Origin of the sequence: Amycolatopsis sp. NPDC051102, assembly GCF_040682815.1 — a bacterium.
GTDB lineage: Bacteria > Actinomycetota > Actinomycetes > Mycobacteriales > Pseudonocardiaceae > Amycolatopsis.
Genome location: NZ_JBFBBT010000001.1, coordinates 1095370 through 1258059 on the forward strand (window position 1 = coordinate 1095370; position 162690 = coordinate 1258059).

Below are 162690 nucleotides of genomic sequence, written 5' to 3' on the forward strand. Positions count from 1 at the left end.
CCGCTGACCGGGCTGCCCCGGACATGCCGATGCCGCACCCCGGGGTCCGGGGCGCGGCATCGGGAGCCGGAGGTCAGTCCTTGTTCGTGACGCCCTTGACGGCGTCCTTGACCTTCTCCCCGGCCTGCTTCAGCGAGCCCTTGGCCTGGTCGGTCTTGCCCTCGGCCTGCCACTGCTCGTTGCCCGTGGCGTCGCCGACGGCCTCCTTGGCCCGGCCCTTGAGCTCTTCGCCCTTGTTTTCCAGCTTGTCGTTCATCGAGTGCACCTTCCGTCGCGGCGACATTTCCGGATCGGCCAGTCGCCAAAAGGGCCTTGACTCCGGGTTACCCACTGGTTCCGGCGCTACACATCGGCCGGCAGATGACCGCCCATCCGTTCGATCCGCTGGATCGCCGGCTCCGCGAGGACGCCGTGCACGATCACCGAAACGGCGATGGCGAGTGCCCCGACGCGCCACAGGACGTCCTGCTGCGGGACGGGCTGCCGGTCGAGGGCGTAGGCCAGGTAGAAGAGCGTGCCGATGCCGCGGACGCCGAAGAACGCGATCGCCGCCGTCGCCGGCCGTCCGGGCGACGGCGCGCCGAGCAGCGACAGCCAGCCGATCAGCGGGCGGACCACCAGCACCGCGATGACCGCGATCAGCACCTCCAGGGGACGCAGGCCGCGCAGCAGGCCGTCGCCGATCGCCAGGCCCAGCCCGAGCAGGGCGATCGGGACGAACAGCCGTTCCAGCTGGTGGCCGAACGCGTGCAGGACGCCGTGGTAGTCGTGTTCGCGCTCCTGCGTGCGCACCGAGACGGCCGCGACGAAGACGGCGACGAACCCGTTGCCGTGGCCCGCTTCCGCGAGCGCGTAGGGCACGAAGGCGAGGGCGAGCAGGACCAGCCCGTCGGCGTACTCGGCCAGCCGCAGCCGGTCCGACGGCGTCCGGAAGATCGCCCAGCCCAGCACCCGCCCGGTGACCAGGCCGGCCACGACGCCGACGACCAGCGGCAGCAGCAGCTCCACCAGCACCCAGGACAGGTCCAGGCTCGGCTCGTGGCCCACCAGCGCCAGGCCGAGCAGGACGAACGGCATGGTCAGGCCGTCGTTGAGCCCCGCTTCGGTGGTCAGGGTGAACCGGATCTCGTTGTCCCTGGCCAGTTCCGGCTCGACGTCGGGGTGCGGGACGCCGATGTCGCCCGCCAGCACCGGGTCCGTCGGCGCCAACGCCGCGGCCAGCAGCAGCGCCACCCCGGGCGCGAGCGCGAGCCACCAGTAGCCGAGCACGGCGATCGCCAGGATCGACAGCGGCATGGTCACGCCCAGCAACCGCCACGTCGAGCCCCACCGGCGCAGGCCGAACGGGCGGTCCACCGACAGGCCCGCCCCGGCGAGCGCGACCAGGATGCCCAGCTGCGTGAAGGACTCCACGCCGTGCAGGTGGGCGGCGGGGTCGCTCCAGCCGTCGCCGTAGGGCGCGGGCAGCGGCAGCAGGCCGAGCACGATCCCGGCCAGCAGCATCACCAGCGGCACCGAGAACGGCCGGTCGGCGACCAGCTTCGGGACGATCGCCGCGGCGAGCGCCAGCAGGCCCGCCACCCCGAACAACACCGTCAACGACGACAATGAAACTCCTCCTGCCCGCTCGTCCCCGCCGCACCGCGATCGGCCGGGCACCCGGGAGCCGGGTAGCGTGGCCGGGGAGAGGCGCGCCCGGCCCGGATTCCCGGCGCGCGAGCGGCGAAACCGACGAGGAGGCCGCGGTGACGGCGACGAACGGGGCGGGGGCGCCGTGCCGGTTCTGCGGCAGGCGGCGCGACCCCCGGGTGCCCGGCCGGAACGGGCCGATCTGCGTGGACTGCGTCCGCGCCGGCCTGCGGATCGCCCGTGACGGCGCGGACCGGGAAACCCCGGCGGGTGACGTGCTGGCGGCGGTGACGTCGCCGCTGGCCGCGGTCTGCGACTTCTGCGGCCGCCGCGAGCGCCGGACGTTCCTCGGCCTCCGGCGTCCGCTGCTGCGCGTCGACTGCGCCGCGCGGGACGCGGTGATCTGCGTGGACTGCCTCGACCACGCCGGCGACGTGCTGAACGTCGCCCTGCGCGGCTGACGTTCCCCCGCCCAGCCGACCCTCCAGGTACGCGAGCCGACCGTTCCGGTACACGGAAGTCGCGTGATCGCGCCCGGAACTCGCGTGATCCAAGGGGCATCTCGCGTGATTGGAGGGTCATCTCGCGTGTCTGGAGGGTCATCTCGCGTGTCTGGGGGGTCGGGTCGCCCGGTGGGGTTACGGCGTTTCCGGGCGGGCTTGCCCGGGTAGCCGGGCGCCATGACGTCCACTCAGGAGCACCGCACGCGTCCGGAGACCGCTTCGGTGGCCGAGACTCTGCGTGTCGCGGTCGAAGTGGCGCTGCCGACGCTGGCCGGCGGGGTGATCAAACGCCGTCCGGCGGCGATGGCGGTGGCCGGGAAACTGCAGTTCGACCGCCCCGCCGTGCGCCTGCTGCGCCGGTTGCGCGACCGTCACTACGGGCGCCCGCTCCGGCTGCGCGTGCCCGGGCGGTCGGTGGAGCTGGTGCTGTCCGGTGCGGACGTCAAGCGCGTGCTGGCCGGCGCGCCGACGCCGTTCAGTCCGTCCACAGTGGAGAAACGCGCCGCGCTGAGCCACTTCCAGCCGCACGGCGTCCTGATTTCCGGCGCGGCCGACCGCCCGGCCCGCCGCCGGTTCACCGAGGCTGTGCTGCAGCCCGGCCGTCCGCTGCACGAGCTGGCGGAACCGTTCGCCGACGCCGTCGCCCAGGAGGCGGCCGTCCTGCGGAGCTCGGCCATGCTCGACTGGGACACGTTCAACGTCGCCTGGTGGCGGGTCGTCCGCCGGGTCGTGCTCGGCTCGGCCGCCCGCGACGACACCACCCTGACCGACCAGCTCGAACGCCTGCGGCTCGACGCGAACTGGGCGTACCTGCACCCGAAGCGCACGCAGCTGCGCGAGGAGTTCCGGCGGCGGCTGACCGGGCACCTGGACCGCGCCGAGCCCGGCAGCCTGGCCGCCGTGATCGCCGCCACCGAGGACAACGCCACCGCTGCCGACCAGGTGGCGCACTGGCTGTTCGCGTTCGACGCGGCGGGGATGGCGACGTTCCGGACGCTGGCCCTGCTGGCGAGCCACCCGGCGGAGCAGGAGCGTGCCCGCACCGAGCCGGACGGGCAGCTGAGCTTCCTGCGCGCGTGCGTGCTGGAGTCGGTCCGGCTCTGGCCGACGACGCCGATGATCCTGCGGGAGACGACGGAGGAGACGTCGTGGGGCCCGGCGGGCACGACCGTGCTGATCTTCACGCCGTTCTTCCACCGCGACCCGGCCCTGCCGTACGCCGACCGGTTCGAGCCGGACCTGTGGCTCGACGGCCGGGCGGCGGAGAACCCGGCGCTGGTCCCGTTCAGCGCGGGCCCGGCGATCTGCCCGGGCCGCGACCTGGTGCAGTTCTGCGCCGGCACGATGCTGGCGAACCTGCTGCGCGACCACCGGTTCGAGCAGGCGTCGGGCCCGGTCCTGTCCCCGGACCGCCCGTTGCCGGCGACCCTGGACAACTTCCACTTGAAGCTCGCGCTCGCCGGCTGAGCCGGTGCCGCCGCCGGATCAGCGGCGGCACCGGCTCGCCGGTCACGCCGGAGCCGTGAACACGTACGAACCCGCAGGCACGAAGTACGTCCCCGGCGCCGATGGCACCGCCTCCGCGGGTGTGGTCACCCCCGCGGGCCGGGACGTCGGCACCACGACCGTCGCCGACGCACCGGCCGGGACCGTCACCCGCAGCGTCACCACCCCGTTCGCCACCGACCAGTCGCTGACGGCGCCGCCGTACGGCGTCTCGTACGCCGACTTCGCCGACGTCAGACCTCCGCCCGGCACCGGCGCGATCCGCAGCGACGCGTAGCCGGGGGCGGCCGGGGCGAGCCCGCCCACCGAGCGGTACAGGAAGTCGCCCACCGAACCGAGGCCGTAGTGGTTGAACGAGTTCATCCCCGGGTCGTTGAACGAGCCGTCCGGCTTGATGCCGTCCCAGCGCTCCCAGATCGTCGTCGCGCCGTGGCCGATCATGTAGCCCCAGCCCGGGAAATCGGGCTGCAGCAGCACGCGGTAAGCGACGTCGGCGTGGCCGTGCGCTGCCAGCACCGGCAGCAGGTTCTCGACCCCGAGGAACCCGACGCTCAGGTGCCCGCCCGCCGCCGCGACGCGGGCCGCGAGCTTGTCCGCCGCCGGCTGGACCTGGGTCGCCGGGAGCAGGCCGAACGCCAGGGCCAGGACGTATCCGGCCTGGGAGTCCGATCCGATCGTGCCGTCGGCCGCCACGAACCGCCGGGTGAACGCGGCCGCGACCTGGTCGGCGAGCGTCCCGTACGTCGCTGCTTCCGCACCGTGCCCGGTGGCCGCCGCCATCCGGGACACCAGCCGCGACGACCAGGCGAAGAACGCCGTCGAGATCAGGTCCTGCGCCGTGTTGTCGTTGACGTTGAGCCAGTCCCCGTAGGTCTGGTGGTCGCGGATCAGGTCGGCGCCAGAGGTCGAGCGCAGGTACTCGACCCACCGGACCATCGCGGCGAAGTGCTCCTGGATGACGCCGGTGTCGCCGTAGCGCTGCCACAGCGTGTACGGCACGATGACGCCCGCGTCGCCCCAGCCCGCCGTGCCCGAACCGCCCAGCACGCCCGGGGCGACGTCGGTGAACGACCCGTCGTCGTGCTGGGCGTCGGTCAGGTCGTCGCTGAACTTGCCGAGGAAGTTCGCGACGTCGAGGTTGAACGTCGACGTCCCGGCGAAGATCCCGATGTCACCGGTCCAGCCGAGCCGCTCGTCGCGCTGCGGGCAGTCGCTCGGCACCGACAGCATGTTGGCGCGCTCGCCCCACAGGATGTTGTGCTGCAGCTGGTTCACCAGCGCGTTCGACGTCGTGAAGGTGCCGGTCTGCGCGCCGGAGGTCCACATCGCACGCCCGGTGAGGGTCGCGGCCGTCGGGGCGGACGGCAGCCCGGTCAGCTCGACGTACCGGTAGCCGTGCACGGTGAACCGCGGTTCGTACGTTTCCGGGCCGCCGGTGCCCGCGAGGGTGAACCGGTCGGTGGCCTGGGCCGCGCGGAGGTTGGCGGTGTAGATCGTGCCGTCGGGGTTGAGCACCTCGGCGTGCCGCATGGTCACCGTCGTCCCGGCGGGCCCGGTCACCGACAACCGGTTCCAGCCGCTGAAGTTCTGGCCCAGGTCGGCCACCCACACCCCGGGCTTCGGCTGGGTCCAGGCGACCGGCTTGAACTCCTGCTGCACCGTGACGCCGTTGTCCACTTGGGACACCAGGTTCGGCCGGTCGCCGGTGCGCACGCGCGCGGCCGGCCAGCCGCGGTCGTCGAAGCCGGGCCGGTCCCAGCCGGTGGCGAGCCGGGCGTCGTAGGTTTCGCCCTGGTAGAGGTCGTCGGCGCGGATCGGGCCGTCGCCGGCCTTCCAGGTGCCGTCGGTCGCGACGGTGGTGCTCGTGCCGTCGGTGAACGTCAGCCGCAGCTGGGCGGAGTACCACGGTTCGGTGCCGTACTTCTGGCTCCCGGCGATGCCGATGCTGCCGGCGTACCAGCCGTTGCCGACCACCGCGCCGAGGACGTTCTCGCCGGCGCGGATCTGCCCGGTGACGTCGGAAACCCGGTACTGCAGGCGTTTCGTGTAGTCGGTCCAGCCGGGGGCGAGCACTTCGGAGCCGACCTTGACGCCGTTGAGGTGGGTTTCCTGCAGCCCCAGCGCGGTCGTCAGCAGCCGCGCGCTCGCGACCGGTTTCGTGACGGTGAAGCTCTTGCGCAGCTGGGGAGCGGGGGCGCTCACCGAGACGTTCGCGCCCCAGGGCCCGGTGCCGTAGGTGGCCGTCGCCCGCGCGGCGGGCCAGGAACTGTCGTCGAAGGCGCGCTGCTGCCAGCCGTCCGGGCCGCTCTGGCTCGCCTTCCACGTCCCGTCGGTGACCAGCGACGGTCCACCTTGGACGGTCAGCTTCGCGATCGTCCCGGCCGGGCTCTGGGTGGTGTTCTCCGTGCTGATCGCGACGGTGTTCGCCCCGGCCGTCAGCAGGTTGCCGACCTCGACGACCGCGGCCGTCTTCCAGGAGTCGGCGACCCGCGGCGAGTCGCTGACGCGGGTGCCGTTCACCCACACAGTCGCGGTGTCGTCCCCGGTCACCACCAGCGTGGCCTTCGCGGGCGCCGTGGCGAGGTCCAGGGCCCGGCGGAAGAACCGGGTCGACGGCGGCACGCCCCCGGCGGGATCGCCTTCGGGGAACCAGATCCAGCTCGCCCCGGCGAGGTCCGGCCCGGCCGTGGCGCGGCCGAGGAACGCGCCGGTCCACTCGGCCGCCCGGATGGCGGTTTCGAAGCGCTGCACCGGGCTCCAGCCGGACATCCGGCCCTGGCTGTCCCAGACGCGGACGCGCCAGGTGTAGGCGGTGAGGGAGGCGAGCGCCGGGCCGCCGTAGGCGACGTCGGCCTGCTGCGCCGAGGCGACGCGGCCGCTGTCCCAGACGTCCGTGCCGCCGGCGGACACCACGAGCTGGTACGCCGACTGCCGTTGCCCGGTCGCCGGCGACGTCAGTTTCCAGCCGAACCGCGGCTGCGCCGGGTCGACGCCGAGCGGGTTCACCCGGTTCGCGACGGTGGCGCTCGCGACCGACAGCGGTGACGCCGGCGCGGGGTCCGGGGTGGCGACGCCGGTGCCCCACGGCGCGGTCCCGTAGGCACCGAGGTCCGCGGCGGCGGCCCAGCCGCCGTCGGAGAACCCGGGCTGTTCCCAGCCTTCCGGCGCGGTCGTCGCGCTCTTCCAGGCGGTGCCGGTGGTGAGGTCGGTGGTGCCCGCCGCGGTCTTGACCTGCAGCCGTCCGATCAGGCCGGCCGGGCCGCCGGCGTTGCGGACGGCGACGGCGAGGGTGTTGACGCCGGGGACCAGCGCGGGCCGCAGCTCCACCGGCAGCGCCGTCCGCCACGAGTCCGTGGTCCGGGCCGAGGAGGCCAGCGGGGTGCCGTTGAGCCAGACGTCGGCGGTGTCGTCGCCGGTGAGGACGAGCCGGGCGTCGCTGACCGCGCCGGCGGGGACGGTGAACGTCGTGCGGAAGTACCGGGTCCCGGCCGGCGCGGCGACCCGGGCGTCGCCTTCCGGGTACCAGATCCAGTGCGCTCCGGCAAGGCCGGGTGGCGGCGCGGCGCCGGCCGGGGGAGCCGCGGCGGCCGAGAGGGCCAGGATCGCGGCGAGGGTCGTGGTCGTGGCGCGCCAAAGCTTCGAGGGCAGCATGCAGGCTCCCTTGCGGCGGGGACGTGCGCCGGGGCTTAGAACGTTTCAACCCCGGCGTGCCTGGTGACTGTAATGAGAAGCTCACGCAGGGGCAATACTCCACTGGTACTCATGACCACCCGCCGCAGTGGTCCTAAATCGTTTCAGGTCGTCGCAGCCGGACGACGACGGTGACGGCCGCCGCGCCCAGCAGAACCAGCGCGATCGGCAGCGCCGTCGGCAGCCAAGGCCAGGCGCGGCCTTCGAAGACGACGTCGTCGGTGGGCAGCTCCAGCACCTTCGCCGTCCAGCGGGCGGTCGCCACGTCGGTGCGGCGGGACAGCGCGCTCACCGCGGTGTCGTAGGCGAAGCCGGGCCGGTCGTGGACGTACTCGGGGGCCGGGCCGCCGGGTGGCGGCGTGACCCCGCGCGTCGCGCCGGGCACGAGCAGCCGGTCGAGCTCCGGTGCGGCGGCGAGGGCGGCCCGGGGCAGGAACGTCAGCCCGTGCCGCGACCGGATCGGGCCGCCGTCGGTGCTCACGGAAAGCGTGCGCGAGGACAGCGACTGGCCCTCGGTGTCGAACACCGACGCGAGCTCGAGCTCGCCGACGCCGTCGGTGAGCAGCACGCCGGTTTCGTCGGGGTTCCAGCGGAACCCGGCGTTGACGATCGCGGCCGCGTCCGGCATCCCGGACGGCGGTGTCACCGGTACCGCGGTGCCGTACCGGCGCCAGCCGATCGCCGCCGCGGCCTCGGCCGCCACCGGGCGCCCGGCCAGCCGTTCGACCCAGTGCAGCGTGCCGTCGATGCCGGAGAGGATCCCGGCGGTGGTGACGACGGCGCCGTCGTCGACGAACCGCTGCCCGCGGACCCAGTGCACGGCGGGGTAGTCGGCGGCGAACGCTTCGAGCTTCAGCCAGTGCGCGGTGGCCGGCCGCCCGTCCAGCAGCCCGGCGGAGGCGAGCACGCCGCCGCCGTTGCAGACGCTCAGCAGCTTCGAGCCGCGGGCGGCCTGCGCCCGCAGCCACGTCTTGACCGGCTCGGTGGACGCCTCGCCGAGGTCCGGGAGCGCGGGCACGACGACGAGGTCCGGCGCCCGCGCGCCGAGCCGGGCGGCGAGGCCGTCGAAATCGAAGTCCGGCACCAGGTCCAGCCCGCCGGTCAGCGGCTTCGGCTCGCGGTGCGGCGCGACCGTGTAGACGTTGAACCGCCCGGTCGTGGCCAGGATTTCGTAGGGAGCGAGTGCGTCGGAGACGACGGCACCGCGGTCGCCGATGACGACCACCGCGGTCGGCTTGCCCGGGTCGTAGGGGACCGGAGCGGCGGCGGGGACCGGCCGCGGCGGGCCGGCGGCGTAGAGGGCGTCGAACGCCGCGAGCGCGGAGACGGTCGCGCCGGCGGCGGGAACCAGTAGCACGGCGATCACCGCGGCGAGGGCGAAAGCGAGGCGCTTCAGCATGATCAGTGCCAGTACTCGGCGCGGCGCCACACCATGGCGGCGAGCATCAGCGGGAACATGAGCACGTGCCCGGCCACCATCAGCGTGGTCCCCGAGATCGCGCCGAGCCAGTACGGCACGAGCAGCGCCGCGAACGGCAGGGACATCGCCGCGGCCATCTCGGCGATCCGCGGCCAGGAGTGACGGCGCAGGAGCATCGCGAGCACCATCGCCACGGTCATGTCGGTGGCCATCACGAGCGCGCCGACGTCGGGGCGCTCGATGGACGGCCACAGCGGGCCGAGCGCCACCATGCCGATGATCATCGCGGCGACCATCTCGGCGTAGTGGCCGGTGAACCGGGCGAGCTTGCGGGTGGTGGTCCGGGTGGTCGGTCCGGTGGTGGTCATGGTTCCCTCCAGGTGTTCCTGGACGAGAATCCCGCCCGGCGCCCGTGCTGCCAGGTGCCGGAAGTCATGACCGGGGTCATGGTCTAAAGCAGGCCGAGGTCCCTCGCCCGCAGCGCGGCCTGGGTGCGGTCGCGGGCCCCGAGCTTGCCCAGCACGTTCGTCACGTGGTTCTTGACCGTGCCTTCGGCGAGGAACAGCGCCCCGGCGATCTCGCGGTTGCTGCGGCCGCCGGCGAGCAGCCGCAGGACATCGAGTTCGCGCTCCGACAACGGCACGACCAGCGGCTGAGGCCGCGGCGACGGGGTGTCCGGCAGCTGGGCGAACCGCGCGAGGACTTTGGCCGCCACCGACGGCTGCAGCACCGACTCCCCGCGGGCGGCGGCCAGCACCGCCTCCACCAGACGCGCCGACGAGACGTCCTTCAGCAGGTAGCCGACTGCGCCGGCGCGAAGGGCGGCGAAGACGTCTTCGTCGTCGTCGAAGGTGGTCAGCGCGATGACCCGGACGCCCGCGTGCTCCGCGCGCAGCCGCCGGGTCGCGGCGACGCCGTCGAGGACCGGCATGCGCAGGTCCATCAGGACGACGTCCGGTGCCAGCGAAGCGGCTTCGCGCAGGGCCTCGTCGCCGTTCCCGGCCTCGCCGACGACGTCGATGCCGTCGTGGGTGGCCAGCAGGGTGGCGAGGGCTTCGCGGAAGAGGGCCTGGTCGTCGACCAGCAGCACGCGGACCGGCGTCATCCGGGGATCTCCATGCTCAGGGCGCTGCCCCGGCCGGATGCCGAGGTGAAGGTGAGAGTGCCGCCGAGGTGCCCGGCGCGTTCCCGGAGCCCGATCAGGCCGAAGCCGGTCGACGCGGTGCCGTCGCTGCCCGCGCCGTCGTCGCGGACCGCCACCCGGACGGCCGACGCGGTGTAGGCGAGGTCGACGTCCGCCTGATCGGCGCCGGCGTGCTTGCGGACGTTCGTCAGGCCCTCTTGCGCGGCCCGGAAGAGCGCTTCCCGCTGCTCGTCCGGCAGGGGACGTTCGGTGCCGGACACGGTGAGCCGCACCGCGATCCCGGCCGTTTCCGCGAGGGCTTTCAGGGCCTCCGGCAGGGGCGGCACCGGACGCGGTTCGCGCAACGCCTTCACCGAGCGGCGCACTTCGGAGAGCGCGGTTTCGGCCTGGTCCTGGGCTTTCGCCAGCACTTCGTCGGCCTTGCGCGGATCCGTCGGCAGGACCGCCCGCGCGGCCTTCACCTGCATCTGGACGACGGTGAGCGAATGCCCGAGGCCATCGTGGATGTCGCGCGCGACCCGGTTGCGCTCCTGCGCCGTCGCGAGCCGCTCCGCCTGGGCGGTGTAGTCGCGCAGCTTCGCGTGCGCGTCGGCGAGTTCGGCGCGCGATCGCTGTTCCCGCAGCAGTAGTTCGGTGATGATCGCCGCGAACAGCACCGACATCAGCGTCCCGATGCCTTCGCGCAGCCCGTCGCCCAGCGACATCCCGAGGTGCACCAGCGGGATCACGGCGATGACGAGCGCGATCGCGGGCCGTGGCAGGCGCAGCAGCACGCACTGGCTGACCAGCACGACGAGGAACAGCGTCGCCCCGACCCCGGCGTCCATCGTGAAGAGCACGAAGGCGAGCGGAAGCTGGACGACGACGTAGACCACGCCCCAGCGGAGCCGGCCGCCCACCCAGGCGAAGCCGGCCGTGGCGAGCAACGCGAACACCGCGGCGAGCACCAGGGCGAGCACGGGTTCCCCGGCACCGAGGACCCCGAGCCCGAACGAGAGGAAGGCGCCGCAGGTCAGCGCCCCGAGGGCCCGGTTCATGCGGTCACTGTGGGGGCTGCGGCGCCGGCGGTCAACCACGAAAGCGTTCACACGGCCGTTCGACACCCCGGCGCTTACGCTGGGAGCGACGGCCAAGCCGATTCGGGGGTTTGACATCGATGTCAGTGCTTTGGGGCGTGTCCTTCGACGCCACTCCGCTGTCCGGGGTCGTGGTGGAGTTCCTCAAGACCGCACGTCGCTTCGCCACTCGCGGGCACCGCGTCCACCTGGACCTCGGCTACGACATCAAGGCCGACAAGGACGCGTTCTTCCGGCCCTACCGCGACGAAGCGCAGCTGCTGCCGGACTGGGTCACGCTCGACCGCGTCGAACGCGTCGAACAGATCCGCGGCTACGACCGGGGTTTCGTCGAGCACGTCCTGCGCGAAGTCATCCAGGGCGGGGACGGGACCCTGCGTCCGGAGATCGACCGGATCGCCGGCGAGCTGGCGGACCGGATCGTCGCCACCTGGGAACGCCTCGGCGTCACGATGGTGATGGTGGAGAACGGCACCCTGCCCGAGAACATCGCCTACACCGAGGCGCTGTACGCCGCGATCGACCGCTACGGCGCGCGCCACCGGCTCGGCCGGTTCGTGTTCTGGCGCGACCACGACCTGATGTGGCAGAGCGAACCGGGCATCGCCAAGTACGGCCGGTTCCCGTACCCCGGCGTCCCCGCGCCGCGGAACTCCCCGCACATCCACTACTTCGCCCTGCACGAGCAGGCGCTGGCGCGGACGCTGGAGTGGGTGCCGGGCCTGGCGAACATCGACGTCCTGCCCAACAGTTTCGCCATCGCCCCGGCGCGGATCGACGAACGCAACGCGGCTTTCCGGCGTGACCACGGCATTCCCGAGGACGTCCCGCTGCTGGCGCGGATCACCCGGATCATCCCGCAGAAGCGCATCGACCGGGACCTCCACCTGCTCGCGCTGCTGCCGGACGCGTGGCTGTTCGTCGCCGGCGACACCGGCGAGACGCCGGCCGAGCACGCCCGGCTCGTCGAGCTCGCGACGCGGCTCGGCGTGCGGGAGCGCGTGGTGTTCGGTGGCTGGCTGACCCCGTACGACACCGCCGTTCCCGGCCGGTACTCCGTGCGCGACCTGCTCGCGCACGCGACCGTCGTGTCGTTCCTGACCTCCTACGACTACGAGAGCTACGGCAACCCGGTCAGCGAGGCCATCGCGTCCGGGACGCCGTACGTGACCAGCGGGTACGAGCTGTACGACGTCGTCTACGGCAGCTTCCGGGCCCCGGTGCTCGACATCCGGGCCCGCGACCTGCCGGACGCGGCGTTCGCCCGCGAAGTCGCCGAGCTGATCACCGACGAAGGGAAACGGGCCGAAGTGGTGCGGGCGAATTCGGAACTCGGGCAGGCGCGGTTCGGTGCGCGGGTCGTCGACGACCTGGTCGACCGGCTGTACCCGCCGCCGATGGGGGCGGCGACGCGGCTGAGCGTCGTCCTGCCGGTGTACAACGAAGCCGCGAACCTGCCGGAGGTGCTGCGGACGCTGCACGACCAGCGCGACGGCGACGCGCCGCTGGACAAGGGCCGGTACGAGGTCGTGCTCGTCGACAACAACTCCACCGACGACACCGTGGCCGTCGCCCGCGCGTTCGCGGCCGCCCACCCGGACCTGGCCCTGCACGTCATCCACGAGCCGGAGCAGGGCGTTTCGTGCGCGCGGCGGGCGGGGATGGACTTCGCCGCGGCGCGCAGCCGGAACCGGCCCGACAGCGACCCGGGGGAGCGGTTCTACCTCGTGTCCGCCGACGCGGACTGCCGCGTCGACCCGCACTGGCTGAGCGAGCTGTTCGCCGCGATGGAGTCGAGCAAGGCCGCCATCGGCGTCTGCGACTACTACTACAACGCCGATCACTTCACCGGGCGGCCGCGGTTGTGGGACGCGATCCAGCGGACGCTGCGGTGCCGTGCCGTCACCTTCGCGCTCTTCGGCGGCTTCCCCGACGGCAAGGGCTTCGCCGTCGAACGCGACGCCTACGAGCGCGCCGGTGGCATCGAGATCTTCTACCAGCTGCAGGACGGGAAGTTCGTCAACCACCTCTCCGACGACTGGGACTTCGGGATCAAAGTCGCCAGCGGCGGCGACGCGATCACCTACGCCCCGCGCTCGCGCGTCGAGATCAACCCGCGGCGCGTCGACCACGCCATCGACGAGGTCATCGCCGGCCGGGCCTACGGTTCGGACGGCATCATCGTCATGCGCGACATCCGGCCGTCGGCGCCGCCCGTCCCGGTGGACCTCACCGAAGCCAAGGCGAAGCAGGCGTGGGAGTTCTCCATCAAGGACTTCACGCCGAAGAACACCATCCTGCCGGTGCTGCTGACCCCCGCGCTGCTGGAGGACGACGCCGTCATCGCGTTCTTCGGCGCCGGCCTGGCCGAGCGGCTGGCGCGGCGGATCGCCGAGATCCGGCACGAGATGCGCGTCGTCGACTTCACCCCGATCCACGCCTACAAGACGCCGTCCTACCGGCTGTACTTCGAGTTCGCCGGCGAGCTGTTCGCGTGCCTCCGGCGGCACGTCGGCGCAGACATCGGGGAGCCGCCGCCGCTGCCGCCGTGCCTGGCGGAGGTGCCGGCGGCGCGGTTCGCGGAGTTCGTCCGCTACTACTGCGAGGACCGCGAGTCGGGCGAGGCCCACAACTACTTCGGCAACGGAGGGGTGTTCTGATGACCCTGGGCTACGAAGCGGCGATCGGTTCGCTGCACACGATCGACCCCGCGTGGCCGCGACCCGCGGTGCTCGACGTCCTCGAAGCGCCCGAGAACCGGCACCTCCTGGACTTCGTGCAGGAGGACCCGTTCGGGGCGCACGTGTTCCCCGGCAACACCCCCGGCACGCCGTCGGGCTTCCTGGCCGACCTGGACGCGCAGCTGGCTTCCTCGGGGCCGATCCACCTGTGGTCCTACATCCCGACGTGCGCCTACCGCTGCCGCTTCTGCCAGTACCCGGTGGTGCTGGTGAAGGGGAAGATGGAGAAGGCGGCGGACTGGGTCGACCTCAACATCGCCGAAGCGCAGCTGTGGCTGGACGCCGTGCCCCACCTGCGTGGCGCCGAAGTCGGCGAGTTCAACGTCTTCGGCGGCACGCCCTCGCTGCTGCCGGAGCCGGAGATCCGGCGGCTGCTGGACTTCTACCGCGCCAACTTCGGGTTCACCGCCGGAACGACGATCCGGTTCGAGGGCGACCCCAGCACGTTCACCCCGGCCAAGCTGGAGCTGCTGCGGGAACTGGGCTGCACCAAGCTGTCCAGCGGGGTCCAGTCGTTCGACGACCACGTGCTGAAGCTGTGCGGCCGCGAGCACACGGCGTCGATGTGCGTCGACTTCGTCCGCAACGCCACCGCGGCGGGCTTCGAGTGGGTGAGCATCGACCTGATGTACGGCCTGCTCGACCAGAGCCTCGACAGCGTCCGCCGCGACCTCGACATCGTGCTGGAGAACGAGGTCACGGCGGTGGTGTGCACGAAGCTGCACCTGGCGTCCTACAGCGACACCCGCACCGGCGTCACCGGCGAGAAGCCCGCGGCGTGGCAGCTGCCGTCCTACCGCGACAAGCTGGTGCGCGACGGCCACCGCTGGCCCACGCTCGGCGAGCAGTACCAGATGCGCGAGCTGCTGACCGAAGGGCTGCGCGCAGCGGGCTACACCGAGCACCCGACGATGTACTTCGCGCGCGACGGCCTCGGGCCCGAGAAGTGGAAGTCCATCATGGTCGACCAGGACAAGCAGGAAGCCGAGGTGGCGATCGGGCTCGGCGGCAGTTCGAGCTGCCGCGCGTCCGAGGCGATCACCGACGTCAACTCCCGCCGCTACACCGAAACCGTGCTCTCCGGCCGGATCCCGCTGGGATCGGCGACGCGGTTCACGCCCGAGGCGCAGGAAGCCCGCGCGGTCAAGATGGCGCTGACGACGTTGCAGCCGCTGCGGGACTCCCTGCACCGCGCCCGGTTCCCGGGCCGCTCGCTGTTCGCGGAGCCGTGGCTGGGCAAGTTCCGTTCGCTGGCTGAGCGTGGCCTCGTCCGGCTGGGGCCGGACGTCGTCGAGCTGACCCCGGCGGGGGAGGTGCTCGTCGAGGCGATCATCACCACCGAAATCTGAAGATCACTGCATCGGGTGACACAAGCCTCGCGGGGACCGGGCACGGCGGGCAGCATGGATCACGGACCTGTTCCTACCGTGATCGGAGCCCGGATGAACCGAACCGTGGCGGGACAGCGGCTGTCGGGCGCGCTCGCGCTCGTGGTGCTCGCGGCGGTGGTGACCGCGCCGGCGGCCCGAGCCGACTACTCCCTGGCGGACGCGAACTACGCGGGCACGCAGATCGTCCGCCACGAAGGCGTCCAGGGGAGTCCGCGCGCCGACGTCGTGCCCGAGCAGACACTCGGGCACGACGTCAGCGGGCACCAGGGGCCGATCGACTGGCCGGCCACGGCCGCGGCGGGGGCGAAGTTCAGCTACGTCAAGGCGACCGAGGGCACCGGGTTCGTCAACCCGCAGTTCGGCCAGCAGTACGACGGCGCGCACGCGGCCGGCATCATCCGCGGCGCGTACCACTTCGCCCGCCCGGACGTCTCGGGCGGCGCCGAGCAGGCGGAGTACTTCATCGCCAACGGCGGCGGCTGGCAGGGCGACGGCACCACCCTGCCCGGCGCCCTGGACATCGAGTACAACCCCTACGGCGACGTCTGCTACGGCAAGAACGCGGCCGACATGACGACGTGGATCGCGGACTTCACGCGCACGTACCTGGCGAAAGTCAAGCGCAGCGCGCTGATCTACACGAGCACGGCGTGGTGGAAGCAGTGCACCGGCAATACCGGCCGGTTCGGCGACACGAATCCGCTGTGGCTGGCGCGGTACGCCCCGGCGATCGGCGAGCTGCCCGCGGGCTGGGACAAGCAGAGCATCTGGCAGTTCGCCCGGACCGGCGGGCTGCCGGGCGACCAGAACTACTACAACGGCCCGCTCGGCCGGGTCCAGGCATTGGCCAAGGGCTAGCAACTCCCGCGCAGGTCGGGCCACGGCGGCCGGCGCACCATGGCGATCCCGGCGAGGGTGGCGGCGGCCAGCCCGATGCCGACCCCCAGCAGCGCGACGCGCGTGGCGTCGACCGCCGGTGACCACTGGGCGTGGCCGTCACGGACCGCGAACACCCCGACCGGCCGGTGGACCGGGATCACCGTGGTGCCGTCCGGGGCGTCGTACGGATCGCCGAAGAGGCGTGGTTCGGTCATGTCCGCCATCGAACTGGAATCCGCCGCCGCTGACAAGATCGGACAAACCCCTGTCGCTTCCGTGACCGGCTGCTTACGATCGGCTGCGAGATCTTCGTCGTTCGTCCTTTGTGGACCCGGGAGGCGCCGTGCGCAGGATCGCCCTTCTCACCGCCGTGGCCGCGGCCGTCTTCGCCTTCGCGCCGGGGGCCGCCGGGGCGGGGCACGCCTGGTTCACGTCGTGGGCGCAGTCGCAGGACGGCCGGGCCGACGCGGCCGTCAGCGGCCAGTCGTTGCGCATGATCACCCACCTCAGCCAGGGCGGCGACGCGGTCCGCGTCCGGTTCCAGAACACCTTCGGCACCGGGCCGCTGACCATCGGCCACGCCACGGCCGGGCCGAGCGCGGGCGGCGCCGCCGTGACGTTCTCGCGTGACCTGACCTTCGCGGGCCGTCCCGCGGTCACGATCCCGGCGGGCGGCGAGGTCTGGAGCGACGAGACCAGGCTCGCGACGCGGCCGGACTCCGACCTCGCGGTGAGCATGTCGGTGGAGGGCACCGCGGTGCCCGGCCGCCATGGCGCGGCGCTGCGGGACAACTACCTCACGCCGCCGGGCTCGGGCGACCACACCGGCGATGCCCGAGGTGACGCGTTCACGGCCACGGTGGACTCGACGTACGTCGTCAGCGCCGTGGACGTGCACAACGCGGCCTTGCGGGGCGTCGTCGTCCCGTTCGGCAGCTCGGTCGTCGACGGCATCGGCAGCACCAACTGCGGTCCGGGCTGCACCGAGCCGGGCACGAACCGGCGCTGGACCGACGACCTGGCGCGGCGGCTGGTCGCGTCGTCGGTCCCGCTCGCGGTGGCCAACGCCGGCGTCTCGGGCACGACGAGCGCCCCGTCGTGCCCGGGGATGCCGCCGTCGGTCGCCGGCCTGGACGCGTCGAGCCGGCTGGACCGCGACGTCCTGGCGCTGCACGGCGTCACCGCGGTCATCTACTACTACGGCACCAACGACCTGGCGTACGGCTGCGACGCGGCGACGATCCTGGACAGCTACCGCGCGGTGTTCGCGCGCCTGCAGGCGGCGGGGATCTCGGTGTACGTCACGCCGAGCACGCCCCGCCCGGGGTACGGCGACGAGGCGAACCTGGCCCGGCACGAGATCGCGCTGTTCGTCAAGCGCTGGAACACCTGCGGCGGCACGTGTTCGGGTGTGGTGGACTTCGACACGGTGCTGGCGGACCCGCTGAAGCCGAACAGCATCCTCCCGGCGTACGACAACGGCGACGGCATCCACGCGAACGCCGCCGGCCAGCAGGCCCTCGCGGACTTCGTCTCGCTCCCGATGCTCGCCCGATCCGGGCCGGTTCTCCACACGATGGGGTGACCGGGCGAGTCGGAACGGCGGGACTGTGCCCGCGGGTCCGCAGAGTACGTCGCGTGATGAACGAGTCGATGGACGACGCCGGGTGCTGCCTGCTGTCGGTGGCCTGGAACGTCGCCCCGCTGGCCGAAGGAGCGCCCGGCTCCCGGCGAGCCGACCTCCGGCGGACGGTGGCGTCGGTGTGCCGCAAGGCCGGCCACGGCGCACGCGACTGGGCCGCGCGCCACGGGACGGGCACCGAGATCGAGTACCGGCCGTTCCTGCAGCTGGCCGACGTCGCTTACGAGATCGCGACGCTGTTGTTGCTGGTGGAGGACTTCCTGGTGCCGGACCTGGAGCGCGAGCACCGCCGCTGGGCGGAGATCGAGGAGCTGACGACCCGCCTGACCGAGCTGGCCGAGTGGACGTCGGCGTTTCTCTCCTCGGACGCGCACCTACGTCTGTGATCCGGGCGTCCTTGCCCGGGCGGGCGGGATCGCCCCGCTGGCCACCCCCGCCGTGGGTTGGGGCCCGTCCGCGGCCGGCTGGTGCTGGCGAGGTGGTCAGGGTGGGGCAGACGGCCGGCCCGTCCAGCGTCGCACCGCGCTGGAGATCTACGACTCGCACAAGAACTGGGGCGGGCTGAACCTCGCGGAGGAGGAGGCGGCCTACCGAACCGCCACGCGGCGGCCGGGTGGCTGCGTGACCGCTACGGGCGTGTTTTGACGCCCACCCCGGCGTAGAGGCCGTCTTCCTCGGGATCGACAACGGCGGCCAGCCGGTCCGGCCGCCAGTTCGCGGAGGTGGTGAGCCCGGGTTCGACGAGCTCGAAGCCGCCGAAGAGGGCGAGCACTTCGTCTTTCGTCCGCGGGTAGATGTGATCCTGGGTCGAGCGCATGGTCTCGGCCACCCGCGGGTCGCGCAGGACGGCGAAGTCGTTGGTGAGGTGGGTGAGCGCGAGGTAGCTGCCCGGCGCGAGGGCGTCCCGGTAGGCGGCGAAGACACCGCGCACTTCGGGGAGGTAGTGCCCGAGGGTGATGGCGAGCAGCCCGACGGGCCGGCCGAGATCGAGCAGCTTCCTGACCGGTTCGGACTTCAGAACGGCTTCGACGTTCGTGGCATCGGCTTCGAGGGCCTCGGCATACGGGTTGTCCTTGAGCAGCATGACGCTGTGCGCGACGGCAACGGGTTCGTAGTCGACGTAGACGACTTTGGCTTCCGGATCGACCTCTTGCGCGACTTCGTGGACGTTGCCGACGGTCGGGATACCGGAGCCGAGATCGAGGAACTGCCGTACACCCTGCTCGAGCATGAACCGCACGACGCGCCGGAGGAAGGCCCGGTTCCGCCGGGCAACACCGGCCACGTGAGGCTGGATGGCCTCGAGTTTCCGGGCGACGTCCCGATCGGGAGCGAGGTTGTGGGCCCCGCCGAGCAGGTAGTCGTAGATCCGGGCGGCACTGGGCCGCGAGAGATCGGCGCCGGGCGGAATCCAGTCGGCATCGTCTTGATCGGTCACGGGCGTCCCCTCCCTCTCACCGGCTGAAGACTTTACCGGTTCCTGGCTCTTACCTTCGAGGCCATGGGGTAGGGCTGGGTCGTCGTGTACGCCGCTTTCGTGTTCCAGGCCGCGGTCCTGAGCGTCGCGAGGGACGGGGCTCGGACGAAGCCGCCGACGGGGTGGATGTTGGTCAGGACTTGGCTTGTGCTGTTGGCGGTGCCGAAGCGTCCCCGGAAACGACGAAAGCCACGCTCACCTGCGTGAACGTGGCTTGTCCGTCGGGCTGACAGGATTTGAACCTGCGACCCCTTGACCCCCAGTCAAGTGCGCTACCAAACTGCGCCACAGCCCGGACCCGCACTGCCTGAGTGCGTGAAAGTACTTTAGCGTGCCCGCCGAACCCCTCTGCAACCAGGGTCCCCAGTCTCCCTGACCTGCGGAAACGCGCCAGGGAGACTCAGGCCCAAGATCACGCCGGGTTCGCTGCGTGCGTCAGGGTCTGCCATGCCACGAACAGGTTGTTCGAGCCCGCCGGGCGCTGGCGCTCTGTCAACGTCTGCGTGTTGGCCATCGCGGTGCCCATGCGCGTGTTCAGGGCGTTGAAGCCCACCTCCGTCACCGGACCGAGGCCCAGGTTCAGGTGCCCTCCGCACAGCCATGACGGCGCCGGCGTGCCCAGCTGGTACTTCGACTGGAAGCCCAGCGCCTGCCGCAGCCGCGTCCCGACGTCCGTCGAGTACACGTCCTCGTCCTGGATGTGGAGCGTCTCCGCCACGTCCGCTATTGCGGCTATGCCGTAGCCCGTGTGGGTGAAGTCGCGGCAGGTTTCCTGGGTCAGGCCGTCCACGAATGTCGATTGGCCCTGCCAGTAGTTCACGATCTGCGTGCGGGAGGAGAGGCCGCTGCCGGGGACCGTCTTCGGCAATGCTCCGTCGGAAGTCAGGTAGACGTAGGCCGCGACGCGGTTGCGGTATCTGGTCACCGCCTTGTCGTAGCTTGCCTTGTCCTCCAGGAACACCGAGGTTCCCACCGCGGCCTCCATCATGGACAGTTCCCAGTTTCCGTTGCTGTTGCTGCCGTTGATCACTTCGGTCAAATAGACATTGCGCAGCATCGTCGCGAAACGGCCGGAGTTCGGCCAGCTCGAGTACGTGTACTTGATGAGCTCCGCCGCGCGGGGCCACGACGAGCCCGCCCAGCCCGTTTGCAGTGGTGCGTTGCTGTTCGTGTGGCTCGTGATCACCGCCGACCACGCGTCCATCAGCGCGATCGCCTTCTGCGCGTAACGGGCGTCGCCCGAGATGTACCAGATCAGTGCGTCCGTGTACGCCGCGATTGCGTCTTCGCGCTCGTCCGTGCAGCCGTTGTTCGGGTTCGAATACGGACCGCACTCCACCACCGCGCGCGGTTTCGGTGTGCGGGAAAGGGATGCGTACGAGCTCGACCGGGCCTGGTCGTACGCCGCCTTCCAGGGCTGGGCTCCCGCGTTCACCTTGGCCTTGACGAAGTCCAGCTGCGGGCGGCTCACCAGCACCCCCGGGTGGGTGAACGCTGCCGGGGCCGGGGTGGCGGTCAAACCCAGGAGCAGGGGAACCAACGCGAAGACCGTGCGGATACGGGACATGGCTCTCCTCGAGACGACGGTGCGCGCGGGCTCAGTGTCTTGGTCCAGACCATCGCGGGTCAAGTGGCAGAAACGCGCTCAGCCCGCTGAACGAGAACCTGTTCAGCGGGCTGAACGCGCTCTCTCAGCCGAGCCCGGCGCTCACCGCGTTCATCAACGCGCCGGTGTCGCCCGACATCTCCCAGGCCATCACGCCGAGCAGCCCGCGCGACTTCAGCCACGTCGTCTTCAGCCCGATCGACCACGCGTCGTCGAACGTCCACCACTGGCCGCCGTTGCCCGTGTAGCACGACGTCGCCACCGCGGCCGTGTCGTGGTGGACCGTGCAGCCCGGCACGCTCGCCACCAGGTTCGCGTACCCGCGGGTGCCCGCTTCCTCGGCGAACTGGCCCGGCGCCGCGCCGGTGGCGGACTGCCACTCGCCGCTCTTGCCGCCGTCGGCCACGCCCTGCCAGCCGCGGCCGTAAAACGCCAGGCCGAGCGTCAGCCGCCGCGGGTCGACGCCCGCGTTCGTGTACGCGTTGATCGCCGCTTCGGCGCTGAAGCGGAACGGGTACGGGTCGTCCGCGTCGGCGTACAGGTTGCCCTGGTGGCCGGTGCGGTTCGGCTCCCACGAGTTGTCGCTGCCCGAACCGTGGAAGTCGTACCCCTGCACGTTCGCCACGTCCAGGGAGCTGAAGACGCGAGACAAGTCCCAGCCTGCCGCGACCTTGGCCGGGTCGGCCGGGGTGAACGCGTGCAGCTGGTACCGCTTGCCGGTCGTCGCGCCGTACGCGTCGAGCTGCGTGCGGAACTCGGCCAGCAGCGCGGTCAGGTTCGCCTTGTCGTTCGGGCTCCAGTGGTTGCCCGGGTGCCCGTCGCCGCTGGCCGGCCACTCCCAGTCGAGGTCGATGCCGTCGAAGATGCCGGCCGCCGTGCCCGGGCCGCCCGCGCCGCCGTAGGCCGCGATGTTGCCCTTCAGCCAGGTGTCCACACAGGACGAGACGAACTTCTTGCGCGACGCGTCCGTGGCGGCGACGTCGGAGAAGTACTTCGAGTACGTCCAGCCGCCCAGCGACACCAGCACCTTCAGGTTCGGGTGCTTCGCCTTGAGCTTCTTGAGCTGGTTGAAGTTGCCGCGCAACGCTTCCCAGCCCGTGTCGGCCACGCCGTCGACCGACTGCGCCGCCGAGAACGGCCGCGAGTAGTCCGCCTCGGCGTCGCCGGCGCCGTCACCCTGGTTCGGGTCCTCGGGGTTCGCCGTGGTGCCCTTCGTGACGCCGGAAAGGCAGGTCAGGTTCACCGGGTCGATGTTCTCGAACGCGTACAGCAGGTGCGTCAGCTTCGACGCCGCACCCGAAGTCTCCAGGTTCTTCACGAAGTACTGGCGCCCGTAAATGCCCCACTGCACGAAGTAGCCGACTTTCGCGTAGCCCGACACGATGTCGCCGGTCTTCGCGGTGACGGCCGTGCTGGGCGCCGACACGTTGTCGTAGCCATCGCGCGCCCGGACCGTGAACGTGTAGGAAGTGGATGGTGCCAGCCCGGTCACCACGGCGGAGGTCGTCGTCACCGTCGTGGCCAAAGTGGACCCGCGGTAGACGTCGTAGCTCACGACGCCGGTGTTGTCGGTCGACGCGGTCCACGCCAGGGACACGCTGCCCGAGTCGGCGGCGGTCGAGCGCAGCCCGGCCGGCGCCGACGGCGCTTGGGTGTCGTCGGCCGGGTTGTTGGTCGTGACGGCCAGCGCGGCGCTCGCCGGGGACGTGGTGCCCTTGGCGTCCTTCGCCTTCACCGTGAACGAGTACGCCGTGCCCGGCGTGAGCCCGGAAATCGTCGCGCTCGTACCGGTCACCGACGTGGCCAGGGACGTGCCCTGGTAGACGTCGTACCCGGTCACCGGGAGCGAGCCGGCCGCCGACGCGTCCCAGGCCAGCGCGGCCGTCTTGGTCGTCTTCGCGACCAGGCGCAGGTTCGGCGGCGCGCCCGGTGGCGTGTCCGGTGAACCGTCGCAGTTGGCGTTGTCGACGCGGCACTGCGCCGGGGTCGCGGCCGCGCTGAGCCGGAACGTCGGGCTGTAGGGGTAGGTCGTGCGGCCCGGCGCCAGCGTCGCGATGTAGTAGGCGGGCGTCAGCGTGACCTGGGTGCCGTTCTGGGTCACGGTGCCGTTTTCGCCGGTCGAAGCGGTGACGCCGGCGGGCAGCGTGAAGGTGATGGCCCAGTTGCTCACCGACGCCGTGCTGGTGTTGGCGACGGTGTACGTGCCGGTGGTGCCGCTCATCGCCAGGGTGGCGGTCAGCGAACCGGCTGCGGCAGCGGGTGGCGCGAGCGCCGCGGTGCCACCGGCTGCGATCAGCAAGGCGGCGAGCGCGGAGCGTAGTCGTGCGGGAGTGCGTCTCATGGCGGTTCTCCAAGCGGCACGAGGCGGGGACGAGGTGGTCTAGACCACATCGAATGTAACCCGGCCCGGCGAGAACCGCGCACGCCCGAACGGCGGAAACCGCTGTCCGAACGGACTGTTAACGTCCTGAGAACGTCGCTTTCCCCGGCCCGTCGGCCAAGAACGACTTCACGGCGTTGCGGAGATCTTCGGTTTCGAAGAGCTCCGCGGCGATCGTCGTGATGTGCGCGTTCGCCTCCGGTACGCCGCCGGCGGAGAAGTGGTCGAGGACGCGCTTGGTCGCCGCGTGGGCGCGGGTCGGGCCCTCGGCCAGCCGCCGGGCGAAAGCGCGGGCGGCGTCGTCGAAGCCCTCGTCCGGCAGTACGCGGTTGACGACGTTCCAGCGCTCCAGCGTCGCGGCGTCGTAGGTGTCGCCGGTCATGACGAACTCCTTCGCGCGCCCGACGCCGGCCCGGGCCGCGAGCCGCTGGGTGCCGCCCATGGTCGGCGTCAGCCCGACGACCTTCTCGACCAGCCCGAACTTCGCGCGCGTGGCGGCGAGGATGACGTCGCAGGCCACCGCGACCTCGAACGCCCAGGTCAGGCACAGGCCGTGCGCGGCGAAGACGGTCGGGAACGGCAGCGCCGCGATCCGGTCCGGCACCGCCAGCATCTCGTCGAACAGCACCTTCGCCTCGGCGGGCGAGCCCTGGGCGTCGAACAGCGAGACGTCGACGCCGCCGCTGACGATCTTGCCCTCCGCGCGGATCAGCAGCGCCCGCGCGGGTTGGGCCTCCAGCTCGCCGATCGCCGAGGCGAGCGCGGACTGCAGCGAAGCCGTGTAGAGGTTCAACGGCGGAGCGTCGACGGTCAGGACGGCGAGCCCGCCGTCACGATCGAGGCGGACCTGCTCAGTCATGCTCACCCTGCTTCTTCGGCTTCGACGATCTCGTCCCAATACTGCTGGGCCTCCGGGCGCCAGTCGAGGTGTTTGTGATGGAACAGTTCGGCGGCTTTCGTCCCGCTCCACTTCGCCGGCAGGAGCTCGGCGGGCAGCTGCGGGTCGAGGAACGGGAACCGCCGCCACTCGTGGACGAGCTCGGTCTGCGCCCGCAGCACCGCGCGGCCGCCGGTCGGGTGCAGGCCGGTGAACCGGTCGATGAAGTCCTCGTAGCGGTCCTTCAGCTCGGTCAGGTCCCAGGACCGGGCGACCATGGACTCCTGCTCGCCGACCTCGCCGTACGCGGCGGTGAACGACATCGCCTGCGCGTCGAGCCCCAGTTCGCTGACGATCTGCTGGGCCTCGCGCTGGCGGGACAGGTCCGGGCTCACCCACACGCCGGCCACCGGCGAGCCGAAGCCCGCCCAGGTCAGCCGCGTGCGCAGCCGGTGCCGCAGGTCGCGCTTGGCCTCCGGGACGGACACGATGAGCATCAGCCACTGCCCGTTCCAGCGGCGTTCCTCGCGGCCGAAGGCGTAGATCCGGTCGGCGCCCTCGGTCAGCAGACGGCGTCCGGGCGGCGTCAGCGACCAGCGCACGCGGCGCCCGACGCGTTCGGAGACCACCCAGCCCTCGGCGGCGGAGCGGGCCAGCGCCTGCCGCGCCGACTTCTCCTCGATGTCGAGCATGCCCAGCACCTCGACGAGCATCGACGTCCAGACCGGCTTGTCCCGCGGCAGCGCGTACTCGCCGAGCACGGTCATCAGCAGCGACCGCGCGCTGGCGTGACTGACCTCCCGGCGCCGGCTCACCGTGGGCCGGGGCGCGGACGACCGGCCTTCCCTCGGCTTCGGCCTGCGGCCGAGGGTGACCGGGGGAGCGGGCTCGCCCATGCTGTTCACCGACCTCACTGCGCTGCGGGACTGACAACCGAACAGGGTACCCACAGGGAGTGATCAAAGCGCCACGGGACACACACAGCCGGTGGTTTTGACCTTGATCTGACAGTTCACCACGGGGCCGTAGACTCGGCTACCTCATGAGCGCAACACTCGTCGCGAAGGACCTGGCCGCGGGCCACGGTGACCGCATCCTCTTCTCCGGCCTGGATCTCGTCGTCGCCCCGGGGGACGTCGTCGGCCTGGTCGGCGTCAACGGCGCCGGCAAGTCGACCCTCCTGCGGACGCTGGCCGGCCTCGCGAAACCGGACAGCGGCGAGATCCGGCTGAACCCGCCGTCCGCGACGGTCGGGCACCTGCCGCAGGAGCCGGACCGCCGGGAAGGCGAGTCGGTCCGGGCCTTTCTGGCGCGCCGCACCGGCGTCTCGGCCTCGCAGGCCGAGCTCGACGCGGCGACCGAAGCGCTCACCGCGGGCACGGCGGGAGCGGACGACCAGTACGCGGCGGCGCTCGACCGCTGGCTCGCCCTCGGCGGCGCCGACCTCGACGACCGGGCCGCCGAAGTGGCCGCTGACCTGGGCTTGGCGGTGGATCTGGAGCAGCCGATGACGTCGCTGTCGGGCGGCCAGGCGGCGCGGGCGGGGCTCGCCTCGCTGCTGCTGAGCCGCTACGACGTCTTCCTGCTCGACGAGCCGACCAACGACCTGGACCTGGACGGGCTGGCCCGGCTGGAGCGGTTCGTCTCCGGCCTGCGGGCGGCGACGGTACTGGTCAGCCACGACCGCGAGTTCCTCGCCCGGACGGTGGACCGCGTCGTCGAACTGGACCTGGCGCAGCAGCAGGTGAACGTCTACGGCGGCGGGTACGAGGCGTACCTCGAGGAGCGCGAAGTCGCCCGGCGGCACGCGCGCGAGGACTACGAGGAGTTCGCCGACACGAAGGCTTCGCTGGAGGCACGCGGGCGCATGCAGCGGGCGTGGATGGAGAAGGGCGTCAAGAACGCCCGCCGGAAGCAGCCCGACAACGACAAGTCGGCGCGTAAGTTTCGCAGCGAGGCCACCGAGAAGCAGGCGTCGAAGGCGCGGCAGACCGACCGGATGATCGAACGGCTGGAGGTCGTCGAGGAGCCGCGCAAGGAGTGGGAGCTGCGGATGGAGATCGCCGCGGCGCCGCGGGCGGGCGCGGTGGTCGCGACGCTGCGGGGTGCGGTGGTCCGCCGGGGCGGGTTCACGCTGGGACCGGTGGACCTGCAGATCGACTGGGCGGACAAGGTCGCCATCACGGGGGCGAACGGATCGGGCAAGTCCACCCTGCTGGCGGCCCTGCTCGGGCGGGTCGAGCTTTCCGAAGGGGCTTCGGCGCTGGGGCCGGGGGTGGTGGTCGGCGAGGTCGACCAGGCTCGGCGGCTGTTCCTCGGTGACGTCCCGCTGGCTTCGGCGTTCGCGCGGGAGGTGCCGGAGCTGGCGGACGCCGACGTCCGGACGCTGCTGGCGAAGTTCGGCCTGAAGGCGGCGCACGTGCTGCGGTCGGCGGCGACGCTTTCGCCGGGGGAGCGGACGCGGGCGGCGTTGGCGTTGCTGCAGGCCCGGGGCGTGAACCTGCTGGTGCTGGACGAGCCGACGAACCACCTGGACCTGCCGGCGATCGAGCAGCTCGAGGCGGCGCTGGACCGGTATCCGGGGACTTTGCTGCTGGTGACGCACGACCGTCGGATGCTCGACGCCGTCCAGGTGACCCGGCGGTTCGAGGTGGACGGGGGCAAGGTCCGCGAGGTGTGACGGCTGCGTCGGTGAGCGGTGCTCTCGGTTGAGATCGGCGCTCGCTGTCGCGGGAGAGCGGCGCTCTCCGACGCGAGCACCGCCCACACGGTGCGAGTGATCACTGCTCTCCCGCGAGAGCGCTGCTCACCCCTTCGTCGCCCCTCCCGTCAGACCCTTGACGAACTGCTTCTGCAGCGCCAGGTAGAAGATCAACACCGGCAGCGTCGCCAAGAACATCAGCGCGAACACGCTGCCGAGGTCCGCCTGGTACTGGCCGATGGACCGGTAGATGCCCGTCGTGATCGTCGTGCCCTGGCTGGGGCCGAGGATGATCAGCGGGTCGATGAAGTCGTTCCAGATCCACACGCCCAAGAAGATGAGCACCGAGGCCGTGGCCGGGCGCAGCAGCGGGAACACCACGCGCCAGAACACCTGCATGCGGCTTGCGCCGTCGAGGAGGGCCGCTTCCTCCAGCTCCACCGGTACTCCCCGGATGAAGCCCGAGAACACGAACACGCCGAACGGCACGTAGTACCCGACGTTGAACAGGATCAGCCCCTGAAGCGTCGCCATCAGGTGGGTGACACGAAGGACGTCGGTGATCGGGATGAGGATCACCTGCGGCGGGATCATCAGGCCGGCCAGCAAGACCAGCGTCAGGACCTTCGTCCACCGCTTGCCCGAGCGCGCCAGGTAGTGGCCCAGCATCGCCGACAACACGGTGAGCACGAGGATCGACAGCACCGTCACCACGATGCTGTTGGTCAGGCTCACCCAGAACAGGCCGTCCGGGCGGGTCAGCACCGCGTGGATGTTCGCCAGCGTCGGCGGCAGCGGCAGGGACGCCGGCTCCTTCGCGATCAGCTCGCCCTGCTTGAAGACGTTCGCCAGCACCAGGTACAACGGCACGAAGAACACCGCGCTGACCAACACGGCCACCGCGGGCCGGGCCCAGGAGCGGGTCACAGATCCACCTCCCGGCGCCGGAGGAAGTTGAGCACCACCGTCGTCACGACCGCGACGATCACCAGCATCAGCACCGCCATCGCCGACGCGTAGCCGACGTGGTTCGAGTCGAAGCCCGTCTGGAGGACGTCGAACGCGATCGTCGCGGTGGCGCCGGAACCCGGGCCGCCGTTGGTGATCACCTTGACGTAGTCGTAGGTCTTGAACGCCGAAATGAGCAGCACGACCGTGTTGATCGTCAACGCCGGCGCCAGCAGCGGCCAGGTGACCGCGCGGAACCGGCGCAGCGGACCCGCGCCGTCGATCTCCGCGGCTTCCAGCAGCTCGGCCGGCACGCCCTGAAGGCCGGCCAGGTAGACCACGACGCAGAACCCGAGCATCTGCCAGCACACGATCGACGCGACCGAGTACAGCGCGATGTCCGGATCGGACAGCCAGCCCGGCGGGTGTGCCACACCGAGCGCACGCAGCAGGTCGTTCAGCGGCCCCCGGTCGTCCAGCAGGCGCGACCAGACGATCGAGACCACGACCGAACTGAGGATCACCGGCGTGAAGAACACGCTCCGCAACGCGTTGTACAGCCAGCCTTTCCGGTCCAGCAGCAGCGCCACGCCCAAGCCGAGCACGTTGGGGACGATCACCACGATCAGCGTCAGGATCGTCGTGACCGCCAGCGCGGTGAGAAACTGCTCGTCGGTGAACAGCAGCCGGTAGTTGTCGAACCCGACGAACTTCACCGGCGGGTTGAACGGGTTGTAGTTCGTCAGGCTGTAGCCGAAGCTGATCAGGATCGGCGCCATCACGAAGCACAGGTACACCAGCACGCCCGGCGCGCCGAATGACGCGAAGTGCGCCACCCGCGGCAGGATCGGCCGGCGCCTGCGACCACGGGGAACGCGGGTGCGGGGCGGGGCGGGGCGGGAAACGACGGCGGTCAAGGACGTCAGCCCGCTTTCGCCCACTCGGTGTCCAGGAACGCGCACGCGTCGGCCACGGATTTGCGGCCCGTGATCACGTCCTGGGCGGCCTGGTCGACCTTGTCCTTCATCCCGGGCAGCAGCCCGTCGTCCGCGGTCTCCCAGCGGAACGCGTGCACCACGGCGTTTTGCTGCACCGCCTGCGTGTACAGGTCGTAGCCGGCCTTGAAGGTGGCGCCGACGCCGGACGGCGGGGTGTAGTCCTTGATCGCCGGGAACAGGCCGTCGGCCTTCACCGAGGCGTCCAGCTGGTCCTTGTCGAGCTGGAAGCCGAGCGCGAACTTCCGTGCCGCGTCGAGGTTCTTGGCCTTGGCGTTCACGATCATGCCGCCGCCGGTGTAGGCCGGGACGACGAGCTTGCCGTCCTCGGTGGGGAAGTTGAACACGCCCACCTCGAAGTCGTGCTTCTTCGAGTCGGCGTTGGCGGAGAACCAGTTGCCCATCGGGTACATCGCGCTCTGGCCGTCGAGGAACGCCTGCTCGGTCGCCGCGTAGTCGCGGGACACGCTGGTCTTGTCCACGTACCCCTTCGCCGCGAGGTTGGCGAGCTTCGCGAACGCGTGCTGGAAGGCGGGGTCGGCGAACTTCACCTTGCCCTGACGCCGTTGCGTCAGCCAGTCCGGCATCGTGTTGTAGACCTCGGTGCTGACCAGTCCGGAAAGGATCATCGACGACGGGAAGCCGTCCTTGCCGCCGCCGATCGTGAACGGCGCGTAGCCCTTGTCCTTCAGCTTGCCGGCGTCGGCGACCAGTTCGTCCCAGGTCTTCGGGGTCGCCGCGATGCCCGCGTCGGCGAACATCTTCTTGTTGTAGTAGATCGGCGGGATGGTCTGGGTGTTGGCCGGCAGCTGGTAGTACTTGCCGTTGACCGGGTTGGCCTGCGGGAACTGGAAGTCCTTCAGCTCGTCCGGGGTCCACGCGTAGAGGTTGCCGGCCTCCGCGAAGCCGGCCGAGTCGACGGCGATCATCACGTCGGGGAACTGGCCGGACTGCAGGAGCTGCTTCGCGTACGACGTCCGCCCGTCGGCGGTCGGCGCGACGAGCTTCTTGACCTTGATCCCCGGGTTCTTGTCCGTGACACGCTTGATCGCGGCGTCCCAGTAGGCCGGGGTGAGGTTCGGGGTTTCGAACGTCAGGAAGGTGATCTCCGCGTCGCCGCCGCTGCCGCCGGTGTTCGACCCGACCGAGCACGCGCTCACCGCCAGGAGCGCCGCTGCTCCCAGCGCCAGGGACCTTCTCATGTCCAGCCACCTTCCTCGACCCACCATATGTGATGTATGACGCATTTGATCGGACGTATTCGACGATGTCAAGCGCCAGGCGGCCGCGAAGGCGGGTAAAAACCGAGATAGATCAGATCTTTATTCGATCGAGTCGGATGACGGCGCTGGCGAAGTCTCCGGCCGGCAGGTCGACGGCGAACCCGTGGGCGAGCAGCACCGCCCCGCTGTGCGTACGGCCGGAGGCCGGGTCGAGGTAGCGCGCGGCCGGGTCGAGCCCGTCGAGCCGCAGCGGCCGCGCCGGCGCGTTGAAGTGCGCGGCCTGCCGGTAGGCGAAGACGACCGTCCGGTGGGCCAGGACGTACTGCACCGCGGTGACGCCGTCGTCGACGGGCGGCCGCAGCCGGTACAGCGCGCCGTGCTGCACCACGGGCCGGATGTCCTTGTACAGGGCCACGAGCTCCCGGGCGAGCTCAAGGTCGTCCTCGGGCCAGCTCACGATGTCGCCGCCGAGGCCGAGCACGCCGGCCATGGCGACGTGGAACCGGAACCGCAGCGGGACCGACCGCGCGGTCACGAAGTTCGGGTTGTCGGTGACCCACGCCGACATCGCGCGGGCCGGGTAGAGCTGGCCGTAGCCGTGCTGGATCCGCAGCCGGTCGAGGGCGTCGGTGTTGTCGGAGGTCCAGACCTGGTCGGTGCGGGCGAGCACGCCGAGGTCGATCCGCCCGCCGCCGCCGGCGCACGACTCGATCCGCAGGCCGGGGTGATCCGCGCGCAGCCGGTCGAGCAGCGCGTACACCGCGCGGGTGTGCTCGACCCACAGCCGGTCCGGGTCGGCTTCGCCCGGCCAGCCCGCTTCACTGAACGGCCGGTTCATGTCCCACTTGAGGAAGTCGACGCCGTGCTCGCCGACGAGCCGGTCGAGCCAGTCGTGCGCCCACGCGGCGACGTCCGGGCGGGCGAAGTTGAGCACCAGCTGCCGCCGCAGCTCCGACCGGCGCCGGTGCGGGTGGTGCAGCACCCAGTCCGGGTGCGCGCGGTAGAGGTCGCTGTCGGGGTTGACCATCTCCGGCTCGACCCAGATGCCGAACTGCATGCCGAGCCCGTGCACCGCTTCGACCAGCGGTTTCAGCCCGTCGGGGAAACGCGTGCGGTTGACGTGCCAGTCGCCGAGACCGGCGTGGTCGCCGGTGCGGGCACCGAACCAGCCGTCGTCCATGACGAACAGTTCGACGCCGAGCGCGGCGGCCCGCTCGGCGAGGGCGTGCTGCCCGGCCTCGGTGACGTCGAACCCCGTGGCCTCCCACGAGTTGTAGAGCACCGGACGCAGCTCGCCCGGGTGCGGCAGGACGTGCGCCCGCACGTAGGCGTGCCACGCGCGGCTCGCGGCGCCGAACCCGCCGCCGGTGTACAGCCCGGCGGAAACCGGGGTGATCAGCGGACGTCCGGGCCCGACGCGGTGGACGACGCCGTTCTGACCGAAGCCGCTGCTCACCGTCAGACGGCCGGTCGAAGCGCGGGTGGTGGTCAGCCGCCACGACCCGCTCCAGGCCAGCGCGACGCCGTAGACCTCGCCGTGGCGCTCGGTCGCCGTGCCGTCGTCCACCATCACCCACGGGTTGGCGTGGTGGCTGGTGATCCCGCGACGGCTGCCGAAGACGGTCTCGCCGTGAGGCGCAACCTCGCGCCGCAGCAGCGTTTCCGCTGCCCAGCGGCCGGTGACGTGGCTGAGCCGGTAGTCCTCGAACACCGGCAGCGCCCAGGTGGCGGAGTCGGCGCGGATGACTTCGACGTCGGTGTCCGCGGTCAGCTCGGTCCAGCGTTCGAGGACGTCGCCGCGCAGCCGGTAGTGCAGGGCGATCCGCAGCGGGTAGTGCCGGTCGGTGAAGCGCAGGATCAGGTGCCCGGCGGTGATTGCGTCGTCCTCGTACCGCCATTCGAGCGCCCGCGTCCCGTCGGCGAACCGCACCTGCAGCGCGGGGGTCCAGTACGAAGTGCCGCCGTCGGCGGCGAGCTCGGCGAGGCCCTCGTTCGGGTCGTTGAAGCCGTCCCACCAGGGAAGCGATTTCCCGATCAGCTCGACGACGGAGGTCGCGGGCAGTGCCGGCCCCCAATAGAGGTGGACCGGGCAATCCTCCTCGTCGAGCCGCAGCGCGTAGGTGCTCGTTTCCCCGGTGAGGACCCAGGTGCGGTGGTCGTCGAGGAAGCTGATCCCGGCCATGCGGGACATCCTGCTCACCGGCGCGGCCGGAGCCAAGGGATGTCCCGGTCATCGGTCACTGCCCGAACGTGATGCTCGCGGGGCCGTTCGAGTGGTTCTCAATAATCGATATTGGTGCAATCAGGTGGTCGGCGTAACAATAAGTGAGATCGGAAAGATTCGAGGGGTGGCGACGTGGCGGTGACGCCGTCGTCAACGAGGGGAGATCGCCGTGTCGGTGGACAGCAGTTTGCGGAATGGACAAGCGGAACCGGTGGCGGTCGACGTCGACTGCCCGTGCCTGCCCGATCTCATCAAGGCCAAGCAGGCCGGGCAGCCGAAGTTCGCGGCGATGCGAGCGGCCTACGAAAGCCCGGGAAAGATCCTGGAGGAGTATTACGCGCTCAATTTCCGGGCGGCGATCCTGCTCGTCGCCGTCAAGGAGCAGACCGGGGCGGACGGCGACGCGGAGCGGAACGTCCTCAGGATGAGGCTGTATTACGACGCGCGCGAGAGCACGCCGGAGGTCGACGACGTCTTCCGGGCGGCTCGCCGGGTCGAGCGGAAGTACTCGGTCCTGCTGGAGGGGAAGCCGCAGGAAATCCTGGTACGCGGCATCCACGCCACGGCCGCCGTCCTCCTGGGCGTGCTCGACGCGATGGTGGATTCGCCGGACCGGACCGAGCGGGTGCAGGCCGCGGCCGCGTCGGCCCAGAAGGAGCTCCGCCAGATCGAGCAGAACGCGCGTGACGTCGCTTTGGACCGCGCGCTCGCCCGCTATCTCGGTGGTCTCGCCGCGGGTTTCGTCCTGGCTGTCGCCGCGGTGATCGCCCTGACGTTCGTGCCCATGAAGGCGGAAATCGGCCCCACGCTGATCACCTGCCTGGCTTCCGGTGCCATCGGCGCGATCCTGAGCGTCATGATCCGCACAGCGGACCGGCAGAAATTGAGTATGGGCCTCGCCCAGGGCGGCCGCGTGGCTTTTCTGTCCGGGTTCTTCCGGCTGATCATCGGCGCCGTGTTCGGCGCGGCGATGTTCGTTCTGGTCAGTGCCGGATTCCTGCCGATCGCGGTTCCCGGTTCGGCGGACAAGGTCACGTTCTTCTTCGCCGGGCTCGCGTTCCTCGCCGGGTTCAGCGAACGCTGGGCGCAGGACACGATCGTCCGCACCCTGCCCGGCGCCGCCGACCAGCACGCGGTCGTGCCGGCGCCGGGCAAGGACGGCTGAGGCGTCACGGGCGGTCGGTCAGGTACCCGCCCATCGTCTTGAAGTACTCGGCCGCGGGCAGGTCGGTCCCGTCGGCGGTCCGGACGCGCTCGACGAGCAGCCCGGGGGATTGCCCGCGGCGCGCGTCCGGACCGGCGACGATCACCACGCCCTCGCCTTCGCGGATGAAGATCCGGCCCGGCGTGCCGCCGTAGTTGCCCTGGGACACCGACGCCTTCGTGATCCGCAGCTCCTGGCCGCGGTGGTAGGCGAACGCGTTCGGGTACGGGTCGGACAGCGCGCGCACGAACCGTTCGAGGTCCGCGGGCGGCAGCGTCCAGTCGATCAGGCTGTCCCGCTTGGCGCGCTTGTGGAAGAAGCTGGCCTTCGCCCGGTCCTGCGGCACGGGCGTGTAGCCGGTCTCGATCAGTGAGATGGCTTCGGCGGTGATCGGCGCGATCAGGTCGACCGTGCGGTGGAAGAGGTCGGTCGTGGTGTCGGCCGGCCCGACCGGGATCGTGCGCTGCAGCACGATGTCGCCCGCGTCGAGCTCGCCGTCCATCATGTGGGCGGTGACGCCGACTTCCGGCTCGCCGTTGATCATCGCCCAGATGAGCGGCGAGAAGCCCGCGTACGCCGGCAGCAGCGAGTCGTGGATGTTGAGGGTGCCGTGCCGCGGCAGCTCGAAGATCTCCGGTGGCAGCCAGGTGCGCCAGTTGTTCGCCACGATCAGGTCCAGGTCGGCCGCCTTGAGCTCGGCCAGCAGCTCGGCGTCGTCGGGCCGGTTGCGCAGGAGCACCGGGATCCCGTGCGCGGAAGCGAGGTCGGCGACCGAGTCGGCCCAGATCCGCTCGTAGGCGTGGTCGCTCTTCGGGTGCGTGATCACGAGGGCGACCTCGTGGCCGGCGTCGATGAGCGCCTGGAGGGTCCGGTGCCCCCAGGTCTGGTAGCCGAACATCGCCACGCGCATTTCGAGAGTGCCTTTCGTGATCGGGGGACGAACATCACCACGAACGTACTAGGCGAGGCTCGCCTAAGTTAGGTTAGGGTTCCCTGAACCGTACCGGAGCGCGCGAGGGAGCAACATGACTGCAGAGGTCCCGATCTACGACATCGTCGGCGTGGGCTTCGGGCCGTCGAACCTCGCGCTGGCGATCGCCCTCGCCGAGCACAACGCCGGCGCGGGGGAGCCGGTGACCGCGCACTTCCTCGAGCGCCAGCCCCGGTTCGGCTGGCACCGCGGGATGCTGATCGACACCGCCACGATGCAGGTGTCGTTCCTGAAGGACCTGGTCACCATGCGGAACCCGACCAGCGAGTTCAGCTTCCTCAACTACCTGCACGCGGCCGGCCGGCTGGTCGACTTCATCAACCACAAGAACCTCTTCCCGCTGCGGGTCGAGTTCCACGACTACTTCGAGTGGGCGGCCGCGAAGGTCGACGACGTCGTCTCCTACGGCACCGAGGTGGTCGCCGTGAAGCCGGTGTACGACGGTGCCGAGGTGGCCTACTTCGACGTCGAGGCATCGGACGGTTCGGTCCTGCGGGCCCGCAACCTCGTCGTGGGCACCGGGTTGCGGCCGCAGCTGCCCGAGGGCGTCACCGCCGGGCCGCGGATCTGGCACAACAGCGAGCTGTTGTTCCGCGTGGACGCCCTGCGCGACGCCGACCCGAAGCGGTTCGTGGTGGTCGGCGCCGGGCAGAGCGCGGCCGAGGTCGCCGCGTTGCTGCACGACGAGTTCCCGCGCGCCGAAGTGTGCGCGGTGTTCGCGCGCTACGGCTACAGCCCGGCCGACGACAGCTCGTTCGCGAACCGGATCTTCGACCCCGACGCGGTCGACCAGTTCTACCGCGCGGGCGAGCCGGTGAAGGACCGCCTGATGCGCTACCACGGCGCGACGAACTACTCGGCCGTCGACATCGACCTGATCGACGAGCTGTACCGGCGGGTCTACCGCGAGAAGGTCCTGGGCGTGGAACGGTTGCGGCTGTTCAACGTCTCGCGTCCGGCCGAGGTGACGGACGCGGGCGCGGTGACGGTCGAGTCCCTGACGACGGGGGAACGCACGGTCCTGGCCGCCGACGCGGTCGTCTACGCGACGGGCTACCGGCCGGCGGACCCGACGCCGCTGCTCGGCGAGCTGGCCCCGGGCTGCCTGCGCGACGAGGCCGGGCGCCTGCGCATCGAGCGCGACTACCGGATCACGACGGACTTCCCGCTGCGCGGCGGGATCTACCTGCAGGGCGGCACCGAGCACACGCACGGCATCACGTCGTCGCTGCTGTCGAACACCGCGGTGCGGGTGGGGGAGATCCTGCAGTCCGTTGTGGACCGCCGCGTGGTCGCGGAGCCCGTGGGGGAGTACGCGGTCAGCGGTCGTTGACCTGCCACACCGCGGTGACGTCGGCGAGATGCGTCGAGCGCACGATCAGAGCCGGACCGGGGAGAGTTCGCTCGAGCCGGTCCAGCTCTCCGTCATCAGGCTCCGGATCCTCGCCGAGCCGATCGAAGGTGTCATCGGGTGCCGCCGACAGCGCGTACAGCCTGTCGTCCACGTCGTCTTCGGGCCGCCGCACCGCGATGACCTTGTACTTCCAGCACGACACGGGGTCGGCCAGCCGCAGGTAACCCTCGATCGGCCCGTCGTACCAGTCGAGTACGAGGACACGGTCGATGCGGAGGTCCGCCGGCGGAGTCCGCAGCACGCGCTCGACGACGTCGTCCATGCCGGTCAGCCCGCCGTGATCTGCTCGCGGAGGATGTCGCTGTGGCCGGTGTGGCGGGCGAACTCCTCGATCAGGAACAAGTAGATGAACCGCAGGCTGACCTCGCCGACGACCGGGTGGGTCCACTGGTCGTCGAGCGAGTGACCCGCCGCGATCTCGCGGGAGCGCGCACTCGTGCGTTCGTATTCGGCGATCACGTCGGCCACCGTTTCGTCGTCGGCCACCGCGAAACTCGCGTCCCCGGGGGTCGACGGGCCGTCGATCTCCGCCTCGTCGAGGCCGGCCACCAGCCACTGGAACCAGCGGCGCTCGGCGACGGCCGCGTGCTTGACCAGGGCGATCGGCGTGGTCAGGGACGAGACCAGCCGCCGCCGGGCGTCGGCTTCCGACAGGCCGCGCGCGTTCTCGACGAGGGCGAGCCGGTTGCGGTCGAGCATGGCTTCGAGCAGCTCACGCTCGGCGCCGACGGTCTTTTCGGGCAGCGCATACATGGGTCCAGCTTGCCGGAAACTCAGCCCTGGTGCACCGGTGCCGGGTGGTGGCGGCTGATCGGGATCACCATCGGCGTCCCGCTCACCGGGTCCGGGGTCACCTGGCAGCGGACGTCGAAGACCTCGTCGACCAGCTCCTCGGTGATCACCGACGCCGGCTCGCCGGAAGCCACCACGCGGCCCGCCTTCATCGCGATCACGTGGTCGGCGTAGCGGCACGCCTGCGGGAGGTCGTGCAGCACCATCACCACCGTCCGGCCTTCGCCGCGGTTGAGGTCGACGACCAGGTCCAGCACGTCGATCTGGTGCGCCAGGTCCAGGTACGTCGTCGGCTCGTCGAGCAGCAGCACCGGCGTGCCCTGGGCGACGGCCATCGCGATCCACGCGCGCTGCCGCTGGCCGCCGGAGAGCTCGTCCACCGGGCGGTCGGCCAGGTCGGCCAGCGACGTCGCCTCCAGGGCCGCGCGGACCGCGTCTTCGTCCGATGTGGACCACTGCCGCCACCAGCTCTGGTGCGGGGCGCGGCCGCGGCCGACGAGGTCGGCCACCGTCATGCCCTCCGGCGCCACCGGCGACTGCGGGAGGATGCCGAGCTGCCGGGCGACCTGGCGGGTGGGCAGGTCGTGGATCGAACGGCCGTCGAGGTACACCCCGCCCGCCTTCGGCGTGAGCAGCCGGGCCAGCGTGCGCAGCAGCGTCGACTTCCCGCACGCGTTCGCCCCGACGATCGCGGTGATCTTGCCGGCCGGGATGTCGAGGTCGAGGCCGTCGATGACGACCCGGTCGTCGTAGGCGACGCGCAGGTCCTGCACGCGCAGGGACGGTGTCATCTTCTTCAGCCTCCGGAGCCGGATCGGTTGGCCCTGGCCAGCAGCCAGAGCAGCAGCGGGGCGCCGAGCGCGCCGGTCACGATGCCGACCGGCAACGGCGACGCCGTGAGGGAACGGGCCAGGATGTCGCTGCCCAGCACGACGACCGCGCCGGTGAGCGCGGACGCCGTCAGCGGCGGGGACGCCTGGCGCGCCAGGCGTTGCGCGATCTGCGGCGCGGTCAGCGCGACGAACGAGACCGGGCCCGCGGACGCCGTCGCGAAGGCGACCAGCCCGGCGCCGGACAGCAGCAGCCCCAGCCGCACCGGTTGCACCGGCGTGCCGAGCCCGGCCGCCACGTCGTCGCCGAGCAGCAGCGTGCGCATCCACCGGGACAGGGCCAGCACGAGCGGCAGCAGCACCGCCAGCGCGCACGCCAGCGGGACGACGTGCTCCCAGCCGCGGTTGGCGAGGTTGCCCACCAGCCAGCCGATCGACGCCTGGGCCTCGGTGATCTGCGCGCGGCTGAGCAGGTAGTCGGTCAGGCTGGTGCACATCGCGAAGATCCCGATGCCCACCAGGATGATCCGGTAGCCGGTGGTGCCGCGCCGCCACGCGAGGACGTACACGAGCAGGCCGGTCAGCAGCCCGCCCAGCAGGCCCAGCGTGGTGGTGCCGAGGCCGCCGCCGAAGCCGAACGAGATCCCGGCGACGACGGCGGTGGCCGCGCCCGCGTTGATGCCGATCATGTCCGGGCTGGCCAGCGGGTTGCGCGTGATGGTCTGGAACACCGCGCCGGACGCGCCGAACGCGAGCCCGGCGAGCAACCCGGTCAGCGCCCGCGGCAGCCGCAGCTCCTGCACGATGTAGCCGGTGCCGCTGTCGCCGCCGCCGAACACCGCGGACAGGACGTCGGACACGCTCAGCGGGACGTCCCCGATCGTCATGCCCCAGCAGAACAACGCGAACGCCAGCGCGGCGAGGACGACCGAGACGGCCAGCAGGCGGAGCCGGATCCGGCCGGACACCGCGGGTTTCGCGAGGCGGAAGGTGACGCGGTCGCGCCGCACCTGCAGCAGGCTCATCAGGACTCCACCAGCTTGCGGCGGCGGACCAGGTAGATGAAGAAGGGGGCGCCGAGGAAGGCGACGATCACCCCGGCGCGGACCTCGCCGGGCCGGGCCATGACACGGCCGAGGATGTCGGCGGCGAGCAGCAGGCACGGCGCCAGGACGGCGGTGTAGGGCAGCAGCCAGCGGTGGTCGGGCCCGATGACGAACCGCACGGCGTGCGGGACGATCAGGCCGAGGAACACGATCGGCCCGGCCACCGCGACGGAAGCGCCGGTCAGCAGCGTGACGGCCAGCGCGCCGCGCAGCCGCAGCGGGCCGAGGCGCCGTCCGAGCGCGACCGCGACGTCGTCGCCGAGCGCGAGGCTGTTCAGCGCGGGCCCGCTCGCGATCGCCAGCACCACGCCGGCGAGCAGGAACGGCAGGACCCGCAGCAGCGAGCCGCTGTCGACGCCGGCGAGCGAACCGGCCGACCAGAACCGGAACCGGTTGAGCGCCACCGGGTCCGAGAGCACCATCGCGCTGGTGAACGAGCCGAGCAGTGCCGTGACCGCCGCACCCGCGAGGGCGAGCTTGACCGGGCTCGAACCGTTGCGGCCGCGGGTGCCGAGGAAGTAGACGACCGCGGTCGCGGCGAGCGCACCGGCGAAGGCGAACCAGACGTAGCCGTAGAGGGAGCCGACGCCGAGCACGGTGATCGAGAAGACGATGGCGAACGCGGCTCCGGCGCTGATCCCGAGCAGGCCCGGGTCGGCCAGGGGATTGCGGGTCAGCGCCTGCATGACGGTGCCGGCCAGGCCGAGCGCGGCGCCGACCAGCACGGCCAGCAGGGTCCGCGGGATCCGGACACTGTGGATGATCACCGCGTCGGCCGAGCCGTCGTCGTGCCAGAGCACCTGCCAGACGGCGCCGAACGAAATCTCCTTGGACCCCAGCCAGATGCTCAGCAGGCACAGGAAAACGAGGACAGCGAGGGCGGCCAGCAGCCCCAGTGCCCGGCCCGTGTGTGGCGGGCGTCGCTTGAGAGCGATCCCTCCGGGGTCTGTTCGCACCGCACCTCCGACTGGTACTGATTTAGGTAAGGCTAACCGATGGTACAGGAGTGCGTTCCTCACCATCCGTTTGTTAGGGTCGCCTAAGTTTGCACCTCGGTTCGGGGTGCTGTGAGCAGCGGGAGGCTGGTCTACCGGTGAGTAACGGTGACGCTGTGCAGCAGGTGTCGGCGCTCGGGTTCTGGCGTGACCGCCTCGCCTCGGCGCCGAAGGAGCTGCCGCTGCCGATCGACCGGCCGTACCCGGCCGAGCCCGTCGCCCCGGAGGTGCTCGCCCGGCCGTGGCCCGAGGCCGACGAGCTGACCCTGCTGGCGGCGTTCACGGTGCTGCTGTCCCGGTATGCGGGAACTTCTGATGTGGTGCTCGGGATCGGCGCGCTGGTGCCGCTCCGGGTGGATCTGGGTGGCTCGCCGGGGTTCGGCGAAGTGGTCGCACGCGTCCGCGAGGCCCGGGAAGAAGCGCTGGCCCACCAGGTTCCGCTCGGCGACCTGGTCGCCGAGCTGCAGCCCGAACCGGCTCGCGGGGGATCGGTCCTGGTCAACGTGGGGTTCGGCGCCGAGACCGATTTGCCGCTCGACCTGAACCTGACGCTCGGCGGTGACACTCTCGTGGTGCGGTACCGCGCGGACGTCCTCGACGAATCCACTGTGGACCGGATGCTGGACCACCTGGAATGTCTCCTGGCCGATGCGCTGGACCGTCCACAGTGGCCGGTGTCCCGGCTCGACGTCGTGCCTGCGGGAGAACTGCACCGGATTCTCGAGGAGTGGAACGACACCGACCTCGCGACGCCGCTGTCGACGCTGCCGGAACTGTTCGCCGCCCGCGTCCGCGAACACCCGGACGCCGTGGCGCTCGTCTTCGAGGACACCGAACTCACCTACGCCGAACTCGACGCCCGCGCGAACCGGCTCGCCCACCTCCTCATCGGGCGTGGCGCCGGGCCGGAACAGGTCGTCGCGCTCGCCGTGCCGCGCTCGATCGAGATGATCGTCGCCGAGCTGGCCGTCCTCAAGGCCGGCGCCGCCTACCTGCCGCTGGACCAGGACTACCCGGCCGAGCGGATCGCGTTCATGGTGGCCGACGCCCGCCCGGTCTGCGTCGTCACCACGGGTGACCTCGCCGACCGCTTCGACGGCGAGGTTCTGCGGCTCGACGAAATCTCGTGGGACCCGGCGCCGGACCCGGCCGCGGCGATCGTCCCGGCCAACGCCGCCTACGTCATCTACACGTCCGGATCCACGGGACGGCCCAAGGGCGTCGTGGTCTCGCACGCGGGCGTGGCGAAGCTGGTCGCGACGCAGTCCGAACGGTTCGGGGTGGGTCCGCACAGCCGGGTGCTGCAGTTCGCGTCGCCGAGTTTCGACGTCGCGTTCTGGGACCTGTGCCTCGGCCTGCTTTCGGGCGGCCGCCTGGTGATCGTCCCGGCCGAGCGGCGGGTGCCCGGCCCCGAACTGGCCGGCTACGCGCACGCCCACGGCGTCGACTTCATGATCCTGCCGCCCGCCCTGCTCGCCGAGTTCCCGGACGACTGCGATCTGCCTCGCAACAGCGTGCTGCTGGCCGGGACCGAGCGGGTGTCGCCGGAACTGGTGCGCCGGTGGGCGCCGGGGCGGCGGATGTTCAACGCCTACGGCCCGACCGAGGCCACGACCAACTCCACGCTCGGCCTGTGCGACCCGGAGATCGCGCCCGGCTCGGCCGTGCCGATCGGCGTCCCGGACCCCGGCACCCGCGCGTACGTCCTCGACGCGCACCTGGCGCCGGTCCCGATCGGCGTCGTCGGCGAGCTGTACCTCGCCGGATCCGGGCTCGCGCGCGGCTATCTCGGACGGCCCGGGTTGACGGCCGAGCGGTTCGTGGCGGACCCGTTCGGCTCCGGTGGGCGGTTGTATCGGACCGGTGACCTGGTCAAATGGCTGCCGGACGGCCGGCTGGTGTTCCTGGGCCGGGCCGACGACCAGGTCAAGATCCGTGGCTACCGGATCGAGCTGGGCGAGATCGAATCCGTCCTCGCCGAACACCCTCGTGTCGGACAGTCGGTCGTCGTCGCGCAGGACGGGCAGCTGATCGCCTACGCCGTGCCGGTGCCCGACCGCGACCCGGTGGCCGAGCGGGGCCACGTCGACGAATGGCACGACGTCCACGAGGAGATGCTCGCCGGCTCCCACGGCATCGAGGAGAACTTCGCGGGCTGGAACTCCAGCTACGACGGCTCGGAAATCCCCCTCGGCGAGATGCGCGAGTGGCACGCGGCGACGATCGAGCGGATCCGGGCACTCCGGCCGAGGCGCGTCCTGGAGATCGGCGTCGGCAGCGGGCTGATCCTCTCGCGGATCGCCCCGGACGCCGAAACGTACTGGGGCGTCGACCTTTCCGAGAGCGCCATCGAGAACGTCCGGCGCGAAGTCGCCGCCGTGCCCGAACTGGCGGGCAAGGTGCACCTGGCCGCGCGGCCCGCCCACGACCTGGGCGCACTGCCGGACTTCGACACGGTGATCATCAACTCCGTCGCGCAGTACTTCCCGAGCGCCGGCTACCTCGCCGAAGTCGTGAAGACCGCCGCGGACGTCCTCGCTCCGGGCGGGACGATCTTCCTCGGCGACATCCGCAACCTGCGTTCCCTGCGCGCGTTCCGGACCGCCGTCGAGCTGCACCGCGGCCGCACCGACGTTGCCGCGGTCGACCAGGCGATCGCCCGCGAAGGCGAACTCGTGCTCGACCCGGACTTCTTCCCGGCGCTGGCCCGCGGCCTGGCCGGCTTCGACGACGTCGACCTGTGGGTGAAACGCGGCACCGCGCACAACGAGCTGACCCGGCACCGCTACGACGTCGTGCTGCGGAAGGCGCCCCGGCCCGAGCCGGGCGAGGAGCAGGTCGTCGCGTTCGGCGACCTCGGGGCGGTGGAACGGTTCCTGGCCGCCGAGACGCCGGCGCGGCTGCGCGTCACCGGGATCCCGGACGCGCGGCTGGCCGGGGAGCTGGCCGCGGTCCGCGCCTTGGACAGCGGCGACGCCGAGGCGGCGCTGACGGCCCTCGACCGCCGCGACGGCGTCGACCCGGAAGCCCTGCAGCGGCTCGGCGAGCGCGCCGGCTACCGCGTGGCGGTCACCCTGGCGCCCGACGGCGGTGAGCTGGAAGCCGTCTTCTCGAGGGGGGAAGACGGCCCGGCCTACCGTCCGGTCCGGCCGGCGGGCACACCGGGGTCGTACGCCAACAGCCCCGCGGCCCGGCGCGAAACCGGTGCGCTGGTGGCGTCGCTGCGCGCGCACGTCCGCGACCGGCTGCCGCAGTACATGGTGCCCTCGGCGTTCGTCGTCCTGGACAAGTTGCCGGTGCTGGCCTCGGGCAAGCTCGACCGCAAGGCCCTGCCGAGCCCGGAGCGGTTCGCCGCCGGTCCCGGCCGTGCGCCGCGCAACCCCGTCGAGCAGCTGCTGTGCGAGATGTTCGCCGACGTCCTCGACCTCCCGCAGGCCGGCCCGGACGACGACTTCTTCGCCCTGGGCGGGCACTCGCTGCTGGCCACCCGGCTGATCCAGCGGATCCGGGCGGCCGTCGGCGCCGAGGTGCCGGTGCGCGCGGTGTTCGACGCGCCGACGCCGGCCGCGCTCGCCGACGTCCTGGCCGGCGCGGTCACCGGCACCGAGCGGCGGCCGCTCGTACGCGTCACCGAACGGCCCGAGCGGCTGCCGCTGTCGTTCGCGCAGCAGCGGCTGTGGTTCCTGCACGGCCTCGAAGGCGGCTCGGCGACCTACAACGTCCCGCTCGTCATGCGGCTTTCGGGCGAGCTGGACGTCGCCGCCCTGCGGTCGGCGCTCAACGACGTCCTGGACCGGCACGAAGCTCTGCGGACGGTCTTCCCGGTCGTCGACGGCGTCCCGTACCAGCAGGTCCTGCCCGAAGGGACCGTCGAGCTCACCGTCCGCACAGTGTCCGATGTGGACACCGAAGTGGACACTCTCGTGCGCGGCGTGTTCGACCTGGGCGCCGGGGTGCCGGTGCGCGCGGAACTGCTCACCGACGGCCCGCGGCGGCACGTGCTGGTCCTGGTCGTGCACCACATCGCCGCCGACGGCTGGTCGCTGTCCCCGCTGTGGCGAGACATCGCGACGGCCTACCGCGCCCGCCTGCGGGGCGAAACTCCACAGTGGACGCCGCTGCCGGTGCAGTACGCGGACTACACGCTCTGGCAACGCGACCTCCTGGCCACCGAAGAGGCGGCCCAGCTCGGCTATTGGCGCGAGACACTCGACGGCCTGCCCGACCGGATCCCGCTGCCGCTCGACCGGCCGCACCCGCCGGTGTCGGCCTACCGCGGCGGCTTCTTCACCTTCGCCTGGGACGCGGGGCTCCAGGCCGGGCTCACCGACCTCGCGCGCGCCTGCGGGGCCAGCCCGTTCATGGTCGTGCACGCCGGCCTGACGGCCCTGCTGTCCCGCCTCGGCGCGGGCACCGACATCCCGATCGGCACCCCGATCGCCGGCCGCACCGACCCGGCCCTGGACGACCTCGTCGGCTTCTTCGTGAACACGCTGGTCCTGCGCGTCGACACCGGCGGCGACCCGTCGTTCCGCGAGCTCGTGGCCCGGGTGCGCGAGCGCAGCCTCGACGCGTACGCCCACCAGGACGTCCCGTTCGAGCGGCTCGTGGAAGCGCTCAACCCGGCTCGGTCGTTGGCGCACCACCCGCTGTTCCAGACCATGCTCGCCTGGCAGAACACCCCCGGCGCCGGCGTCGAGCTGCCCGGCTTGACCGTGACCGGACAGCCGGTCGGCACCGGCACGGCCAAGTTCGACCTCTGGTTCTCCTTCACCGAGCGGGCCGACGGTCTGCACGGCCAGGCCGAGTTCAACGCCGAGGTGTTCGACCGGGCCACCGTGACCGGCCTCCTCGACCGCCTGGAAGCCCTGCTCCGCCAGGTCGTCCAGGCCCCGGACCGCCGCCTCGGCTCCCTCGACGTGCTCACCCCGGCCGAGCGTGACGGGCTCGAAAAGACCTGGTCAGGTGCCATCCGGGAGGTCCCCGCGGTCACCGTGCCGGGGCTGTTCGCCGCCCAGGTCGCCCGGACGCCGGACCACCCGGCCCTGGTCTTCGAGGACGAGGAACTCACCTACGCCGAGCTGGACGCCGTCTCCAACCGCCTCGCCCGGGTGCTGGCGGAGCGCGGTGCCGGGCCCGAGCGCGTGGTCGCGCTGGCGTTGCCGCGGTCGACGCATCTGGTCACCGCCATCGTCGCGGTCCTCAAGACGGGGGCGGCCTACCTGCCGCTCGACCCGGGCTACCCGGCCGAGCGCATCGCTTTCATGCTCGAAGACGCGGCCCCGGCGCTGGTGCTGGCGACCGCGGAGACCGCCGTCCCGGGCGCGCTGCTGCTGGACGACCCGGCCACCCTCGCCGGCGTCTCGGACGCGCCCCTGGAGGTCGCGCTCCGGCCGGAAAACCCGGCGTACGTCATCTACACGTCCGGTTCGACGGGCCGGCCGAAGGGCGTCGTCGTCCCGCACGCCGGGATCGTCAACCGGCTGCTCTGGATGCAGGCCGAGTACGGCCTCACCGGCGACGACCGCGTGCTGCAGAAGACGCCGTCCAGCTTCGACGTGTCGGTGTGGGAGTTCCTCTGGCCGCTGCTCACCGGCGCGACCGAGGTCCTGGCCCGGCCCGACGGCCACAAGGATCCCGCCTACCTCGCCCGGCTGATCCGCGACCGCGGCATCACGACCGTCCACTTCGTCCCGTCGATGCTCCAGGTGTTCCTGCAGGAACCGGCCGCGGGGGAGTGCACCGGCCTGCGCCGGGTGCTGTGCAGCGGCGAAGCCCTGCCCCTCGACGCCGTCGCCCGGTTCGGCCAGGTCCTGGGCGCCGAGCTGCACAACCTCTACGGCCCGACCGAAGCCTCGGTGGACGTCACCTCGTGGCGGACGTCCATGGAGGACAGTTCCGTCCCGATCGGACTTCCGGTGTGGAACACCCGGACCTACGTGCTCGACGCCGCCCTGCGTCCGGTGCCGCCCGGCACCCCCGGCGAGCTGTACCTCGCCGGGGTCCAGTTGGCGCGCGGCTACCTCGGCCGGCCCGGGTTGACCGCGGAGCGGTTCGTCGCCGACCCGTTCGGCGCGCCCGGCTCCCGGATGTACCGCACCGGCGACCTGGCCCGCTGCCGGCCCGACGGCGTCCTCGAGTTCCTCGGCCGCGGCGACGAGCAGATCAAGATCCGCGGCTTCCGCGTCGAGCCCGGCGAGATCGCCGCGACGCTGTCCGCGCACGACGACGTCGCCCACGCCGTGGTCGTCGCCCGCGAAGACCGCCCCGGCGACGTCCGCCTGGTCGGGTACGTCGTGCCCGCCGACACCGCCGGTTCGGCCGAAGAAGAGACCGCGCAGGTCGGCGAATGGCGCGAACTGTACGACTCGATGTACTCGGGCGACGACGACGAATTCGCCGGCTGGAACTCCAGCTACACCGGCGAACCGATCCCGCGCGACGAGATGCGCGAGTGGCGCGACGCCATCGTCACGCGCATCCGTGAGCTGCGGCCGCGGCGGGTGCTCGAAATCGGCGTCGGCAGCGGTCTGCTGCTGACCGAGCTGGCCCCGCACTGCGAGGCGTACTGGGGCACGGACTTCTCCGCCGAGGTCATCACTTCCCTGGGCGAGCGTGTCACGGCCGACCCCGTGCTCGCCGGACGCGTCGAGCTGCGCACCGGCGACGCTGCCGACGTCACCGGTCTGCCGCCGGGGTTCTTCGACACCATCGTGCTCAACTCCGTCGTCCAGTACTTCCCGAGCGGGACGTACCTCCTGGACGTCGTGCGCAAGGCCCTGGACCTGCTGGCGCCGGGCGGGTCGCTGTTCGTCGGCGACGTCCGGGACCTGCGGCAGGTCCGGGCGTTCCACACGGCTGTGGCGCAGGCGCGCGGCGGCGACGTCGAACAGCGGCTGCTGCGGGAGAAGGAACTGCTCGTCGCGCCGGAGTTCTTCGCCGGTCTCGACGGCGTGGCGGCGGACATCCGGGTCAAGCGCGGCCGGGCGGTCAACGAGCTCACCCGGTTCCGCTACGACGTCGTCCTGCGCCGGGGGAACGCCGAGCCGCTCCCGGTCGAGACGCTGACGTGGGGCACCGATGTGTCCACTGTGGACGACGTGGCCGCTCGGCGCCGCGACAACCTGCGCGTCGAGGGCGTCCCGAACGGACGGCTCACCGAAGGCGTGGACCCCGAAGACTGGTACGAACTGGGTGCGGTCGTCACCTGGTCGGCCACCGGCGACGGCTCGGTCGACGTCCTGTTCACCAGCGGTGACCCGGCCGGCGCGTTCCGGCCCGGCACCGGGCCACTGCTGTCCTACACCGGCAACCCGCGGCGCTCGCGCCGGAGCACCGCCCTGCCCGCGGACCTGCGCGCCCTGGCCGCCGAACGGCTGCCGGAGCACATGGTGCCCTCGGCGATCGTCGTGCTCGACGCGCTTCCCGTGACGGCCAACGGCAAGCTGGACCACCGTGCCCTGCCCGCCCCCGACCCGGTGGCACCCGTTTCCGATCGCGAGCCGCGCACCCCGGTCGAACGGCAGCTGTGCGAGCTGTTCGCCGACGTCCTCGGCCTGCCGCGGGTCGGCCCGGACGACAGCTTCTTCGCCCTCGGCGGCCATTCGCTGCTGGCCACCCGGCTGATCGCCCGCGTCCGCGCCGCCCTGCACGCCGAGCTCGAGGTGCGGTCGGTCTTCGAGACGCCGACCCCGGCCGGCCTGGCCGCGGTGCTCGCCACCGCCCGCGGGACCGCGCGGCCGCCGCTGGTCGCCACCCGCCGTCCGGACTTCCTGCCGCTGTCCGGCGCGCAGCAGCGGCTGTGGTTCCTGCACCACCTCGAAGGACCGTCGGCCACCTACAACGTCCCGCTCGTCATGCGGCTGGAGGGTGATCTCGACGTCGACGCGCTGCGGCTGGCGCTGTCCGATGTGGTCGCCCGGCACGAGGCCCTGCGCACCCGGTTCCCGCAGCGGGACGGCGTGCCCTACCAGGACATCCTCCCGGCCGGAGAAGCCCAGCTTCCGGTGCGCGAGGTCGACGAGCTCGGCGCGGCCCTGACCGGGCTCGTCCGCGGCTCGTTCGACCTGGAACGGCACGCGCCGATGCGCGCCGAACTGCTGCGGCTGGGCGCGCGGGAGCACGTCTTCGCGCTGGTGTTCCACCACATCGCCTCCGACGGGTGGTCGATGGCTCCGCTGTGGCGGGACATCGCCACGGCCTACGCCGCCCGGCGTGCCGGTGAAGCTCCACAGTGGACGAAACTGCCGGTGCAGTACGCGGATTACACGCTGTGGCAGCAGGAACTGCTCGGCCACGAGGACGACCCCGACAGCGTGCTGAGCACGCAGCTGGACTACTGGCGGGACACCCTGGACGGCCTGCCGGACCGGATCGAGCTGCCGCTGGACCGGCCGCACCCGTCAGCCGCGACCTTCCGCGGTGAGCTGCACACCTTCACCTGGGACGCCGGGCTGCACGCCCGGCTGGCCGAACTGGCCCGCGAGAGCGGCGCCAGCGTGTTCATGGTCGTGCACGCGGCGCTGGCGGCACTGCTCACCCGGCTGGGCGCGGGCACCGACGTCCCGATCGGCTCGCCGATCGCCGGCCGCACCGACCCGGCGCTCGACGACCTCGTCGGCTTCTTCGTCAACACCCTGGTCCTGCGCGTGGACACCGGCGGCGAGCCGACGTTCCGCGAACTGCTCGCCCGGGTCCGCGAGCGCAACCTCGACGCGTACGCCCACCAGGACGTCCCGTTCGAGCGCCTGGTCGAGGTGCTCAACCCGGCGCGGTCGCTGTCGTACCACCCGCTGTTCCAGGTCATGCTCGCCGGCCAGAACAACGCCCGCGCCGAGGTGACCCTGCCCGGCCTGGCCGTCACCGAGGTCCCGGTGACCACCGGGACGTCGAAGTTCGACCTCTCGATCTCGCTGACCGAACGCGACGCCGGGATCGACGGCGTGCTGGAGTTCAACGCCGACGTCTTCGACCACCCGGGCGCGCACGCGATCCTCCGCCGGCTCGAAGTGCTGCTGCGCGCCGCGGTGGCCGAGCCCGACCGTCCGGTTGGCGCCCTGGACCTCCTGGCCGGGGACGAGCGCGCCCGCGTGCTCACCGAGTGGGCGGGTTCCCCGGATCCGGCGGGCACCGAAACGTTCCCCGGGATGTTCGCCCGGCGCGTCGCCGAAGCGCCCGGCGCGGTGGCGCTCGTGTTCGAGGACGTCGAGCTCACCTACGCCGAGGTGGACGCCCGCGCCAACCGGCTCGCGCACCTGCTGCTCGAGCGCGGCGCCGGGCCGGAACGGGTGGTCGCGCTGGCCGTGCCGCGCTCGGTGGAGATGATCGTCGCCGAGCTGGCGGTGCTCAAGGCCGGTGCCGCGTACCTGCCGATCGACGTCGACTACCCGGGCGACCGGATCGCCTACATGGTCGACGACGCGGCACCGGTGTGCGTGGTGACGACCGCGGACATCGAGGCGAAGCTGCCCGCGTCCCTGCCGCGGGTGCTCTTGGAAGACCCGGCTCTGGCGCGGATGTCCACTGAGGACCCGTCGGTGGTGGTCCGGCCGGAGAACGCGGCTTACGTGATCTACACGTCCGGCTCGTCCGGACGGCCGAAGGGCGTCGTCCTCCAGCACTCGGGCGTTGCGAAGCTGGTTGCCACCCAGGTCGAACGGTTCGGGGTGGGTCCGCACAGCCGGGTGCTGCAGTTCGCGTCGCCGAGTTTCGACGTCGCGTTCTGGGACCTGTGCCTCGGCCTGCTTTCGGGCGGCTGCCTGGTCGTCGTCCCGGCCGAGCGGCGGGTCGCGGGCCCGGCGTTGACCGAGTACGCGCACGCGCACGGCGTCGACTTCATGATCCTGCCGCCGGCGCTGCTCGACGCCCTGCCGGAGGACTGCGATCTGCCACGGGACAGCGTGCTGCTGGCGGGGACGGAACGGGTGTCGCCGGAGCTGGTGCGGCGGTGGGCGCCGGGGCGGCGGATGTTCAACGCTTACGGCCCGACCGAAGCGACCACCAACTCGACCCTCGGCGAGAGCGACCCGGCCGAGCTGGCGGACGCGACGGTCGTCCCGATCGGCATTCCCGACCCCGGTACCCGGGCCTACGTGCTCGACGCCGGGCTGCGGCCGGTGCCGCCCGGCGTGGTGGGGGAGCTGTACCTCGCCGGATCCGGGCTGGCCCGCGGCTATCTCGGACGGCCGGGGTTGACGGCCGAGCGGTTCGTGGCGGACCCGTTCGGCTCCGGTGGGCGGTTGTATCGGACCGGTGACCTGGTCAAGTGGCTGCCGGACGGCCGGCTGGTGTTCCTGGGCCGGGCCGACGACCAGGTCAAGATCCGGGGCTACCGGATCGAGCTGGGCGAGATCGAGTCCGTCCTCGCCGAACACCCGGCCGTCGGCCAGTCCGTGGTCGTCGCCCAGGACGGGCGGCTCATCGCCTACGCCGTGCCGTCGGCCGGTCGGGACGAGGAAGCGGAACTGGAGCACGTCGGCGAGTGGCGTGAGCTGCACGAGAACGTCTTCACCGAAGCCGCGTCCGGCGGGCTGGAAGAGAACTTCACCGGCTGGAACTCCAGCTACGACGGCTCCGAAATCCCCCGCGACGAGATGCGCGAGTGGCACGCGGCGACGATCGACCGGATCCGCTCGCTGCGGCCCAAGCGCGTGCTGGAGATCGGTGTCGGCAGCGGCCTGATCCTCTCGCGCATCGCCCCCGACGCCGAGGAGTACTGGGGCGTCGACCTGTCGGAGAAGGCCATCGCCAACCTGCGGCGCGAACTCGCGGCGACGCCGTTCGCGAGCAAGGTCCACCTGGCCGCGCGGCCCGCCCACGACCTGGGCGAGCTGCCGGGCTTCGACACGGTGATCATCAATTCGGTCGCCCAGTACTTCCCGAGCGTCGGCTACCTCGCCGAAGTCGTGAAGACGGCCGCGGCGCACGTCCGGCCGGGCGGTGCCGTCTTCCTCGGCGACATCCGCAACCTCCGTTCGCTGCGGGCGTTTCGGACGGCGACGGAGCTGCGCCACGGCCGCCGCACGGTTGCCGCGGTGGACCAGGCGATCGCCCGTGAAGGCGAGCTGATCCTGGACCCCGGCTTCTTCCCCGCACTGGCCCGTGAACTCGACGGCTTCGGCGACGTAGACCTGTGGGTCAAGCGGGGCCACGCGCACAACGAGCTGACCCGGCACCGCTACGACGTCGTGCTGCGGAAGGCCCCGAAGCCCGCCGAGGTCACCGAGCAGGTCGTGCCCTTCCGATCCGTCGGCGAACTGGACCGGCTCCTGACCGCGCGCCCGGCCCGGCTGCGCGTGACCGGCGTGCCCGACGCCAGGCTGTCCGGGGAACTCGCCGCCGTCGCCGCGCTGGCGGTGGGCGACGCCGAGACGGCACTGTCGGCGTTGGACGAGCGGTCCGGAGTGGACCCCGAGGCCCTGCACGAACTCGGCGAGCGCCACGGTTATCGCGTGTACGCGACCCTCGCCGCGGACGAGGGCGCGCTGGAAGCGGTGTTCACCACGGGTGAGCCCGTCCGGATCCACCGCGGCCGCCCGGCGCGGGTCGCGCCGGCAGCGCTGGGCAACCACCCGGCCGGGCAGCGGGACACGAACGCGCTGGTGACGGCGCTGCGGGCGCACGTGCGCGACCGGCTGCCGCAGTACATGGTGCCGTCGGCGTTCGTGCTCCTGGACCGGTTGCCGCTGCTGGCTTCCGGCAAGCTGGACCGCCGGGCGCTGCCGAGCCCGGACCGGCAGGCGGCGTCCGCCGGCCGGGCCCCGCGGACGCCGGTCGAAGAAGTCCTGTGCGGACTCTTCGCCGAGGTCCTCGACACGGCGTCGGCCGGCGTCGACGACGACTTCTTCGCCCTCGGCGGGCACTCCCTGCTGGCGACCCGGCTGGTCGCGCGGCTGCGCGCGGTGTTCGGCGTCGAGCTGCAGGTGCGGTCGGTGTTCGAGACGCCGACGGTGGCGGGGCTGGCCGCGCTGTTGTCCACATCGGACTCGTCCGCCGCGCGGCCGGCGCTGGTGCGCGCCGAGCCGCGGCCGGCGGTGCTGCCGTTGTCGTTCGCCCAGCAGCGCCTGTGGTTCCTGTACCGCCTCGAAGGGCCGTCGGCGACCTACAACATGCCGACGGCGGTCCGGCTGACCGGCGACCTCGACGTCGACGCGCTGCGCACGGCACTGTCCGATGTGGTCGAGCGGCACGAAGCCCTGCGCACGGTGTTCCCCGAGACCGACGGGGAAGCCCGGCAGCTCGTGCTCGACGACGTCACGATCCCGCTGCCGGTCGGCACGGTCACCGAAACGACCCTCGCCGACGCGGTGTCCGAGGCCGCCGGCACTGTGTTCGAGCTGGCGTCGGAGATCCCGCTGCGGGCCACGCTGCTCCGCCTGGGAGCCCACGAGCACGTCCTCGTGCTCGTGTTCCACCACATCGCGTCCGACGGCTGGTCGACCGCCCCGCTGTGGCGGGACCTGGCGACCGCCTACACCGCCCGCCGGGCCGGCGAGAATCCCCAGTGGACTCCGCTGCCGGTGCAGTACGCCGACTACACGCTGTGGCAGCGGGACGTCCTCGGCGAGCCGGTCATCGAGCCGCAGCTGGCCTACTGGCGTGAGGCGCTGGCGGGCCTGCCCGAGCGCATCGAGCTGCCCACCGACCGGCCGCACCCGGCGGAGGCGTCCTACCGCGGCGAGCAGTTCGCCTTCGGCTGGGACGCGCAGCTCCACAGTGGACTCGTCGAGCTGGCCCGCGCGTGCGGAGCCAGCGTGTTCATGGTCGTGCACGCCGGGCTCACCGCGGTGCTCACCCGGCTCGGCGTGGGCACCGACATCCCGCTCGGCACGTCCATCGCCGGCCGCACCGACGCCGCGCTCGACGACCTCGTCGGCTTCTTCGTCAACACCCTCGTGCTGCGCGTGGACACCGGCGGCGACCCGTCGTTCCGCGACCTGGTGGCCCGGGTGCGGGACCGCAGCCTCGACGCCTACGCCCACCAGGACGTGCCGTTCGAGCGCCTGGTCGAAGCGCTGAACCCGGTCCGGTCGCCGGCGTACCACCCGCTGTTCCAGACGATGCTCGCGTGGCAGAACAACGCCGTCGCCGACATCACCCTGCCGGGCCTGACCGTCGCGGAGGAACCGGTCCGCACCGGCACCGCGCGGGCCGACCTGACGTTCTTCGTCGGCGAGCGGCCTGGGCACCAGGCCGGGATCCACGGCACCGCGGAGTACAACAGCGACGTCTTCGACCGCGGGAGCGTCGAGACGATCCTGGAACGGCTCCGGACGCTCCTGGCCGCCGTCGTCGCCGACCCGGACACCCGGATCGGCGCCGTCGACCTGCTCACCGGCGCCGAACACGAGCAGCTCGCCGCGGCCCCCGCGACACCGCTGCCCGCGGAGACGGCCGCCGGACTCTTCTCGGCGCAGGTCGCGCGGACGCCGGACGCGCTCGCCTTGGTGTTCGGCTCGGAGCGGCTCACCTACGCCGAGCTGGACGCGCGAGCGACGGCGCTGGCCCGGGCGTTGCTCGCGCGGGGCGCGGGGCCGGAACGGGTGGTCGCGGTCGCGCTGCCGCGGTCGGCCGACCTGGTCGTCGCGCTCCTGGCGGTGCTCAAGACCGGCGCCGCCTACCTGCCCCTGGACCTGAACCACCCGGCCGGCCGCATCGAGCTGATGCTCACCGACGCGGCGCCGCACCTCGTCGTCGCCGAGGACGGCTTCGGGGACCGGCTGGTCCGGCCCGGCGACACCGGGCCGGCACCGGCCTGGCCGTCGATCCGCCCGGACCACCCGGCGTACGTCATCTTCACGTCGGGCTCGACCGGCCGCCCGAAGGCGGTCGCCGGCACCCAGCGCGCCCTGGCCAACCGGCTGCACTGGGGTCAGGACGTCGCTCGGGGCGTGCGCCTCGCCAAGAGCGCGCTGACGTTCATCGACGGCTCGACCGAACTGCTCGGCGGCCTCGTCGCGGGCGACCCGGTGGTCCTCGCCGATGACGCGACGGCCGCCGACCCGGGCGCGCTGGCCGAGCTCGTGCGGACGTCGGGCGCGCAAGTGCTGACCGTGGTGCCGAGCCTGCTGGACACCTTCGCCGAAGACGCCCCGGCCGGCGCGTTCGGCTCGGTGAGCACGTGGATCACCAGCGGTGAACCGCTTTCCGCCGCCCTCGCCGAGAAGGTCGCCGCCCGCTGGCCGTCGGCGAAGCTGGTCAACCTCTACGGCTGTTCGGAAGTCGCCGGCGACAGCCTGGCGCAGGTCTGCGGCCCGGTGGCCATCGGGCGGCCGATCGCGAACACCCGTGCGTACGTCCTCGATGCGGCGCTGCGGCCGGTGCCGCCCGGCGTCCGCGGCGAGCTATACCTCGCCGGCGCGGGAGTCGCCCGGGGTTACCTCGGCCGGCCGGCGCTCACCGCCGAACGGTTCGTCGCCTCGCCGTTCGAGCCGGGGGAGCGGATGTACCGGACCGGCGACCTCGTCCGCCGCCGCGCCGACGGGGCCCTGGACTTCCTCGGCCGCGCCGACCAGCAGCTCAAGATCCGCGGGTTCCGCGTCGAGCCGGGCGAGGTGGAAGCCGCGCTGACGGCCGGCGCTTCGGTGGCGCGCGCCGCCGTGATCGCCCGGGAGAACCGGCTGATCGCCTACGTGGCGCCGTCGGGTGACCCGGTCGCGCTGCGGGCGTCGCTCGCCGCGCGGCTGCCGGAGTACCTGGTGCCGTCGGCGATCGTCGTGCTGCCCGAGCTGCCGGTGAACGCCAACGGCAAGCTCGACCGCGCCGCCCTGCCGGACCCGCAGGTGCGCGCATCCGGCCGCGGCCCGCGGACCCCGGCCCAACAGGCGTTGTGCGAACTGTTCGCCGACGTCCTCGGCGTGCCGGCGGTCGGCCCGGACGACGGGTTCTTCGCGCTCGGCGGGCACTCGCTCCTGGCGACGCGGCTGGTCAGCCGGATCCGCGCGCTGCTCGGCGTGGAGGTGCCGATCCGGGCGGTGTTCGACGCGCCGACCCCGGCCCGCCTCGCCGAGCTCCTGGACCCGGGCCGGCGCAGCCGTCCGGCGCTGGTCCCGGCCGCGCGGCCGGCCGTCCTGCCGCTGTCGTTCGCGCAGCAGCGGCTGTGGTTCCTCGACCGCCTGGACGGGCCCGCCGCGACCTACAACATCCCGTGGGCGTGGGAACTCACCGGCCCGGTCGACGTCGTCGCGCTGCGGGCCGCGCTCGGCGACGTCGTGGCGCGGCACGAGATCCTCCGGACGCTGCTGGTCGAGGAGCAGGGCACGCCGCGGCAGGTCGTGCTCGACCACGCGCGCCCGGTGCTGGTCACCGAGACCGTCGCCGAGGCGGACCTCGGCGAGCGCGTCACCGCCGCCGCGTCGTACTGCTTCGCCCTCGACGCCGAGATCCCGATCCGGGCGACGCTGCTCTCGGCCGGCCCCGACCGGCACGTGTTCGTGCTGCTGGTGCACCACGTCGCCGGAGACGGCTGGTCGCTGCCGCCGCTCAAGCGGGACCTGGACACCGCGTACGCGGCCCGGCTCCGCGGCGAAAGTCCACGGTGGACGCCGTTGCCGGTGCAGTACGCGGACTACACGCTGTGGCAGCGGGAGCTGTTCGGCCGGGCCGACGACCCCGGGAGCCTGCTCGGCCGGCAGGCGGCGTTCTGGCGGGACACCCTCGCCGGCCTGCCCGACGAGCTGGCCCTCCCGGCGGACCGGCCACGCCCGGCGCGGTCGACCAACCGGGGCGGCGCCGTGCCGTTCACCGTGCCCGCTTCCGTCCACCGAGGACTGCGGGAGCTGGCCCACCGGAGCAGCACCAGCACGTTCATGGTCCTGCAGGCGACGCTCGCGGCGCTGCTGACCCGGCTCGGCGCGGGCACCGACATCCCGCTGGGCACGCCGGTGGCCGGCCGCACCGACCACGCACTGGAGGACCTCGCCGGGTTCTTCGTCAACACCCTCGTCCTGCGCACCGACACCGGCGGCGACCCGACGTTCCGCGAGCTCCTGGCCCGCGTCCGGGAAGCCGACCTGGCCGCGTACGCCCACCAGGACCTGCCGTTCGAGCACCTCGTCGAACTGCTCAACCCACCCCGGTCGCTGGCCCGGCACCCGCTGTTCCAGGTGATGCTCGCGGTCTACCACTCGGGTTCGGAGCCGGAACGGCTGCTCGGCCTGGACGCGGCCTACCGGGACACCGGGCTGCGGCAGGCGAAGTTCGACCTGTCGTTCGACCTGGTCGAGACGGCCGAAGGCATCGAGGGCGACCTCGAGTTCAGCCTCGACCTCTTCGACGAGCCCACGGCGCGGACGCTCACCGAACGCCTGGTTCGGCTCATGACGGCCGTCGTCGCGGACCCGGACCGGCCGCTGAGCCGGCTCGACGTCCTCGATCCGCGCGAGCGTGACCGGATCCTGCACGACTGGGGCACCGGAGCACCGCTGACGCTGGCGGCGCCGACGGTCGTGGACCGGCTGGCCGCCCAGGTGGCGGCGACACCGGACGCGATCGCGCTGAGCGACGCGGACTCGAGCGTCACGTTCGCGGAGTTCGCCGCGCGCACCGACCGCCTCGCCCGCTGGCTGGCTTCCCGGGGTGCCGGTCCGGAGAAGGTCGTGGCGCTGGTGCTGCCCCGATCGGCAGCCGTCGTCGAGGCGATCTTCGGCGTGTTCAAGACGGGCGCGGCCTACCTGCCGGTGGACCCGGACCAGCCGGCGGACCGGATCGCGGCGATCCTCGCCGACGCCGGGGCCGCACTGGTGCTCACCAGCCGTTCGCTGCCCTTCGTCGTCCCCGGCGCGCTGTTCGTCGAAGACGTCGTGGACAGCTCCGCGGTGCTCACCCCGCCGTCGCCCGCGAACCCGGCGTACGTGCTCTACACGTCGGGGTCCACGGGCAAGCCGAAGGGCGTGGTCGTCCCGCACTCCGGGCTGGTGAACCTGTTCCACAGCCACCGCGAGACGCTCTACCGGCCGGCGGTCGCCGCGGCGGGCGGGCGGCGGCTGCGCGTCGGGCACGCGTGGGCGTTCTTCTTCGACGCCTCCTGGCAGCCGCAGCTGTGGCTGCTCGACGGGCACGAGGTGCACGTCGTCGACGACGACACCCGCCGTGATCCGGACCGGCTGGCGGCGGTGGTGCGCGACCGCGGGCTCGACTTCCTCGAGCTCACGCCGTCGCACTTCGCCCAGCTGGCCGCGGCCGGCGTGGTCGCGGACGGCCGGTGCGCCCTCGGCGTGGTCGGCGTCGGCGGTGAAGCCGTGTCGCAGACGCTGTGGGAGACGTTGTCGTCGATGCCGGGCACGGAGGCGTACAACCTCTACGGCCCGACCGAGGCCACTGTGGACGCTCTGGTCGGCCGCTTCGGCGACGCCGACCGGCCGGTGATCGGGCGTCCGGTGCACAACACGCGGGCCTACGTCCTCGACGGCGGCCTCTCGCCGGTCCCGGCCGGCGTGCCGGGCGAGCTGTACCTGGCCGGCGCCGGGCTGGCCCGCGGCTACCACGGGCGGCCGGCGCTCACCGCGGAGCGGTTCGTCGCCTCGCCGTTCGAACCGGGGGAGCGGATGTACCGCACCGGCGACCTCGTGCGGTGGCGGCCCGGCGGGCAGCTCGAATACCTCGGGCGCACCGACGACCAGGTCAAGATCCGCGGATTCCGGATCGAACCGGGCGAGATCGAGACGGCCCTGACCCGGCACGACGACGTCTCGCAGGCGCTGGTCGTGGTCCGCGAAGACCGCGGCAAGCGGCTCGTCGCCTACACGACCCCGGCGACCGCGGATCCCGTGCGGCTGCGGGAGTTCCTCGCCCGGTCGCTGCCGGAGTACATGGTGCCGGCCGCGATCGTCCCGCTGGCGGCGTTCCCCGTGACGGCCAACGGGAAGCTGGACAAGGCGGCGCTGCCGGCGCCCGAGTTCGAAACCCGGGGCCGGGCGCCGGAGACGCCGCTCGAGAAGGCCCTCTGCGAGATCTTCGCGGAGGTGCTGGACGTCGCCGTCGTCGGCGCCGACGACGACCTGTTCACCCTCGGCGGCCACTCGATGCTGCTCGTGGTCCTGCGCAACCGGATCACCGAACGGCTCGGGACCGAGCTGCCCATCGCCGAGTTCTTCCGCACCCCCACCGCGGCGGGCCTCGCCGCGCTGTTGACCCGAGACACGGAGTAGACGTGCACCGCACCCTGATGAACGCCAAGATCCACCGCGCCACCGTCACCCAGGCCGACCTGCACTACGTCGGCTCGCTGACCATCGACGCCGACCTGATGGCCGCCGCGGACATCGTCGAGGGCGAACGGGTCCAGGTCGTCGACATCACCAACGGCGCCCGGCTGGAGACCTACGCCATCACCGGCGAGCCGGGCTCCGGCGTCATCGGCGTCAACGGCGCGGCCGCGCACCTGGTGCATCCCGGCGACCTCGTCATCATCATCACCTACGCGCAGGTCCACGAATCCGAGCGGGCCGGCCACCGGCCGCGGGTGGTGCACGTCGACGGCGACAACCGGCAGGTCCACTTGGGACACGACCCGGCCGAGCCGGTGCCGGGCGCGGAAGCGCAGCTGTCGGGCCGTGGGCGTTGACACAGTTGCTTTTGGGAGGCTGCCCTAAATAAGGTCTGCCTATCCTAAAGTCCTGCGAGAGGTGCTCATGTCCGTGTTCCAAGGCGCTGCCGGGCTCAGCCGGCGTGGATTCCTGATCGGGGCGGGTGGCGTCGCCGCCGCCGCGGCCCTCACCGCGTGCGGCAGCGGCGGCGACAAGCCGGCCGCCGGCGCGTCCGGCCCGTGGGAGTTCACCGACGACCGCGGCCAGAAGGCGGCGCGCGACCAGCGTCCGGCACGGGTGGTGGCCTACGCCAGCTCGGCCGCGGCGCTGTGGGACTACGGCGTCCGCCCGGCCGGCGTGTTCGGCCCGCAGAAGACGGCCGACGGCGGCAAGGAGATCCAGGCCGGCAACATCGACCTGAACGCCGTCACCTCGATCGGCAACGCCTGGGACGACTTCAGCATGGAGAAGTTCGCCGCGCTCAAGCCGGACCTGGTCGTCACCGGCCTGACCGGCACCAAGCCCACGGACATGTGGGTGCTCACCGGCGACCTCGGGCCGAAGGTGCAGCAGGTCGCGCCGGTCGTCGCGCTCTCGGAGTACAAGGTCACGCTGCCCAAGGTGATCGAGCGTTACGCGCAGCTGGCCGTCGCCCTGGGCGGCGACGCGAATTCGGCGACGATGAAGCAGGCCAAGGACGACTTCGACAAGGCGTCCGAGGACCTGCGCGCGGCGGCGAAGGAGAAGGCCGGCCTGAAGGTCCTGGTGCTCTACGGCGACAAGGACGGCCTGTACATCGCGAAGCCGGAGTTCTTCGCCGACCTCGCCTACTACCGCGAGCTGGGCCTGGACATCGTCTCCGGCGGCGGCAGCGAGGACTACTGGGAGCAGCTGTCCTGGGAGCAGGCGGGCAAGTACCCGGCGGACCTGATCCTGACCGACTCGCGCTCGTACGCGCTGCCGCGCGCCCAGATGACGCAGTTCCCGACGTGGAACCAGCTGCCCGCGGTCAAGGCGAACCAGCTCGGCGACTGGTCGGCCGAGCCGCGCTTCAACCACCTGCTCGCCACGCCGGTCATCCGGAAGCTGACCGCGCTGGTCAAGGGTGCCCGCACGGACATCACCGCCTGAGGAGGCCCGCGATGACCAACCCGTTCGAAGACCCCGCCGGGACGTACCTGGTCCTGGTGAACGCCGAGAACCAGCACAGCCTGTGGCCGGAGGCCACGGACGTCCCGGCCGGCTGGACGGTCACCTTCGGCCCCGCCCCCCGCCAGGCCTGCCTGGACCACGTGGAAGCGAACTGGACGGACATGCGCCCCAAGTCCCTGGCCGACGCCATGGACACCTGACCCACCTCCAGCACGACACGCCGGGAGCCCATGGCTCCCGGCGTGTCGTCTTTCCAGTCACGCGAGCCGACCCTCCGATCACGCGAACTGACCGCCTGGGTACGCGAGATGCCCCTCCAGACACGCGAGATGCCCCTCCAGACACGCGAGATGCCCCTCCAATCACACGACTTTCGTGTACCGGAACGGACGACTCGCGTGTCTGGAGGGTCGACTCGCGTGATTGACGGGACGACACGGTCAGGCGCGCTGGCCGGACCAGGCCGCCCACAGCTTGGCGTACTGGCCGCCCGCGGCGACGAGGTCGTCGTGGGTTCCGGACTCGACCACCGCGCCCGCGTCCAGGACCACGATGCGGTCCGACGCCGCCGCCTGGGTCAGGCGGTGGGCGACCACCAGGGCCGTGCGTCCTTCGAGGGCCGCCGCGGCCGCCGACTCCAGGACGCGTGATCCCGCGCTGCCCGCCTCGGCCGTGGCCTCGTCGAGGATCGCGATCGGCGGGTCGGCCAGCACCAGCCGGGCGAGCGCCAGCTGCTGCGCCTGCGTCACCGTCAGCTGGTGACCGCCTTCGCCGACGACCGTCGCGAGCCCGTCCGGCAGGGACGAAACCCACGGCAGCGCACCCACCTTGGCCAGCGCGGCCCGCAGTTCGGCGTCGGTCGCCGACGGGCGGGCCAGCCGCAGGTCGTCGGCCAGCGGGCCGGCGAAGACGTGGACCTCCTGGCTGATCAGCCCGACCGTCCGGCGCGTCGCGGCCGGCCCCAGTTCGTCCAGTGACACGCCGCCGAGGACGACCGAACCCGTTGCGGGACGGTGGATCCCGGCGATCAGCTTGGCCAGCGTCGTCTTCCCGGCGCCGCTCGCGCCGACCAGCGCCACCCGCTCACCCGGCGCGACACCGAGGTCGACGTCCCGCAGCACCGGGTGACCGTCCACATAGGAGTAACCGAGCTCCGCCGTCTTCACCGACGCGTCGACCGGCCGCGCCGGCCGTGCGGGCGACGCCTCGGCGGGCAGGTCGGCGACGCCGATCAGCCGCGCCAGGCTGGCCGTGGCCGCCTGGGCGTCGTCGACCAGCGCCAGCGCGGTCGTGATCGGCCCGAACAGGCTGTGGAAGTACAGCGCCGCCGCCGTCGCGACGCCGACCGTCACCGCGTCCGTCCCGACCAGCAGGAACCCCGTCGCCAGCACGGCCGACAGCCCGACGAACTCCGCGAGGTTCAGCCGCGCGTAGAACCGCGTCACCAGCCGGATGCCGCGCAGCGCCAGGGAAACGGCGGCGTCGGACCGCTCGCGCACCCGCGCAAGGTGGGTGTCCGCCAGCCGGAACGCTCGAACCGTCTTCGCGCCGCCGACGGTGTCCAGCAACTGCTGCTGTTGCGCCCCGACGGCTTCGCGCTGCGCGGCGTACAACGGCTTCGCGCGCGGCACGTACCAGCGCACAGTCCACAGCTGGATCGGCACGGCCAGCAACGCGGCCGGCAGGAACCGCCAGTCCAGCACGGCCAAGGCACCGAACGTCAGCACGACCGTCAGCACCGACCGGCCCAGCTCGGGCAGCGCCTGCCGGACACCTTCGGCGACGACCGAGACGTCGTTCGTCACGCGGGCGGTGAGGTCGCCGGACCCGGCGCGTTCGAGCTGCTCCAGCGGCAGGCCGAGGGCGCGCTCGACGAAGCGTTCGCGCAGCTCGGCCAGGATCGTCTCACCCAGCCGCGCCACCAGCGACACCCCGATCGCGGTGGCCACCGCCTGCGCCACCGCGACGAGCACCAGCCCCGCCACCGGCGTCACCAGCTCGCCCGCCGGCCGGCGCGTGGCGACCAGGTCGACGACCCGGCCGAGCAGCGGCGCGGTGAGCAGGCCGATCGCGGTGGCCGCGACGAGCGTCGTGAACGCGGCGGCCGCGCGGCCCTTCTGCCGGCCGGCCAGTTCACCGACGACGGCGCGGATCCGGCGGCCGTCGGCCACGGGGAGGAGTTCGCGGGTCATGACAGCACCGCCGCTCGGTAGTCGGGACGGCCGGCCAGCTCGGCGTGACTGCCTTCGCCCGTCACGCGCCCGTCGTCGAGCAGGACGACGCGGTCGGCCGCGGCCAGCAGCGCCGGGCTGGTGGTGACGAGGATCGTGGTGCGGCCCCGCCGCAGTTCGGCCAGGCCCGCGGCGATCCGGGCCTCGGTGACCGTGTCGACGGCGGTCGTCGGGTCGTGCAGCACGAGCACCGGCGCGTCGGCGGCGAGCGCCCGCGCGAGGGCCACCCGCTGACGCTGCCCGCCCGACAGCGACCGCCCGCGTTCGGTGACGGCGGTCGCGGTGCCGTCGGGCAGCGCGCTCGCCACCTCGTCGACGGCGGCCGCGGCCATCGCCTCGGCGGCCAGGGGACCGGATGTCACGTTTTCCGCGACCGTTCCGGCGAAGAGGTCCGCGTCGTGCGCGGCGACCAGCACCACCTCGCGGACCCGTCCGGGGTCCACAGTGGATAGATCCACCGAGTCGACCGACACCGAGCCGCCCGCGGGATCGGCGGCCCGGCCGAGGCAGTCCAGCAGGTCCGTCGCGGCGGCCGGATCAGTCGCGACGACACCCAGCAGCTCGCCCGGCTGGGCCTCGAAAGCGACGTCACGCAGGGCGCCGCGGCTCAGCGCGGACAGCTTGACGTGTCCGGCCGCCGGGGCCGGCAGCGTGGCGTCCCCGGCGCCGACGGCGGGAGGCGCGTCGAGGACTTCGGCGATGCGCGCGGCCGAGGCCCGGCCCTGCGCGAGTTCGCCGTTGACCCACGAGAAGATCGAGAACGGCGTGATCAGGTACTGCGCGAGCCCGACCGCGGCCACCAGGTCGCCGACGCTGATCTCGCCCGCCGCGGCGAGGTTGCCGCCGACCAGCGCGACCACGGCGATGAAGATCCCGGTGAGCGCGAGCAGCGCGCCGTTGTGCCAGGCCTGGGCGCGGGCCGCGCGCAGCGTCGCCCGCAGCGAGTCCTGGCTGGTCCGGCGGTAGCGGTCGACGGCGGCGCGTTCGGCGCCGACGCCCTTGAGCACCCGCAGCCCGGCGACGAGGTCGGTGGCGATGCCGGAGGCGAACGCCGAGCGCTCCTGCTCGGCCTCGCTGCGGCGCTCCAGTGGCTTGCCGATCAAGTGCGCCAGGTACAGCATCGGCGGCGTGCCGAGCAGCACGAGCAGGCCGAGCGGCAGCGACATGGTGAGCAGCGCGACCGCGCTGACCAGGAGCCCGGCCAGGCCGGCGACGCCGAACGGCAGCACGCCGTTGACCGTGCCGACCCGCTTCGCGTCCGACGTCGCGATGCTCACCAGCTCGCCCGCGAGGGTGCCGGACTCCGCGACGCCGCCTGGGTGCAGGACCCGGCGGCCGAGGTCGAGGCGCAGGTCGTGGGCCGCGCGTTCGGCGGCGCGCTCGCCGAAGCGGGCACCGAGGCGGTAGCTGGTCGACAGCGCGGCGAAGAGCACGCCCAGCACCGCCAGCCAGAGGAGCAGCGTGCTGACCGAGCCGTTCGCGACGGCCTGGTCGATGACCACGCCGATCACCACCGGCACCAGTGCCTCGCCGCCTTGGTGGCCCGCGGTCAGCAGCGCCGCCGACGCCACCGATCGTCGTTGCCCGGCGATCGACCGGCGGAGGACCTGCCGTCCCGTCGTGCTCACCCGCGCCTCCCTGTCCAGAGCTGGGATAGGTAAGGCTAGTCTAAGTAAAGAAGTTACGGGATTGCGGTCGGCTTCGTCTCAGTCCGCGGTTCGGTCGCCGGTTCGCCGAACCGGGCCAGCGCGAGCGCGGCCAGCACGGCGAGCGCGAACCCGGCGACGGCGACGACCGCGAAGCCCGGCCGGGTGCGGTCGCCGAGGACCAGCACGCCCACCAGCGACGGGAACACTGTCTCGCCGAGCACCATCATCGCGGTCGAGGTGGTGACGCTCCCGCGCTGCAGCGCCGTCGCGTAGAACAGCATGGCCAGCCCGCCGGCGACCGCCACGGTGTAGGTCGCGGGATCGGTGAGCAGGTCCAGCGGCGCGAGACTGGGGATGATCCGGCCGGCGATCGCGACGACGCCGAAGCACAGCCCGGCGACGAGCCCGAGCGCCGGCGTCCGGATCCGGCGGCTCGCCTTGCCCGCGACGATCCCGGCCACGCCCAGCACGGCCACCGCGCCGATCAGGGTGAACCGGAACCCGAGCCCGACCGGGTCGGACCCTTCGCTCTCGGCGGCGGCGCCCAGCAGCGCGAGCCCGGCGCACACGACGGCGACGGCGCCCCATTCCCGCCGGCCGAGCCGCACGCCGAGGAACCGCGCGGCCACGGCCGTGACGGCGAGGCTCGCGGCCAGCGCGGCCTGGACGACGAACAGCGGCAGGACGTGCAGGGCGGCGATCTGCGCGACGAACCCGAGGACGTCGAGGGAGAGCCCGAGCACGAACTTCCACTGGCCGAGCACGCGGACCAGCAGTTTCGGGTCGACGCCGTCAGCCCCGGTGTCCGTGGCCTTCGCGGCGACGGACTGCATCACCGAAGCCACGCCGTACGCGCATGCCGCGCCCAAAGCGCAGAGCAGTCCCCACCACATGCGGGTCACTCTATTTCGCCGCCGTTTTCGTCGGACCGGTGCGGTAGGTTGCGGCCATGTCGAACACGAGTTCGAAGACGTACCGTCGCTGGCCGGCGCCCCTGGCCGGCGACGAGCTGCGCCTGCAGCTGGAGTTCCTCCAGTTCCTCCGCGCGACGGCGGTGAACAAGCTGGCCGGGCTGCCGCGCGAGCAGGCGGTGGCGACGCTGCTGCCGACGTCGCCGCGGATGAGCGCGCTGGGCGTGGTGAAGCACCTGACGGCGGTCGAGCGCTGGTGGCTGTGCATCGAGGCGGGCGGGGCGGACCTGCCGTCGCTGTGGGCGGGCAGCCCCGACCCGAGCTGGGACGTGACGGCGGAGGACACCCCGGCTTCGGTGGTGGCGGCGTACAAGGCGGAGTGGGCGCGGGTGGAGAAGGCCCTGCGCGGATTGACCCCGGACGACCGCACGCGGCGGCGGTCGGAGTTCACCGTGCGGTGGGTGGTGGCGCACGTCGTGCAGGAGACCGCGCGGCACGTCGGGCACCTGGACGTGCTGCGGGAGCTGGCGGACGGGGAGGTGGGTGAGTGACGGAGGAGTGAGGGGCTTCAGCCTGGAAAACCGGATGACACGGGCCGTTACCCTGGATTCGTGGCCGTCGTTGCGGGGTACCGCCGATTTACCGGCCCCCTGGCCCCTCGTGGGTGCCAGCGGGGTTCCGGTGCCATGTCCGCGGCCGGCGCTGCCTGAACCAGCGCCGCCGAGCGTCCGCCTTCGCCGGCGGACGCCGAGCCGATGCCGCGCGGGCCGAGACCGTGCCGGGCGTCCGGGCCAGGGGGAGAGCCGTCCCCACACCCGCCCGCTCAGCTCCGGAGGTCTCGTCATGCCCGAACCGCTCACCCCCGCCCAGCTCGCCCACGCCCTCGCCGTCCGGGATCTCACCGATCGCGCGGCCGGGCCGCATGCCATCCAGCTCGTCGTCGAACGGGCCGTCGAAGCACTCGCCGACCGGTGGTCCTGCGCCGTCCGGTGGTGGCCCGGCGAGCGGATCGTCACCGTCGCCGACAACTACGACCACCTCGGCTACGACCCCGCCGACGTCACGCGCGACGCCCGCTACACCCGGTACGTCGACCAGGACCACGTCCTGCGCAGCCACTCCACCGCCATGGTCCCCGCGGCCCTGCGCAGCCTCGCCGAAAGCCCGGTCGACGACGTCCTGCTCGTCTGTCCCGGTGTCGTCTACCGCCGCGACAGCATCGACCGGCTGCACAGCGGCACTCCGCACCAGCTCGACCTCTGGCGCCTCACCCGCGGCCGGACCACCACCCGGGCCGACCTCGAAGACATGGTCGCCGCGCTCGTCCCCGGGCGGAACCGGCGGCTCGAAACCCGGCGGCATCCGTACACCGTGGACGGTGCGCAGCTCGACGTCGAGCACGACGGCCGCTGGGTCGAAGTCGCCGAGTGCGGGCTGGCCCATCCCGCCGTGCTCGAGTGCGCCGGGCTCGACGGGACGTGGTCCGGGCTCGCGCTCGGGATGGGGCTCGACCGGATGCTCATGCTGCTCAAGGGCATCCCGGACATCCGCCTGCTGCGCTCGGCCGAGCCGGCCGTCGCCGCGCAGATGACGGACCTCGCGCCCTACCGGCCCGTGTCCGCCCTGCCGCCCGTGCGCCGCGACCTCTCGATCGCCGTCGCCGCCGACGACCGGGCCGAAGACCTCGGCGACCGCGTCCGGGACGCCCTCGGCGACGACGCCGACGTCGTCGAGTCGGTCGAGATCCGGCAGGAGACGCCGGGCGCGGAGCTGCCGCCGCCGGCACTGGCCCGGCTCGGTGCCCGCCGGGACCAGAAGAACCTCCTCGTCCGGCTCGTGCTCCGCCCGCTCGACCGGACGCTGTCCGACCACGAGGCGAACGTCCTGAGAGACCGCGTGTACGCCGCGTTGCACCAGGGAGACGTCCACCAGTGGGCCGGCTCAGGCTTGCAGGCCCCGGATCGCGAGCGCGGCGAAGCGCCGGGAAGCCGCGACGCGCGCCGCCGGTGAGGTGCCCTGGAGGCCGCTGTTTGCCATGAGGACCAGGATCACGTCGTCCAGTTCGACGTCGGGGCGCAGGTGGCCGGCTTCGCGGGCGCGGCGCGTCAGCTTCGCGATCGACTGCACCGCCCGCTCACGGTCCGCCGCGAAGTCCAGTGCGTGCGGGAACTCCGCCGTGAACGCGGCGGTGAAGCCCCGGTCACGGGCGTGCAGCTCGCACAGCTGCTCGATCGTCGAGGTGAAGCCGCGCCACGGATCGGGGTCGGCGAGTCCTTCGTCGACGATCGCGTAGCACGCGCGCATCTGGCCGGCGAACGCCTCGGTGGCCAGCGTCTCCTTGGTCGGGAAATGGCGATACAGGGTCGCCGGGCCGACACCGGCGTGCCGGGCGATCCGCCGCATCGGCACCGCCAGGCCGTCGGCGGCGAACACCGCGCGCGCCGCCTCGAGGATGCGGTCGCGGTTGTCGCGGGCGTCGGACCGCCGGAGGTGAGGCAAAACCTCGGTCACTCCCTCACTTTAGCCAACCGGACGGGGGCGTCCGTTAGCGTCCGCTGCCGACGATCGGAGGAACGGTGAAAGCAGTGGCAGTGCAGGAGTTCGGCGGCCCCGGCGGCCTGGCGGTGGTCGACCGGCCGGTCCCGGAGCCGGCCGCCGGGCAGCTGCTGATCAGGACCGAGGCCATCGGCGTCGGCGGGGTCGACGTCCTGATCCGCAGCGGCGCGCTCGCGGCGTACGGCTTCGAGACCGGTCACGTCCTGGGCGGCGAGATCGCCGGGACGGTGGCCGGAACCGGCGACGGCGTCGACGCCTCCTGGCTCGGGAAGCGCGTCTGGGCTTTCGCGGACGTCGGCGGGGGTTACGCCGAGCAGGCGGTCGTCCCGGCGGCGACGCTCGTCCCGCTGCCGGAGGCCCTGTCGCCCGTCGACGCCGTGACGCTCGGCAGCTCCGGCATGGTCGCCCGCTTCGGCCTGCGCCACGCTCAGTTCGCGCCCGGCGAGTCGCTGCTGATCCGCGGCGCGGCCGGCGGCATCGGCATCATGGCCGTCCAGCTGGCGGCCCGCGGCGGCGCCGAAAGGATTGCGGTGACGACGTCCTCGGCCGAGCGCGGCGAGCGGCTGCGCGAGCTGGGCGCGACCCATGTCCTGGGACGCGAAGGCGACGGCGCCGGGGACTTCGACGTGATCCTCGACGTCGTGGCGGGCCCGGGCCTCCCGGCGTTCTTCGGCAAGCTCGAACCGAACGGGCGCCTGGTGGCGGTCGGCGCGGTGGCCGGCGACCCGCCCGCCACGTTCGGCCAGGCGCTGTTCTCGGCGTTCCGCAAGTCGATGTCGTTCGCGACCTTCAGCGCGAGCACGGTGCCCATGGCCGAGCGCACCGCCGCGACGGCCGAGCTCTTCACCGGCGACCTGCGGGCGGTCGTGCACGAGGTCCTCCCGCTGGAGCAGGCCGAACTGGCGCACCGGAAGCTCGACGCGGGCGAGGTGTTCGGCCGGATCGTGCTCACCACCCCGGCGTACCGCCCGTAGGGTGTCCGGCATGACTGATCGGCTCTACTTCCGGCAGCTGCTCGCCGGGCGTGACTTCGCCGTCGGGGATCCCGTCGCGACGCAGATGGTGAACTTCGCCTACCTCATCGGCGACCGCGAGACCGGGGACGCCGTCATCGTCGATCCCGCCTACGCCGTGCGGGACCTGCTGGACGTCCTCGCGCAGGACGGCATGCGGCTCACCGGGGTGCTCGCGACCCACCACCACCCCGACCACGTCGGCGGTGAGATGCTCGGCTTCTCGCTGCCCGGGATCGCCGAGCTGCTCGCCGTCGAACAGGTGCCGATCCACGTCAACGGGGCCGAGACCGAGTGGGTCCGGCGGGTCACCGGCGTGTCCGGGACCGACCTGCGCGCCCACGACCACGACGACGTCCTCGAGGTCGGGGCCATTCCGATCCGGCTGCTGCACACGCCCGGGCACACGCCGGGCAGCCAGTGCTTCCTCGTCGAGGACAAGCTCGTCTCGGGCGACACGCTGTTCCTCGAAGGCTGTGGCCGCACCGATTTCCCGGGCGGGGACGCCGAGGAGATCTACCGCAGCCTGCAGGCCCTCGCCGGGCTGCCCGGTGACCCGGTCGTCTACCCCGGGCACCAGTACTCGGCCGAGCCGTCGGCCGCGCTGTCCGACGTCAAGCGCACCAACTTCGTCTACCGGCCGCGCTCGCTCGACGAGTGGAAGGTCATGTTCGGCGGCTGAGCCAAGCCGAGCCAAGTGCGTTCCACGGGGTGAAACGCGGGATGTTCACGGAGTGGGCGCGGATTGACTTCGGTTCCCACGCACCGGAAAGTCGGCCACGCAATCGGAAGAACATCCCCGTCCCCGGGAGAAATCCGTGTCGATTTCCACCACGGGCGTGCTGGCGCACGTCCGGAAACGCGCCGCCGAGCCGCCGCGCAAAGCCGTGCGGCGGCTCGATCTCCGGCGCTGGATCAGCCCGGTGGTGCTGCTCGCCGCCTGGCAGCTCGCCAGCGCCACCGGCGTCCTGCCGCCCGACAAGCTCAGTGCCCCGTGGACGGTCGTGCAGGCGGGCCTCGAATCCGCGCGCAGCGGCGAGCTCGGGTCCGCGTTCGCGGTCTCGCTCGGCCGCGTCGGCGCCGGGTTCGCGCTCGGCGTGGTGGCCGGCATCCTGCTCGGCATCGTCTCCGGGCTGTCCCGCTGGGGCGAGGCGCTGGTCGACCCGCCGGTGCAGATGCTGCGCACCCTGCCGTTCCTCGGCCTGATCCCGCTGTTCATCCTGTGGTTCGGGATCGGCGAGGAGACGAAGATCGTGCTGGTCGCCCTCGGCGTGGCCTTCCCGCTCTACCTCAACGTCCACTCGGGAATCCGCGGCGCCGACCCCGCCCTCGTCGAAGCCTCGCGGGCGCTGGGGTTCAGCCGCGCGGAACGGCTCTGGCACGTCGTCCTGCCCGGCGCGCTGCCGCAGGCGCTCGTCGGGCTGCGGCAGTCCCTGGGCCTGGCCTGGCTCGCGCTGATCGTCGGTGAGACGGTCAACGCCGACGCCGGCGTCGGCTACCTCATCAACAACGCGCGGGAGTTCCTGCGCACCGACGTCGTGGTCGTCGGCCTCGTCCTGTACGCCCTGCTCGGCCTGGTCACCGACGCGCTGGTCCGGCTGCTCGAACGGAAGGTGCTGCGGTGGCGAACCCGGTAGCCGAGGTCCGCGGCCTGACCCGGCGGTTCGGTGACCGGACCGTGCTCAGTGGACTCGACCTGACCGTCGAACGCGGCGAGTTCGTCGCGCTGCTGGGCCGCAGCGGCTCCGGCAAGTCGACGCTCCTGCGCATCCTGGCCGGCCTCGACGGCGACGTCGAAGGCACCGCCGAAGTCACCGGCACCGTCTCGGTGGCGTTCCAGCAGCCCCGGCTGCTGCCGTGGCGGAAGGTCTGGCGCAACGTCGTCCTCGGCCTGCACCAGGACGGCGTCACGAAGTCCCGCAACCGCGCGCTGGCCGAGAAGGCGCTCGCCGAGGTCCACCTGGCCGGGCACGCCGACGACTGGCCGCTCACGCTGTCCGGTGGCGAGGCCCAGCGCGTGTCGCTGGCCCGCGCGCTGGTCCGCGAACCCGGCCTGCTGCTGCTCGACGAGCCGTTCGGCGCCCTCGACGCGCTCACCCGGATCGCGATGCACGGCCTGGTGCTCGACCTCTGGCGGCGGCACCGGCCGGGCGTGCTGCTGGTGACCCACGATGTCGACGAGGCTCTGCGCCTGGCCGACCGGGTCCTGGTGCTCGACGGCGGCCGGATCGTGGCCGCCCACCGGCCGCGCGAAACCGAGGACCACGACGACCTCCGCCGCCGCGTGCTGGCCGACCTGGGAGTGACCGAAGATGCAGTGGCGTAGGGGAGTACTGGCCGTCACGGCGGCCCTCGTGGTGTCGGCCTGCGGCACCGCAACCGGGGAAGCTCCGGTACCGGCCGCGGTGAGCGGGGCCGACCTGGCGAAGGTGACGCTCAAGGTCGGCGACCAGAAGGGCGGGGTGAAGTCCCTGCTCACCGCGGCGAACCTGCTGCAGGGCACGCCGTACAAGATCGAATGGGCGACGTTCACCTCGGGCCCGCCGCTGCTGGAAGCCGCCTCGGCCGGCGCGATCGACACCGGGCGTGTCGGCAACACGCCGCCGATCTTCGCGGCCGCGGCGAAGGCGAAGATCAAGGTGATCAGCGTTTCGCGCAGCAACGTCGAGCGCGAAGCCGTCCTCGTCCCGCCGGATTCGCCGCTGCAGAACGCCGCGGCCCTGAAGGGCAAGACGATCGGCGTCGCGAAAGGCACCTCGGCGCACGGGCAGCTGCTGAACACGCTGCACAACAACGGACTGTCCACCAAGGACGTCAAGCTGAGCTTCCTGCAGCCGTCCGAGGCGTACGCCGCGTTCACCCAGCACACCATCGACGCCTGGGCGATCTGGGACCCCTACACCGCGCAGGCGCAGCTCGAAGCGCACGCGCGCGTGCTGGCCGACGGCCGGGGCGCGTCGAACGGCCTGGCCTTCCTGACCGCGAGCACGGCCGCGCTCGCCGATCCGGGCCGGAACTCCGCCCTGCGGGACTTCGCAGTCCGCGTGGTCAAGGCACAGAAGTGGGCCGACACGCACCGCGAAGCGTGGGCGCAGGCGTGGGCCAAGGAGACCGGGCTCAAGATCGAGGTCGCGCGCAAGGCCGTCGAGGCGGGCCGTGACCTGCCGATCGTGCTCGACGACGGCGCGGTGGCGTCCGAGCAGCAGCTCGCGGACGCTTTCACCGACGAGAAGACGCTGCCGGGGAAGGTGGACTTCGCCGCCTTCGTCGACCGGCGGTTCGGTCCCGACCTGGACCAGGCGAGGAGCAACGGATGAGCATCGAGCTGCACTGGTTCCTGCCCACCAGCGGGGACGGCCGCACGATCGTGGAACGCTTCCACGCGAACAAGTCCGCGGGGCCGTCGGCCCAGCGGCAGCCCGACCTGGACTACCTGACCCAGGTGGCCCGCGCGGCCGAGCGGCAGGGCTTCGAAGGCGTCCTGACCCCGACCGGCACGTGGTGCGAGGACGCGTGGCTCACCACGGCCGCGCTGATCAGCCGGACGAACCGGCTGAAGTTCCTGGTCGCGTTCCGCCCCGGCGTCATCTCGCCGACCCTGGCGGCCCAGATGGCGGGGACGTTCCAGCGCCTGTCAGGCGGCCGGGTGCTGCTCAACATCGTCACCGGCGGCGACGCGGTCGAGCAGCGCCGCTTCGGCGACTGGCACGACCACGACGCCCGCTACGCCCGCACCGACGAGTTCCTGACCATCGTGCGCGGGGTCTGGTCCGGCGAGCCGTTCACCTTCGAAGGCGAGCACCTGCGGGTCGAAGGCGCGACGACCCTCTCCGCGCCGGACCCGGTCCCGCCGATCTACTTCGGCGGCTCGTCACCGGCCGCGCTGCCGGTCGCGGCGCGGCACGCCGACGTCTACCTGACCTGGGGCGAACCGCCCGCGCAGGTCGCGGAGAAGATCGGCAGGGTCCGTGAGCTGGCCGGTGACCGGCCGATCCGGTTCGGCGTCCGGCTGCACACCATCTCCCGCGACACCTCGGCCGAAGCCTGGGCCGAGGCGCAGAAGCTCCTGGACGCGCTGAGCCCGGACCAGGTCGCCAAGGCCCAGGCGCAGCTGGCCGCGAGCGAGTCGGTGGGGCAGCAGCGGATGGTCGCCCTGCACGGCGGCCGCACCGACGGCGGTGTCCGCGGCCTGGAGATCCACCCGCACCTCTGGGCCGGAGTGGGCCTGGTCCGCGGCGGCGCCGGCACGGCCCTGGTCGGCAGCCACGAGGAGGTCGCGGACCTGATCGAGGAGTACCACAGCGTCGGCGTGAGCGAGTTCGTGCTGTCGGGCTACCCGCACCTCGAGGAGGCGTACTGGTTCGGCGACGGCGTCCGGCCCGAGCTGGCGCGCCGCGGGCTGCTCAAGGAGTACTAGCCCCAGCGCGTCGAGGCGTAGACGACGATGTTGTCGCGGTAGGAGCGTTTCGCCGCGTCGAAGCTGCCGCCGCAGGTGATCAGCCGCAGCGCGCTGCCCGGCGCGGGCCCGTAGACGGCGTCGGTCGGGAACGCGTCCTTCGGGTAGCGCTGGACGGCGTCCACCACGAACCGGGTCTCCTGGCCGTCGGAACGCGCGACGAACACCGGGTCGCCGTCGCGCAGGTCGCGCAGCCGGAAGAACGGTGCCGGCCCCGACCGGGAGTCGACGTGCGCGGCGATCACCGCCGGGCCCGGGTCGCCCGGCACCGGGCCGGCGGCGTACCAGCCGACGTCCTCGAACCGCGCGGGCGCTTCCAGCTGGTGCCCGGCGCCCAGCCCGAGCGGGACGAGCGTCGCCGCGTCGACGCCGATGGCGGGGATCCGCAGCCGCACCGGGCGCACGCCGGCCGAGGCGGGCAGCGGCTGCGGCCCGCTCGCCACCGGAGACCCGGGAGACACCGGAGACACCGACGGCGACGGCGGGACGACCGGCGGCGCGGCCGCCGAGCAGCCCGCGGCCAGCACCGCCACGACGAGCAGCGCGCCGAGGTCAGCGCGCACGAGCCGCCCGGCACCCCACCAGCAGCGCGGCCAGCAGCCCGGCCGCCGCCGCGAACGCCGGCCAAAGGGGCGCGGGTGCGGTGCCGCCGCCCCCGGTCTCGACGCCGAGCTTCGGCGGCTCGGGCAGGGACGCGCCGTCGGGGATCGGGTTCGCCTTCAGCGTCCCGGCGTTCTCGGTGATAAGCAGCGTCGTGGACGACCCGGCCTTGACGTCGACGTCGGCGGCCGACTTGACCGAGCCACCGCTCAGCTGCAGCGGCCACCGTCCTTCCGGGACGTCCACATAGGACGACGTCTGGCCGTAGGCCGCGTCCTTGGCGAGCGTGACGCCCTGCGGGCCCGCCACGGTGACCGGCGCGATCGCCGCCGATCCCTGGACGACCCGGACGCGGCCCTTGCCGGCGGCGGGCGGGGTGAGGTCGTCGGTGACCAGGTCGCCCTTGAGCGTGCCGCCCGGGCCGTTGGTGAAGACCAGCAGCGAGTAGGCGGTGCGCTCGGCGACGTCGATCGTCGCCGACAACGCCGGCGGGGTGACCGGCGCGGCGTCGGCGGGCCGCATCGACAGCGTGTACTTGCCCGGGTCGAGCGACGAGTAGGGCGTGACAGCGCCGTAGCCCGCCTTACGGATCACGACCTTCTCGGCTTGGCCGAAGGGCGCGAAGTAGATGTCCACCGGCGGCACCTTGGGCGACAGGTGGCCGACCCGGATCCAGCCGACGCCCGGGCCGGGGGCGGTCGCCGCCTCGGCCGTCACCGGCGTCAGCGCGACGGACAGGAGGGCTGCGGCGGCCAGCCCGCCGGGTCTGCGGAGGAAAGTGCGCATGGGAGGGCCTTTCACCGTCAGGGGGAGGAGAACGGGACCAGCAGTCCCGGGGGTGCGAACAGCGGGTAGGTGACGAGCACGCCGTCCGCGGTCCGGGTGACCGAGGACGGCCGGAACAGATCGCGCTGGCCGGCGTAGAACGCGGCCGCGCCTTCCTCGTCGCCGGCCAGCAGCACCCGTCGGCGCGGCTGCCCGGCGGGGTCTTCGCCGGGGACGGCGGGGAACGCCGCGACGCCGACCGGCTGCAGCGCCGCGAGCGCGGCGATCGTCGCGATCAGCCGCGGGTCGACGCGGCCCGCGCGCAGCACGGCGACGGCGTCCGGGGCGCAGGTGATCCGGGCCGACGCCGCCAGCGCCTCACCCGCGTGGGTGCGGGCCGACTCCTCCGACGACGCGGCCGGGTCGGCGGCCGGCAGGCCGAGCCTGGACACGGTGACCTGCCGGTCGCCGGTGCCGAACACCGCGGTCGTCCCGGCGCCGGCGAGCGCGGCACCGAGGGCCGGATAACGGCTCGGGAGGTCCGTGGTGCCGGCGGTGAACACGGCCCAGCCGGCGGCCGGGCAGCCGGACGCGCACGCGGCGGGCGGGACGAGCATCCCGGTCGGCCAGCCGGCCTTGGCGAACTCGGCCCAGGCGCCGTCGTCGACGAGCACGCGCGCGCCGGAAGCGTTGGCGCGCAACCAGTCCTGGGCTTCAACGAGTGGGCCGCCGCGGTTCGTGGCCGGTCGCAGGGCGGGGTAGCCGTAGATCCAGCCGGCGGCGACCACGGCGACGAGGACGCCCGTGGCCAGTACCGTCCCGGGCCCGCGGCCGGCGTTGCCCCGATGCGCCGGGACATGTTGCCGCGCCACGGCTTGGACGACCGCGGCGAACAGCAGCGGCGTGAGGGGCACCAGCAGCGCGAGCACGGCCGTGTCCGGCACTCCGGGCACGAGCAGGGCCGCGACGAGCAGCAGGCCGGACACCGCGAACGGCCGCAGGGCGGCGACGGCGAGCGCGGCCACCAGCGCGACGGTCGAGAGCACCGCCCACGCCGGATCGAGGGCGACCCAGGTGGCGACCGACGGCGGGCTCGAGGCCGCCAGGTGCGGCCGCAGCGCCGCGGCCGCCGGACCGAACGCGAGGCCCAGCCCGAGGTTGAGCAGCACCGCCACCAGCGCCGCGCGGGCGGGCGCGCGCCGCACCAGCAGCCAGCCCGCCGCGGGCAGGAACAGCAGCGCCAGCGGGGAGGTGAGCACCGCCGCGAGCAGGCAGACCGCGGCCAGGGCGTCGTGCCGGATCCGGGCGCCGGGCCGGGTGATGAGCACCAGTGCGCCGAGGACCCACACGACCGCCAGGTGCTCGACGACGACCAGCCGCTGCAGGCCCAGCGCCAGCGGTGACGCCGCGAGCAGCAGCACCGCGGCCGCCGACGCCCACCGCGTCAGGCCGAGCCGGCGCGCCAGCAGCCACAGCAGCACGACGCCGAGCACCGCGGCCACGAGCATGGTTTCGCGGACCGCCACGAGCGCCGTCGCGGACCGGCCGAAGGCGTCGGACAGCATCGTGTACGCCGAAAGCTGCCACCAGCCGAACGGGCTGACCCCGGCGCCGCCGGCATCGGTGAACGACGTGAGGTGCCCGAGCGCGTAGGCGTGGGCGACGTTCGCGGCCTCGGCGGGCAGGGCCGGCGCCGGCGCGGCGAGGTACAGCACGCGCAGACCGCCGGCCAGCGCCAGCAGCGCCAGCACGATGTCGAGCGACAGCAACCGGTGCGCGGCCGGGACGGCGGTGCCCGCCGGTTCGGGAAGCGTCGCGGGGGAGCCGCCCGGGTCGGTCGTCTCCCGGCTGTGCTGGGCCATTGGACGGATCGTAGCCCCTCCCGATCAGCGGTCCAGCCCGGGAGGAGCACGTCAGCCGGACGGCCCAGTCGCCGGAAAAGCGTTGCCCGGCAAGATTATTTCCCACCGCGCGGGGCGGTTCCGGAGAGTGTCCGGGTCAGCGCGAGCGCTACCGTCCGGACGGCCGGGGCGACCCGCTCGGTCCGCATCCGGTTGGCCCAGCCGGAAATCGACACCGCCGCCACCGCGACCCCGCCGGCGTCGAGCAGCGGGCTGGCCGCGCACACCACGCCGACACCGGATTCCTCGCGCTCCAAGGCGATGCCCTCCTCCCGCACCCGGGTGAGCTGGCGGCGCAGCAGGCCCGGCGCGGTGATCGTGCGCGCGCTCATCCGCGGCAGGCCGGCGTCGATCACCTGGTCCACCACCGATTCCGGGGAGAACGCGAGGATCGCCTTGCCGACGCCGGTGGCGTGCGCGGGGAACCGGCCGCCGATGCGCGACGGCAGCGTCGGCGCGTCCGGGCCGCGCAGCACGTCCAGGTACACGACTTCGGTGCCTTCGAGGATCGCGAGGTGGACGGTGTTGCGGGTGGCCTCGCGCAGGTCGGCCAGGTACGGCCGGGCGGCTTCGACCAGCCCACGGCGCGGCGAGGCCAGTTGGCCGATTTCGAACAACCGCAGCCCGAGCCGCACCGCGCCGGCTTCGCGTTCGAGCAGCCCGGTGCCGGCCAGGTGGCCGACGAGCCGGTGCACGGTCGTCTTCGCCAGACCGGTCCGGCGGGCCAGTTCGGAGACGCCGAGGGTCTCGTCACCCGGCCGGAAGGCTTCGAGGAGCGCGGCGACCCGGGCCGCGACGAGGCCGTCGCCGCTCGCGCCGTCGTTCCGCCCAGCGGTACGCATGGGTTGAGTGTGCCCGATCCGCCGCGGGACTGTCACGAGGTCGGCAGAGAGGTGAAGCTAGTGGCCGTCGGCGCCCAGGACGAGTTTCACGCAGTGCGCGACGAGCCGCTCGCGCGAAACCTTCAGCGACCCGTCGAGGTAGGCGATGAAGACGTTGCTCAGCGCGCCGACCAGCCCGACGGCGACCATCCGGCGCTCGGTCTCGTCGCCGCGGGACAGCTGTTCGCCGACGAGCGCGGCGAACACCGGCAGCAGGTGCAGGCCCCGGCGGGTCAGCGCGGGGTCGGTCAGCGGCGCGAGCAGCAGGATCCGGCCCTTGCGGGGGTCGTCGACGATCAGCTCGACGAACGCGCGCACGGCGTTCTCCGCCCGCGACACGGGGGTGGGGGCGTCCCGCACGGCGTCCACGAGCGCCTGCCGCGCCTCTTCGCCGACGTGCTCGTAGACCGCCGCGACCAGCTCCTCGCGGTCGGCGAAGCTCTCGTAGAAGTAGCGCTCGGTCAGCTTCGCGTGCCGGCACACCGCGCGGACGCTCGTCCCGGCCGACCCTTCGGTGCCCAGCAGGTCCAGGCCGGCGGCCACGAGCTGCCCGCGCCGGAGCGCCTTCCGGTCGTCCAGCGTCGTGCCCGCCCACGTGCGGCCCGGCATGGCGGCTCCTCGGTTGACTACAACTGTTGTCAGATCCTAGCCTGACAACAGCCGTAGTCAGTTCCGGACTCGACGAGGAGCCGCCGATGAACCCCGAGCCGCTGGGTCCCGACTCGCTGACGTGGAAGTACTTCGGCGACTGGCGCGGCCTGCTGATCGGCCTGTGGGCCGGGTCGATGCAGAACATGCACCCCGGCCTCGGCGCCGGCGTCGAGCAGCACTCGCGGTTCTTCGAAGAACGCTGGCAGCGGCTGTTCCGCTCGCTCTACCCGATCGGCGGGGTGGTCTACGACGGCCCCCGCGCCCACCGGACCGCCCTCGAAGTCCGCGGCTACCACGACCGCATCAAGGGCGTCGACGCGCGAGGCCGCCGCTACCACGCGCTCGACCCGGACACCTACTACTGGGCGCACGCGACCTTCTTCGTCAGCACGATCCTCATCGCCGACCACTTCATGGGCGGGATCGGCGAGGCCGAGAAGCGGCAGCTGTTCGACGAGCACGTGCAGTGGTGGCGGATGTACGACATGAGCATGCGGCCGGTGCCGGAGAGCTGGGAGGACTTCCAGCGTTACTGGAAGCACATGTGCACCGAGGTCCTCGAAGACAACAAGGCCACCAGGGACGTCCTCGACATCCGCGGGCTCGGCAAGCCGCCGTTCCTGCCCTGGCTGCCGGACGCGCTGTGGCGGCCGGTCCAGCGGGTGATCGCCCGCAACTTCGTCTGGCTGACGATCGGCCTCTACGACCGCGAGATCCGCGACCTGCTCGGCTTCCGCTGGACCGAGCGCGACGCGCGGCGGCACCGGCGGTTCGGCAAGCTGGTCAACGCGGTCTTCGAGCTCGTCCCGCACGACCGCCGCTACCACCCGCGTGCGCGCGCCGGCTGGCGCCGCGAGCGTGGCGAGGTGGCTGCGGACGCGCCGTTGGTCGAGACTCCACCCAGGAACCTGCCGCCGCTGTCCGAGCGGGGCAAACCCGAGCACTACGCGCCGAACGTCTAGGAGGCTTTCGTGAAGCTGGGATTCCACATCGGGTACTGGCAGAGCGGCCCGACCCCGGGTGCGCTGGAAGCCGTCCTCAAGGCCGAGGAGCTCGGCTTCGACTCGGTGTGGACGGCGGAGGCGTACGGCTCGGACGCGTTCACGCCGCTGGCCTGGTACGGCGCTTCCACCAGCCGGATCCGGCTCGGCACCAACATCGTCCAGATGGCCGCGCGCACCCCGACGGCGACGGCGATGAGCGCGCTGACCATGGACCACCTCTCCGGCGGCCGGATGGTGCTCGGGCTCGGCGCGTCCGGCCCGCAGGTCGTCGAGGGCTGGTACGGCCAGCCGTACCCGAAGCCGCTGGCCCGCACGCGCGAGTACGTCGACATCGTCCGGCAGGTGATCGCCCGCGAGGCACCGGTGACCCTGGACGGCGACCACTTCCAGCTGCCGCTCAAGGGCGGCACCGGGCTCGGCAAGCCACTGAAGCCGACGGTGCACCCGCTGCGCAAGGAGATCCCGATCCACCTGGCCGCGGAGGGCCCGAAGAACGTCGCACTGGCCGCCGAGATCGCCGACGGCTGGCTGCCGCTGTTCTTCTCCCCGAAGAGCAACGGCTTCTACAAGGCCGCGCTCGAAGAAGGCTTCGCGCGGCCGGGCGCGCGGCACACCCTGGACACCTTCGAGGTGCCGTGCTCGCTGCCGGTGATCGTGCACGACGACGTCGAGGAGGCCGCGAGCTGGATCAAGCCGTCGCTGGCGTTGTACATCGGCGGGATGGGCGCGAAGAGCGTGAACTTCCACCACGACGTCTTCGCGCGGCTCGGCTACGAGGACGTCGCCGACAAGGTGCAGGAGCTGTACCTGGCCGGCCGCAAGGAGGAGGCCACGGCGGCGATCCCGACGTCGCTGGTGGAGGACACCTCGCTGATCGGGCCGCCGGCGAAGATCCGCGACGAGCTGCAGGCGTGGGAGGAGACGGTGGTGACGCAGCTGCTGCTGCGGGGCGACGCCGCGACGCTGGAGAAGATCGCCCGCGCGCTCGGCTAGGGCGGGCCCCGTCGTGGCCTTGGTCACGGCGATGGCACGATTCCCCTCGACCACTACCGGGTGCCCGCCGAGATCGAATACTCATGGCGTGCACCCGGTACGCCTTCGAGGAGGACCATGGCGACGCTGTCCGGCCGGACGAGGTTCCGCTATTCGCTCGGCTCGTTCGTCACCGGGTCCTTCGGCACGGTCCCCGGCCTGGTCCTGGTCAAGTACCTGACCGACACGATGGCCGTGCCCGCGGGCTGGGCCGCCGCGATCGTGTTCGTGCCGAAGGCCTGGGACGTGCTGTTCAACCCGGTCGCCGGCCGGCTGTCCGACGCCGACCTGCTCAAGACCGGCAGCCGGCGGCGGTTCCTGCTGATCGGCGGCATCGGCGTGGCGATCCTCTTCGCGGCGATGTTCGCCCACCCCGGGTTCGGGAACCCGCTGCCGGACGCGCTGTACGTGGCGCTCATGTTCGCCGCCTGCGCCACGGCGTACGCGCTGTTCCAGGTGCCGTTCAACGCGCTGCCCGCCGAACTGACCGAGTCGGCGACCGAGCGCACGAAACTCACCAGCGTCCGCATCGGCGTGCTGGCCGTGACGATCCTGATCTGCGGCGGCGGCGCGCCCGCCATCAGCACCGGCATCGGCGGGGTCGCCGGCTACCGGGTCATGGCCGTCGTCATCGGGCTGATCGTGCTGGCCGCGACGCTGCTGGTGTACTTCGGGCTCAAGGACGCGCCGGTCGGCTCGCTGCGGCCGAACACGGTGAACCTCAAGGAGCTGGTGCGTACGCTGGCCGGCTGGCGGCCGTTCCGCTGGCTGCTCGGCACCTACTTCATCCAGGCACTCGGCATCGGCACGGTGCTCGCGGCGATCCCGTTCTTCGCCCAGCGCATCCTCGGCAGCGAGGGCTACGGCACGATCCTGTTCGTCATCTTCGTCGGCCCCGCGCTGATCACCATGCCGCTGTGGCCGCGGCTGGGCGACCGCGTCGGCAAGCTCAACGGCTTCCGCCTGGCCACCGCGGCCTTCGCGGTCGGGCTGCTCGGGCTGGTCTTCGCCCAGTCGATCCCGCTGTTCGTGTCGTTCGTCTTCGTGGCGCTGTGCGGGGTCGGGTACGCGGGGATTTCGGTGTTCCCGCTGGCCATCCTGCCGGACCTGATCACGGCGGAGGAGGAGCGCACCGGCGAGACCCGCGCCGGGATCGCGGCGGGCGTGTGGACCGCGGGGGAGACCCTCGGGCTCGCCTTCGGCGGCGGCCTGTGGGCGCTGATCCTGGCGTTCGGCGGGTACGTGTCCAGCACGGACGCCACCGCGTTCCAGCCGCACAGCGCGATCGTGGCGATCCTCGTCGGGGCGTCGATCATCCCCGGCGTGCTGATCGCACTGGCCCTGCCGTTGCTGCGGCGCTCGGTCCTGGAGCCGCGGCGTGAACTCGCCTGAGGACGTCCTCGCGCGGCTGCGGGAGCTGCGCGCGGGCGACCTGCCGACGCACGGCGGCCGCACGCTGGCCTACGTCTACGACAGCGGGCTGTCCGAAGTGGACGCACTGGGCGCGGCCGCGCACGCGCTGGCGTCGTCGGCCAACGGCCTGGACCCGACGGCGTTCCCGAGCCTGCTGCGGATGGAGAACGACCTCGTCGCCGCGGCGGCTTCGTTGCTCGGCGACGTCCCGGGCGTGGTCGGTTCGGTGACGTCGGGTGGCACGGAGTCGTGCCTGCTGGCGGTGCTCGCGGCCCGGGACGCCCACCCGGAGATCGCCTTGCCTTCGATGGTCCTCCCGACGACCGCGCACGCGGCGTTCCACAAGGCGGCGCACCTGTTCGGGCTGCGGCGCATCGACGTCCCGGTCGATCCGGTGACCTTCCGCGCCGACCCGGCGGCGATGGCCGCGGCGATCGACGACTCGACGGTCCTGGTCGTGGCGAGCGCGCCCTCGTACGCCCACGGCGTGCTCGACCCGATCCCGGAAATCGCGGCGGCCGCCGCGGCGCGGGGCGTCCGGATGCACGTCGACGCCTGCATCGGCGGCTGGGTGCTGCCGTACTTCGCCCGCCTCGGCGCGGACGTCCCCCCGTTCGGCTTCTGCGTGCCCGGCGTCACGAGCATTTCGGTGGACCTGCACAAGTACGCCTACTGTCCCAAGGGGACATCGGTGCTGCTGCACGCCTCGCCGGAGTTGCGGCGCACGCACTACTTCGCGAGCGCCGGCTGGCCGGGCTACACGATGCTGAACACGACGATCCAGAGCACCCGCTCCGGCGGACCACTGGCGGCGGCGTGGGCGGTGGTCAACCACCTCGGTCCCGACGGCTACCTCAAGCTGGCGTCCGCCGCGCGGGAGGCGGTGTCCCGGATCCGTTCGGGCGTCGAGGAAATCCCCGGCCTGCGAGTGTTGGGCGACCCGGTTTCGACGCTGATCGCGTTCACCGGCGACGACGGCTTCGACCTGTTCACGGTGGCCGACGAGATGAAGACCCGCGGCTGGTACGTCCAGCCGCAGTTCGCTCACCTGTCGTCCCCGGCGAACCTCCACCTGACTGTGACCGCGGCCAACCACGGCAGCGAGAAGGAGTTCCTGACCGACCTCGCGGCGTCGGTGGACGCGGCTCGCGAGGCGGGTCCGGTGGTCGTCGACCCGGCCTTGGCCGAGTTCGTCGCCGCGTTGGATCCGGAAACGCTGACGTCGGAGCAGTTCGCGGGCCTCCTCGCGGCGGCCGGCCTCGGCGGCGCGGCCGGCCTCCCGGACCGGATGGCCCCGATCAACGCGCTCCTCGCCACGGCACCGGCGCCGTTGCGGGAGCGGCTGCTGCTGGAGTTCCTGGGCGCCCTCTACACACCCTCGTGAGTGGTAAGGCGCGTTCTAACCCGCCTTACCACTCACGACCGCTTACTGGTTCCGCGAAGCGAGACCGGCGGGGGCGGACTTGACGGCCGCGTGGATCGCGTCCGCCAGGGCCAGTGCGTCCTCTTCCGTGAGTTCGAGAGCCACCCGCGCCGAGGCGCCCAGGCCGGGGTTGCGGAAGTCGATGTTCACCGTGTGCGCGTACGGCGCGTGGACCGGGTGGTCGACGTACACGGTGCCCTCGTTCAGCCGGAACCAGCCGCGGGCGCCCTTGCCGCTGCCCTCGAGCGCGAACTTCTCCGTCAGGTAAGTGCACATGAGCGGGTCCTCTCAGGCGGTGAGCGTGCGGGCGTAGAAGTCGAAGATGCGTTCCCAGCCGTCCTTGGCGGCTTCCGGGCGGTAGCTCGGGCGGTCGACGGCGAAGAACGCGTGGCCGGCGCCCGCGTACGTGTGGAACTCGTGCTCCTTGCCGTGTTTCTCCAGCTCGGCCGCCAGCACGGCCACCTCGTCCGGTCCCGGGTACTGGTCGTCGGCGCCGAAGATGCCCAGCAGCGGGCAGGACAGCTGCGGGGTCAGGCCGAGCAGCGGCTTCATCGTCATCCCCATGCCCGCCGGCGGGTCGTTGACGACGAACGCGCCGTAGCAGTCGACCGCCGCGTCGAGGTCCAGGGAACAGCCCGCGAGGAACGCCTGGCGGCCGCCCGAGCAGTAGCCGATGACCCCGACGCGGCCGTTGGCGTTTTCCAGCGCGCGGAGGTAGTCCGCCGCGCCCGAGACGTCGCCGACCAGGCGGTCGTCGGGGACGCCACCGGCCGCGCGGACCGTCGCGGCCGCGTCGTCCGGGTCCGCGCCCGGCGCTTCGCGGGTGTACAGGTTCGGGCAGAGCGCGTTGTAGCCCCCGACGGCGAAGCGGCGCACGATCTCCTTCGTCGCCGCGTCGTAGCCGGGCATGTGGTGGATCACCACGACGCCGCCGCGCGGGGTCTCGTCGGTCGGCTTGGCCAGGTAGGCCTCGAGCTCGTCCCCGCCGTGGCCGGTGATGGTGACGGTCCCGGCGACGATCTCGTCGGTCATCGGTTCTCCTTCGCTGGTTCGGGCGGGTGGACGTACCGCTTGCCGCGGGACGCGGACGCGACCGCGGCCACCACCGCCATCACGGCGGCCGCGGTCAACACGACCGCCAGGCCGTGGTGGAACGGGCCGGAGACGAGCCGGGGGAAGAACTCGCCGCCGGTGAGGGCCGTCCGGTCGGCCGGGGAGAGGCCGGCCAGGACGTCCGGGCCGAGCAGGTGCCCGACCGGGTTGCTGCCGAGGAACGCGGCGAACAGCGTGCTGACCGGCGGCAGCTGCGCGACGCCGTCGGCGACCGGCGCCGGGACGCCGTGGGCCTGCAGCCCGCCGGTGAGCGTCTGCGGCAGCGACGAGGCCAGCCCGGCGATCATCAGCGAGAAGAACACGCCGATGGACAACGACGTGCCGGAGTTCTGGAACGTCGCCCGCATGCCGGAGGCGACCCCGCGCTGCTCGGTGGGGACGCTGCTCATGATCGCCGAGGTGTTCGGCGCGGCGAACATGCCCTGGCCGATCCCGCTCAGGACGAGCAGGGCCGCGAATGCCGGGTACGAGAAGTCGACCGGCAGCGCCAGCAGGCCGAAGAACGCCACCGCGACCAGGAGCAGGCCGCCGGTGGCCAGCGGCCGGGCCCCGAACCGGTCGGAGAGGTACCCCGACACCGGCCCGGCGACCAGGAACCCGACGGTCAGCGGCAGCATGTGGATACCCGCCCACAGCGGCGTCTGCTCGTAGTCGTAGCCGTGCAGGGGCAGCCAGATCCCCTGCAGCCAGATGATGAGCATGAACTGCATGCCACCACGGGCGACCGAAGTCAGCAACGCGGCGATGTTGCCGGCGGCGAAGGCCCGGATCTTGAACAGGCTCAGCTGGAACATCGGCGCGGCGACGCGCGTCTCGATGACACCGAACAGGACGAGCAGCAGCACGCCGGCGCCGATCCCGCCGAGCACCCAGGGGTTGCCCCAGCCGGTGGCGGCGCCGCCGTAGGGCTGGATGCCGTAGGTGATCGCCGCCAGGACCAGCGCGGTCCCGGCCGCGAAGGTGACGTTGCCGCCCCAGTCGACCTTCGCGCGCTGCGGTGTCCCGACTTCGCGGAGGCTGCGGATCGACCAGATGGTGCCCAGCAGGCCGAACGGCACGCTCACCCAGAACACCGCGCGCCAGTCGATCTCGGCCAGCAGCCCGCCGACGACCAGGCCGAGGAACTGCCCGGCCAGCGCGGTGATCTGGTTGACGCCCAGCGCCATCCCGCGCTGGTGCGCCGGGAAGGCGTCGGTGAGGATGGCCGCGGAGTTCGCCGTCAGCATCGACCCGCCGACGGCCTGCACGATCCGCCAGCCGATGAGCCACAGCGCCCCGCTGCCGCCGTGGAACGGGTCGAACGACAGCGCCACCGACGCGGCGCTGAACACGACGAACCCGACGTTGTACATCTTGACCCGGCCGAACATGTCGCCGAGCCGCCCGAGCGTCACCACCAGCACGGCCTGCACCAGCAGGTAGCCGAGGATCATCCAGAGCAGGTAGCCGATGTTGCCGGGCGCGAGGGGATCGAGGCCGATGCCGCGGAAGATCGCCGGCAGCGAGATGATCACGATCGAGCCGTCGAGCGCGGACATCAGCACGCCGAGCGTGGTGTTGGACAGCGCGACCCACTTGTAGCTCACAGGCGGTCCGCCAGCCGCTCGATGAGCGGGATGGCCGCGACCAGCTCGCGCTGCTCGGCCTCGCTGAACTGCTCGGCGAGCGCGGCCGCCATCTGCCGGGTGGTCGCCGAACGGCGGTCGGTGAGCAGCTTGACGCCGGTCTCGGTGACCGACATGAGCACCTTCCGGCCGTCGGAGTCGTCCTTGCGCCGTTCGACGAGCCCGCGCTCGACCAGCCCGGCGAGCGTGACGCCCATGGCCTGCGGCTTCACCCGTTCGAGGTCGGCGAGGCAACCGGGGGTGGCCGGGCCCTCGCGGTCGAGCCGGGACAGGACCGAGCGCTCGGGCAACGTCAGTTCGCCGACGACGTAGCCCTGTCGCAGCCGCCGGATCAGCCGGCCGAGCGCGACGCGCAGGTCGGTGCTCGCCTGGAGGAGTTCCTCGTCCGTCACGATAGTCAACCTAGACTGATAAACCTGGGTTGATCAACCCGGACGGAACGGCCGCTATCGGGTGAGCCGGGACCTTTCGCCCGCGGCAGGCCGCCTACGCGGAATGGACGTGGACCGGCTCCCACGCCGGGAACGGGTCCGGTCCGCTCGCCTCGCCGAGGCAGTCCCGCAGCGCGGCGAGCAGGGCGTCCCCGGCGAGGTCGACGCCGATGAACACCAGCTCCTGCCGCGGTGCCGCCGCGACGCCCTGGGGCTCGAACCGCGCCACCGTGCCCGCCTGCGACCACAGCCCGCTCACGCCGGGCCGGGACGCCAGCGCGAAGAACCCCTTGGACCGCAGCACCGTCCCGAACTCGCCGGAGTCCAGCCGCCGGGTCACGAAGTCCCACAGCGCCGCCGGGTCGAACGCCCGGGAAGCCCGGAACACCACGCTGGAGATGCCGTACTCCTCGGTCTCCGGCACGTGGTCGCCGTTCAGCTCGGCCACCCAGCCCGGCGCCTCCCGCGCCCGGACCGGGTCGTAGCGGCCGGTCCCGAACACCCGCTCCGGCGGCACCTTCCCGAAGCGGCCCGTGACGACGTCGGCGGCCGGGTTGAGCCGCCGCAGCGTCGCCACGAGCCGGTCGGCCTCGGCCGAAGGGACCAGGTCCGTCTTATTCAGCAGCAGCACGTCGGCGAACTCGATCTGGTCCACCAGCAGATCGCTGACCGTCCGCTCGTCGCCTTCGTACTGGTCCAGCCGCCGCTCGGCCAGCGAGTCACCCGCGGCCAGTTCCCGGGCGAAGTTCGCCGCGTCCACCACGGTCACCATCGTGTCGAGGTGGGCCACCGGCTCCAGGAACGTGAAGGTGGCGGCGACCGGCATCGGCTCGGAGATCCCGCTCGACTCGATGAGCACGTGGTCGAACCGGCCGTCCGCGCACAGCGCCGCCACCTCTTCGAGCAGATCCTCCCGCAGGGTGCAGCAGATGCACCCGTTGGTCAGCTCGACCAGCCGCTCCTGTGAGCGGACCAGCGCGGCGTCGATGTTGACCTCGCTCATGTCGTTGACGATCACCGCCACCCGCCGGCCGGACCGGCCGGCGAGGATGTGGTTGAGCAGGGTCGTCTTGCCCGCGCCGAGGAAGCCGGACAGCACGGTGACCGGGACCGTCACGAGTGGAAGTGCCGCATCAGCCGGCGGGGGACCAGCCGGACCTGCCCGTCGACCTTGATCGGCACCAGGTCCACCGCGGCGGCCTTCCACTGCGCCCGCCGGGACCGCGTGGTGCTGCGGGACTTCTTGCGCTTCGGGACGGCCATCAGCGGGTGCCCCGCTTCCCGTAGCGGCGGTGGAACTTCTCGACCTGGCCGGCGCTGTCCATGATCCGCTGCGTGCCCGTCCAGAACGGGTGCGACCACGAGCTGATGTCGACCACCACGAGCGGGTAGCGGTGGCCGTCGGACCACTCGATCGTCCGGTCGGAGGTGATCGTCGAGCGGGTCAGGAAGGCGTCGCCGGTGGACGAGTCCTGGAACACCACGGGGTGGTAGGCGGGGTGGATGCCGTTCTTCATCGGTCTTCCTTTCGGTTCGCCGCGGTCGCGTCGTGCCGCGCCGGGTCGGGTTCGGTGTCTTCGCACGGCTCTTCGTGCCAGTCGCCGAACGGATCGGGGTAGCGCGCCCACGCCTCGGGTCCTGCCGCGAGTTCGTCGTCGGTGAGTAAAGCGCCGCGCAGGGCCGCGTCGATCTCCTCGGGCGTTGTCTGGTCCGTCACCACGACCAGTTCCTGCGCGCGGTCGCCGTACACCGGGTCCCAGCGCAGGGACGCCAGCGTCCGGCGTTCGGGGGAGACGTCCGTCCACTCAGGACCGTCGGGGGACGCCAGCCACGGCCCGGCGTGGCCGAGGCCCAGCCCGCCGCCCGCCGACTCGATCCAGAACGCGACGTCGGGCTGGCTGGCCACCCAGGCGCGCCCGCGGGTGCGGACGACGCCGTCGAGGAGGACGTCGAGCGCGTCGTGCAGCCGCCCGGGGTGGAACGGCCGCCGCGCGGTGAAGGTCAGCAGCCCGATGCCGCAGTCGGTGTGCAGCGGCGGCTCGCCGCGCAGCAGGGCGCCGTGCAGGTCGGTGACCTCGCCGCGGCGGGCGTCCGCCGGGACCGCGTCGAGGACGCGGTGGCCGTCGATTCGTGCCAGCTCGACCCGCGGGATCGATGGCGCCACCCGGTCGAGCACCGCGGACGCCTTCGCGGCGCTCCACGCATCGGTGGCCGCGCCGGCCAGCACGAGGACGTCGGCGGACTCGACCTGCGCCAGCGCGACCTGGGCGACGGTCCGCTCGTCCTCGGGGCTGCCCTGCAGGTTCCGGTCGGCCAGCTCGTCGTCGCCGGTCGCGTCGGCGAGGAAGCTCGCGCAGTCGACGACGGTGAGGACGGCCCGCAGGTCGACGTCCTCGCGCACCGGGTGGTCGCCGACCAGGACGTTGGCGATCGCCCAGCTGACCGGCTCGGGCTCCATGGCCTCGTCGAGCCGGACGACGATCCGGGTCACCTCCGGGCGCCGGGCCAGCCGCCGCAGCAGCGGGAGCAGGTCCTCCCGCAGGGTGCAGGACACGCAGCCGTGCGCCAGTTCCAGCACGGTCTCCTCGTCGCGCTCGCCGAGCTGGAGCCGGCGCCGGACGACACCCGAGTGGATCTCGCGCAGGTCGTGGTGGACGACGGCGGTGCCCGGCTCGGCGGCTCGCAGCAGTTCGGCGAGCGTGGCGTTCGGTCCGGGCGCGAGACCGCTGACGAGGACGAGCGGGACGCGGGGGTGAGGGGTCACTGCGGCTCCAGGAATACGGGCGGGGTACGGTGCGTAGAGTAGATGAAAACGAAAACCACTATCAACTCGGGAGGGTCCTTGTCCGCCGTGTGCCAGGTCACCGGCCGCAAGCCGGGCTACGGCAAGCAGGTTTCGCATTCCCACCGCCGCACGTCCCGGCGGTGGGAGCCGAACCTGCAGAACCGCCGGTACTTCGTGCCCGGTGAAGGCCGCTGGGTGCGGCTGCGCGTCTCCGCGAAGGGCATGAAGACGATCGACAAACGCGGCATCGACGCCGTCGTCGCCGAGCTGAAGGCGAAGGGGGTGAAGCTGTAATGGCGAAGAGCACCGACGTCCGGCCGATCATCAAGCTGCGGTCCACCGCGGGCACCGGCTACACGTACGTGACCAAGAAGAACCGCCGGAACGACCCGGACCGGATGGTCCTGCGCAAGTACGACCCCGTGGCGCGCAAGCACGTCGAGTTCAAGGAAGAGCGCTGATGGCCAAGAAGTCGAAGATCGCGAAGAACGAGCAGCGGAAGGTCGTCGCCGCGCGGTACGTCGAACGCCGTCGCGCGCTCAAGGCCGTGATCGCCGCGCCCGGGTCGTCGCCGCAGGAGAAGGCCGAGGCCGTCGTCGCGCTGCAGAAGCTGCCGCGGGACGCGAGCCGGACCCGGATCCGCAACCGGGACGTCTCGGACGGGCGGCCACGCGGCTACCTGCGGAAGTTCGGCCTGTCGCGGGTGAAGATGCGGCAGGCCGCGCATCGCGGCGAGCTGCCCGGCGTCGCGAAGTCGAGCTGGTGAGCCGGATGCCGAAGCCGCACCGCGACCGCCCCGCCAAGCGCAAGGTGAACCCGCTGCACGCCGGCAAGATCACCCACGTCGACTGGAAGGACACCGAACTGCTGCGGAAGTTCATCTCCGACCGCGGCAAGATCCGGGCCCGCCGCGTGACTGGATTGACGCCGCAGCAACAGAAACAGGTCGCCACGGCGATCAAGAACGCGCGCGAGATGGCCCTGCTGCCGTACCCGTCGGCGGGGCGCGCGAGCTGAAAATTCGGATGCGCCGGGGCCGGGCGGCGCGCGATCATGGGCGCACGAAAGGGGGCGTCGCAGGAGGATGTCCTGACACACCAGGAGGTCCACGCTGCACGCCCAGCTCACGGTCACGCCCGCCCGGCTGCCCGAAGTCCTGCTCACCACCGCCGTCGTCCGGCCGGTGTTCCTCTGGGGCGCGCCCGGCATCGGGAAGTCCTCGCTGGTGCGGGACTTCGCGGCGGCGCTCGGGCTCGACTGCGTGTCGCTGCTCGGCACCCAGCTCGCGCCCGAGGACCTGATCGGCGTCCCGCAGATCGTGGACGGCCGCAGCCGGTTCTGCCCGCCGGAGCAGATCGCGCGCGACGAGCCGTACTGCCTGTTCCTCGACGAGCTGAACGCGGCCGCGCCCGACGTCCAGAAGGCGTTCTACTCGCTGATCCTCGACCGCCGCATCGGCTCCTACGAGCTGCCGGCGGGCTCGGTCGTGATCGGCGCCGGCAACCGCGCCACCGACCAGGCCCTCGCCCGGCCGATGGCCTCGGCCCTGGTCAACCGCCTGGTGCACGTCCACCTGCGCGCGGCGCCGGGCGACTGGCTGGTGTGGGCGGCCGGGAACGGCATCCACCCGTGGGTGATCGAGTACCTCACCCAGCGCCCGGACCACCTCTGGAGCCCACCGCCGAAGACCGAAGAGCCGTTCTCGACGCCGCGGTCCTGGCACATGCTGTCGGACCTGCTCCACTCCGCCGGCGACCCGGCCGACGACGAGACGGTCGCCCTGCTGGCGTACGCGACGCTCACGCCGGCCCACGCGGGCGCGTTCCGCGCGTACCTCAAGGTGGCCCGGCACGCCTTCGACCTGGAGGCGATCCTCAAGGGCGACGCGCGCTGGCCCGCCGAGCCGGCCGACCGGGATCTGCTCTACTTCCTCGCCGAGACGTTCCGTGCCCGGCTGGTCAAGGACCTGCCCGCGGACAAGCGGCACGCGTCGCCGGCCGTGCGCCAGTTCGCCTTCCGGGCGAAGAGCCTGCTCGTCGAGCTGGCCGAAGTCTCCCTCGAGATGGCGCAGCTGGTCATCGCCGACGACGAGGCGGGCAACCCGCGGCTCCCGTCGTGGTTCCTGGTCGAAGCGGCCCGCGACCTGCCGCGGCTGGTGGCGGCGCGCACGTGAGCAACGCCCGCGTCGAAGCCAAGCGCCGGGAGGGGCGCGCGAAGGCGATCCTCGGCGGCTGGGAGCTGAGCCGCTCGCACACCGTCCTCGCCCACCTCGCCCGCGGCGCCAGCCTGAGCCCGGAGAGCCTGACCGGCGTGGACAGCTGGGCCGTCGTCAACGGCCGCGGGCTGATCATCCCGAACCGCGCCCGCGATGCCGAGCCCGCCGAATGGGCCTGGGTTTTCGCGCACCTGCTGCTGCACTTGGGCCTCGGCCACCTCGACGACGACCAGCTCGACGACGTGGAGTTCGACGATGTCTACGGCGCCGCGTGCTGCGTGGCCGTCCACCGGTTCGCCGAGGCGGTCCACGTCGGGACGCCCGTCGTCGAGGTGCCGGAGCTGCCGGGCACCGACGAGCGCGCGCTGACCCACAGGTGGCAGGAGACCGGCGTCCCGGCGCCGTTCGCGCGGCTGGGCGTCGGCGGCCCCGGGTCGTGCCTGCGGCTCCCGCCGCCGATGTCCCGCTGGCAGGTGCACTACCACGGGAAGCCGGAGCCGTGGACCGAGCGGTTCGCCCGCGGCCTGATCGCCTCGGCCACCGAGGCCATGGAACGCGCCGCCGACGCGCGCGGCCAGACCCGCCACCGCCGGGCGATGGGGGAGTGGGACCGGGCCGTGTCCTGGTTCGTTTCGTCGTTCCCGCTGCTCGGCGCGGTCGCGGCCGGGTTCACCCTGGTCGTCGACGCCGACGTGGCCCGGGCGTGGGACATCTCCCTCGCGGCCGTCGACGCCGAGCACGGCGAGATCTACGTCAACCCGGCCGCCGCGCTGAGTGCCGAGGAATGGCGGTTCGTGCTGGCCCACGAGATGCTGCACGCGGCGCTGCGGCACGACCGCCGCGCGCTGGGCCGCGACCCGTACCTGTGGAACGTCGCCTGCGACTACGTGATCAACGGCTGGCTGGTCGCCATGGGCGTCGGCGAGCTGCCCCACGGCGTCCTGCACGACCAGCAGCTGACCGGGATGTCCGCGGAGTCGGTGTACGACACGCTGACGACCGACATCCGCCGCGGCCGCAAGCTGCTGACCCTGGGCTCGCGCGAGACCGGCGACGTCCTGGGCGACTGGCTGTCCGAACCGGACGCGGCGCAGCGCCGGTCGTCGAAGCGGGCCGAGGCGAAGCCGCTGCCGTGGCGCGAGGGCGACCGGGCCGGCGGAGTCGACCTCGACGAGTTCTACCGCCGGGCGCTGACCCAGGGGCTCGAGTACCACCACGCCCAGGGCCGCGGGCTGCTGCCGGCCGGGCTGGAGCAGGAAATCCGGGCCCTGGACCACCCGCCGCTGCCGTGGGACGCGCAGCTGGCCCGCTGGTTCGACGAGCACGTCCGGGTGGAGCTGCCGGTGCGCAGCTACGCGCGGGCCTCGCGGCGCCAGTCGGCGACGCCGGACATCCCGCGGCCGGGCCGCGTCCGCCCGGAGCGGCTCGAACGGCGCGTCACGTTCGGCGTCGTGCTGGACACGTCGGGGTCGATGAACGCCGAGCTGCTGGGCAAGGCCCTGGGCGCGATCGCGTCGTACGCGCTGGCCCGGGACGTCCCGGCGGCTCGGGTGGTGTTCTGCGACGCCGTCGCCTACGACGCCGGCTACCTCGCGGTGGAGGACATCGCGGGCCGCGTCAAGGTGCGCGGGCGTGGCGGGACGATCCTGCAGCCCGGCGTCGACCTGCTGCAGCGCGCGGCCGACTTCCCGCCCGACGGGCCGATCCTGATCATCACCGACGCCGCGTGCGACCACGTCCGGCCCCGTCGCGAGCACGCGTACCTCGTGCCGCGGGGCGCGCGGCTGCCGTTCGTGGCCCGCGGGCCGGTGTTCCGCGTGGCATGACCCACGCTGGGCTGGCGCACGGGTGAACCCCCAATAAACTCCCGCCCATGGACGACCCGCACTACCTCTCCGGCCTCCAGCTCACCGGCCGCCGCGTCGTGATGTTCGGCGGCGGTTCCGTGGCCCAACGCCGGCTGCCCCGCCTCATCGGCGCGGGGGCCCGCGTCGAACTGGTGTCGCCGCACACGACGCCGTCGGTGCAGGGGATGGTGGACGCGGGCGAGCTCGTCTGGCACGAACGCCGTTACGAGCCCGGTGACCTCCGCGCGGCCTGGTACGCGCTGGCCTGCACGAACGACCCCGAGGTCAACGCGGCGATCTGCGCCGAAGCCGAGCGGGAGCGGGTGTTCTGCGTCCGCGCCGACGAGGGCGAGTCGGGCTCGGCCGTCACCCCGGCGTCGGGGCGGCACGGCGGCCTGCTGTTCGGCGTCCTCTCCGGCGGCGAGCCGCTGCGCTCGGCCGCGGTCCGCGACTCGATGCTCGACGGCCTGCACAACGGCACGATCGAGGACGGCCGTCAGCCGCACCCCGAGGGCACGCTGCCCGGGGTGGCGCTGGTCGGCGGCGGTCCGGGCGACCCGGAGCTGATCACGGTCCGCGGCCGGCGCCTGCTGTCGCGCGCGGACGTCGTCGTCGTGGACCGGCTGGCTCCCCGCGAGCTGCTCGACGAGCTCGCGCCCGAGGTCGAGATCGTCGACGCGGCGAAGATCCCGTACGGCCGCGCGGCCAGCCAGGACGTGATCAACAGCACCCTGATCGAGCGCGCCAAGGAGGGCAAGTTCGTCGTCCGCCTCAAGGGCGGCGACCCGTACCTGTTCGGCCGCGGCTTCGAGGAGGTGCTGGCCTGCGCGGAGGCGGGCGTCCCCGTGACGATGGTCCCGGGCATCACGAGCGCCTTCGCGGTCCCGGCGGCCGCCGACGTCCCGGTGACCCACCGCGGCGTGGCCCACGAGGTCGTCGTGGTCTCCGGCCACGTCGCCCCCGGCGACGACCGGTCCCTGGTGGACTGGGAGCTGCTGGCTCGGATGCGCGGCACGATCGTGCTGATGATGGGCGTGGAGCGGCTCCCGCAGTTCGCGAAGGCCCTCCTGGACGGCGGCCGCCCGGCGGACACCCCGGTGGCGATCGTCGAGGACGGCACGATGCGCACCCAGCGCGCCCTCCGGTCCACATTGGACACAGTGGTCACGGACGCGGCGGCCGCGGGCGTCCGCCCGCCCGCGGTGATCGTGATCGGCCCGGTGGCCGGCCTCGCCCCGGTGTCCTGAGTCAACACACGTGATTGAGGAGCCAACACACGTGATTGAGGAGTCGACACGCGTGATCAGAGGGTCGACACGACCAGACTTCGGGCGGACGTCGTGTCGACCCTTCAATCACGCGAGTTGGCGTTCCAATCACGCGAGTTGGCGTCCCGATCACGGGGGCGCGAGACGGTGGGCGGTGGTGAGGATGGCGTCGGCGACTTCGGGCAACGGGCGGGTGCCGTCGATGATCGTCCCGCCGGGGTGCCGGTAGGCGTTGACGTCGAGCGCCGCGGCCAGCTCCTCCGGGTGCTTGCCGAAGGAGTTCGTGGTGCGGGTCAGGAGCCGGTGGCGGAGCGTGTCGTCGTCGATGACCAGGCAGACCACGAGGTCGAAGAGGTCGGCCACGTCGCCGGCGTTTTCCGGGCAGCCGCAGAAGAACGCGATCTCGTCGCGCGCGCCGGCCGCCAGGGCTTCGACCTTCGTCCGGTCGATCCGCCACCCGAAGCGGTCGAGCCAGCCCGCCGGCACCGGGTCGGGCGGATCGGTGACGACCTGCCCGCTCGTCCGGTCCGCCCACTGGTGGTAGCCCTCTTTGTCCGCGTCGACCGCGTGCTCGCCCCGGTCCTTCAGGAGTGCGCAGACCGCCGACTTGCCGGCTCCGGAGTTGCCGGTCACCCACACCAAAGGCATGGGCGAAGCATCTCAGTCCTCGTAGCAGCTCGCGGCGAAATCCCGGATCGCGTCCGACAGCCGGGTCGGGTCGAGCCGGAGCTCGACCGGGCTGCGGGCCTGGACGAACTCCGCGTCCGGCATGTCGACCGCCAGGGTGTCCGCGTCGCCGAACGGGTGGATCGGGTCGCCCTGGTGGCCGATCACCAGCGCGCGCGTCGAGATCTTGCGGCGCACCGACTTCGGCGGGGCGATCCGGCCGAACAGGACCCCGTGCAGCAGCGCCGCCATCGGGCCGGGCGCTGGGACAGCGTGTCCGTGACGACGTCGACCCACTGGTTGCCGTGCGGGACCATCGATGCCGCCAGCGCCACCGCCTGCACCGTGAACGGCAGGAACCGGGCCGCCATCAGCAGCGGGGCGAAGGTGACCAGCCCGGCGACGATCGCGTTGTCCAGCACCGGCATCTCGACGATCAGCCCCCGGGCCCGGGATGGCGCCGAGACCGCGACTTCCAGCGAGACGTTCGCGCCGAGTGACGTCCCGCCGATCACGGCGGACGAAACCTCGAGGTGGTCCAGCAGGGCCAGGGTCTGCTCGGCGAACGACGGCATCGAGTACAGCCACGACTCGGTCGGCCGGTCGGAGTCGCCGTGGCCGAGCAGGTCGAGGGTGATCACCCGGAAGCCCGCGCGGGCCAGCCGGCGCGCCAGCGGCGCGTGCATCCGGCGGGTCAGCATGATGCCGTGGGTGAGGACGACGACCTTGTCGCCGCTGCCGAACTCGGTGTACCAGAGGCGGTGGCCTTCGTGGTCGAACGAGCCGGTCAGCTCGATCGGGCGGGACGCCCGCCGGATGGGGGCGGGCGGCGGTTCGGGCTGGATCGCGGTCGCGCTGGCCGGGCTCATGTCCCACCGTCCTCCCCGGTTCGTGGTGTGAGTCCCTTTCAGGAAAGCATCCCCCGACCCCGTTGGCACAGTGACGCGCGGGTCAATTGACAAGGTGCCAATGGCGGGTCGCCGCGGGCATGGGTCAAGATGACCCCATGACCGCTACTGCTGACAGTCTGCCCGACCTCGTCTCCCTGAAGGTCGACGTCGACGGCCCTGTGGCCGAAGTGACGCTTCTCGGCCCGTCGAAGGGCAACGCGATGGGCCCGGACTTCTGGCGCGAGCTGCCGCTGGTGTTCCGCACGCTGGACGCCGACCCGCAGGTCAGGGCCGTGGTACTGACCGGCAGTGGCGCGCACTTCTCCTACGGTCTCGACCTGCCCGCGATGATGGGCGACTGGGCGCCGATGCTGGGCGGGGACAACCTGGCCGGTCCGCGGACGGCGTTCCTCGACCAGGTCCGGTCGCTGCAGGCGGCGGTCAGCTCGATCGCGGAATGCCGCAAACCGGTCGTCGCGGCCGTGTCCGGCTGGTGCATCGGCGGCGGGGTCGACGTCGTCGCGGCCGCCGACGTCCGCCTGGCCAGCGCCGACGCCAAGTTCAGCGTCCGCGAGGTGCGCGTCGCCATCGTCGCCGACCTCGGCAGCCTGCAGCGGCTCGCCTCGATCATCGGCGAGGGGCATCTGCGCGAGCTCGCCCTCACCGGCAAGGACGTCGACGCCGCCCGCGCCGAGAAGATCGGCCTGGTCAACGACGTCTACGAAGACCAGGAAGCCCTGCTGAAGGCCGCGCGGGAACTCGCCGGCGAGATCGCTGCGAATCCGCCGCTGGTGGTGCAGGGTACGAAGCAGGTACTGGCGGCGAACACCGAGCGCCAGGTCGCCGACGGCCTCCGGTACGTCGCCGCCTGGAACTCGGCGTTCCTGCCCAGCAAGGACCTCGGCGAGGCGGTCCAAGCGTTCATGGAGCGCCGCAAGCCGGAGTTCAAGGGCGAATAGACCCCGTCGGCCTGTGAAGAATGGAGAGGCTTTCGTGACCGCTTCGGAGGTTCACCACGCGTTCCGGGTGGCGCGGGACTACCTGCAGACCCACCGCGAGGACTACGACACCGCGTACCGCGACTTCGCCTGGCCGGAGTTCGACGAGTTCAACTGGGCGATCGACTGGTTCGACGTCGTCGCGCACGACCCCGACAACGCCGAGCGGTACGCGCTGTGGATCGTCGAGGAGGACGGCCGCGAGAACCGCTGGACCTACCCGGAGATGTCCGGCCGGTCCAACCAGGTCGCCAACTGGCTGCGCGGCCTCGGCGTCCGCCGCGGCGACCGGCTGATCCTCATGCTGGGCAACCAGGGCGAGCTGTGGGAGACCATCCTCGCGGCGATCAAGCTCGGCGCGGTGATCATCCCGGCGTCGACGCTGCTGGGCCCGGCCGACCTGACCGACCGCGTCGAGCGCGGCGCGGCCAAGCACGTCGTGGTCCGCTCGGTGGACGCGCCGAAGTTCGACGGCGTCGAGGGTGCCTACACGCGGATCGCGGTGGGAGAGCCGGTCGAGGGCTGGCACGCCTACTCGGCGGCGTTCGCCGAGTCGCCGGAGTTCACCCCGGACGGCCCGACGAAGGCCACCGACCCGCTGCTGCTCTACTTCACCTCCGGCACGACGGCGAAGCCGAAGCTGGTGCAGCACACGCACGTCTCCTACCCCGTGGGGCACCTGTCCACGATGTACTGGATCGGGCTGGAGCCCGGCGACGTCCACCTGAACATCTCCTCGCCCGGCTGGGCGAAGCACGCGTGGAGCAACTTCTTCGCGCCGTGGAACGCCGAAGCGACGGTGTTCCTCTACAACTACAGCCGGTTCGACGCGAGCGCGCTGATGGCCCAGATGGACCGGTGCGGCGTCACCAGCTTCTGCGCCCCGCCGACGGTCTGGCGGATGCTCATCCAGGCCGACCTGACGGCCCTGAAGACGCCGCCGCGCAAGGTCGTCGGCGCGGGGGAGCCGCTCAACCCCGAGGTGATCGACCAGGTCGAGAAGGCGTGGGGCGTCACCATCCGCGACGGCTTCGGCCAGACCGAAAGCAGCGTCCAGATCGCGAACACGCCGGGCCAGGACGTCGTGCCGGGGTCGATGGGCCGCCCGCTGCCCGGCTTCGTGGTGGCGCTGGTCGACCCGGTCAGCGGCGAGCGCGCGACGGAAGGCGAGATCTGCCTGGACCTCGCGCACCGCCCGGTGGGCCTGATGACCGGCTACGCGGACGACGACGAGCGGACGTCGGCGGCGTTCGCCGGCGGCTTCTACCACACGGGTGACGTCGGATCGATCGACGAACGCGGCTACATCACCTACGTCGGGCGCACGGACGACGTGTTCAAGGCGTCGGACTACCGGATCTCGCCGTTCGAGCTGGAGAGCGTCCTGATCGAGCACGAGGCGGTGGCGGAGGCGGCGGTGGTGCCGGCCCCCGACCCGATCCGGCTCGCGGTGCCCAAGGCGTACGTCGTGCTGGCGGCCGGCTTCGAACCGGACGCCGCGACCGCGCGGTCGATCCTGGCCCACTGCCGCGAGCACCTGGCGCCGTACAAGCGGATCCGGCGCCTGGAGTTCGCGGAGCTGCCGAAGACGATCTCGGGCAAGATCCGGCGCGTCGAGCTGCGCGGCCGCGAGAACGACCCGAAGCGCGGCGAAGGGACCGAGTACCGCGAAGAGGACTTCCCGGACCTCAAGTCCTGACGGACGTCAGCCGCGGATGCCTTCGACCTGCCGCCCGTCCTCCGTCGAGCACGCGGTCACCGGGTCGTTCGCGCCGCTGCCGCACGTCCACTCGTCGAGCACGATCGGGCCCGGGCCGTCGGCGTCGTTCGCCTCGGCCGGGGTCAGCTTCGCGAAATAGTCCTTCAGCAGCTTGCTCGCCGCGGCGCAGTCGACCTTCCCGTGCGCGACGACCGCCGTCTTCGCGCCGCCCGCGCCGGCGACGTCGCCGCACGGGACGCCGGGCGCCGTCGAGGCGGCCGCCGCGGCCGCGGCGGGCACGGGCGCGCCGGAGGAGGAGGGCGTGGCGGGCGCCGGGGCGCCGCCGCAGCCGGCGAGGGCGGCGGTCGCGGCGACGAGCAGCAGGGGGTACGCGAGAGTCTTCATGGGCCCTTCAGGAGCGGACGGGACGGGATCTCACTCGGACGGCACGACGGCGGCGAACACCGTCTGCTCACCCTTGGTGCAGGTGGTGCCGCCCTGCGCGGCCGGCGGCCCGGAGGCGCACAGCCAGCCGTCGACGGTCTCGTTCACCGCGTCGTTCGAGCCGGCGCCCTGGCGCCCGGCGATCTTGCGGTGGAAGTCGCCGACGAGCTTCGTCGCGGCGGCGCAGGTGACCCCGGCGGAGCCGCTGTCGAACACGTAGAGTGTCAGCCCGCTGGCGGCGGTCACCGTCCCGCAGGACCCCGGCACCGACGGCGGCGGCCCGGACGGCTTGGAGGCCGGAGCGGGCGTGGCCGAGCCGTCCGTGGCGGCGGGCGCGGGCGGCGGGGTGCCGGCCGGCGTCGTCGCGGCGGCGGGGGAGGTCGAGGCGGGCGCGGCCGGGGGCGCCTGCGCGGCCGGGGCGCCGGAGCAGGCCGCGAGCACGGGCAGGGCGAGGCAGGCCACGAGCCACGTCTTCGTGGTGGTCGGGTGGGGCACCGCGATCCTCCTCCCCGGCTGGCTGGCCCGGTCATTCTGGCCCATCCGGGCCGGGGCCCCGCGGATCGACGCGCCCACGGGTGTGCCGGAGATTACTCCAGCGGGGTGGCGCCCCGGTCCGGTGGCCACCGAATTGGTGTCCACAATGGACAATTAACATTCCGTTCACGCTCCGAAACCTCCCGCTGCGATCAAGAATCGATCGGTCTAATTCCGGCCGTGACCGTTAACAACCCGGCTCCGGTCGCCGAAGATCTTGGTGGAGGCCAGCGAGCTTCCCGTCCCCGAAACCCGTCCCGGAAACCGTGAGAGCGATGAACGCCGACGCTGTGACCAGCACCGAAGACCCGTCCAGTCCGCCGACCGTCCCGAGCACCGTGGTCTGGTGCTGCGGCCGCCCGTACGTCCTCGAGGGCCGCGCCGGCCGAGCCCGCTGGATGGGCACCGACTTCCGCGGCCGCCCCGAGTCGCTGACCAGCGCGGAGCTGCAGCGCCGCGGCTGGAGCCACCGCCGGGCGAGCTGAGACCGGCCGGGGCGTGTGGGGTGAGGCCGGGCCGGGGGGTTGGTGGGCGGATGCCGCCGCCAGGCCCGGCCACCCGCCCCGGCTGCGGCAGGCGCAAGCGGGGCGGACGTCCGGCCCTCTGCACGAGTGCACGGCCGCTCCGGCGGCGCGGCCGCAGAGCGGGCCGCGCCGACCCCGGCCCACCCCACCCGGCCCCGGCTGCGGCAGGCGCCGGCGGCCCGGCCCCGCAGCAGAAGTGCATGACCGCTCCGGCGGCGCGGTCGCAGAGCCGGCCCCACCTGGCTGCGGCAGGCGCCGACGGCCTGGCCCCGCAGCAGAAGCGCATGGCCGCTCCGGCGGCGCGGTCGCAAAGGCGGCCGCGCCGGTCCGGCCCGGCAGGCGGGATGCCCGTCACCCTCCGCCACCGAGCCCGGCCACCCGCACCGCCCCGCGACCGGCCCCGTCCCCGGCACCGCACCACCGGGCGCCCCGGCGCCTCTCCGCTGTTTAATGGCCCGGTGAGCACAGCCGCCCCCGAACCCGCCGCTCCGGCGGACGCCGCCGAGCCTTCCCTGCTGCGGCAGGCGCTCAACGTCCCCAACATGCTGTCCCTGCTGCGGCTGGCCGGTGTGCCGGTGTTCCTCTGGCTGCTGCTCGGCCCGGAGGAAGACGGCTGGGCGCTCGCGCTGCTCGTGTTCAGCGCCCTGACCGACTGGCTCGACGGCAAGCTCGCCCGCTGGCTCAACCAGATGTCACGGCTCGGGCAGCTGCTCGACCCCGCCGCCGACCGGCTCTACATCCTCGCCACCCTGATCGCCTTCCTCGTGCGCGGCATCATCCCGTGGTGGGTCGTGGTCCCGCTCGTGCTGCGGGAGGCCGTGCTCGGCGTCTGCGTCTTGACGCTGCGCCGCCGCGGGTTCGCGCCGCCCGAAGTCACCTACATCGGCAAGGGCGCCACCTTCGTCCTGATGTACGCCTTCCCGTTCCTGCTGCTCGCGCAGGGTGGCTCGGACGTCGCCGCGGTCGCTCGGCCGATCGGGTACGCCTTCACGATCTGGGGTGCCGTCCTCTACGTCTGGTCCGGTGTGCTGTACGTCGTGCAGGCGCGCAACGCCCTGCGGGGTGTGAAGCACGACTGAGCGCGACGCTTCCGCCGGGGCGTGGCGGGCGGCTGGGCCGTGTGGGTGTAAGACTTCGCGCAGCATGTTTCGCCAGTGAGGGCATGAAAGGGGACCGGCGGTGTCCGCTCCTGAAGAGCTTCGCTACACCGAGGACCACGAGTGGGTCGCCACCCGCGAGGAGACGCTCGTCCGCGTCGGCATCACCGAGTACGCGCAGGACCAGCTCGGCGACGTCGTGTTCGTCGACCTGCCCGAGGTCGGCAGGCAGGTGAGCGCGGGCGACGTCTTCGGCGAGGTCGAGTCGACCAAGAGCGTCTCCGAGCTGTTCGCGCCGGTCGACGGGGAGGTCGTCGCGGTCAACGACGCCGTCGCCGACTCGCCCGAGCTGATCAACAGCGACCCCTACGGCGAGGGTTGGCTGATCGAGATCCGGCTCGACGACCCGGCCGGCCTCGAAGCCCTGCTCGAAGCCGAGGCGTACGACGCGCTGACCAAGGGCTGACGCCCGCTCCGCCGGTTCGGGGAGCCGGGGCTCGGAGAATCGATCAGGCACGGTACGTTGGCAGCTACACGTTCTTGAGTACTAGGCATCACAGCATGTGTGGAGGAGAGCTCAGGTGAGCACGAACGACGGGCCCGGCGGCGTTCCCCCGGAGCAGTCTCCGGAGCGGACCTCTGTCTTCCGGGCCGACTTCCTGGCCGAAGCCGAAGGCCACGAGTCCGCCCCGGCCCCGGAGGCCCCGGTCCAGGGTGTCGACGCCCTGCCCCCGGGTTCGGCCCTGCTGGTCGTGAAGCGCGGGCCGAACGCGGGGTCGCGGTTCCTGCTCGACCGCGACACCACCAGCGCCGGGCGGCACCCGGACAGCGACATCTTCCTCGACGACGTCACGGTCTCCCGCCGGCACGCCGAATTCCGGCGTGAGGGCGGCGAGTTCGTCGTCATCGACGTCGGCAGCCTCAACGGCACCTACGTCAACCGCGAGCCGGTCGACCAGGCCGTGCTCGCCGGCGGCGACGAGGTGCAGATCGGGAAGTTCCGCCTGGTCTTCCTGACCGGCCCGGGGCACGGGGGCCAGGGGGCGCAGTGACGGCGGCCGGACGGCCACAACGTGACGGGTTGAGCATCGGGGCCGTTCTCGCGCAGCTGCGCGGCGACTTCCCCGATGTCACCATCTCCAAGATCCGGTTCCTCGAAGCCGAAGGCCTGGTCACCCCGGGCCGGACGGCTTCGGGATACCGGCAGTTCGCCGCGGCGGACGTGGAGCGTCTCAGGTTCGTCCTGGCCGCCCAGCGGGACCACTACCTCCCGTTGAAGGTCATCAAGGAACAGCTGGACGCGGCGGACTCCGGCAACGGGCCCGCCGCGGCCCTGCCCCGCCCGCCGCGCCGGCTGGTGCCCATCGACGCACCGGCGGAGAACGTCGGCCTGCCCGTGGCGGAGGACTTCGCCACCGGCAAGGAGCTGCGCCTGACCCAGGAGGAACTCCTGGAGCAGGCGGGCATCGACGCGGGCGCGCTGGCCGAGCTGCAGCAGTACGGCCTGGTCCGGCCCGGCCCCGCCGGGTTCTTCGACCCGGACGCGGTGCTGGTCGCGCGGACGGTGAAGGCGATGACCGAATTCGGGATCGAACCGAGACACCTGCGCGCCTTCCGCGCCGCGGCCGACCGCGAGGTCGGGCTGCTGGAGCAGATCGTGACGCCGGTGTACCGGCATCGTGACCCGGAGGCCAAGTCCCGGGCCGACGAGGTGGTGCGGGAGCTCGCGGCGCTGTCCGTGACCCTGCACACGCTGCTCGTCAAGGCCGGAATCCGTGGCGTCTCCGGGTGTTGATCGATAACGGGGCAGTGAGATCCTCTTTGCGGTCCCATGTCAATGACTGAATGTTCGGCACCGCATGCCGTACCGTGAAGGCACGGGTTTGCGGCAGGCGAACCGAGAGAGTCCGGACAGCGAGCACAGCGCACGGATGACGGGTAGCGTCGACAGTGGCGGCGCGGAACCGTTTCGGCGCTGCAGCCCGTGTGCACGAGAGGGAGGCGAAGCCCGATGAGCGAAATGCGCGTCGTCGGTGTGCGGGTCGAGCTGCCCGCGAATCAGCCGATCTTGTTGCTGCGGGAGACCGAGGGTGAACGGTACCTGCCGATCTGGATCGGCTCGGTCGAAGCCACCGCCATCGCCTTGGAGCAGCAGGGGGTCCGGCCGGCCCGCCCGCTCACGCATGACCTGCTGAAAGAGGTCATCGGAGCACTCGGCCGGGAACTCGAGCAGGTCGTCATCACCGACCTCAAGGAAGGCACGTTCTTCGCGGAACTCGTCTTCGACGGCGACATCCGGGTGTCCGCCCGGCCGAGCGACTCGGTCGCGCTGGCCCTGCGGATCGGGGTCCCCATCCACGCCGTGGACTCGGTGCTGGAGGAAGCGGGCCTGATCATCCCGGACGAGCAGGAAGACGAAGTCGAGAAGTTCCGCGAGTTCCTCGACTCGGTTTCCCCGGAAGACTTCCGCGGAGCGGATACCTGAGAACTTGCCTTGACGTGGACGTCAACGTCTAGCGTCGGGGGCATGCGGATCGGAGAACTTGCGCAGCGCACGGGTACCACCACCCGTGCGCTGCGGTTTTACGAGGACCAAGGCCTCCTCGCGGCCCGGCGCTCGGCGAACGGCTACCGCGAGTACGACGAGGACGACCTCCAGCTCGTCAAGGAGATCCAGACCCTCCAGACGGTCGGCCTGACCCTGGAGGAGACACGCCCGTTCGTCGAGTGCCTGCGCAGCGGCCACGAGACCGGCGACTCCTGCGCGAGCTCCATCGAGGTCTACCGGCGCAAGCTCGAAGAAGCCGATGCGCTCCTCGCCCGCCTGGGCGGCATCCGCGGCGAGCTGGCCGCGAAACTCGCCGGCGCGCTGGCCCGGCAGGCGCCCGATCCGTGTGTCGTGCCCGATTCCCCGCGCCCCTGAAGGAGCCCTGCCGTGTCCGAAGTCCTCGAAGTCACCGACAGCACGTTCGCCGAGGTCCTCGGCAGTGACGTCCCCGTGCTGGTCGAGTTCTGGGCCACCTGGTGCGGCCCCTGCCGGATGGTCGGCCCGGTGCTGGCGCAGCTGGCCGCCGAGCGGGACGGCGAGCTCGCCGTCCGCAAGATCAACGCCGACGAGAACCCGGAGACCACCCGCTCCTACCAGGTCATGTCCCTGCCGACGATGATCCTCTTCCGCGGCGGCGAGCCGGTCGAGACGATCGTCGGCGCGTTCCCGAAGGCCCGCATCGAAGAGCGGCTCGACCGGGCCCTCACGGCGCCGTCGCTTTGACGAACGTGTCCGCCACCTCGCGCCCGTACGTTTCGAGATCCAGCGAAGGGTCGGCCGCGTAGGCTGCGGCGACGCCGTCGATGGCCTGCGCGATCGACATCGCCATCACCTCGGGCGTGAAGGTGCCGAACACGCCCTCGGCCTGGCCCTGCTTGAGCTGGCGGGCCAGTCCGTGCACGCGCAGGTCGTCGACCAGCACCTTCGTCATCACCCAGCCGTCGGCGTCGTCGGCGTTCGCGGCCAGCTCCGTCAGCGCCCGGACGCACTCCGGGTACGCCCGCAGGAACGCGATCGACGTCTCGATGTGCGCCCGCAGGTAGCCGGGCCGGTCGGCCGGGTCGAGGCCGCCGCCGGTGCGTTCGGTGAGGAACTGGTGCTTGGTCTCGACGACCGTGCTGAGCACGGCCTGCATCAGGCCGGCCTTGTTCGTGAAGTGGTACGAGATGAGCCGGGTGCTGCTGAGCCCGGCCCGCTCCTTGATCTTGGCGAACGTCGTCCGGCGGTAGCCGAGATCGGTGAGGACGCCGATGGTCGCGCCGATGATCTGCGCCCGGCGCGCGGCTTCGGTGACGGTGAGCCCCAGATCCGCCATCAGGGCGGTGTTTACCTGCATGAGTAAAAAGTTACTCAGCTGAGTAAATTCCGTCAAGGAGTTTGAACCACGCCGTAGGGGGTACGGCGAACGGCTCAAACGCTCATCCGACCGTTGAGCGTTGCCGCGCGTCGCGTTGACCGGTGTTCTCCTGGCGCTTACCTTCGAAGAAGAGAAATCGCCACGGTGTGATTCACGGTCTGGGGCCGGACCGTGGCGGTTGATCTCCGGCGGGTCCCGCTCCTGGGACTCCTCCGGCTGTCATTCGCCGGCCGCCAGGTCGGGCGAGGGGAGGCTTGCGTGGTCGAGGCTGGTTCCGAGAAGCAGCCTGTCGAGGTCGCGACTGGTGAGCAGGGGGAACTGTTCCCCGACAACTCGCTGCCCGACGAGCTGGTGGGCTACCGGGGTCCGGCGGCGTGCCAGATCGCCGGCATCACCTACCGGCAGCTCGACTACTGGGCCCGGACCAAACTGGTCGCGCCCAGCATCCGCACCGCGCACGGCTCCGGCTCGCAGCGGCTGTACTCGTTCAAGGACATCCTGGTCCTCAAGGTCGTCAAGCGGCTGCTGGACACCGGCGTCTCCCTCCAGAACATCCGGGTGGCGGTCGACCACCTGCGCGTCCGCGGCGTCCGCGACCTGGCCCGGGTGACGCTGTTCTCCGACGGCACGACGGTGTACGAGTGCACCTCGCCGGAAGAGATCGTCGACCTCCTCCAGGGCGGCCAGGGCGTCTTCGGCATCGCGGTCAGCGGCGCGATGCAGGAGATCAGCGGCACCATCCACGAGTTCCCGGCCGAACGCGCCGACGGCGGCATCGTCGAGACCCACGAACCCGACGAACTCACCCAGCGCCGCAACGCCCGCAAGACCGGTTGATCACCACCGCAGCGGGCAGAGTAAGGTTCACCGTGCGGTCGACGAATCCGCGCGGGAGAGTCCGAGCCACACCTTGAGCTCGGCGCCGAAGGAGCAATTCCTCCCCGGGAACCTCTCAGGCACCCTGGACCGCGCGGACGAGACGCCTCTGGAAAGCGGGTCGTCAGGACACACCCTGATGGCCCCGCCGACGGTGCAAGCCCGGCTCAACCTGCGGGCGAAACTCTCAGGCGCCCCTCGGGGTCAGACAGAGCGGGGAGGGTTCCTCCGGGTTCGCGCGAGCCTGCTCCGGGCTTGGAGCCCGTCTGCTCGCGGAAAGCGCTCGCTTGAGCCCTTCGCCGTGTCCTCTGGGGGTGCAACCCCCAGACCCCGCCCGGGGGCTCCGCCCCCGGACCCCCGGCGTGGTCGCCTCCCGCTCGTCCGTCCGTTCTAGAGTCGGTTGAGTAAAGCTCGCTGTCCCCAGGAGGCCATCGTGGATCCGTCACTCGCCTCCCTGGAACAGGGCATTCCCTTCGCCGACCGGCACATCGGGCCCGGTCCCGAAGACCTTCGGCACATCCTCGACGTCATCGGCGTCGCCTCCCTCGACGAACTCGCCGAACGGGCCGTCCCGGAGTCGCTTCGCCGCTCCGCGCAGCCGCTCGAGCTGCCGGCCGCCGCCTCCGAAGCGCAGGCCCTCGCCGAACTGCGGGCGCTTGCCGCGCGGAACCGGCCCATGGCGCAGATGATCGGGCTCGGTTACCACGACACCGTCACCCCGCCCGTCATCCGGCGCAACGTGCTCGAGAACCCGGCCTGGTACACCGCCTACACGCCGTACCAGCCCGAAATCTCCCAAGGACGCCTGGAAGCGCTGCTCAACTTCCAGACCATGATCGCCGACCTGACCGCGCTGCCCGTCGCCAACGCCTCCCTGCTCGACGAGGCCACCGCGGCCGCCGAGGCGATGACCCTCGTGCGCCGGGCCGGGAAGACCACGTCCACCCGGTTCGTCGTCGATGCCGACACCCTGCCGCAGACCCTCGCCGTGCTGCGCACCCGGGCCGAACCGCTGGGGATCGAGCTCGTCGTCGAGGACCTTTCCCAAGGGCTGACCGGGCTCGGGCTCGGCGGGGACTTCTTCGGCATCCTGCTGTCCTACCCGGGCGCGTCCGGTGCCGTCCGCGAGCTCGACCTCACCATCGGCGAGGCGAAGAAGCACGGGGCCGCCGTGATCGTCGCCGCCGACCCGCTCGCCCTCACCCTGCTGCGGCCGCCGGGGGAGCTCGGGGCCGACGTCGCCGTCGGGTCGACGCAGCGGTTCGGCGTCCCGCTCGGCTTCGGCGGCCCGCACGCCGCCTACCTCGCCGTCCGGCGCGGCCTGGAACGGCAGCTGCCCGGGCGGCTGGTCGGCGTCTCCCGGGACGCCGACGGCAACCCGGCCCTCCGCCTCGCCCTGCAGACGCGCGAGCAGCACATCCGCCGCGAGAAGGCGACGTCGAACATCTGCACCGCCCAGGTCCTGCTCGCGGTGATGGCGTCGATGTACGCGGTGTACCACGGGCCCGACGGGCTGCGCCGGATCGCGCTGCGGACCCACCGGATGGCCACCGTGCTCGCCGCCGGCCTCGCCGAAGGCGGCATCGACGTCGGGCACGGCGAGTTCTTCGACACCGTCACCGCGGCCGTGCCCGGCCGGGCCGCCGCGGTCGTCGCGGCGGCACGCGACCTCGGCGTGAATCTCCGGCACGTCGACGACGACCACGTCGGCGCCGCCTGCGACGAGACCACGACCCGCGAACGGCTTTCGCTGGTGTGGAAGGCGTTCGGCGTCTCGGTATCCGATGTGGACGGACTCGACGCGGACACCGCGGACGCGCTCCCGGCCCCGCTGCGGCGCACCAGCGAGTTCCTGACGCACCCGGTGTTCCACGCGCACCGGTCGGAAACCGCGATGCTGCGGTACCTGCGGGCGCTGGCCGACAAGGACGTCGCCCTCGACCGCAGCATGATCCCGCTCGGCTCCTGCACGATGAAACTGAACGCCACCGCCGAGATGGAACCGGTGACCTGGCCCGAATTCGCCGGGCTGCACCCCTTCGCGCCCGCCGGGGACGCCGCCGGCCTGCTGGACGTCGTGGCCGATCTCGGCACCTGGCTCGCGCGGATCACCGGCTACGACGCGGTTTCCCTGCAGCCCAACGCCGGCAGCCAGGGCGAGTTCGCGGGCCTGCTCGCCATCCGCGCCTACCACCGCGCCCGCGGCGAGCACGCCCGGGACGTCTGCCTCATCCCGGCCAGCGCCCACGGCACCAACGCGGCCAGCGCCGTGATGGCGGGCATGCGGGTGGTCGTCGTCCGGTGCGACGACGACGGCAACATCGACCTCGCGCACCTGAAGTCCACTGTGGACGAGCACCGGGCGGACCTCGCGGCCGTCATGCTGACCTACCCGTCGACGCACGGCGTCTACGAGGACACCGTCGGCGAGGTGTGCGCGGCGGTGCACGACGCGGGCGGCCAGGTCTACGTCGACGGCGCCAACCTCAACGCGCTGATCGGCGTCGCCCAGTACGGCCGGTTCGGCGCCGACGTCTCGCACCTCAACCTGCACAAGACGTTCTGCATCCCGCACGGGGGCGGCGGGCCCGGCGTCGGCCCCATCGGCGTCCGCGCGCACCTCGCGCCGTTCCTGCCGAACCACCCGCTGCAGCCGGCGGCCGGCCCCGCCACCGGCGTCGGCCCGGTCAGCGCGGCGCCGTGGGGCAGCGCGTCGATCCTGCCGATCTCGTGGGCCTACGTCCGGATGATGGGCGCCGAGGGCCTCCGCCGGGCGACGCTCGTCGCGGTGGCCAACGCCAACTACGTCGCCCGCCGCCTGGCCGGCCACTACCCGGTGCTGTACGCCGGCCGGGAAGGCCTGGTGGCGCACGAATGCATCCTCGACCTCCGGCCGCTGACGAAGGCCACCGGCGTCACCGTGGACGACGTCGCGAAGCGGCTGGCGGACTACGGGCTGCACGCGCCGACGATGTCCTTCCCCGTCGCCGGGACGCTGATGGTGGAGCCGACGGAGAGCGAGGACCTCGCCGAGCTCGACCGCTTCTGCGCCGCGATGATCGCGATCCGCGGCGAGATCGGCAAGGTCGCGACGGGGGAGTGGCCCCTCGAGGAGTCGCCGCTGCGGCAGGCACCGCACACCGCGCGGTGCGTCACCGGCGAATGGCGCCGGCCGTACAGCCGCGAGACGGCGGTGTTCCCCGCGGGACCGGGCGCGCCGAAGATCTGGCCGCCGGTCCGGCGCATCGACGGCGCGGCCGGCGACCGGAACCTCGTCTGCTCCTGCCCGCCCCCGGAGGCCTTCGCGACCGGTCACAGGAACGGCGGGTAGGTTGACGCCCATGGTGAGTGGGCACGCTCCTGATCGGACGTCCGTGGTCGTGACCGGCGGCAGCGGCTTCATCGGCCGGGCCGTCGTCCGCGCCCTCCGGGACCGGGGCGTGCCGGTCACCGTCGTCGACCGGGTCCCGTTCCCCGAAGACCTCGACGGCGTGCGCGTCGTCGGCGGGGACCTGCGCGAGGCGGCCGTCCGCGAGGAAGCCGTGACACGCGAGACGGCCGGAATCGTGCACCTGGCCGCGCTGACGTCGGTGCTGAAGTCGGTCGAGCTGCCCGAGGACACCTTCGCCGACAACGTCCTCGTCACCCAGGAACTCCTGGAACTGGCGCGCCGGCGGGAGGTGCCGAAGTTCCTGCTCGCTTCGACCAACGCCGTGATCGGCAACGTCGGCTCCGCGACCATCACCCCGGACCTGCCGCTGCGCCCGCTGACGCCCTACGGCGCGACGAAGGCGGCGTGCGAGATGCTGCTGTCGGGGTACGCCGGGGCGTACGGCCTGACGACGTGTGCGTTGCGGTTCACCAACGTCTACGGCCCGGGAATGTCCCACAAGGACAGTTTCGTGCCGCGGATGATGCGGGCCGCGCTGACCGGCAGCGGGGTCAAGGTCTACGGCGACGGCCGCCAGCGCCGCGACCTCGTGCACGTCGACGACGTCGTCCGCGCGGTCCTGCTGGCCCTCGACAGCGGCTACACCGGCCGGGCGATCGTCGGCGCCGGGCGCTCGGTGTCCGTGCTGGAGATGGTCGAAGCCGTGCGCGAAGTGACCGGCGCCGAGCTGCCGGTCGAGCACGTCGAAGCCCCGGCCGGGGAGATGCCCGCGGTGGTCGTCGACGTTTCGGCCAGCGCGGAGACCATCGGCTACCGGCCGGAGGTGTCGCTGACCGACGGCCTGGCGACGGCGTGGAAGTACTTCTCCGGCCTCGCCACGCCGTGACACCGTTTTTCCGGCGCCACTGGCCGCTCCTCCTGCTCCTCGTCCCGGCGATCACGCTCCGGGTATTGACCTGGCTGGCCTACCGGCCCGCGCTGCTGTTCATCGATTCCTTCCGCTACATCGACAACCTGCACGCCTTGCGCGCCGACCAGCTCGACCCGATCGGCTACGACCTCGTGCTGCGGCCGCTGCTCGCCGTCGGCGGCCTGGCCTGGGTCGCGGCGGTGCAGCACGTCGGTGGCGTGCTGATCGCGATCGGCGTCTACGGGCTGGTCCTGCGGCTGGGCGGGCGCCCGTGGGTGGCCGCGCTCGCCGCGGCGCCGGTGCTGCTCGACGCGTACCAGCTGCAGATCGAGCAGAACATCATGTCCGAGGTGACGTTCGAGGCCGTCCTCCTCGGGCTGCTGTGGCTGCTGCTCGGCTGGGGCACCCCGGGCTGGAAACGCGCCGGCGCCGCCGGCCTGCTGCTGGGGTTCGGCGTGCTGACGCGGCTGGTCGGCATCTCACTGGCGCTGCCGCTGCTGGTGTTCCTGGTCGTCGCCGGGGGAGCCTGGCGGCACTGGGCGGGCTGGCGCCGGGCCGGCGTCGGCCTCCTGGGCCTGCTCGTCGTGCTCCTGCCGTATTCGGCGCGCGTGCACGCCGAGACCGGGAAGTGGGGACTGACCGGGCCGTCCGGGAACATGCTCTACGGCCGGACCGCCGCCGTCGCCGACTGCGCCAACCTCCACCTGGCCCCGGAGCTGCAGGTGTTCTGCCCGGCCGAGCCCCGCGAAACGCGCCTGGTGGACAACTACACCCACGCCGACCTCGACCCGAACTGGCCGGGTCCGCTGCCCCCGGGCGCGGACAAGGCGGCGCTGGCCCACCAGTTCGCGATCGCCGTCCTGAAGGCCCAGCCCGGTGACGTCGCCGACGCGGTCCTGACCGACTTCGGCAAGAGCTTCGCCTGGACGCGCGAACAGGACCCGACGGACGTCCCGCTGAACCGGTGGCAGTTCCAGCTCAGCTACCCGCAGTGGGCCGACCAGCCCCTGATCGACCTGGTCACGCTGCAGAACGACGGCGTCGTCGCGCACGTCGACCAGCCACTGGCGAAGATCCTTCGCGACTACCAGCTCGGCGGCGGCTACGTGTCCGGCGCGGTGCTCGGCATCGGCGCGCTGCTGGGCCTGCTGACGGTGGTCCGGCGCAAGAAGCCGCTCGACCGGGCCCGGGCGGGGGCGCTGCTGGCGGCGTCGAGCGGGCTCGTGCTGCTCTTCGCCTCGGCGGTGTTCCAGTTCTCCTGGCGTTACCAGATCCCGGCGCTGGTGCTGCTGCCGCTGGCCGGAGCGCTCGGCTTCACGACGTTGACGTCCGCGAGCCGGAAGCGCCTCGCCGCCTTCCCCGACGACGTCGACCAGGGCGCGCTCGACGACTTCCGTGGCCGCCACCCGGCACTGGAACTGGCGCCGCTGACCGTCGTCATCGCCGCCTACAACGAAGCCGGCGGCATCGGCGAAGTCCTCGAAAAGATGCCGGACGAATGCCTCGGGATGCCGGTGGACGTCCTGGTCGTCGTCGACGGCGGCACCGACGACACGGCCGCGATCGCCCAGGCGCACGGCGCGTACGTCTGCGTCGCGCCCCGCAACCGCGGCCAGGGTGCCGCGCTGCGGCTGGGCTACCACCTCGCGGCCGAGGCCGGCGCCGAATACGTCGTGACGACCGACGCCGACGGCCAGTACGACAACAGCGAGCTCGAAGCGCTCGTCCGCCCGGTCGTCGAGGGCACCGCCGACTTCGTCACCGGGTCCCGGCGGCTCGGGCACGAAGAGGCCGACAGCCGCGTCCGGTGGCTCGGCGTGCGGGTCTTCGCGGTCCTGGCGTCGGTGCTGACGGCCCGGCGGATCACCGACACGTCGTTCGGGTTCCGCGCGATGCGGGCGGAGCTGGCCTGCGCGGTCCCGCTCAACGAGCCGCAGTACCAGTCGTCGGAGCTCATGCTCGGCGTGACCGCGCGCGGCGCCCGCGTCCTGGAGCTGCCGATGAGCATGCGGCTGCGCAAAGCGGGCAAGAGCAAGAAGGGCGGCAGCCTCGTCTACGGCGCCAACTACGCCCGCGTCATGACCGGGACGTGGTGGCGGGGGTACGTGCTGCGCCGCGGCCGAACACGAGCCGGTCGAGCAGGGCGAACTTGACGGCGAACACCAGCGCGTAACTCCCGACGTACGCGCCGTCGACCAGCACGACCCACCACAGGTGCGGCAGGTCCAGGCGGGTCAGCAGCGAACCCGCCAGCGTCGTCAGGCCGATCGACGCGAGCCCGCCGAGCCCGATGACGGCCAGGTAGGGCAGCAGCTCGCGGCGCACCCGCGGCCGCCCGGTGCGGCCCCACACCCAGCGCCGGGTGACCAGGAAGTTCAGCACGGCGCCGGCCGCCCAGGCCAGCGTGCTCGCCAGCGCCGGTACCCCGCCGGCGGCGAGCGCGGCCAGCAGCACGACCTGGCTGAGGACCGTGGCCGCGACCGACGTCGTGGCGGCGCGCGCCAGCCGGGCCCAGCCGCGGCGGCGGGTCTTCTCCGCCGTGCGGGGCCGCACGCCGTTGGTTACGGTCGTCATGCCCCCATCCTCCCCGTGGGCCGGTCGCGCCGCCGTCCGACCCCCGCACGCATAGGAGATTCACAGGTCTTTGCCAGGTCCTCATCAGCACCTGATCTATAACGTTCGGGTTCTTGCAAGCTCCGCTCCTCCGCGGGATCGGCGTGCTTGTGGCGTAAACGAGCAGGAAAGGCGGCACAATGCGTGTGCTGGTTCTCGGCGGTGACGGATATCTGGGCTGGCCGACCGCGTTGCACCTATCGGACAAAGGCCACGAGGTGGCCGTTCTCGACAATTTCGCGCGGCGCGGGTACGACGCCGAACTCGGTGTCGAAAGCTTGGTCCCGATCGAGTCCCTGGCCGATCGCATCGCCACCTGGCGCGAGGTCTCCGGCCGGACGATCACCAGCTACGAAGGTGACCTCCTCGACGCGGAGTTCCTGTTCGGGGCGGTGCGCGACTTCGCGCCGGACGCCGTCGTCCACTACGCCGAGCAGCGGTCGGCGCCCTATTCCATGATCGACCGCGAGCACGCGGTGTACACGCAGCACAACAATGTGGTCGGCACGCTGAACCTGCTCTACGCGATCGCGGAGATCGATCCGGCGATCCACCTGGTCAAACTGGGCACGATGGGCGAATACGGCACGCCGAACATCGACATCGAAGAGGGCTGGCTCGAACTCGAGCACAACGGGCGCACCGACCGCGTGCTGTTCCCGAAACGGCCGGGTTCCTTCTACCACCTGACGAAGGTCCACGATTCGCACAACATCGAATTCACCTGCCGCGCGTGGGGACTGCGCGCCACGGACCTCAACCAGGGCATCGTCTACGGCCAGCAGACGCCGCAGACGGCGCTGGACCCGCGGCTGGCGACCCGGTTCGACTACGACGCGGTGTTCGGCACGGTGCTCAACCGGTTCGTCATCCAGGCGGTGCTGGGCCAGCCGCTGACGGTGTACGGCAAGGGCGCGCAGACCCGCGGCCTGATCGACATCCGCGACACCGTGGAGTGCATCCGCCTGGCCGTCGAGCACCCGGCGGCGCCGGGCGAGTTCCGGGTGTTCAACCAGATGACCGAAAGCATGCCGGTGGCCGGCATCGCCGAGCTGGTGGCCGACCGGTTCCCCGGCCCGGTGCAGATCGAGCAGCTGGAGAACCCGCGCACCGAGGCGCCGGAGCACTACTACAACGTGAAGCACACCGGGCTCGTCGGGCTGGGCCTGGAGCCGCACCTGCTGTCGGACACGCTGATCGAGTCCATGTTCGACATCGTGGGCGCCAACAAGCACCGGGTGAACCCGGAGAAGCTGCGCCCGACCGTGCGCTGGCGGGGCGCGCTGAAGGCCTAGCGCCGTCGGGGGCTCCCGTGGCCGGGAGCCCCCGACGGTTTCAGCCGGGCAGCTTGTCGAGGAAGCCGTGCACCTTCGCGATCCGGCCGTCCTCGAACTCGACGACGTCGAACCCGATGGCGACCGGCTCGGCACCCGGCGTGCCGAGGTACCACTGGAACCGCGCGAGGTCGTGGTGGGCGTCGGGGTCGGCGGGCAGGCTGAAGGTGAGCCCGCCGAACTGCTGCTGCGCCCCGGCGACGAACTGGTCGATCCCGTCGTGCCCGGCGACGGCGCCGAGCGGGTCGGTGTAGCCGGCGTCGGCGGTGAAGACGTCGGCGATCAGGGCCCGCCGCTTGCCGGCATCGGTCTCGTTCCAGACGGCGATGTACTGCTCGACGAGGCCACGGACGTCGGTCATGGTGATTCCTTTCGTTGGGGGACAACGGTTTCGCCGTCGTCCTGCGCTGAGACCGACTTTGGCGGACGCGCGGCGGCGCGTCGATTACGCAGGAGGTAATGCCGGGGCGGCGAAATCCGGTGGTGCCGCGAGGCCCGGCCCGCGACACTCGCCGGGTGGAGGAAGATCCGGACGACGCGTGGCACGCCAAGCCGGGACCGGCGGATCCCGGGCTGGTGCGCGAGGTGGTCGCCGCGGCCCGCGCCGAACGGCCGGCCGCGCCGCTGGAGCGGGTGGCCGTCGCCGCCTACGAAGCCGGCGTCACACCCCTCGGCCTGATGCGGGCCTGCTACGCGGCCCAGGACACGGTCGTCGCCGAGTCGCCGGCGGGCGAGGATGATCCGGCCTGGGAAGCTCTGGCGGACTTGATGGACCGGCTCACCGGCTTCTGCCCGCCCGGCGCGCACATCGAGCCATTACCCCGGAAGTAATGGCAGCACCGCCGTGATCGCCGTAGCGTCGCGAGCGTGACGACCATGGTGCAGGCGCGGCAGCGGCCCGTCGGGGAGCTGCTGCGGGAATGGCGGGACCGGCGCCGGATCAGCCAGCTCGATCTGGCGATCTCGGCGGACATCTCGACCCGCCACCTCAGTTTCGTGGAGACCGGCCGGTCCAAGCCGAGCCGGGACATGGTGCTGCGGCTCGGCGAGCACCTCGACGTCCCGCTGCGGGAGCGCAACCGGCTGCTGCTCGCCGCCGGGTACGCGCCCGCCTACACCGAGACCGCGCTGGGGGACCCCGGGATGGACGCCGTCCGCCGGGCCGTCCGGCAGCTGCTCACAAGCCACGACCCCTATCCCGCCGCCGTCGTCGACCGGAACTGGAACCTGGTCGACGCCAACGCCGGCATCGGGCTCTTCGTCGCCGGTGTCGCGCCCGAGCTGACCACCAACGTGCTGCGCGCGACCCTGCACCACGACGGCATGGCCCCGCACATCCTCAACCTGGGGGAGTGGCGGGCCCACCTGCTCGGCCGGCTGCGGCGGCAGGTGGGCCAGACCGCGGACGCCGGGCTCGCCGAGCTCCTCGACGAGCTGCGCGGGTACCCGTGCGACCAGCAGGTGCCCGAGGTCGAAGTTCCCGGCCCGGGCGACATCTTCGTGCCGCTGAAGTTCCGCCACGAGGGCACCGACCTGACGTTCTTCAGCACCGTCGCCACGTTCGGCACGCCGCTGGACGTCACCGTGGCCGAGCTGGTGATCGAGTCGTTCTTCCCGGCCGACCCGGTGACGGCGGCGTACCTGCGCGAGCGGGGCGCCGCGGTGGGATGATGGGGGTCCGCGCAGCATCCGAAGTGAGGATCACCGGTTGATGGCCGTCCCGCCTTCGCTCGCCCTGTCCGACGGAGTCCGCATCCCCCAGCTGCTGTTCGGCGTCGCGGGCCTGTCCGCGGCCGAAACCGGCCGGGCCGTCCGCATCGCCCTCGACACCGGCTACCGCGGCATCGACACCACGCCCGGGACCGAAGCCGAGGTCGGCGCGGTGCTCGCCGCGGCGGACGTGCGGCGCGAAGAGCTGTTCATCAGCGTGCACGTGCCCGCGCAGGGCTACGACACCGCCCGCCGCGCGGCCGACCAGGCGCTGGCGGCGCTGCAGCTCGAGCAGGCCGACCTGTGCCTGCTCGACGGCACCCAGGGCGCCTTCAGCGACACTTGGCGCGCGCTGAGCCGGTTGCGCGCCGACGGGCGGATCCGAGCGGTCGGTGTGGCCGGGTTCGGCGTCTCCGAGCTGCGCCGGCTGATCGACGCGACCGGCGCGGTGCCCGCGGTCAACCAGGTCGAGCTGCACCCGTGGCTGCAGCAGCTCCCGCTGCGCGAGTTCCACACCGCGCACGGCATCGTGACGGTGGCGTCCAGCCCGGCGGCGAACACGGCGTTGCTGTCCGACGAGACGGTGACCGCGCTGGCGGCGAAGTACGGCAAGGCACCGGCGCAGATCGTGCTCCGCTGGCACCTGCAGAACGACACGGTCGCCGTGGCGGCCTCGGCCACGACGACCCGCATCCGCGAGAACTTCGGCATCTTCGACTTCGAGCTGGCCGACGACGACGTCGCCGTGGTGGCCGAGCTCGACAACGGGACCCGCGTGTAGGCCGGTCCGGGCGACACCGATGCCGTCCAGCAGCGGCACCAGCTGCGGGTTGTCACCGGTTCGGCCCGGCGTGAGCAGGAACCGCATCGGCAGACCACGCCCGTCCACTGCGAGGTGGATCTTTGTGCTCAGCCCGCCGCGGGACCGGCCGAGTCCTTCCCCGTCGACGGCGAGGACCTCGACTCGGTCGCTGCATCCCTTTTCCGGGCGACCAACCACGTCGGCAATCCCACCGGACCGCAGCTGGATCACTTACAGGACAGCTCCTAGGCGGACTTGATCCCGGCGGCGACGAAGTCGGCCTGCTGCGCGGGCTGCTCCAGGTACTCGCGGAACGTCTGGGCGGCGCGCAGCGCGGTGTCGTCGATGCCGGAGCCGGCGAGCCCGATGAACGGGTAGTCCGCCGAGCGCGCGTTCGCCACCGACTGGGCCGGCGAGCCGATCATCTCCGGCTTCTTGGTGGTCAGCTCGCTCACCCAGTACGACGACTCGGGCAGCCAGGCGGCCGGGAGGCCGCCGATGGAGTCGAGGTTGGACCGGCCGACCAGCGCGTCGAGCACCTGCGCGGACGGCTTGGCTTCGATCTTGATGTGCACGCACTGGCCGTGGACGACGGTGGCGGCCTGGTTCCACCGGTCGGCGGCCGCGGTGATCGGCTTCTGCACACTCGGGGTGACGACGATCCGCATCTGCGCGGTCCCGCCGTCACAGCTGGCGGCCTGGGCTTCGGCGCGGCTGTTGAGCTCGTTGTCGGCCCAGTTCCAGCCGACGATGCCGAGCCCGATCAGCGCGGCCAGCACCATGCAGGCGATCGGCCAGGTGGCGATCCGCCGTCGCGGGGCCTTCTTGCCGACGATCCGGTGCGACCCGGTGGCGTCGCCCTTGCCGAGAACGCGGTGCGAACCGGTCCCTTCGCTGCGCCCGGCCCGGTTCGGCCCGGTGCTGTCCCCACGGCCGGCGCGCTGCGGGCCGGTGCTGTCGCTGCGCTCGGGGGTCCGCAGGGCAACGGTGTCGCCGGCGGCGTCGCCGGGAGTGTCGTCGTCGCGGTCGAGGGTGCGGGCGCCGGGGACGTCGTCCTGCCGCGTGATGACCTCGGTCCGCTCGGCGGGGGACTCGGGCGGCCGGGCGGTCCGCTTGCCGCGCCGTCCGGAGCGCGCGGGGGCCTCGGGGCCGATGGCGGGGTAGGCGGTGGTGACCTCGGCACTGGTGACGGCGGAGGGGCCGCGGTGGCCCGCGCGGGTGGCGGTGTCGGCCCCCGCGGTGGCGTAGGCGGTGCCGGGCACCTCGGTGCGGGCGCCGGTGGTTTCGGCGCGGCCGGGCACGTCGGTGCGGGTCGCGACGGGGTAGGAACCGGAAGCTTCACCGCGGCGGCCGGTGCGGGTGGCGGGGTCGGCGCTCGCGTAAGCACCGGAGGCTTCACCCCGACGGGTGATGCCGGGCACCTCGGTACGCCCGGCCACGGGGTACGAGCCGGAAGCTTCACCACGGCGTCCGCCGCGGGCCGGTTCGCCGTGGCCCGGGACCGGGTGGACCCCTGAAGCCTCACCTCGGCGAGGAGCGCGTGTCGCGGTGGGCTCGGCCGGTACCGGGTACGCGCCGGACGTCTCGCCACGACGGGGGGCGCGGGCCGGCTGGCCCGGTCCCGCCACCGGGTACGACCCGGATGCCTCACCCCGCCGGCCGGCCGGCCGGGGGCCGCCGTGCTCGGGCGGGAACCCCGGTGCCTCGGCCCCTTCCGTGAAGAAGGCCGAACCGGACGAGTCGCGGGCCGCGCGGCCGGCGATCCCGAAGGCGTCGGAGATGGAGCTGCGCCCCGGGGTGCGGAAGGCACCGGATGCCTCGCTGCGGCCCTCGGCGGGCACGCGTGGCGTGCGGTCCTGAGGGTGCGGCACCGGCTCCTCGTCCCGGTAGTGTCGCCCCATCCGTCATCCTTTCGGGGTGAGCGCATGTCAAGCACGCGCTGCTATGCAATCAAACCGTTATCACCCTAACAGGTGAGTATCGGTGAGAGAATAATCTGACTCACAGTGGGCCGTGATCAGGGTCTGCTGCCCTGACCAGGCGATGGCAATGCGCAATCAGGCGATAACGCAGCGGCGCCGCCCGGCGGGCGAACTCCGCTTGGGCCCTGGCGTATTCGGCCCGGCCCGCCGCCGTCTCGATCCGCACCGGCGAGTAGCCCAGCGCGGCCAGGTCGTACGGGCTCGCCCGCATGTCCAGGGTCCGGATCTCGACCGCCAGCTCGAAGCAGTCCGCCACCAGCTCCGCCGGCACGAACGGGTCGAGCTTGTACGCCCATTTGAACAGATCCATGTTCGCGTGCAGGCACCCCGGCTGCTCGAGTGCGATCTGCGTCTCGCGGGACGGCGTCAGCTCGTTGCGCGGCCGCGCGGAGTCCGTGAAGAACCGGAACGCGTCGAAGTGCCCGCACCGGATGTCGAGGGACTCGACGACCGCGTCGGTGCCCGCGGAGCCGAGCCGCAGCGGCACCTGGTTGTGCCGCACCGAATCCGCCGGCTCGCGGTAGACCATCGCCCACTCGTGCAGCCCGAAGCAGCTCAGCCGGGGCGCGCGGGACGCCGTCGCGGTCAGCAGGCCGAGGACGAACTCGGCCGTCCGCACCTTGCCTTCGCCGAAGCCCGCTGGGTCGAGCAGGACGCCGTCGGGCGTCGAGACGTACCCCTTGCGGTCGAGGAAGCGCCGCGCCGCGGGCCCGGCGAGCGCGACGCCGGGCCCGGGCTGCCACCGTTCGAGGTGCGAGGGCCGGTACGAGTAGTAGGTGAACAGGAAGTCCAGCACCGGGTGCTTCTCGCCGCGCGCCCGCCGCTCCTGGTGCGGCTGGGTCCACCGGCGCATCCGCGCGACGTGCGCCGCCTCCCGGGCCAGCCAGTCCGGCTCGGGGAGCACCTCGACGCCGGTCACGCGCCCACGTGGGTGCCGTCGCGCACCGTTCCCACGTACTCCTCGACGAGGTCTTCGAGCGCGACGACGCCGACGGCGTTCCCGCTCGCGTCGAGCGCCCGCGCGAGGTGGCTGCGCTCCTTGCGCATCGCCGAAAGCGCGACGTCGAGCCGGGCGTCGGCGCGCAGTTCGGTGAGCGCGCGCGTCTTCGAGGCGGGCACCGTCGTCCCCGGGTCCTGCCCGGCGAGGTCGAGGATGTCCTTGACGTGGATGTAGCCGGTGAGGCGCCCGTCGTCGGTGCACACCGGGAACCGCGAGAACCCGGTGGAGGAGACGGCCTTCTCGACCTCGCCGACGGTCGGCCCGCAGGGGAGCGTGGTCAGCTCGGCGGTGGGCACCAGCACGTCCGCGACCGTCTTCTGCACCGACGACAGCGTCTGGGCGAGCCGCTGGTGCTCGGACTGGTCGAGCAGGCCCTCGCGGCGTGACTCGCTGAGCAGCTCGGCCAGCTCGTCGGAGGTGTAGGCCGTCTCCAGCTCGTCCTTCGGCTCGACGCGGACCGCGCGCAGCAGCGAGTTGGCCACGAAGTTCAGCAGCCAGATGAACGGCCGGGCCAGCTTGACCCAGCCCACGTGCGCCGGCACCAGCCACAGCGCGAGCCGCTCGGGCTCGGCGATGGCGAGGTTCTTCGGCACCATCTCGCCGATCAGCACGTGCGCCACGGTGATGAACGCCAGCGCGATGGCGAACGAAATGGGGTGCAGCAGCGCTTCGGGCAGGCCCAGCAGGTCGAAGGCCGCCGACAGCCGGTGCGCGATGGCGGGCTCGCCGAGCCGGCCGAGCAGCAGCGAGCAGATGGTGATGCCCAGCTGCGCGCCGGCCAGCATCAGCGACACGTGCTTGCTCGCGTTGATGACGATCTGCGCGCGTGTCTTGCCCTGTTCCAGAAGCGCCTCGAGCCTGTCCCGCCGCGAGGAGATCAGGGTGAACTCCGCGCCGACGAAGAAGGCGTTGGCCAGCAGCAGGACCACGACGAGGGCGATGTTCAGCCAGTCGCTCACGAGGCCACCTCCGGTTCCGGAGCCGCTTCCGCGGCCGCTTCCGGGGCTGTGCGGACCGGGGCGACTTCGACCTCGGCGATCCGGCGCTTGTCCATCGTGGTCACGGTGAGCAGCCAGCCGTCGACCTCGGTGGCGTCGCCCTCGGCGGGGATCTTGCCCAGGCGCTCGAGGATCAGCCCGGCGATGGTTTCGTAGTCGCCGTCGGGCATCCGGAACCCGGTGACGCCGGTGACCTCGTCGGCGCGCAGCTGCCCGGACACCAGCCAGCTGTCCGCGCCGACCTGCTGGGACGCCGGCGCCTCGCGCTCGTCGTGTTCGTCGCGGACGTCGCCGATGATCTCCTCGACGACGTCCTCCAGGGTCACCAGCCCGGCCGTGCCGCCGTACTCGTCGACGACGATGGCCAGCTGGAAGCGGGAATCGCGCAGGCGCAGCAGCAGGTCGTCACCGGGCAGCGACTCGGGCACGGTCGGCACCGGCCGCATGACCGAGCCGATCGGCACGGCGGCCCGGTCGGCGGCGGGCACGGCGAACGCCTGCTTGACGTGCACGGCGCCGCGGACGTCGTCGAGGTCCTCGGCGTGCACCGGGAACCGCGAGAACCCGGTGCGGAGGGAGAGTTCGATGAGGTCTTCGACGGTGTCGTCGACGGCGAGGGATTCCAGCTGCACGCGCGGGGTCATCAGCTCCTCCGCGGTGCGCTCGCCGAACCGCAGCGAGCGGTCGAGCAGCTCGGCGGTGGAGGTGTCGAGCGTGCCGCTCTCGGCGCTGGACCGCACGATCGAGCCGAGTTCCTGCGGCGAGCGCGCGGATCGCAGCTCTTCCTGCGGTTCGACGCCGAACTTGCGTACGAGGAAGTTCGCGCTGTTGTTCATCAGCGTGATGAGCCAGCGGAACAGCGCGGAGAACCGCGAGTGGTAGCCGGCGACCGCGCGGGCGGTCGGCAGCGGCCGGGCGATCGCGAGGTTCTTCGGCACCATCTCGCCGAGGATCATCGACAGCGACGTGGCGATGATCAGGGCGAGCACGATGGACGCGCCCGCGGCGAACCCGGCCGGCAGCCCGACGGCGGTGAGCAGCGGCCGGACGAGCTCGCCGATCAGCGGCTCGGCCAGGTACCCGGTGATCAGCGTGGTGAGGGTGATCGCGACCTGGGCGCCGGAGAGCTGGAAGGACAGCGTCCGGTGCGCCTTCTGGACGGTCACCGCGCGGCGGTCGCCGACCTGGCGGACGTTGGCGTCGACGGTGCTGCGTTCCAGCGCGGTCAGCGAGAACTCCGCGGCGACGGCGAGGCCGGTGCCGACCGTCAGCAGCACGAAGAGGAGGACCCCGAGCACGGCGAAGAGGATCTGGATCATTCCGCACCCGCCCGGGAGGCGGGGGGCGAACCTATCGGACAGCCGGGTCGGTCACCCGGCCCGGTACTGTCACCGGGTGACTGCGCTGCGCGCACGAAACGGTCACTCCTAGCAAGAAATCGGCGTGTACTGCGGATATGGGGACAATCTTAACGTGTCTCCGGTGTCCGCCGCTGACGTCCGGGGTGTGTCGGAGCGCTCACCCGGCGCCGGGCCGGTGCCGGCGCACCGTTTCTTCGACGAGGTCGAGCACGGGCCCCAGGCCGGCGGCGGGCAGTCCCATGGCCAGGTGCGAGACGAGCCCTTCGAGGACGAGCTCGAGGAAGGCGGTGAGGACGTCGACATCGACGTCGTCACGCAGGTTCCCGGCCTCCCGCTGGCGCAGCAGGCGCAGCCGCGTGGCAGTGGTCAGCTGCTCGGACCGTTCGGCCCAGCGGGCCCGGAACTCGGGATCGGTGCGCAGCCGCCTGCTCACCTCCAGGCGCGTCCCGAGCCAGTCGGCGGGATGGTCGCCCCCGGCGAGCAGGTCGCGCATGACCTGCACGAGACCCTGTTCGGCGACGACGTCGGCCATCCGCAGGGCATCGTCCTCGGCGAGGGCGAGGAAAAGCGATTCCTTGTCGCGGAAGTGGTGGAAGATGGCCCCCCGCGAGAGACCGGTGGCTTCCTCCAGGCGCCGGACTGTGGCACCTTCATAGCCGTAGCGCGCGAAGCAGACGCGCGAGCCGTCGAGGATCTGGCGCCGGCGTGCGTCGAGGTGATCCTGGCTTACGCGTGGCATCCTGAAATCCTGGCACCGAGGACCGGCATCTCGCAATCCGTACGTACGTACTGTGACCCGGAGTGCGCGGGAACCGGCCGCCCGTCCCCACCGTCCGAACGTTGCGGCGTTTCGCTGACACGAAGTGAGACGGTTGGCTAAGGTTTGCCCCATCACGGTGGGTGAACTGAGGGGAAGGTGCGGCGTGATCATCGGTGAGGCCGGAGCGGCGGCACAGGCGCTGTGGGGCGACGTCTTCGACACCCCGGGCCGCGTCTACGGCGGCGGCAAGGGCGGCCAGTTCAAGATGGACCCCGAAGAGCTCGCCGCGGTGATCGGCCAGTGGGAAGACCTGGTCGACAAGATCGTCGACGACGGGCAGAAGATCCGCGAGCTGGCGGCATTGAGCACCGTGGCGCCGGGCAAGGACCCGGCCAGTGGGAATTTCGCCTCGACCAGCTCCGATTCGATCATCGCCCTGCTCACCCAGAACGACTCCATGCGCAAGTACGCGCAGGACTACATCAAGAAACTGAAAGAAGCGCAGTCGAAGACCCAGGTCACCGACCAGGACCTGTCCGACACCTTCAAGGCATAGGTGAGCCGAACTTGTTCCGAAGCAAACTGGGTGTCCTGGCGATTCTCGTGACCGTGTCCGCGGGGCTCGCGGCCGCGTGCACCACGACGACCGGAGGCACGGCGTCCCCGTCGGCGGCGGGATCGTCGTCGGCGACCGGCGAGCCGTCGGCGGATCCGGAAGTCCCGAAGGTTTCCGTCCCGCTCGACGCGAGCAAGTACGTCGCCGACACGTGCGCGATGGTGCCGAAGGACGTGCTGGCGTCGCTGGGGATGCCCGAGACGGGCACCTTCCAGCCGAAGGGCGACACGCTGTTCACCAAGGCGGGGCCGAACTGCTCCTGGAAGATCCGCGGCCAGGGCACCGGGGTGCTGGTGTCACTGGGCACCGGGAGCCGTGACGAGGGGGCGGGTGGCCTGGCGGGGATCTACCGTGGCTACGCCGACAAGATCTACATCAGGTTCCTGGAGCGCGCTCCGGACGTCGAGGGATACCCGGCGGTCTATTGGGGGCCGCTGGACGAGCGGCCGATGGGGTCCTGCGGCATCGGCGTCGGCATCGCCGATGATCTCACTTTCGACGTGTACGCCCAGGGCTACCAGGGGGCGGACGACTCCTGCGCGGCGGCCACCCAGGTGGCGACCAGCGTGATCAAGACACTCAAGGGGGCATGACGAGTGGACGGCAAGCAGATCTACGACAACTTCAGACAGGGCGACACCTCCGGGCTGCAGCAGATGGCGCAGACCGTGCAGGAGCTGTCCGACGCTTACCTGGAGCGGGGCGCGAGCATCAAGGCGCTCCAGTCACGAATGGTGGAGTCGTGGAGCGGTGACGCCGCGGACGCCGCGAACGCGGGCGCGGGACCGATGGAACGCGCTTTCCACGACAGTTCGGCGCCGCTCGACGTGACCTCCGCGTCCGTCAAGACGCAGGCTGCCGTCTTCGAAGACTCCAGCAACACCGTCGTCGAGGTGCCGCCGAAGCCGGACAAGCCCAACCCGTGGACCACCGGCCTCAAGGCCGCCATCCCCATCGCCGGGCCGTTCATGGCCAAGGACGACATCGACAACTACCAAGAGGGCATGGCGCGGTACAACGCCGCGAACGAAACCAACGTCCGCGTGATGGACCAGTACAGCAACGCCACCAACAGCACCAGGGCCGCGCTGCCCACCGACTACGGCGTGCTCGAGTCCGACGGCGCCACCATCTCCGTGAACACCCCGGACGGCCCCGGCCGGATCGACGAACCCACCGACCGCGGCAAGTGGCTGCCCGGGAACCCCGGCGGCGGCTCCGGCGATGACGGCCGCACGTCGACCACCGGCTTCGATCCCGGGCAGACCGGCGGCGGGGACAAGCCCGGCGGGACCGGCGGCACGGGAGGCACAGGCGGCACCGGTGGCACCGGCGGCACCGGTGGCACCGGAGGCACCGGAGGAACAGGCGGCACCGGGAGCACCGGCGACGACACCCACACCACCGGCTCCGGCCGCCCGACCGTGCCCACCATCCCGACCCGGCCCGGCCAGACCACCGACCAGCCGGGCAAGACGCCACCGAACACCGGGGGCATCGACTTCTACCCCACCAACACCGGCGGTGGGCAGAACTACGGCCAGAACACCTTCAACCCCAACGACCCGAACTCCGCCACCGGCGGTCGCGGCCCCAACAGCGGCAACGCCGGCGGCCGGCTGCTCGACCCCACCGGCCGAGGCGGCACCGGCACCGGGACCGGGGCGGGCACCGGCGGGGGAGCGGGTGCCGGTGAGCGCGGCCTCGGCGGTGGCCGGGGCTCCGGCATGGGCAGCCTCGGCAACGCCGCCGCCGCGGAGGCGGCCGCCGCGCGTTCGGCCGCTGCCGGGCGGAACGGGCCCATGGGGCCCATGGGCGCCGGCGGGCGGCGCGGCGAAGGCGATGAAGACGAGGAACACCAGCGCCCGGACTTCCTGATCGAGGCGGATCCGGATGCGATCTTCGGCACCGACCAGCGGACCAGTCCGCCGGTCATCGGCGAATAACACGAGTAGGCAGGTGGACGTGGCAACAGGCCGGGTGGATGTTCCGGTCGAGGCGCTGGCCGCGCTGGCCGACCGGGAACAGGTCGGCCAGTTGCACCCCACCCTGCGTCCCGAACCGCTGTGGCTGTCGGACGCGGAGCGCGACGAAGCCGACAAGCGGATCGACGCCGCGCTCGCCGAAGCCGGGCTGGTCGACGTCCGCGGGCGGGTCGCCGTCGACTTCCTCGACTGGCTTCCGCTGCTGGTCAGCCCCGCGCGGGAGTGCTACGGCTGGGTCGGCGCCGACGGCCGGACCTACGGCGTGCTCGCCGCCGCGAAGGGGCTGCAGGCGGTTCTGGCCGTTTCCGACGGGACTCACGTCGGTGTGCAGGAAATCGACCGGAACCGGCTCGCGGAGTCGCTCGTCGAGCAGCTGCCGCCGGTCGGGCCGGGCGGGGGACACCCCCGCACCGTGCGGGTGGCGGACCTGACCGAGGCGGCCCGCCGCGGGACGGCCGCCTACCCGCTGGACCCGGCCGTCGCCGACGTCGTCAGCCTGGTGCAGCGGCCGGTGTCGGGCAGCGGGGAGCTCTACGTCGGCCGCCGTGACGAGGTCGGCCGGCACACCTGCCTGCAGCAGCCGCTCCACTACGCCGACACCGACTGGGGCCGCTACCTCAGCTACACCTCCGGCACGGGCGACGACGCCGTCATCCACATCGGCCCGGCCGGCCCGCGCGAGCTGGCCGACACGCTGGCCGAGCTGGCCGGCACCCTGGGCTGACCCGAAAAGACCGTGCGCGGCGCGCCCGGCGGGACTAATGTGACAGCGCTGTTGCATTCCGGCCGGAAGGACGCCCGATGCTGTACCCCGCGATCGAACCGTACGAACACGGCATGCTCGACGTCGGCGACGGGCACGAAATCTACTGGGAGACCTGCGGGAACCCGGCGGGCAAGCCCGCGCTCGTCGTGCACGGCGGCCCCGGTTCCGGCTGCTCGGCGAACGTCCGCCGCTTCTTCGACCCGGCGCGCTACCGGATCGTCCTGGCCGACCAGCGCGGCTGCGGCCGCAGCACGCCGCACGCCGGTGCCCCGGTCGCCAACCTGTCCGCCAACACCACCGGCCACCTGGTCGCGGACTTCGAACGGCTGCGCACCCACCTCGGCATCGAAAAGTGGCTGCTGTTCGGCGGTTCCTGGGGCTCGGTGCTGAGCCTGACCTACGCGCTGCGCCACACCGAACGCGTCAGCGAGATCGTCCTGATGGGCTTGGCGACGGACCGGTACATCGAGATCGAGATGCTCATCCGCGGTCTCGGCGCGTACTTCCCCGACGGATTCGCGAAGTTCCGCGCCGGCGTGCCGGAGGCCGAACGCGACGGCGACCTGTCCGCGGCCTACCACCGCCTCCTGATGGACCCGGACCCCGCCGTCCACCAGAAGGCCGCCGACGGCTGGTGCGCGTGGGAGGACGCGATGCTGCCGGGTGTGCCGCCGTCGGACGTCTTCGCGGACCCGGTTTACCGGCTCTGCTTCGCCCGGCTCGTCACGCACTACTTCAGCAACCGCGCGTTCCTCGAGGACGGCGAAATCCTGCGCGAGGCCGGCAAGCTCGCCGGCATCCCCGCGGTGCTGGCGCAGGGCGTGCTCGACACGAGCAACCTCGTCGGCACGCCCTGGCTGCTGCACCACGCCTGGCCGGGCAGCGAACTGGTGCTGCTGGACGACGTCGGGCACACCGTGTCGGCCGCGTCGATGCAGGAGGTCCTGATCGGCGCGACCGACCGGTTCGCGCTCAGGGGATGAGCAGGCCCGGCTCGCCTTCCGGCGTCAGCGCGGCTTCGGCGCGCCGGCCGCGGTTGGCCTCGGCCAGCCGCAGTCCGGTGAGGCGCAGGGGAAGCCGGTCCATGTTCCATTCCGCCAGCAGCAGTGCCACCTTCGCCTGCATTTCCGTGCGCAGCCGCAGGAACGAGTCGGCCGGGTCCGCGCCGACCTCGCCGAGCAGCAGCCACCACGCCCAGGCCGCCGCACCCGCGTTCGCGACGAAGTCGGGCACGACCGCGACGCCGCGGGCCGACAGCGCCGCCTCCGCTTCCGGCGTCGTCGCCGCGTTCGCCGCTTCGACGACCACCTTCGCCTTGACCACGCTCTCGTTGTCCGGACGCAGCGCGTAGGAGATCGCGGCCGGTACGAAGATGTCCGCGTCGATGCCGACGACCGTCTCGCGCGGCAGGGACCGGACCCCGGCGGGCAGCCGGGACCGGTCGACCTCGCCGAAGCGGTCACGCAGGTCCAGCAGCGCCGGGACGTCGAGGCCGGCGGGGTCGTGGAGTGTGCCCGCGGCGTCGGCCACCGCGACCACCTTCATCCCCGCTTCGTGCAGGTACCAGGCCGCGGCGCCGCCCATCGTGCCGATGCCCTGGATGGCCACGGTCGTCCCGCGCACGTCCCAGTCCCACGCCGCCGCGACGCCGAGGCAGGCCTGGGCCACGCCGTAGCCGCCGACGACGTCGCCGAGCAGCAGCCCGCCGGGCACCGGGGCGGTGAGCCCGGCCTGCACGCGGCGCAGGGTGCGCGCCGGGTCGGCCGAACGGCGGATCGCGGCGTGGTACGACTGCTCCAGCCCCAGCTCGGCGAACACCGAGTCGATCAGGTGCTGCGGCACGCCGAGGTCCTCGGCGGTCACCCAGTGGGCGTCCAGCCACGGCCGCAGGAACGCGCAGAAGCGCTTGAGGACGTCGAACGCGCGCGGGTCTTTCGGGTCGAAGTCGATGCCCCCTTTGGCCCCGCCGACCGGCAGGTTGAACGTCGCGGTCTTGTTGGCCATGCCCCGGGCCAGGTCCTCGACCTCGGACATCGTGCAGCCGGCCCGCATCCGGGTGCCGCCGGTGGCGACACCGGAGACCAGGCTGTGCACGACCAGGTAGCCGTTCGCGCCGGTGACGGGATCGGTCCACGTGAGCCGCATCAGCGGCGGGGCGGGGGTCATCGGGCCACTCACCTCCAGGGAGAGTCCGGGGCGATCTCGTGACCGCCCTCACGAGCGTGCGCCCCCGCCGGCCCGCCCGTCCATTTAACGCTCCTGCACGATCTCGTTTAAGTTTTGTGTATGGAGCTTTCGTTGCACCGCTTGCGGATGCTGCGCGAGCTGCACCGCCGGGGCACCGTGACCGCGGCGGCCGCGGCCCTGCACTACACCGCTTCGGCGGTGTCGCAGCAGCTCGCGCAGCTGGAACGTGACGTGGGCGCGAAGCTGTTCGAACGGCTCGGCCGGCGCGTCCAGCTGACCGAGCTGGGCACCCTGCTGACCGAACACGCCGAGGAGATCCTCGGCTCGGTGGAGCGCGCGACGCTCGCCCTGGAGGAGGCGCAGGAGGCGCGGACGGTCCGGCTGACCGCCGGGGTGTGGGCGTCGGTGGCCTCGGGGCTGCTGCCGACGGCCCTGACCGCGCTCGCCGGCGAGCACCCCGGCATCGAGGTCCGCACCCGCGAACTCGCCCCGGAGGACACCGCCGAAGCGGTCCGCGACGGCCGCCTCGACCTGTCGTTCGTGATCGAGTACTCCGATGCGCCGACGTCCTGGGACGCCGGGCTGGAGCGGGCCGTCGTGGCCGTCGAACGGCTGCACGCGGCGGTGCCGCGGGGTGCGGTGCCGTCGGGCTCGGCGTCCCTGGACGACCTCGCCGAGCACCCGTGGATCCTGGCCGGTGCCAAGTCGCACTTCGGCCGGGCGATGCGCACGGCATGCCAGCGCCACGGGTTCACTCCGAAGATCAACCACGAGGTCGAAGAGCAGTCGACGGCGATGGCGATGGTGGGGGCCGGGCTGGGCATCACGCTGGTCTCCGACCTCGGCCTCCGGCAGCTGCGGCCGCCGGGGATCGACGTCGTCACGCTCACCACGCCGCTGCTGCGGACGGTGTCGATCGCCTACCGGCGCACCGCCTTCCGGCGGCCCGCACTGCACCTCGTCATCGACGCCGTGCGGGCGTCCGCGGCCGAGCTCGGACTCGGTACCGAGCCCGCTTTGCCCTGATCAGCGGCTTCTTACGGAGTGGTGAACACCTCCCGGTGCGCAAGATCCGCCCTGAATTTGTCGTACCCCGCGTGTAGCGTCCGAAGGCGAGAAGTTCCCTACCCACGGAACAGGAATGGACATGCAAGCGGTGCACGATTTCCCCGAGAAGTCGGGTAGTGCGTCGAACCGCACCGCGCGGGTCCTGGCGGACCGCGCGGCCGGCGAGGCGTACGTCGCATCGGTGTGTTTCAAGCACGGGCCACCCCGCCTGACCGGCGTGGAGCTGGAGTTCACCGTGCACCATGCCGACGACCCGGCCAGACCCCTCGATCCCGACGTCCTCGCCACGGCGCTGGGTCCGCACACCCCGCGGACGCTCCGCCCCGACAGCCCCGCCTCGCCCCTCCCGGCCGGTTCGCCCGTGAGCCTCGAGCCCGGGTGCCAGGTCGAGATTTCCGCCCTTCCCCAGGCCTCCCTGCGTGAGCTCGACGCAGCCGTCACGGCCGACCTCCACCACCTGCGCGACCGCCTCGCCCGGCACGGTCTCGAGCTGGGCGAAACGGGCATCGATGCCCACCGCGCGCCCCGCCGGATCCTCCGCACGCCGCGGTACGCGGCGATGGAACGCCGGTTCGCGCCGATCGGGCCCGGTGGCCTGACGATGATGTGCAGCACCGCCGGCCTGCAGATCTGCGTCGACGCGGGGGAGCCCGAGCACTGCGCCGCGCGGTGGGCGGCCGCGCACGCGATGGGCCCGCCGCTGCTCGCCCTCTTCGCCAACTCCCGCGTCCACGCCGGCCGCGACACCGGCCACGCGTCGGCCCGGTGGCTGGCGGTGCACGACACGGAGGCGGTCCGCACGCGCACCGCGCGCGTGTCGGGCGATCCGGCCGCGGAGTGGGCCGGCCGCCTGATGGACGTCCCCCTGATGGTGCTGCCCCGTGGCGACCGGCCGTGGGACGCCCCGGAGGGGCTGACGTTCGCGGACTGGATCGAGGGCCGGGGTGCGGGCGCGCTGCTGCCGAAGCCGACGGAGGCCGACCTCGACTACCACCTGACCACGATGTTCACCCCGGTCCGCCCGCAGGGGTACCTGGAGATCCGGTACCTCGACGCGCAACCGCCGGACGAGTGGCTGGCGCCGGTGGCGCTGGTGACGGCGCTGCTGGCGCGGCCGTCCACTGTGGACAAAGTGCGGGCGATCTGCGCGCCGGTCGAGGACCGGTGGACCGAGGCGGCGCGGCGGGGACTGGCCGACGCGGAACTGGCGGCCGTCGCGGCGGCGCTGGCCGACCTCGGCTGCGCCGAGCTGGGCGCCACCGGGCTGGCGGCGGAGTCGATCACCGAGATCAGCGAGAGCGTGCAGGGGCGCGCGTACCGATCGAGGAGCGAAGCATGAGCACGGAAGCACTGGGTGACCTGAGCGCGCAGGACCTGCGTGCCCGGGCGGCCGAAGCACTGACCAGGGCGCGGGCGCGCAGCGTGGCGCTGACCGACGCCGTGGACGACGAGGACCTGGTCCGCCAGCACTCCAAGCTGATGTCGCCGCTGGTCTGGGACCTGGCGCACATCGGCGTCCAGGAGGAGCTGTGGCTGGTCCGCGACGTCGGCGGCCGGGAGCCGCTGCGGCCGGACATCGACGACATCTACGACGCCTTCCAGCACGCCCGCGCCGACCGGCCGGAGCTGCCGCTGCTGGGCCCGGCGGAGGCGCGCGCGTACGTCAAGCAGGTCCGCGAGAAGGCGTTCGACGTGCTGGAGCACGCGCCGATGGAAGGCAGGCGGCTGACCGAGCGGGCGTTCGCGTTCGGCATGATCACCCAGCACGAGCAGCAGCACGACGAGACGATGCTGGCCACCCACCAGCTGCGCAAGGGCGACCCGGTGCTGCACGCGCCGGAGCCGCCGCCCGCGCGGTCGGGTGCGCTGCCGACCGAGGTCCTGGTGCCGGGCGGTGCCTTCACGATGGGCACCTCGGCCGAGCCGTGGGCCCTGGACAACGAGCGCCCGGCGCACGAGATCGCCGTCGACGCGTTCTGGATGGACACGGTGCCGGTGACGTGCGGTGCCTACGCCGAATTCCTCGACGGCGGCGGCTACGACGACCGGCAGTGGTGGAGCCCGGCCGGCTGGGCCTACCGGCAGGACAACAGCATCACCGCGCCGAGGTTCTGGAAGCGCGAGCAGGACGGCTGGTGGCGGACCCGGTTCGGCGTGTACGAGCGGGTGCCCGCCGACGAGCCGGTCGTGCACGTCTCCTACTACGAGGCCGAGGCCTACGCGACGTGGGCCGGGCGGCGGCTGCCGACCGAGGCGGAGTGGGAGAAGGCGGCCCGGTTCGACCCGGCGACCGGCCGGTCGCGCCGGTTCCCGTGGGGTGACGAGGAGCCGGGTGCCGAGCACGCCAACCTCGGCGAGCGGCACCTGCGCCCGGCGCCCGCGGGCGCGTACCCGGCCGGTGCGTCGCCGACCGGCGTGCACCAGCTGATCGGCGACGTCTGGGAGTGGACTTCGACCGACTTCCACGGCTACCCGGGCTTCGCGCCCTTCCCGTACCGGGAGTACTCCGAAGTGTTCTTCGGCCCGGAGTACAAGGTGCTGCGCGGCGGCTCGTTCGGCACGGACTCCGCGGCGATCCGGGGCACGTTCCGCAACTGGGACTACCCGATCCGGCGGCAGATCTTCGCCGGTTTCCGCACCGCCCGCGACGCGGCCCCCGGCGAGGTGGGGTAGGCGCATGTGCCGCCACATCGGCTACCTCGGCGAGCCGCTCTCGCCCGCCGAGGCGCTCTTCCGTGCCCCGCATTCGCTGCTGGTGCAGTCCTACGCGCCGGCGGACATGCGTGGCGGCGGCTCGGTCAACGCCGACGGGTTCGGGCTGGGCTGGTACCCCGGCCCGGGCTCGCCGCCGCTGCGCCACCGGCGTTCGACTCCACTGTGGACGGACGAGACGCTGCCGCCGCTGGCCGCGGCGGTCACCTCGGGCGCGTTCGTCGCCGCGGTCCGCAACGGCACCACCGGCCTGCCGGTGACCGAGGCGGCCGCGGCGCCGTTCACCCACGGACGGTGGCTGTTCAGCCACAACGGCGTCGTGCGCGGCTATCCGGATTCGCTGGCGGAGCTGGCGAAGACCCTGCCGGTCACCGACCTGCTGACGCTGGAAGCGCCGACGGATTCGGTGGTGCTCTGGGCCCTGCTGCGGGCCCGGCTCGCCACGGGCGAGGACCCGCTGACGGCGGTGGCGGCGCTGACCGCCGCCGTCGAGGCGGCCGCGCCCGGCTCCCGGCTCAACTTCCTGCTCACCGACGGCGAAACGCTGATCGGCACGACCTGGACGCACGCGCTGTCCGTGCTGGAGACCCCGGCCGGGGTGTGGCTGGCGTCCGAACCCCTCGACGGCGACCCGCGCTGGCGGCCCGTCCCCGACCACCACGCCGTGCGCGCCACCGCCGCCGGCGTCGACCTGCTTCCCCTCACCCAGGAGACCCGATGACCGAAGTCGATCTCGACCACCACCGCTCCGGCGACGCCGTCACCGCGGAACTGCGCGCGGACGTCGTCGCCGGGCTCACCGCGGCGCAGAAGTGGCTGCCGCCCAAGTGGTTCTACGACGCCGACGGCAGCGAGCTGTTCGAGAAGATCACCCAGCTGCCGGAGTACTACCCGACCCGCAGCGAGCGCGAGGTGCTGGCCGCGCACGCCGCCGACGTCGCGGAGCTGACCGGCGCGCACACGCTCGTCGAGCTGGGCTCGGGGTCGAGCGAGAAGACCCGGCTGCTGCTGGACGCGCTGACCGCGCACGGCACGCTGGAGGCGTTCGTCCCGCTCGACGTGTCCGAATCCGCGTTGGCGGAGGCCGCCGAAGCCATCTCGAAGGACTACCCGGGCCTCGCCGTCCGCGGGGTCGTCGGCGACTTCACCCAGCACCTGGACCTCCTGCCGGACGGCCAGCCGCGGGTGGTGGCCTTCCTCGGCGGCACGATCGGCAACTTCCTGCCCGCCGAGCGCGCGACCTTCCTCCGCTCGGTCCGGGAGGTCCTCGACGAGGGGGAGTGGCTGCTGCTCGGCACCGACCTGGTCAAGGACGCGGGCATCCTCGAACGCGCCTACGACGACGCCGCCGGCGTCACCGCCGAGTTCGACAAGAACGTGCTGCGGGTGATCAACGCCCGGCTGGGCGCGAACTTCGACCTCGACGAGTTCGAGCACGTCTCGTACTGGGACGCCGAGAACGAGTGGATCGAAATGCGCCTGCGGGCGCGGCGGGCGCTGACCGTCGCGATCCCCGGCGCGGACCTCACGGTGAGCTTCGCCGCCGGCGAGCACATCCGGACCGAGATCTCGGCGAAGTTCCGGCCCGCCGGCGTCGCGGCGGAGCTGGCCGCGGCCGGGTTCGAGCTGGCGCACTGGTGGACCGACTCCCAGCAGCGGTTCGGGGTGAGCCTGGCAAGATCTGTGCGTGGCTAATCCTCTCCGGGCGCTGGCCCGGGCCGCCGGCACGAAGCCGTGGCTGATGCGCACGGCGCGGTACGTCGTGTGGGCGGACAAGAAACTGCACAAAGCGTTCGGCGGCCGGGTGAGCCTCGTGGCGCTCGCCGGGCTGCCGTCGCTGCGCCTGACGACGACGGGCCGCAAGAGCGGGCTGCCTCGCAGCACCAACCTGCTCTACTTCCCGCGCGGTGGCGACTTCGTGCTGACCGCGTCCAACTGGGGCCGCCCGAACGACCCGGCGTGGGCGCTCAACCTGCGCGCGAACCCGAAGTGCCAGGTCGCGCTGGCCGGGAAGCCGGTCGACGTGGTCGCGCGGGAGCTGCACGGCGAGGAGTACGAAGCGATGTGGCGGGAGCTGCTGGGCTTCTGGCCGGGGTACGCGATGGAGCAGCGCGAGGCCGCCCGGCCGTTGCCGGTTTTCGTCCTGACGCGGGTGGCCCGGTAAGTTCCCACCATCCGTTCGGCCGGTGCCGGGATTCACCGCTTTGTGCCAGTCTCACCCGGGTAACGCGCCGTGACGTCGTGAGCGCGCGCGGCGAATGCGTGACCCTCAGGGAGGAGACGTCTTGCCGAGATCCACACAGAGCCGGGTGCGGTCGTTCGCACTGGTGGGGGCGCTCGTGGCCGGCGTGGGACTGGCCGGGCCGGCCGGGACCGCCGCGGCGGCCGAAGACTCGGCGGTCAAGCCCGCCGTCGTCGGCGCAACTCCGGCCGTCGCCTGGGGCACCTGCTCCAGCGACACCCTCGCCGGCGTGCCCGCGGACCAGATCAAGTTCTACAGCTGCGCGCGCTACCGCGTGCCGATCGACCACGACGACGCTTCGCTGGGCACCATCGACATCGCGCTGCTCAAGCGCGCGGCCCGCACGCCCGACAAGCGCGTCGGCTCGCTGTTCCTCAACCCCGGCGGCCCCGGCGGCTCGGGCCTGACGATGCCGATCGGCGGCCAGTACTACTTCCAGCCGCCGGTGCTCGACCGCTTCGACCTCATCGGCTTCGACCCGCGCGGGGTCGGCGAGAGCAACCCGCTGCGCTGCTTCACGACGCAGGAGGACGCGGACGAGGTCTTCGGCTCCATGATCGGCGTGCCGCTGTCCCGCGCCGAAATCTCGGGCACCCTGGCCGGGTACCGCGACTACGGCCGGTTCTGCAGGAACAACGCCGGGGCGCTGCTCGACCACATGTCCACCAAGGACGTCGTGCGCGACCTCGACACGCTGCGCGCGGCGGTCGGCGACCAGAAGCTGACCTACGTCGGCTTCTCGTACGGGACGTTGATCGGCTCGACGTACACGTCGATGTTCCCGAAGCAGTCGCGGGCGATCGTGATCGACGGCAACGTCGACCCGGCGCTGCGCACCAGCGACGGCGTCGAGTACGACCGCGAGCGCGCGCAGGGCTTCGAAATCTCCCTGGACGGGTTCCTGAAGCGCTGTGACCAGGTGGGCGCGAAGTGCGCGTTCAGCGACGGCAACCCGCGGGCGAAGTTCGACGAGCTGCGGGAGTACCTGCGCAAGCAGCCGATCACCCTCCCGGGCGCCGACCCGCTCGACATCAGCGGGTTCACCGGTGGCGTGTCGAGTGCGCTGTATTCGCCGGCGCGGTTCACGAGCCTGGCCCAGGACCTGCAGGCGCTCTACACGGCGATCCACCCGGCGGGCGCGCAGGCGCAGACGCTGCAGGCCGCGCAGCTGAAGGTGATCACCGCGGGCAAGCAGGGCCTGGCCGACGAGAACCCGGACAGCCCCTACACCAGCGACGACTCGTACTTCGCCGTCAACTGCTCCGACAAGCCGTTCCGGATCCGCCAGGAGCAGGTGCCGGAGATCGCCGCGAAGTGGGAGCGCGAATCGCGCACTTTCGGCCGCTACCAGGCGTTCGCCGACACAGCGGCCTGCCCGGTGTGGCCGGCGAAGCGGCCGGACGCCTACCGCGGCCCGTGGCGCGCCAAGACCGACGTCCCGGTGGTCGTGGTCGGCAACTACTACGACCCGGCGACGCAGTACCGGTTCGCCCAGCGGATGGCGGCCGAGCTCGGCAACACCCGCCTGCTGTCGGTGGACGCGTTCGGCCACTGCATCCTGGGTGACGCCCTGGGCGTCGACAAGGCCGTGGCCGACTACCTGACCGACCTGAAGGTGCCGGCGAACGGCCAGGTGTTCCAGCCGAACGTCCAGCCGTTCGACACGCCGTAGCAGTACGAGCGACGGGCCGGGGTGACGCTGTCGCCCCGGCCCGTTCTACGTCCCCAGCAGCCGGTCCAGCACGTCCCCGGCAGCGGCCTCGGCTTCGGTGGCCGCGCTCTCGTGGTCGTCCGCCCGGGCGACCAGCAACGCGATCTCGTTCATGCCGGCGAGCAGGACGTGCGCGAAGAGGTCCACGCGCGCGGCGGGGATCCGGCCGTCGCGCCGCAGCGCCGTCTTGATGCTGCCGAGCGTGCGCACCTCGTCGAGCTCCCGCCAGCGCTGCCAGCCCAGGACCGCCGGCGCGTCGATGAGCATCACCTGCCGCACCACGGGGTCGCGGGTGCTCCGGATCCACGCGAGACACGCGGCGCGCAGCGCTTCGACCGGGTCGGTCATGCCCTCGACGGCCCGCGCCCCCTCCGCGCCGACCCGGTCGTAGACGGTGTCCAGGACCGCCGCGAACAGCGCGTCCTTGCCGGGGAAGTGGTGGTAGAGCGCGCCGCGGCTCACGTCGGCGGCACGCAGGACGGCCTCGATTGAGGTGCCGTCGTAGCCGTGCTCGGTGAAAAGGCCGGTCGCGACCGCGACGAGGTGCTCGCGGGTCGCCTGACCCCGGTCGATCTTCTTGTTCATGCGGGTCGGCAGCCTCCGTCGTTGACAAACCGACTGTCGGTCTGTTGATACTAGACCGTCAGTCGGTTTACTTCTGGAGGGACCTTAGACCATGGACTTGCGAATCTGGGACGACCAGCGCGGACGCGTGTCGACGGCGTCCGGCGACGTGAGCTACACAGACGTCGGCGAGGGGCCGGTCGCGCTCTTCGTGCACGGCGTGGGAACGAACAACCTGTTGTGGCGCAAGGTGATGGCCGAGCTGGCGGGGGAGCGCCGGTGCGTCGCGCCCGACCTGCCGGGGCACGGCGCCTCACCGGTGACGCCCGAACAGGACCTCAGCCTGAACGGGCTGGCCCGGCTGCTCGAAGACTTCTGCGAGTCGCTGGAACTCGGCGCGGTCGACCTGGTCGCCAACGACACCGGCGGCGCGGTCGCGCAGGTCTTGGCCGCGCGCCACCCCGACCGGGTCCGGACGCTCGTCCTGACCAACTGCGACACGCAGGGGAACCTGCCGCCGGAGTCGTTCCGCCCGGTCGTCGAGCTGGCCGAACGCGGGAAGCTCGCGCCGCTGCTGGTCCGGCTCGTCACGGACCCGGCGCAGGCGCGGACCGGTGCGCTGGGCGCGGGCTACGAACACCCCGGACAGCTGTCCGACGAGGTCCTGGCCGCGTTCGCGCGGCCGATCGGCGCCACGCTCGACGCGGCGCGGCAGTTCGAGCGCCTGCTGACGTCGGTCCGCGGCGAGGAACTGGACGCGATCGAGCCGCTGCTCAAGGAGTTCCGCGTGCCGACGCTGCTGGTCTGGGGGACCGGCGATCCGAACTTCGGCGTCGAGTGGGCGTACCGGTTCCGGGACGCGGTCCCCGGCGTCACCGAGGTCGTCGAGGTGCCGGGCGCGAAGCTCTTCTTCCCCGACGAACGGCCCGAAGACCTCGTCCCGCACCTGCGCCGGCACTGGGCGTAGCGCTCATCACAGGCGCCGAGGCCGGGACCTGGCGCTACAGTGGGGGAGTTGATCAACCACGAGCAACGGAAGCGAGGTGAGCGGCACATGCCAGCGGACAGTCATCGGACGGCCGGGCGCGCGCTCACCGGAGGTTTCCGGCTGGGCTGAAGTTCGGCCGCCCCCTGTCCGGCAGTGCGCGCACGCCGGAAAAGAGCCGGATCATGACCATCTTCGAAATGCTGCTGCGCGTCGGCGCCGGGGTGGGCCTGGGTGCCGTCATCGGGTTCGAGCGCCAGTTCCGCGCCCGGATGGCCGGGCTGCGCACCAACGCCCTCGTCGCCGTCGGCGCGACGCTGTTCGTGCTGCTGTCCGCGCACGGCTTCGGCGGCCTGGCGTCGAGCGGCGACGCCGATCCGACACGGGTGGCGGCGCAGATCGTCTCCGGCATCGGGTTCCTCGGTGCCGGGGTCATCATGCGTGACGGCCTCAACGTCCGCGGCCTCAACACCGCGGCGACGCTGTGGTGCTCGGCCGCGGTCGGGGCCCTCGCCGGAGCCGGCCTGTACGCGGTCGCCGCGGCCGGGACCGCCGTCGTGGTCGGGGTGAACGTCGTGCTGCGCCCGCTCGGCCGCGTCGTCGACCGCCGCCCGGACTCGGGCGACGAGACCCCGGCGCGCTACGAGTTCCAGGCGGTGACCCGCGACGAGGCCGAGGCCCACGTGCGGGCGCTGCTCGTGCAGGCGTTGACACGCACGGACTTCCGGCTGCTGTCGGTGCTGAGCACGGACCGCGAGAACCGCACGGTCGAGGTCCGCGCCGAGCTGATCGGCGACCAGCGCGACGACGCCCAGATGGAGGCGGCGGTCTCCCGGCTTTCGCTGGAGCCGTCGGTGTCCAGCGTGCGCTGGGTGGCCGTGCCGGCCTAGCAGGTGCGGAGGAATTCGCCGAGCAGCTCGTCGAACCGGGCGGGCTGCTCGGCGTTGACCTGGTGCCCCGCGCCGTCGAGGGTGACCCGGCGCGCGTGGGGTGCTTCGCGCTCGATCAGGTCCGCGACGGCGTGGATGTCGGTGGTGTCGAGGTTTCCCGTGACGACCAGGATCCGCGCCCGGAGTTCGGCGGCGCGGGTGATCGCGTGCAGTTCCGCGCCGGTGCCGAAGCTGCGGTGGCCTTTTCGCGCGTTGTCGATCAGCATGGCTGCGTAGCGCGCCCGGACGTCCGGGTCGACCTGGTCCGGCATCCGGTGCGGGCCGTCGACGAGCATGCGGAGCACGCATTCGAGGGTCAGCGCGTTGTCCTGCGCGGCGATCGCCTCGGCGAACAACCGCCATTGCTCGAGGGTGAACGGGTCTCGGTCGACCATGCCGCTGATACCCGGTGAGCTCAGCAGCAGCCCGTCGACGCGGTCCGGGTGCAGGAGCGCGAAGTCGATCGCCGTACGGCTGCCCATCGAACAGCCCACCAGCACCGCGCGGTCGATCCCCAGGGCGTCGAGCAGCCGCCGGAGGTCTTCGTGGTGGGAAAACCCGGGTAGCTGTTCTGACGATTCGCCGTGGCCGCGGGCGTCGTAGCGGACGACCCGGTGGTCCACGCTGAGCCGGGTGGCCTGCCGGTCCCAGACAGCGCTGTGGAAAGCACCCGGGTGCAGGAACACCACCGGCCGGCCGTGGCCGCGGGCCTCGTAGGACAGCCTGCCGTCACCGAGTTCGAGAAAGTCCCCCATGACCCGACGGTACCGCACGACGAAGGCCTCCCCACCTGCTCGATGGGGAGGCCTTCGGGGCAGGATCCTTACGCCTGCGTCATCTTCCGCAGCACGTACTGCAGGATGCCGCCGTTGCGGTAGTAGTCCGCCTCACCCGGGGTGTCGATGCGGACGTCCGCCTCGAACTCCACGGTGGCTCCATCATGCTTGGTCGCGGTGACGTGCACCGTGCGCGGGGTCTCGCCGTCGTTCAGCTTGGTGATGCCCGAGATGTCGAACGTCTCGGTGCCGTCGAGGCCGAGCGACGAGGCCGACTCGCCCGCCGGGAACTGCAGCGGGATGACGCCCATGCCGATCAGGTTCGAGCGGTGGATGCGCTCGAACGACTCGGTGATCACCGCGCGGACGCCCAGCAGCGAGGTGCCCTTGGCCGCCCAGTCACGCGACGAGCCCGAGCCGTACTCCTTGCCGCCCAGCACGACCAGCGGGGTGCCCGCCGCCGCGTAGTTCTGGGCCGCGTCGTAGATGAATGCCTGCGGGGCGCCCTCCTGCGTGAAGTCGCGGGTGTAGCCGCCCTGCACGTCGTCCAGGAGCTGGTTGCGCAGCCGGATGTTCGCGAACGTGCCGCGGATCATCACCTCGTGGTTGCCGCGTCGCGACCCGTAGGAGTTGAAGTCCTTCTTCTCCACGCCGTGCTCGGTCAGGTACTGCGCGGCCGGGGTGCCCGGCTTGATCGCGCCGGCGGGGGAGATGTGGTCGGTGGTGACCGAGTCGCCCAGCTTCGCCAGCACGCGCGCGCCGGTGATGTCGGTGACCGGGGCCGGCTCCGGCGTCATGCCCTCGAAGTACGGCGGCTTCCGCACGTAGGTGGACTCGAGGTCCCACTCGAAGGTCTTGCCCTCCGGGGTGGGCAGCGACTTCCAGCGCTCGCCGCCGTCGAAGACGTCCGCGTAGTCCTTGGTGAACATCTCCTGCGTGATCGCGTGGTCGATGGTCTCCTGGATCTCCTTGGCCGTCGGCCAGATGTCCTTGAGGAAGACGTCGTTGCCTTGCGCGTCCTGGCCCAGCGGCTGGTTCGCGAAGTCGAAGTCCATCGTGCCGGCCAGCGCGTAGGCGATGACCAGCGGCGGCGACGCGAGGTAGTTCATCTTCACGTCGGGGTTGATCCGGCCTTCGAAGTTCCGGTTGCCCGAGAGCACCGAGACCGCGGTGAGGTCGTTCTCCTGGATGGCCGCGGAAATCTCGTCCGAGAGCGGGCCGGAGTTGCCGATGCAGGTGGTGCAGCCGTAGCCGACCAGGTGGTAGCCCAGCTTCTCCAGGTACGGCCACAGGTTGGCCTTGGTGTAGTAGTCGGTGACGACCTGCGAGCCCGGCGCCATCGACGTCTTCACCCACGGCTTCACCGCGAGGCCCTTGTCCACGGCGTTGCGCGCGAGCAGCGCGGCGCCGAGCATGACCGACGGGTTCGAGGTGTTGGTGCACGAGGTGATCGAGGCGATCACGACGGCGCCGTGGTCGAGCACGAACTCGCCGCGGTCGGACGTCGAGACCTTGACCGGCTTGCTCGGGCGGCCGGACGCGCCGTTCGCGGCGGAGCTGGTGACGGGGGCGGCGTCGTCCTCGGCGAACGACAGCGACGGGGCGTCACTGGCCGGGAAGGACTCCTCCGAAGCCTCGTCCATCTTGGTGTGCGGCGTGGGGTCCTCGCCGTCCACGTAGTCGTGGATCGACTTGCGGAACGACGACTTCGCGTCGGTCAGCTCGATGCGGTCCTGCGGGCGCTTCGGGCCGGCGATCGACGGGACGACCGTCGACAGGTCCAGTTCGAGGTACTCGGAGTAGGCCGCCTCGCGCGACGGGTCGTGCCAGAGGCCCTGCTCCTTGGCGTACGCCTCGACCAGGGCGACCTGCTCGGCCGAGCGGCCGGTCAGCTTCAGGTAGCGGACGGTCTCCTCGTCGATCGGGAAGATCGCCGCGGTGGAGCCGAACTCCGGGCTCATGTTGCCGATGGTGGCGCGGTTGGCCAGCGGCACCTCGGCGACGCTTTCGCCGTAGAACTCGACGAACTTGCCGACGACACCGTGGCGGCGCAGCATCTCGGTGATGGTGAGCACGACGTCGGTGGCGGTGACGCCGGCCGGGATCTCGCCGGTCAGCTTGAAGCCGACGACGCGCGGGATGAGCATCGACACCGGCTGGCCCAGCATGGCCGCCTCGGCCTCGATGCCGCCGACGCCCCAGCCCAGCACGCCCAGGCCGTTGACCATGGTGGTGTGCGAGTCGGTGCCGACGCAGGAGTCGGGGTAGGCCTGGCCGCCCCGGCTCATGACCGTGCGTGCGAGGTGCTCGATGTTGACCTGGTGCACGATGCCGGTGCCCGGCGGGACGACCTTGAACTCGTCGAAGGCGCCCTGGCCCCAGCGCAGGAACTGGTAGCGCTCGCGGTTGCGCTCGTACTCGATCTCGACGTTGCGCTCGAAGGCGTCGGGGCGGCCGAAGACGTCGATGATCACCGAGTGGTCGATGACCAGCTCGGCCGGCGCGAGCGGGTTCACCTTGTCCGGGTCGCCGCCCAGGTCGGTGACCGCTTCGCGCATGGTGGCGAGGTCGACGACGCACGGCACGCCGGTGAAGTCCTGCATGATCACGCGGGCGGGCGTGAACTGGATTTCGATCGACGGGTCGGCGTTCGGGTCCCACGAGCCGAGCGCGCGGATGTGGTCGGCGGTGATGTTCGCGCCGTCCTCGGTGCGCAGCAGGTTCTCGAGCAGGATCTTCAGGCTGTAGGGCAGCCGCTCGGCGCCCTCGACCTTGTTCAGGCGGAACACCTCGTACGAGGCATCGCCGACCTTCAGCGTGTCTTTGGCGCCGAAGCTGTCCTTGCTGGCAGGTGCGGTCACGTCTAACTCCAGTGGCGTGGACTTCCGCGCCGGTGCGGCGGTCGAGTCCCGGGTCAGTTCGGTCGGGTTCGGTGGTGGCGAGTGTGGCGCACCCCCACCGTAGGACCGGATTCGGGATGCCACACCTCGCGGTGCCTCAAACAGTACGCGTGTCCTGTTTAACGGACAAGACGACACGCGGTGTGGGCTGCGCCATCTGATGCGGGGGTCCCTCAATGAGGGGAATTGGTGCCTACGTTGTGTAAGTTTCCGCTGATGCTTGTGATAGTGGTGTGACTGCAGTGACACGCGGTGTGCGCTGGTGAGCGGAGGTGGCGGTCTTGTTAGGACGGTGCGAGGGGCCGAAGGTGCCGCGCGTCCGCCGGGGACTCAGCGTGAGCACGCTCACGCTGGTGATCTTGTTCGGCGCCGGCGGCACGGGCCTCGCGGCACCCCCGCCGCCGCCCAACCCCAGCGACAGCGAGATCCAGGCCGGCAAGGCCGACGCGAACGCGAAGGCCGGCGAGGTCGGCCGGCTGACCAACCAGCTGGCCCAGGCCGAACAGAAGCTGTCGCAGCTGCAGGACGACGTCGAGCTGAAGCAGGAACAGGCCAACAAGGCCCTGGTCGACCTGCAGACCGCCCAGGACGACGCGGCGCAGGCGGAAAACGACGCCAGCTCCGCGCGGACCGAGGCGGACGCGGCCGCGGCGGCCATCGAGAAGGCGCGGGCGGACCTCAAGACGTTCGCCGCGGCGAGCTTCCAGCAGGGCAGCACCGTGGGCTCGCTCTCGGCCTACCTGAGCGCGGCCAGCCCCAAGGACATGCTCGCCCGCGCCCAGCTGCTCGACGCCGTCGGCGGTGACCGGCTCAACGCCCTCGACCGCCTCCAGCAGGCGCAGACGGAGAAGTCGAACAAGGACGCCGCGGCCCGCAAGGCCGCCGAAATCGCCCAGCAGAAGCAGGACGCGGCCCGCCGGGCGAAGAACAGTGCCGACGCCGCGCAGACCGCCGCCGAGCGGGCGCAGGACAGCCAGGCGACCCAGAACACCCAGCTCGAGAAGAACAAGTCCGACGTCGAGCAGCAGCTTTACGCCGCGCAGGCGAAGGTCGACGGGCTGCAGGGCCAGCGGCAGCGCTACCAGGACTGGCTCGCCCAGAAGCAGCGTGAGGACGAGGAACGCGCCCGCCAGGCCGCGCTCGCGTCCTCGGGCGGCGGTGGCGGTCCGTCGGGCGGAGCGCCTCCTTCGGGGCCGGCCGGCTCGTCGATCGAGGCGGTGATCGCCCGGGCGCTGTCGAAGCTCGGGATGCCGTACGCGTGGGGCGGCGGCAACGCGAGCGGCGCGACCCGCGGTATCCGCGACGGCGGTGTCGCCGACCGCTACGGCGACTACAACAAGATCGGCTTCGATTGCTCCGGCCTGATGATCTTCGCCTTCGCCGGGGTCCGGTCGCTGCCGCACTACAGCGGCTACCAGTACTCGGCGGGACGCCAGGTGCCGCTCTCCCAGATGCGCCGCGGCGACCTGCTGTTCTGGGGCGGCCCGGGCGGCATCCACCACGTCGCCCTCTACCTCGGCGGCGGCCAGATGGTCGAAGCGCCGCAGTCCGGCCTGCGGGTCCGGGTGGCCCCGGTCCGCTACGGCGGGATCATGCCGTACGCGACCCGCCTGGTCGGCTGAAAAACTCACTCGACGCCGTCGTCCCGCCACCACAAGATCACCGGGTGGACGACGAACTGAACGCGCTGCGGCGCACCCGGATGCGCTGGAACACGCCCCTGTCCGAGCCGCACGCGGACCTGCTGCTCGACCGGATGGAGCTCGCCGGGGGACACCTCGCCGACCTCGGCTGCGGCTGGGGCGAGCTGCTGCTGCGGGCCCTCGGCCGGGCGCCGGACCTGCGCGGGACGGGAATCGACACCGACGGGACGGGCCTGGCGCGGGGCAGGGCGGCGGCGTGCGAACGCGGCCTGCAGGAGCGGGTGAAGTGGGTCGAAGCCGACGCCGCGACCTGGGACGTTCCCGCCGAGCGGGCCTTCTGCATCGGCGCCGCCCACATCTTCGGCTCGACGAAGGCCGCGCTCGAAGCGCTCACCCGGGTGGTGCTGCCGTCGGGCCGGCTGCTCTACGGCGACGGGTTCTGGGCGGCGCCGCCGACCCCGGCGGCTCAGGAGATCTTCGGCCCGGACCTGCTGGCCTTGCCGGACCTGCTCGACGCTGCGGACGCCGCCGGCTGGCGCGTCCTGCACCTGAGCACGGCCGGCCAGCTGGAGTGGGACGACTTCGAGTCGACCTCGCGGGCCGGCTGGGCGGAGTGGCTGGCGGCGCACCCGGCCGACCCGCGGGCGGCTGCGGTCCGCGAGTGGCTCGACCGGCGGCTGCGCGAGTACGTCCGCGGCTACCGCGGCGTGCTGGGCTTCACCTACCTCGTCTTGGGCCGCTGAGGCCGGGCGGCCTGGGCTGTCGAGTTCGGTACCGGCGCCCTGCCCAGGTGGCGGGCTTCACCTACCTCCTCTCGGGCCGCTAGATTCCCCGGATGCGCTACGCGGGGATCGTGGTGGCCGGGGGCTCGGCCCGCAGGTTGTCCGGTGTGGACAAGCCGGCCCTGTCGGTCGGCGGCAAGCCGTTGCTGGCCCGCGCGATCCATGCGCTGGAGGGCGCCGAACGGGTGATCGCGGTCGGCCCGCGCCGGCCCGGCTTCGACGTCGTGTGGACCCGGGAACCGGTGCCCGGCACCGGGCCGGTGGCCGCGCTGGCCGCGGGCCTGCTGTTCGTGCCCGACGACGTCGGGACCGTGGTGGTGCTCGCCGCCGACCTCCCGGGCGTCCGCCGGTCCACTGTGGACCGGCTGGTGGCCGCGATCGGCGACGGTGACGGCGCGGCCCTGGTCGACGCGGCGGGGAAGCGGCAGTGGCTGCTGGGCGCGTGGCGGGTCGCCGCCCTTCGCGCGGCGCTGCCGGCAGAGGTCGACAACGCGGCCCTGCGCCGGGTCCTCGGCGGGCTGGCCGTCACGGAGGTCCCGGCGGAACGGGGCGAAGCGGACGACATCGACACGCCCGAGGACCTCGAGCGGCACCGCTGAGCCGGGTCCGCCGGTGGCGGGTCGATGACGGCGGGGATCTCACGCATCGTGGTGACCGGGAGGCCACCGCCGGGGTCCCGGCCGGGGCATCCCCGGCTCCTCTCACCCGGGCGTGCGGCAGGCCGGGCAGGTGCTTCACAGGTGCCACACCGCTGACCGTGTTGGCTGATCGCGGGGCCACGTCCGGCTGTCCGCGTGCCGGATGAGCCGGACGACCGGGGGCGCAGTACGGTCGCACCGCGTGATCACCGTCGCGGGGGCGGCGCACGAGTTTGAGGAGGCAGAGTGACCGAGCCCGGCTACGCCGAGGGCGGGAACGGGCAGCAGCCCGCGACGCCGGCCCGGGACGCCCAGTTGCTGGAGCGGACCGTGTTCGAGGTCAAGCGGATCATCGTCGGCCAGGACCGCCTGGTCGAGCGGATGCTGGTCGGCCTGCTGGCCAAGGGCCACCTGCTGCTCGAAGGCGTGCCCGGCGTGGCGAAGACGCTCGCGGTGGAGACCTTCGCCCGGGTCGTCGGCGGCTCGTTCTCCCGCGTGCAGTTCACGCCCGACCTGGTGCCCGCCGACATCCTGGGCACCCGGATCTACCGCCAGGGCGCCGAGCGCTTCGACGTCGAACTCGGCCCGGTCGTGGCGAACTTCGTGCTCGCCGACGAGATCAACCGCGCGCCCGCCAAGGTCCAATCGGCGATGCTCGAGGTGATGGCCGAGCGGCACGTGTCGATCGGCGGGCAGACGTTCCCGATGCCCGACCCGTTCCTCGTGCTGGCCACGCAGAACCCGATCGAGAACGAGGGTGTCTACCCGCTGCCGGAAGCCCAGCGCGACCGGTTCCTGTTCAAGATCCAGGTCGAGTACCCCACCGCCGAGGAAGAGCGCGAGATCATCTACCGGATGGGCGTCACCCCGCCCACCCCGCACGAGGTGCTCAGCCCGGGCGAGCTGGTCCGGCTGCAGGGCGTCGCGTCGCAGGTGTTCGTGCACCACGCGCTGGTCGACTACGTGGTCCGGCTGGTGCTGACCACCCGGACGCCGAACGAGCACGGCCTCGCCGACGTCGCCGGCTGGGTGTCCTACGGCGCTTCGCCGCGCGCGAGCCTCGGCATCATCGCCGCCGCTCGCGCGCTGGCCCTGGTCCGCGGCCGCGACTACGTGCTGCCGCAGGACGTCGTCGACGTCGTGCCGGACGTGCTGCGCCACCGGCTCGTGCTGTCCTACGACGCGCTGGCCGACGGCGTGCCGATCGACCACATCATCACGCGCGTGCTGCAGACCGTGCCGTTGCCGCAGGTCTCGGCCCGGCCGCAGGGCGGGGCCGGCCAGGGCGGCCCGGTCCCGGCGGGCGCGCCGGTCAGGTAACCCGGTGATGGCGAAGAACGACAAGGGCGAACGCCCTTCGTGGGCGCCGCCGGTCCTGCGGGGCGACCGGCTGGAGGCCGGGCTCCGCACGCTGGAGCTCGACGTCCGCCGCCGGCTCGACGGGCTGCTGCAGGGCAACCACCTCGGCCTGGTGCCGGGGCCGGGGTCCGAGCCCGGCGAGGCGCGTCCGTACCAGCCCGGCGACGACGTGCGCCGGATGGACTGGGCGGTCACCGCCCGCACCACGACCCCGCACATCCGCGAGACCGTGGCCGACCGCGAACTGGAGACGTGGTTGGTCGCCGACCTGTCGGCGAGCCTCGACTTCGGCACCGCCCTGTGCGAGAAGCGCGACCTGGTGGTCTGCGCGGTCGCGGCGGTCGCGCACCTCACCGGGGGCGGCGGCAACCGGATCGGCGCGCTGATCTCCACCGGCGCCGACACGACCCGCATCCCGGCGCGCGGCGGCTTGGCGCACGCCCGCGGGCTGGTGCGCCGGGTCGCCGAGACACCGCGCGCGGCCGAAGGCACCCGGGGCGACTTCGCCCAGGCGCTCGAAGCGCTGCGCCGCCCGCCGCGCCGGCGTGGCCTGGCCGTGGTGATTTCCGACTTCCTGGGCGAGGACTCCTGGGAGCGGCCGCTGCGGGCGCTGGGCGGGCGCCACGAACTGATCGCGATCGAAGTCCTCGACCCGCGCGACGTCGACCTGCCCGAGGTGGGCACCGTCGTGCTGGCCGACCCGGAGACAGGAAAGCAGCGCGAAGTGCACGCGTCGGCCTTGCTGCGCAAGGAGTTCGGGGCCGCGGCCCACGCCCACCGGCAGAAGGTGGCGGCCGGTCTGCGGCGCGCGGGTGCGGCGCACCTGACGCTGCGCACGGACGCCGACTGGATCGCCGACATGGTGCGGTTCGTCGTCGCCCGCAAACGCCGCTGGTCGGGGGGTGTGGCGTGAGGGAGCCTGCGACCGAACCATTCACCACTGCGCTTCCGGCTCAGGCGGCGCCGAGCGTCAGCGAGGTGTGCGCGTGAGCCTGACCGGGTTCGCTTCGCCCTGGTGGTTCCTGCTGCTGATCGCGGTGGCCGCGGTCGCGATCGGGTACGTGCTCGCGCAGCGGGCGCGCCGGAAGCGGACCATGCGGTTCGCGAACCTGGAGCTGCTGGAGAAGGTCGCGCCGAAGAGCCAGGGCTGGGTCCGGCACCTGCCCGCGGTGCTGATCGTGCTGTCCCTGCTGCTGCTCACGGTGGCGCTGGCCGGCCCGACCGCCGAGCAGAAGGTGCCGCGCAACCGGGCGACCGTGATGCTGGTGATCGACGTGTCGCTGTCGATGGAAGCCACCGACGTCCTCCCGACCCGGCTGCAGGCGGCCCAGGAAGCGGCGACCAGCTTCGCGCGGAACATGACGCCGGGGATCAACCTGGGGCTGATCTCGTTCGCGGGCACGGCGACCGTGCTGGTCAACCCGACCACCGACCGCAACGGCGTGATCAGGGCGATCGAAAACCTGAAGCTGGCCCAGTCGACGGCGACCGGCGAGGGCATCTTCGCGGCCCTGCAGTCGGTGGAGAGCTTCTCGACCGTCGTCGGCGGGGCCGACGGGCCGCCGCCGGCGCGGATCGTGCTGATGTCCGACGGCAAGCAGACGGTCCCGGAGGACCTGTACGCGGCGCGCGGCGGGTACACGGCGGCGCAGGCGGCGAAGCAGGCCGGGGTGCCGATCTCGTCGATCTCCTTCGGCACCACCCACGGTTCGGTCACCATCGACGACAAGCCGCAGCCGGTGAGCGTGGACGACGAGTCCCTGCGCGAGATCGCCCGGCTCTCCGGTGGCGAGTTCTACAAGGCGGCGAGCGCCGAAGAGCTCAAAAAGGTTTACGCGGACCTCGGCGAGCAGATCGGCTACGAGCTCAAGGACGCCGACGCGAGCAAGCCGTGGCTGGTGGCCGGCACGCTGATCCTGATGCTGGGCGCGGCGGCCAGCCTCTTCTTCGGGCAGCGGCTCCCGTGACTCAGGCTCGGCGGACGCCGTAGAGGCTTCCGCCGAGCAGGGTCACCCCGGAGAGCACGCCGCTGACGAACGGCACCCACGCCGGGGCGCTCCCGAGCAGGACGAGACCGGCGACGCCGAGCACGGTCAGGACCACGCCGACCACGAGGATCGACCGGGTCTTCCAGGCGGACGCGAGCGCGGCGAAGTGGAGCCCGACGATCGTGGCGATCCAGGCGACGTTGGCCTGGACCGGCGCGTCCAGCAGGCTCAGCACGAAGAACCCGGCGACGAGCAGCACGACCTCGCCCACGACGATGACCCGGTAGCCCGGCCCGAACACCGGCCGGTCTTCGAGCGTCGGCCGCCCGCCCGCGCGCAGGCCGAGGACGACGACGGCGGCGAGCGCGAGAACGGCGAGGGCGCGCAGCACCCAGCCGAGGGCCGCGGGAACCGGGGGACCGGAGTTGACCAGGACGAACACCGTGCCGAACGCGGCGCCGATGAGCACCCCCAGGAACTGCTGTCGCATCCGGGGAACCTACCGGACGGTGATCAAGCGCCCGCGAAGCCGTTCTGCCGCCAGGCTTCGTAGACCGTGATGGCCGCGGAGTTGGCGAGGTTCAGCGACCGGCTCGTCGGCAGCATCGGCAGCCGCACGCGGTCGGTCACCTCCGGCGCCGCCTGGACGTCGGCGGGCAGTCCCACCGACTCCGGTCCGAACATCAGCACGTCGCCCGGGGTGTAGGCGACGTCGGTGTAGAGCCGCGTCGCCGACGCGCTGAACGCGTACACCTTCGCCGGGAGCAGGGCCTGCCACGCCGCATCGAGGCCGGCGTGGACGTGCACGCGGGCCAGGTCGTGGTAGTCGAGCCCGGCGCGGCGCAGCTGCTTGTCCTCCAACGTGAAGCCGAGCGGCTCGACCAGGTGCAGCTCGCAGCCGGTGTTGGCGGCGAGGCGGATCGCGTTGCCGGTGTTGGGCGGGATTTCGGGGTGGTAGAAGAGAACGCGGAACACGGCTCAGTCCCCGAGCAGGTCCGCGTAGACCTTGCGGACCGCGTCGGGCGGCGCGGCCGGGCGCAGCGTGGCCGGGTCGATGAAGACGTACCGGATCGTCGCCGCCGCGATCGGCGTTTCGCCGCGGTGGATCTCGAAGCCGAAGATCAGCGACGTGGTGCCGAAGTGGGTCAGGTACTGCGAGACGAGCAATTCCTCGTCGTACCGGGCGGGCGCGTGGAACTTGAGGTTCGCTTCCGCGACCACGACGTCGGTGCGGTGCGCGAGGAACTCGTCGTGCGAGCCGAAGAGCGCCTTCTCCGCCTCGAAGGCGCACATGTCCACATAGGCCAGGTAGTGGGCGTTGAAGACGATGCCCTGGCCGTCGCACTCGTGGTAACGCACGCGCAGCGGCATCTCGACGATCGGGCGGCGGGGTTCGGTCACCGGGTCAATCTAGCGGTCAGCCGTGCAGCGCCCGGTAAGCGGCCGCCGCGCCCGGCTGCAGCGGCACCGGCTCCGTGCCGATCAGCGTGCGCACGTCCAGGAACTGCGTCCCGACCGCTTCCGCCGGCACCAGCGCCGTGGCGCGCTCCACGAGCAGGCGGACCACCGCCGCGGCCACGTCGTCCGGGAGCGAAGGCGCGCACACCAGCAGGTTGGCCACGCCGATCGTGCTCAGCGCGCCGACTCCGCGGTACGCGCCATCGGGCACCTGGACCTGGTCGTACACCGGTCCGTACGTCGCGCGCAGGGCCGGGACCACCGAATCCAGCGGCAGCAGCGCGATCGGGGTCGTGCGGGTGAGGTCGGCGAGCTTCGGCGTCGGCACCCCGCCCGACCACAGCATCGCGTCGATCCGGCGCCCGGCCAGCGCGCGGACCGCGTCGTCGAACAGCAGGTGCCGGGCGTCCACCGCGACACCCGCCTGCGCGAACACGCGCTCGCCGAGCTGGGCGGCGCCGGAGCCGCTCGCGCCCAGGGACACCGGGCGCCCGGCGAGGCCGGAAAGGGTGCGCACCGGTCCGTCGGCCCGGACCACGAGCTGCAGGTAGTTCTCGTAGACGCGGCCGAGCGCGAGCAGCGGCACCCGCCCGGTGAACGGCGCGTCGCCGCGGACTGCCGTCTGGGCGACGTCGGCGAGCACCAGCCCGAGGTCGGCCTGCCCGCGCCGCACCAGGTCGACGTTGGCGACGCTCGCCTCGGTCGGCACGGCGGTCGCGTGCAGCCGCGGTTCGGCGCGGCTCAGCTCGGCCGCCAGCAGTTCGGCGAAGGCCAGGTAGAACCCGCCGCGCTCGCCCGCGGCGATGGTGACTTCCCGTTCGGGACCGTCGTAGCCGGGTGCCGAACACCCGGCCAGCGCGAGGCCGAGGCCGCCGAGCAGGGCCGTGCGGCGGGTGAGCGTCATCCCGGCACCTCCTGCAGCGGCAGCGTGACGCGGGCTTCGAGCCCGTGCGGACGGGCCTGGCGCAGCTCCAGGACGCCGCCGCGGGTGCGGACCTGCTGGTGGGCGATGGCCAGCCCGAGGCCGGTGCCGCGCGGGGCGCCTTCGCCACCCGCGCGCCAGAACCGCTCGGTGGCCCGGGCCCGGTCCTCAGTGGACAGACCGGGTCCGTCGTCGGCGACGACCAGCGTGGCGGCCGCCGGGCCGGTTTCCCACCGCGTGGTGATCGTCGCGCCGCGACCGGCGTAGTGGACGGCGTTGTCGAGCAGGACGTCGAGGACCTGCGCGAGCTCACCCTCGGGGCAGCGCACGATCACCGGCTCGGCGTGGCCCGGCGGGGGCACGATTGCCGAACCGGCGTCCTCGGCGGCCGGGCGCCAGGCGTCGACGCGCTCGGCGAGCACGGACACCAGGTCGCAGGACTCGTCGGCGCCGCCGGCCGCGACGCGGGTGGCAGTGCTCTCGGCCAGCGCGAGCGCGAGCAGCCCGTCCAGCAGCTTCTCCAGCCGCTCCACCTCGGCGACGGTGGCGCGGTAGGTGGCGTCGTCGCCCTCGATGCGCCCGGCCAGGGAGTCGACGCGCAGCCGCAGCGCGGCCATCGGGTTCCGGAGCTGGTGCGAGGCGTCGGCGACCAGCCGATGCTGCTGCTCGGCCGCCTCGAGGACGGCTTCGGACATCCGGTTCACTTCGGCGGCGAGCGACCGCAGCTCCCGTGGCCCGGCGCGCTCCGGGACGTGCGCGCGGTGCCCGGCGGCCACGGCCAGCACGCCGGTCTCCAGCTCGTGCAGCGGCCGCACCATCCACCGGGCCAGCACCACCGCCAGCAGCACGAACACCACCGCGACCAGCAGGGCGCCGGCGCCGATGGTGCCCCAGCGGGTGGCGACGTCCGCGGCCGCCGCCGTCACCGACGCGCGCAGCACGACGACACCCGAAACGCGGGTGCCGGTGCCGACCGGGCGGGCGAAGTAGGCCGGTTCGGCCGACCAGGGGGAGAGGCCGTCCACGCGCGGCGCCGGCTCGTTGCGCATGGTCGCCTCGACCAGGGCGTGCACCGCCGGGTCGGCCGCGGTCAACCCGCCCGCCTGCACCAGCGGGACGCGCCGGGCATCGACGATGACGACGCCTTCGCCGTACAGCTCGGCGTAGCGCGCCGCGTCCGCGGCGAGCGCGGCCGGGTCGCGGGTGTCGACGGCCTGCTGGGCCAGCACGACGAACCGGTCGACGTCGGCGGTGCGGGAGATGACCAGCTCCTGCGTGCGCTGCTCGGCCGTCGAACCCAGCAGCGGCACGGCGAACGCGGCCACCACCGCGAGGGCGAGGGCGACCAGGACCACCAGGAGCCGGGTGCGCACGCCGGGTCAGTCCCGGCCGAGGCGGTAGCCGAAGCCGCGGATGGTGGTGAGCAGCCCCGGCCGGTCGAGCTTCGCGCGCAGCCCGGTCAGGTGGACGTCGAGCGAGCGCGACACCGCCAGGTAGGCGTCGCCCCAGACCTCGTCCATCAGCTGCTGGCGGCTGACGGCGGTGCCGGGACGGTGGGCGAGCACGGCCAGGATCTCGAACTCCTTGGTCGTCAGCGCGATGTCGTGCCCGGCGACCAGGACCCGGCGGGCGCCGAAGTCGACCTCGACGTCTTCGACGCGCACGACGTCGCCCGCGGGCGCGGTGCGGGCCACCGCGCGGCGCACGACCGCGTCCATCCGGGCCAGCAGCTCGGCCAGCCGCACCGGCTTGGTCAGGTAGTCGTCGGCGCCGAGCCGCAGCCCGCGCACCACCGACCGTTCGTCGCCGCGGGCGGTCAGCACGATGACCGGGACCGGCGAAACGGCCCGGATCTTGCGCAGCACGTCCAGGCCGTCGAGGTCGGGCAACCCGAGGTCGAGCAGGACGAGGTCGGCGGCGCGGTGGTGGTGCAGGGCGTCGGCCCCGCGGGCGACGCTGGTGACCGGATGGCCGCGCGCGTGCAGCGACTCGGCGAGCGCGCCGGCGACCCCGGCGTCGTCTTCGACGAGGAGCACGCGCACGGCCATCCCCTTCGTCAGCGCTCTTCCAGCTCGGAGGTCTTCGAGGTTTCCCGCATTGTGCCGTAGACGATCAGGGAGACCAGGACACAGCCCGCGACGTACCAGAAGAACACCGTCTCGTGCCCGGCGCTCTTCAGCGCCTGCGCGATGAGCTCCGCGGTGCCGCCGAAGATCGCCACGGTCAGCGCGTACGGCAGCCCGACGCCCAGCGCCCGGATCTTCGTCGGGAACAGCTCCGCCTTCACGATCGCGTTGATCGAGGTGTACCCGGCGACGATCACCAGCCCGGCCAGCACCAGGAAGAACGCGCCGACGGGATTGCGGGTCGAGCCCATCACCGTCATCAGCGGGACGGTGAGCAGCGTGCCGCCGATGCCGAAGAACAGCAGCAGCGGACGGCGGCCGATCCGGTCGGACAGCCGCCCGAACACCGGCTGCAGGACCGCGGCGACGAGGATCGCGCAGAACAGCACGACGGTGACCTGCCGCCGCGGGATGTGCGCGGTGTTCTCCAGGAACTTCTGGCTGTAGGTGGCGAAGGTGTAGAAGCCGACCGTGCCGCCGAGGGTCAGGCCGACGACGAGGGCGATCTCCTTGGGGTACTTGGCGAGCGTGCGCAGCGTGCCGCGGTCGCTTCCCTTGTCCTCGTCCGCTTCGCGCTGGTAGCTCGCCGACTCGTCCATCCCGCGGCGCAGCCACATCACCGTCAGCGCGGCGACCGTGCCGACGGCGAACGCGATCCGCCAGCCCCACGACGTCAGCTGCTGTTCGGTGAGCACGGCCTGCAGGATCAGCTGGAGTCCCAGGGCCAGCAGCTGGCCGCCGTAGAGCGTCACGTACTGGAAGCTCGAGTAGAAGCCGCGCTTGCCAGGAGTGGCCACTTCGGACAGGTAGGTCGCCGAGGTGGAGTACTCGCCGCCGACGGACAGGCCCTGGATGAGCCGCGCGATCAGCAGCAGGATCGGCGCGGCGATGCCGATCGTGTGGTAGCTCGGCGTGACGGCGATCAGCAGCGAGCCGCCCGCCATCAGCGTCACCGACAGCACCAGCGCGCGGCGCCGGCCGAACCGGTCGGCGAACCGGCCGAGCATCCACCCGCCCAGCGGCCGCATGAGGAACCCGACGGCGAACACCGCGGCGGTCCCGAGGAACGCGGCGGTCGTGTCCGACGTCGGGAAGAACGACTTGGCGAAGTACGTGGTGAACGCCGCATAGGCGTACCAGTCGTACCACTCGATCAAGTTGCCGATCGAGCCGCGCAGCACGTTGCCGATAACGCGGTTCTCGCTCACGCCCGCGGCTTCGGCACCGCTGATCCGGGTTGTCATCGTCGACCTCCTGTGTTGCGACTCACGGTGACCAACCAGCGGGTAACCAGCAAGGTCGGGAGGCAGTTCCTAACACCCGCTTAGGACGGTCGAGGCGAGCCCGGGCGCGGGTGCGCGACCCGGCGGCGCTGCCGATAACCTCGTGCGCGGCAGCAGCGCGAGTTCACGAAAAGGGAGAACACAGTGGGACGGTCGGTTCTGGTCACCGGGGGCAACCGGGGCATCGGTCTGGCGATCGCCCGGGACCTCGCCGCACAGGGGCACCAGGTCGCCGTCACGCACCGTGGTTCGGGTGCGCCCGAAGGGCTGTTCGGCGTGCAGGCCGACGTCACCGACACCGAGCAGGTCGACGCGGCCTTCAAGCTCGTCGAGGAGCACCAGGGCCCGGTCGAGGTGCTTGTGTCCAACGCCGGCCTGACCGACGACACGCTGCTGATGCGGATGAGCGACGAGCAGTTCGAGCGCGTCATCAACGCCAACCTGACCGGCGCCTACCGCGTCGCCAAGCGCGCCTCCCGGGGCATGCTGCGCGGCAAGTGGGGCCGGTTCGTCTTCATCTCCTCGGTCGTCGGCCTCTCCGGTTCGGCCGGCCAGGCGAACTACGCCGCGTCGAAGGCCGGCCTGGTCGGGTTCGCCCGGTCGCTGGCCCGGGAGCTCGGCTCGCGCAACATCACCGCGAACGTCGTCGCGCCCGGGTTCGTGCACACCGACATGACCGACGAGCTCCCCGAGGCGCGCAAGAAGGAGATCCTCGCGCAGGTGCCCTCCGGCCGGTACGCCGAACCGTCGGAGATCGCCGCCGCCGTGCGCTACCTGGCCTCCGACGAAGCCGGCTACGTCAACGGCGCCGTGCTGCCCGTCGACGGCGGCCTCGGCCTCGGCCACTGACGTCTTTCGACGACATCGACTTCACCCAGAACCAAGACTTGGAGGACCCGTGCCCGGACTGCTCGAAGGCAAGCGCCTGCTGATCACCGGCATCATCACCGATGCTTCGCTCGCCTTCCACGCGGCCAAGATCGCGCAGCAGGAGGGCGCGAAGGTGGTGCTGACCGGCTTCGGCCGCATGTCGCTGGTCGAACGCATCGCGAAGCGGCTGCCCGAAGAGGCGCCGGTGATCGAGCTCGACGTCACCAACCAGGAGCACCTCGACGGGCTCGCGGACAAGGTCCGCGAGCACGTCGACGGCCTCGACGGCGTGCTGCACTCGATCGGCTTCGCGCCGCAGACCTGCCTCGGCGCGCCGTTCATGGACGCGCCGGCCGAGGACGTCAAGACCGCGATCGAGATCTCGACGTACTCGTACATGTCGCTGGCGAAGGCGTGCCTGCCGCTGCTCGGCCGCGGTGCGTCGTACGTCGGCATGGACTTCGACGCGCGCGTCGCGTGGCCGGTCTACAACTGGATGGGCGTCGCGAAGGCCGGCCTGGAGTCGGTCAACCGGTACCTGGCCAAGGAGCTGGGGCCGCAGGGCATCCGCGTCAACCTGGTCAGCGCGGGCCCGATGAAGACGATGGCCGCGAAGTCCATCCCGGGCTTCGTCGACCTCGAGGACGGCTGGGGCGAGCGCGCGCCGCTCGGCTGGGACAGCACGGACCCGGACCCGGTGGCCAAGAGCGTCTGCGCGGTCCTGTCGGACTGGCTCCCCGCCACCACCGGCTCGATGATCATGGTCGACGGCGGGGTCCACTTCCTCGGCGTCTGAGAACCTCTATACGGCCACGAGCTCACGGTCGTCGCTGCGCTGGACGGCGGCGGCGACCGTGAGCGCGGCCAGTGTGGCCACGCCGAGGGCGATGCCGGTCCAGGCGACGCTCGGGAAGCCGAGCCCGGCGTCGATCGCGACGCCGCCCAGCCACGGCCCGGCGGTGTTGCCGACGTTGAACGCCGCCGTCGTGCTGGCGCCGACGAGCGTCGGCGCGTCCCCGGCGGCCTGGAAGGCGCGGAGGTTCAGCGCCGGGTTGGCACCGAACGCGGCCACGCCGAAGACGAGCACGGCCGCGATGGCCACGAACGCGTCCGTGGTCAGGGCGAGCACCAGCAGGGCCGCCAGCGCGAGCGCCAGGCAGCCGTAGAGCGTCGCGAACGGCCGCCGGTCGGCCAGCCGGCCACCCGCGCTGATCCCGATCAGCGCGCCGGCGCCGAACAGCGCCAGGACCCCGGGCACCCAGCCCTCGGGCAGGCCGTCGGTCTCGGTCAGCAACGGCGCCAGGTAGCTGAACGCGGCGAAGATCATGGCTTGCGCCAGCGCGATCACGCCGAGCGCGAGCCACACCCGGCCACGCCGGTAGAGCCGCAGTTCACCGCGGACGCTGACCGCGTCGCCGGTCGTTTCGGGCACCAGCGCCGCCACGCCGGCCACCGCCACCAGCGTCACCGCGGCCACCGCCCAGAACGCCGCGCGCCAGCCCGCGTGCTGGCCGAGGAACGTGCCCGCCGGGACGCCGGCGATGTTGGCCACGGTCAGGCCGCCGACCAGCACGGCCATCGCGCGGCCGCGCCGGGCGACGGGCACGAGGGCGATCGTGGTGGCCAGGGCGACGGCCCAGAACCCGGCGCACGCGAAGGCCGCCACCACCCGGGTCGCGAACAGGACGGCATAGCTGCCGGCGAGCGCCCCGACGACGTGCGCCGCGGCGAACACGCCCAGCAGCACCAGGAGCGTGCGGCGGCGGGGGAGCCGGAGGGTGCCGATCGCCAGCAGCGGCGCGCCGACCACCATCCCGACGGCGAACGCCGAGATCAGCAGCCCGGCGTCGGGGATGCTCACCTGCAGGTCGGCGGCCATGCCGGGGAGCAGGCCGGTGATCATGAACTCGGACGTGCCCAGCGCGAACACGCTGAGCCCGAGGACGAAGACGGCCAGGGGCATCGGTTCTCCTCCAGATTGTGTATCGATCAGTTCAAAACTGGGGCAGCATCGACGGACGTCCGGGATTCGGCGGGGTCAGCGGGCGACGATCGCCGAAAGCGCGATGTCGGCGACGGCGTGCATGCGGTCGCGGCTGGTACCGCGGCGGGCCATCACGCGCAGGCCCGAGGTGGTGCTGAGCAGGTACTCCGCCACGTCGGCGGGGTCCAGGCCGTCCCGGAGGCTGCCGTCGAGCACGCCCTCGCGGACGCACTCGGCGAACATGGCCAGATTCCGGTCGGTGTCGGCCTGCAGGGCGGCGCCCACTTCGTCGTCGGGCACCCCCAGTTCGGCCAGGGTGTTGACCACCAGGCAGCCGCGGCGGTGCTCTTCGAGGTCGTCTTCGATGGCGCTGTCGAGGACCGCGGTCAGCCGCTCGGCCGCGGTGCCCGGCCCGTCGAGAATCGCCTGGCGCTTGTCCAGCTGGGTGCTGGTGTAGTGGGCCAGCGAACGCCCGAACAGCGCTCGCTTGCTGGTGAAGGTGTTGTAGACGCTGCTGCGGCCGAGCCCGGTGGCGTCGCACAGGTCCTGCGTCGACGTCGCTTCGTAGCCGTGTTCCCAGAAGGCGTGCATCGCCTTCTCGACGGCGGCGGTCTCGTCGAACTCCCGTGGCCTGGCCATGGGGACACCGTACCAGAGTTTTGTACTGTTCGATTCATAACCGGCCCGGGTCGGCGTGCGGGCCGCCACATCGGCAAGATGACGGGGTGGGATACGACGCGTTGCTGTGGCTTTCGTTCGGCGGCCCGGAAGGGCCCGACGACGTCATGCCGTTCCTCGAGAACGTCACCAGAGGCCGCGGGGTGCCGCGCGAGCGGCTGCTGGAGGTCGCCGAGCACTACCAGCACTTCGGCGGGGTCTCGCCGATCAACAAGCTGAACCGCGACGCCATGGCGGCGGTGGAGAAGCAGCTCGCGGGCGCCGGCATGGAGCTGCCGGTGCACTTCGGCAACCGCAACTGGCACCCGATGGTCGAGGACACCCTCGCCGCGCTGACCGCGGAAGGCGCGAAGCGGATCCTGGTCTTCCCCACCAGCGCGTACGGCGGCTACTCGGCGTGCCGCCAGTACGACGAGGACATCGAGCGCGCCCGCGCGGCGGTCGGCGACGGTGCCCCCGAACTCGTGAAGATCCGCCAGTTCTTCGACCACCCGCTGTTCGTCTCGGCGGTCGCCGACGCCGTGCGCGCGGCCCACGCGTCGCTGGGCAACGAGCCGGGGATCCGCACGGTGTTCACGGCGCACTCGGTGCCGGAGAGCGCCGACCGCGCCTCGGGGCCGCCCGCGGAAGGCGGCCGCCGCTACTCGCGTCAGATCGCGGAGGCGGCCCGCTTGGTCGCCGCCGAGGCGGGCATCGCCGAGTACGACGTCGTGTGGCAGTCCCGGTCCGGGCCGCCGCAGGTGCCGTGGCTGGAGCCGGACATCGTCGACCACATCGACGCCCTGCACGCCGACGGCGTGCGCGGGGTGGTCGTGTCGCCGATCGGGTTCGTGTCCGACCACCTCGAAGTGATCTGGGACCTGGACAACGAGGCGGCGGAACGCGCGGCGGAGCACGGGATGGCGTTCGCCCGCGCGGCGACGGCGGGCAGCGACCCGCGGTTCGCGGAGCTGGTGGTGGAGCTGATCCGCGAGCACACGCACGGGGTGGCGCCGCGGAAGCTGTCAGCGTTTCCGTCCGCGGGCTGCACGGTCAACGGCGTGCCCTGCGCGATCGGCTGCTGCGAACCGGCGAAGCGCCCGGGCCGTTAGGTCCGGCGCCCCACGAGGTGGAAGGCGCGGCTGAGCCGGCGGTAGGGATCCCGCCGGCCGGCCGCGAACTCGACGGCCGCCACGCGCTCGGTTTCGGCCGGGTCCGGCCCGGCGCCGCTGAGGTCGAGCCAGTCGACGAACAGCCAGACTCCGTACCACGCAACGGGTTCCACCCCGCGGCTGCGGAGGGACTCGCTCAGCTCGGCCACCGTGTCGGCCCGCGTCGGCAGGCCCAGGACGCCGATTTCGGTGCGGGCGTCGAACGCGGCCAGGGCGTCCTCCCAGCGTCCTTCCATCGCCGGGCGCACCGCCGCGGCGTCGGCGTTGCCCGTCATGATCGAGACGAGACCGCCGGGGGCGGCGCACCGGCACAGCTGGTCGAGCACGGGCTCCGGCCGCTCCAGGTATCCGAGCACGCCGTGGCACAGGACGGCGTCGAAGCGACGGCCGCCGACTGCCTCCTCGGCGTTCGCGGCGTCGGCTTCCCGCAGCGTCACCCGGCCCTGCAGGGACGCCGGTAGCCGCTGCCGGGCTTTCGCCAGCATCGCCGCCGACGAGTCGAGCAAGGTGACGTCGTAGCCCGCGCGGGCCAGCGGGAACGACTGGTGCCCGGCACCGCCGCCGACGTCGAGCACGGAGGCCGGCGGGGCGGGCAGGTGCTCCAGGAGCTGCCGGTGCATCACGTACGTGCGCACCCGCCCCTTCACGGACGCGTAGGCACCCTCGGCGAACTCGTCGGCCACCGCCGCCCAGGTGTCGTCCGTCATCGCGGAAGGCTCAGCCTTCGCGGGCCGTCTGCTCCGCGAACACCCGCACGGCCTCGTTGACCGCCGCGCAGCGGGCCGTGCGGACCGCGTCCGACAGCGGCCGCAGCGCCTGGGCCCGCAGCGTCGACGCCGAGGCCGACAACGCGCCACCCGGGTCGTCCGACGACGCGATCGCCAGGATCGCCGCGATCTCCTCGGCGCGCTGCAGCACCCGCAGCGCGCGCCCCGGTGTGCCCGCCGGCCAGTCGACGTCCGGGCGGGACCGCAGGTGGGCCGACAGCTCCGCGCGCACGCCCGGCCGGTCCGAGGCCACGTCCAGCGTCTGCAGCGCCCCGGCGCTGGCCCGGATCGCGTCCGTCAGCCCGTGCTCGGCCTCGCCGAGCGCCAGGTACTCCGGCGTCGCCGCCGACGTCAGCGAGTAGACCGTCCAGCGGACCAGGCCTTCGGCGATCGGCTCCGGCACCAGGCCGAATCCGAAGTCGGGGAGCACCAGCGCGTCGCCCGCGCGCAACGCCGCTTCGGTGAACGGGCCGCCGCCACCGAGGCCGCGGACGTCGCCCGGGACCGGGAGCACCAGCTGCAGGGATTTCGCTCCTTGCGAACGCAGCGCCATCAGCAGCTGCACCGGGGTGGCCGCCCGGTTGAACGCCAGCGGGAGCGCGAACGCCTCGGCCGCGGCCGCGTCGGCGGCCACGACGTCGTGGGCCTCACCCCACGCGAGCAGGGCATCGAGGACATCGTCGGACGCGGCGGCCCCGTTGAGCCACGCGCTCGACCAGACGGCGAAAGTCGCACTGGGACGGCACACGACGCCCTATTTTACCGGCTCGCCCGCGATGCCCGGAGCGCGGCCACGCTGGAGCCGCTCCACGTCGACGGGCCGCCGATCCGGCAGTAGCGTCGACCGGGTGAACGCTGTTCCAGACGCTCTTCCCCGCACCGCCGGGGCCCTGCGCGCGGCCGGGTACGAACCGCGCCCGATCGCGCAAGAGATCCACGACAACCTGCTGACCGCCCTCAAGAACGGCGAAGACGCCTGGCCCGGCATCGTCGGGTTCTCCCGCACGGTGCTGCCGCAGCTCGAGCGCGCGCTGCTGGCCGGCCACGACGTCGTCCTGCTCGGCGAGCGCGGCCAGGGCAAGACCCGCCTGCTGCGCACCCTGGCCGGCCTGCTCGACGAGTGGACGCCCGTCATCGAGGGCGCCGAGCTGGGCGAACACCCGCTGCAGCCGATCACGCCGGCGTCGATCCGGCGTGCGGCCGAGCTCGGCGACGACCTGCCGGTGGCCTGGCGCCACCGCTCCGAGCGCTACACCGAGAAGCTCGCCACGCCGGACACCTCCGTCGGCGACCTGATCGGCGACGTCGACCCGGTGAAGGTCGCCGAAGGCCGCAGCCTCGGCGACCCGGAGACGATCCACTTCGGGCTCGTCCCGCGTGCCCACCGCGGCATCGTCGCCATCAACGAGCTGCCCGACCTCGCCGAGCGCATCCAGGTCGCGCTGCTGAACGTGATGGAGGAGCGCGACATCCAGGTCCGCGGCTACACGCTGCGGCTGCCACTGGACGTCCTGCTCGTCGCGACCGCGAACCCCGAGGACTACACCAACCGCGGCCGGATCATCACGCCGCTGAAGGACCGCTTCGGCGCCGAGATCCGCACGCACTACCCGCTCGACGTCGAGGCGGAGGTCGCGGTCGTCAAGCAGGAAGCGAACCTCGTCGCCGAGGTCGGCGAGCCGCTGCTGGAAGTGCTCGCCCGGTTCGTCCGGAACCTCCGCGAGTCGACGGTGATCGACCAGCGCTCCGGCGTGTCGGCGCGGTTCGCCGTCGCCGCGGCGGAGACCGTGGCGGCCGCGGCCCTGCGGCGCTCGGCGCTGACGGGGGAGGAGCCCGCCGTGGCGCGCCCGGTCGACCTCGACGCCGTTCCGTCGGTGCTGCGCGGCAAGATCGAGTTCGAGCCCGGCGAAGAAGGCCGCGAGATCGAGCACCTCGTGCACCTGCTGCGCCTCGCGATCGCCGAAACCGCGCGTGACCGGTTCGCCGGCCTGGACCTGCGGCCGCTGGCCGACGCGGTCGGCGACGGTCACCTGGTGTCGACCGGCGAGCGCGTGCCGGGCAAGGACGTCCTCGAAGCGCTGCCGGAACTGCCGGTGCTGCACGAGGTCGCCCGGCGCGCCGGCGTCGCCGCCGACGAGCCCGCCGGGCGGATCGCGGCCGCCGTCGAACTGGCCCTCGAATCGCTGTTCCTGTCGCGAAGGCTCGCGAAGGACTCCGACGACACGACGACCGTCTACGGCCGATGACCGCGGTCCCGCTTCCCGACGGCTACTCCTACGGCCCGTGGCACGACGGGCCGGACCCGCTCGCGCCGCCGGCCGACCTGCGTGACGCGCTCGACGAGATCGGCCGGGACGTCATGGCCGGGGCGTCGCCGCGCTCCGCGCTGGAGGAGATGCTGCGGCGTGGCACCGACCGCACCGCGGGCCTCGACGAGCTGAGCCGGCGGCTCTGGCAGCGCCGCTCGCAGATCCAGCGGCGCAACAACCTGAACGGCACCCTGCAGGAGGTCCAGCGCCTGCTGCAGGAGGCCCTCGACGCCGAACGCCGTGAGCTGTTCCCGGACCCGGACGACGACGCCCGGTTCCGGGAGGCCCAGCTCGACGCGCTGCCGCCGGGCACGGCCGCGGCCGTCAACGAGCTCGCGGACTACGACTGGCGCTCGGAACAGGGCCGGGAGAACTACCAGCAGATCCGGGACCTGCTGGGCCAGGAGCTGATGGAGTCCCGGTTCCAGGGCATGAAGCAGGCCCTGCAGAACGCCGGGCCCGAGGACGTCGAGCGGATCAACGAGATGCTCGGCGACCTCAACGACCTGCTCGACGCCCACGCCCGCGGCGCTGAAGACATCCAGCAGCGCTTCGAGGACTTCATGGGCAAGCACGGCGAGTTCTTCCCGGAGAACCCGCGCACCGTCGAGGAGCTGATCGACGCGCTCGCGGAGCGGTCGGCGGCCGCGCAGCGCATGCTCAACTCGATGTCGGCCGAGCAGCGCGCCGAACTCGCCGAGCTGACCCAGCAGGCGTTCGGCGACCCGCGGCTGGCGCAGCAGCTGTCCCGGTTGGACAGTCAGCTGCAGGCGGCCCGGCCGGGCGAGGACTGGACTGGCTCCTCGCGCTTCCGCGGCAACAACCCGCTGGGCATGGGCGAAGGCGCGCAGGCCATGCAGGATCTGGCCGAGCTGGACGCGCTGGCCGAGCAGCTCGGCCAGTCCTACCCGGGCGCGCGGCTGGAGGACATCGACCTGGAGGCGCTCGAGCGCCAGCTCGGCAAGGACGCGGGTGTCGACGCCCGGCGGCTGGCCGAACTGGAGCGCGAGCTGCGCCGCCAGGGCCTGTTCGAACGGGCCGCCGACGGCTCGCTGCGGTTGTCGCCCAAGGCGTTGCGGCGCCTCGGCGAGACGGCGCTGTCCGACATCGTGAACGCGCTGCGCGGCAAGACCGGCGAACGCGAAACCGAGTCGGCGGGCGCGGCCGGCGAGCCCACCGGCGCGTCGCGGCCGTGGCGGTTCGGCGACATGCAGCCCTGGGACGTGCCGCGCACCATCCGCAACGCCGTGCTGCGCTCGGTGTCGGCGGGGGAGCGGCAGGTGCACCTCGACGTCGAGGACGTCGAGGTGGTGGAGACCGAGCACCGGACGCGCGCGGCGGTGGCGCTGCTGGTCGACACGTCGTGGTCGATGGTGTCGGAAGGGCGCTGGCTGCCGATGAAGCGCACGGCGCTCGCGCTGCACCAGCTGATCAGCACCCGCTTCCGCAACGACGCGCTGCAGCTGATCACGTTCGGCCGCTACGCGCAGTCGATGGAGCTGCCGGAGCTGGTCGGCCTGGAGGGCGCGTGGGAACAGGGCACCAACGCCCACCACGGGCTGCTGCTGGCCGGGCAGCACCTGCGGCGGCACCCGGACGCCCAGCCGGTGGTCCTGATGGTCACCGACGGCGAGCCGACGGCCCACCTGGAACCCGACGGCGAGGCGGTCTTCGACTACCCGCCCCAGCCGCGGACCCTCCACAAGACACTGTCCGAAGTGGACCGGCTGGCCAAGCTGGGTGCCTCGATTTCGGTGTTCCGCCTGGGTGACGACCCGCGCCTCACGGCGTTCGTGGACCTGATCGCCCGCCGCTCGGGCGGCCGGGTGATCGCCCCGGACCTGGACGGCCTCGGCGCCGCCGTCGTCGGCGACTACCTGCGCACCCGCCGATAGCCGTTCTGCCGCGCCGGTCGTGGGGGGGGGGGGGGGGGGGGTGATGGAGGGGCGACACACAACACCCACACC

At 72.3% G+C, this 162690-nt stretch carries 143 protein-coding genes, 1 tRNA gene, 2 pseudogenes and 1 riboswitch (1 of these 147 only partly in view); of the genes and pseudogenes, 77 read left to right on the plus strand and 69 right to left on the minus strand.

The window, feature by feature from the left end; all coding sequences use genetic code 11:
- Nucleotides 1-7, plus strand: the 3' end of a protein-coding gene (locus AB0M93_RS04545; protein WP_364268334.1) for an SDR family NAD(P)-dependent oxidoreductase. The gene continues 767 nt to the left of window position 1, outside the view; the window shows 7 of its 774 coding nt (coding positions 768-774); its start codon lies off the left edge, out of view; the stop codon is at nucleotides 5-7.
- Between the two features lie 66 nt (nucleotides 8-73).
- On the opposite strand, the gene AB0M93_RS04550 is transcribed toward AB0M93_RS04545, so the two are convergent.
- Both AB0M93_RS04550 and AB0M93_RS04555 read right to left on the minus strand, forming a co-directional pair.
- The gene (locus AB0M93_RS04550) at nucleotides 74-256 is read right to left on the minus strand and encodes a CsbD family protein (protein WP_364268336.1); all 183 of its coding nucleotides are present in this window, start codon (nucleotides 254-256) and stop codon (nucleotides 74-76) included.
- A gap of 86 nt (nucleotides 257-342) precedes the next feature.
- Entirely contained in the window at nucleotides 343-1608 is a 1266-nt protein-coding gene (locus AB0M93_RS04555) for a cation:proton antiporter (RefSeq protein ID WP_364268338.1), read from the minus strand.
- 137 nt (nucleotides 1609-1745) lie between these two features.
- Here AB0M93_RS04555 and AB0M93_RS04560 point away from each other — a divergent pair, with 137 nt between their 5' ends.
- The gene (locus AB0M93_RS04560) at nucleotides 1746-2090 is read left to right on the plus strand and encodes a hypothetical protein (protein ID WP_364268340.1); all 345 of its coding nucleotides are present in this window, start codon (nucleotides 1746-1748) and stop codon (nucleotides 2088-2090) included.
- 219 nt (nucleotides 2091-2309) lie between these two features.
- Nucleotides 2310-3599, plus strand: coding sequence for a cytochrome P450 (locus AB0M93_RS04565; RefSeq protein WP_364268342.1), 1290 nt, complete (start codon nucleotides 2310-2312; stop codon nucleotides 3597-3599).
- 42 nt (nucleotides 3600-3641) lie between these two features.
- On the opposite strand, the gene AB0M93_RS04570 is transcribed toward AB0M93_RS04565, so the two are convergent.
- The 5 genes from AB0M93_RS04570 to AB0M93_RS04590 all read right to left on the minus strand — a co-directional run bounded on the left by AB0M93_RS04570 (nucleotide 3642) and on the right by AB0M93_RS04590 (nucleotide 10929).
- Nucleotides 3642-7289, minus strand: coding sequence for a family 78 glycoside hydrolase catalytic domain (locus AB0M93_RS04570; RefSeq protein WP_364268344.1), 3648 nt, complete (start codon nucleotides 7287-7289; stop codon nucleotides 3642-3644).
- A gap of 133 nt (nucleotides 7290-7422) precedes the next feature.
- Complete coding sequence (locus AB0M93_RS04575; RefSeq protein WP_364268346.1) at nucleotides 7423-8727, minus strand: DJ-1/PfpI family protein; 1305 nt, start codon at nucleotides 8725-8727, stop codon at nucleotides 7423-7425.
- Nucleotides 8728-8729: 2 nt separating this feature from the next.
- Nucleotides 8730-9116, minus strand: a complete 387-nt coding sequence (locus AB0M93_RS04580) for a hypothetical protein (RefSeq protein ID WP_364268348.1) — start codon at nucleotides 9114-9116, stop codon at nucleotides 8730-8732.
- A gap of 83 nt (nucleotides 9117-9199) precedes the next feature.
- The gene (locus AB0M93_RS04585; RefSeq protein WP_364268350.1) at nucleotides 9200-9853 is read right to left on the minus strand and encodes a response regulator transcription factor; all 654 of its coding nucleotides are present in this window, start codon (nucleotides 9851-9853) and stop codon (nucleotides 9200-9202) included.
- Nucleotides 9850-10929 (minus strand): sensor histidine kinase, encoded by a 1080-nt coding sequence (locus AB0M93_RS04590; protein ID WP_364268352.1) that lies wholly within the window; start codon nucleotides 10927-10929, stop codon nucleotides 9850-9852. Before AB0M93_RS04590 ends, AB0M93_RS04585 begins: the two co-directional genes overlap by 4 nt.
- A gap of 119 nt (nucleotides 10930-11048) precedes the next feature.
- Between AB0M93_RS04590 and AB0M93_RS04595 the strand changes: the two genes are divergently transcribed.
- From AB0M93_RS04595 to AB0M93_RS04605, 3 genes are all read left to right on the plus strand, one after another.
- Nucleotides 11049-13628, plus strand: a complete 2580-nt coding sequence (locus tag AB0M93_RS04595; RefSeq protein WP_364268354.1) for a glycosyltransferase — start codon at nucleotides 11049-11051, stop codon at nucleotides 13626-13628.
- Nucleotides 13628-15058, plus strand: coding sequence for a radical SAM protein (locus AB0M93_RS04600; protein ID WP_364268356.1), 1431 nt, complete (start codon nucleotides 13628-13630; stop codon nucleotides 15056-15058). The genes AB0M93_RS04595 and AB0M93_RS04600 overlap by 1 nt, the downstream gene beginning before the upstream one ends.
- A 93-nt stretch (nucleotides 15059-15151) precedes the next feature.
- Nucleotides 15152-15958 (plus strand): lysozyme, encoded by an 807-nt coding sequence (locus tag AB0M93_RS04605; RefSeq protein ID WP_364268358.1) that lies wholly within the window; start codon nucleotides 15152-15154, stop codon nucleotides 15956-15958.
- On the opposite strand, the gene AB0M93_RS04610 is transcribed toward AB0M93_RS04605, so the two are convergent.
- Nucleotides 15955-16194 carry a hypothetical protein gene (locus tag AB0M93_RS04610; RefSeq protein WP_364268360.1) on the minus strand — a complete coding sequence of 80 codons (240 nt, stop codon included), beginning with the start codon at nucleotides 16192-16194 and terminating at the stop codon, nucleotides 15955-15957. The two genes, AB0M93_RS04605 and AB0M93_RS04610, sit on opposite strands and share 4 nt — an antisense overlap.
- Before the next feature lie 128 nt (nucleotides 16195-16322).
- Between AB0M93_RS04610 and AB0M93_RS04615 the strand changes: the two genes are divergently transcribed.
- Together AB0M93_RS04615 and AB0M93_RS04620 are read left to right on the plus strand one after the other, a co-directional pair.
- On the plus strand, nucleotides 16323-17564 hold the full coding sequence (locus AB0M93_RS04615) for a GDSL-type esterase/lipase family protein (RefSeq protein ID WP_364268362.1): 1242 nt from the start codon (nucleotides 16323-16325) through the stop codon (nucleotides 17562-17564).
- 56 nt (nucleotides 17565-17620) lie between these two features.
- Nucleotides 17621-18007 (plus strand): hypothetical protein, encoded by a 387-nt coding sequence (locus AB0M93_RS04620; protein WP_364268917.1) that lies wholly within the window; start codon nucleotides 17621-17623, stop codon nucleotides 18005-18007.
- 242 nt (nucleotides 18008-18249) lie between these two features.
- Here the strand turns inward: AB0M93_RS04620 and AB0M93_RS04625 are convergent, their stop codons facing one another.
- The 6 genes from AB0M93_RS04625 to AB0M93_RS04650 all read right to left on the minus strand — a co-directional run bounded on the left by AB0M93_RS04625 (nucleotide 18250) and on the right by AB0M93_RS04650 (nucleotide 24857).
- The gene (locus tag AB0M93_RS04625; RefSeq protein WP_364268364.1) at nucleotides 18250-19059 is read right to left on the minus strand and encodes an SAM-dependent methyltransferase; all 810 of its coding nucleotides are present in this window, start codon (nucleotides 19057-19059) and stop codon (nucleotides 18250-18252) included.
- Between the two features lie 260 nt (nucleotides 19060-19319).
- Nucleotides 19320-19393, minus strand: a tRNA-Pro gene (locus AB0M93_RS04630).
- Nucleotides 19394-19510: 117 nt separating this feature from the next.
- A complete protein-coding gene (locus AB0M93_RS04635; protein WP_364268366.1) occupies nucleotides 19511-20665 on the minus strand; it encodes an alginate lyase family protein in 1155 nt (384 codons plus the stop codon).
- A gap of 124 nt (nucleotides 20666-20789) precedes the next feature.
- A complete protein-coding gene (locus AB0M93_RS04640) occupies nucleotides 20790-23045 on the minus strand; it encodes a glycosyl hydrolase family 18 protein (RefSeq protein WP_364268368.1) in 2256 nt (751 codons plus the stop codon).
- Between the two features lie 118 nt (nucleotides 23046-23163).
- Nucleotides 23164-23943, minus strand: coding sequence for an enoyl-CoA hydratase/isomerase family protein (locus AB0M93_RS04645; protein WP_364268370.1), 780 nt, complete (start codon nucleotides 23941-23943; stop codon nucleotides 23164-23166).
- 2 nt (nucleotides 23944-23945) lie between these two features.
- Nucleotides 23946-24857, minus strand: a complete 912-nt coding sequence (locus AB0M93_RS04650) for a PaaX family transcriptional regulator C-terminal domain-containing protein (protein WP_364268372.1) — start codon at nucleotides 24855-24857, stop codon at nucleotides 23946-23948.
- A gap of 146 nt (nucleotides 24858-25003) precedes the next feature.
- Between AB0M93_RS04650 and AB0M93_RS04655 the strand changes: the two genes are divergently transcribed.
- The gene (locus AB0M93_RS04655) at nucleotides 25004-26641 is read left to right on the plus strand and encodes an ABC-F family ATP-binding cassette domain-containing protein (protein WP_364268373.1); all 1638 of its coding nucleotides are present in this window, start codon (nucleotides 25004-25006) and stop codon (nucleotides 26639-26641) included.
- Nucleotides 26642-26767: 126 nt separating this feature from the next.
- Here AB0M93_RS04655 and AB0M93_RS04660 read toward each other — a convergent pair whose 3' ends face one another.
- From AB0M93_RS04660 to AB0M93_RS04675, 4 genes are all read right to left on the minus strand, one after another.
- Nucleotides 26768-27589: a carbohydrate ABC transporter permease gene (locus AB0M93_RS04660; protein ID WP_364268375.1), complete on the minus strand. Its 822-nt coding sequence runs from the start codon at nucleotides 27587-27589 to the stop codon at nucleotides 26768-26770.
- Entirely contained in the window at nucleotides 27586-28551 is a 966-nt protein-coding gene (locus AB0M93_RS04665; RefSeq protein WP_364268377.1) for a sugar ABC transporter permease, read from the minus strand. The genes AB0M93_RS04660 and AB0M93_RS04665 overlap by 4 nt, the downstream gene beginning before the upstream one ends.
- Nucleotides 28533-29807, minus strand: a complete 1275-nt coding sequence (locus AB0M93_RS04670) for an extracellular solute-binding protein (protein WP_364268379.1) — start codon at nucleotides 29805-29807, stop codon at nucleotides 28533-28535. The genes AB0M93_RS04665 and AB0M93_RS04670 overlap by 19 nt, the downstream gene beginning before the upstream one ends.
- A 112-nt stretch (nucleotides 29808-29919) precedes the next feature.
- The gene (locus tag AB0M93_RS04675) at nucleotides 29920-32010 is read right to left on the minus strand and encodes an alpha-galactosidase (protein ID WP_364268381.1); all 2091 of its coding nucleotides are present in this window, start codon (nucleotides 32008-32010) and stop codon (nucleotides 29920-29922) included.
- 253 nt (nucleotides 32011-32263) lie between these two features.
- On the opposite strand from AB0M93_RS04675, the gene AB0M93_RS04680 reads away from it, so the two are divergent.
- On the plus strand, nucleotides 32264-33217 hold the full coding sequence (locus AB0M93_RS04680) for a hypothetical protein (protein WP_364268383.1): 954 nt from the start codon (nucleotides 32264-32266) through the stop codon (nucleotides 33215-33217).
- A 4-nt stretch (nucleotides 33218-33221) separates the two neighbouring features.
- Here AB0M93_RS04680 and AB0M93_RS04685 read toward each other — a convergent pair whose 3' ends face one another.
- On the minus strand, nucleotides 33222-34166 hold the full coding sequence (locus tag AB0M93_RS04685) for a methionyl-tRNA formyltransferase (protein WP_364268385.1): 945 nt from the start codon (nucleotides 34164-34166) through the stop codon (nucleotides 33222-33224).
- Between the two features lie 115 nt (nucleotides 34167-34281).
- On the opposite strand from AB0M93_RS04685, the gene AB0M93_RS04690 reads away from it, so the two are divergent.
- A complete protein-coding gene (locus AB0M93_RS04690; RefSeq protein ID WP_364268387.1) occupies nucleotides 34282-35580 on the plus strand; it encodes a lysine N(6)-hydroxylase/L-ornithine N(5)-oxygenase family protein in 1299 nt (432 codons plus the stop codon).
- On the opposite strand, the gene AB0M93_RS04695 is transcribed toward AB0M93_RS04690, so the two are convergent.
- From AB0M93_RS04695 to AB0M93_RS04715, 5 genes are read right to left on the minus strand one after another with little or no spacing between them, the layout of a single operon-like run.
- Nucleotides 35567-35923 (minus strand): hypothetical protein, encoded by a 357-nt coding sequence (locus AB0M93_RS04695; RefSeq protein ID WP_364268389.1) that lies wholly within the window; start codon nucleotides 35921-35923, stop codon nucleotides 35567-35569. The two genes, AB0M93_RS04690 and AB0M93_RS04695, sit on opposite strands and share 14 nt — an antisense overlap.
- Nucleotides 35924-35928: 5 nt before the next feature.
- Nucleotides 35929-36414: a DinB family protein gene (locus AB0M93_RS04700; protein WP_364268391.1), complete on the minus strand. Its 486-nt coding sequence runs from the start codon at nucleotides 36412-36414 to the stop codon at nucleotides 35929-35931.
- 20 nt (nucleotides 36415-36434) lie between these two features.
- On the minus strand, nucleotides 36435-37244 hold the full coding sequence (locus AB0M93_RS04705) for an ABC transporter ATP-binding protein (protein ID WP_364268393.1): 810 nt from the start codon (nucleotides 37242-37244) through the stop codon (nucleotides 36435-36437).
- 5 nt (nucleotides 37245-37249) lie between these two features.
- Nucleotides 37250-38308 (minus strand): iron chelate uptake ABC transporter family permease subunit, encoded by a 1059-nt coding sequence (locus tag AB0M93_RS04710; RefSeq protein WP_364268395.1) that lies wholly within the window; start codon nucleotides 38306-38308, stop codon nucleotides 37250-37252.
- Nucleotides 38308-39345, minus strand: coding sequence for an iron chelate uptake ABC transporter family permease subunit (locus AB0M93_RS04715; protein ID WP_364268397.1), 1038 nt, complete (start codon nucleotides 39343-39345; stop codon nucleotides 38308-38310). Before AB0M93_RS04715 ends, AB0M93_RS04710 begins: the two co-directional genes overlap by 1 nt.
- 155 nt (nucleotides 39346-39500) lie before the next feature.
- On the opposite strand from AB0M93_RS04715, the gene AB0M93_RS04720 reads away from it, so the two are divergent.
- From AB0M93_RS04720 to AB0M93_RS04735, 4 genes are all read left to right on the plus strand, one after another.
- Nucleotides 39501-57530, plus strand: coding sequence for an amino acid adenylation domain-containing protein (locus tag AB0M93_RS04720; RefSeq protein WP_364268399.1), 18030 nt, complete (start codon nucleotides 39501-39503; stop codon nucleotides 57528-57530).
- A 2-nt stretch (nucleotides 57531-57532) separates the two neighbouring features.
- Complete coding sequence (gene panD / locus AB0M93_RS04725) at nucleotides 57533-57946, plus strand: aspartate 1-decarboxylase (RefSeq protein ID WP_364268401.1); 414 nt, start codon at nucleotides 57533-57535, stop codon at nucleotides 57944-57946.
- 67 nt (nucleotides 57947-58013) lie between these two features.
- Entirely contained in the window at nucleotides 58014-59039 is a 1026-nt protein-coding gene (locus AB0M93_RS04730) for an ABC transporter substrate-binding protein (protein ID WP_364268403.1), read from the plus strand.
- An 11-nt stretch (nucleotides 59040-59050) separates the two neighbouring features.
- Complete coding sequence (locus tag AB0M93_RS04735; RefSeq protein ID WP_364268405.1) at nucleotides 59051-59260, plus strand: MbtH family protein; 210 nt, start codon at nucleotides 59051-59053, stop codon at nucleotides 59258-59260.
- A 240-nt stretch (nucleotides 59261-59500) separates the two neighbouring features.
- Here the strand turns inward: AB0M93_RS04735 and AB0M93_RS04740 are convergent, their stop codons facing one another.
- Genes AB0M93_RS04740 through AB0M93_RS04750 form a run of 3 tightly spaced genes read right to left on the minus strand, consistent with a single transcriptional unit; the run spans nucleotide 59501 to nucleotide 63833 of the window.
- The gene (locus AB0M93_RS04740) at nucleotides 59501-61252 is read right to left on the minus strand and encodes an ABC transporter ATP-binding protein (protein ID WP_364268407.1); all 1752 of its coding nucleotides are present in this window, start codon (nucleotides 61250-61252) and stop codon (nucleotides 59501-59503) included.
- On the minus strand, nucleotides 61249-62919 hold the full coding sequence (locus AB0M93_RS04745) for an ABC transporter ATP-binding protein (RefSeq protein WP_364268409.1): 1671 nt from the start codon (nucleotides 62917-62919) through the stop codon (nucleotides 61249-61251). Before AB0M93_RS04745 ends, AB0M93_RS04740 begins: the two co-directional genes overlap by 4 nt.
- Before the next feature lie 53 nt (nucleotides 62920-62972).
- Nucleotides 62973-63833 carry a hypothetical protein gene (locus AB0M93_RS04750; RefSeq protein WP_364268411.1) on the minus strand — a complete coding sequence of 287 codons (861 nt, stop codon included), beginning with the start codon at nucleotides 63831-63833 and terminating at the stop codon, nucleotides 62973-62975.
- Between the two features lie 56 nt (nucleotides 63834-63889).
- On the opposite strand from AB0M93_RS04750, the gene AB0M93_RS04755 reads away from it, so the two are divergent.
- Together AB0M93_RS04755 and AB0M93_RS04760 are read left to right on the plus strand one after the other, a co-directional pair.
- Nucleotides 63890-64402, plus strand: a complete 513-nt coding sequence (locus AB0M93_RS04755) for a DinB family protein (protein ID WP_364268413.1) — start codon at nucleotides 63890-63892, stop codon at nucleotides 64400-64402.
- A gap of 292 nt (nucleotides 64403-64694) precedes the next feature.
- Nucleotides 64695-65861 carry a hypothetical protein gene (locus tag AB0M93_RS04760; RefSeq protein WP_364268415.1) on the plus strand — a complete coding sequence of 389 codons (1167 nt, stop codon included), beginning with the start codon at nucleotides 64695-64697 and terminating at the stop codon, nucleotides 65859-65861.
- Here AB0M93_RS04760 and AB0M93_RS04765 read toward each other — a convergent pair.
- Nucleotides 65793-66362 (minus strand): helix-turn-helix domain-containing protein, encoded by a 570-nt coding sequence (locus tag AB0M93_RS04765; protein WP_364268417.1) that lies wholly within the window; start codon nucleotides 66360-66362, stop codon nucleotides 65793-65795. The two genes, AB0M93_RS04760 and AB0M93_RS04765, sit on opposite strands and share 69 nt — an antisense overlap.
- 65 nt (nucleotides 66363-66427) lie before the next feature.
- Between AB0M93_RS04765 and AB0M93_RS04770 the strand changes: the two genes are divergently transcribed.
- From AB0M93_RS04770 to AB0M93_RS04795, 6 genes are all read left to right on the plus strand, one after another.
- Entirely contained in the window at nucleotides 66428-67381 is a 954-nt protein-coding gene (locus AB0M93_RS04770) for a zinc-binding dehydrogenase (RefSeq protein ID WP_364268419.1), read from the plus strand.
- Between the two features lie 10 nt (nucleotides 67382-67391).
- Nucleotides 67392-68102, plus strand: coding sequence for an MBL fold metallo-hydrolase (locus AB0M93_RS04775; protein WP_364268421.1), 711 nt, complete (start codon nucleotides 67392-67394; stop codon nucleotides 68100-68102).
- A gap of 136 nt (nucleotides 68103-68238) precedes the next feature.
- Nucleotides 68239-69057 carry an ABC transporter permease gene (locus AB0M93_RS04780; protein ID WP_364268423.1) on the plus strand — a complete coding sequence of 273 codons (819 nt, stop codon included), beginning with the start codon at nucleotides 68239-68241 and terminating at the stop codon, nucleotides 69055-69057.
- The gene (locus AB0M93_RS04785) at nucleotides 69042-69746 is read left to right on the plus strand and encodes an ABC transporter ATP-binding protein (RefSeq protein WP_364268424.1); all 705 of its coding nucleotides are present in this window, start codon (nucleotides 69042-69044) and stop codon (nucleotides 69744-69746) included. The genes AB0M93_RS04780 and AB0M93_RS04785 overlap by 16 nt, the downstream gene beginning before the upstream one ends.
- The gene (locus AB0M93_RS04790) at nucleotides 69733-70737 is read left to right on the plus strand and encodes an ABC transporter substrate-binding protein (RefSeq protein WP_364268426.1); all 1005 of its coding nucleotides are present in this window, start codon (nucleotides 69733-69735) and stop codon (nucleotides 70735-70737) included. The genes AB0M93_RS04785 and AB0M93_RS04790 overlap by 14 nt, the downstream gene beginning before the upstream one ends.
- Entirely contained in the window at nucleotides 70734-71837 is a 1104-nt protein-coding gene (locus tag AB0M93_RS04795) for an LLM class flavin-dependent oxidoreductase (protein ID WP_364268428.1), read from the plus strand. The genes AB0M93_RS04790 and AB0M93_RS04795 overlap by 4 nt, the downstream gene beginning before the upstream one ends.
- Here the strand turns inward: AB0M93_RS04795 and AB0M93_RS04800 are convergent.
- The 5 genes from AB0M93_RS04800 to AB0M93_RS04820 all read right to left on the minus strand — a co-directional run bounded on the left by AB0M93_RS04800 (nucleotide 71834) and on the right by AB0M93_RS04820 (nucleotide 76632).
- Nucleotides 71834-72439: a class F sortase gene (locus AB0M93_RS04800; protein ID WP_364268430.1), complete on the minus strand. Its 606-nt coding sequence runs from the start codon at nucleotides 72437-72439 to the stop codon at nucleotides 71834-71836. The two genes, AB0M93_RS04795 and AB0M93_RS04800, sit on opposite strands and share 4 nt — an antisense overlap.
- A complete protein-coding gene (locus AB0M93_RS04805) occupies nucleotides 72429-73262 on the minus strand; it encodes a DUF4397 domain-containing protein (RefSeq protein ID WP_364268432.1) in 834 nt (277 codons plus the stop codon). Before AB0M93_RS04805 ends, AB0M93_RS04800 begins: the two co-directional genes overlap by 11 nt.
- Nucleotides 73263-73279: 17 nt before the next feature.
- Nucleotides 73280-75103 (minus strand): glycosyl transferase, encoded by a 1824-nt coding sequence (locus tag AB0M93_RS04810; RefSeq protein ID WP_364268434.1) that lies wholly within the window; start codon nucleotides 75101-75103, stop codon nucleotides 73280-73282.
- A gap of 95 nt (nucleotides 75104-75198) precedes the next feature.
- Complete coding sequence (locus AB0M93_RS04815) at nucleotides 75199-75984, minus strand: IclR family transcriptional regulator (RefSeq protein WP_364268436.1); 786 nt, start codon at nucleotides 75982-75984, stop codon at nucleotides 75199-75201.
- Between the two features lie 57 nt (nucleotides 75985-76041).
- On the minus strand, nucleotides 76042-76632 hold the full coding sequence (locus tag AB0M93_RS04820; protein WP_364268438.1) for a TetR/AcrR family transcriptional regulator: 591 nt from the start codon (nucleotides 76630-76632) through the stop codon (nucleotides 76042-76044).
- 86 nt (nucleotides 76633-76718) lie between these two features.
- Here AB0M93_RS04820 and AB0M93_RS04825 point away from each other — a divergent pair, with 86 nt between their 5' ends.
- The 4 genes from AB0M93_RS04825 (at nucleotide 76719) to AB0M93_RS04840 (ending at nucleotide 81507) form a co-directional block, all read left to right on the plus strand.
- A complete protein-coding gene (locus tag AB0M93_RS04825) occupies nucleotides 76719-77636 on the plus strand; it encodes an oxygenase MpaB family protein (RefSeq protein WP_364268440.1) in 918 nt (305 codons plus the stop codon).
- A gap of 9 nt (nucleotides 77637-77645) precedes the next feature.
- Nucleotides 77646-78671 (plus strand): LLM class F420-dependent oxidoreductase, encoded by a 1026-nt coding sequence (locus AB0M93_RS04830; RefSeq protein ID WP_364268442.1) that lies wholly within the window; start codon nucleotides 77646-77648, stop codon nucleotides 78669-78671.
- Between the two features lie 117 nt (nucleotides 78672-78788).
- A complete protein-coding gene (locus tag AB0M93_RS04835) occupies nucleotides 78789-80102 on the plus strand; it encodes an MFS transporter (protein WP_364268444.1) in 1314 nt (437 codons plus the stop codon).
- On the plus strand, nucleotides 80089-81507 hold the full coding sequence (locus AB0M93_RS04840) for an aminotransferase class V-fold PLP-dependent enzyme (protein WP_364268445.1): 1419 nt from the start codon (nucleotides 80089-80091) through the stop codon (nucleotides 81505-81507). Before AB0M93_RS04835 ends, AB0M93_RS04840 begins: the two co-directional genes overlap by 14 nt.
- 42 nt (nucleotides 81508-81549) lie before the next feature.
- Here AB0M93_RS04840 and AB0M93_RS04845 read toward each other — a convergent pair whose 3' ends face one another.
- The 8 genes from AB0M93_RS04845 to AB0M93_RS04880 form a co-directional block, all read right to left on the minus strand.
- The gene (locus AB0M93_RS04845) at nucleotides 81550-81822 is read right to left on the minus strand and encodes a DUF6295 family protein (RefSeq protein ID WP_364268447.1); all 273 of its coding nucleotides are present in this window, start codon (nucleotides 81820-81822) and stop codon (nucleotides 81550-81552) included.
- Between the two features lie 12 nt (nucleotides 81823-81834).
- Nucleotides 81835-82578 carry a dienelactone hydrolase family protein gene (locus AB0M93_RS04850; protein WP_364268449.1) on the minus strand — a complete coding sequence of 248 codons (744 nt, stop codon included), beginning with the start codon at nucleotides 82576-82578 and terminating at the stop codon, nucleotides 81835-81837.
- Complete coding sequence (locus tag AB0M93_RS04855; RefSeq protein WP_364268451.1) at nucleotides 82575-84245, minus strand: MFS transporter; 1671 nt, start codon at nucleotides 84243-84245, stop codon at nucleotides 82575-82577. Before AB0M93_RS04855 ends, AB0M93_RS04850 begins: the two co-directional genes overlap by 4 nt.
- Nucleotides 84242-84676, minus strand: coding sequence for a MarR family transcriptional regulator (locus tag AB0M93_RS04860; RefSeq protein WP_364268453.1), 435 nt, complete (start codon nucleotides 84674-84676; stop codon nucleotides 84242-84244). Before AB0M93_RS04860 ends, AB0M93_RS04855 begins: the two co-directional genes overlap by 4 nt.
- A gap of 94 nt (nucleotides 84677-84770) precedes the next feature.
- A complete protein-coding gene (locus tag AB0M93_RS04865) occupies nucleotides 84771-85832 on the minus strand; it encodes a GTP-binding protein (RefSeq protein ID WP_364268455.1) in 1062 nt (353 codons plus the stop codon).
- Nucleotides 85829-85978: a 50S ribosomal protein L32 gene (gene rpmF / locus AB0M93_RS04870; RefSeq protein WP_364268457.1), complete on the minus strand. Its 150-nt coding sequence runs from the start codon at nucleotides 85976-85978 to the stop codon at nucleotides 85829-85831. Before rpmF ends, AB0M93_RS04865 begins: the two co-directional genes overlap by 4 nt.
- Nucleotides 85978-86232, minus strand: a complete 255-nt coding sequence (locus AB0M93_RS04875) for a type B 50S ribosomal protein L31 (RefSeq protein ID WP_364268459.1) — start codon at nucleotides 86230-86232, stop codon at nucleotides 85978-85980. Before AB0M93_RS04875 ends, rpmF begins: the two co-directional genes overlap by 1 nt.
- Complete coding sequence (locus AB0M93_RS04880) at nucleotides 86229-87479, minus strand: GTP-binding protein (protein ID WP_364268461.1); 1251 nt, start codon at nucleotides 87477-87479, stop codon at nucleotides 86229-86231. The genes AB0M93_RS04875 and AB0M93_RS04880 overlap by 4 nt, the downstream gene beginning before the upstream one ends.
- A 78-nt stretch (nucleotides 87480-87557) precedes the next feature.
- Here AB0M93_RS04880 and rpmB point away from each other — a divergent pair, with 78 nt between their 5' ends.
- From rpmB to cobA, 7 genes are all read left to right on the plus strand, one after another.
- Complete coding sequence (rpmB, locus tag AB0M93_RS04885) at nucleotides 87558-87794, plus strand: 50S ribosomal protein L28 (protein ID WP_364268463.1); 237 nt, start codon at nucleotides 87558-87560, stop codon at nucleotides 87792-87794.
- Nucleotides 87794-87961, plus strand: a complete 168-nt coding sequence (gene rpmG / locus AB0M93_RS04890; protein WP_003091682.1) for a 50S ribosomal protein L33 — start codon at nucleotides 87794-87796, stop codon at nucleotides 87959-87961. Before rpmB ends, rpmG begins: the two co-directional genes overlap by 1 nt.
- The gene (rpsN, locus tag AB0M93_RS04895) at nucleotides 87961-88266 is read left to right on the plus strand and encodes a 30S ribosomal protein S14 (RefSeq protein WP_364268465.1); all 306 of its coding nucleotides are present in this window, start codon (nucleotides 87961-87963) and stop codon (nucleotides 88264-88266) included. The genes rpmG and rpsN overlap by 1 nt, the downstream gene beginning before the upstream one ends.
- The gene (gene rpsR, locus AB0M93_RS04900) at nucleotides 88263-88517 is read left to right on the plus strand and encodes a 30S ribosomal protein S18 (RefSeq protein ID WP_364268467.1); all 255 of its coding nucleotides are present in this window, start codon (nucleotides 88263-88265) and stop codon (nucleotides 88515-88517) included. Before rpsN ends, rpsR begins: the two co-directional genes overlap by 4 nt.
- A 166-nt stretch (nucleotides 88518-88683) precedes the next feature.
- Nucleotides 88684-89673, plus strand: coding sequence for a MoxR family ATPase (locus AB0M93_RS04905; RefSeq protein WP_364268469.1), 990 nt, complete (start codon nucleotides 88684-88686; stop codon nucleotides 89671-89673).
- Nucleotides 89670-91541, plus strand: a complete 1872-nt coding sequence (locus AB0M93_RS04910; protein WP_364268471.1) for a hypothetical protein — start codon at nucleotides 89670-89672, stop codon at nucleotides 91539-91541. The genes AB0M93_RS04905 and AB0M93_RS04910 overlap by 4 nt, the downstream gene beginning before the upstream one ends.
- Before the next feature lie 47 nt (nucleotides 91542-91588).
- The gene (cobA, locus tag AB0M93_RS04915; RefSeq protein WP_364268473.1) at nucleotides 91589-92809 is read left to right on the plus strand and encodes a uroporphyrinogen-III C-methyltransferase; all 1221 of its coding nucleotides are present in this window, start codon (nucleotides 91589-91591) and stop codon (nucleotides 92807-92809) included.
- A 150-nt stretch (nucleotides 92810-92959) separates the two neighbouring features.
- Here the strand turns inward: cobA and AB0M93_RS04920 are convergent, their stop codons facing one another.
- Complete coding sequence (locus tag AB0M93_RS04920; protein WP_364268475.1) at nucleotides 92960-93478, minus strand: hypothetical protein; 519 nt, start codon at nucleotides 93476-93478, stop codon at nucleotides 92960-92962.
- Between the two features lie 12 nt (nucleotides 93479-93490).
- Nucleotides 93491-94365 (minus strand): annotated as a pseudogene (locus AB0M93_RS04925) (alpha/beta fold hydrolase).
- Between the two features lie 137 nt (nucleotides 94366-94502).
- Between AB0M93_RS04925 and AB0M93_RS04930 the strand changes: the two are divergent.
- Entirely contained in the window at nucleotides 94503-95345 is an 843-nt protein-coding gene (locus AB0M93_RS04930; RefSeq protein ID WP_364268477.1) for a crotonase/enoyl-CoA hydratase family protein, read from the plus strand.
- A gap of 34 nt (nucleotides 95346-95379) precedes the next feature.
- Nucleotides 95380-97083, plus strand: coding sequence for an AMP-binding protein (locus tag AB0M93_RS04935; RefSeq protein WP_364268479.1), 1704 nt, complete (start codon nucleotides 95380-95382; stop codon nucleotides 97081-97083).
- Nucleotides 97084-97089: 6 nt separating this feature from the next.
- Here AB0M93_RS04935 and AB0M93_RS04940 read toward each other — a convergent pair whose 3' ends face one another.
- Together AB0M93_RS04940 and AB0M93_RS04945 are read right to left on the minus strand one after the other, a co-directional pair.
- The gene (locus tag AB0M93_RS04940; RefSeq protein ID WP_364268481.1) at nucleotides 97090-97488 is read right to left on the minus strand and encodes a hypothetical protein; all 399 of its coding nucleotides are present in this window, start codon (nucleotides 97486-97488) and stop codon (nucleotides 97090-97092) included.
- A 30-nt stretch (nucleotides 97489-97518) separates the two neighbouring features.
- A complete protein-coding gene (locus AB0M93_RS04945) occupies nucleotides 97519-98022 on the minus strand; it encodes a hypothetical protein (RefSeq protein WP_364268483.1) in 504 nt (167 codons plus the stop codon).
- Nucleotides 98023-98336: 314 nt separating this feature from the next.
- Here AB0M93_RS04945 and AB0M93_RS04950 point away from each other — a divergent pair, with 314 nt between their 5' ends.
- From AB0M93_RS04950 to trxA, 8 genes are all read left to right on the plus strand, one after another.
- On the plus strand, nucleotides 98337-98546 hold the full coding sequence (locus AB0M93_RS04950) for a hypothetical protein (RefSeq protein WP_364268485.1): 210 nt from the start codon (nucleotides 98337-98339) through the stop codon (nucleotides 98544-98546).
- Between the two features lie 497 nt (nucleotides 98547-99043).
- A complete protein-coding gene (locus tag AB0M93_RS04955) occupies nucleotides 99044-99664 on the plus strand; it encodes a CDP-alcohol phosphatidyltransferase family protein (protein ID WP_364268487.1) in 621 nt (206 codons plus the stop codon).
- 100 nt (nucleotides 99665-99764) lie between these two features.
- Complete coding sequence (gene gcvH / locus AB0M93_RS04960; protein ID WP_103352921.1) at nucleotides 99765-100148, plus strand: glycine cleavage system protein GcvH; 384 nt, start codon at nucleotides 99765-99767, stop codon at nucleotides 100146-100148.
- A gap of 115 nt (nucleotides 100149-100263) precedes the next feature.
- Nucleotides 100264-100734, plus strand: a complete 471-nt coding sequence (gene garA / locus AB0M93_RS04965) for a glycogen accumulation regulator GarA (RefSeq protein ID WP_103352920.1) — start codon at nucleotides 100264-100266, stop codon at nucleotides 100732-100734.
- A complete protein-coding gene (locus tag AB0M93_RS04970; protein WP_364268489.1) occupies nucleotides 100731-101477 on the plus strand; it encodes a MerR family transcriptional regulator in 747 nt (248 codons plus the stop codon). Before garA ends, AB0M93_RS04970 begins: the two co-directional genes overlap by 4 nt.
- A 216-nt stretch (nucleotides 101478-101693) precedes the next feature.
- Complete coding sequence (locus AB0M93_RS04975) at nucleotides 101694-102167, plus strand: bifunctional nuclease family protein (RefSeq protein WP_004559569.1); 474 nt, start codon at nucleotides 101694-101696, stop codon at nucleotides 102165-102167.
- Between the two features lie 42 nt (nucleotides 102168-102209).
- Nucleotides 102210-102605, plus strand: coding sequence for a MerR family transcriptional regulator (locus tag AB0M93_RS04980; protein ID WP_364268491.1), 396 nt, complete (start codon nucleotides 102210-102212; stop codon nucleotides 102603-102605).
- Between the two features lie 12 nt (nucleotides 102606-102617).
- The gene (trxA, locus tag AB0M93_RS04985) at nucleotides 102618-102953 is read left to right on the plus strand and encodes a thioredoxin (protein WP_364268493.1); all 336 of its coding nucleotides are present in this window, start codon (nucleotides 102618-102620) and stop codon (nucleotides 102951-102953) included.
- Here trxA and AB0M93_RS04990 read toward each other — a convergent pair.
- On the minus strand, nucleotides 102934-103545 hold the full coding sequence (locus AB0M93_RS04990; RefSeq protein ID WP_364268919.1) for a TetR/AcrR family transcriptional regulator: 612 nt from the start codon (nucleotides 103543-103545) through the stop codon (nucleotides 102934-102936). The two genes, trxA and AB0M93_RS04990, sit on opposite strands and share 20 nt — an antisense overlap.
- Before the next feature lie 300 nt (nucleotides 103546-103845).
- Here AB0M93_RS04990 and AB0M93_RS04995 point away from each other — a divergent pair, with 300 nt between their 5' ends.
- From AB0M93_RS04995 to AB0M93_RS05010, 4 genes are all read left to right on the plus strand, one after another.
- Nucleotides 103846-104424, plus strand: a complete 579-nt coding sequence (locus AB0M93_RS04995; RefSeq protein ID WP_033260631.1) for a MerR family transcriptional regulator — start codon at nucleotides 103846-103848, stop codon at nucleotides 104422-104424.
- Between the two features lie 42 nt (nucleotides 104425-104466).
- Nucleotides 104467-104566, plus strand: a riboswitch (glycine riboswitch).
- Nucleotides 104567-104896: 330 nt separating this feature from the next.
- A complete protein-coding gene (gene gcvP / locus AB0M93_RS05000; RefSeq protein WP_364268495.1) occupies nucleotides 104897-107794 on the plus strand; it encodes an aminomethyl-transferring glycine dehydrogenase in 2898 nt (965 codons plus the stop codon).
- A 10-nt stretch (nucleotides 107795-107804) separates the two neighbouring features.
- The gene (locus AB0M93_RS05005; RefSeq protein ID WP_364268497.1) at nucleotides 107805-108740 is read left to right on the plus strand and encodes an NAD-dependent epimerase/dehydratase family protein; all 936 of its coding nucleotides are present in this window, start codon (nucleotides 107805-107807) and stop codon (nucleotides 108738-108740) included.
- Nucleotides 108737-110917 carry a glycosyltransferase family 2 protein gene (locus AB0M93_RS05010; protein WP_364268499.1) on the plus strand — a complete coding sequence of 727 codons (2181 nt, stop codon included), beginning with the start codon at nucleotides 108737-108739 and terminating at the stop codon, nucleotides 110915-110917. The genes AB0M93_RS05005 and AB0M93_RS05010 overlap by 4 nt, the downstream gene beginning before the upstream one ends.
- On the opposite strand, the gene AB0M93_RS05015 is transcribed toward AB0M93_RS05010, so the two are convergent.
- The gene (locus tag AB0M93_RS05015) at nucleotides 110841-111338 is read right to left on the minus strand and encodes a GtrA family protein (protein WP_364268501.1); all 498 of its coding nucleotides are present in this window, start codon (nucleotides 111336-111338) and stop codon (nucleotides 110841-110843) included. The genes AB0M93_RS05010 and AB0M93_RS05015 overlap by 77 nt on opposite strands.
- Nucleotides 111339-111517: 179 nt before the next feature.
- Between AB0M93_RS05015 and AB0M93_RS05020 the strand changes: the two genes are divergently transcribed.
- Nucleotides 111518-112672 carry an NAD-dependent epimerase/dehydratase family protein gene (locus AB0M93_RS05020; protein ID WP_364268503.1) on the plus strand — a complete coding sequence of 385 codons (1155 nt, stop codon included), beginning with the start codon at nucleotides 111518-111520 and terminating at the stop codon, nucleotides 112670-112672.
- A 40-nt stretch (nucleotides 112673-112712) separates the two neighbouring features.
- On the opposite strand, the gene AB0M93_RS05025 is transcribed toward AB0M93_RS05020, so the two are convergent.
- Nucleotides 112713-113072, minus strand: coding sequence for a nuclear transport factor 2 family protein (locus AB0M93_RS05025; protein WP_364268505.1), 360 nt, complete (start codon nucleotides 113070-113072; stop codon nucleotides 112713-112715).
- A 155-nt stretch (nucleotides 113073-113227) separates the two neighbouring features.
- Here AB0M93_RS05025 and AB0M93_RS05030 point away from each other — a divergent pair, with 155 nt between their 5' ends.
- From AB0M93_RS05030 to AB0M93_RS05040, 3 genes are read left to right on the plus strand one after another with little or no spacing between them, the layout of a single operon-like run.
- Nucleotides 113228-113542 carry a hypothetical protein gene (locus tag AB0M93_RS05030; protein WP_364268507.1) on the plus strand — a complete coding sequence of 105 codons (315 nt, stop codon included), beginning with the start codon at nucleotides 113228-113230 and terminating at the stop codon, nucleotides 113540-113542.
- A gap of 45 nt (nucleotides 113543-113587) precedes the next feature.
- Nucleotides 113588-114382: a helix-turn-helix transcriptional regulator gene (locus AB0M93_RS05035; protein ID WP_364268921.1), complete on the plus strand. Its 795-nt coding sequence runs from the start codon at nucleotides 113588-113590 to the stop codon at nucleotides 114380-114382.
- Nucleotides 114383-114422: 40 nt separating this feature from the next.
- Nucleotides 114423-115202 carry an aldo/keto reductase gene (locus AB0M93_RS05040; RefSeq protein ID WP_364268509.1) on the plus strand — a complete coding sequence of 260 codons (780 nt, stop codon included), beginning with the start codon at nucleotides 114423-114425 and terminating at the stop codon, nucleotides 115200-115202.
- A gap of 6 nt (nucleotides 115203-115208) precedes the next feature.
- On the opposite strand, the pseudogene AB0M93_RS05045 reads toward AB0M93_RS05040, so the two are convergent.
- The 6 genes and pseudogenes from AB0M93_RS05045 to AB0M93_RS05070 form a co-directional block, all read right to left on the minus strand.
- Nucleotides 115209-115361, minus strand: a pseudogene (locus AB0M93_RS05045) (transposase); the annotation flags it as partial.
- Between the two features lie 107 nt (nucleotides 115362-115468).
- Complete coding sequence (locus tag AB0M93_RS05050; RefSeq protein ID WP_364268511.1) at nucleotides 115469-117124, minus strand: hypothetical protein; 1656 nt, start codon at nucleotides 117122-117124, stop codon at nucleotides 115469-115471.
- A gap of 100 nt (nucleotides 117125-117224) precedes the next feature.
- Complete coding sequence (locus AB0M93_RS05055; RefSeq protein WP_364268513.1) at nucleotides 117225-118124, minus strand: 3-methyladenine DNA glycosylase; 900 nt, start codon at nucleotides 118122-118124, stop codon at nucleotides 117225-117227.
- Entirely contained in the window at nucleotides 118121-119164 is a 1044-nt protein-coding gene (locus AB0M93_RS05060; RefSeq protein WP_364268515.1) for a hemolysin family protein, read from the minus strand. The genes AB0M93_RS05055 and AB0M93_RS05060 overlap by 4 nt, the downstream gene beginning before the upstream one ends.
- Complete coding sequence (locus AB0M93_RS05065; protein ID WP_364268517.1) at nucleotides 119161-120522, minus strand: hemolysin family protein; 1362 nt, start codon at nucleotides 120520-120522, stop codon at nucleotides 119161-119163. The genes AB0M93_RS05060 and AB0M93_RS05065 overlap by 4 nt, the downstream gene beginning before the upstream one ends.
- A 199-nt stretch (nucleotides 120523-120721) precedes the next feature.
- Complete coding sequence (locus AB0M93_RS05070; protein WP_004562600.1) at nucleotides 120722-121303, minus strand: TetR/AcrR family transcriptional regulator; 582 nt, start codon at nucleotides 121301-121303, stop codon at nucleotides 120722-120724.
- Between the two features lie 184 nt (nucleotides 121304-121487).
- On the opposite strand from AB0M93_RS05070, the gene AB0M93_RS05075 reads away from it, so the two are divergent.
- The 5 genes from AB0M93_RS05075 to pip all read left to right on the plus strand — a co-directional run bounded on the left by AB0M93_RS05075 (nucleotide 121488) and on the right by pip (nucleotide 125674).
- Nucleotides 121488-121880, plus strand: coding sequence for a hypothetical protein (locus tag AB0M93_RS05075; protein WP_364268519.1), 393 nt, complete (start codon nucleotides 121488-121490; stop codon nucleotides 121878-121880).
- Nucleotides 121881-121891: 11 nt separating this feature from the next.
- Complete coding sequence (locus AB0M93_RS05080) at nucleotides 121892-122533, plus strand: DUF3558 domain-containing protein (protein WP_364268521.1); 642 nt, start codon at nucleotides 121892-121894, stop codon at nucleotides 122531-122533.
- A 3-nt stretch (nucleotides 122534-122536) separates the two neighbouring features.
- The gene (locus tag AB0M93_RS05085) at nucleotides 122537-123886 is read left to right on the plus strand and encodes a hypothetical protein (RefSeq protein ID WP_364268523.1); all 1350 of its coding nucleotides are present in this window, start codon (nucleotides 122537-122539) and stop codon (nucleotides 123884-123886) included.
- A gap of 34 nt (nucleotides 123887-123920) precedes the next feature.
- Nucleotides 123921-124649 carry an ESX secretion-associated protein EspG gene (locus tag AB0M93_RS05090; RefSeq protein WP_364268923.1) on the plus strand — a complete coding sequence of 243 codons (729 nt, stop codon included), beginning with the start codon at nucleotides 123921-123923 and terminating at the stop codon, nucleotides 124647-124649.
- A 77-nt stretch (nucleotides 124650-124726) separates the two neighbouring features.
- On the plus strand, nucleotides 124727-125674 hold the full coding sequence (gene pip / locus AB0M93_RS05095) for a prolyl aminopeptidase (RefSeq protein ID WP_364268525.1): 948 nt from the start codon (nucleotides 124727-124729) through the stop codon (nucleotides 125672-125674).
- Here pip and AB0M93_RS05100 read toward each other — a convergent pair.
- The gene (locus AB0M93_RS05100) at nucleotides 125664-126857 is read right to left on the minus strand and encodes a Glu/Leu/Phe/Val dehydrogenase dimerization domain-containing protein (protein ID WP_364268527.1); all 1194 of its coding nucleotides are present in this window, start codon (nucleotides 126855-126857) and stop codon (nucleotides 125664-125666) included. The two genes, pip and AB0M93_RS05100, sit on opposite strands and share 11 nt — an antisense overlap.
- 120 nt (nucleotides 126858-126977) lie before the next feature.
- On the opposite strand from AB0M93_RS05100, the gene AB0M93_RS05105 reads away from it, so the two are divergent.
- The 7 genes from AB0M93_RS05105 to AB0M93_RS05135 all read left to right on the plus strand — a co-directional run bounded on the left by AB0M93_RS05105 (nucleotide 126978) and on the right by AB0M93_RS05135 (nucleotide 134572).
- Complete coding sequence (locus AB0M93_RS05105) at nucleotides 126978-127904, plus strand: LysR substrate-binding domain-containing protein (RefSeq protein WP_364268529.1); 927 nt, start codon at nucleotides 126978-126980, stop codon at nucleotides 127902-127904.
- 121 nt (nucleotides 127905-128025) lie between these two features.
- Nucleotides 128026-129285: a glutamate-cysteine ligase family protein gene (locus AB0M93_RS05110; RefSeq protein ID WP_364268925.1), complete on the plus strand. Its 1260-nt coding sequence runs from the start codon at nucleotides 128026-128028 to the stop codon at nucleotides 129283-129285.
- Nucleotides 129282-130619, plus strand: coding sequence for an ergothioneine biosynthesis protein EgtB (gene egtB / locus AB0M93_RS05115; protein WP_364268531.1), 1338 nt, complete (start codon nucleotides 129282-129284; stop codon nucleotides 130617-130619). Before AB0M93_RS05110 ends, egtB begins: the two co-directional genes overlap by 4 nt.
- Before the next feature lie 4 nt (nucleotides 130620-130623).
- Nucleotides 130624-131379: an ergothioneine biosynthesis protein EgtC gene (gene egtC / locus AB0M93_RS05120; protein ID WP_364268533.1), complete on the plus strand. Its 756-nt coding sequence runs from the start codon at nucleotides 130624-130626 to the stop codon at nucleotides 131377-131379.
- Nucleotides 131376-132353, plus strand: coding sequence for an L-histidine N(alpha)-methyltransferase (gene egtD / locus AB0M93_RS05125; protein ID WP_364268535.1), 978 nt, complete (start codon nucleotides 131376-131378; stop codon nucleotides 132351-132353). Before egtC ends, egtD begins: the two co-directional genes overlap by 4 nt.
- Before the next feature lie 46 nt (nucleotides 132354-132399).
- Entirely contained in the window at nucleotides 132400-132822 is a 423-nt protein-coding gene (locus tag AB0M93_RS05130) for a nitroreductase family deazaflavin-dependent oxidoreductase (protein WP_364268927.1), read from the plus strand.
- A 145-nt stretch (nucleotides 132823-132967) separates the two neighbouring features.
- The gene (locus AB0M93_RS05135; protein WP_364268929.1) at nucleotides 132968-134572 is read left to right on the plus strand and encodes an alpha/beta hydrolase; all 1605 of its coding nucleotides are present in this window, start codon (nucleotides 132968-132970) and stop codon (nucleotides 134570-134572) included.
- A gap of 45 nt (nucleotides 134573-134617) precedes the next feature.
- On the opposite strand, the gene AB0M93_RS05140 is transcribed toward AB0M93_RS05135, so the two are convergent.
- Nucleotides 134618-135196 (minus strand): TetR/AcrR family transcriptional regulator, encoded by a 579-nt coding sequence (locus AB0M93_RS05140; RefSeq protein WP_364268537.1) that lies wholly within the window; start codon nucleotides 135194-135196, stop codon nucleotides 134618-134620.
- A gap of 91 nt (nucleotides 135197-135287) precedes the next feature.
- Here AB0M93_RS05140 and AB0M93_RS05145 point away from each other — a divergent pair, with 91 nt between their 5' ends.
- Together AB0M93_RS05145 and AB0M93_RS05150 are read left to right on the plus strand one after the other, a co-directional pair.
- Nucleotides 135288-136142 carry an alpha/beta hydrolase gene (locus tag AB0M93_RS05145; protein ID WP_364268539.1) on the plus strand — a complete coding sequence of 285 codons (855 nt, stop codon included), beginning with the start codon at nucleotides 135288-135290 and terminating at the stop codon, nucleotides 136140-136142.
- A gap of 203 nt (nucleotides 136143-136345) precedes the next feature.
- Complete coding sequence (locus AB0M93_RS05150; RefSeq protein WP_364268541.1) at nucleotides 136346-137050, plus strand: MgtC/SapB family protein; 705 nt, start codon at nucleotides 136346-136348, stop codon at nucleotides 137048-137050.
- Here the strand turns inward: AB0M93_RS05150 and AB0M93_RS05155 are convergent.
- Both AB0M93_RS05155 and AB0M93_RS05160 read right to left on the minus strand, forming a co-directional pair.
- Nucleotides 137047-137844, minus strand: coding sequence for an alpha/beta hydrolase (locus tag AB0M93_RS05155; protein WP_364268543.1), 798 nt, complete (start codon nucleotides 137842-137844; stop codon nucleotides 137047-137049). The two genes, AB0M93_RS05150 and AB0M93_RS05155, sit on opposite strands and share 4 nt — an antisense overlap.
- A 68-nt stretch (nucleotides 137845-137912) precedes the next feature.
- Nucleotides 137913-140726, minus strand: a complete 2814-nt coding sequence (locus tag AB0M93_RS05160; RefSeq protein ID WP_364268545.1) for an aconitate hydratase — start codon at nucleotides 140724-140726, stop codon at nucleotides 137913-137915.
- 347 nt (nucleotides 140727-141073) lie between these two features.
- Between AB0M93_RS05160 and AB0M93_RS05165 the strand changes: the two genes are divergently transcribed.
- The 6 genes from AB0M93_RS05165 (at nucleotide 141074) to AB0M93_RS05190 (ending at nucleotide 147154) form a co-directional block, all read left to right on the plus strand.
- The gene (locus tag AB0M93_RS05165) at nucleotides 141074-142387 is read left to right on the plus strand and encodes an NlpC/P60 family protein (RefSeq protein WP_364268547.1); all 1314 of its coding nucleotides are present in this window, start codon (nucleotides 141074-141076) and stop codon (nucleotides 142385-142387) included.
- 44 nt (nucleotides 142388-142431) lie between these two features.
- Nucleotides 142432-143151 (plus strand): class I SAM-dependent methyltransferase, encoded by a 720-nt coding sequence (locus AB0M93_RS05170; RefSeq protein ID WP_364268549.1) that lies wholly within the window; start codon nucleotides 142432-142434, stop codon nucleotides 143149-143151.
- Nucleotides 143152-143243: 92 nt separating this feature from the next.
- Nucleotides 143244-143789 carry a molybdenum cofactor guanylyltransferase gene (locus AB0M93_RS05175; RefSeq protein WP_364268551.1) on the plus strand — a complete coding sequence of 182 codons (546 nt, stop codon included), beginning with the start codon at nucleotides 143244-143246 and terminating at the stop codon, nucleotides 143787-143789.
- Between the two features lie 285 nt (nucleotides 143790-144074).
- Nucleotides 144075-145148 (plus strand): AAA family ATPase, encoded by a 1074-nt coding sequence (locus tag AB0M93_RS05180; protein WP_364268553.1) that lies wholly within the window; start codon nucleotides 144075-144077, stop codon nucleotides 145146-145148.
- A gap of 7 nt (nucleotides 145149-145155) precedes the next feature.
- The gene (locus tag AB0M93_RS05185) at nucleotides 145156-146100 is read left to right on the plus strand and encodes a DUF58 domain-containing protein (RefSeq protein ID WP_364268555.1); all 945 of its coding nucleotides are present in this window, start codon (nucleotides 145156-145158) and stop codon (nucleotides 146098-146100) included.
- Nucleotides 146101-146173: 73 nt separating this feature from the next.
- Nucleotides 146174-147154 carry a VWA domain-containing protein gene (locus AB0M93_RS05190; protein WP_364268557.1) on the plus strand — a complete coding sequence of 327 codons (981 nt, stop codon included), beginning with the start codon at nucleotides 146174-146176 and terminating at the stop codon, nucleotides 147152-147154.
- Nucleotide 147155: 1 nt separating this feature from the next.
- Here the strand turns inward: AB0M93_RS05190 and AB0M93_RS05195 are convergent, their stop codons facing one another.
- From AB0M93_RS05195 to AB0M93_RS05225, 7 genes are read right to left on the minus strand one after another with little or no spacing between them, the layout of a single operon-like run.
- Nucleotides 147156-147665, minus strand: a complete 510-nt coding sequence (locus tag AB0M93_RS05195; protein ID WP_364268559.1) for a hypothetical protein — start codon at nucleotides 147663-147665, stop codon at nucleotides 147156-147158.
- A 23-nt stretch (nucleotides 147666-147688) separates the two neighbouring features.
- The gene (locus AB0M93_RS05200; RefSeq protein ID WP_364268561.1) at nucleotides 147689-148150 is read right to left on the minus strand and encodes a tRNA (cytidine(34)-2'-O)-methyltransferase; all 462 of its coding nucleotides are present in this window, start codon (nucleotides 148148-148150) and stop codon (nucleotides 147689-147691) included.
- Between the two features lie 3 nt (nucleotides 148151-148153).
- A complete protein-coding gene (locus AB0M93_RS05205) occupies nucleotides 148154-148576 on the minus strand; it encodes a thioesterase family protein (protein WP_364268563.1) in 423 nt (140 codons plus the stop codon).
- 16 nt (nucleotides 148577-148592) lie between these two features.
- Nucleotides 148593-149537 (minus strand): TAXI family TRAP transporter solute-binding subunit, encoded by a 945-nt coding sequence (locus tag AB0M93_RS05210; protein ID WP_364268565.1) that lies wholly within the window; start codon nucleotides 149535-149537, stop codon nucleotides 148593-148595.
- On the minus strand, nucleotides 149534-150928 hold the full coding sequence (locus tag AB0M93_RS05215) for a HAMP domain-containing sensor histidine kinase (RefSeq protein ID WP_364268567.1): 1395 nt from the start codon (nucleotides 150926-150928) through the stop codon (nucleotides 149534-149536). The genes AB0M93_RS05210 and AB0M93_RS05215 overlap by 4 nt, the downstream gene beginning before the upstream one ends.
- Nucleotides 150929-150934: 6 nt before the next feature.
- The gene (locus tag AB0M93_RS05220; protein WP_364268569.1) at nucleotides 150935-151603 is read right to left on the minus strand and encodes a response regulator transcription factor; all 669 of its coding nucleotides are present in this window, start codon (nucleotides 151601-151603) and stop codon (nucleotides 150935-150937) included.
- A gap of 8 nt (nucleotides 151604-151611) precedes the next feature.
- Nucleotides 151612-152925 (minus strand): MFS transporter, encoded by a 1314-nt coding sequence (locus tag AB0M93_RS05225; RefSeq protein WP_364268571.1) that lies wholly within the window; start codon nucleotides 152923-152925, stop codon nucleotides 151612-151614.
- Nucleotides 152926-153108: 183 nt separating this feature from the next.
- Here AB0M93_RS05225 and AB0M93_RS05230 point away from each other — a divergent pair, with 183 nt between their 5' ends.
- Together AB0M93_RS05230 and fabI are read left to right on the plus strand one after the other, a co-directional pair.
- A complete protein-coding gene (locus AB0M93_RS05230) occupies nucleotides 153109-153813 on the plus strand; it encodes a beta-ketoacyl-ACP reductase (protein ID WP_364268573.1) in 705 nt (234 codons plus the stop codon).
- Between the two features lie 49 nt (nucleotides 153814-153862).
- Complete coding sequence (gene fabI / locus AB0M93_RS05235) at nucleotides 153863-154630, plus strand: enoyl-ACP reductase FabI (protein ID WP_004562814.1); 768 nt, start codon at nucleotides 153863-153865, stop codon at nucleotides 154628-154630.
- A gap of 6 nt (nucleotides 154631-154636) precedes the next feature.
- On the opposite strand, the gene AB0M93_RS05240 is transcribed toward fabI, so the two are convergent.
- Complete coding sequence (locus AB0M93_RS05240; protein WP_364268575.1) at nucleotides 154637-155797, minus strand: Cmx/CmrA family chloramphenicol efflux MFS transporter; 1161 nt, start codon at nucleotides 155795-155797, stop codon at nucleotides 154637-154639.
- A gap of 75 nt (nucleotides 155798-155872) precedes the next feature.
- Nucleotides 155873-156457, minus strand: a complete 585-nt coding sequence (locus tag AB0M93_RS05245) for a TetR/AcrR family transcriptional regulator (protein ID WP_364268576.1) — start codon at nucleotides 156455-156457, stop codon at nucleotides 155873-155875.
- A gap of 86 nt (nucleotides 156458-156543) precedes the next feature.
- On the opposite strand from AB0M93_RS05245, the gene AB0M93_RS05250 reads away from it, so the two are divergent.
- A complete protein-coding gene (locus AB0M93_RS05250) occupies nucleotides 156544-157587 on the plus strand; it encodes a ferrochelatase (protein ID WP_364268578.1) in 1044 nt (347 codons plus the stop codon).
- Here AB0M93_RS05250 and AB0M93_RS05255 read toward each other — a convergent pair.
- Together AB0M93_RS05255 and AB0M93_RS05260 are read right to left on the minus strand one after the other, a co-directional pair.
- The gene (locus AB0M93_RS05255) at nucleotides 157584-158354 is read right to left on the minus strand and encodes a methyltransferase (RefSeq protein WP_364268579.1); all 771 of its coding nucleotides are present in this window, start codon (nucleotides 158352-158354) and stop codon (nucleotides 157584-157586) included. The genes AB0M93_RS05250 and AB0M93_RS05255 overlap by 4 nt on opposite strands.
- Nucleotides 158355-158364: 10 nt before the next feature.
- Nucleotides 158365-159162 carry a hypothetical protein gene (locus AB0M93_RS05260; RefSeq protein ID WP_364268580.1) on the minus strand — a complete coding sequence of 266 codons (798 nt, stop codon included), beginning with the start codon at nucleotides 159160-159162 and terminating at the stop codon, nucleotides 158365-158367.
- 100 nt (nucleotides 159163-159262) lie between these two features.
- On the opposite strand from AB0M93_RS05260, the gene AB0M93_RS05265 reads away from it, so the two are divergent.
- Nucleotides 159263-160660 (plus strand): ATP-binding protein, encoded by a 1398-nt coding sequence (locus AB0M93_RS05265; protein ID WP_364268581.1) that lies wholly within the window; start codon nucleotides 159263-159265, stop codon nucleotides 160658-160660.
- Complete coding sequence (locus tag AB0M93_RS05270) at nucleotides 160657-162618, plus strand: VWA domain-containing protein (protein WP_364268583.1); 1962 nt, start codon at nucleotides 160657-160659, stop codon at nucleotides 162616-162618. The genes AB0M93_RS05265 and AB0M93_RS05270 overlap by 4 nt, the downstream gene beginning before the upstream one ends.
- The last annotated feature ends 72 nt before the right edge of the window (nucleotides 162619-162690 follow it).

Coding starts and splice junctions, on each gene's coding strand:
- AB0M93_RS04550 (WP_364268336.1), bottom strand. CDS start 256: ATGAACGACAAGCTGGAAAACAAGGGCGAAGAGCTCAAGGGCCGGGCC.
- AB0M93_RS04565 (WP_364268342.1), top strand. CDS start 2,310: ATGACGTCCACTCAGGAGCACCGCACGCGTCCGGAGACCGCTTCGGTG.
- AB0M93_RS04570 (WP_364268344.1), bottom strand. CDS start 7,289: ATGCTGCCCTCGAAGCTTTGGCGCGCCACGACCACGACCCTCGCCGCG.
- AB0M93_RS04575 (WP_364268346.1), bottom strand. CDS start 8,727: ATGCTGAAGCGCCTCGCTTTCGCCCTCGCCGCGGTGATCGCCGTGCTA.
- AB0M93_RS04580 (WP_364268348.1), bottom strand. CDS start 9,116: ATGACCACCACCGGACCGACCACCCGGACCACCACCCGCAAGCTCGCC.
- AB0M93_RS04585 (WP_364268350.1), bottom strand. CDS start 9,853: ATGACGCCGGTCCGCGTGCTGCTGGTCGACGACCAGGCCCTCTTCCGC.
- AB0M93_RS04590 (WP_364268352.1), bottom strand. CDS start 10,929: ATGAACCGGGCCCTCGGGGCGCTGACCTGCGGCGCCTTCCTCTCGTTC.
- AB0M93_RS04595 (WP_364268354.1), top strand. CDS start 11,049: ATGTCAGTGCTTTGGGGCGTGTCCTTCGACGCCACTCCGCTGTCCGGG.
- AB0M93_RS04600 (WP_364268356.1), top strand. CDS start 13,628: ATGACCCTGGGCTACGAAGCGGCGATCGGTTCGCTGCACACGATCGAC.
- AB0M93_RS04605 (WP_364268358.1), top strand. CDS start 15,152: ATGAACCGAACCGTGGCGGGACAGCGGCTGTCGGGCGCGCTCGCGCTC.
- AB0M93_RS04610 (WP_364268360.1), bottom strand. CDS start 16,194: ATGACCGAACCACGCCTCTTCGGCGATCCGTACGACGCCCCGGACGGC.
- AB0M93_RS04620 (WP_364268917.1), top strand. CDS start 17,621: ATGAACGAGTCGATGGACGACGCCGGGTGCTGCCTGCTGTCGGTGGCC.
- AB0M93_RS04635 (WP_364268366.1), bottom strand. CDS start 20,665: ATGTCCCGTATCCGCACGGTCTTCGCGTTGGTTCCCCTGCTCCTGGGT.
- AB0M93_RS04640 (WP_364268368.1), bottom strand. CDS start 23,045: ATGAGACGCACTCCCGCACGACTACGCTCCGCGCTCGCCGCCTTGCTG.
- AB0M93_RS04645 (WP_364268370.1), bottom strand. CDS start 23,943: ATGACTGAGCAGGTCCGCCTCGATCGTGACGGCGGGCTCGCCGTCCTG.
- AB0M93_RS04650 (WP_364268372.1), bottom strand. CDS start 24,857: ATGGGCGAGCCCGCTCCCCCGGTCACCCTCGGCCGCAGGCCGAAGCCG.
- AB0M93_RS04655 (WP_364268373.1), top strand. CDS start 25,004: ATGAGCGCAACACTCGTCGCGAAGGACCTGGCCGCGGGCCACGGTGAC.
- AB0M93_RS04670 (WP_364268379.1), bottom strand. CDS start 29,807: ATGAGAAGGTCCCTGGCGCTGGGAGCAGCGGCGCTCCTGGCGGTGAGC.
- AB0M93_RS04675 (WP_364268381.1), bottom strand. CDS start 32,010: ATGGCCGGGATCAGCTTCCTCGACGACCACCGCACCTGGGTCCTCACC.
- AB0M93_RS04685 (WP_364268385.1), bottom strand. CDS start 34,166: ATGCGCGTGGCGATGTTCGGCTACCAGACCTGGGGGCACCGGACCCTC.
- AB0M93_RS04690 (WP_364268387.1), top strand. CDS start 34,282: ATGACTGCAGAGGTCCCGATCTACGACATCGTCGGCGTGGGCTTCGGG.
- AB0M93_RS04695 (WP_364268389.1), bottom strand. CDS start 35,923: ATGGACGACGTCGTCGAGCGCGTGCTGCGGACTCCGCCGGCGGACCTC.
- AB0M93_RS04700 (WP_364268391.1), bottom strand. CDS start 36,414: ATGTATGCGCTGCCCGAAAAGACCGTCGGCGCCGAGCGTGAGCTGCTC.
- AB0M93_RS04705 (WP_364268393.1), bottom strand. CDS start 37,244: ATGACACCGTCCCTGCGCGTGCAGGACCTGCGCGTCGCCTACGACGAC.
- AB0M93_RS04710 (WP_364268395.1), bottom strand. CDS start 38,308: ATGAGCCTGCTGCAGGTGCGGCGCGACCGCGTCACCTTCCGCCTCGCG.
- AB0M93_RS04730 (WP_364268403.1), top strand. CDS start 58,014: ATGTCCGTGTTCCAAGGCGCTGCCGGGCTCAGCCGGCGTGGATTCCTG.
- AB0M93_RS04735 (WP_364268405.1), top strand. CDS start 59,051: ATGACCAACCCGTTCGAAGACCCCGCCGGGACGTACCTGGTCCTGGTG.
- AB0M93_RS04740 (WP_364268407.1), bottom strand. CDS start 61,252: ATGACCCGCGAACTCCTCCCCGTGGCCGACGGCCGCCGGATCCGCGCC.
- AB0M93_RS04750 (WP_364268411.1), bottom strand. CDS start 63,833: ATGTGGTGGGGACTGCTCTGCGCTTTGGGCGCGGCATGCGCGTACGGC.
- AB0M93_RS04755 (WP_364268413.1), top strand. CDS start 63,890: ATGTCGAACACGAGTTCGAAGACGTACCGTCGCTGGCCGGCGCCCCTG.
- AB0M93_RS04760 (WP_364268415.1), top strand. CDS start 64,695: ATGCCCGAACCGCTCACCCCCGCCCAGCTCGCCCACGCCCTCGCCGTC.
- AB0M93_RS04775 (WP_364268421.1), top strand. CDS start 67,392: ATGACTGATCGGCTCTACTTCCGGCAGCTGCTCGCCGGGCGTGACTTC.
- AB0M93_RS04790 (WP_364268426.1), top strand. CDS start 69,733: ATGCAGTGGCGTAGGGGAGTACTGGCCGTCACGGCGGCCCTCGTGGTG.
- AB0M93_RS04795 (WP_364268428.1), top strand. CDS start 70,734: ATGAGCATCGAGCTGCACTGGTTCCTGCCCACCAGCGGGGACGGCCGC.
- AB0M93_RS04805 (WP_364268432.1), bottom strand. CDS start 73,262: ATGCGCACTTTCCTCCGCAGACCCGGCGGGCTGGCCGCCGCAGCCCTC.
- AB0M93_RS04810 (WP_364268434.1), bottom strand. CDS start 75,103: ATGGCCCAGCACAGCCGGGAGACGACCGACCCGGGCGGCTCCCCCGCG.
- AB0M93_RS04815 (WP_364268436.1), bottom strand. CDS start 75,984: ATGCGTACCGCTGGGCGGAACGACGGCGCGAGCGGCGACGGCCTCGTC.
- AB0M93_RS04820 (WP_364268438.1), bottom strand. CDS start 76,632: ATGCCGGGCCGCACGTGGGCGGGCACGACGCTGGACGACCGGAAGGCG.
- AB0M93_RS04825 (WP_364268440.1), top strand. CDS start 76,719: ATGAACCCCGAGCCGCTGGGTCCCGACTCGCTGACGTGGAAGTACTTC.
- AB0M93_RS04835 (WP_364268444.1), top strand. CDS start 78,789: ATGGCGACGCTGTCCGGCCGGACGAGGTTCCGCTATTCGCTCGGCTCG.
- AB0M93_RS04845 (WP_364268447.1), bottom strand. CDS start 81,822: ATGTGCACTTACCTGACGGAGAAGTTCGCGCTCGAGGGCAGCGGCAAG.
- AB0M93_RS04850 (WP_364268449.1), bottom strand. CDS start 82,578: ATGACCGACGAGATCGTCGCCGGGACCGTCACCATCACCGGCCACGGC.
- rpmF (WP_364268457.1), bottom strand. CDS start 85,978: ATGGCCGTCCCGAAGCGCAAGAAGTCCCGCAGCACCACGCGGTCCCGG.
- AB0M93_RS04875 (WP_364268459.1), bottom strand. CDS start 86,232: ATGAAGAACGGCATCCACCCCGCCTACCACCCCGTGGTGTTCCAGGAC.
- rpmG (WP_003091682.1), top strand. CDS start 87,794: ATGGCGAAGAGCACCGACGTCCGGCCGATCATCAAGCTGCGGTCCACC.
- rpsN (WP_364268465.1), top strand. CDS start 87,961: ATGGCCAAGAAGTCGAAGATCGCGAAGAACGAGCAGCGGAAGGTCGTC.
- cobA (WP_364268473.1), top strand. CDS start 91,589: ATGGACGACCCGCACTACCTCTCCGGCCTCCAGCTCACCGGCCGCCGC.
- AB0M93_RS04920 (WP_364268475.1), bottom strand. CDS start 93,478: ATGCCTTTGGTGTGGGTGACCGGCAACTCCGGAGCCGGCAAGTCGGCG.
- AB0M93_RS04930 (WP_364268477.1), top strand. CDS start 94,503: ATGACCGCTACTGCTGACAGTCTGCCCGACCTCGTCTCCCTGAAGGTC.
- AB0M93_RS04940 (WP_364268481.1), bottom strand. CDS start 97,488: ATGAAGACTCTCGCGTACCCCCTGCTGCTCGTCGCCGCGACCGCCGCC.
- AB0M93_RS04950 (WP_364268485.1), top strand. CDS start 98,337: ATGAACGCCGACGCTGTGACCAGCACCGAAGACCCGTCCAGTCCGCCG.
- AB0M93_RS04975 (WP_004559569.1), top strand. CDS start 101,694: ATGAGCGAAATGCGCGTCGTCGGTGTGCGGGTCGAGCTGCCCGCGAAT.
- AB0M93_RS04980 (WP_364268491.1), top strand. CDS start 102,210: ATGCGGATCGGAGAACTTGCGCAGCGCACGGGTACCACCACCCGTGCG.
- AB0M93_RS04990 (WP_364268919.1), bottom strand. CDS start 103,545: ATGGCGGATCTGGGGCTCACCGTCACCGAAGCCGCGCGCCGGGCGCAG.
- AB0M93_RS05005 (WP_364268497.1), top strand. CDS start 107,805: ATGGTGAGTGGGCACGCTCCTGATCGGACGTCCGTGGTCGTGACCGGC.
- AB0M93_RS05015 (WP_364268501.1), bottom strand. CDS start 111,338: ATGACGACCGTAACCAACGGCGTGCGGCCCCGCACGGCGGAGAAGACC.
- AB0M93_RS05020 (WP_364268503.1), top strand. CDS start 111,518: ATGCGTGTGCTGGTTCTCGGCGGTGACGGATATCTGGGCTGGCCGACC.
- AB0M93_RS05025 (WP_364268505.1), bottom strand. CDS start 113,072: ATGACCGACGTCCGTGGCCTCGTCGAGCAGTACATCGCCGTCTGGAAC.
- AB0M93_RS05035 (WP_364268921.1), top strand. CDS start 113,588: ATGGTGCAGGCGCGGCAGCGGCCCGTCGGGGAGCTGCTGCGGGAATGG.
- AB0M93_RS05040 (WP_364268509.1), top strand. CDS start 114,423: ATGGCCGTCCCGCCTTCGCTCGCCCTGTCCGACGGAGTCCGCATCCCC.
- AB0M93_RS05050 (WP_364268511.1), bottom strand. CDS start 117,124: ATGGGGCGACACTACCGGGACGAGGAGCCGGTGCCGCACCCTCAGGAC.
- AB0M93_RS05065 (WP_364268517.1), bottom strand. CDS start 120,522: ATGATCCAGATCCTCTTCGCCGTGCTCGGGGTCCTCCTCTTCGTGCTG.
- AB0M93_RS05070 (WP_004562600.1), bottom strand. CDS start 121,303: ATGCCACGCGTAAGCCAGGATCACCTCGACGCACGCCGGCGCCAGATC.
- pip (WP_364268525.1), top strand. CDS start 124,727: ATGCTGTACCCCGCGATCGAACCGTACGAACACGGCATGCTCGACGTC.
- AB0M93_RS05100 (WP_364268527.1), bottom strand. CDS start 126,857: ATGACCCCCGCCCCGCCGCTGATGCGGCTCACGTGGACCGATCCCGTC.
- AB0M93_RS05105 (WP_364268529.1), top strand. CDS start 126,978: ATGGAGCTTTCGTTGCACCGCTTGCGGATGCTGCGCGAGCTGCACCGC.
- AB0M93_RS05110 (WP_364268925.1), top strand. CDS start 128,026: ATGCAAGCGGTGCACGATTTCCCCGAGAAGTCGGGTAGTGCGTCGAAC.
- egtB (WP_364268531.1), top strand. CDS start 129,282: ATGAGCACGGAAGCACTGGGTGACCTGAGCGCGCAGGACCTGCGTGCC.
- egtC (WP_364268533.1), top strand. CDS start 130,624: ATGTGCCGCCACATCGGCTACCTCGGCGAGCCGCTCTCGCCCGCCGAG.
- egtD (WP_364268535.1), top strand. CDS start 131,376: ATGACCGAAGTCGATCTCGACCACCACCGCTCCGGCGACGCCGTCACC.
- AB0M93_RS05130 (WP_364268927.1), top strand. CDS start 132,400: ATGCGCACGGCGCGGTACGTCGTGTGGGCGGACAAGAAACTGCACAAA.
- AB0M93_RS05140 (WP_364268537.1), bottom strand. CDS start 135,196: ATGAACAAGAAGATCGACCGGGGTCAGGCGACCCGCGAGCACCTCGTC.
- AB0M93_RS05145 (WP_364268539.1), top strand. CDS start 135,288: ATGGACTTGCGAATCTGGGACGACCAGCGCGGACGCGTGTCGACGGCG.
- AB0M93_RS05150 (WP_364268541.1), top strand. CDS start 136,346: ATGACCATCTTCGAAATGCTGCTGCGCGTCGGCGCCGGGGTGGGCCTG.
- AB0M93_RS05155 (WP_364268543.1), bottom strand. CDS start 137,844: ATGGGGGACTTTCTCGAACTCGGTGACGGCAGGCTGTCCTACGAGGCC.
- AB0M93_RS05175 (WP_364268551.1), top strand. CDS start 143,244: ATGCGCTACGCGGGGATCGTGGTGGCCGGGGGCTCGGCCCGCAGGTTG.
- AB0M93_RS05185 (WP_364268555.1), top strand. CDS start 145,156: ATGGCGAAGAACGACAAGGGCGAACGCCCTTCGTGGGCGCCGCCGGTC.
- AB0M93_RS05195 (WP_364268559.1), bottom strand. CDS start 147,665: ATGCGACAGCAGTTCCTGGGGGTGCTCATCGGCGCCGCGTTCGGCACG.
- AB0M93_RS05210 (WP_364268565.1), bottom strand. CDS start 149,537: ATGACGCTCACCCGCCGCACGGCCCTGCTCGGCGGCCTCGGCCTCGCG.
- AB0M93_RS05220 (WP_364268569.1), bottom strand. CDS start 151,603: ATGGCCGTGCGCGTGCTCCTCGTCGAAGACGACGCCGGGGTCGCCGGC.
- AB0M93_RS05225 (WP_364268571.1), bottom strand. CDS start 152,925: ATGACAACCCGGATCAGCGGTGCCGAAGCCGCGGGCGTGAGCGAGAAC.
- AB0M93_RS05240 (WP_364268575.1), bottom strand. CDS start 155,797: ATGCCCCTGGCCGTCTTCGTCCTCGGGCTCAGCGTGTTCGCGCTGGGC.
- AB0M93_RS05245 (WP_364268576.1), bottom strand. CDS start 156,457: ATGGCCAGGCCACGGGAGTTCGACGAGACCGCCGCCGTCGAGAAGGCG.
- AB0M93_RS05255 (WP_364268579.1), bottom strand. CDS start 158,354: ATGACGGACGACACCTGGGCGGCGGTGGCCGACGAGTTCGCCGAGGGT.
- AB0M93_RS05270 (WP_364268583.1), top strand. CDS start 160,657: ATGACCGCGGTCCCGCTTCCCGACGGCTACTCCTACGGCCCGTGGCAC.